Here is a 225,011-nt window from a genome sequence, read left to right on the forward strand (position 1 = left end):
TGGCTCGCGCAGGCCGCGCAGGCGCACGATCCGCAAGCGCTGTTCCTGCTCGCCAATGCCACGCGCGAAGGCAACGGCGTGCCGCGCGACGAGGCGCGTGCGCTGGCGCTGTACCGCGAGGCTGCCGCGCTGGAATACCCGCCGGCCCACCAGGCGCTCGCGATGGCCTACGAACGCGGCGAGCTGGGCCTGGCGCGCGACAGCGAACAGGCGCGCGAGGCGCTGGCCGAGGTCGCGCATTCGCTGAAGCACCCGCCCGTCGAGCGCTGAGCAGGCCGAAGGCCGCGAACGATCAAGCAACGCCCCGGGATCCGGCTTTGCCGGGCCCAGGGGTGGCGCCCCTCGGGGGCAGGAGAGAAGCGACTGGGGGGCACAATACTTTCATGAGTACCCCCCAAATCGTCGCCTGGATCGTTCTCGCCGTGCTGGTCTTCTGGGCCGTCGGCGCCTACAACCGCCTGGTGCGGCTGCGCAACGTGATCGGCAATGCCTTTGCGCAGATCGACGTGCAGCTCAAGCGTCGCTACGACCTGATCCCGAACCTGGTCGAGGTCGCCCGCAAGTACGTCGCGCACGAGCGCGAGACGCTGGAGGCGGTGGCCGCCGCGCGCAACCAGGCCAAGGCGGCCGCCGACCTGGCGCGGTCGCGCCCCGGCGCCGCCGGGCCGGTGACCAGCCTCGCGATGGCCGAAGGCGTGCTCGGCTCGGCGATGGGCCGCCTGATGGCGCTGGTCGAGGCCTACCCCGAACTGAAGGCCGACCAGAGCCTGCGCGAGCTGTCCGAGGAACTGACCAGCACCGAGAACAAGGTCGCGTTCTCGCGCCAGCTGTTCAACGACGCGGCCTGCGACTACAACGTCGCCGCGCAGCAGTTCCCGACGCGGCTGCTGGCCGCGCTGTTCGGCTTCCGCGAGGCCGCGATGCTGCAGGCCACGACCAGCGACGCCGAACGCGCCGCGGTGCGCGTGCAGCTGTAGTCCGCACGCCGGCGTGCGCTTTCGCGACCAGCAGCACGAGACCCGCCGGGCCACGCTGCGCCTGCTGGCGCTGTTCGGGCTGCTGCTGGTCGCGCTGGTGCTGGCGGTCAACGCGGCGCTGTGCGCGCTCTGGTGGGGCGGCAGCGCGCTGCTGCTGCGCGATTCCGGCTTCCTCTACCTGCCGCCGCTCTTCTTCGAGACGAACACCGCCATCGTGCTGGTGTTCGTGCTCGGCGGCTGCGGCGTCGAGACGCTGCGGCTGCGCAGCGGCGGCGGTGCGCATGTGGCCGAATGGGCCGGCGGGCGCGAGCTGACGGACCCGCGCGACGTCACCGAGCGCCGGCTGCTGAACATCGTCGACGAGATGGCGCTCGCCTCCGGCCTGCCGCGCCCGCGCATCTACCTGCTGGAGCGCGAGCAGGCGATCAATGCCTTCGCGACCGGCTGGTCGCCGCAGGAGGCGGTGGTCGCGGTGACGCGCGGCGCGCTGCAGCGGTTGACCCGCGACGAGCTGCAAGGGCTGGTCGCGCACGAGTTCGGCCACATCCACAACGGCGACCTGCGCCTGCACATGGTGCTGCTCGCGCTGGTGTGGGGGCTGTCGCTGGTGCACGGCTACGGCCACCGCCTGGTCGATGCCGGCGAGGACGGCCGCCGCAGCGTTCCCGGCGTGCTGGTCGGCCCGGTCTTCATCGCTGCCGGCGGCCTGGGCTGGATCGCCGGCCGGATGTTGCAGGCCGCCGTCTCGCGGCAGCGCGAGCTGCTGGCCGATGCCAGCGCGGTGCAGTTCACCCGCAGCCGCGACGGCCTGGGCGGCACGCTGCGCAAGATCTGGTACCAGGTCGACGCGCACGAGGCCGCGCTGCTGCGGCTGCCGTCGCGCCTGATGGCCGGCCAGCTGATGCAGGCGCCGCCCGGCTGGTTGTCGACGCACCCGCCGCTGGCCGAACGCGTGCGCCGCGTCTGCGGTCGCGTGCTGGCGCCGCTGGCCGCCCCGGTGCTGGCGGCCGGCGACGCCGACGAGCCGCGGCGGGCGTCCGCGCCGGTGCCGCCCGCCGCGCTGGCTCCCGCCGCTGCTTCCATCGCCTATGCTGTTGCCATGGCCGAGACCCACGACCCCAGCGGCACGCTGCCGCAACCCCGTCCGACGTCGGATGACGATGAGCGCGAGGCGATCGATCGCCTCGCGCGTGTGCACGGCCCCGGCGAGATGCGGGCCGTGCTGCTGGCGCTGATCGCGACACCCGGCAGCCAGCGCGAGCGCCGTGCCTGGCGCGACGAGACCCGCGGCCTCAGCACCGCCGACGCGTTGCGCGACGAGGTCAAGAAGCTGGGCGCCGCGGCCCGCCTGCCGTGGCTGGAGGTGCTGCTCGGGCGCCTCGCGCGCGCGCCGCTGCACGACCGGCAGGACGTCGTCGAGGCCGCGCGCCGCGTGATGGCGGCCGACGGCCAGGTCCGCCCGATCGACCGGTTGCACTGGCTGGCGTTGCGGCACCGCCTGGGCGAAGCGCGCCCGCCGAGCCCGAGCGCCGGCACCAGCAACGACCTGGCCGACCTGTCGGAATCGGCCCTGATGCAGGTGGCGCGGCTGACCGCCTTCCTGTCGCGCCTGGTGCCCGATGGCGAACTCGAGACCGGCACGGCCTGGTACCAGTCGGTGATGAAGCGCTGGGTGCGCGGCGCCATCGTGCCGGCGCCCGAACTGCCGGATGCCGACGAGGTGGCGCAGGCGCTGGCGGCGGTGCAGGGCCTGCCGTGGATGCTGCGGCCGGTGCTGGTGCGCGCCTGGCTGGAGGCGGCGCTGGCCGCGAGCCCGCTGAACCGGCTGTCGGACGGCGCGGCCGATGCGCTGCGGCTGGCCGGGCTGCTGCTGGATTCGCCGATGCCGCCCGAGCTGGCGCGGCACTACATCGAGCTGCCGGCCGCGATCAGTTCAGGCACATGACCGACGCGGTGGCGACGAGTTCGTCGAACAGCGCCATCGAGACCTCGCCCGATACCGCATACGGATCGAGTTCGGCCTTCTCGGAGTACTTCAGCAGCAGCGCCGGGTTCAGCATGTTCATCTGCACCTGGCCCATCGCCCAGCCCGCGAAGCGGCGCTCGCCGATCTCTTCGTAGCGCAGCAGCGCCACGTCGTGGTGGCGCGCATCGTTGGCGATGCGGTTGTACAGCAGGCTGACCGGCAGCCGGCCGCCTTCGAGCACCTGCAGGAAGATGCCGCCCGAGAAGCACAGCACGCCGGTCACGCCGACCTGCGGGTTGTGGGCGCGCGATTTCTTCATGATGGCCGCGAGCGTCTCGTTGTCCATCGACGCGGCGGCACGGCTGGCGTACATCAGGCGCACGAGCATGGTGAATCCTTTCAGGTCTTCTTGCTCAGCAGGGACAGGAATTCGCGGCGCAGGCTCGCATCCTTCAGGAACGCGCCGCGCATCACGCTGTTGGTCATCATCGACTGGTCGTCCTTGACGCCGCGCCAGTGCATGCAGAAGTGGTCGGCTTCCATCACCAGCGCGAGGCCGTCGGGCTTGACCCGGCTCTGCAATTCGTTGGCCAGCATCGTGACCGCCTCTTCCTGGATCTGCGGGCGGCTCATGATCCAGTCGCAGATGCGGGCGTACTTCGACAGCCCGATCAGGTTCGAATGCTCGTTCGGCAGGATGCCGATCCAGACCCGCCCCATGATCGGGCACAGGTGGTGCGAGCAGGCGCTGCGCACCGTGATCGGGCCGACGATCATCAGCTCGTTGAGCCGCTCGGCGTTCGGGAATTCGGTGACCGCGGGCATCGGCACGTAGCGGCCGCGGAACACCTCGGTCAGGAACATCTTCGCGACGCGCTGCGCGGTCTCGTGGGTGTTGTGGTCGCTGTCGGTGTCGATCACCAGCGCCTGCAGCACCTGCTGCATCTTCGCCGCGACCTCGTCGCGCAGCTCGTCGATCTCGCCGTCGCGGATGTGGGCCGCGATGTTGTCGTTGGCGTGGTAGCGGCAGTCGGCGCCGACCAGCCGGTAGCGGATGCGCTCGGACGCGGGCAGCGCGGCGAGTTCTGCGTCGCTGCGGGCGTCGCTGCGGGGGGGCGCTTTCGGCATGTCGGCCTTTCTGGGGTGCTGCGCGAGGTCGGGGCGGATCGGGTGCCGCCGGGTGGCGATTGTGCCGCGACGCCCGCCGTCTCGTTGGCGATCCGCCGCGGGCCCGCCCGGGTCTCCCCGAGACTGTCCCCCGTAGACTCTCGCCCGTGACCTCCCTGCCGCTGTCCCAGCTCCTCATCCATGTCGCCACCGCCGTGCAGGCCGTGCGCGACGGCCGCTCCCTCAACGACGCGCTCGCGCGCTGCCCCGCCGAGGCCCGGCCCGGCACGCAGGCGTTGGCGTTCGAGGTCATGCGCAAGCTCGGAGCAGCCGAGGTGCTGCGCCGCCGGCTGGTGCCGAAGCCGCCGCCGCCGTTCGTCGACGCGCTGCTGCTGAGCGTGCTGGCGCTGATGTGGCCCGGCGAGGACGCCGCGCCGGCCGACGACGGCGCCCGCTACGCGCCGCACACGCTGGTGAACCAGGCGGTCGACGCCGCCAAGCAGCGTGCGCGGGCCAGTGCGTCGTTCGTCAACGCGGTGCTGCGCCGCTACCTGCGCGAGCAGCCGGCCCAGGTGGCCGCGGCGCTCGCCGACCCGCTGGCCCGCCACAACCACCCGCGCTGGTGGATCGAGCGGCTGCAGGCCGACTGGCCGGCGCACTGGGAGGCGCTGCTGGCCGCCAACAACAGCCGCCCGCCGATGACGCTGCGCGTCAACGCGCGTCGCGGCACGCCCGAGGCCTATGTTCGCCGGCTCGCCGACGCCGGGCTCGAAGGCCGCGTCGCCGGCCCGCATGCGGTCGTGCTGGCGCAGCCGACCGCGGTGCAGCGGCTGCCCGGCTTCGCGGCCGGCGATGTCTCGGTGCAGGACGCCGCGGCCCAGCTCGCCGCGCCGCTGCTGGTCGGCGACGGGCTGCCGGCCGGCGCCCGGGTGCTGGACGCCTGCGCGGCCCCCGGCGGCAAGACCGCCCACCTGCTGGAGCTGGCCGAGCTCGACGTGACGGCGCTCGACAGCGACCCGAACCGGCTGGCGCGGGTGCGCGACACGCTGGACCGGGTCGGCCAGCGCGCCACGCTGGTGGCCGCCGATGCGCGCGACACCGCGGCCTGGTCGCAGGGCCGGCCGTTCGACGCGATCCTGCTCGACGCCCCCTGCAGTGCCTCGGGCATCGTGCGCCGCCACCCGGACGTGCGCTGGCTGCGCCGCCCGACCGACATCCCCACGCTGGCCGCGCTGCAGGGCGAGCTGCTGGATGCGCTGTGGCCGCTGCTGGTGCCCGGCGGCCGCCTGGTGTACTGCACCTGCTCGGTGTTCCAGGCCGAGGGCCGCCAGGTGATCGACGCTTTTTTGCAACGCGAACCCCGTGCCACCGTGGCTTCCGACCGGCCTTCGCCCGGCCACCTGCTGCCGCTCGCTGACAATCCAGCCGAAGGCCACGCGCTCCAACCGGGTGCATCGCCCGACGGCTTCTTCTACGCACTGCTGACCAAATCCTAGAACGCACCCGTGCTGCGCTCTCACCGGCTCTCTCCCAGGCAAGGCTGTGGTGCCCCCCGCGCGCGCGGCTGGGGGCGGCTGGTGCTGTGGCTGGCGATGGCGCTGCTGGTGACGTTGCACGCGCCGCTGCGGGCCGAGCCGATCGAGCTGGAGAGCTTCGACCTGGTGCGTGGCGACGATGGCCTGATGCTCGGCTTCTCGGCCCAGTTCGAGCTGCCCCGGCCGGTCGAAGACGCGCTGCTGAAGGGCGTGCCGGTGTACTTCGTCGCCGAGGCCGAGGTCTACCGCGACCGCTGGTACTGGCGCGACAAGCTGGTCTCGTCGGCGACCCGCACCTGGCGCCTGGCCTACCAGCCGCTGACGCGCAAATACCGCGTGACCTTCGGCGGGCTGCACCAGAGCTACGACAATCTGTTCGATGCGCTGGCCTCGTTGCGCCGCGTCGTGAGCTGGCGGCTGGCCGATGCCACCCAGATCGAGGACGATGGTCACCACTACATCGAGTTCAGCTACCGGCTGGACACCAGCCAGCTGCCGCGCCCGATGCAGATCGGCATCGGCGGCCAGGCCGACTGGACCTTGCGCGTCGAACGCTTCAAGCGGTTCTGATGCGTCCTGCGCTCCAAGGGTGATCGCTACGTTGTCGTGGGTTCGTCACTGACATGACCAAGGCTTCCCGCTGGGCATGGATCGTCTCGCTGGTCGCCGTCACCGGCGCGGGGCTGGTGCTGGTGTTCCTGCTGTCGATCGCCACCAACAGCCGCGGGCTGTACGAGAAGCACTACGTCTGGCTGTTCTGGGTCAACCTGCTCGTCGCCGCGCTGCTGCTGCTGGTGATCGGCATCGCCTCGGTGCGGCTGCTGCTGCGGGTGCGGCGCGGCAAGTTCGGCAGCCGGCTGCTGCTGCGGCTGGCCGCCATCTTCGCGATGGTGGGCGTGGTGCCCGGCTTGCTGATCTACACGGTGTCTTACCAGTTCGTCTCGCGCAGCATCGAGACCTGGTTCGACGTGAAGGTCGAGGGCGCGCTCGATGCCGGCCTGAACCTCGGCCGCGGCACGCTCGATGCGCAGGTCAACGACCTCGCGAGCAAGACCCGGCTCGCCGCCGAGCGGCTGGCCGACAGCACGCCGACCGTGCAGCCGCTGCAGCTGGAGCGGCTGCGCGAGCAGTTGTCGGCGCAGGAGGTGACCGTGCTCGGCCCGAGCGGCCAGGTGCTGCTGACGGTCGGGCCGAGCGCCGCCGGCAACCTGTCGCCCGACCGGCCGACGCAGGCCCAGCTGCGCCAGGCGCGCAGCACCCGCGTGCTCAGCCAGCTGGAAGGGCTGGACGAAGACACCGCGGCGAATTCGGGCACCGCGCGCATCAAGGCGCTGGCCTTCATGCCGAGCACCAACCTCTCGCTCGACGGCCAGGACCGCTTCCTGCTCGTCACCCAGCTGCTGCCGAGTTCGGTGGTGACGAACGCGCTGGCGGTGCAGGCGGCCTACCGCGAGTACCAGCAGCGCTCGCTGGCGCGCGACGGGCTGCGGCGCATGTACATCGGCACGCTGACGCTGACGCTGATCCTCGCGGTGTTCGGCGCGCTGCTGCTCGCGGTGACGCTGGGCAACCAGCTCGCGCGGCCGCTGCTGGTGCTGGCCGAAGGCGTGCGCCAGGTGGCGCGCGGCGACCTGACGCGCAAGCAGGTGGTGGCGTCGCGCGACGAGCTGAGCGGCCTGACGCGCTCGTTCGCCGACATGACCGAGCAGCTGTCCGATGCGCGCTCGCTGGTGCAGCGCAGCCTCGCGCAGCTGGAGGCGGCGCGCACCAACCTGCAGACCATCCTCGACAACCTGACCGCCGGCGTGATCGTGTTCGACCGCGACGGCCGCATCGACACCGTCAACCCAGGCGCGACGCGCATCCTGCGGCTGCCGTTGTCGGCCTACCGCGGGCGCACGCTGGCCGAGGTGCCGGGGCTCGAATCCTTCGGCCAGGCGGTGCTGCAGCGCTTCGACCTGCACCGCAGCAGCCCGGAGGCCGGCGAGCGCGACCACTGGCAGGACGCGTTCGACCTCCAGACGGCGCCCGACCGCGACAAGGTGACGCTGCTGGTGCGCGGCGCGGCGATGCCGCACGACGGCCGGCTGATGGTGTTCGACGACATCAGCGACGTGGTCTCGGCGCAGCGTGCCGAGGCCTGGAGCGAGGTCGCGCGTCGCCTGGCGCACGAGATCAAGAACCCGCTGACGCCGATCCAGCTGTCGGCCGAGCGGCTGCAGCACAAGCTCGAATCCAAGCTCGAGGGGCTCGACCAGGCGATGCTGGTGCGCTCGGTCGGCACCATCGTCAGCCAGGTGCAGGCGATGAAGACGCTGGTCAACGAGTTCCGCGACTACGCTCGGCTGCCGGCCGCACGGCCGCACGCCCTCGACCTGAACGCGCTGGTGGCCGAGGTGCTGACGCTGTATGCCACCGCGCAGGAATCGGGGCAGCTGCGCACCGCCTTCGCGGCCGACCTGCCGCCGATCATCGGCGACACCACGCAGCTGCGCCAGGTCATCCACAACCTGGTGCAGAACGCGATCGATGCGGTCGCCGAGCGGCCCGACGGCCTGGTTCGGGTGGCCACCGAACTCGCGCGCACCGAGCAGGGCGAAGTGCGCGCGGTGCGGCTGCAGGTGATCGACAATGGGCCGGGATTTGCGGACAAGGTGCTGAAGCGGGCGTTCGAACCGTACGTCACCACGAAGAGCAAGGGGACCGGCCTGGGCTTGGCCGTGGTCAAGAAAATCGCCGACGAACACGGGGCGCGCATCCGGCTGGCCAACCTCACCGACGCTTCCGAGCAGGGAGAAGTCGTGATCGGCGCGCAAGTTTCGCTATCATTTTCAAAATTCGCACCGGTCGGGTCCGCTGAAGCGGCCGCCGCCGACAGCCGGGTGCACTGAGGGTTCATGGCCACCATTCTTGTTGTAGATGACGAACTGGGCATACGCGCCCTGCTGTCGGAGATCCTGACCGACGAAGGCCACCAGGTCGAACTGGCCGAGAACGCGGCGCAGGCCCGTGCATGCCGCGAGCGGGTGCGCCCGGACCTGGTGCTGCTCGACATCTGGATGCCCGACGTCGACGGCATCACGCTGTTGAAGGAATGGGGTGCGACGACGCTGCTGACGATGCCGGTGATCATGATGTCGGGTCACGGCACGATCGACACCGCGGTCGAGGCGACCAAGGTGGGTGCGGTGGCCTTCCTCGAAAAACCGATCACGCTGCAGAAGCTGCTGCGCGCGGTGGAGCAGGCGCTGGTCAAGCCGAACAGCCGCGCGGCCCCGCCGCCGCCGCCTCCTCCGCCGCCGTTGCCCTTGCCGCGCATCGAGTACGGCATGCCGATCGAGTCGATCCCGGCGAGCCAGGCGGTGGTGCTGCCGCTGCCGCCGATCGGTCCGCAATCGGAGCAGAGCTTCGAGCTGGACCGGCCGCTGCGCGAGGCGCGCGACGCCTTCGAGAAGAGCTACTTCGAGTTCCACCTGGCCAAGGAGAACGGCAGCATGACGCGCGTCGCCGAGAAGACCGGGCTGGAGCGCACGCACCTGTACCGCAAGCTCAAGCAATTGGGCGTCGACCTGACGCGCAACAAGCGCAGCGGCGGGATCTGACGGAAGCGCCCGTCCCAAGCTGCTATACTCGTCGGCTCACGGCCAAGTAGCTCAGTTGGTAGAGCAGCGGATTGAAAATCCGCGTGTCGGTGGTTCGATTCCGCCCTTGGCCACCAGATTCCACAGGAAGCCCCGTTCAGTCCGCTGACCGGGGCTTTTCTGTTTCCGGGCCCTGGGCGCCGACGAACTCGTCACGGAACTTCATCACTGTTGCGGACGAAACGCCGTGTGCGAATGTTTCCCGCAACGCGGCCGCCCTTATGCTTTCGCCCCAAACAGCACACGGGCCGGGGCCCTGGAGGGATTCGATGGAAGGCAGTGCACAGGTGCGCCTGGTGTTCGCGGGCGAACTGGTGGGCGGGTTCGGGGTCGACGAGGTCAAGCGCAGCTTCGGCCAGGCCTACAAGGTCGATGGCGAACGGCTCGACGCCGTGTTCGCCGGCGGACGCACCGTGATCAAGCGGGCGGTCGCGCCAGCCGATGTCGAGCGCTACGTCGAGAAATTCCGCCAGATGGGCATGCAGGTGCTGGTCGAGCCGGCGGACGGAGAATCCCGGCCGGCCCCCGTCGCTGCACCGAAGGCCGCGCCCGCCGCGCCGGCCGTCGCTGCCCCGGTGGCCGCTTCGCCCGTCCCCGCGCCGCCGCCTGCGGCCGCCACCGCCCCGCCGCTGGCCCCGCCCGAGGCGCAGGTGACCTGCCCCAATTGCGGCGAACGCCAGTCGATGCGCGCGTTCTGCCGCAGCTGCTCCACCGACATCGCACGAGCGCTCGCCAACAAGCAGGAAGAACTCGACCGGGCCCGCGCCGAACGGCTGGCGGCCCGCAACGGCGGCCGCTACGCACCGCCGAAATCCGGCGTGGCCGTGGTGCATGAAGGCACCGACGAGCTGCCGCCGGTCATGAGCCTCAGCTTCGAAGGCCGCATGGGCCGCATCGCGTACTTCAACACCGGCATGCTGAGCCTGCTCGGCATCGCGCTGATCGGCGTCGGCGCGGCCGTGCTGCTGCCGATCTTCCGCTCGGCGACGCTCGTCGTGCCGCTGGTGCTGGCGTTCGCCGCCTTCGGCGTCTGGGCGATGCGCGTCAGCGCGATCCGCCTGCACGACCTGAACCGCAGCGGCTGGTGGGCGCTGGTGCTGCTGATTCCGTACCTCGGCTCGGTCGTCAGCCTCGCGATGATGTTCTGGCCCGGCACCGAGGGCGACAACGACTACGGGCCGCAGCCGCGGCAGGGCAATGGCGTCGCCGCCGCGGTGATGGGCGTGCTGCTGGTGGTGATGCTGGGCGGCTCGCTGGTGTCGTACCGCTCGTACTCCAAGCGCCTCGGCCACGCGGCGGGCGAGGCCCAGGGGCAGGAGCGGTTCGACCCGCGCGCCGCGCAGGCCGCCGAGGTGATCACCGGCCCGGCGGCACAGAAGGCGTTCACCGACGAGTACCTGCCGCAGCCGAACCACAAGGCCTTCGCGTCGTCCGACAGCGGTGCCTTCGGCTGGCGCTCCGGCCAGGGGTCGCCGCGCGAGGCGGCGCGCCAGGCCATGGCGGCCTGCGAGGCCAACCGCAAGCCCTACACCGACCCGTGCGAACTGGTGAACGTCAACGGGCAGTGGTTGACGCAGCACTGAACGGCGGCCTCGACCCGGGCGGCTCGCCGCCGCGGCGCGCGACCCGGCGTCACTCGGCGCCGGCGGCTGCCAGTTCGCGCAGCGCCCGCTCGAACACCTCGGGCGGCTGGCCGCCCTGGATCAGGTGGCGGTCGTTGATGATCACCGACGGCACGGCCTGGATGCCGTGTTCGCGGTAGAACGCCTCGCGCTCGCGCACCTCGTCGGCAAACTCGTTCGTCGCGAGCACCTCGCGGGCGCGCGCTTCGTCGAGCCCGACCTCGCCCGCTACCTTCACCAGCAGCTCGTGCGAGCTCGGGTCCTGCCCGTCGGTGAAGTAGGCCTTCAGCAGCGCATGCTTCAGCGCGAGCTGCCGGCCTTCGAGTTCGGCCCAATGCAGCAGCCGGTGCGCATCGAAGGTGTTGTAGATGCGCCCGCGCAGGTCCATGCGGAACGTGAAGCCGAGCGCGGCGCCGCGCGCGCGGATCGCCTCGCCGCTCTGCGCGCGCTGCTCGGCGGTCGCCCCGTATTTCTGCATCAGGTGCTCGCCGATGTCCTGGCCCTGCGGGCCCATGTCGGGGTTCAGCTCGAACGGCTGGAAGTGCAGGTCCACTTTCACGCTGTCGCCCAAGCGGGCGATGCCCTCTTCGAGCGATTTGAGCCCGATGGCACACCACGGGCAGGAAACGTCGGAAACGAAATCGATCTTCATGGTCCGATTGGACCAGCCCCGCGATCCCCTGGCGGGCCGACGGGGCATTCCGGCCACCGCCGCTCAGCCGAAGAGCTTCTGCAGGCGTTCGCTCACCTGCTGCGGCGTCAGGTCTTCCTTGTGGGTCGAGATGAACCACTGGTGGCCGAACGGGTCGATCAGGTGCCCGCTGCGATCGCCCCAGAACTGGTCGGCCACCGGCATCGTGATGCGCGCGCCGGATGCCACCGCCTGCTTGACGACCGCGTCGGTGTCGCTGACGTACAGCAGCGCCGAGCTCGACGAGCCGCCGAGCGTCAGCGGGCTCAGCGCCTGGTGCTCCGGCCGCTCTTCGGTCAGCATGAACTGCGCGCTGCCGACCTTCAGCTCGGCATGCATCAGCTTGTTGTCCGGCGCGTCCATCTGCATCACCACCTGCGCGCCGAACACCTTCTGGTACCAGGCGACCGCGTCCTTCGCGCCCTTGACCACCAGGTAGGGCGTGCTGCCGGTGGCCGGCGGCACCGGATTGACCGCGTCGGCCTGCTTCGCGTCGATCTGCGCACGCAGACGGTCTTCCTGGGCGCGCAGCTCGGGCGTGAACTCGGCGCCGAAGTCGTCGGCCTCGAAGACCTGGCGGATCTCGATCTCCGACTCGTCGCCCATCGGGTTCGGGCAGCGCTTGACCCACGCGATCGCCTCGTCCTTCGACTTGACCTTCCAGATCCAGAAGCCGGCGATCAGCCCCCGGGTGTCGTCGAACGGCCCGTCGACGACGCTGCGCTCGCTTCCCTTGAAGCGCACGCGCGCGCCCTTCGAGCTCGGCTGCAGCCCTTCGCCGGCCTGCATCACGCCGGCCTCGACGAGTTCTTCGTTGAAGCGGCCCATCGCTTCGAGCAGCTGGGTGTCGGGCATCACGCCGGCTTCGGAGTTCTTGTCGGCCTTGATCAGGATCATGAATCGCATGCTGGATCTCCTTGGATGAATGGGAAGCGACGGCTTCATTCCCGCGACGCACCGCGGCAGCGCAAATCGACATGCTGCGCCTTCTTTTTTGTAACCGCCGCAGCCCCCGGGTTATCTTTGCGGCTGCCAGCCACTTCCGGCCGCTGAGGCCGTGCGACGCCATGCCGATCGAACCCTCCACGCCGACGACGCCGGTGCGCGTCTGGGACCTGCCGACCCGGCTGTTCCACTGGCTGCTGGCGATCTGCGTCGTCGGCTCGGTCGTCAGCGCCAAGCTCGGCGGCAACGCGATGGAGTGGCACCTGCGCTTCGGCCTGATGGTGTTCACGCTGCTGGCCTTCCGGCTGCTGTGGGGCTTCGTCGGCGGGCGCTGGTCGCGCTTCGCGAGCTTCCTCCATGCGCCGTCCACGCTGCTGCGCCACCTGCGCGGCCAGGGCCGGCGCGACGAGTGGCTGGAGGTGGGCCACAGCCCGAGCGGCGCGCTGTCGGTGTTCGCGATGCTGGCGATCCTCGGGCTGCAGGTCGCCAGCGGGCTGGTGGCCGACGACGAGATCTCGACCACCGGGCCGCTGGTCAAGTTCGTCAGCGGGGCCACCAGCAGCCTCGCGACGTCATGGCACAAGCACTGGGGGCAGTGGCTGATCTACCTGCTGGTCGCGCTGCACATCGCGGCCATCCTGTTCTACCTGCTCAAGCGCGGCAACAACCTGACCGGCGCAATGCTGCGCGGCGACAAGGCCTTGTCGGATGACACGCCGGCATCGCGCGACAACGCGGCCACGCGCGGGCTCGCGCTGGTGCTGCTGCTCGCCTGCGCCGCGCTGGCCGGCTGGGTCTGGCGGCTCGGCGCCTGACACGCACCTGACAAGCCGGGCCGGGTTGCCTACACTCGACACCTGCATGGACACGCCCGTCATCGAACTGGTCGCCCCCGACACGCCGGAATTGCTCGACGCCACGCGCGCCATCATGCGCGAATACGCCGACAGCCTGGGCATCGACCTCTGCTTCCAGGACTTCGAGAACGAACTCGCCCGCCTGCCCGGCGACTACGCCCCGCCGACCGGCCACCTGCTGCTCGCGCTGGTCGACGGCGCCATCGCCGGCTGCGGCGCGATCCGCGGGCTGCCCGACGCCGACTATGCGAACGCCTGCGAGATGAAGCGCCTGTTCGTGCGGCCGGCGTTCCGCCGCTTCGGGCTCGGCCGCGTGCTCGCGCAGGCGCTGATCGACGAGGCGCGCCGTGCCGGCTATTCGTCGATGCTGCTCGACACGCTGGACGACATGGAAACCGCGCGCGGCCTGTACGCGTCGCTCGGTTTCGAGGAAATCCCGCCGTACTACTACAACCCGATTCCCGGCGCGCACTACCTGAAGGTGGCGCTCGACTGGCAGACCTCGACCTACTAGCGACGTACCCGCCACGCCTTCGCGACGACCCAGGAGACCACGATGAATGCCTTTCGCCAGTTGCTCGGCTCGTCCGGTGCGCACCCCCCGATCGGCACCTGGATCTCGTCGGGCAGCCCGATCGTCGCCGAGGCGATGGGCTGTGCCGGCTTCGACTGGGGCGTGCTCGACATGGAGCATTCGCCGCTCGACCTGATGGACCTGGTGCACCTGCTGCAGGCGGTCTCGTCGACCAAGATGCTGCCGGTGGTGCGCGTGCCGTGGAACGATGCGGTGGTGGTCAAGCGCGTGCTCGATGCCGGTGCGGCGACGCTGCTGTTTCCGTTCGTGCAGGACGCTGACGAGGCGCGCCGCGCGATCGCCGCGACGCGCTACCCGCCCGACGGCCTGCGCGGCATGGCCGGCATCAACCGCGGTTCGCGCTTCGGCACCATCGCCAACCACGCGACCACCGCCAACCAGCACATCGGCGCGATCATCCAGCTCGAGACGCCGGCCGCCATCGCGCGGCTCGAGGCGATCGCGGCGGTGCCGGGCGTCGACGCGATCTTCGTCGGCCCGGCCGACCTGTCGGCGACGATGGGCCATGTCGGCCAGCCGATGCACCCGGCGGTGCTCGACCTGATGTCGCAGGCGGTGCAGCGCTGCAAGGCGATCGGCAAGCCGGTCGGCACCGTCGGCGGCACGCCGGAGGTGGTCGCGCAGTACCGCGCCGCCGGCTTCGATTTCGTCGCGATCGCGTCCGACCTCGGGCTGATGATGCGCGGCGCGCAGGCCTCGCTGGCCGCACTGCGCACGCGCGACACCGAGCATGTGCATACGCTCGCGAGCGGCACGCGCGCCGAGGCGGCGTACTAGTGTCGACAGACCCTGAGCGATCCCCGGACGACCCCGCGGCCCGGGCCGCGCATCCCCAGAAAGAAGCGCCGGCCCCGGCCGGTTTCGTCGCGGTACCGGCGTAGCATTGTCGCCATCCCGGGCGCCATCGGGCGCCCTGTGTTCCACCCTTGCCGGGAAGGCCAATGACTGGATCGTCGAACAACAGCTTTGAATTGCACGCCGGCGCGCTGCGCCTGGCCGTCCGCCCCGACCTGGGCGGCACCATCGCCGGTCTTTGGCATCGCGACCAACCCATCCTCAGGTCCACCGAACCGGGCGACCTGGCGTCCCCGCGCCTGGGCGGCAGCTACCCGATGGTGCCGTACTCGAACCGCCTCGGCTACCGCCGCTTCCGCTGGAAGGGCAAGGACTACACCACCGCGCCGAACTTCGACGACAGCCCGCATTCGCTGCACGGCGTGGCCTGGCAGCGCGCCTGGGAGGTGCTGTCGACCAGCGCCACCGAACTGGTGCTGGTCTACACCCACGTGCCCGATGAACACTGGCCGTTCCCGTTCGACGTGAAGCAGTACTTCACGCTGACGCCGTCGCAATGCGGCGTGCAGCTGGTGCTGACCAACACGCACGATGCGCCGCAACCGGCCGGCGTCGGCTGGCACCCGTACTTCCACCGCCGCGAGCGCAGCCGGCTGCACATCGACCTGTCCGACCGCTGGGATTCCGATGCCACGCAGCTGCCGGTGCGCAAGCACCCGCAACCGGGCATCGACGGCGACGTGTCGCACCTCGGCTTCGACAACTGCTTCGAAGGCTGGACCGGCCCGGCGCGCATCCGCGACGAGAAGTTCTCGATGCAGGTGACCTCGTCGCTGCCCTACCTGGTCGTCTACACGCCGGCCGAGAAGCCGTACTACTGCGTCGAGCCGGTCAGCCACGTCAGCAACGCGATCCACATGGCCGACCCGGCGGCGCACGGGCTGCGCACGCTGCAGCCGGGCGAGAGCCTGGAGGCGTGGATGAAGATCGACGTGTCGCCGGTCTGAGGTGCGCGACGTGATCGCTGCTGACGCGTTCCCGCCGCTGCCGGTGCCCGCCTCGGTGCTCGGCGAATCGCCGTTGTGGCACCCGGTCGAGCAGGTGCTCTACTGGTGCGACATCGCCGGCTTCGCGCTGAACCGGTTCGACCCGGCGAGCGGGCAGCATTCGCACTGGACCTTCGCGACCGAGGTCGCCAGCTGCGCCGCGATGCGCGACGGCGGCATGCTGCTGGCGATGCGCGACGGGCTGTGGCGCTTCGACACCCGCAGCGGCGAGCGCATGCCGCTCGCGACCGCGCCGTACGACCCCGCGCTCGAGCGCTTCAACGACGGCAAGTGCGATCCGCAGGGCCGCTTCTGGGTCGGCACGATCTACGAGCCGCGCAAGCCGGCGCTGGCCGCGCTGTACTGCTTCGGCGGCGGCACGCTGCAGCGCATCGCCGACGACGTGACGGTGTCGAACGGCCTTGCGTGGAGCCCCGACGGCCGCACGATGTACTGGAGCGACACCACCTCGCACACCGTCTTCGCGATGGACTTCGACGGCGCGAGCGGGCGGCCCGGTCCGCGCCGCGTCTTCGCGCGCTTCCCGTTGAAGCAGCCGGAGCAGGACCTCGCCACTTACGGCGGCCGGCCCGACGGCGCGGCGGTCGACAGCGAAGGCGCGTACTGGTCGGCAATGTTCGAAGGCCAGCGGCTGCTGCGCCTGTCGCCCACCGGCCAGATATTGAACGAGCTGAAGCTGCCGGTGCGCTGCGCGACGATGCCGTGCTTCGGCGGTCCCGACCTGAAGACGCTGTACGTGACGACCTCGCGCGAGAAGCGCCCGGCCGACGAGCTGGCGCAGCAGCCGCTGGCCGGCCGCGTGCTGGCGTTCCGGGTCGAGGTGCCCGGGCTGCCGGCCACGCTGTTCGGCTGACGAGGCGAGCCGCGCTGAACGGCGGCACGCGCGGCGGCGCGTGCACGAAGTCAAGCTCGAGCGAGAACCCCGGCGTCTGTGTCGGGGTGTGTCAGGGAGTGCGGGTCTTTGCCCATATAATCCCGAGGCTTTGCTGCTGACGACTGTCTTTTCGCCATGACCGAACCCCTCGACCGTGGCGGAGCCTCAGAAGATGGCAACGACGACCAGCCTTTCAAGACCCTGACGCGACAAGAAGCCCAGGCCTTGCGAGGACGAATTCCCCAGGTATCGCCCTGGAGGGTGGTGGCGGTGCAGGCGCTGGCGGGTTTGCTTTGCACGGCCATCGCGGTCGTCGTGACGCAACTGATGGGACAAGGTTCTGGAGCTGCCTGGTCGGCGTTGTACGGCGCGGCAGCCGTTGTTCTTCCGGCGGCATTGCTCGCCAGGGGAATGACACGAGGAACACGAAACGCGGTGGCTGCGGCCGTCGGCTTCATGTTCTGGGAAATGTTGAAGATTGCAGTTGCCATCGCGATGCTGGTGATTGCAGCAAAAGTTGTGCCCAACCTCAGTTGGCCGGTGCTGCTGGTCACGATGGTGGTGTGCATGAAGGTGAACTGGCTGGCGCTGCTGTGGCGCCGCCGCTGATGGATACAGGGTTTCACGAATGACGACCGAAGGCCAAGAGCACGCCCCGAGCGCCGGTGAATACATCATTCACCACCTGCACCATCTGCAGAACAAGCACCAGGAAGGGGTCGTCGACTTCTCGGTGATCAACCTCGATTCGGTGTTCTTCACCGTCGTGCTCGGCGCACTGGGCTGCTGGCTGCTGTGGCTGGCCGCGCGCAAGGCCACGTCGGGCCGCCCGGGCCGCTTCCAGGCCGCCGTCGAGATCCTCGTCGAGATGGTCGACAGCCAGGCCAAGGGCATCGTCCACAACGCGCAGAGCCGCAAGATGGTCGCGCCGCTCGCGCTGACCGTGTTCGTGTGGATCTTCCTGCTGAATGCGATGGACATGCTGCCGGTCGACCTGCTGCCGTGGGTCAACGAGCACACCGTCGGCCTGCCGTACCTGCGCGTCGTGCCGACCGCCGACCTGTCGATCACGATGGGCCTGTCGCTCGGCGTGCTGCTGGTCTGCCTCTTTTACAACGTCAAGATCAAGGGCGCCGGCGGCTGGGTGCACGAGCTGTTCTCGGCCCCGTTCGGCGACAAGTGGTTCCTGTATCCGGTCAACTTCGCGATGCAGATCATCGAGTTCGTCGCGAAGACCGTCTCGCACGGCATGCGGCTGTTCGGCAACATGTACGCCGGCGAACTGATCTTCATGCTGATCGCGCTGATGGGCGGTGCCTTCGCGTTCACCGGCACCGGCATCGCGCTGTTCCTCGGCCACATCATCGCCGGCTCGGTGTGGACCATCTTCCACATCCTGATCATCACGCTGCAAGCCTTCGTCTTCATGATGCTGACCCTCGTCTACGTGGGCCAGGCGCACGATCACCACTGATCTTTCGCGGCGGGTCGTTCTTTCGTTTTTCGTTCGTTTTCACTACCAAACCTCAACAGGAGTCACCATGGAAGTCATTAGCTTTGTCGCCCTCGCCGCCGGCCTCATCATCGGTCTGGGTGCCGTCGGCGCCTGCATCGGCATCGGCATCATGGGCAGCAAGTACCTCGAGTCGGCCGCCCGCCAGCCCGAGCTGATGAACGAACTGCAGACCAAGATGTTCCTGCTGGCCGGCCTGATCGACGCGGCCTTCATCATCGGCACCGGTATCGCGCTGTGGTTCGCCACCGCCAACCCGTTCCTGGCCCAGATCGCCAACCTGCCGAAGTAAGCCGCGCCGGACCACCGGAGCCCCTCTCTCTTTAGTTCCAGAGGCAACAACGTGAGCATCAACGCTACGCTGATCGCGCAGTTGATCGTGTTCCTGATCCTGGTCGGGTTCACGATGAAATTCGTGTGGCCGCCCATCGTGAAGGCCCTCGACGAGCGTGCGCAGAAGATCGCCGACGGCCTGTCGGCCGCCGACAAGGCGAAAGCCGACCTGAGCGCCGCCAACCGCCGCGTCGAAGAGCAGCTGTCGGCCGCTCGCAACGAAACCGCGCAGCGCCTGGCCGATGCCGAGCGCCTGGCCCAGGCGATGGTCGAAGAGGCCAAGACCCGCGCCAGCGAAGAGGGCGCGAAGATCGTCGCCGCCGCCAAGGCCGAAGCCGCGCAGGAATCGGTGAAGGCCCGCGAGGCGCTGCGCGAGCAGGTCGCCGCACTGGCCGTCAAGGGCGCCGAGCAGATCCTCCGCAAGGAAGTCAACGCCGGCGTCCACGCCGACCTGTTGAACCGCCTGAAGACGGAACTCTGACCATGGCCGAGCTCGCTACCATCGCCCGCCCGTACGCGGAAGCCCTGTTCCAGGTTGCCGCCGCCGGCGACCTGAAGCAGGCCTCCGGGCAGCTCGACGCGATCGCGGCCGTCGCCGCGAACGCGCAGATGCGCCAGTACGCCGACAACCCGAAGGCGACCGTCGAGCAGGTGTTCGACGTGATCACCTCGGTCGTCAAGTCGCCGCTGTCCGACGCCACGCGCAACCTGCTGCGCGCGATCATCGAGAACGGCCGCCTGGCCGCGCTGCCCGAAGTGGCGGTGCAGTTCCATGCGCTGGTAAGCGTTCGCTCGGGCGTGTCGGAAGCCACCGTCTACAGCGCGTTCCCGATCGATGCGGCGCAGCTGACGGCCGTGCTCGGCGCGCTCGAGAAGCGCTTCGGCCGCAAGCTGACGGCCAGCGTGCAGGTCGAGCCCGAACTGATCGGCGGCATCCGCGTGGTGGTCGGCGACGAGGTGCTCGACACCTCGGTCAAGGCCCGTCTCGAACAAATGAAGGTGGCGCTCACGGCGTGACGACCCGCAAGGGTTGTCCGCCGCAGGCGACAGCATTCCAACCTGCAGGCCAGCGTGCCGCGGACCGGAGAAAGCAATGCAACTGAATCCCGCAGAAATTTCCGAACTGATCAAGTCCCGCATCGAGGGCCTGGCCGGTTCGACCGACATTCGCAACCAGGGCACCGTGGTGTCGGTGACCGACGGCATCTGCCGCATCCACGGCCTGTCGGACGTGATGCAGGGCGAAATGCTGGAGTTCCCCGGCAACACCTTCGGCCTGGCGCTGAACCTCGAGCGCGACTCCGTCGGCGCGGTGATTCTGGGCGAGTACGAGCACATCTCCGAAGGCGACACGGTCAAGTGCACCGGCCGCATCCTCGAAGTGCCGGTCGGCCCCGAGCTGATCGGCCGCGTCGTCAACGCGCTGGGCCAGCCGATCGACGGCAAGGGTCCGGTCAACGCCAAGCTGTCGGCGCCTATCGAGAAGATCGCCCCGGGCGTGATCGCCCGCAAGTCGGTCGACCAGCCGATGCAGACCGGCCTGAAGTCCATCGACTCGATGGTGCCGGTCGGCCGTGGCCAGCGCGAACTGATCATCGGCGACCGCCAGACCGGCAAGACCGCCGTCGCGATCGACGCGATCATCAACCAGAAGGGTCAGAACATGACCTGCATCTACGTTGCGATCGGCCAGAAGGCGTCGTCGATCAAGAACGTGGTGCGCTCGCTCGAAGCCCACGGCGCGATGGACTACACCATCGTCGTCGCCGCGTCGGCTGCCGAATCGGCCGCGATGCAGTACGTGTCCGCCTACTCCGGCTGCACGATGGGCGAGTACTTCCGCGACCGCGGGCAAGACGCGCTGATCGTCTATGACGACCTGTCGAAGCAGGCCGTGGCCTACCGCCAGGTCTCGCTGCTGCTGCGCCGCCCGCCGGGCCGCGAAGCCTACCCCGGCGACGTGTTCTACCTGCACAGCCGCCTGCTGGAGCGCGCCGCGCGCGTGAACGCCGACTACGTCGAAGCCTTCACGAAGGGTGAAGTCAAGGGCAAGACCGGCTCGCTGACCGCGCTGCCGATCATCGAGACGCAGGCCGGCGACGTGTCCGCGTTCGTGCCGACCAACGTGATCTCGATCACCGACGGCCAGATCTTCCTGGAAACCTCGCTGTTCAACGCCGGCATCCGCCCCGCGATCAACGCCGGCATCTCGGTGTCGCGCGTCGGCTCGTCGGCGCAGACCAAGATCATCAAGGGCCAGTCCGGCGGCATCCGTACCGACCTGGCGCAGTACCGCGAACTGGCGGCCTTCGCGCAGTTCGCCTCCGACCTCGATGACGCGACCCGCAAGCAGCTCGACCGCGGCGCCCGCGTGACCGAACTGCTGAAGCAGGCGCAGTACTCGCCGCTGTCGATCAGCCTGATGGGCGCGACGCTGTTCGCGGTCAACAAGGGTTTCATGGACGACGTCGAGGTCAAGAAGATCCTGGCCTTCGAAGCCGGCCTGCACCAGTTCCTGAAGACCAGCCACGCCGGGCTGCTGAAGGGCATCGAGGACTCGAAGGCGCTGAGCAAGGAAGCCGAGCCGGAGCTGTCTGCCGCGATTGCCGCGTTCAAGAAGAGCTTCGCCTGAAGAACCCCTGTCGCCCCCGGGTGACACGCAAAACCAAAGGAGTTCGCTGATGGCAGCAGGCAAGGAAATACGCGGCAAGATCAAATCGGTGGAGAACACCAAGAAGATCACCAAGGCCATGGAGATGGTTGCCGCCTCCAAGATGCGCAAGGCGCAGGACCGCATGCGCCATGCGCGTCCGTACGCCGAGAAGATCCGCAACCTGGCGGCCAACCTGTCGACGGCCACGCCCGAGTACAAGCACCCGTTCATGGTCGCCAACGAAGGTGCCAAGACGGTCGGCTTCATCGTCGTGACCACCGACAAGGGCCTGTGCGGCGGCCTGAACACCAACGTGCTGCGCGCCGTCACCGGCAAGCTGCGCGAGCTGGAAACGCAGGGCCTGGGTGCCGAGGCGGTGGCCATCGGCAACAAGGGCCTGGGCTTCCTGAACCGCGTCGGCGCAAAGGTGGTGTCGCAGGCCACGCAGCTGGGCGACAAGCCGCATCTCGACAAGCTGATCGGCCCGGTGAAGGTGCTGTTCGACGCGTATGCCGAGGGCAAGCTGAAGCAGGTGTTCCTGTGCTACACGCGTTTCATCAACACGATGAAGCAGGAACCGGTGGTGCTGCAGCTGCTGCCGCTCGCGGCCGACAGCCTGGTGGTCGACAAGGGCACGCACGGCTGGGACTACCTGTACGAGCCCGACGCGCCGACGGTGATCAACGAGCTGCTGGTCCGCTACACCGAAGCGCTGGTCTACCAGGCGGTGGCCGAGAACATGGCGTCCGAGCAGTCGGCGCGCATGGTGGCGATGAAGTCGGCGACCGACAACGCCGGCAGCGTCATCGGCGAGCTGAAGCTGGTCTACAACAAGACCCGCCAGGCGGCGATCACCAAAGAACTGTCCGAGATCGTTGCCGGTGCGGCGGCGGTCTGACCCAGAAGATTTGATTCAAAGGAAAGAACATGGCTTCGGTTTCTGCAGAAGGCAAGATCGTTCAGTGCATCGGCGCAGTGGTGGACGTGGAGTTCCCGCGCAACGCCATGCCCCGGATCTATGACGCGCTGAAGATGGAAGGCTCGAACCTGACGCTGGAAGTGCAGCAGCAGCTGGGCGACGGCGTGGTGCGCACGATTGCGCTGGGCTCGTCCGACGGCCTGCGCCGCGGCCTGACGGTGAAGAACACCGCCAAGCCGATCACCGTGCCGGTGGGCCGCGCAACGCTCGGCCGCATCATGGACGTGCTGGGTTCGCCGATCGACGAACGCGGCCCGGTCGGCCAGGAGCTGACCGCCTCCATCCACCGCAAGCCGCCGGCCTACGACGAGCTGAGCCCGTCGCAGGACCTGCTCGAAACCGGCATCAAGGTGATCGACCTGGTGTGCCCGTTCGCCAAGGGCGGCAAGGTCGGCCTGTTCGGCGGCGCCGGCGTCGGCAAGACCGTCAACATGATGGAGCTGATCAACAACATCGCAAAGGCTCACTCGGGCCTGTCGGTGTTCGCCGGTGTCGGCGAGCGCACCCGCGAGGGCAACGACTTCTATCACGAGATGGCCGATTCCGGCGTCGTGAACCTGGAGAACCTGCCCGAGTCGAAGGTCGCGATGGTCTACGGCCAGATGAACGAGCCGCCGGGCAACCGCCTGCGCGTCGCGCTGACCGGCCTGACGATCGCCGAGTCGTTCCGCGACGAAGGCAAGGACGTGCTGTTCTTCGTCGACAACATCTACCGCTACACGCTGGCCGGCACCGAAGTGTCGGCACTGCTGGGGCGCATGCCGTCGGCCGTGGGCTACCAGCCGACGCTGGCCGAGGAAATGGGCCGCCTGCAAGAGCGCATCACCTCCACCAAGGTCGGCTCGATCACGTCGATCCAGGCCGTGTACGTCCCCGCGGACGACCTGACCGACCCGTCGCCGGCGACCACTTTCGCCCACCTGGACTCCACCGTGGTGCTGTCGCGCGACATCGCGTCGCTGGGCATCTACCCGGCCGTGGACCCGCTCGACTCGACCAGCCGCCAGCTCGACCCGAACGTGGTCGGCGAAGAGCACTACGGCGTCGCCCGTGCGGTGCAAGGCACGCTGCAGCGCTACAAGGAACTGCGCGACATCATCGCGATCCTGGGCATGGACGAACTGGCCCCCGAAGACAAGCTGGCCGTGGCCCGCGCGCGCAAGATCCAGCGCTTCCTGAGCCAGCCGTTCCACGTGGCCGAGGTCTTCACCGGCTCGCCGGGCAAGTACGTGCCGCTGAAGGAAACGATCCGCGGCTTCAAGATGATCGTCAACGGCGAGTGCGACAGCCTGCCGGAACAGGCGTTCTACATGGTCGGCACGATCGACGAAGCGATCGCCAAGGCCAAGACCATTCAATGATCCCCCCCGAGGCGCTTCGCGCCTCCCCCCAGGGGGCGCCTCCAGTGGCCCGGCGAAGCCGGTTCCACGGAGGCAGCTGGGTCACGGGACCAAACTGAATCAAAGGAAATCGCATGGCGACTTTGCATGTCGACGTTGTCTCTGCCGAGGAAGCCATCTTCTCCGGCGAAGCGAAGTTCGTGGCGCTGCCGGGTGAGAACGGCGAGCTGGGCATCCTGCCCCGCCACACGCCGCTGATCACCCGCATCCGGCCGGGCGCGGTGCGCATCCAGCGCGCCGACACCGGCGAGGAAGAGTTCGTGTTCGTGGCCGGCGGCATCCTCGAAGTGCAGCCGGGCACGGTCACCGTGCTGGCCGACACGGCGATCCGCGGCAAGGACCTGGACGAGGCCAAGGCCGCCGAAGCGAAGAAGATCGCCGAAGAGGCTGTCAAGAACGCGAAGAGCGACCTCGACCTGGCCAAGGCGCAGAACGAGCTGGTGGCGCTGGCCGCGCAAATCGCTGCGCTGCGCAAGTACCGCAAAAAGTAAGCCGCTGCGGCTTCACGACCAACCCGCCCGGCGCGAGCCCGGCGGGTTTCGTTTTGGCGCCGTGCCCTAGGGCTTGCCGGACGCGGCAGGTGCAGTCATCGGCTGCACCGTGCCGCAATCGCTGCCCAGCCACCGGGCCGTCATCGTCATCTGCGACGTGCGCGCCTGCCCCTTCATCGTCATCGTCGTCGAGGTCTTCACCGCGTAGCTCTCGGGGCTGGTGAAGGTGACCTCGCCGTCGGTCTCCGACGGCATCGGCTCGGTGCAGCTCGAATGCCACTTCCAGACGCTGCCGCTGCGCGAGCCGACGTCGGTCTTGCAGCGCGTCTGCGCCTCCTGCCAGCGGCCCTGGTCCAGCGATTCCTTCGTGTGGCAGATCTTCAGGCCGCCGCTCGGGCCGCCGCGCGCCTTCATCGCCGCCTCCATGCGGGCCCGCGCTTCGGGCGGCATGTCCTTCAGGCGCTGCGCCATGTCGGGCATCGGCTGGCCGTTGACGAGCCGCTCGCTCTTCACCTCCCACAGTCCCGGCTTGATCGGTGGCGCGTTCTGGGCCTGCGCCTGCGCCTGCGCGGCCATGGCGACGCACGACAACAGCAGGCCCGGTGACGCAAGGCGGAAGCGGCGCATGGCGGTCTCCTGACGGATGGGTGGGCCGATGATGGCACGCGGCGGACCCGCCACCAAGCGGACCGATACTGCAGCGATGTCGCTGATCGATGAAGCCCTGCGTGCCGGCCACGCCCCCGTGCCGCGCAGTCCCACCGCATTGCAACGCGTGCTGGTCGCCGGTGGCGGCGGCCCGCTCGGCTCGGCCTTGCTCGAAAGCCTGCTGTCGGTGCGGGCCTTCGCGCCGGTCAGCGTGCTCGTCACGCAGCCGACGCGCGCCGCGTTGCATGGCCTGCACGCGCTGCTGTGGCCTGCCGGCGCCGCGCTGCCGCCGGGCGACGAGCGGGTCGGCGTGATCGTGTTCGACCGCGAGCGCCATGCCAACGGCCGCGAACTGGCGTTCTACCGGCCCGAACCGGCCGATCTGCCGGCCATCGCGGCGCAATGGCAGGCGCGCGGCGTGCGCCACCTGCTGGTGGTGATGCCGCACACGACGGCGAGCCTGCCCGATGCGCTGAAGCGCGGGCTGGCCAACCTCGACGAGCACGCTGTCGCGGCGCTCGGCTTCGAGCACCTGGTTTTCGTGCGCACCGCCCAGGCGGGCGCGCACGAACGCGTCAGCCACCCGGCGCAGCGCCTGGCGCACTGGATGCTGTCGCAGCTGCAGATGATGGTGCCGCAGCGAGACCGCCCGGTGCGTGCGCAGAAGGTCGCGCAGTTCGCCGCGCAGCTGGCGGCGCGGCTTGCGCACAGCCCGCCCGGCACGCGCGTGGTGCCGCCGGAGACGGTGTGGGAGGCCGCGCAGGTCGACGACATCGCCAGCCTCGCGCAGCGCTGGCTCAACGGGCCAGCGCCAGTGCCAGCGCCTGCTGGATCGGAGCCGCCGGCGCAGCCGTAGCGTCCTCCGGGGACACGCTCCCGGCGCCGCCACCGCGCGCCGGCGGCTTCGGCGTGCGCGGCAGCGGCCGCATCTGCGACAGCACCCAGCGCACGCGCGCTGCATTGACCTCGCCGCGCGCATCGAAGCGCGCCAATTCCAGGTCGGGGTTGTGCAGCAGGCTGGCCAGCCACGCCGCTTCGGCCGGTGTCAGCTGGTCGACGCGCTTGTGCAGCAGCTGCGCTGCGGCTGCATGCGCGCCGCAGCGCCCCTGGCCCCACGGGACCAGCGACAGGTAGAGGTGCATCACGCGCGCCTTGCCGAGCGTGCGGTCCAGTTCGACGGCGTACAGCAGCTCGCGCAGCTTGCGCGCATGGCCGCGCGCGCCGCCGGTGTAGACCAGCCGCGCGAGCTGCTGCGACAGCGTGCTCGCGCCGCGTTGCGGCTCGAACGACAGCGCGTGGCCGATCTCGTCGAGGTCGTAGCCGGTGTGCTCGTGGAAGCGCTGGTCCTCGGCGGCGATCACCGCGCGCGGCAGCCAGGTGCCGAAGCCGCCGGCCGGCACCGCGCCCTCCGCGGTGCATTGCGGCGCGGCGTTCAGCAGCGCCTCGGTGCCCAGCCCGGCGACGCGAAAACCGTCGAGCCGCGGCCGGAATTCCAGCGTGCGCTCCGGCAGGCGCAGCCGCAGGTCGAAGCGCATCAGCCCGTCGACCTGCGCGCGCGGCAGCTCGGGAATGGTCGATGCGAACAGCGCGAACGCATCGGCGATCGGCGTCACGTCGCCTTGCACGTTCAGCTCGAGCTGCTGTGGCGTCAGCGCCGCGCGCCAGCGGCCACGCACCGCATGCGCCGGCTCGCCGAGCGCGAAGTCGCCTTGCAGGTTCATGTCGGCATCGCGCGCCAGCGTGAACACCAGGCGCGTCAGCCGCACCGCATCGCCGGGCAGCCCGATGCCGCGCAGCGCGCAGGGGGCGCAGGTCATCCGCCAGCCATCGGGTCCGTCAGGCTCCACCGCGACACGCCCGAACGGCGTGCGCAGCGTGCGGCCTTCGAGTACGCGCAGCGTCACCGGGTGCGTCGCGAGCCGGATCACCGTCGGCACGCTGATCGCGCGCTGCCACGGGCCGAGGTGCAGCGTCTGCGCCCATTCGCCGTCGACCGGCCGCAGCAGGCGCAGCATCGCCCAGCCGCCGATCAGCAGCGCGGTCACGAGGCCGGCCAGCAGGCCGGCGATCCACAGCGCCGCTCTCGCGCGCCAACCTCTGTCGTGCCAAGGTCTCACAGTGCCCTCGCTGTCGTGATGGCCTGCCACGGCCCCGTGCTCTGCCCGAGCTGCGCGGCCCAGAACCAGCTCGATGCGTCGGTGAACGCCGCGCCATCGGCTCCGACGATCCGCTCGCAGACGCGGGTGCGCTGGCCGTTGCGCTCGGCGACGAAGCAGCGCCACAGCCGCTGCGCGTCGTCGCGCTCCAGCCGCGCTTGCTCGATGCGGTAGCCGAGCCCGCGGTAGCAATCGGCTGCCGGGTGCAGCATGCGGGTCGGCGTGCGCACCTCGCGCATCACGAGCACCTGCGCGCCATCGGTCAGCCGCGCGATGCGACCCGGGAACTGCGCGGCAAAGCGCTGTTCGACGGCACTCAGCGCGAGCGGGCGAAGCGGGCGGCCTTCCCATTCGATCGGCCATTCGAACGCTGCGTCGGCCGCCGTGGCGGCAGTGCCGTTGTGCGGCGCACCGAGCACCGGCAGCAGCGCGCAGGCGAGCAGCAGTGCCGCGAAGCCCAGCTTGTGTCGCAGCCCGTCGCGGTCATTGCGGCGCAGCATCACGCCCCTCCCGCATCAGCATCGTCACAGCGGCACACACCATCGCCAGCACCGCGAGCCCGATGCCCTGGTGCCAGGCGTCGGCCAGCGGTCCGCGCGACTCCAGCGCCACCAGCACGGTGTTGCGCAGCACGTTGCCACCCAGCACCAGCGCGCCCACCAGCGGCAGCCGCCGAATGAAGCTGCGCTCGCGCAGCCCGCCGAGAAGCGCCATCGCACAGGCGCAGAAATACGCCATCCACACCATCTGCACGCCGGAGCACGGCGCATCGACGATCACCAGCTGACCGTCCACCACCATCGCGGTGCCGCTGCGCTCGGCGGCCCGGCCGGCCAGCTGAAGCAGCCAGGTGCTGCATTGCGCGGTCACCAGCCGCAGCGGAAAGCCGGCATAGAACTGCAGCGACGACACGGCCGGCAACGACAACACCGCGAGCCCTGCGAGCGGCAGCGTGGCCTGCCCCGATGGCGCGATGGCGCGCCAGCCGCAGGCCAGCGCCAGCGCGGCGAGCAGTGCACCGGCCAGCGGCGGCGCGAAGGCCTGCGACGCGGTGGCGAGCAGCGTCAGCGCGCCGGCCGCGACCCACCAGCCCGGCCGCGCGCTGCCGCGCAGCCCCGGCGCCTGCCACACGACCCAGCCGAGCAGCACCGCCGCCGCGGCCAGCCCGAGCGGATCGTCCGAGCCATCGGCCAGCCGCCCAGCCGCCCAGCGCCAGTGCGGCCACAGCGCCACCGCCTGCAGCCCGAGCCAGGCGAGCGGCGGCATCGCTTCGAAGCGCCCCAGCCAGCGGCCGATGGCGCAGGTGGACAACACGGTTCCCATCGGTGAGCCTCATGCCTTTCATGCGACCACGGCGGTGCGGCGGCGCTGCAGCGCGACGCCGGCCACGCCGACCACCACCAGCAGCGCCAGCCAGGCCGCCGGCTCCGGCGTGCTGGGCACCTCGGCGCCGAGCGCGGTCTCGGCCACGCCCTGCGGCAGCGGCAGCGGCTGGTCGACGGTCGGCGCCAGCGCCGGGTTCGGGTTGCGCACCACTTCGTCGATCGCGATGAAGCTGGTGTAGGGCGTCAGCAGGCTGTACTTCAGGCCCAGTGCGGTGATGGCTTCCTTCTCGGCGTTGCCGCCGACCAGCGACTCCTGGTCGCCGAGCGCCGCGATGCGCTGGCGGGCCCACAGGTGGCGCAACGCGGACGAGGTCTGGTCTTCGTGGCCGGCCACCAGCAGTTCCTGGTGCCACGGGCCATCGGCCGCGCGGCCGTCGAGCACCAGCCGGCCGCCGGCCGGCACGCCCGGCTGCGAGCGCCACTTGCCCTGCAGCACCACCGGGCGGCCGCCCAGCACGTCGGGCAGCGCGGCCGGCTCGACGTCGTACACGTCCAGCCCGTCGAAGCGCGCCTTCAGCTGCGTCAGCACCGGCGAGTCGATCATGCGGCGCAGCCGCTCGGCCTGCGCGGCGGCCTCGGCCGGCCTGGTGACGACGAAGGCCTCGCCCTGGCCGGCCCGTGCCAGTCCTTCGATCAGCGCGCGGTTCACGCTGCTGCCGATGCCGAACGCGAACACGTTGAAGTCGTTCAGGTGCCGGCGCACCAGCTGGAAGACCTCGGACTCGACCGTCACGTAGCCGTCGGTCACGACGATCACGCTGCGCGACAGGTCGGCGGGCTTCGGCAGCTCGGCCACGCGGCGCAGCGCCGGCACGATCTCGGTGCCGCCGCCACCGCTGGTCTGCGTCAGCGCCTGCACCGCGCGTTCGATGTTGGCGCGGGTGGCCGGCACCGAGGTCGGCGACAGCATGCGGCTGCTGCCGGAGAACAGCATCACGTTGAAGGTGTCGCTCGGGCGCAGGCCGCCGATCAGGTTCTGCATCAGCACCTTCGCGGTGTCCAGCGGGTAGCCGTGCATCGAGCCGGAGATGTCGACCACGAAGATGTAGTCGCGCGGGCTGACCTGCTGCAGCGGCACGGCCTTCGGCGGTTCGACCATCGCGAGGAAGAAGTTCTCGCCGCCGGTCAGGTCGTCGCCGCGGTACAGCATCAGCCCGGACGCGATGCGGTCGCCGGCGAGGCGGTAGTTCAGGATGAAGTCGCGGTTGTTCGAGGCCTGGGTCGCATCCGCCAGCGTGACGACGGCGTGCGCGGTGTCGGCGCCCTGCACGCGGATCTCGTGCGACGACGAGCTGACATCCTTCACCGCGATCGGCGCGTCGACCCGCAGCTTCAGGGCGAACGCGGTGGTCGAGTCGACGCCGGCCCGCAGGTAGGGCGCGGCGGCCCACACCGGCCGGCCGGTGGCGTCGGCCGCGGACGGGCTGCCGTAGCGCGGCCCGACGACGGTCGGGAACACGAAGCCGTACTGCGCGTCGGTCGGCACCAGCAGCTCGGTGTAGCGCAGCTCCACCGCGACGTCGTCGCCCGGCAGGATGTTGGCGACGTTCATCTCGAACACGTTCGGCCGGTGCTGCTCCAGCAGCGCGCTGGTCCTGCCCTCGCGCTTCGCGTTGTCGTACTCGATGCGCGCCTGCTGCTTCTCGCGGATGCGGGCGGTCAGCAGCCGGTTGCCCAGCCGCACGTTCATCGCGTAGATCGCGGCCTGCGTCGAGCCGGGGAACACGTAGCGGGCCTCGATCGGCCGCTGGCCTTCGTTGCGGTAATGCTGCGTGACGGTCACGTCGGCGATCACGCCGCTGATGCGCACGTCGACCGCGGTCGACTTCAGCGGCAGCCGATCGGTGCCGGGGTCGCCGTTGTCGATGAAGAAGTACGGGCTCTCGCCCTTGCGGGCTTCGGCGTCGTCGGCGCGGGCCGGCGACCACGCGAGCGTGAGGACGGCCGCGAACAACGACAGCGCGATGCACAGCATCACGCGGCCGACGTTGGTGAGGGGGCGAAGCGGGTGGAACGGAACGCGGCGCAGCGGGGGCATGGTTTTCTCCTGGGCGCGCCGCTCGGTGGGCGCGTGGCCGCAAGAATCGACCGGGCCTGCGAAGCGAATTCGAAGGCGGATGCGCCGCTGTGTGAAGTGCGCGTGAAGGTCGCCGGGATGCCCGGTGACGTGTACGACGATGCCGGATCGGCGTCCGGGCTACGGGTTCAGCGGCAGCGACAGCGTGGCGAGGGCACCGCCCGCCGCGGCGTTCTTCAGCGTGATGCGCCCTTCGTGCAGCTCGGCGATCTCGCTGACGAACGACAGCCCGAGGCCGGTGCTCTTCTTGCGCGAATGCGGTCGCGCGAGCGAATAGAACTTCTCGAACACCTTCGATTCGGCGTAGTCGGGGATGCCCGGGCCGCTGTCCTGCACCCGCAGGTCGACGGTGCGGCGGTGCAGCTGCAGCGAGATCCGCACCGTGCCGCCCTCGGGCGAGAAATCGAGCGCGTTGTCGAGCAGGTTCGACAGCGCGCGCTGCAGCAGGAAGGCATCGCCGTCGACGCTCGCGTCGGGCCCGTCGTCGACCACGATGCGCAGCTTGCGGGCCGCCGCGGCCGCCTGCGCGCTCGCGGCGATCTCGTGGACCAGCGGCCGCAGCGCGACCGGCGCCCGCCGCTCCAGGCTGCGGCGCGATTCCAGCGCGGTCAGCTCCATCATCCGGTCGACCAGCTCCTGGATGCGGTGCGTCTCGCGCGCGATGTTGGCGACGAAGCGCGCCCGGTCGGCGTCGGGCATCGGCTCCTGCAGCAGCTCGGCCGCGCCGCGGATCGCCGACAGCGGGCTCTTGACCTCGTGCGTCAGCGTCTGCACGTAGTCGGCCACATAGTTGCGGCCGGCCAGCGCATCGCGCATCTCGTCGTAGGCTGCGCCGATCGCGCCGAGCGCGCGCCGGCCGAGCCGCGGCAGGCTGAAGCTGCGCTGCGAGCGCACATAGCGCACGTAGTCGGCGATCAGCCCGAACGGCCGCACCAGCCACACCGAGACGATCACCACCAGCAGCAGCACCGCGACCACCGAGGTCACGCCGACCAGCAGCGTCTTGCGCCGCGCCGCATCGACGAACTGCCCGAAGCTCTGCACCGGCTTGCCGACGCTGACCGCGCCGATGATCTCGTTGCGCGCGCGCACCGGCGCGGCCACGTACATCACCGCGGTGCGGTTGTCGTTGTCGATGTCGGGCGTGGTGCGCGCGCCGTACTCGCCCTGCAGCGCGCGCCAGACGTCGTGCCACTGCGCATAGTCCTCGCCGAGGTGGCGCTGCGTCGAGTCGTAGACCACCTTGCCGGCGCGGTCGGTGACGATCAGCCGCAGCTCGACCCGCGTCTTCTCGAAGCCGAAGATGTCGGCCTTGAAGCGCCGCGCATACAGCGACTCGAACACCGGCGCGAGCGTCTGCGCGCGCAGCGTGCCGTCGGTCGACGAGGCCTCGAGCGTCGCGGCGATCAGGTGCGCGGTCTCGACCAGCGACTCCTCGGCCGACTCGCGGTAGCGCGGGTCGATGTCGCCGAGCAGCCGGTACATCAGCACGCCGACGCCGAACGCGTAGGCGAGCAGGATGCCGACGAAGATCCGCGTGCGCTTCGAGATGTCAGCTCTCCGGCTTGCCGGCCGGCAGGTCTTCGGCCAGCGCGTAGCCGGTGCCGCGGTGCGTCTTGATCGGCTCCAGCGTCGGTGCGACCAGCTTCATCTTCGCGCGCAGCGTCTTCACGTGCGCGTCGACGGTGCGGTCCAGGCTTTCGGTGGCGTCGTCCCACACGCGCTCGAGCAGCGTGTCGCGCGAGAACACATGGCCCGGCCGCGACACCAGCGTCTTCAGCAGCCCGTATTCGTAGCGCGACAGCTCCAGCAGCTGGCCGTAGAAGCGGATCTGCCGGCGGCCGTCGTCGACCGCGATCGGCAGCGGCGATCCGGCCGCGGCCGCCGGCGCGGCGGCCGGCTTCGTCGCGCGGCGCAGCACCGTGCGCACGCGCGCCACCAGCTCGCGCGGCGAGAACGGCTTCGCGACATAGTCGTCCGCGCCGAGCTCCAGCCCGACCACGCGGTCGATCTCGTCGCTGCGCGCGGTCAGGAACACCACCGGCACGTCGGCCAGCGCGCGAATGCGCTTGAACACCTCGAAGCCGTTGGTGTCGGGCAGGCCGACGTCGAGGATCACCAATGCCGGCCGGTCTTCCGGCGCGCTCGCCTGCACCTGCGCCACCGCCTCTTCACCGGTCGCGACCCAGGCCGGCTCGAAGCCATCGGTGCGCAGCGCGTACTGCAGCGTGTCGGCGATGCCGGGCTCGTCTTCGACGATCAGGATGCGCGGTTTCATTCGGTCGGCAGGAAGCCTTCGATCGACAGGTAGCGCTCGCCGGTGTCGTAGTTGAAGCCGAGCACCGTCGCGCCGGCCGCCAGCTCGGGCAGCTTCTGCGCGATCGCGGCCAGCGTGGCCCCCGACGAGATGCCGACCAGCAGGCCTTCTTCGCGCGCGGCGCGCCGCGCCATCTCCTTCGCGGCATCGGGATCGACCTGGATCACGCCGTCGAGCAGGTCGACGTGCAGGTTCTTCGGGATGAAGCCGGCACCGATGCCCTGGATCGGGTGCGGACCGGGCTTGCCGCCGCTGATGACCGGCGACAGCGTCGGTTCGACCGCGAACACCTTCAGCTTCGGCCAGCGCGCCTTCAGCACCTTCGCGCAGCCGGTGATGTGGCCGCCGGTGCCGACGCCGGTGACCAGCGCATCGATGCCGCTCGGGAAATCGGCGGCGATCTCTTCGGCGGTGGTGCGCACGTGGATGTCGATGTTGGCCGGGTTGTCGAACTGCTGCGGCATCCAGGCGCCGGGCGTTTCGGCCACCAGCTCGTTGGCGCGCGCGATAGAGCCGTTCATGCCCTTCTCGCGCGGCGTCAGCACGAAGGTCGCGCCGTAGGCCAGCATCAGCCGGCGGCGCTCGACGCTCATGCTCTCGGGCATCACCAGCACCAGCTTGTAGCCCTTCACCGCGGCGACCATCGCAAGGCCGACGCCGGTGTTGCCCGAGGTCGGCTCGACGATCGTGCTGCCGGGCTTCAGCATGCCGCTCGCCTCGGCCGCCTCGACCATCGCGAGCGCGATGCGGTCCTTGATGGAGCCGCCGGGGTTCGAGCGCTCGCTCTTCACATAGACCTGGTGCGTGCCGCCGAACAGGCGGTTGATGCGGATGTGCGGCGTGTTGCCGATGGTCTGCAGAACGTTCGATGCGAGCATGGATGCCTCCGTCGTTGGACCGCAAATTATGGGCGCGATAATTCGATGATGTTTGCACCGCTTCAGAACGACACCTTCCTGCGCGCGTGCCTGCGCCAGCCCACCACCCACACGCCGGTCTGGCTGATGCGCCAGGCCGGCCGCTACCTGCCGGAATACCGCGCCACCCGCGCCAAGGCCGGCAGCTTCATGGGCCTGGCCACCAACACCGACTACGCCACCGAAGTGACGCTGCAGCCGCTCGAACGCTATGCGCTCGATGCAGCCATCTTGTTCAGCGATATCCTGACCGTGCCGGACGCGATGGGCCTGGGCCTGAGCTTCGCGCTCGGCGAAGGGCCGAAGTTCGCGTCGCCGGTGCGCGACGAGGCCGCGGTCGACCAGCTCGCGGTGCCCGACATGGACAAGCTGCGCTACGTGTTCGACGCGGTCACGTCGATCCGCCGCGCGCTGAACGGCCGGGTGCCGCTGATCGGTTTCTCGGGCAGCCCGTGGACGCTCGCCTGCTACATGGTCGAAGGCGCCGGCTCCGACGACTACCGGCTGGTGAAGACCATGCTGTACAGCCGCCCCGACCTGATGCACCGCATGCTGGCGATCAACGCCGATGCAGTGGCGCTCTACCTGAACACCCAGATCGAGGCCGGCGCCCAGGCGGTGATGATCTTCGACAGCTGGGGCGGCGTGCTGGCCGACGGCGCGTTCCAGGCCTTCAGCCTCGCCTACACGCAGCGCGTGCTGGACCAGCTGAAGAAGGCGCACGACGGGCAGCGCATCCCGCACATCGTGTTCACCAAGGGCGGCGGCCCGTGGCTCGAGCAGATCGCCGGCAGCGGCGCCGACGTGGTCGGGCTCGACTGGACCGTCCACCTCGGCCAGGCGCGCCAGCGCACCGGCGGCCGGGTCGCGCTGCAGGGCAACCTCGACCCGAACGTGCTGTTCGCGCCGCCGGCGCAGATCCGCGCCGAGGTCGAGCGCACGCTGCAGAGCTATGGTCCGGACCGCACCGGCCACATCTTCAACCTCGGCCACGGCATCAGCCAGCACACGCCGCCGGAGCATGTCTCGGTGCTGGTCGATGCGGTGCACGAGGCCTCGCGGCGCTGAATCGGTACGGCTTTGCACCGGTCCGCGGGCATCCGACGCGGTCGGGGCTGGTAACAGCGGCTGGGCTTCTGGGGGGAGTAATTTCCCGAGGTACGTTTGCACCGAGCTTGACTTATCCCCAAAACGCTGAATGTGACGAATGCCGCTGCGAAGCTCAGCGAGTGTCACTGCCAGATCCTGGTGCATGCGCTAAGTTGTTGATTTCATTGAGTCTGAAAATTGCCGCGAAAGTGAGCAACGCAAGCAGAGGCCAGACAGATCAAGAACTTAGCGCGGCTCTCTGCAGGTTTCCCACAAAGTTATCCACAGAACGCGGGGAAAGCTCCAAAACGCCTTTTGTATCAGCGACTTAGACGGATTTCCTGTGAGTCACTCTAGCTTTGGCCGATAACTCGCCCCTGATTCCTGCCGAGCTCGCCACCGCGCTGCCGGTCGCGGTCGAGACCCCGCAGCACAGCGGGTTGCAGGGCACGCTCGACTACCTGAGCGAGCGCCCGCTACCGCCAGGAACCTTGGTACGTGTTCCACTCGGGCGGCGTGAGGTGCCGGGCATCGTCTGGCCCGGCGAGGCCGGAAGCGAGCCATCGCTGGCGCTGAAACCGATCGCGCAGGTGCTGGACGCGCTGCCGCCGCTGAGCACCCGCTGGTGCGAGCTGGTCGGTTTTGCGGCGGCCTACTACCAGCGCAGCGTCGGCGAGATGGCGCTGGCGGTGCTGCCGCCCGAACTGCGCAAGCTCGACGACGCCCAGCTCGCGAACCGGATCGCCCGGCTGCGCAAGGCGACCGCGGCGGCGCCCCGGCCGAGCGCTGCGGCCGTGCCGGCGCCCGAGCTGAATGCCGACCAGGCCGCGGTGCTCGAGCAGCTGCAGGCGCTGCACACGCCGGGCTCGGCGCCGGTCGTGCTGCTGCACGGGCTGACCGGCAGCGGCAAGACCGAGGTCTACCTGCGTGCCGCCGAGCGGGCGCTTGCCGCCGGCCAGCAGGTGCTGGTGCTGGTGCCGGAGATCAACCTGACGCCGCAGCTCGAGGCCCGCTTCGCCGAGCGCTTCGGCAACGGGCCGTCGCCGCGGCGCATCGTCTCGCTGCACAGCGGGCTGACGCCGGCGCAGCGGCTCAAGCACTGGCTCGCGGCGCACCTCGGGCTGGCCGACCTGGTGCTGGGCACGCGGCTCGCGGTGTTCGCGCCGCTGCCGCGTCTCGGGCTGATCGTCGTCGACGAGGAACACGACCCGTCGTACAAGCAGCAGGAAGGCGCGCGCTATTCGGCGCGCGACCTGGCGGTGTACCGCGGCAAGCTCGAAGGCGCCTGCGTCGTGCTCGGCTCGGCCACGCCGTCGATCGAGAGCTGGCAGCGTGCCGAGCAGGGCCGCTACACCCGGCTGACGATGGGCCACCGCATCGGCGGCGGCGCGCTGCCGGCGGTGCGGCTGGTCGACATGAACCTGCTGCCCAAGGTCAAGGGCATCAGCACCGCGCTGTCGCCGCAGCTGGTGGCGGCGCTCGGCGCGCGCCTGGAGCGCGGCGAGCAGAGCATGCTGTTCCTGAACCGGCGCGGCTATGCGCCGGTGCTGCACTGCGGCGAATGCGGCTGGAAGAGCGGCTGCCCGAACTGCAGCGCGTTCCGGGTGTTCCACCGCGTCGACCGCACGCTGCGCTGCCACCACTGCAGCCTGACGCAGCCGGTGCCGCGCGCCTGCCCCGATTGCGGCAACCTCGACATCGCGCCGATGGGCCGCGGCACCGAGCGGCTGGAGGAGCAGCTCGCGCAGGCGCTGCCGGGCGCGCGCATCGCCCGCATCGATGCCGATTCGACGCGGTTGAAGGGCTCGCTCGAAGCGCAGCTGTCGGCGGTGCACGACGGCAACGTCGACGTGCTGGTCGGCACGCAGATGGTGGCCAAGGGGCACGACTTCCGGCGCATCACGCTGGTGGCGGCGGTCGACCCCGACAGTGCGCTGTTCAGCAGCGATTTCCGCGCGCCGGAGCGGGTGTTCTCGCTGCTGATGCAGGCGGCCGGGCGGGCCGGGCGCGATGCGGCGCAAGCGGGCGCGAGCGAGATGTGGGTGCAGACCTGGCACCCGCGGCATGCGCTGTACCAGGCGCTGCGCACGCACGACTATGCGGCCTTCGCGGCGCAGCAGTTGAAGGAGCGCGAGATGGCCGGACTGCCGCCGTTCACGCACCTGGCGCTGCTGCGGGCCGAGGCGCGCACCGCGCAGGCGGCGCGCGATTTCCTGCAGGCGGCGTCGGACCTGGCGAACCAGTTCGACGGCGCCGACCAGCTGCTGATCTACCCGCCGGTGCCGACCACGATCGCGCGCGTCGCCAATGTCGAGCGCATGCAGATGCTGATGGAGGGGCCGTCGCGCGGCGTGTTGCAGCGGGTGCTGACATCGTGGGTCGCGAGCTTGCCGTCATTGCGCAGCGAGCACAAGGGCGTGCTGCGTTGGGCGCTGGATGTGGATCCGCTGGCGATCTGACCCAACCCCTTCGCCCTGGGCAGGGCGAATCGCGAGTCAAGCCAGGACGTGGTCCATCACACCAGTAGCCCCGGCACCTGCGGCACCAGCGCCTGCCGCTGCGCGGTCGCGCTGCCCAGCAGCGCGAAGCCGAGCAGCTGCCCGTCGCCGCTGTGGAAGCGCGCATCGCAGCCGTCGTCGCTGAGCGTCACCGTCCACGCGCCCGACGCCTCCAGCGGCGGCGGGCACACCACCGTCGGGCAGGCCGGCGTCTTCACGATCACCGGCATCGCCGGGTAGGCCACCGGCGTCGGCTTGCCGGCCAGCGTCGCGGCCAGCGCGCGCGCCTGCTGCATGATCGGCATCACGTACGGCAGCGTGTGGCCGTCGACCTCGGCACAGTCGCCGAGCGCATGCACGTTGGCCGCGCTGGTCGCGAGCAGCCGGTTCGTCACCACGCCGCGGTTGGTCGTGATGCCGGCCGCGTGTGCGAGCGCCGTGCGCGGGCGCAAGCCCACCGCCGACAGCACCAGGTCCGCATCGAGCGTGCTGCCGTCGTTCAGCGTCAGCGTGAAGCCGCGGCCCGCGCGCTGCACCGTCGCCACCGACGTGTTGAACCGAAAGCCCACGCCCGCGGCCTCCAGCCTGTCGCGCAGCCGTGCGCTGGCCTGCTCGGGCAGCAGCCGCGGCAACGCGCGCGGTGCCAGGTCGATCACCGTCGGCGCGATGCCGCGCGCCAGCAGGTCGTTCGCGAATTCGCAGCCGATCAGCCCGGCACCGAGGATCGCGACGCGCTGCGCGCCGTCGAGCCGGTCGGCAAAGCGGGCATAGTCGTCGAGGTCGTTGACCGACAGCACGTCGTCGGCACCATCGCCGGCCAGCGGCACGCGGATCGGGTCGGCGCCGAGCGCCAGCACCAGGTCGCGGTACGGGAGCGTCTCGCCGCCGTCGAGCTCGACCCGCTGCGCGGTGGTGTCGATGCGCGCGACGACCGCGTTCGACCGCAGCGTCGCAGTCAACTCGGCCGCCATCTTCTCGGCCGGCTTCATCACCAGCGAGGCCGCGGTCTTCTTGCCGGCCAGCGCGTTCGACAGCATCGGCTTCGAATAGAAGCCGGCGTGGTCGCGGCTGACGATGACGAGCGGCGTCGTGGTGTCGAGCTTGCGCAGTTCGCGCGCGAGCGTGAAGCCGGCGAGGCCGGTGCCGAGGATGACGATGGGGTGTGACATGGGCGCGGGCCTTGAAAAGCGGTCGCCACTGTAGCAGCGGGGGCCGCGCCGTTACCTTTGGAGCCAACTTTGCCGCAGCAGGCCCGCATTGAAATGCCGCCACGCGGGCCCACGTGGGAGCTACCACCGACCAGGACGCCGCACCATGCTGACCCTCATCATCGTCGTGCTCCTCGTCGGCGCCTTCGTCGCCTGGCTGATCGGCGAGCCGTTCTGGATCGAGCTGCGCCGCCGCCGCGTGCGTGCCCGTCCGTTCCCGGCCGACTGGCGCCAGGTCCTGCGCCGCCATGTGCCGTATGTGCGCGGCATGCCGGCCGACCTGCAGCTGCAGCTGAAGAAGCACATGCAGGTGTTCCTCGCCGAGAAGGTGTTCATCGGCTGCGGCGGACTGCAGGTCACCGAGGAGATGAAGGTGACGATCGCCGCGCAGGCCTGCCTGCTGCTGCTGAACAAGCGGCGGCCCGGCTACTTCCCGAACCTGAGCCAGGTGCTGGTCTACCCCGGCGCCTTCGTCGTCGACAAGGTGCACACCGGCCCGGCCGGCGTGCTGCAGGAGCAGCGCCAGGTGCTGGCCGGCGAATCCTGGTCGCAAGGCCAGGTGATCCTGTCGTGGCACGACGCGCTGGAAGGCGCGGCCGCCGCCGACGACGGCCGCAATGTGGTGATCCACGAATTCGCGCACCAGCTCGACCAGGAGAACGGCGATGCGAACGGCGCGCCGTGGATCGGCAGCCGCCACCGCGCGCACTGGGCGCAGGTGTTCGGCAGCGAGTTCGCGCTGCTGCAGCGACAGGCCGAGCGCGGCGAGGCCACGCTGCTCAGCCACTACGGCGCGACCAACCCGGCCGAGTTCTTCGCGGTCGCGAGCGAGGTGTTCTTCGAGCAGGCGCCGCTGATGGCGCAGCAGCACCCGGCGCTGTTCGCCGAGCTGAGCCGCTTCTACCGCGTCAATCCGTTGAGCTGGTAGCGGGGCTCATGGCGGGGCTCAGCTGACACCGCCCGCGTGGCGCGCGGCGTCGATCTTGCCGAGCAGCCACTGCAGCCCGGCCAGGTGCTGCTGGTCGTGGCTCGCGAGGTAGTGCACCAGGCTGCGCAGCGTCAGCGCGCCATAACCTTCGAACACCGCGGTGCGCTCCCACTGGTGCGGCTCGATGCGGCGGACCAGCGCCAGCGTCTGTTCGCGTGCGAGCCGGAAGGCGGCGAGCGCTTGCGCCGCATCGGCATGCGCATAGTCGCGCTCGACGGCCAGCGCATCGGTGTCGATCGACGCGAGCAGCGGCCGCTCTTCGTCGAGCGTGCGTTGCAGGCGGACGTGGTAGCCGTCGATCTCGATGTCGCGCACGTGGCACAGCTGCGCGAGCGGCGACAAGGCCTCGCTCGGCACGCCCTTCCACGACGCGGGCACGAAGGTCTCGCAGCCCCGCGGCACCTCGGCGTAGAAGGCGGCGAGCTGGTCGGGAAAACTGGCGAGTGCGTTCAGCGTGGCAGCGTGCATCTCGCCAGTATGCCGATCAGCCGATCCAGTGCGTGACCAGGATCCCGAACCCGAGGCCGTTGATCAGCATCCCGATCGCCAGGCGGACGGTCTTCAACGCGCACCCCCTTCGAGCGCGGCGAGCTTGCGCGCCACCGCATCGCCGTAGGCCGGATCGGCCTTCGTGAAGTGCCCGATCTGGCGCTGCTGGATCTCCGCCGGCACGCCGCGCATCGCCCCGGCGATGTTGCTGGTCAGCCGGTCTTTCTCGTCGGCCGGCAGCAGGCGGAACAGGTTGCCGGCCTGCGTGAAGTCGTCCGACTGGCCGCGTTCGTCGTAGCGGCCGGCCGTGCCGTTCAAAGCCCAGCCGCCATCGCCATGGCCGAAGCCCGTCGGCGCGACACCGCCCGCCTGCACCGTCGCGTAGTTCTGCGCCGCGCTGCTGCCGTTGGTGTCGCCTGCGCTGCCGGCCATGCTGCCGTCGCGCTGCTGGTGGTTCACCGGGCAGCGCGGCCGGTTCACCGGCAGGTGCTGGTGGTTGGTGCCGACGCGGTACAGCTGCGCATCGTGGTACGCGAACAGGCGGCCCTGCAGCATCTTGTCGGGGCTGAAGCCCAGGCCCGGCACCACGTTGGCCGGCGACAGCGCGGCCTGCTCCACCTCGGCGTGGTAGTTGACCGGGTTGCGGTTGAGCTCCAGCACGCCGACCGGCAGCCGCGGGAAATCGGCGTGCGGCCACACCTTGGTCAGGTCGAACGGGTTCCAGCCGGTGCGTGCTTCCCACGCGACCGCCTCGGCCTCGGTCATCACCTGGATGGAGACGTTCCACTTCGGGAAATCGCCGCGCTCGATCGCCGCGAACAGGTCGCGCTGCGCATGGTCCGGATCGCTGCCGGCCAGCCGCACCGCGTCCTCGGGCAACAGGTTGCGGATGCCTTGCTGCGTCTTCAGGTGCCACTTGACCCACACCCGCTCGCCGTCGGCATTGATCAGGCTGAAGGTGTGGCTGCCGAAGCCGTCCATGTGCCGGTAGCCGTCGGGCGTGCCGCGGTCGCTGAACAGCATCGTCACCTGGTGCAGGCTCTCCGGTGCCTTGCTCCAGAAGTCCCACATCATCGTCGGCGACTTCAGGTTCGTCTGCGGGTGGCGCTTCTGCGTGTGGATGAAGTCGGGAAACTTGATCGCGTCCTTGATGAAGAACATCGGCGTGTTGTTGCCGACCAGGTCCCAGTTGCCGTCTTCGGTGTAGAAGCGCAGCGCGAAGCCGCGCGGGTCGCGCTCGGTGTCGGCGCTGCCCTTCTCGCCGCCGACGGTCGAGAAGCGCACGAAGGTCTCGGTCTGCTTGCCGATCGCGCTGAACAGGCGTGCCTTCGTGAAGCGGCCGATGTCGTGCGTGACGGTGAAGGTGCCGTAGGCGCCCGAGCCCTTGGCATGCACCACGCGCTCGGGGATGCGCTCGCGGTTGAAGTGCTGCAGCTTCTCGATCAGGTGGAAATCCTGCAGCAGCACCGGGCCGCGCGGGCCGGCGGTGATCGAGTTCTGGTTGTCGTCGACCGGAATGCCGGCGGCGGTGGTCAGTCGGGAAGTGTCTTGGCTCATGCGGGCTCCTGGGTTCGGTCCCGCCAGTGTCAGAAAGCGCGGGCTTTCTGTAAATTCAATTGCTCAAAGACCAGCCATAGCGAATGCCAATTGCCGGCGGTGGCACCTCAGGCGCCGGCCCGCGGCACCAGCCATGCCGCCAGCAGCGAGAAGCTCGCGAACGCCAGCACCGTGCTGGCCAGGATGATGCGGGCGATGCGCCCGTTGTCGGCGCGGTACCGCTCGGCCAGCAGCGAGACGTTGCTGGCGCTCGGCAGCGCCGCGGCCAAGGTCAGCACGACGAGGCCGAAGTCGCTGACGGCCAGCCCGGCCCGGCGCGCCGCGAGGCCCAGGCCGAACACCAGCAGCGGGTGCACGAACAGCTTGACCAGCGCGACCGGCAGGTAGTGCCGGACCGGCGTGCGGCCGTGCGCATGCTGGCCGGCGCGCCACAGCACCGCGCCGATCGTGAACAGCGCGACCGGCGTCGCTGCATCGCCGAGCATCTTGACGATCTGCGCCAGCGGCCCGGGCAGTTCGCGCCCGCTGGCCGCGAGCAGCGCGCCGAGGCCGATGGCCCACGGCAGCGGGTTGCCGAGCGCGCCGCGCAGCGAGCGCCGGATCGACACACCGAGGTCGCCGTGCGGCGTGCCGTCGTGCCGGCGCGATTGGGCGAGCGCCACGCACAGCGAGCTGGTCAGCAGCAGGTCGACCAGCACGGTGCCGATCACCGGCCCGGCGGCCCGTTCGCCGAGCAGCGCGGCGAGCAGCGGCACGCCCATGAAGCCGGTGTTCGGGAACGCGGCGACCAGCGCGCCGAACGCGGCGTTCTTGAGGTCGAGCCCGCCGTGGAGCGCCAGCCCGACGGCCAGCGCCACCACCAGCAGCGCACAGGCGATGTAGACGCCGATCAGCGCCGGGTCGATCAGCTGCGCGAACGGCATGCTGGCGCCGAAGCGGAACAGCATGCACGGCAGCGCGAAGAACAGCACGAAGGCATTGAGGCCGGGGATCGCGGCCTCGGGCAGCACGTGGCGGCGGGCGGCGAGGTAGCCGCACAGCACCAGCGCGAAAAAGGGAATCGTGACGGCAAGGATGGACTGCACAGGGCCGCAAGTATCGCCTTGCGCAGATCCCTCAGGGGGTGGCAGAGGCCGGTACAGCCGGCGGCAGCGCCGCGTTCTTGCGGCGCCGGATCTCGGCGATCAGCTCGTCGTACTGCTTGCCGGTCTCCGACCGGATCAGCGACGGCCCGATGCCCGGCGGCACCCAGCGGTTCGGCACGTACTCGCCGTGGAACGCGATCCGCGTGTGGCCGCCGTCCTCGGCGATCAACCGGGTCGTCGCCTCGTAGCTCTTGAAGTCGCCGCTGACCAGGTGCGAGCGGATTTCCTGCGGCGCGACCAGCTCGACCGAGCGAACGCTGTGGAACGCGAAATGCAGCAGGCCGTGGCGCGCTTCGCCGGATTGCTCGACCTGCAGCGCGTTGTTGTCGTGGCCGATCACCACGCTCGACTTCAGGTTCGAGACGAAGCCCGCCATGTGCTCGTAGTCGGTCAGCACCGCCCACACCTGCTCGCGCTCGGCGGCGACGCTCGCGCTGACGTCGAGCACCACCTTGTCGCCTTGCAGCAGCACCTGCACGTCGACCGGCTGGGCATGCGCCAACGGGCACAGCAGCCACATGGCGAAGGCGACGGCGACGGCGCGGCGGAAATCCATCGCGCGATGCTAAGCCCACCGGCCCGGGCCTGCAGGCGATACCGTTTTGCCTACACTGCCGCATGACCGCACGCATGACCGCACCCCACCCGCTGAAGCTGTTCATCGCCAACAAGAACTACTCGTCCTGGTCGCTGCGCCCCTGGGTGCTGATGCGCACGCTGTCGATCCCGTTCGACGAGCAGCTGGTGCCGTTCGGCGCCGGCTCGCAGGCGGAGGTCTTCGGCAGCTTCTCGCCTTCCGGCAAGGTGCCGTGCCTGGTCGACGGCGAGACGGTGGTGTGGGATTCGCTGGCGATCGTCGAGTACCTGGCCGAGTCGCATCCTGCCGCCTGGCCCGCCGACCGCGGCGCACGCGCATGGGCGCGCTGCGCGGCCGCCGAGATGCACTCCGGTTTCTTCATGGTGCGCAACCTGTGCTCGATGAACTGCGGCGTACGCGTGCGGATCGACCCGTGGCCGCCCGCGCTGCAGGCCGAATGGGACCGGCTGTCGGCTCTGTGGGACCAAGGGCTTGCGCGCTTCGGCGGGCCGTTCCTCGCGGGCCCGCACTTCACCGCGGTGGATGCGTTCTTCGCGCCGCTGGCGTTCCGGGCTCAGACCTATTCGCCGGCGCTGTCGGCGCGCTCGAACGAGTACCTCGCGCGGCTGCTGGCCTTGCCGGCGATGCAGGCCTGGTATGCTGAGGCGCTGGCCGAACCGTGGCGCCACGCGGGCCATGAAGACGAACTCCGCGCGGCCGGCCGCGTGCTGCAAGACCTGCGCGCGCCGCGCTGAGGCCGCGACAGGTCAGTGCGGCCGGCCGGCCGCGATCGCCGGAAACTCGCCTGCATAGCGTTCGATCCATTCCATCGCGGCCTCTTCGGCCGTGAGCTGCCGGCCCTCGATGCGGCCGACCGACTGGCGGTAGTCCTCGATGTGGCAGACCTGCTCGACCATCCGTGCGAGGAACGCGACCTCGGCATCGAGGAAGGTCACCCCCAGCTCGTAGCCGTCGATCTCGCTCGGCTCGCACCACGCGACGCGCGCATCGGCCTCGAAGGCCGGTTGCACATACGGGATGCGGATGCGCACATGCGCGCCCGGCGCCACCGCGCGGTCGACATGCACCGCGAGACCGCCGGCGCTGATGTCGTGCGCATGGGCAGCGGCCGGCCCGTGCAGGTTCTCGGCGCCGATCTGGACCGGCAGGTCGACAGGGTGGCGGATGAACTGTCTCATGGTCGGCGCCAGTATTCGCGATCTGCGTTCGCCGCGCCAATAACCCATTTGAAGGGGGGGACTCGCTTGCTTTATCCGACCTGCGCACCCGCCCGGCCGGCCTCGACGCTGAAACGCGCCGCGCTGCGGATCGTCGCGTGCGGGTCGTTCGCATCGCTGACGACGCGCAGCGTGGCCTCGAGGCGCTGCGGGTTCAGCCGGAAGCTCATGTAGCCGCGCTCCTCACTGCGCGCGTAGTGGATGTGCGGGTTCAGCGGCAGCGCCGGATCGAGCCGGGCCTGCGCCATGCCATGGCTGGTGATCGACGTGCCGCAGAACTCGGTGGCCAGCGGCGCCGCATCGCCGGGGCGGCGCTTCAGGTCGGCCACGTAGTTGCAGTGCACGTCGCCGCTCAGCACCACCGGGTTCGCGGTGCGCCGCTCGGCCAGCGTGTCCAGCAGCCGCTCGCGCGCGGCCGGGTAGCCGGACCAGCCGTCGGTCCAGAAGCGGCCTTCCTTGGTCCAGGTGAACGGCGCCATCAGCGTCTGCTGCGCGAGCAGGTTCCAACGCACGTCGTCGCGCGCGAGGCCGTCGCCCAGCCATTGCTCCTGTGCGTTGCCGAGCAGCGTGCGCTTCGGTGCCACCAGCTCGGGGCAGGCGGCGAGGTCGACCGTGCCGCCGCCGCCGCGGCCCGGCTTCTGGCAGGCCTGGTGGTCGCGGTACTGGCGGTCGTCCAGCACATGGAAGCGCGCCAGCGCGCCCCAGTCGTAGCGGTCGAACACCTGCGCGTTCGCGCGCACCGGCCGCGACGACGGCGGCAGCGGCATGTGTTCCCACCAGGCCTGGTAGGCGGCGGCACGGCGCGCGAGGAAATCCGGCGCGGCCGCGTCGGCCAGGTCATTCGCGTAGTCGTTTGCGACCTCGTGGTCGTCCCAGGTCACGATCCACGGCGCGGCGGCATGGATGCGCTGCAGGTCGGTATCGCCCTTGTACTGCGCATAGCGGGCCCGGTATTGCGCGAGCGTCGTCGCTTCGCCGCTGCCTTCGTGCAGGCGCACGCGGCCGGCCACCGGCGCGTACTCGTAGATGTAGTCGCCGAGGAAGACGACCAGGTCGGGCGCTTCGTCGGCCAGGTGGCGCCAGGCGGCGAAATGGCCGTGGTCCCAGCGCTGGCACGACGCGATCGCGAAGGCCAGCGATTCGTTCGCGCCGCGCGGCGGCGCGGTGCGGGTTCGGCCGGTCGCGCTGCGCGCGCCGAGCGCGCTGAAGCGGTAGAAGTAGCTGCGCGACGGCGCCAGCTCGCGCGGCTGTGCATGCACGCTGTGGCCCCAGGCGGCTTCGGCGGTCTCGGTGCCGCGCGCGACGACCTGCGTGAAGGCCTCGTCGCGCGCCAGCTCCCACTGCACCGGCACGCGCGGCGGCAGGTCAGCGCCGACCAGGCGCGTCCACAGCACCACGCTGTCGGCGCGCGGCGAACCGGAGGCGATGCCGAGCGCGAAGCGGTCGACGTCGGTGGCGCGCGCGGCGGGCACGAACCACGGGGCGCCGGTGCTGATCGCGGCCCATTGCAACAGGCGGCGGCGGTCGAAGGAGGTGAGGCTCATCGGGTCGGCAGGAAAGAGGGCGGTACGGGAGATCGCTGCGAAGGCAGGCCGCGCCGGTTCTATCACAGTCGCGCGCCGTCTCGGCGCGGGTCGCTCGCCTATGATCGACGCGACTCCCCCTTGCGAAGCCGTCCGCCCGTGTCCTCCTCCCCCGATTCCGTCTCCACGCTGAACAACGCCCAGATGGAGGCGGTGCAGCACCTGTCCGGTCCGTGCCTGGTGCTGGCCGGCGCCGGCTCGGGCAAGACGCGGGTCATCACGCACAAGATCGCGCGGCTGCTGCAGGCCGGCTATGCGCCGGGCCAGATCGCCGCGATCACCTTCACCAACAAGGCCGCGCAGGAAATGCGCGAGCGCGCCAAGTCGCTGATCGGCGCGCGCGCCGCGAAGCACCTGGTGGTCAGCACCTTCCACTCGCTGGGCGTGCGCATCCTGCGCGCCGAGGGCGCACGCCTCGGGCTGAAGGAGAAGTTCAGCATCCTCGACAGCGACGACGTGCTCGGCATCCTGAAGGACGCCGGCGGCACCACCGACGTCGCGATGGCGCGCCGCTGGCAGTGGACCATCAGCCTGTGGAAGAACGAGGGCCTGGCCAGCGACGACGTGAAGCCCGAGACCGACGACGACGCGGTCGCGCAGAAGGTGATGAAGCGCTACGAAGAGCGGCTCGCGGCCTACCAGGCGGTCGACTTCGACGACCTGATCGGCCTGCCGTACCGGCTGCTGAAGCGCGACGACGAGGCCCGCGCGACCTGGCAGAACACGCTGCGCTACGTGCTGGTCGACGAATACCAGGACACCAACGCGATCCAGTACGAGCTGCTGAAGAGCATCGTCGGCGAACGCGGCATGTTCACCGCGGTCGGCGACGACGACCAGAGCATCTACGGCTGGCGCGGCGCGACCATCGAGAACCTGCGCCGCCTGCCGCAGGAATACACCGCGCTGAAGGTGATCCCGCTGGAGCAGAACTACCGCTCCACCGGCCACATCCTGCGCGCGGCCAACAGCGTGATCGGCCACAACCCGAAGCTGTTCGAGAAGAAGCTGTGGAGCGCGTTCGGCGACGGCGAGCCGGTGCAGCTGGTCGAGTGCGACAACGAGGAGCACGAGGCCGAGCGCGCGGTCGCTCGCATCCAGGCGATCCGGGCCAACGGAGCGGCCGACGGCGTGCAGTTCAAGGATTTCGCGATCCTGTACCGCGCCAACCACCAGGCGCGGGTGTTCGAGAAGGCGCTGCGCAAGGCCGAGCTGCCGTACAAGGTGTCGGGCGGGCAGAGCTTCTTCGACCGCGCCGAGATCCGCGACCTGTGCGCCTGGCTGCGGCTGCTGGTCAACAACGACGACGACCCGGCGTTCCTGCGCGCGGTGACCACGCCGAAGCGCGGCATCGGCCACCAGACGCTGGGCAGCCTCGGCGAGTTCGCCGGCAAGTGGAAGACCAGCCTGTACGAGGCGCTGTTCGCCGAGAGCCTGGGCACCGCGATCAATGCGCGCGCGATCGGCTCGCTGCACGAGTTCGGCCGCTACGTCAGCGACTTCGAGTACCGCGCCCGCCACACCACCGGCTCGGAAGATGCCAAGGCCTTGCTGATGGGCTGGCTGAAGGACATCGACTACGAGAAGCACCTGTACGACGGCGACGACAGCGAGAAGGTCGCCGCCGCGCGCTGGTCGAACGTGATCGACTTCATCGACTGGATCGCGAAACGCTGCGGCGGCGAGATCGAGAACGACGGCGGCATGAGCATCGAGACCGAGCGCACCAGCGTGCTCGACGTCGCGCAGACCATCTCGGTGATCATGAGCCTGGCCGAGCGCGGCGAGGAGCAGGACGTGATCACGCTGTCGACGCTGCATGCGTCGAAGGGCCTCGAATGGCCGCACGTGGTGCTGGCCGGCGTCAACGAGGGGCTGCTGCCGTTCCGCAGCGACGACGAGGAGATGACGCCGCAGCGGCTCGAGGAAGAGCGCCGGCTGATGTACGTCGGCATCACGCGGGCGCGCACGACGCTGGCGGTCAGCACGCTGCGCCGCCGCAAGCGCGGGCGCGATTTCGTGCAGGGCATCCCGAGCCGCTTCATCGGCGAGATGAAGCTGCACGAGGCCGGGCCGAAGGAAGATCCGCGCGAGAAGCTGAAGGCGCTGCGCGCCGCGGCGCTGGCGCGCGCCGAGCAGGCCAAGGCCGCGGCGCCGGGGGCGGCATGAAGACGATCGCGTGGGCGCTCGCCGTGCTCGCCAGCGCCGTGCTGGCGATCGCCGCCGGCGACGGGCTGATCGCGTCGCATTGGCTGTTCGTGTTCAAGCCGCTGACCACGCTGCTGGTCATCGCGTTCGCGTGGCCGCGCGGGGCCGATGCCCCGGCGCGGCGGCGCTGGATCCGCGTCGGGCTCGGGCTGTCGCTGGCAGGCGATGTCGCGCTGCTGTGGCCGGTGCGGGGCTTCCTGCCGGGGCTGGTGGCGTTCCTGCTGGCGCACCTGGCCTACATCGTGGCCTTCACGCGCGGGCTGCGCTTCGCGGCCTGGCCGACGGCGTTCGCGGCGTATGCGGTGCTGGCTGGCGCGATCCTGGCACTGCTGTGGAACGGCGTGCCGTCGGTGCTGCGGCTGCCGGTGCTGGCCTATGTGGCCTGCCTGTCGGCGATGGCGGCGCAGGCGATGTGCGCATGGCATGCGGCGCATGCCGGCGGCGACGTGCAGGCGGTGCGGCTCGCGCGTCATGCCGCGATCGGCGGCGCGGTGTTCGTCGCGTCGGACGCGTTGCTCGCCACCGACCGATTCGGCGCGCCGCTGCCGTTGTCGGCGCTGCTCATCCTCGGCAGCTACTGGGCGGCGCAGTGGTTGATCGCGGTGTCGATGCGCGCGGAGAATTCGAACAAACCGTTGTCGGAGCAGACGTGATGGATGTGGACCCGGTTCAGACGGTGGAGTCGCTGCGGGAGGAGGCGTCGGCCACGACGCAACGCCATGCGCGCCTCAATGCGGCGGTGGCGATCAGCGTGGCGATCCTCGCGACCTTCATGGGCATCTGCAAGGTCAAGGACGACAACATCGTGCAGGCGATGCAGCAGGCGCAGGCGGACAAACTGGACCACTGGTCCTACTACCAGGCGCGCAATGTTCGACAAGAGGTGGCCGAGGCCACGCTGACGCAGTTGCGCCTCGCGCGTGCCGGCCGCAGCGGGGCCGAGGCAGCGGCCTACGACACCGAGATCGCGCGCTACGCGGCGCTGGCGGCCGACCAGGCGAAGAAGAAGCTCGAGGTCAAGGCACAGGCCGAACAGGACCAGAAGGCCTACGACGCGCTGAACTTCCGCGACGACCAGTTCGACCTGTCGGACGCCTTGCTCGCGATCGCGATCGCGCTGCTCGCGGTGACGGCGCTGACGCAGCTGTGGTGGCTGTACTGGCTGGCGTGGGTACCGATGGGCTTCGGCGTGCTGATGGGCGTCGCGGGCCTGGGCGGCCTGGGCATCCACCCCGATGCGCTGGTCAAGCTGCTGAGCTGAACCACCGGTCCCTGCGCCCGCTCACATCCCCTTGAACAGCCCGGTGAAGCTGCGCGACACCTCCAGCTTCTCGCCATGCCCCTTCACGCTGACCAGCTGGCGCCCGCGCAGGTCGCGCGTCACGCCGGAGATCGCCTGCGTGTTGACGAGCGTCGAGCGGTGGATCTGCCAGAACTGGTTCGGGTCCAGCTCGTCCAGCAGCTCCTTGATCGGCTTGCGGATCAGCGCCTCGATCGTCGCCGTCTGCACCCGGGTGTACTTCTCGTCGGAGATGAAGAACAGCACGTCGTCGACCGGGATCATCTGGATGCTCTGCCCGACCGTCGCCTGGATCCAGCGCAGCCGCTGCGGCGCACTGCCCGGGCTCAGCTGCAGCGCGAGCTTCTGCAGCAGCTGCTGCATCTCGGGCCCGGCCACCGGCGGCGCGTCGTTCGCCGCGGCGCGCTGCGCGAGCCGCTTGCGGATGCGCTCGACCGTCAGCGCGAGCCGCTCGCGCTCGGCCGGCTTCAGCACGTAGTCGACGACGCCCTGCTCGAAGGCCTCGACCGCGTACTGGTCGTAGGCGGTGATGAAGACGATCTCGCAGCCGTCCCACTCGTCGTCGCCGGCGGCCAGCTGGCCGATCTGGCGCGCCGCCTCGACGCCGGTCATGCCCGGCATGCGGATGTCGAGGAAGACCAGGTCGGGCCGGTGCTGCGTCGTCAGCTCGACCGCCTCGAGCCCGTTCTTCGCCTCGGCGACGATCTCCAGTTCGGGCCACACCTCGGCGAGTCGCGCGCGAAGCTGCTCGCGCATCAGCCGCTCGTCGTCGGCAATCACAGCTCGGATGTTCATCCCCGGATCGTAGCCTCAGCCGGGGCCTGCGGAGGCTTCGGCCGGCGCTCCAGCAGCCGCCACACCAGCCACAGCAACCCGGCGAGCAGCAGCACCGGCGACAGCATCAGCCCGGCGGCCAGCAGCGCCACCGCGACCGCGATGCCGATGGCCAGCGCCGCCATCAGCAGCGGCACGCCGACGCCCACCATCAGCGCACACGGCACGACGACCGCCAGCACCAGCCCGACCACCAGCAGGCAGGCGGTGGCCACCAGCCAGTGCCCCACCTGCAGGGCCGGCAGCGTCCACGACTCGCCGTCGACGGTGACGTGGATGCCGTCGGTGGGCAGGCTGTGCAGCAGCGCCGCCGCCAGCAGGCCGGCCATCACGAGCGCACTGAGGGCGAGGCACAGCAAGGCCTGGAGGACGCGTTTCATGCGGAGGCTCCTTCATCGGACTTGGAACGGTAGGGCACGGTGATCGTCACCCGCGTGCCGCCGCCGGGGTTCTCGGCGACAGTCAGGCTGGCCTTGTTGCCATACAGCAGCTGCAGGCGTTCGCGGATGTTCGCGAGGCCGATGCCGGTGCCGGCGGTCGCGGCCTTGCCGAAGCCGAGGCCGGTGTCGGCCACCGTCACCGCCAGCTTGCCGTGCACGATCTCGGCGCCGACGGTCAGCGAGCCGCCTTCGGCCTTCGGCTCCAGCCCGTGCTTGATCGCGTTCTCGACCAGGCTCTGCAGCATCATCGGCGGGAACTCGGCCGACAACAGGCCGTCGCTGACGCGCACCTCGGTCTGCAGCCGCTCTTCCATCCGCACCTTCAGGATCTCCAGGTAGGGGCGGATCACCGCGAGCTCGCGGCCGAGGTCGCGGGTGGCCTGCGCATTGGCCTCGCGCATCGTCGGCATGCTGGCGCGCAGCAGCGCGATCAGGTTCTTCTGCATCCGGCTGGCGCGCGGCGGGTCGGTCTCGATCAGGTGGTCGATGCTGGCCAACGTGTTGAACAGGAAGTGCGGCTCGACCTGCGCCTGCATCGCGGCCATGCGGGCCTCGATCACCTGGCGCTTCAGCGCCTCGGACTCGGCCATCTCGGTGGCCACCACCGCCTGCGCCTCGGCCTTGAAGCGGCCGGCCGCCATGATCTTGATGATCATCGAGATGAAGATCAGCAGGAAGGTGAAGCCGGGCAGGTGGTCGCCGGGGCGGAAGCCCTTGATGGTGGTGGTTTCCACCTCGTCGTCGGCGGCCATCTTCTCGAGCACGCGGTCGGCGGCCTCGCGCTGCGCATCGACCGCGGCCTCCTGCGCATCGGCGATCGCACGCTGGATGTCGGCCTTGGCCTGCTCGACCGCGGCGCGCACCTCTTCGGTGTCGGCGTTCTTCGGCAGCTTGACCTCGATGCCCGGCACCGAGATCGCGATCCCGCTCGCGGCCGAGGCGGCCGCCGACGCCGCCGCGGCCGGCGACCCCGGGCCGATGCGCACGCCGCGGTCGTCGATCGTCACGCCGCCGGCGCGCACGCCCCGGTCGTCGATCTCCAGCGGCCCGATGCGCACGCCCTTGTCGTCGATCGTGACCTCGAACGGCTTGCCGGCGATGGTGACGTTGGCATGCTTGCCGGTGTCCGCCGACGACGCGGTGCTGGCCGGAGCGGCCGGGGCCGCCGGCGCCTTGCGCTTCGGGCCTTTCACGATGACGCGGTCGTCGCTCCAGCGCAGGTTGAACGGCGGCAGGTCGGACAGGATGCCGGAGGCGATCAGCGCCAGCACCGACAGCACGATGAAGCGCTTCCAGCTGATGCTGTCCAGCCAGCGGGCGTAGGCGCTGAAGCCGCGGCGCGCGGCCGGCAGCATCGAGCCGGTGAAGCCGGGGGCGGCGGGCGGGGTGGAACGAGAATCCATGCGGCCACTGTAAGCGGCGGCGCCGGGCCGGCGCGAGCGCCAGGCGACGGTCCGGCCGATCCGTCGGACAGGCTGCAACCATCCGCGACGGAACGATCGCGGATTGCCAGCTACAGGAAGCCGAGCTTCTTCGTGCCGAAGTTCTTCAGGTTCGGCAGCACCGTCGCCAGCTGCGCGTCGCTGGCGCCGAACCAGCCGAGCATCGTCGCGGCGTACTGGTCGACCGAGGTGGTCGGGATCCAGCGGCCCTGCAGCTCCCAGCTGTCCTTGCCGACGTCGTCCGGCCCGCCCAGCGTCAGCGTCGGGAATGTGCCGTAGCTGGCGCCGCCCTTCACCGCGCCGCCGAGCACCAGGTGGTTGCTGCCCCACGCATGGTCGGTGCCGTTGCTGTTGTTCGGCGTGAAGGTGCGGCCGAAGTCGCTCTGCGTGAAGGCCGTCACCGCGTCGGCCATGCCGAGGTTCTTCATCGCGGCATAGAACGCGCCCAGCGCATCGCCGACTTCCTTCAGCAGGTCGGCATGCGCGCCGGTGGTCGGCGCGCCGCCGGTGACCTGGTTCGCATGCGTGTCGAAGCTGTCGATCGACGCGAAGAAGATCTGCCGGTTGCCCTGCACCGTGCCGTTGGCGGCGATCAGCTTGGCCACCTGGTACAGCTGCTTCGCGAGGCCGGTCTTCAGCGTGCCGGCGGAGATCAGCGGTGCGAATGCGCTGTCGATCGCCGCCAGCGCGCCGGTGCCGCCGGGCGTCACCGCCACCGTCGCGGCCAGGCGGTCCGACACGCTGAAGGCATTGCGCTGCGCCGCCGCATAGGCGTCGGCCAGCGCCGCGTCCTGCGCCTGCGCGTACAGCGAGTCGATGGCCTTCTTGCGCGCGGTGTTCGACGCGTTGTTGGTCAGGTCCTTCGGCTGCAGGTTGTAGGCGCCGAAGGTCGCGCCCGGGCCGGGCAGCACCAGCGGCGTCTGCGCCGACGACAGCCCGAAGCGCGTCGAGCCGGCGACCGAGATCACCGGGTTCGCGGTGCCCAGCGTCTCGGACGCGCGGCCGCCCCAGCCGGTGCGGGTCAGCGAGTCGGAGCTGCCGGTCTCCCACAGGATCTGCTGGTCGGAGTGCGAGAACAGGTTGTCGGGCAGCAGGTCGGAGCTGCTCGCCGCGGCGCGGTACTGGTCCTTCGTCAGCGGCGAGTTCAGCGTGCCCAGGTTCAGCACCGGCGCGAGCTTGCCGTCGCTCCATGCGGTGGACAGCGCCGCGAGCGACGGGTGCAGCCCGTAGTTGATGCCGGCCAGGTTCACCAGGCTGGCCTTCGGGATCGCGAGGCCTTGCCGCACGTTGGCGTACTGGTCATAGCGGCTGTCGGTCGGCACGATGGTGTTGAAGCCGTCGTTGCCGCCGTACATGAAGAGGCAGACCAGCGCCTTGTAGTCGGCCGCGTAGGCCGGCTTCGCGCCGAGCAGCAGGTTGGACAGCGTGCCGGTGCCGAGCGCGCCGGCCAGCGTGGCGCCGGAGCCGAGCAGCCAGCGGCGGCGGTCGATCGAGAGGGGGGCGGAAGAGCGGGTCATCGTGCAGTCCTCAGCGTTGGACCTGGTAGTTCGGCGAACCGAACACGAGGTAGGCGGCCATCTTCACGCGGTTGAGCTTCTGGGCGTCGGTGCTGGCGCCCGACACCGACACCGCGGCGATCACGTCGGTGCGCGGCCCGGCCGGCAGCGTCTGGCCGATCGCGAGCATCGACAACCGGTCGACGAGCTTGGCCGCATCGGTGGCGTCGGCGGTGAAGGCCGACAGGTCGACCAGCGTGCCCACCGGGTTCGGCGCGCCGCTGCCGGCCGGCTTGGTGCCGCCCCAGTCGAGCAGGTAGGTCAGGAAGTTCAGGCGCTCCAGCGCCGAGTTGGCGTTGTGGATGCCGAAGGCCGGGCCGACCAGCGCGGTGCCCGGCACCGGGTAGTCGGGCGGGTAGTAGTTGAAGACCGACGGCGGGCGGAACACGTGCTGGCGCAGGCTGTCGCCCCACCACCAGCTCAGCGAGTCGCCGTCGGTGTTGCCGTTCAGCGCGCGCAGCGTGCCGGTGAACATCAGCGTCGGCTCGCGCAGCTTGCCGCTGTTGCGCGTCGCGGTCTCGGCGCGGGCCTCGCTGTCGAGCAGCACCGCGGCAACGGTGGCGGCCAGGTCGCCGTTCCTGCCGCTGCCCCAGCTCTTGTCGAAGTAGGTGTAGCGCCCGCTGCTGAACGCCGCCGACACGCGCGCCACGTACTGCGGCGTCGGGTTGCTGGTGACGAGCTGCTGGATCAGCTGCTTGCCGATGAAGGGCGCGGTGTTCGGGTGCGCCATCAGGCTGTCGAGCACGGTCTCGAGCGCGGCCGGGGCCTTGGTGCCGGCGGCGAGCTTCGCGCCGCCCAGCAGGTCGCGCGCGGCGGTGTCGTGGAACTTGTCGACCGCGACCATGTCGCCGCCGTAGTAGCGGCAGTTCATGCCGGTCGGGTAGCAGCCGTACGACGTGCTGCCGCCGGCCGGGTAGGTCCAGCCGGTCAGCGCGAACGCATAGGCGCGCACCGTGTCGTTGCTGTAGGTCGGCACGCACTTGCCGGTCTTCAGCGAACCGTCGGTGTTCAGCTCGCAGGTGCCGATCGAGAACAGCTGCAGCAGCTCGCGCGCGTAGTTCTCGTTCGGCGCGGCCTTGTCGTTGTTCGCGTTGTTCAGGAAGTCGCCCATCACCGGCGACAGCGTCACCTTCTTCAGCACATCGCGGTAGTTGCCGAACGCGTTGTCGAGCAGGTTGTTGTAGTAGACGCGGAAGCCGTAGTTGCCGTTGACCTCGAGGCTGTTGACCACGACCACCTGCTGCAGTGCGAACGCGACGCGCTGGCGCAGCTGGTCGGGCTGCTTCACCGCGTTGCGGTAGAAGTCCCACAGCAGCGGCTCGGTCGAGAACCAGTCGCGCCAGCAGTCGGCCTCGTTGACGTGGGCCGGCAGCTCGCAGAAGTCGGTGCTGCTGGTGTTCTGGTGGATCTCGCCAGTCTTGCCGCTGGTGTAGCGCGAGCTGTTGAGCGCCATCTGCGCGGCGATCCAGCTGGCGGCGCCCTTCGACTTGATGTCGGTGACCAGCGTCTCGCTCGGGCCGAAACTGGCCTGGTCGGCGAGGCGGACGGCATCGCGCTGCGTGGCGGAGGCCGGCGCGGTGGGGGCCGGTGCCGGCGCGGGTGCTGGTGCGGGTGCAGGCGACGGGGCTGGCGCCGGTGAGGGCGACGGGGCCGGTGAAGGCGCGGGGGCCGGCGAGGGTGATGGCGCCGGAGCAGGCGCAGGGGAGGGCGCAGGAGAGGGCGCAGGCGCAGGGGCCGGCGCGGGGGAAGGGGACGGCGCCGGGGCGGGCGTCGGTGCGTCCGACACCGGCGGCGGGGCGCTGCTGTCCTCGCCACCCTTGCCGCCGCAGGCGGCCAGCAGCGCGACGCTGAGGAAGGTGGCCGCCAGGTGTCGGCTTCGGTGGCCGTGGATCAAGGCATGGCTCAGGGCGTTTACAAACGGCATGACGCGTCTCGCTTGCTTGCAAATGTGGCGCTTCGTGTCAGCCGGTCGCGCCCGTTCGGGGCGTGTTCCGTCAGGACACGGCGGTCATCCCCGGCGTGCGGGGCGCATGCCATCACGGCAGCAGGATCGGTGCCCGCGGCTCAGGCGTCGTGCACGCCGGCTTCGTCGGCGCGCAGCGCACCTTGCCCGGCCAGCTCCGCCACCAGCTGCCGGCAGCCGGCCGATGCATCGGCCCAGCCGAGCTGCCGCCCGATGCCGGCGAACAGCCGCGTGCCCTCGGCCCACGCCAGCAGGCCCGCCCAGTCCTGCGAGCGCTGCTCCATCAGGTGGTACTTCAGCAGCACCTTCGCGCCGTGCCGCGCATGGCGCAGCGGGTCGGCGCGGAAGCCGGCCAGCCGCGATCGGGCGCGCGACAACGCACCGGCCACGTCGTCGAACGGCGCGCCGTGGCCCGGCAGCACCACTCGCACCGGCAGGCGCTCGATCAGGTCGAGCACCGCGGCGACCTCGTCGAACGCATCGACGCCGTCGAGCTCCGGGAACACCACGCCGAAGCCGTTCTCCCACAGCGCATCGGCCGAGACCAGCACGCCGTCGCGCTCGTCGAACAGCATCAGCGATTGCGGGTCGTGACCCGGTGCCGCGAGCGCCTGCCAGCGCCGGCCGCCGACCTGCAGCGCCTCGCCCGGCGCGAGCGACGATTGCGCGCGGAAGCGCTCGCACAGCTGGCCGGTCGCGCGGTACGACAGCGCGTCTTCGTCCCAGGCCTGCACGGTGCGCCAGCTCGCGCGCGGCACCGTGATCTCGGCCCCCAGCGCGCGCTGCAAGCTCGCATTGCCGCCGCAGTGGTCGGAATGCAGGTGCGTGTTGACGATGCGCGCGAGCGGCACGCCGGCCAGCGCCTGCGTCACCAGCGCCAGCGTCTGCGCGGCGTGCAGGCAATGCCCGCTGTCGATCAGCAGCGCACCCTCGTCGGGCCCGCCGTGCAGCAGCACGTTGTTCGACGACAGCCAGCCGCGCTCCAGCACGACGACGCCGGCCGGCAGCGCCACCGTCATTGGCGGATCGCCTCGATGCCGATCTGCAGCTTCACGGTGTCGCCGACGAAGGGCAGCCCGTAGGTGATGCCGAAGCCGCTGCGCGAGAACTCGGCCTCGAAGTCGCCGCCGCAGACCTCGCGCTTCAGCACCGGGTGCTCGTAGCAGTTGAAGCTCACCGCTCGCAGGCTCAGCGGCTGCGACGCGCCGTGCAGCGTCAGCTCGCCGCGCAGTTCCAACGGCTGGCCGTCGGCGAAGCGGAATTTGTCGGCGACGAAATAGGCCTGCGGATGGTTCTTCACGTCGAGGAAGCTGTGGCTGCGCAGGATGGTGTCGAGCGGCGCGACGCCGCTGTTGATGGTCGCGGTGCCGATCGTGATCGACGCCTCGCCGCGCTGCGCCGCGCGCTCCAGCGTGACGTGGCCGGCGATGTCGTCGAAGCGGCCGCGGCTGGTCGAGGTGCCGAAGTGCCGCACCTCCCACTGGATGTGGGTGTGCGCCGGGTCGATCAGGTAGACCGCCGTCGTGTCGGCTGCAATCGAGGCTGGGGCAGGGGTGGGTTCGGCGGTGGCTTGCGCGGCCGCCAAGTGGGTGCCCGCCAGCAACGCGGCGCCCAGCAGGACGAGCCGCGCCGATGCGGGTTTCACAGGAGTGAGGAGGAACGACATGCGTGCTCTCGGTGCCGACGGGCTGTCGATAATGCGTCATCCGGCCGATTGCTGCCGCCAAGGATGTCCATGCCCGCAGTTCCGGCGGAAACCTCCGAGCCCTCGTCGCACCCTGGTGTCGCCGACCTGGCGCGTCGCATGGCCGACGAGCAGACGGCCCTGCTCTACCAGCGCTCGCACACCGCCACGCTGACCGGCGTGCCGTTCGCGCTGCTGGTCTGCTGGGGGTTGATGCCGTATGGCACGCCGGTGCAGCTGTGGATCTGGTTCGCGATGCGCTGCAGCGTCTCCACCCTGCGGCTGGTGCTGCGCCAGCGCTTCTTCGCGCAGGCCGAGCCGGCGACCCATCCGTGGCGTGGGCGGCTGCTGGCGGTGCTGGCGCTGGACGGCTTCGTCTGGAGCCTGGCCGGCACCTGGCTGATCCCGCAGCAGCACCCCGACATCGTCGCGCTGATGATGGCCTCGCTGGTCGGCGTGTCGGCGGTCGCGGTGTTCGTGCTGCAGGCCGCGTCGTCGGCCTGCGTCGCCTTCCTGGTGCCGCTGCTGCTGCCGTCGGTGCTGCTGCAGGCGATGCAGGGCACGCGCGCCGGCATCTTCACCGCGATCGGAGTGCTGTTCTTCCTCGGCCTGATGCTGTGGGAGGCGCGTCGTGCCGAGCTGCGCATCCGCGAACTGCTGCGGCTTCGCTACACCACCGACCGCATTGCCGAAGAACGCGCCGAGGCGCTCGCGCTGGCGCAGCGGCAGAGCAGCGTGAAGAGCCAGTTCCTCGCGACGATGAGCCACGAGATGCGCACGCCGCTGCACGGCATCCTCGGGCTCGCGCGGCTGCTGCGGCGCCAGCCCGAGGCGCCGACGCCGGCGCAGTGGGACGTCATCGAGCGCGCCGGCGAGCACCTGCTGGCGCAGATCAACGACATCCTGGATTTCTCGCACCTGCAGGGCGGCACCATCGCGCTGGCGCAGCAGCGCTTCGACCTGGCGCAGCTGCTCGACGACCTCATCGCGCAATCGTCCCTCGCGGCGAGCGAACGCGGGCTGCTGCTGCAGACCCGGCTGACGCTGACGCGGCCGGCGCTGGTGATCGGCGATGCGGCGCGGCTGCGCCAGGTGCTGCAGCAGCTGCTGGGCAACGCGATCAAGTTCACCGAAGCCGGCTCGGTGACGCTGACCGTGAAGCACCATCCGGTGCGCGGGCGGGTGCGCATCGACGTGCGCGACACCGGCATCGGCATCGCGGCGGTCGACCGCGGCCGCATCTTCGATGCGTTCCAGCAGGGCGACAACTCGTTTCGCCGCCGCTACGGCGGCACCGGCCTGGGCCTGACGATCGCGCGCGAGCTGGCGCGTGCGATGGGGGGCGACCTGCTGTTCACCAGCGTGCCGGGCGAGGGCTCGAACTTCCGCCTGACGGTGACGCTGCCCAGTGCGCCGGCGGATGCGCCGGCCGAGGCGGTCGCGCCGAATGGAGCGCGGTTGCTCAGCGGCCACGTGCTGCTGGCGGAGGACAACCCGGTGAACGCGCTGGTGGCCGAAGCGGCGCTGCAAGCGCTGGGACTGTCGGTGCAGGTGGTCGGCGATGGCGAGCAGGCGGTGGCTGCGTTCAAGGCGCGCCGGCCCGACCTGGTGCTGATGGACTGCCAGATGCCGCTGATGGACGGCTTCGAGGCGGCCCGCCGGATGCGTGAGCATGAGCAGGAATCGGGCGACGGCCGGCGCACGCCGATCGTCGCGCTGACGGCCAACGCGATGGACGGCGACCGCGAGCGCAGCCTCGCCGCGGGCATGGACGACCACATCGCGAAGCCGTTCCGCGACGATGCGCTGTGGGCCACGCTGCGGCGGCTGTTGGCGACATGACCACCCCTCGCCCGGTGGGTACACCGGACGGTCCCCCAAGGGGACGTGGCCCGGCGCTCGGCCCACCTGTCGTTCAGTGGCCGCCGCCGAGATAGGCCGCCTTCACCGCCGGATCGTTCTTCAGCCGCTCGGCCGGGCCGTGCACCGAGATGCGGCCGTTCTCCAGCACGTAACCGTAGTCGGCGACGTTCAGCGCCGCGGCCGCGAACTGCTCGACCAGCAGCATCGTGACGCCTTCGGATTTCAGGCGCGCGATGATGCGGAACACCTCCTCCACCAGGATCGGCGCGAGCCCCATCGACGGCTCGTCGAGCAGCACGATCTCCGGGTTCAGCATCACCGCGCGGGCCATCGCGAGCATCTGCTGCTCGCCGCCCGACAGCGTGCCGGCGAGCTGCTCGCGCCGTTCCTTCAGGCGCGGGAACAGCTCCAGTGCCCGCTCCAGGTCGGCCCGCACGTCGCCGCGTGGGCGGCTGCCGGTCAGGCGCGGAAAGGCGCCGAGCGTCAGGTTGTCGGTCACCGTCATCGTCGCGAACACGCGCCGGCCTTCGGGCGAATGCGCCAGCCCGCGCTTGGCGATGTGGTACGACTCCAGGCCGTCGATGCGCTGGCCGTTCAGGCTGATCTCGCCGGCGCTCGGCTTGATCATGCCGGACACCGCGCGCATCGTCGTCGTCTTGCCGGCGCCGTTCGAGCCGATCAGCGTGACGACCTGGCCCTTCGGCACCTCGATCGAGATGCCGTGCAGCACCTGCACCTTGCCGTAGCCGGCTTCGAGCTTCTGGATGGTCAGCATGTCGTCGTCCTCACGCGGCCTGGCCGCCCAGGTAGGCTTCGATGACCTTCTCGTCGGCCTGCACCTGGGCCGGCAGGCCTTCGGCGATCTTCTGCCCGAAGTCGAGCACCGACACGGTGTCGCAGATGCTCATCACGACATCCATGTGGTGCTCGATCAGGATCACCGTGATGCCGTGCTCGCGGATCTTTCGGATGATCGCGATCAGCTCCTTGATGTCGGGCGCGGTCAGGCCGGCCGCCGGTTCGTCGAGCAGCAGCAGTTGCGGGTCGAGCGCCAGTGCGCGGGCGATCTCGAGCAGCCGCTGCTTGCCGTATGGCAGGTTGCGCGCCTCCTCGTGCACCAGTCCGGCGAGGCCGACGAACTCCAGCAGCGCGAGCGCGCGCTGCGCCGCGGCGCGTTCCTCGCGCCGGTAGCGCGGCGTGTGCAGCGCGACGTCGGCCAGGTGGCTGCGGAAGCTGTGGTGCAGCCCGACCTGCACGTTCTGCAGCGCGGTCATCTCGCCGAACAGCTGCACGTTCTGGAAGGTGCGGGCGATGCCCGACAGCGCGATGTCGGCCGAGGTGCGTCCGACCAGCGAGCGGCCGGCGAACGCGAGCGTGCCGCCGGTGGGCGTGTAGATGCCGGTCAGCACGTTCATCATCGTGCTCTTGCCCGAGCCGTTGGGCCCGATCAGCCCGTGGATGGTGCCGCGCCGTACGCTCAGGTCGACGTTGTTCAACGCCTTCAGCCCGCCGAACTGCATCAGCACGCCGTTGGCGACCAGCAGTTCCGGCGCGCTGTGCTGCGCGGCGGTCGACACGGCGTCTTTCGGTGCGGTGGCCGCATCGACGGCCGGCACTTCGACGCGGCTGTGCAGGTTCAGCGCATTGCGCACGAAGCCGACGATGCCGTCCTGCAGGTAGTACACGACGAACAGCGTGATGACGCCGAAGATCGACAGCCGCCAGTCGGTCATCGTGGTCAGCACGAAGGACACGCCGGCGAGCGCGAGGCTGCCGACGACCGGCACCGCGACCGAGCGCGGCGTGGCCTTGCCGCGCTTCAGTGCGATGGCGCAACCCGCTGCGACGCCGACTGCGATCAGCACCGCGACCCAGCGGAACAGCTCGATGTCGTCGAGCAGCTTGGGCAGCATCACGATGATGGCCGCGCCGAGCAGCGCGCCGCTGCGCGTCTTGCGCCCGCCCATGATGATGGCAAGCAGGAACAGCACCGTCAGCTCGAAGTTGTAGGTGTTCGGCGAGATGTACTGCTCGGAGTAGGCGTAGAGCGAGCCGGCCAGTCCGGCGAGGCCGGCGCTGATGACGAACGCATAGACCTTGTAGCGGTACACCGATACGCCCATGCAGTCGGACGCCACCGGGCTGCCGCGCAGCGCCTCGAACGCGCGGCCGAGGTGCGAGCGCAGGATGCGGTGCACGACGACGAGCGACGCGACCAGCATCGCGACCACGACCCAGTAGAAGCCGCGTTCGCCGAGCTGCCAGCCGAACAGCAGCGGCTTGTCGAGCTTGATGCCCATCGGGCCCTCGGTCAGGAAGCTCATCTCGTTGATGAGGATCTGCACGATGGTGCCGAACGCCAGCGTGACCATCGCGAGGTAGGGGCCGGTGACGCGCAGCGCGGGCAGCGCGAGCAGCGCACCGAAAAGCGCGGTGACGGCGATGGCGGCCGGCAGCGTGATCCACAGCGGCGCCGCCAGCTTCATCACCAGCACGCCGGCGGTGTAGGCGCCGATGCCGAACAGGCCGGCATGGCCGAGCGAGACCTGGCCGGTGTAGCCGACGACGATGTCCAGGCCGAACAGCACGATCGCGTAGATCATGATCGTCTCGACCAGGTGGATGTAGTACGGGTTCTCGATGCCGAGCGGGAAGGCGATGAGGGCTGCGACGCCGATGGTGGCCGCGATGAGTGTTTGGCGTTTCATGCTTTGCTGCTCTTGCGTGGCCCGACACCCGCCGCGAAGCACCACCCGCTCTTGTTGGGGAGAAAAGACTGAAGTGATCGTTGAGCCTGCGAGCGCACACTTGCTTCATCGGCCTGGATCGAGCAGCAGGACGACATCGTCAAACCTTCTTGATCGCGGACTTGCCGAACAAGCCGGCCGGCTTCACCGCGAGAACGATCAGCAACAGCACCAACCCTGGCACGTCCTTGTAGCCGGTCGACAGGTAGAACCCGGTGGTCGTCTCGGCGATCCCGAGGATGATCCCGCCGACGATGATGCCCATGCCGCTGGTCAGGCCGCCGATGATCGCCACCGCGAAGGCCTTCAGGCCCAGCACCGCGCCCATCGTCGCGCCGGTCAGCGTCAGCGGGGCGATCAGCACGCCGGCGAAGGCCGCCGTCAGCGACGACAGCGCGTACGAGAACGTGATCACCAGCCCGGTGTTGATGCCCATCAGCTTGGCGGCGTCGCGGTCGTTGAAGGTCGCCACCACCGCCTTGCCGTAGATCGTCTTGCGGTTGAAGAACTCGACCGCCAGCATCATCAACAGCGCACCCACCACCACCAGGATCTCCATCGGCAGAACGTTCGCGCCGAGGAACTTCAGCGGCGACTCCGGCAGCGGCGACGGGAACTTCAGGTCGTCGCGGCCCCACACGTTCTCGGCCACGTTCTTGAAGATGATGCCCAGCGCGATCGTCGACATGATCCAGCCGAACTCCGACTTGATCTTGATCGCCGGGCGCACGCCGATGCGCTCGACGACAGCCCCCTGCAGCGCACCGAACACGCACACCAGCGGGATCATCAGCCAGTAGTTCAGGCCCAGGCCGACCAGCGTCAGCCCGACCAGCGCGCCCAGCATCAGCGCGTCGCCCTGGCCGAAGTTCAGCGTGTCGGAGGTCGCGAAGGTCAGCTGGTAGCCGAACGCGATCACCGCGTAGATCATCCCGAGCGCAATGCCGCTGTAGATGAGTTGGGTCAGGATCTGCATGGTGCTTCCTGCAAGGACTCCACAAACGAACGCCGCCGCGGCACGGGCCGGGGCGGCGTCTTCTTCCGACCAGGCCTACTTCTTGGTGGCGGTCAGCGCGCCCTTGGCGTTCGGGTCCTTCACGCGGACTTCCGACGCCTTCTTGAAGTCGTCCGGGTAGGCGTAGACCACGCGCTGGCCCTTGACCTCGCCGAACACCGGGATGTTCGCGGTGATCGCCTCGTGGTCGCCCTTGCTGAACGGCTTGCTGTACGTCGTCACCACACCCTCGACCGGTGCCTTCAGGTCCTCGAGCGCGGCCTTCACCTTCGGGCCCTCGGTGCTGCCGGCCTGCTTGATCGCCGCGGCCAGCAGGTAGACCGAGTCGTAGCCCTGCGCGGCCGACACCGGCGAATCGATGCGCGCGTTCTTCGGGTTGAAGGTCTTCAGGTAGTTGATGATGAACGACTGCCGCTTCGGCGTCGTCGGCTCCTGGATGAAGGTCTGCGGCATGCGCGCACCCTCGCCGCCCGGGCCGGCGTTGTCGATGTAGTTGGCCATCGACAGCGTCCAGCTGCCGACCAGCGGCACCTTCCAGCCGAGCTTGGTCATGCCGTTGGCGATCTGCGCGAGCTCCGGGCCGATGCCGTAGGTCAGCACCGCTTCGGCGCCGGCCTCCTTGGCCTTCAGCAGCTGGGCCGTCATGTCGACGTCCTTGATGTTGAACTTCTCGACCGCGACCGGCTTGATGCCCTTCAGCGCCAGCGCCTTCTCCAGGTCCTCGCGGCCGAGCTGGCCGTAGTTGGTCGAATCGGCCAGGATCGCGACCTTCTTGAAGCCGCGCCGCGTGATGGCTTCCTCGACGATCATCGGCGCCTGGATGCTGTCGTGCGCCGCATTGCGGAAGATGTAGTTCTCGGGCTGGCTGTCGAACTGGTGCGTGATCAGCGAGCCGGTGGCGACGTTGTTCATCACCGGGATCTTCGCGTCCTGGTAGAAACGCTGCGACGCGAGCGCGACGCCGGTGTTGATGTAGCCGACGGTCGCGGCGACCCGCTCCTTGTTGATCAGCTCCTGCGCGATCTGCACGCCGCGTTCGTTCTTCGCCTCGTCGTCGCGCTCGACCAGCAGCAGCGGGCGGCCCAGCACGCCGCCGGCCTTGTTGATTTCGTCGGCGGCCAGCCGCACGCCGTCGCGCATGCTGACCCCCATCGACGACGACCCGCCGGTGAACGGTCCGGCCACGCCGATCTTGATCGGGTCGGCGGCGAAGGCGGCAGCGGCGGCCAGGCTCAGCGCGCTCGCGAGAAAGAGGTTGGAAAAACGGGTCCGGGGGCTGCGCATGGTGTCTCCTGCGTGCGGCGGGTGGTTGAACTTCAGTCCTGGCAAAGCCCTGTGTTCCCGTGGGACACGACGATCACGCGCAGCGTCGGCGTGTCGTGTTGCGGTGCTCCGTTGCGACCAGCGCCGATGCTCGCGCATTCGCCCCGATCTGCCCTCGTGGTATTCACGTACGTGGTGTTCGCGTCCCGCGCCAGTCCGTGCGTCCAGGCTGAAACTGCTTTGCGTGGCGTGCAGCAATCCGCACCGCGGCGGGGCATCGGCGCGCGGTGCAAGATCGCCGTCACTCGCTCCAGACGCCGTGCCGGCGGTGCCAGTCGGCCAGCGATTCGTCGGGCCAATGCTGCGAGTGCACATGGCCGCGGCCGCTCGGCACGTCGACCCATGGCGCGACGAACGCGAGCGCCGCCTCGACGACCTCGGCCGGCTTCGGCAGCGGCGTGTCGATCGCCGACGCATGCGGGTGCACGAGCTCGGGCCAGCGCGGATCCCACAGCCACAGCGCGCTGCCGCATTTGACGCAGAAGTGGCGCTGCGCCTTCGAGCGCGTCGCGCGCTTGCCGGGCTCGCGCATCACCGCGTGGTAGACCGCCAGGTGCTTGCGGCCGCGCACCTTCAGCGTCGTCGCGTCGCCGCCGAGGTTGATCGCGTAGCCGCCCCCGCCGGCCGTCTTGCGGCAGATGCTGCAGTGGCAGTGCATGTAGGGCTGCGGGCTGTGCGATTCGAGGCTGAAGCGCACGGCGGCGCAGTGACAGGATCCTTCCAGGTGCATCGGGGGACCTCCACGGGTGCCGTCATTCGTGACAAAGCTGGCTGATTGTCGGCAACCGTGCGCGGCACCCTCAACATGGGGGAAAGAAATTCAAGCTTGCGCTTCTACACTGCGCCGCGCAGCAGAGGGGCTGCGATCTAAAAAACCAATCCAATCCGGAGGGATTTCATGAAGAGTCCGGCGAAGCGATCCCGGTTCACCGCTCGAGCAAGGACCTGGACATCGTCTGCACGGACCCGAACAGCCCGCAGGCCATCGCCCACGCGATCTCGCGCGCCAGCGGCGGCATGTACGGCAACATCATCTTCGGCGGCGGCATCGGCGCGATCATCGACCACAACAACGGCAAGGGCTACAACTACCCGAGCTGGCTGCAACTGAAGTTCGGCAAGACGATGGTGTTCGACCGTAGCACCGAGAAGGACGGCCAGGCCGTCGTCGGCGTCGAGGCTGCGGCATCGGCCGTCGCGAGCAAGTGATCGCAGCGGCCTGATCGCCTAGACAGGCGACGGGTCGGCCGTCGCCCGCGGGCCGGCGACGGCCCCCATCGCACCGCCCCAGACGTGGTACAGCGCCTGCAGCACCGCGTACTTGGCCAGCTGCGTGTAGAGCTCAGCGTCCTTCTTGCTGATGCCGTTGGCCTCGAGCGTCTTCGGCATCGCGACGAGCATCGAGAACAGCGCGCCGAAGCCGCTGCCCAGCACGCCGTGCGACGTCCAGCCTGCGGCGCTGGCCAGCACCGACTTCATCGCGGCCGGCATCTCGGTGACGACGTTCTTGCCGTAGCTGCCGAAGCGCTTCGCGACGCTGGCCATCTGCTCGAGCGCCGGCTTGTTCAGGTGGTCCAGGCAGGCGCCCAGGTCTTCGCGGGCCAGGAAGTGCTGGAAGCCGGAGCGCCCGGCGCCGTTGTCGAGGCTGTTGCGGATGAGCTGCATGCCGCCGCCGCCGACGATCTCGCCGCCGACCACATCGATCACGTTGTCGCCGAGCGAGCGCTGTTCCGATGACCCGACGTGGTGGGTGATGACCGTCTGCGGGAGGCGGATTCCGCCGTTTCGGGCGGCGCCGAAACTCGATCCGGCCGCCACGCTGATGCTGGCCGCCAGGCTGGCCTTGGTGTGCGCATTCGCACCCTTCAGCGGGGCGGGCGTCTGGTCTTCCGGCGGCCGCAGGTAATAGGCGTCGGCAAAGGTCTTGGCGACTGCGGGGCCGGTGCCGACGTCCATCGCCGACATCATCACGCCCAGGAATGCGCCGGCGGCGTAGGCCGGCAGCGCGGCCGGCACGTCCTTCCAACTGCCGAGGAGTCCTGCCAGCGCCTTGTCGGCGAGCGCGAAATCGACGATCGCGGAGCCTGTGTTGAAGCCGCTGGCGCCGGCCATGCCGTGCACCAGCCCGGTGCCGCGATCGCGCCACTCGACCTGGTTCAGCAGGCCGATGAATTGCTCGCGGGTCGTGATGCCGTGGTCTTGCAGCACCTTCGACTGCTTCTCTGCCAGGTCTTTCAGCGGCTGGATGTCCGCGTCATCCCGGCGCATCGAACTGAGCACGAAGGCGACGCAGCCGGTGACGTCGTTCGGCAGCTTGGCATGGAAGGCGCTCTTGTTGAAGAAGTACGGGTTGACGTCGCGGAAGCTCGGCACCTGGGTGGCCTCGATCGAGGCCAGGTGGTCGGGCGCCTGTTCGATCGGCGGCGGCGCTTCGGTCGAGTGGATCGACGGGTTGAATCCGCCGGGCATCGACAACTCGATCGAATCGGCGGAGTTGCGACGCGAACCGGCGGCGCCGAGGCTCGATGAACTCTGCCGCGGCGCCCGCGTCGATGCCCGGCTGCTGTCGGAACGTGCGAGCGACGCCTCGCTGTTGCGCCGGCTCGGCAGTTGCCCCTCGGTCGGGGGGCGCCGGGACGCCGTCGAGTTCGCCGACGAGCTCGGCAGGGGCGGCAGCTCCCGCAGCGCGATCGACGAGCTGCGCGAGCGGGAGGCGGCAAGAGAAGGCGAGTTGGGAATGGCCACGGCGATGCTCCGGTGAACGGGGAACGCCCCCGCTGCGCACGACAGCGCCAAGGTAGGCGCTGTCGCGCGCGCCGGCCGCTGCCGATCCGAAGCAGCCGACGGCGATCCGAAGCTCAGGTTCCATGTCTGGCGTCAAGCGGACCGAGCGCCGGGCCGCCCCAAGCCGGCCCGCATCCCCTCGGGGGATCGACTGGCGTACCCGCAGGTCGAGGGGTCGTCATCACCCGGCATGCTGGTAGCGGTGCTCCTGCGTCTGCCCACCATAGCCGTAGGCGCTCGCACGCAAGTCGGCCACGTGCACGTACGAATGCTCGGCCACGCCGCCCAGCAGCTCGCGCATCGTGCCGTGCACCGCCTCCAGGTACAGCGCCTTCTCGCGCTTGGTGTTGGTCTCGTCGGTGATGCTGACCATCCAGTGGTAGCTGCGCGGCCCGCCGGCCGAAAGCGTTCGCCCGCCGATGAACCACTGCGACGGCGCGATGAAGTCGACGACGACCGCCGTCAGCGACGGGTCCTTGCCGAGCAGCCGGGCCGTCAGCTCGGTCGCGTTGCGGGCGACGTTCGCGGCGAGTGCATCGTCGGCGGCGCCGGAGATCTGGATGTGGAGGTAGGGCATGGAGGGCTCCTGGTGAGGGCGGTTGCGTCGGGTTGACAACTGGACTCTAGGCGCCGAGCATCCATCCGTGAATCAGTTTGATTCGATGGCATTGATGGACGATTCAGATGAATGACCTCGACCCGCTGTGGCTGCGCAGCTTCATCGCGATCGCGCAGGCCGGCTCGGTCACGCGAGCGGCCGATCGCGTCAACCGCACGCAGTCGGCCGTCAGCACCCACCTGCAGCAGCTGGAGGCGAGCGTCGGCGCGCGGCTGGTGCAGCGCAGCACGCGCGCGCTCGCGCTGACGGCCGAGGGCGAACGCTTCCTGCCGCATGCGCGCCGGCTGATCGAGCTGCAGGAAGAAGCCCGCGCCGCGGTGCAGCCGGCGCCGCAGGCGGCGGTGTGGCGCATCGGCCTCAGCGAATACTTCCTGCCGGCGCGCCTCGCCGACCTGCTGGCGCTGCTGCGCGACGCGCAACCACAGGCCCGTTTCGAGCTGCTGTGGGCGAGCTCCGCTGCACTGCAGCAACTGTGGGCCGCCGATGCGATGGACCTGGCCGTCGTCACCAGCGACAAGGCCCTGCCCGGCGCGCGGCTGCTGCGCCGCGAGCCGCTGTCGTGGGTGGCCGCCGCCGGCTGGCAAGCGCCGGCCAACGCGCCCGCACCGCTGGTGCTGCTCGGCCCCGACTGCCCGGTGCGCGCGATGGCGCTGGCGGCCTTGGCCCGCAGCGCGCGGCCGTACCACCTGCAGCTCAGCTGCACCGGCAGCCACGGCGCGGTGGCCGCGATGCGCGCCGGCTGGGGCATCGGCTGCCTGAACCAGTCGGCGATCCCGGCCGACCTGGACGTGCTGACCCGGCGCGACCCGCGCGGCTGGCCGTCGCCCGGCCGGCTGTCGTTCCACGTGCTGGCCCGGCCGGCGTTGCGCGACACCGAACGCCTGTTGCGGCAATGGGCAGCCGGCTGAATCGGGCCTGAAACTCCTACACTGCGCCGATGAACAGCATTGCATTCATCGGCGGCGGCAACATGGCCAGCGCCATCATCGGCGGCCTGCTCAAGAGCGGGCGCGCGCCCGGCGACATCCTGGTGCTCGAACCGAATGCCGAGCAGCGCTCGCGGCTGCAGCGCGACCTCGGCGTGATCACGCTCGAGGCGCCCGGCTCGGTGCTGCAGCGCGCCGGCATCGTCGTCTGGGCGATCAAGCCGCAGCACTTCAAGGAAGCGGCCGCTGCGTGCGCCGCGCACATCGCCGCGGCGCTGCAGTTCAGCGTGATGGCCGGCATCCGCAGCCATGACATTGCGCGCGCACTCGGCACCGAGCGCGTCGTGCGCTCGATGCCCAACACGCCGGCGCTGATCGGCCAGGGCATCGCCGGGCTGTTCGCGCGGCCGGCTGTCGGCGACGACGAACGCGTGCAGGTCGAGCGCCTGCTCGCGCCCACCGGCCGCACGCTGTGGGTCGAGCGCGAGGAAGACCTCGATGCCGTCACCGCGCTGTCCGGCTCCGGCCCGGCCTACGTGTTCTATTTCGTCGAGGCGATGATGAAGGCGGCACAGGACATGGGCCTGAGCGCCGACCAGGGCCGCGTGCTGGCGCTGGCCACCTTCGCCGGCGCGTCGGCGCTGGCATTGCAATCCGGCGAAGCGCCGTCGCTGTTGCGCGAGCGCGTCACGTCGAAGGGCGGCACCACCTACGCCGGCCTGACGTCGCTCGAGCGCAGCGACGTGCACGGCGCGATCGTCTCGGCGGTGAAGGCGGCGCAGCGTCGCGCGCGTGAACTGGGTGACGAATTCGGCTGATCCGCCTTGGCGGACCGCGCAAGGTATGTGATGCCTGGAACACATCATGCAAAGGAGGCATGAGCTTCGGTGAGAAATTCGGGCGCCGCGGGCCTACAGTCGCGCTCCATGCCGGCGGCGTGGGCCACGAGTTTGCGCAGCGCCAGGGCATGACGACTTCCCCCACGGAGACCCGCATGAGCAACCTGTCCTATGTCACCCCGCACGCCGATAGTCCCTGGCAGACCTACCTGTCGCAGGTCGACCGCGTGCTCCCCTACCTCGGATCGCTGGCCAAATGGGGCGAGACGCTGAAGCGCCCGAAGCGCGCGCTGATCGTCGACGTGCCGATCGAGCTCGACAACGGCACGGTGCGGCACTTCGAGGGCTACCGCGTGCAGCACAACCTGTCGCGCGGCCCGGGCAAGGGCGGCGTGCGCTACCACCCCGACGTGACGCTCGAAGAGGTGATGGCGCTGAGCGCCTGGATGACGATCAAGTGCGCCGGCGTCGGCCTGCCGTACGGCGGTGCCAAGGGCGGCATCCGGGTCGACCCGAAGGCGCTGTCGATGAAGGAGCTGGAGCGCATGACGCGCCGCTACACCAGCGAGATCGGCATCATCATCGGCCCGCAGCGCGACATCCCCGCTCCTGACGTGAACACCAACGGCCAGATCATGGCGTGGATGATGGACACGTACTCGATGAACACCGGCTCCACCGCGACCGGCGTCGTCACAGGCAAGCCGATCCACCTGGGCGGCTCGCTCGGCCGCGTGAAGGCCACCGGCCGCGGCGTGTTCGTGACCGGCCGCGAGGCGGCGCGCCGCATCAACCTGAACCTGGACGGCGCCCGCATTGCCGTGCAGGGCATGGGCAACGTCGGCAGCTCGGCGGCCGAGCTGTTCGTGCAGGCCGGCGCCAAGCTGGTCGCGGTGCAGGACCACACCGGCACGCTTGCGAACCCGAACGGCTTCGACATGGCCGACACGATGGAAGTGCTGAAGCGCGACGGCGGCATCGCCAACTACAAGAACGCCGAGCGCATCGACAACGAAGCCTTCTGGGACGTCGACTGCGACATCCTGATCCCGGCGGCCCTCGAAGGCCAGATCACCGCGGCGCGGGCGAACCGCCTGAAGGCGAAGCTGGTGCTCGAAGGCGCGAACGGCCCGACGCTGCCGGATGCCGACGACGTGATGCACGACCGCGGCATCCTCGTGGTGCCCGACGTGATCTGCAACGCCGGCGGCGTGACCGTCAGCTACTTCGAATGGGTGCAGGACTTCAGCAGCTTCTTCTGGAGCGAGGACGAGATCAATGTGCGGCTCGACAAGATCATGGTCGATGCGCTGCGCCACATCTACGAGACCTCGGAGAGGCACAAGATCACGCTGCGCACGGCGACCTTCGCGGTGGCCTGCGAGCGGATCCTCATCGCGCGAGAAGAACGCGGCTTGTATCCCTGATCCGGGCTACGTCCACTGGCCGAGCAACACCCCGGCGAACACGGCGAAGCCCAGCCAGTGGTTCAGCCGGAAGGCACGGAAGCAGCCGTCGCGGGTGCGCGTGCGGATCAGCGTCCAGTGCCAGCCGGCGATGCCGGCGGCCACCGCCAGGCCCGCGAAGAACGGCCAGCGCAGCCCTTGCTGCGCACCGAGCACGCCCCAGCTCGCGATGAACAGGCCGTAGCAGGCCATCACGCCGGCCACGTCGAAGCGGCCGAGCGTGATCGCCGAGGTCTTGATGCCGATCTTCAAATCGTCGTCGCGGTCGACCATCGCGTACTCGGTGTCGTAGGCGATCACCCAGCACAGGTTGCCCAGCAGCAGCCCCCAGGCGAGCGCCGGCACTTCGCCGCGCACGGCTGCGAACGCCATCGGGATGCCAAAGCTGAACGCGACGCCGAGCACCGCCTGCGGCATCGAGAAGAAGCGCTTGGTGAACGGGTAGACGATGCTGACGGCCAGCGCCGCGACGCTCCACGCGATGGTCGCGGCATTGGTCGTCAGCACCAGCCCGAAGGCGGCCAGCGCGAGCACCGCGCCGAGCAGCAGCGCCTCTTTCACGCTGACCGCGCCGCTGGTGACCGGGCGCTGCTCGGTGCGCTTCACGTGCCTGTCGAAATCTCGGTCGGCGACGTCGTTGACGGCGCAGCCGGCGCTGCGCATCAGGAAGGTGCCGAGCGTGAAGACGATCAGCAGGTGCCAGCCGGGGAAGCCGCCGGCCGCCATCCACAGTGCCGACAGCGTCGGCCACAGCAGCAGGTAGCTGCCGGCCGGGCGGTCCCAGCGGATCAGGTTCAGGTACAGCGACAGGCGCGACGGCGTCGGCGCGGTGGGTGCGGTCATGGCGACCAGTCTATGCGCTGCCACAGCGCGCGCAGGCGTTCAGCCTTGGCCGCATTCAGCTGCGCGGCCCACTGCACGCGGCCCCACAGATGGGCGCGGAAGTCGGGCCGGCCATCGACGTTCTGCGACGCCGGACCGTGCAGCGCGCACTGGTGCAGCATCGCGCGCAGCCGGTCGAATTCGCGGCGCGGCAGATTGGGGTGGGCATTGACGACCACGCCGCAGACGCGCTGCGCCGCGGCCTGCGTCGCCAAGCGCGTCTTGCGGTGGTTCAGCGCGTAGCCTTCTTCGAGCGCGATGCGGCCGACCCAGGCGGCGATGCGGTCGAACGAGCCGCGCAACGAGGCCGGGCCGGACAGTACCAGGTCATCGGCGTAGCGCGAATACGTCGCGCCGAGCGCATGGGCCAGGCCGTCGAGCCGCAGGTCGAGCTGGAACGCGCACAGGTTCGCGAGCATCGGCGAACTCGGCGCGCCTTGCGGCAGGTGGGCACGGCGCAGCGCCTGCGCGTCCTGCCAGTCGACCCAGCCGTCGTCGCGCAGCCGCTCGATCACCGGCTCGGGCGTGCTGACGGTGCACAGCGCCGCCAGCTGCCGCGCCACGCCGCGTGGGTAGCCGAGCGTGTGGAACACCGCGGCGACCTGCGACGCCACGATGCGGCCGAAGAAGTTCTGCAGGTCGAAGTGCATCACCACCGGTCGCCCGGTGTGCAGCCGCGCGTGCGTCAGCACCGAGCGGCCGGCGACGAAGCCGTGGCAGGCCTCGTGCACCGGCACGCGGTCCAGCAGGCCGTGCAGCACGCGTGCCTGCACGGCCTTGAGCCGGCGGCGCGGCGATTCGATCAGCCGGCCGCCGCCGCTGCGCTTGGGCTGCAACGTGAAACCGTAGTGCTGCGATGGCAGCGGCAGCCGATGCCGGCGCTCGTGCGTGAACCAGTCGAGGTCGTCGAGCGTGATCGCCAGCCACGCGGCGATGGCCGCGCTGTGCGGCAACGGCGGCAGGCCGAGCTCGTCGAGCCCCAGCGGGGGCGGGTGCATGCGCGAGGCGCGCAGGATCCAGCGCCGCAGGAACGGCACACCGGAGGCGCGCCGGCCGTCGGAGAACGCGCGCGTCTGCTCGACACGTGCGGCCAGGTCGTCGACCTCCTGGCGTTGCCAGGTGGCGTCGCAGACGCGCGGCAGTTCAGCGATCAACCGGCGCAGCCAGTCCGGCGACGCTCCCAGCGCATGCTCGGCCCGCGCCTGCATGCGAATGCCAAGGTCGACTCGATGCCGTGGGGGTACCCCACAGCCGGGCCCGTACTGCAACCCGTTTCTGCTCGGCGTGTGTGGCCGCGCGCGGATTCTAGGGGCCTAGAGACCGACCCCGTGCGCCATCAACGACGCCGAGACGACGATCAGCACCAGCAGCGCCATCTGCGCCGTCAGCAGCCGCGAGATCAACCTGTGCTCGCGCTCGGTGACTTCCGGCGCGCGGCCGGCCTTCAGCGCCGGGGCCCAGCGGATGAAGCGCACCGTCGGGTAGATCGACAGCAGGCCGACCAGCACGAACAGCGTCAGCTTCAGGTGGAAGAACGGGCTGTGCGCATAGAACGACCAGCCCTTCTCGAAGTGCGCCGCCCGCACGAAGCCGACCACCAGCAGCAGGCCCGCGAAGATGCCGTACCAGCGGTCGGCCAGCGCGATGCGCTTCGCCTCGGCGAACGTCGGCGTGCGGCTGAAGCTGAGCCATTCGAGGAACAGCGTCGCGGCGATGCCGAACGCAGCGATGAAATGCAGGGCGGCGACAAGCGAACTGGCGAGCATGCGGTTCCTCCGGAGGGTTTGTTCTAGCCGTCGAGTTTCTTCTGGAACACCAGCCCGGCGTGCTCGCGCAGCGCGTGGAACTTGATCTTCGGCCAGTTGGCCTCGATCGCGCGCAGCTCGGGCGCGTATTCCACCAGCACCGTCGGTGCATCGACCGCATCGTAGGCCACGCGGTGGTCGTTCGCGTCGATGAAGCGCTTCAGCTCGCGCTCGCCGCCGTCGGCCTCGTCGCAGGTGACCCAGCGCGCGACCTGGAAGCGGCTCGGCTGGATGCGCGCCTTCACGCCGTACTCGTGCTCCAGCCGGTGCGCGACGACTTCGAACTGCAGCTGGCCGACCGCGCCCAGCAGCAGCACCGAGCCGGCGACCGGTCGGAACACCTGGATCGCGCCTTCTTCGCCGAGCTGCTGCAGGCCGGCCTTCAGCTGCTTGGTGCGCAGCGGATCGGCCACCTCGACGCTGCGGAACATTTCGGGCGCGAAGAACGGCAGCCCGGTGTACAGCAGCGATTCGCCTTCGGTCAGCGTGTCGCCGAGCTGCAGCACGCCGTGGTTCGGGATGCCGATGATGTCGCCGGCGAAGGCCTCGTCGAGCAGCTCGCGGCGCTGCGACAGGAAGCTCACCACGGTGTTCGGCCGCAGCTCCTTGCCAGAGCGGCCGACCTTCAGCCGCATGCCGCGCTCGAAGTGGCCGCTGGCCACGCGCACGAACGCGATGCGGTCGCGGTGCGCCGGGTCCATGTTGGCCTGGATCTTGAAGACGACGCCGGTGAACTTCTTCTCGTCCGGCTCGACCAGGCGCTGCGTGGCCTGGCGCGGGCCGGGCGCGGGCGCCAGGTCGACCAGCGCGTCGAGCACCTCGCGCACGCCGAAGTTGTTGACGGCCGAGCCGAAGAACATCGGCGTCTGGTGGCCAGCGAGGAAGGCGGCCTTGTCGAAGGCCGGCGCCGCTTCGCGCACCAGCTCGATCTCGCCGTGCGCCTGCTCGTACTGCATGCCGAAGCGCGTGGCGTAGGCCGGGTTGTCGAGGCCGGCGAGGATCTCGTCGTCGTTGTGGTTGCGGTCTTCGCCGGGGCTGAACACCCGCATCTGCTCCTCGCGCAGGTCCATCACGCCGTGGAACTGCTTGCCCATGCCGACCGGCCAGGTGAACGGCACGACGCCCATGCCGAGTTCGCGCTCGATCTCGTCCATCAGCACCAGCGGGTCCTGCACCTCGCGGTCCATCTTGTTGACGAAGGTGAGGATCGGCGTGTTGCGCGCGCGGCAGACCTGCAGCAGCCGGCGCGTCTGCGGCTCGACGCCGTTGGCCGCGTCGATCACCATCAGCGCGGCATCGACCGCGGTCAGCACGCGGTAGGTGTCTTCGGAGAAGTCCTGGTGGCCCGGGGTGTCGAGCAGGTTGATGACGCAATCGCGGTATTCCATCTGCATCACCGAGCTGGCGACCGAGATGCCGCGCTGCTTCTCGATCTCCATCCAGTCCGAGGTGGCATGCCGCGAGGCCTTGCGCGCCTTCACGCTGCCGGCGATCTGGATCGCGCCGGAGAACAGCAGCAGCTTCTCCGTCAGCGTGGTCTTGCCGGCGTCAGGGTGGGAAATGATGGCGAAGGTGCGGCGGCGGCGCACCTGCGGGGTCAGCTCGGAGGACATGGGCTCGGGGACTCGCGGGAGGGGCGCAGCCTGCTGGCGGCGCGAGAGGCGCATTGTCTCTCATCGACTGGACAAGGTGAGAGTCCGGCGGCAATCAAGTGCTCTGGAGGAATCATTTGTCCATATAACGTGCTCTTCAGGGCACTTTAACTTGCTCGCCACGAGGATCGCGTGCTACCTTGCGGCCCCATGAGCACCCGCAACACGCTTCTTGCCGCACCTCCCCATGCTGTCGAGCAATCGCTCAGGCGCCTGGGAACCGACCTGCGTACCGCCCGCCTGCGCCGCAACTGGACCATCGAGCAGATGGCCGGGAAGATCGGCACTGGCAAACGGGCGGTGGCCGACGCCGAGCATGGCAAGCCATCGGCTTCGATCGCGACCTACGCCGCCATTCTGTGGGCGCTGGACCTGCTGCGCCAGCTCGACGACGTTGCCACGCCCGAGCGTGACGCCGAAGGGCAGACGCTGGCACTGTCGTCGGAGCGCGGGCGTGCCCGGACCAAGACGGGACTGAGCAATGACTTCTGAGTCGTCCGGCGAGTGCTTCGTCTACATCACATTGCCCGGTGCGACCGAGCCGGTGACCTGCGGCCGCTTCGAGCTGAGCGTCAATCGGCACGGCGTCCCCGAGGGGCGCTTCGTTTACGGGCGTAGCTACCTGGCGCGGCAGGACGCGGTGCCCATCGACCCGGTCGACCTCCGGTTGACCGACCGCACCAGCACGACGAACGCGCTGAACGGCGTCTTCGGCGCGCTGCGCGATGCAAGTCCGGATCACTGGGGACGCCGGGTCATCCAGCGCCACCTCGGGCAGGCTCAACCGGGCGAGTTGACCTACCTGTTGCACGCACCCGACGACCGTGCCGGCGCGTTGGGCTTCGGCCTCAACGCGACGCCGCCGGCACCGAAGCGCAGCTTCAACCAGACGCTGGCCCTGGCCGCCTTGCAGGCCACGGCCGATGCGGTCGTCGCCGATGACGAGCGTCCAGTCGATTCGATGACCGAGCAGGTTGTCAACCTGCTGCTGGTCGGAACGTCGATGGGTGGCGCGCGCCCGAAAGCGGTGGTGGAGGACGAGGCTGGGCTGTGGGTCGCGAAGTTCAACCTGGCGACCGATGCCTGGAACAGTGCTCGCGTCGAGCATGCGATGCTGATGCTGGCACGGCGCTGCGGCCTGACGACGGCCGACAGCCGCGTCGTCGAGGTTGGCGGGCGCGATGTGCTGCTGGTCCGCCGTTTCGACCGCGAAAAGGTGCCGGATGGCTACCTGCGCGCGCGCATGGTCAGCGCGTTGACGATGCTGCGCGCCGAGGACACCTTCCAGTCGCGCGACCGCTGGTCGTACGTGCAACTGGCTGAAGAGTTGCGGCGGGCCTGCAGCGAGCCGCGGGCGAATGCGGCCGAGCTGTTCCGGCGCATGTGCTTCAACGCGCTCATTTCCAACACCGACGACCACCCCCGCAACCACGCGTTGATCGCCAGGGGGCGCGACTGGCAGCTGTCGCCTGCTTACGATCTGACGCCGGCCGTGCCGGTCCGCATCGAGCGGCGCGATCTGGCGATGGCCTGCGGCGATGCGGGCCGATTCGCGAATGCCGGCAATCTGATGTCGCAGCACATGCGCTTCCTGCTGCAGCGAGACGAGGCGCAGCACCTGATCGACGAGATGGAGGCGCAGGTGCGCAGCACCTGGTTTGCAACGGCCCGCGAAGCCGGCGTCTCGCCGGCCGATTGCAACCGCATTGCCGGCGCGTTCGCGTATGAAAGCTTCCGTCAAACGCCGTCGCCGGCGCTCTGACGCCTGGCCCTCGCACCTGCGCCTCCCCTGCCAAACTGCTCGACTCGTTTGTCGACGCTGGCCGCGTCCGGGGCCAGGAACACCGCCGCCTGCCTGTCAGGGGCTGAAGTACCGGCCCGGTGTCGTACCGAACTGGCGGCGGAACATCGCGATGAACGCACTCAGGTTGTCGTAGCCCAGGTCGAGCGCGACGTTCGTCACCGGCGTGCCGGCGGCCAGCAGCTCGAGCGCCCGCATCAGCCGCGCACGCTGTCGCCATGCACTGAAATGGAAGCCGGTCTCGGCGACGAAGCGGCGTGTCAGCGTGCGCTGCGCGATGCCGGCCCACGCGGCCCAGTCGTCGAGCGAGCGCGCATCGGCCGGGTCATCGCCGATCGCCCGGGCGATGCGCAACAGGCGTGCGTCGCTGGGCAGCGGCAGGCCGAAGGATTCGTGCGGCAGCTCGTGCAGCTCGTCGCGGATCACCTCGGCAAGGCGCATCCTCGGCGCATCGAGCGGGCTGCCGTCCCAGCCTGCCGCTCGGTGCACCGCTTCGCGCAGCAGCCCCGAGGTGCGCATCGTGCACGGCATGGTGGGCAGGTCCGCGCAGAAGGATTCGGCCAGGTACACGCTCCACCCGGCGAACGCGCCATGCGAGCGCAGCGAGTGCTTGTGGTGCGGCGGCACCCACACCGCGTGGATGGCGGGGACGACCCACTGGCCGCCTTCGGTGCCGACCGTCAGCAGCCCGCGCTTCGCACCGAACAACTGGCCCCGCGCATGCGCATGCGGCGCGGTGACGCGCGGGTCGGCGCCTTCGACCTCGACGGCGAGCAGCGCGGGGCCGTCGGCCGAATCGAGCAGCGACGACACGAGCAGGGGCGAGGTCATGGCGGCGATGCGGTAGTGATTGACCGGACTACCGTAGCGCAGCCAGAAGAGGCTGTCCAGAATCGTGGCTTACACCCACTGACCCCGGAGAGAACCGATGCGAGCCGACGACGTATTGCCAGACCATGCCGACCAGGGCGACTTCAACGGCATGACGGTCCGCAAGGGCACGATTGCCGCCTTCCTCGCGAACGCGACGGTGTGGAGCGACCCTGCGTCGAGCGCCGCGCAGCGCGATGCGGCCGCGGCGCACATCGCCGAGGCCCTGCCGGCGCTGCGCGCCGTCGGGTTGTTCGATGTGCTGGAAGTGCGCGACCCGGCGCTGCGGGACTGGCTGGCCGCAACCCGTTGACGGGCCGCCCCGGAGCGAGGCCTATGGCGCGACCGTCACGAACACCGGGTTCGAATAGAACCACAGGCTGCCGTAGTTGCGGTCGTTGATCGCGTTGACGCGGGCCGCGTTGTCGGCACCGGTGGTCTGCGGGTCGGCCAGCGGTTCGCCGTTGGCGGTCAGCCCGGCCACGTCCGGGGCCAGGTTGGTGCCGCGCAGGCGGAAGTACTGGCTCTTCTTCGCCTCGACCTGCAGGCTGACCGAGAAGTAGCCGTCGGCCTCGAGCTTCCAGTCGGCCGCGGTGAAGCGGCGCAGCACCTGGGTCGAGGCGTTCGTCGCCACCGCATAGGCGGGCGTGCCCGGCAGCGCCTTGCCGGTCACGTCGCCGACGATCAGGTCGACGTGGTCGACGACCGGCTTCATGTTGCCCGGCGTGCCGCTGTCCACCGGCTTCTGGTAGTTGTTCAGCGCGGGGCTCTTGAACCTGATCGTGACCGTCACGCGCTCGCCGGCGGGCACCTTGATCTCCTGGCCCATGAAGCCCTTGCCGGTCGACCCGCCGATGCGGAAATCCAGCGCGTCGATCAGGTCGCCGAACACGCCGAACATGCGGCCGTCGCGCAGGCTCTTCGTCAGCCCGCCGATGCCGGCCTGGCCGTCGGCCACCCAGACGTGGTTCTTCGAATACTCGCCCGGGTAGTAGCCGCTGCTGTTGCTGGCCGCGTCGATCTCGAAGTGCGAATCGGAGTCGGCGATGTTCCAGATGCGCCGGCCTTCGCCGAGCAGCGCATCCCAGGTACCGCCCAGCCGGGCCACGAGGGCGTCGACGCCGCCGTAGGTGCGGTTCGGCGCGTTCTCGGGCACGTAGGCCGAGGTGTAGCCGCCGCGGTTCGGCTCCATCTGGTTGCCGACCATGCCTTCGATCATGAACACGATGTCCGGTGCCAGGTCGTTCATCTGGCGCAGGTCGCTGACCGTGTACTTGCCGGGGTTGCGCGACGGGTGGTTGAGGGTCGCGAAGCTGGTCGTCGGGTAGTTCGTCTTCAGCCACGAGATGGCCTGCAGCGCGTCCGCGGCCGTGCTGTTGAAGCGCTGCGGGTACTTCGCCTTCCAGACGGCCACGTCGGCGGGATCGAACTGGGATTCCGCCAGCGTCGTGAACGCGTACTGGAATTCCTTCGCGCCGCCGGTCGACGCCTGCAGCGTCGGGGCGCCTTCGAACAACGCGATGCCCAGGTGGTCATGGGTGGGCATGTCCCATTCGAAGCCCGAGAAGATCAGCTTGTCGGCGTAGGTGCCGCCGGCTTGCAGCGCCTTGACGCGCGGGATCTCGTGCGACGCCATGCCGTACGCGAACGGAACCGGCGTGGCGAGCAGCGTGCCGTCGTTGTCGTACTTGGACGAACGCAGGTGGTTGGTCAGCGCCATCCAGTCCAGCTTGTAGGTGGCGAAGGCCTTGTTCAGCACGAAGTCCAGCGTCTGCGTCGTGCGCGAATCGTCGGATTGCACGGTGTGCACGTGCAGGTCGCCGGCCGTCCACTTGCCGGCCGGCTCGTTGATGGCGCTGTTGCCGCTGTCGCCATCTCCGCCGCAGGCGTAGATCAGGGAGAGGCTTCCCAACAACAACGACAGAAGCTTGATCCGATGGGACATGGACACGATGGGTTCCTTCGCGAAAAGGGATGGATCCTAGGAAGCCCTCGTGACACCTCGGTGACCCGCTGTTGCGCGCGCGCGATCATCGAACTGTCACGGCAACTGCACATGGCATCCCTAGAGTGGGCCGCCTCCCGATGCCGATGAGAGCCGTTGATGAAGAAGTCCCCCTCGATCCAGCGCCGCCGCCTGCTCAAGATGAGCCTTGCGTCCGCGTCCACCGTCGCCGCAGGCGGCCTGCTGGCCGCTTGCGGCGGCGGCGACGATGACGCTGCGCCCGCGTCGACGCAGATTTCCAGCTTTGCGCTGGCGGTGCTGCCCGACACCCAGTTCTATTCGCGCTACGCCACGTCCACCGAGAGCAGCCAGTACGAGCGCCACTACGGCAGCGAGCCGTACTACGCGCAGACCCGGTGGATCGCCGACAACGCGCAACGCCTGAACATCCCCTTCGTCATCCACCTGGGCGACGTGGTGGACCAGGTCGGCAAGCCCGAGCAATGGAAGGTGGCCGACACCGCGATGCAGGTGCTGGAAGTGGCCAAGGTGCCGTACTCGATCCTGGCGGGCAACCACGACGTGCTGAACGACGTCGACTACGACGCGAGCCCGGCGACCGGCACCGACACCCAGCGCGTGCTGGCCAACGAACCGTACCTGCAATGGTTCGGCGCGAAGCGCGCCAGGCGCCAGTCGACCTTCGGCGAGCGCGACGGCACCGGCTTCCACGAGTACCACGTCTTCAAGGCGCAGGAGCAGCAGTTCCTGGTGCTGTCGCTGTCGTGGCGCATCTCGGACGCCGGCATCGCCTGGGCGCGCGGCGTGATCGCGAGCCACCCGACGCTGCCGGTCATCCTGGTCAACCACCAGTTGCTGAACATCGCGCCGGACGCGGTGAGCCCGCTGGAGACCGGCTACGGCCTGATGCTGTGGGAGAAGCTGATCCGCGACAACGACCAGATCTTCATGACGCTCAACGGCCACCACCATGGCGGCGCCCACCTGACCAAGACCAACGACTTCGGCCACGCGGTCGAGGAGATGGTGGTGGACTACCAGATGGCCTACCAGGGCGGCAACGGCCTGATGCGCCTGTACGAGTTCGACCTGACGAACCGGCAGATCAACGTGCTGTCGTTCTCGCCGTGGGTGCCGATGAAGCCGGCGGATACGCTGAATGCCTTCGACCAGGCCGTGCTGGCCGAGCCCAACCACAGCTTCTCCATCGGCATGGATTTCGCGAAGCGCTTCGCCCGCTTCAACCCGGGCTTCGGCACCGGCCCGGCCACGGTGGCGTCGTCGCTCGCGGCGCAGGCGAGGGCCCTGGTCCTGAAGGGCTACGACGAGCCCGCGGCGCCGACCCCGCTGGTGGCCAAGGACACCGACGACTACCCCAAGGTGGCCTCCACCGTCGCGCACTGGCGCTTCTTCGGCGGCGCCGACGGCACGGCGGTGGCGCCGGGAGCGCAGATCGCCGACGTCACCGGCGCCAACCCGCTCAGGCGCGATGCGCTGAACAGCAGCGTGATCGTCGGCGCCGAGGCGGCGGACATCGTGTGGAGCAGCGACCACCATCGCCTGTCGGCGGCGCCGGGCTCGGTGGCCTTCCTGAACACCGACAAGAACACGCCGCGCATGAGCTACTTCCTGACCGACACGACGGCGGCCCTCAATGCGCTCACCTTCACCGCCACCGGCTACACCATCGAAGCCTTCATCAAGATCGACAAAGCCTGGGACAAGTCGAAGCACGCCTGGATGAACATCATGACGCGCGACGGCAAGCGTGGCGACCTGTCCGGCTTCGACGGCGGCGATCCGGAATCCCCGCCGATGCTGTTCGCGATCTCCAGCCTGCGCGAGGTGCAGTGGGAGGTGGTGCCGGACATCGCCGGTGCGCGTGGGGGCGCTGCCAGCTGGTCCGGCGAGATCATCGCCGACACCTGGGTGCACATCGCGATCGTCAACGACCCGGCGACGCACGACACCGTGATGTACGTCGAAGGGGCGCCGGTGCTGCGCAACACCAGCAACGTGCCCGGCCTCGCGACGCTGTCCGCCGGCTCGCCGTGGGTGGTCGGCGCCGGCTCGTGGGACGGCGATCGGGCCGACGGCTTCTTCGGCAAGATCGGTGAAGTGCGCGTGGTGGCCGAGGCGTTGAAGTCAGGCCAGTGGCTGACGGCAAGGCGGGCCTGACGGCGAGGCCCGCCGCCGCCAGCGCATCACAGCCCGCCGAACCAGTTGTAGCCGTGCAGGTCTTCCCAGTAGCCGCTGCTGAACTCGTTGGTGACCGCGATCCCGACCAGGTGCTTCGGGTTCTTGAAGCCGAGCTTGATCGGGATGCGCAGCCGCAGCGGGAAGCCGAACTCGTCGGGCAGCCGGTCCGCGCCGGCAAAGCCGTGCGCGAGCAGCGTCTGCGGATGCATCGCGCTTTCCATGTCGATGCTGGTGTAGTAGCCGTCGACGCAGCGGAAGGCCACATAGCGCGCCGACAGGTCGGCCCCGATGCGCCGCAGGAAGTGCGACAACGGCACGCCGGTCCACTGCCCGACGGCGCTCCAGCCTTCGATGCAGATCAGGCGCGTGATCTCGGTGACGACCGGCAGCGCCCGCAGCTGCGGCAGCGTCCACGCATCGGCGTGCTGCACCCGGCCGCCCACCTCCAGCCGCCAGCTCGCCTCGTCCACCTCGGGCACCGAGGCTTCGGAATAGAACGCGTTGAAGCGGAACGGCTTCGTCAATTGCGCGGCGCTGTATTCGGGCGCGCGCAGGCCGGGCCGCAGCAGCGCGGCCTGGGCGCCGTCGTTGAAGCGCGAGATGCGCCGCAACACCTGCTGCAGGCCGTCGGTGTCGGTCACGTTGCAGCCGGCCAGCAGCGCCGAGGCGCCGCCGGCCGCCGACAGGCGCAGCCAGGCGCGCCGGTCCAGCCGCAGCCCGCGGGCCTGCAGTTCGCGCGACAGCCGCCGCAGCGCGGCGGCTTCGTCGACCGGGGGGCGGTTCATCGCGTCTCCTCTCGCGCCTTGCGGCGCAGGCCCAGCATCGGCAGCAGCAGCTGCGGCGATGCCAGCGCCAGTGCCACATGCCCGACGACGAAACAGGCCAGCGTGGCCATGCCGGCGAAATGGAGGCGGCGCGTCATCTCGTAGCCGCCCAGCAGCGCCGACAGCGCCTGGAACTGCACCGGCTTCCACAGGCTCAGGCCCGAAGCCACTTCCAGCGCCAGCACCACCAGCACGCCGAGGTAGGCCAGCTTCTGGACCGCATTGCGGCCGCCGTCGCCATGGTCGAACGGGTGGCGCACGAAGCGCGCCACGTCGGCCTGGAATCCGGCCCAGCTCACCGACAGGTAGAGCCGGCGCAGCCGGCCGCTGGCCACCAACGTCGTCACGGCCACCAGCCCGTTCGCGACGAACAGCCACATCGCTGCGAAATGCCATTGCAGTGCGCCGGGCAACGAGCCGCCGAGCGTCGCCCAGTCGGGAAACGCCGGCACCCAGAACGGATCGGCAGCGTAGATCTGCCAGCCGCTGGCCAGCAGCGTGAAGAAGCTGGCCGCATGGATCCAGTGGGTCGCACGGACCCAGCGGGGCGGCCGGTCGTTGCCCGGCGTGCTCATCGTGGATCCCGCGCTCAGATCGGCGGAATGAAGCCGTCGCGGCCGACCAGCACGATGCGGGCGGTCACCGGGCCGCCGTCGGTCGGCTGGCCGATCACCATCACCTTGGCGCCGGACACGACCAGTGCCGGCTGGCCCGGCACGAACTGGCCGAACACGGTGGCGTTGTCGAGCAGCACCGCCTGCTTCTTGTCGCCGAAGCGCATCTCCAGCTCGCTGGTGCTGCCCTTCTTGACCAGCTTCGCGACGGTGGCGTTGGTCATCGTGCCCTTGTTGCCGAGGTCCCACGGGAAGTGGCCTTCGTTGAGGCCGCGGGCGCCTTCGGGGAACACCATCACGCCGAGGGCGCGCACCTTGCCGCCGTCAGCGGGGGCCGCGGCGATGCCGAGGTAGCTGTTCTCGCTGACCGCGGCGATGCTGGTCTTCGAGACGTCCATCACCTGGTAGCCGTCGGGCAGCTGCACGGTGGTCACGGTGCCGTTGCGGGCCTTGACGTCGACCTGGTGGTCGCGCACCGCGACGACCTCGCCGCGCAGGTGCACGGTGGGGTCGGCGGCCGAGGCGGTGCCGGCGAGCAGCAGGCCGCCGACGAGGGCGAATGCCGACGCGACGCGCGGCAGCAGGGGGGAAGCAGATCGGAAGGAAAACATGGGAGGGAACTCCTGTGGTCGAGTTCCCGACTGTCCCCGGATCGGCGCCGCGGCGGCATCGGTCGAATGTCCGATGCCGGTCCGGCGTCGTGCGTCAGCTGCCCGCGGCTGACGCGCCGCTCGCCCCCTTCACCCCGCACTGCCAGTCGCCCCCGAGCGCCTTCACCAGGAACACCGAGCCGAGCTGCCGCTGCCCCAGCAGCTGCGCCGCCTGGCGCTCGCTGGCCAGCAGCGACTGCTGCGCGGTGATCACGTCGAAGTAGGTCGACGCGCCGCCTTCGTAGCGGCTGGTCGCCATCTCGAGCACCCGCCGGGCGGAAGCCACCGCGGTCTGCGCCTGCGTGCTCGCACGGTCCAGCGCGGCCAGGCCGGTGATGCCGTCCTCGACCTCCTGCATCGCGGTCAGCACGGTGCGGCGGTAATTGGCCACCGTCAGGTCGTAGCCGGCCTTCGCGAAATCGACGTTCGCGCGCACCCGGCCGCCGTCGAAGATCGACTGCGTCGCCGACACGCCGATCGACCACAGCAGGCTGGGTGCGTTGAACAGAGAACTCAGGTCGCGGCTTTCGTAGCCGACCGACGGCCCGAGCAGCACGCTCGGGTAGAAGGCAGCACTCGCGACGCCGATCTGCGCATTGGCCGCGGCCATCGCGCGCTCGGCCGCCGCCACGTCGGGCCGGCGCTGCAGCACTTCGGACGGCACGCCCAGCGGGATCGCCGGCGGCTCGTAGCGGCGCACCTCGGGCGCCAGCGAGAACAGCGGCGCCGGCGTGCCGGTCAGCGTCGCGATCGCATGCTCGAACTGCGCGCGCTGGCGGCGCAGCACGTCGACCTGCGTCAGCGTGGTGTCGAGCAGCGCCTGCTGCTGCGCGACGTCGAGCCCCGAGGCCGCGCCGAGGTCGCGGCGCGCCGTCACCAGCTCGAGCGAGCGCCGCTGCAGCGCGATCGAGCGCGTCAGCACGTCGAGCTCGGTGTCGAGCGCGCGCAGGCTGAAGTAGTCGACCGCCAGCTCGGCCGTCAGCAGCAGCCGCGTGTTCTCGACATCGGCCGCCGACTGCTCGGCCGACGCGCGTGCGCCTTCGACCGAACGCTGCACGCGGCCGGCCAGGTCGACCTCGTAGCTGGCCGCGAGCGACAGCGTGAAGTCGTTCTGGATCGTCGTGAAGTTGGTCGAGTTGTAGTTGGTCAGCGGCCGGTTGGCCGAGATGCGCTGGCGCGCGTCGCGGGTGTTGAGCGTCAGCTGCGGCAGCTGCGACGACGAACTCGACGCCACCACCGCCCGCGCCTGCGCCAGCCGCGCCGCGGCGGCCGCGAGCGTCGGGCTGCCGCTGAGCGCCTGCTGCGCCAGCGCGTCGAGCTGCGCGTCGCCGAAGCGCTGCCACCACGGGCCCTTCAGCGCGGCGTCGTCCGGCGTCGCCTCGCGCCACGGCGCATCGAGCTGCCAGCTGACCGGCAGGTCGAGCTTCGGCGGCCGGTAGTCGGGACCGGCGGCGCACGCGGAGAGCGCGAGCGCGACCGCGCACAGCGACCCGCGCAGCGTCACAGCGCCCCCTTCGGCGCCGATGCTGCCGCGGCCACCGTCACCTGGTCGCCGTCGGCCAGCGAATCGGACGGGTTCAGCACCAGCCGCTGGTCGGCGGCCAGGCCGTCGAGCACCTCGACCGACTCGCCGTAGTTGCGCCCCAGCGTCACCGCCTTCAGCGTGACGCGGCCGTTGCCGTCGACCACCGCGACGCGCGCGCCCTCGGCGCGGAACAGCAGCGCATTGGTCGGCACCAGCATCGCCTGGCTGGCCGACAGCGGCAGCGCCACCTGCACGTAGGCGCCGGGCAGCAGCGTGCCGTTCGGGTTGGGCAGCGCGATCTCGACCTGCATCGTGCGGGTACCGGTGTCGATCGACGCCGCGGTGCGCGCGACCGTGCCCTTGAAGCTCTGGCCGCGCAGCTCGCCCTGCGTGACGACCACCGGCTGCCCCGGCTTCACCAGCTGCGCCGACGACTGCGGCACGTTCACGTAGACGCGCAGCGGATCGGTCTGCGACAGCGTGAACAGCGGCTTGCCGCTCATGTCGATCAGGTCGCCCACATCGACGTAGCGCCGCGTGATCACGCCGGCGAACGGCGCCACGACGCGCTTGAAGCCTTCGAGCTGTCGTAGCCGCTGCACGTTCGCGTCGGCCGCGGCCAGGTTGGCGCGCGCCTGCGCGGCGCTGCCGCGGCGCTCGTCCAGGTCCTGCTGCGAGACGACGTCTTTCTTGCGCAGGCTTTCCCAGCGCTCGACGGTGCTGGTCGCCAGCTGCAGCCCGGAGGCAGCCTGCTCGCGCGCCGCCACCGCCTGCGACAGCTGCTGGTCGAGCTCGGGCGATTCGATCTCGGCCAGCACCTCGCCCTTCTCGACGCGCGCCCCGATGTCCTTGGTCCAGCGTCGCAGGTAGCCGGCCGCGCGTGCCGCAATGGGCGACTGCACGAAGCCCTGCAGCGTGCCCGGCAGCGCGAGCGTCTGGCCGGCCTCGGCAGTCTTCGGCAGCGTGGTCTTCACGTACTGCTTCGCGCGCTCGGTGGTGCCGGCCTCGAGGGCCTTGGCGTTGCCCATGCGGCTGATCACCGTGCGGCCGGCGCCGAGCGCCAGCAGCACCAGCACGACGACGGTCAGCCAGCGGATGCGGCGGGCCACCTGCTTGCGCTGCAGCGGGTCGGCCAGGTGGATGGCATCGGGCGAATCGTTCGCATCGGCGGCGTGGATGCCCAGGGCGGCGTGGCGCTGCTCGGTCATGGCTCAGGTCTCCTGGAGGTTGGCAGCGGGCGGCAGCGCGGCATCGGGGGCAGGGGCGTGCGCCGTGCGGCGCTGCGCCAGCCGGCGGTGCACGCCGGCGTAGACCACCGGCACGAAGAAGAGGGTCGACACGGTGGCGAACAGCAGCCCGCCGATCACTGCGCGGCCGAGCGGCGCGTTCTGCTCGGCGCCTTCGCCGAGACCGAGCGCCATCGGGATCATGCCGATGATCATCGCGAGCGCCGTCATCAGCACCGGCCGGATCCGCGTCGCGCCGGCTTCGAGCGCGGCCGACAGCGCCGGCACGCCTTCCTGCAGCCGCTGCCGCGCGAACGACACCAGCAGGATGCTGTTCGCGGTGGCCACGCCCATCGTCATGATCGCGCCGGTGAGCGCCGGCACGCTCAGCGTGGTGCCGGTGATGAACAGCATCCACGCGATGCCGGCCAGCGCCGCGGGCAACGCGGCAATGATGATCAGCGCATCGATCCAGCTCTGGAAGTTGACGACGATCAGCAGGTAGACCAGCACGATCGCCATCGCGAGGCCGACGCCCAGCCCGATGAACGAGGCCTGCATCGTCTGCACCTGGCCGCGCAGCACCACCTGGCTGCCGCGCGGCAGCTTCGGCTGCAGCTCGTCGACCAGCTGCTGCACCCGGCCGGCGACGGTCGCGAGGTCGGTGCCCTGCACGCTGACGTAGACGTCGATCGCCGGCAGGATGTTGTAGCGCGACGCGACCGCCAGCTGCCGCCCCGGTGCGGCCTCGACCAGGTTGCCCAGCAGCTGGGTGCTGCCGGCCGCGCCCGCGGCCGTGCCCGCCGTGGCCCCGCCCACCGCGCCGACCGGCATGTTCAGCAGCGCATCCAGCGAATCGATCTTGTACTGCGGCGTCTGCACCGCGATGCTGTAGACCACGCCGTTCTGCGGGTTCAGCCAGAAGGCCGGCGCCGTCTGCGAACTGCCCGACAGCGAGATCAGCACGTTCTGCCCGACGTTCGACGCGGTCAGCCCGAGCTGCTGCAGCCGCGAGCGGTCCATGGTCAGGTTGAGCGCCGGCAGGTCGTTGCGCTGGTGCACGTGCGCATCGACCGCGCCGGGAATCTGCCGGATCCTGCGCGTCAGCTCGGCGGCCAATGCCGCGTTGGCGGCCAGGTTCTGGCCGGTGAACTGCACGTCGATCGCCGCCGGCAGCCCGAAGTTCAGGATCTGCGTGACGATGTCGGCCGGCTGGAAGAAGAACTCGGTGCCGGGGAAGCGCTTCGGCAGCTCGGCACGCAGCAGGCTGACGAATTCGTCGGTCGGCCGGTGGCCTTCCTTCAGCGACAGCTGCAGCTCGCCGTCGAGCGTGCCGATGGTGCCGGCGTTGCTGTACGACAGGTTGATGCCGCTGTTGGGCACGCCGAGGTTGTCGAGGATGGTCTCCAGCTGGTCGGCCGGGATCATCTCGCGGATGGCGGCTTCGACCTCGTCGGCCAGCCTTGCGGTCTCTTCGATGCGGGTGCCGGTCGGCGCGCGCAGGTGCAGCCGGATCTGGCCGGAGTCGACGCCCGGGAAGAAGTCGCGGCCGAGGAACGGGATCAGCCCGCACGACAGCAGGCAGAAGCCGGAGAACAGCAGCGCAAAGCGCTTGCGCTGCGCCAGCAGCCCGGACAGCGCCAGCGTGTAGACGCGGCGCACGCGCTCGAACTGGCGGTCGAAGGCGCGGTACAGGCGCTGCAGCGCATGGGGCGGCGTGTCCGCGGATGGCGCATGCGACTTCGCCATCAGCAGCATCACCAGCGTCGGCACCAGCGTGCGCGACAGCAGGTACGACGCGATCATCGCGAACACCACCGCCTCGGCCATCGGCACGAACAGGAAGCGCGCGACGCCCGACAGGAAGAACATCGGCACGAACACGATGCAGATGCACAGCGTGGACACGAAGGCCGGCACGCCGATCTCGCCGGCGCCGACCTCGATCGCCTCCAGCAGCGGCGTGCCCAGGTGCAGGTGGCGCTCGATGTTCTCGATCGTCACGATCGCCTGGTCGACCAGGATGCCCACCGACAGCGCGAGCCCGCCCAGCGTCATCAGGTTCAGCGTCTCGCCGAGCATCTGCAGCACCAGGATCGATGCGAGGATCGACAGCGGGATCGTTGCCGCGATGATCAGCGTGCTGCGCCAGTTGCCGAGGAACAGCAGCACCATCGCGGCCGTCAGCAGCGCGGCGATCACCGCTTCGGCGACCACGCCCTTGACGGCCGCCTTCACGAACACCGACTGGTCGAACAACGGCGTCACCTTCACGTCGGCCGGCAGCGTCTGCGCGGCGCGCGGCAGCAGCGCGCGCAGGTTGTCGACGATGTCGAGCGTCGACGCGCCGCCGTTCTTCAGCACCGACAGCAGCACGCCGCGCGCGCCGTCCTGGCGAACGATGTTGGTCTGCGGCGAGAAGCCGTCGCGCACCGACGCGACGTCGCGCAGGTAGGTGGTGGCGCCGGTGTTGCCGCTGAGGGTGGTGCGCACCGGCAGGTCGCCCAGTCCGGCGATCGCGTCGGGCGAGCCGTTCATCTTGACGGTGTACTCGGTGGCGCCGAACTTCGCGGTGCCCGACGGCAGGATCAGGTTCTGCAGGTTCACCGCATTGACCACGTCGGCCGGCGACAGCCCGCGCGCCTGCAGCGCCGCGGTGTCGAGGTCGACCGAGATCAGCCGGTTCTTGCCGCCGTACGGAAAGGGCACGGCCACGCCGGGGATCGTGATCAGCTGCGGGCGCAGCTGGTTGACGGCGGCGTCGAACACCGCCTGCTCGGGCAGCGTCGGGCTCGACAGCGCGAGCTGGATCACCGGGATGCTGGAGGCCGAGTACTTGATGACCAGCGGCGGCGTGATGCCCGGCGGCAGCTGGCGCACCTGGGTCTGCATCGACGCGACCACCTGCGCGATCGCGGTCTGGATGTTGGCGGTCGGCTGGAAGAAGACCTTGATGACCGCGATGCCGGCGAGCGATTGCGACTCGATGTGCTCGATGTCGCTGACGGTGGTGGTGAGCCCGCGCTCGCTCTGGGCCGAGATGCGCTGGCCCATCTCCTGCGCCGACAGCCCACCGTAGTTCCAGATGATGCTGATCACCGGAATGTTGATTTCCGGGAAGATGTCGGTCGCCATGTTGCGCAGCGCGAACGGCGTGGCCAGCACGATCAGCAAGGCCATCACGATGAACGTGTAGGGGCGACGCAGCGCCAGCTGGACCATCGACATCGATCAGGACTCCTGCGTGCGCCCCATCGCGCAGCCGACGATGATATTCAGATCGCGTTGCCGGCGTGTTGCTGATTCGGCCGATCGATCCTCGTTGCCGATGCGCCGACACCCAACACCCCTGCGCGCGGCGTGGCGGTCAGCGCGGCGTAAGCTGCCTGGCGCGGCGGCTCAAGGAGTGGCGAGAGTGGCAAGGACGCGCACCGGGCGAGGGATCATGGCACTGGCATGGGGCGCGTGGGCGCTGTCCGTGCAGGCTGCCGAGGCGCCGCTTCCGGCACCGGGCAACGTCGCCGGCGTGCCGAGTTGCGTGAGCGCCGACTGGATCCAGTTCGGGCGCGATGACCAGAGCGCGCTGCTCGACGACACCGACCGCCGCACGGTGCTCGCCGAGATGCACCGGCTCTACCCGGTGATCGAGCACGACGGGCTACCGGTGTCGCGCATCGTGCTGTGGCGGCGTGGCAGCGGCCAGTTGCTCTTCATCGCCGCGATGGACAACCCGCGCCAGGCCGGCGAGTCCTGCTTCATTGCGACGGTGTCGGCGGCGCGCTTCAGCATGACGGTGCCGTTGCTGCGCAAGTACCTGCCGCAGGAAGCCGCGCCGCCCTGATCAGCCGCCGGCGCGCTTCGCGGTGTGGCCGGCCTTCTTCAGCCGCTCGACCACGGTGTCGATGTGGTCGCCCTGCAGTTCGATCACGCCGTCTTTCACGGTGCCGCCGACGCCGCAGGCCGCCTTCAGCTCGCGCGCCATCTGGTTCAACGCGTCGTCGTCGAGCAGCAGGCCCTTGACCAGCGTGACGCCCTTGCCCTTGCGGCCCTTGGTCTCGCGCGACACCCGCACGATGCCGTCGCCCTGCGGCAGCGCCTTCTGCGCCTTGCAGATGCATCGCGCGATCGGCTGGCGGCAGTCGGGGCAGGTGCGGCCGGTGTCGGTCGAATAGACCAGCGACGACAGGCCGGCGAGGCCGGACACGCTTTTCTTCGTCATGGGGATCCTTTCGGGCGGCCATGCTAACGCCCGGGGTGCGACGTATCCTGGCGCGACCCCCCGACCAGGAGACGCCCATGAGCCGCCCACCCCTCAGCCGCTATCCGGTGCCCGACATCGCCGGCCTGCCCGACGACATTCGCTCGCGCATCCTCGAGGTGCAGCAGAAGGCCGGCTTCGTGCCGAACGTGTTCCTCGGCTTCGCGCACCGGCCCGACGAGGCGAGGGCCTTCTTCGCGTACCACGACGCGCTGCTGCTGAAGGAAGGCGGGCACCTGACGAAGGGCGAGCGCGAGATGATCATCGTCGCGACCTCGGGGGCGAACAACTGCCTGTACTGCGTGGTCGCGCACGGCGCGATCCTGCGGGTCTACGAGAAGCAGCCACAGGTCGCCGACCAGGTCGCTGTCAATTACCTGAAGGCCGACATCACGCCGCGGCAGAAGGCGATGCTCGGCTTCGCGATGAAGGTCTGCAACGACGCGGCGAACATCGTCGACGCGGACTTCGAGGCGCTGCACGCGCACGGCTTCGACGACGAGGACATCTGGGACATCGGCGCGATCACCGCGTTGTTCGGCTTGAGCAACCGGATGGCGAACCTGATGAGCCTGCGGCCGAATGATGAGTTCTACCTGATGGGAAGGGTGCCGCGGGAGAAGAAGGCGTAAGCAGCGCCGGCGTAGCAGGTGGTCATCACACAACGCGCGGCACGCGCGATGTCCTACCACGAATATCTTCATCGCCAGAGTTGAATCCACATATTCGGCTCATACCGCCATCTGGTTTATAGATATCCTCAAGAAAGAGGAGTCCACATGGCATGTCGACTCGGCCTATCCTCTTGAATAGACTCGCTCATCTGCGAGCCAACTGAAATATCGTTGGCTACTGATGACGAAAATCGAGCGTCGGTTCTCGATATTTTTCAAACGAGGAAATCATGGAAGAATTGTCATTGGCTGAAATTGATGAAGTGAGTGGTGCGCTCGGTCTCCGAGATGTTGTGGTAATCATCAAAGCTGCATACCAGACGGTTAAAGGAGGCCTGAACGGAGCCCAAAATGTCATGCAATTCACTGGCCAAGACATGTTTCTTGACGCCTTGAACGGCGGAAACCTGGGCGCCTAATTCTCTACAGTCCGGCCGCTGCCCGTAGGTGGCCGGACAAACAATCACGGGGGACACAAGTGTCGACTTTTCCGAAAGCACTCCTGGGCTGGACAAGAGAGAATCCGTGGTTATTTTCACTGTTGGCAGCCATCGCCGCCATTCTGCCCCCGTTCGTCCTGCTGGCATTACTGAGAAATAGCATACCCTCAGCAGAAACAGAGCCCTACAACCCGATCATTGATGGCATTGCGGCTTTGATCATCGCGCCACTCTTCGAATCAGCCATATTGGTTCCAATGATGGTGATAGCAGAGAGAATAATCCAAGGCAGAGTTGGTCCTTCCCTTCTATGTGCTTCGGTATGGGCGGCATTGCATGGAATGATAGTTCCGCTCCAGGCAGTTGTGGCGTTCTGGGCATTTCTGATATTCAGTCTCACGCTTCTTCACTGGCGCGAAAGATTGCCGCACTCATACTACTGGGTCCTGGTTTTGACTCATTTCTTTGCCAACCTGCCTTCAACGATTGTTCTTGCATTCGATATTGCCCAATCCTGAGGGCATGGACTGACAATTGGAAAAGAGGTATTGATGTACTTAATTGAAGCTATCTTAGCTTGGGCCACCATGGGCGTCGTGGCCCTGCCGGTTGTTTTTTGTGCGCGAAGACATTTCCGCTGGCTCGCAAACGAAGAACTGATGTAGCGACGCATCGAAGGGTCATCGTCATCTTGATGGCGATTGCAATTGAACACGGGGCGAAGCTAGGTTGATCTCGTGATGATTTGAATCTGCGTGTCCACATGAAGAATCATCGCAAGCGGTCAGCCCTTTTTCCAACAGCACAGCCATCACCGCACCTCGAGCCTTCCCCATGACGCTCCCGCTGTTCAGAGAGCAAGCCTTGCAGCACGCCGCCGCCCGCGGCTTCGGCGACATCCTGCTCACCCGACCACCCTCGTTCGCGCTGCTGACTGGCCTCTTCACGTCGCTCGCGATCGCCATCGTCCTGTTCTTCTCGTTCTTCAGCTACACCCGCAAGGCCCAGGTGTCCGGCGTGATCCTGCCGAGCGCCGGCGTGATCCGCGTCGTGTCGTCGCAATCGGGCCTGGTTGCCGAGCGCCGCGTGGTGGACGGGCAATCCGTGAAGGCGGGCGACGTGCTCTTCGTGCTGCGCAGCGAGCACGCCACCGCGACGCAAGGCAACGCCGAGCAAACGGTGTCCGACCTGTTGCGATCCCGTCGCGACAGCTTCGAGGCCGACGCCCTTCAGCAGTCGCGCCAGTCCACGCAACGCAGGCAAGCGACGGAACACCGTGCACGCGACCTCGCCGACGAGATCAAGCGAGTCGATGGACAGCGGACACTTCAGGCCCGCCGCGTCGCGCTCGCCGATGAATCGGTCCGCCGCTATACCGATCTGCAGGCCGCCCACTTCATCTCCGCCGCGCAGTTGCAAGACCGCTTGGCCGAACTGCTCGACCAGCGGCAACGCCTCGGCGATCTCGAGCGTGCCGCGGCCTCGGCCGCGCGCGAGCTCGCAAGCAGCCAGGCCGAGCTTCGCGACCTCGTCGTTCAGGGCGAGCGCGACCAGCAGGCGGCGCGCCGCAACATGGCGGCCGTCGAACAGGAGCTCATTGAGAACGAAGCGCGACGCCAGATCTGGGTGCGTGCGCCGCACGATGGCATCGTCGCCGCCATCGCAGCAGAGCCGGGACACACCGTGGCACCGAACCAGGCCTTGGCCATCGTGTTGCCGGACGACGGTCTGCTCGAAGCCGAGCTCTACGCACCTTCGCGCGCCGCCGGATTCATCCAGGCCGGCATGACCGTCATGCTGCGCTACCAGGCCTTCTCCTACCAGAAGTTCGGGCAGCACGGGGGTCGCGTGCGAGAGGTGTCCCGCATCGCGATGCGCCCTGAGGATTTACCGTTTCCCGGCGTCGTCGCGTCCGCGGGCTCGACGTCGGAGCCGCTCTATCGCATCCGCGTCAGCCTCGACCGGCAAGACATCCAGGCCTATGGAATCGCACAGCCGCTCAAATCGGGCATGGTGCTGGAGGCGAGCGTGCTGCTCGAACAGCGCCGGCTCCATGAGTGGATCCTCGAGCCGCTGTACAGCATCACGGGCCGAGCCTGAAGTACCTGACGTATGGAGTTCCGCCGGCCAGACTTCGCCTTCTGGCGCACGCAGCGCCTGCCCGTGATCCTGCAGACCGAGGCGGCCGAATGCGGTCTCGCCTGCCTCGCGATGGTGGCCTGCTTCCACGGTCATCGGATCGATCTGCCGCACATGCGCAGGCGCTTCCCGGTATCGCTGAAAGGCGCCACGCTGAAGAGCCTCATCACGATCGCGCGCGGCCTGCAATTGCACACACGCCCGCTGAAGCTGGCGTTGGAGCGCATCGGGGACTTGAAGCTGCCCTGCGTCCTGCACTGGGACATGAACCACTTCGTGGTGCTGAAGGCCGCGACGGCAGGTCATGCGACCCTGCACGACCCGGCGGTCGGCGAGCGGCGCCTGTCGCTGGAGCAACTGGGCAGGCACTTCACCGGCGTCGCACTGGAAGCCTCGCCCGATGCGCAGTTCACGAAGAAGGAAGAGCGCCAGCAGATCAGCCTGCGCTCGTTGATGGGCCGGGTGAGCGGCCTGCGGGCCGGGCTGCTGCAGTTGCTGCTGCTCGGCTCGGCGCTGCAGGTCTGCGCGCTCACCGCGCCGTTCTACCTGCAATGGGTCATCGACGAGGCCGTGGTGTCGGCTGACCGCGACCTGGTGACCGTTCTCGGCATCGGCTTCCTGTTGCTGGCGCTGGTGCAGGGCTCGCTGTCGGGCGTGCGCTCCTGGGTCACCACCGTGCTCGCGACGAACCTCAACTTCCAATGGCTCGGCCATGCATTCGGGCACCTGATGAAGCTGCCACTGGCTTGGTTCGAGAAGCGGCACCTGGGCGACATCGTCTCGCGCTTCGGTTCGATCCAGGCGATCCAGCGCAGCTTGACCACCCAGTTCGTCGAAGGTGTCATCGACGGCGTGCTGGTGCTGGGCACGCTGGTCGTGATGTGCCTCTACAGCCTGCGCCTCACGCTGGTGGCCGGCGCGGCCGTGCTGCTCTATGCGTTGCTGCGCTGGGCGCTCTTGCGCTCGATGCGCGAAGCCACCGCAGAGCAGATCATCCATGCCGCCCGGCAGCAAAGCCACTTCATCGAATCGACGCGCGGCGTGCAGAGCCTGCGCCTGTTCAATCGTGTCGAGGTGCGCCGAATCGGCTACATGAACGCGCTGGCCGACCAGTTCAATGCCGACCTGCGGATCGCGCGGCTGAGCGTCTCGTACCAGACGGCCAACACGCTGCTGTTCGGCGCCGAGCGCGTGATCGTCGTCTGGCTGGCGGCGCTGGCGGTGCTGGACACGCGCTTCTCGGTCGGAATGCTGTTCGCCTTCATCAGCTACAAGGATCAATTCACGCAGCGCATGGCCGCGTTGATCGACAAGCTCTTCGAGCTGCGCATGCTGCGCCTTCACGGCGAGCGCGTGGCCGACATCGTGCTGACGCCGCCCGAGGATGAATCGCAGGATGTCGAGGTCGACCCCAGGCACGTGCAACCGGAGATCGAGTTGAAGGGCCTGTCGTTCCGCCATGCCGACGGCGAGCCGTGGGTACTCGAAGACGTGTCGCTGAAGATCCCCGCCGGGCAGTGCCTCGCGATCACCGGGCCCTCGGGCTGCGGCAAGACGACGCTCGTCAAGCTGATGCTGGGCCTGCTCGAGCCGACGGCCGGCGACGTGCTGGTCGGCGGCGTCAAGCTGAAGCAGTTGGGGCTGCGCAACTTGCGCGAGATGGTGGCCACCGTGATGCAGGACGACCAGCTCTTCGCCGGATCGATTGCCGACAACATCAGCCTCTTCGACCCGTCACCGGCCCCCGAGCGGGTCGAGGCCTGCGCCCGGCTTGCATCGATCCACGACGAGGTCAGCGCGATGCCGATGCGCTTTCACACGCTCGTCGGCGACAGCGGCTGTGGCCTGTCGGGCGGACAGGAGCAGCGCCTGCTGCTGGCGCGGGCGCTCTACAAGAACCCGAAGATCCTGGTGCTGGACGAGGCGACCAGCCACCTCGATGTGTGGAACGAGCGGCAGGTCAATGCATCGATCAGGCAGCTCGCGCTGACGCGCATCATCGTGGCCCACCGCCCGGAAACCATCGCGATGGCCGAGCGCGTGGTCGTGTTGCAGCGTGGACGCATCGCGCAAGACCTCGACCCGCCGGCGCTGCTGCGCGGCGTGCTCTGAGGGCTACGGCAGCAGCAAGCCTTCAGCGACCCATTGCTGGATCGTGCCGACCACGCGTGCCGCATCGCCCGCCATCGCGCACAGCACGATGAAATCCTCGCCCCGCATCGCTGCCGCCAGCAGCTGCGCCTCCAGCGCGTTGGCCGCCGTCCGCCAGCGCGTCTCCAGCATCGGCCGCCAGACGATCAGCGGATGCTCGCCCGCCTCGGGCTCCTCCAGCTCAGGCTCATCCTCGCCCTGCAGCGCGCGCCAGGCCGGCTCCACCTGCCAGTCGAGGGTCAGCACCTGCACGCTCGGGTGAAAGCGCAACACGCGCTGCGGCCAGCCATCGGCCGGCAACGCGGCCAGTTCCTGCGGCGTCATCGGCACCGCATCGGCCGCGTCGAAGGCCTCGCGCAGCGCCCACTCCATGCGCGCCAGGTCGACGAAGGCCGGGTGCGGCACCAGCGCCGGATGCGCGGCCATGAACTCCGCCAGCCGGTGCCCGAACCAGCGGATCGACGGATGCCGCGACGGGTGGGCCTGCAGGTAGGCTTCGGCCAGCGCGTCGAAGGCCTCGTCGCCCATCGCGCGCGGCAGCACGCCGTGGTTGTCGCGCAGCGCCGCGATCAACCGGGCGCGGTAGGCGTTCTGGTAGATGCGCAGCAGCGGCTCGCGCTGCGTGGGCTCGCGCAGCAGGCCAGGGCCGGCCGGTGCACCGAGCATCGCGGCGTGCAAGGCGCGCTGCTGGTCCGCCAGCGGCGTTGCGTCGGCATCGGCCCTCATGCGGCAACCGCTTCGTTCAGTGCTGCCGCTTCCACGGCCCGCGCCTGGTCCAGCTCGGCCACCAGCTCCGCCAGCGGCGGGATGTGGTCGTCGCGCTCGATCATCGCCGGCACGCGGCCCAGGCGCCGCACCGTGTAGCCATAGAGATCCCACACCGCTGCGCAGACCGGGTGGTCGTGCGTGTCGATCAGGTAATCGCCATGGTCCTCGTGCCCGGCCAGGTGAATCTGACGCACCCGCTCGCGCGGCATCGCGTCGATGAAGCGGCGTGCGTCGAAGCCATGGTTCACGCTGCTGACGTGCACGTTGTTGACGTCCAGCAGCAGCTCGCAATCGGCCCGCTGCAGCAGCTCGGCGATGAACTCCCATTCGCTCATCTCGTCGGCCGCGAAGCTCACATAGCTCGACACGTTCTCCAGCACCAGCCGCCGGCCGAGCAGGTCCTGCACCTGGCGCACGCGCGGCACCAGGTGGCGCAGCGCCGCCTCGGTGTACGGCATCGGCATCAGGTCGTGCAGGTTGTGGTGGTCGACGCCGGTCCAGCACAGGTGGTCGGACACCCACGCCGGCTCGATGCGCTGCGCCAGCGCCTTCAGGTCGCGCAGGTAGCCGGCGTTCAGCGGGTCGGCGCTGCCGATCGACAGCGACACGCCGTGCATCGCCATCGGGTGGTCGCGGCGGATGCGGTCGAGGTGGTGCAGCGGCTTGCCGCCGGGCACCATGTAGTTCTCGGAGATCACTTCCAGCCAGTCGACGCGCCGTCGCAACGACGCATCGCCGTCGCAGAAATCGCGGTAGTGCTCGGTGCGCAGACCGAGCCCGAAGCCGTGCAGCGAAGCGTTCATGGAGGTGGCCACCGAATGAAAAGAGGCCGGCACGGGAGCAGGGCCCGCCGTGCCGGAAGCGTTTTTACTTCAGCACGGTGCCGCCGGCGCTGGTGCACTCCGCGGCGGTCTTCTTGCCGACCCAGCCCTGGCCCTTGCAGCCGTTCTGGCCCTTGCATTCGCTCTTCGCGGTCTTGCAGTCGGACGTGCCCTTGCAGCTGTTGACGCCGGCGCACTTGACGCTGCCTTCGTCGGCGGCTTGGACGCTGGTGGCAACGGTGCCCAGCGAGAACAGGGCGGCAGCGGTGGTGGCCAGGGCGAGGCCGGACTTCAGGTTCAGCATGATCGATTCCTTCAGGTTGGTATGGGGGTGCAGCCGAGGGTGAATCCCACGCGCTGGCGGGACTCTGTCGGCGGCGGGCCGGAGTCCTTACACAACCTTGTTCGCAAGCCGTTCGTTTCTGTCCGTCTTGACGGACGGCATATGAACTTCGGATGGAGCCGGGCACGTCGATCCGGCGACTCAGGGGGCCTTCGGCAAATCCATTGCAACAGGAGTCCGCTGCATGCCAAACGACATCACTCCCATCAAAAACCGATCCGCCCTGAGCACCTTCGTTCAGGGCGTGTCGCGGGCGCCGATCTGCCTGCACTCCCGCCCCCATGTTCCGTGTGAGCAGCCTCCGGTCATTGAAAACGCTCGCGAAAGAGCCAAACGCCAATCTCGTCACTGTTCACAACAATTTCATGAGGTCGTCCGGCAAGCAGTTGACCGACGACGAAGCATCGCAACTGAAGGATGCCTCTCCGGTCAGCCAGGTCATGCATGACCGCGTGGTGGACCGCCTCATCGACCGCTACGAGCGGCTGGACGATCAGGGCCCGCAGGACTGGGTGAAGGTCTGACCGACCTGCCGCGCCGATGTCCCCGGATTGGCATCCTGGCTACTTCAGCACCTCGGCCATCGCCACCGCCGTCGCCTCGACGTTGCCCGAGTTCAACCCGGCCACGCACATGCGCCCCGAGCGCACCAGGTACACCGCGTGCTCCTCGCGCAGGCGGTCGCACTGCTCGGCGCTGAGCCCGGTGTAGCTGAACATCCCGCGCTGGCTCAGGAAGTAGCCGAAGTCGCGGCCCGGCAGCTTCGCGCTCAGCACCGCATGCAGCTTCTCGCGCATCGCCTTGATGCGCGCGCGCATCGCGTCGAGCTCGGCGGCCCACTGCGCGTACAGCGCCGGCGTCTGCAGCACCCGCGCGACGATCTGGCCGCCGTGCGTCGGCGGGCTGCTGTAGTTCTTGCGGATCGTCGCCTTCATCTGGCCGAGCACCAGCGCGGCCTCGGCCGCGTTCGGGCACACCACGCTCAGGCCGCCGCAGCGCTCGCCATACAGCGAGAAGCTCTTCGAGAACGAACTCGCGACGAAGAAGCTCAAGCCCGCATCGGCCAGCGCGCGGATCGCGAACGCGTCCTGCGCAATGCCGTCGCCGAAGCCCTGGTACGCGATGTCCACGTACGGAATCAGCTGGCGCCGCGCCAGCACCGGGATCAGCTCGGCCCATTGCGCCGCGCTCAGGTCGACACCGGTCGGGTTGTGGCAGCAGGCGTGCAGCAGCACGATGCTCTTCTCCGGCAGCACCGACAACGCGGCCAGCATCTCGGGGAAGCGCACGCCGCCGGTGGCCGCGTCGTAGTACGGGTAGGTGCTGACGGCGAATCCGGCACCTTCGAACATCGCGCGGTGGTTGTCCCAGGTCGGGTCGCTGACCCACACGTTGGAATTCGGGAAGTAGCGCTTCAGGAAATCGCCACCCACCTTCAGCCCGCCGGAGCCGCCGAGCGTCTGGATGGTCGCGACCCGGCCGCTGGTCACCGCCTCGTGCGTGGCGCCGAACAGCAGGTGCTGCACCGCCTGCCGGTAGTTGGCCGCGCCTTCCATCGGCTGGTAGGGGCGCGCGCCAATCGTCTGCAGCATCGCCGATTCGGCCTCGCGCACCGCGCGCATCACCGGCAGCCGGCCGTCGTCGTCGAAGTAGATGCCGATGCTCAGGTTGATCTTGTGCGGCCGGGGGTCGCGGCCGAAGGCCTCGTTGAGGGTCAGGATGGGATCGCCCGCGTAGGCGTCGACGTGCTCGAACATGATGCTGCCTTGGGTGGAGAAGTCGGTGTCGGATGCAAATTATCGGCGACGGCCTTCAGCCCCCGGCCGACGCGGCCGATATCCCTCGGGCGAGGCGCCGCCGATGTCCGGCCGGCGTCCGCGCCGTCCCGGCGCAGGACCAGACAAGCGAGTTCCCCCGAGTGACTGTCAGATCGATCCGCAACAAGGCGCACTGGGCCGCCTACCTCACCGTGGTGACGTTGGCGGCCGGCATCTTCGCGGTCGCCTGGTCGGCCCGCCAGGACCGGCTGTGGGGCGACATGCGGGACGCCGCGCACGAGGCGGCGCGCGAGGTCGGGTTGTCGACGCGCTCGGCGCGCAACAGCGTCTTCATGCTGCAGGGCGTCGCGAACGGCCTGTTCCAGCAGCAGGGGCTCGCGCTGTCGAAGGAGCACCAGGCGGCGCTCGCCGAACGGCTGGACCTGCCGGGCACCACCGTGCTGCTGCCGACGACGCGCGCTGCGCACCACACCGCGCGCGCGTCCGTCAACAACCATTCCGATTCGCCGGCCTTCAGCATGGCCGGCCCGAAGGCGCTGCCGGACAGCGACGCGGGCCGCGAGAAGGGCCGCGAGATCGAGATCGCGCTGTCGCTCGGCCCGGCGCTGATCCAGGCCCGCAGCACGCAATCGGCGGCCGCCGCGGTCTACTACCTGTCGGGCCAGGGGTTCCACCTGATCTACCCGCCGGCCTCCGACGACCTGCAATTGTTCACGCCCGACATGCTGGCCCGCGACGCCTACCGCGACGGCCTGGTCGAGCGCAACCCCGGCCGTGCGCCGGTCTGGTCGGCCTCGTACGACGACCCGAAGGGCAACGGGCTGATCAGCACGCTGGCGATCCCGATCGACGACGCCGAAGGCCGGTACCGGGCGATCGCGGCGATGGATTTCCAGCTCGACAGCCTGTCGCAGTACGTGCGCCGGCCCGCGCTCGGCATCGCGACCGCCTTCATCCTCGACGACCGCGACCGCGTGATCGCGCACCCGACGATGGTCGGCGGCGCTTCCGACAAGGCGCCGACGCTGCAGCAGGTCGCGCAGCGCGCCGGGGCGACTGGCGACTGGAGCGCGCTGCGCACCGCGCCGGCCAACAACCGGCAGGAACTGGCGGCCGACTGGGCGCTGGTCTACGACATCGAATCCACGCCGTGGCGCTACGCGATGGTGGTCGACCGCGCGCAGCTGCGCTGGGCCGCGCTGCGCACGATGCCGCTGGAGGCCGGCGCGCTCGCCGCGCTGCTGCTGTTGCTGGGCTATGCCGAGAAGCGCCGCCGCGAGGCGCTGGTGTCGCTGCGCCGCAAGGCCGCCGAAGACGTGCTGCAGGCCGCGCCGGCACCGGTCGCGGTGCTGCGCCAGGCCGACCTGTCGATCGTGATGGCCAACGCCGCGTTGCTGCGCCTGTTCGGCGACGACGGCACCACCGACGCCGCGAGCGCCCGCCAGAGCGCGCACGAGCAGCTGCACGACCTGATCAAGAGCCTGTCGTCGCAGGAGCAGATCGAGGCCGGCCGCGTCAGCGAGATGTGCCTGCAGCGCGGCGACAGCACGCCGTTCTGGGTGCTGGTGCGCTGCGTGCCGCTGGTGCATGAAGACGAGCCCGGCTGGCTGTGCAGCCTGACCGAGGTGACGGCGCTGAAGCAGGCGCAGGACCAGCTGGAGACGCTGGCCACCACCGACCCGCTGACCGGCGCGCTGAACCGCCGCGCGATCGCGGCGCGCGGCGGCGTCGAGCTGAAGCGCGTCGGCCGCACCGCGGCGAGCTTCTCGGTGCTGCTGCTCGACATCGATCATTTCAAGCGCGTCAACGACGAGCACGGCCACCCGGCCGGCGACCGCGTGCTGCAGGCGGTGTCGCACGCCTGCCAGGGCGCGTTGCGCGAGCTCGACGTGTTCGGCCGCTGGGGCGGCGAGGAGTTCGTCGCGCTGCTGCCGGAGACCGGCCACGACGGCGCGGTGGCGGCCGCCGAGCGGCTGCGCGTCGCGATCGAGGCCTTGAGCGTCGACGACGACGCGGGCCGGCCGATCCGCCCGACGGTCAGCGTCGGCGTCGCGGTGATCCTGCCGGCGGGCGATTCGCTCGAGGCGCTGCTGTCGCGCGCCGACACCGCGCTCTACGTCGCGAAGGCGGCCGGCCGCAACCGCGTGTGCGTCGCGCCCGCGGGCAACGCGCCGGCCGAGCTGGTTCAGGCAGAGAGCGCCGCTTCGATGTCGGCCGACAACGATTCGGGCGTGTCGGTCGGCGCATAGCGCTTGATCACCTGGCCGTCCTTGCCGACCAGGAACTTCGTGAAGTTCCACTTGATCGCCTTGGTGCCGAGGATGCCCGGCGCTTCGGCGGTCAGCCATTTGTAGAGCGGGTGGGCGTCGCTGCCGTTCACATCGGTCTTGGCCATCATCGGGAAGCTGACGCCGTAGTTCAGCTGGCAGAACGACGAGATCTCGTCGTTGCTGCCCGGGTCCTGGTGGCCGAACTGGTTGCTCGGGAAGCCGACCACGACCAGACCCTTGTCGGCGTACTTCTTCCACAGCGCCTCCAGCCCGGCGAACTGCGGCGTGAAGCCGCAGGCGCTCGCGGTGTTGACGATCAGCAGCACCTTGCCGCGTTGCGCGGCGAGCGGCGCCGGCTTGCCGTCGATGGTGGTGGCTTCGAAGTCGTAGGCGCTTGTCATGTTCTTCCCTTTCAGTTGGAGAAAGCGGCGATGCCCGTCTGGGCCCGGCCGAGGATCAGCGCATGCACATCGTGCGTGCCTTCGTAGGTGTTGACCACCTCCAGGTTCACCAGGTGCCGGGCGACGCCGAACTCGTCGCTGATGCCGTTGCCACCCATCATGTCGCGCGCCAGCCGGGCGATGTCCAGGCTCTTGCCGCAGGAGTTGCGCTTCATGATCGACGTGATCTCGACCGCGGCCGTGCCCTCGTCCTTCATGCGGCCCAGCCGCAGGCAGCCCTGCAGGCCGAGCGTGATCTCGGTCTGCATGTCGGCCAGCTTCTTCTGCACCAGCTGGTTGGCCGCGAGCGGCCGGCCGAACTGCTTGCGGTCGAGCACGTACTGGCGCGCGCGGTGCCAGCAGTCCTCGGCGGCGCCGAGGGCGCCCCACGCGATGCCGTAGCGCGCGCTGTTCAGGCAGGTGAACGGGCCCTTCAGGCCGCGCACCTCGGGGAAGGCGTTCTCCTCGGGGCAGAACACGTTGTCCATCACGATCTCGCCGGTGATGCTGGCGCGCAGGCCGACCTTGCCGTGCACCGCGGGCGCGCTGAGCCCCTTCCAGCCCTTCTCGAGCACGAAGCCGCGGATCGCGCCGCCGTCGTCCTTGGCCCACACGACGAACACGTCGGCGATCGGGCTGTTGGTGATCCACATCTTCGCGCCGCTCAGGCTGTAGCCGCCATCGACCTTGCGCGCCCGCGTGACCATGCTGCCAGGGTCGGAGCCGTGGTCGGGCTCGGTCAGCCCGAAGCAGCCGATCGATTCGCCGCGCGCCAGCTTCGGCAGGTACTTCTGCTTCGTCGCCTCGTTGCCGAACTCGTGGATCGGCACCATCACCAGCGACGACTGCACGCTCATCATCGAGCGGTAGCCGGAATCGACGCGCTCGACCTCGCGCGCGACCAGCCCGTAGCAGACGTAGTTCAGGCCGGCGCCGCCGTAGGCCTCGGGGATCGTCGGGCCGAGCAGGCCCAGCTCGCCCATCTCGCGGAAGATCGCCGCATCGGTCCTCTCATGGCGGAAGGCCTCGAGCACGCGCGGCGCGAGCCGGCCCTGCGCGTAGTCGTGCGCGGCCTCGCGCACCTGGCGTTCGTCGCTGGTGAGTTGCTGGTCGAGCAGCAACGGGTCGTCCCACTGGAAGGCGGCTTTGGCGGTGGACATGGGGGGATCTCCGGGGGTGTTGTCGGGGGGCAGTTCTCTGCGGCAATGCGGCAGGGTAGCGCGTTCTCAGGCGCCGCCGTCGGGCTGCCCTTCGTCGGCCAGCAGCGACAGCCCGAGCAGCGCGCGCCGCTTCAGCCACGGGCTCGGGCGGTAGCGCGGGTCGCCGCTGAAGGCGTGCATGCGTTCGAGGATCGCGAGCACCGTGCGCGCGCCGAGCCGATCGCCCCAGGCCAGCGGCGGCAGCGGGTAGTTGAGGCCGAGCTTGACGGCGAGGTCGATGTCGGCCGGCGTCGCGATGCGCTGCTGCGCGATGTCGCAGGCGATGTTGACGATGGTCGCGACGACCCGCTGCGCGACGAGGCCGGCGCTGTCGCGGATCACCGTGACCGGCACGCCGTCGGCCGCGAACAGCCCGTGCGCGGCGTCGCGCCATGCGGCGGCGGTGGCCGGCGTGGTCATCACGACGCGGCGGCGCGACAGGTCGAACAGCGTCTCGACCGCGACGCTGCGCCGCGCATCCAGCCCGAAGCGCTGCACGCAGGTGGTCGCGTCGTCGCCGACCGGCGCGACGACGCACAGGCTGCTGGCGCGCGGCGCGGCGCCGTCGTCGAGCGGCACGCCCAGCGTGTCCACCAGCGCGCGCAGCGTGGCTGGCGCATCGGGGGCGAGCCACACCGCCGCCGGCCGCGCATCGGGCGCCGGCGCTTCGGCGATCGCCTGCTTCTGCCCGCCGTCGTAGCGGTAGAACCCGCGCCCGGCCTTGCGCCCGACCAGCCCGGCCGCGAGCATCTGGCGCGTCAGCGGTTGCGGCCGGTAGCGCGGCTCGTCGTAGTACTGGCGGTAGATCGATTCCATCACCGGGTGCGACACGTCGAGCGCGGTGATGTCCATCAGCTCGAACGGTCCGACGACGAAGCCGGCCACGTCGCGCAGCACGCGGTCGACGTCGTGGAACTCGGCGACGCCCTCGGCCAGGATGCGCAGGCCTTCGGTGCCGAAGCCGCGGCCGGCGTGGTTGACGATGAAGCCCGGCGTGTCCTTCGCGCGCACCGCGGTGTGGCCCAGGCGCCGGCCGAGCGCCAGCAGGTTCAGCGTGACGGCCGGGTCGGTCAGCAGCCCGTCGACCGCCTCGACCACCTTCATCACCGGTACCGGGTTGAAGAAGTGGAAGCCGGCCACGCGCGCCGGCCGGCGCAGCGATGCGGCGATCGCGGTGACCGACAGCGACGAGGTGTTGCTCGCGAGCACGCAGTCGTCGCGCACCAGCGCCTCGAGCTGCGCGAACAGCGCCTGCTTGGCGCCGAGGTCTTCGACGATGGCCTCGATGACGACATCGCAGTCGCGCAGCGCATCCAGCGTGGCGACCGGCGCGAAGCGCGCGCTGGCCGCGGCCGCCTGCGCGGCGCTCAGCTTGCCGCGCTCGTGCAGCGTGCGCAGCGTGGCGGCCAGCTTGTCGCAGCCCGCCGCCGCGCCGCCTTCGCGCGCATCGAAGACCCGCACCGCCAGCCCGGCCTGGGCCGCGATCTGCACGATGCCCATGCCCATCACGCCGGCGCCGACGACGCCGACGGTCAGCGGGTCGGTCCCGAAACGGGGTTGTTCATCGCGGGGATCGGTGGGCATGGCGGAACCACTTCGGCAGGCAGGAGACAGCCGTCGATTGTTCATGGTGCCGTCTTCGACTGTCAAACGCCTCGCGGCTGACACCTTGGCGACAGCGGGATTCACCGTGTTTACAAGCCCCGGCCGCGCTCCTAGCATCGCTGTCCCATGCCGCACGCCCACCTTGCCCACTGGCCCCCCGGCCTGCCGCACCACCTGACGCTGCCGCAGACCAACGTCTTCGACAACCTGCAGGTCTCGGCGCGGCGCTACCCGGACAAGGCGGCGGTCATCTTCTACGACAGCGTGATGACCTATGCGCAGCTGCTTGCCGGCAGCGAGCGCCTCGCCGGCTGGCTGCAGCAGGCGGCCGGCGTGCAGGCCGGCGACCGCGTGCTGCTCTACCTGCAGAACAGCCCGCAGTGGGCGATGGCGTTCTACGGCATCCTGCGTGCCAACGCGGTGGTGGTGCCGGTCAACCCGATGAACCGCAGCGAGGAGCTGCGCCACTACGTGCGCGACAGCGGCGCCCGCGTCGCGATCGTGCCGCAGGACCTGCTGCCGCAGATGCAGCCCCTGCTGGACGACGTGGACGAGGTCGGCGACGCGGGGCTGCGGCACCTGCTCGTCGTCACCTATGCCGATGCGCTGACCACGCCCACCGACCTGCCGGTGCCCGGGGCCGTCTCGGCCGCGCCGCTTGCGCTGCACGGCCCGGGCCTCACCGCGTGGCGCGATGCCGTCGCGCCGTCGCACGACCTGCGCCCGGGCCCGCTGACCGCCGGCCCGCAGGACCTGTGCGTGATGCCCTACACCTCCGGCACCACCGGCCAGCCGAAGGGCTGCATGCACACCCACCGCAGCGTGATGAGCACGCTGGTCGGCGGCGTGCAGTGGTTCGGCCGCACGCAGGACGCGGTCTACCTGTCGGTGCTGCCGTTCTTCCACGTCACCGGCATGGCCGGCAGCCTGAACGGCCCGCTGTTCCTCGGCGCGACGATGGTGGTGCTGGCGCGCTGGGACCGCGACGCCGCCGCGCGGTGCATCCAGCGCCACCGCGTCACGGTGCTGCAGGCGATCTCGACGATGGTCGTCGACTTCCTGTCGAACCCGCGCATCGCCGACTTCGACCTGTCCAGCCTGCAGGGCATCCGCGGCGGCGGCGCGGCGATGCCGGCCGCGGTGGCCGCGCGGCTGCGCGAGCTGACCGGGCTCGACTACGTCGAGGGCTACGGCATGACCGAGGCGATGGCCGCGACCCACATCAACCCGCCGCACCGGCCGAAGCCGCAGTGCCTGGGCATCCCGGTGTTCGACGTCGACGCGCGGGTGGTCGATCCCGCGACGCTCGCCGAACTGCCGGCCGGCGAGACCGGCGAGGTGGTGGTGCACGGCCCGCAGGTGATGCGGGGCTACTGGAACGACGAGGCCGCGACCCGCGCCGCCTTCGTCGAGATCGACGGCCGCGCCTTCCTGCGCACCGGCGACCTGGCGCAGGTCGATGCCGACGGCTACTTCTTCATGGTCGACCGGCTGAAGCGGATGATCAACGCGTCCGGCTTCAAGGTCTGGCCGGCCGAGGTCGAATCGCTGATGTACCGCCACCCGGGCGTGCTCGAGGCCTGCGTGATCGCCGCGCACGACGAGCGCCGCGGCGAGACGGTGAAGGCGCTGGTCGTGCGGCGCGCCGGCCATGAGGCGTTGACCGCGCAGGCGCTGATCGCCTGGAGCCACGAGCACATGGCTGCGTACAAGAGCCCGCGCATCGTCGAGTTCGTCGACGCGCTGCCGAAGTCCGGCAGCGGCAAGGTGATGTGGCGCGAGCTGCAGGAGCGCGAACTCGCCGCGGCCTCATCAACGACACCCCGAGGAGACACCCGATGACCCACCTTCCCCTGCTGCGCCGGCGTTCGCTGATCGTCGCCGCCGGCGGCGCGGCCCTCGCGGCACCGCTGCGCGTGCTGCGTGCCGAAAGCTTCCCGAGCAAGCCCATCACGCTGATCGTGCCGTGGCCGGCCGGCGGCTCCACCGACCGCCACCTGCGCACGCTGGCCGACATCGCCGGCAAGCTGCTGGGCCAGAACATCATCGTGCAGAACCAGCCCGGCGCCGGCGGCACGCTCGGGCCGGGGATGATGGCCGGCACCGCCCGGCCCGACGGCTACACCATCGCGCAGTACCCGATGGGCATGCTGCGGCTGCCGCACATGCAGAAGGTGGCCTGGCACCCGATCAACGACTTCACCTTCATCATGGGCGTCTCGGGCTACACCTTCGGCTTCACGGTGCGGGCCGATTCGCGGTTCAAGACCTTCAACGACTACATCGAGGCGGCGCGCCGCGAGCCCGGCAAGGTCGACTACGGCTCGACCGGCATCGGCACCTCGCCGCACCTGCTGATGGAAGAGCTGGCCGACAACGCGAAGGTCACGCTGAACCACGTTCCGTTCAAGGGCAATGCCGACCTGCAGCAGGCGCTGCTCGGCGGACACGTGATGGCGCAGAGCGACGCGACCGGCTGGGACAAGTTCGTCGACAACGGCCAGATGCGGCTGCTGGTGACCTTCGGCGACAAGCGCACGAAGCGCTGGCCGAACGTGCCGACCGCGAAGGACCTGGGCTACGGCGTGGTGTCCAGCTCGCCGTACGGGCTGGTCGGCCCGAAGGGCATGGACCCGGCGGTCGTGAAGACGCTGCACGATGCATTCAGGAAGGCGATGGACGACCCGCGGCACATCGAGCTGCTGGACCAGCTGAACCAGGAGGCCTGGTACCGCAGCGGTGACGACTACGCGAAGTGGGCGCGCGAGACCTTCGTGAAGGACAAGGCGCTGATCGAGCGCCTCGGCCTCGCGGCGAAAGCCTAGGCATGGCGACTGGGATGGGCGTGCTCGCGCTGCTGTCGCCGCTGCCGGTGGCGCCGTATGCCGACGCGCTGCGGCGCGCCGCACCCGGCCTCGACGTGTGGACCCGCGAGGACGACGCGCCGCCGGAGCGCGTCGAAGCGATCCTCGCGTGGCGGCTGCAACCCGGCCAGCTCGCGCGCTACCCGAAGCTGCGGCTGGTGTGCAGCATCGGCGCCGGCGTCGACAAGCTGATGCCGTCCGACCTGCCGGCCTCGGTGCCGCTGACGCGCGTCGTCGACGCGAACCAGGGCTGCGAGATCGCGCAGTACGTGCTGGCCTGCGTGCTGGGTTTCACGCGCGACCTCGGGCGCTATGCGCAGCAGCAGGCGGCGGCGCAGTGGCTGCGGCATCCGGTGCGCGCAGCGGCGCAGTGCCGTGTCGGTATCCTGGGCCTCGGTGCGGTCGGCCAGGCGGTGGCACGGGCCTTCCTGCCGCTCGGCTACCCGGTGGCAGGATGGAATCGGCGCGGCGAGCCGGTGCCGGGCGTCGAGGTGTTCAGCGGCGACGCCGGCCTGGCTGCGTTGCTCGCGCGCAGCGACGTGCTGGTCTGCACGCTGCCGCTGACGCCAGCCACGCGCGGGCTGCTGAACCGGACCAGGTTGTCGCAGTTGCCGCGCGGCGCCTTCGTCGTCAGCGTCGGGCGAGGCGAGCAGGTGGTCGAGGCCGACCTGCATGCGCTGCTCGACGACGGCCAGCTGGCCGGTGCCGCGCTCGATGTGTTCGAACGCGAGCCGCCCGAGGCGTCGAACTGGGTCTGGCATCACCCGAAGGTGATCGCGACGCCGCACATCGCGGCGCAGGCCTCGTTCGACACCGTCGCGGCGCAATGCCTCGACGCGCTGCGCTGCGCGCGCGACGGCTTGCCGCTGCCGCATGCAGTCGATCGCGCGGCGGGTTACTGAGCCCGCCCACACTCACCGACCGCACCCCATGGACGACGACTTCCGCACGCTGGCCTCGCTGATCCGCACCCATGCGCAGGCGCGGCCGCAACAGCCCGCGCTGGTGCAGGGCGATGAGCGGCTGTCGTACGCCGCGCTCGATGCGCTGATGGACCGCATCGCCGCCGCGTTGCAGCGCGACGGCGTGCAGCCGGGCGACACGGTCGCGGTGTGTGCCGGCACGTCGACCCGATATGCCGCGCTGTTCCTCGCCGCGCTGCGGGCCGGCGCGGTCGTCGCGCCGCTCGCGCCGTCGTCCACCGCGGCGAGCCTGGCGGCGATGCTGGCCGATGCGCAGCCGCGCGCGCTGTTCGTCGATGCAGCGGCCGGTGCGCTGATCGCGCCGTCGGACGTGCCGCGCATCGCGCTCGACGACGATGCGGCCTTCGAGCGCTGGCTCGCGCCGGTCGGCAGCTCGTTCGCCGAGCCGCCGCTGCCGCCCGACGCGCCGTTCAACATCATCTATTCGTCCGGCACCACCGGCGTGCCGAAGGGCATCGTGCAGTCGCACGGCATGCGCTGGTCGCATGTGCAGCGCGGCCGGCAGTACGGCTACACGCCGCAAGGCGTCACGCTGCTCGCGACGCCGCTGTACTCGAACACCACGCTGGTGGTGTTCTTCCCGACGCTGGCTTCCGGCGGCTGCGTCGTGCTGATGCCGAAGTTCGATGCGGCCGGCTACCTGGCGCTGGCCGAGCGGCACCGCGCGACGCACACGATGCTGGTGCCGGTGCAGTACCAGCGGCTGATGGCGCTGCCCGGCTTCGAGCGGCACGACCTGCGCGCCTTCGTCCACAAGTTCTGCACCAGCGCGCCGTTCAATGCCGCGCTGAAGGCCGACGTGCTGGCGCGCTGGCCGGGCGGGCTGGTCGAGTTCTACGGCATGACCGAGGGCGGCGGGACCTGCATCCTCGCGGCGCACGAGCATCCGGACAAGCTGCACACGGTGGGCCGGCCGGCCGACGGCCACGACATCCGGCTGATCGACGACGACGGCCGCGAACTGCCGCCCGGCGCCACCGGCGAGGTGGTCGGTCATTCGCCGGGGATGATGCTGGGCTACCACCGGCAGCCGCAGAAGACGCGCGAGGCCGAATGGTTCGATGCCGCGGGCCGGCGCTTCATCCGCACCGGCGATGTCGGGCGCTTCGATGCGGACGGTTTCCTGGTGCTGCTCGACCGCAAGAAAGATCTGGTGATCAGCGGCGGCTTCAACATCTACCCGAGCGACCTGGAGGCGGTGCTGCGCGAGCACCCGGCGGTGGCCGATGCGGCGGTGGTCGGCGTGCCGTCCACCGAATGGGGCGAGACGCCGGTGGCCTTCGTCGTGCTGCGGGCCGATGCCGTTCCCGGCACGGATGCCGAGGGGCTGAGGCAGTGGCTGAACGCGCGCGTCGGCAAGACGCAGCGGCTGGCCGGCGTCACGCTGATCGACGAGTTGCCGCGCAGCGCGATCGGCAAGGTGCTGAAGCGCGAACTGCGCGAGCGCCACGCCGGCCGATGAGGCACTGGCGGCGGCCAAGCACAACGCGCAAGAAGTTTCTTGCAGGCGTGTGAAGGGCCGACGAGCCTCTCGGGTATCAGTCCTGTAACGGCAATGATCCAGGGTTTCTCCTAGCATGCGCCCCGCCGCGGTTTCCACTGCGGCCCGGCAGCAGACGAAGGCCGGTCCTTCCTGCACTACCTAGGAACCCCCATGAAGAAGATCATCCTCAGCGCTTTCATCGCAATCGCCGCCAGCGCCGGCGCGCACGCCGAAGGCATCTACGTCGGCGTGGCCGCCGGCGGTACCAACATCGACCTGGACTGCGAAGGTGCGCCCAGCTGCGACAAGAGCGACACCGGCTTCAAGCTGTTCGGCGGCTACAAGCTGACCGAGAACATCGCCGTCGAGGCGCACTACGCCGACTACGGCAAGGCCAAGCTGAGCGGCGGCGGCGTCTCCGCCGACGTGAAGATGTCGGGCTTCGGCCTGGGCGTCGCGTACCTCGGCGACTTCACGACCGACTGGAACGGCGTGGTCCGTGCCGGCGTTGCACGCAACAAGATCAAGGTCGACGGTTCGGCCCCCGGTTTCACGTCCTCCGACTCGGAGAACAAGACCAAGGCCTACGTCGGCGCCGGCGTCGGCTACAAGCTGACCAAGGAAGTCGCACTGACCGCCGCCATCGACTACACCGAAGGCGAGTTCCAGGGCGACAAGGCCAAGACCACGCTGTACACGATCGGCGTCAACTACAACTTCTGATCGGCTGACACCGCATGGCCGACCCCGCGCAGGCGGGGTCGGCTATTTTTTTGTCCGCTGCGCTTCGCCCCACAGGGCCTGGCACTGTTGTGCCAGCGGACCCGAGGCGGCCGACGCGGGCGCCACCGGCGTCTTCTTCAGGCGCTTCTGCTCGGCGGCATAGGCGCTGCTCTTGCGCAGCGCGGCCAGCTTGCCCAGCATCTTCTGGTCTTCCGGCACGTGGTACAGCCGCAGGTAGGCGACGTCGCGCTGGCCTTTCATCTCCGGGTACATCGCCTCGCAGCGCTGGTAGCTGGCGTCGTAGCGGGCGAGCTTCTTCGCATCGAGCGTCAGCGCCTGGGCGGAGCCGGCGAAGAGCATGAGGACGGCGAGGGCGGGCAGGAGGATGCGCATGGGGTGGGACTGCGAATGCGGAAGCCTGCAAGCATAGGCCACGGGCTGCGCCGGCGCGCATCCAGTTGCAACGGCGGCACGCTACGCCGCTTCCCGCCGATTGGATGCAAGCCCCTGCGGGCGGCAGGTCGACGCGGCATCGCTGCGTCCACCGCCCGCGTCCTGGCGTAACGCAAGGCAGCCGGCACTTCGCCGGCTGCCTTGCCCACACACCAGGAGAAGCCATGACACCCACCCCTCTGCGCGCCGCGCCGCTCGCGCTGGCCGCGACCCTCGCGCTCTGCGCCGCCGCGCACGCCTCCAGCCACCGCGAGGCGCCGTTCATCACCACGCAACCCAAGGTCGACGCCACTGATTTCTACATGTTCCGCAGCTACGAGGCCGACCGCACCGACTACGTGACGCTGATCGCGAACTACCTGCCGCTGCAGGACGCCTACGGCGGACCGAACTACTTCTCGATGGACCCGAATGCGCTGTACGAGATCCACATCGACAACAACGGCGACGCGAAGGAAGACCTGAGCTTCCAGTTCCGCTTCAAGAGCACGCTGAACAACGTGAAGCTGCCGATCGGTGACCAGAACGTCGCGATTCCGCTGATCCAGGCCGGGCCGGTCACCGACCCGCGCTCGGCCTCGCTGAACCTGACCGAGACCTACACCGTCGACGTGGTGCGCGGCGACCGCCGCAGCGGCAAGCGCAGCGCGATCACCAACGCGGCCGGCGGCAGTGCCACCTTCGACAAGCCGGTCGACAACATCGGCGTGAAGACCCTGCCCGACTACGCCGCCTATGCGGGCAAGCACATCTACAGCGTGAACATCCCGGGCTGCGCGATGCCGGGCAAGGTGTTCGCGGGCCAGCGCAAGGATCCGTTCGCGGTCAACCTGGGCACCATCTTCGACCTGGTCAACGCGCCGGTGGGCGTGATCACCGACCCGGCGCTGATCAATGCGGCGCCGAACACCCTCGACGACAAGAACGTCACGACGCTCGCGCTCGAAGTGCACAAGAGCTGCCTGACCGCCGGCACCGACCCGGTGATCGGCGGCTGGACCAGTGCCAGCCTGCGCCAGGTGCGCCTGCTCGACCCGACGCCGAAGGCCGGCCACCAGACCACCGAGAAAGCCGGCGGCGCCTGGACCCAGGTCTCGCGCCTGGGCATGCCGCTGGTCAACGAGGTGGTGATCGGCCTGCCCGACAAGGACCGCTTCAACGGCTCGAAGCCGAAGGACGATGCGCAGTTCGCCGCCTACGTCACGAACCCCACGCTGCCCGCGCTGCTGGAGATCGCGCTGAAGCTGCCCGGCACCGCACCGAAGAACCTGCCGCGCACCGACCTCGTGACGGCCTTCCTGACCGGCATCAAGGGCGTGAACCAGCCGGCGAACGTGACGCCCTCGGAAATGCTGCGGCTGAACACCGCGATCGCACCGGTGGCCTTCGCCGACCAGAACCGGCTCGGCATCGTCGGCAACATCCTCACCGGCGGCACCGACAACGCCGGCTTCCCGAACGGCCGCCGGCCGAAGGACGACGTGGTCGACGTCTCGCTGGTCGCGGTGATGGGCGGGCTGTGCATCGCCAATGGCGACACCGACAAGCTCGGCTTCGGCGCGAGCTGCAAGCCGGCCAACGTGCAGCTGGGGGCCACCTCGCTGAAGCTGCACGACGCGGTCGACCAGGCCGTGCTGCCGCTGCTGCCGGGCTTCCCGTACCTGTCCACGCCCATCGGCGGCACGCATTGAGGAGCGCAGCATGAACAAGCAGCTTCTTCGGGCGTTCGGCCTGGCCTTGGTGGGCGCTGCCCTGGTGACAGGGTGCGGTGGCGGAGGGTCCGGCGACGGTGCGCCGGCCCCGGACGAGACCGCGGTGCCGGCCAGCGCGGCGGCCACGCCGGCGGCCTACACCGCGTACGCCGCGGCGCGGGTGAACGTGGCGTCCGACAGCAGCGAGCCGCTGAGCCTGGACGCCATCGCGAGCGTGCCGACCAGCGAGACCGACGAACCGGCCACGTTGTAGCGGACCCGTCGCCCGGACGTTCACCCGGGCTACATGACAACCCCTCGACCGGTGGGTACACCGGTCGATCCCCCGAGGGGATGCGGGCCGGCTTGGGGCGGCCCGGCGCTCGGCCCGCTTGACGCCAGACATAGAACCTACCGCTGAGGTGACCATGCTTCACTCGATCTTCCGGTGGTGGCCGGTCGCGCTGCTGCATGCCGCGCTGTGCCACGCCGTCCCGTTCACCCCGGCCGGCGAAGACACTGTCGTCGAACGCCTGCCGGCCCGCATCGGCACTGGTGCCGAGCGCCAGCAGCAACGCGCGCTGCGCGAGCAGCTGCGCCAGCACCCGGCCGAACTGCCGCTGGCAACGCGGCTGGCGCGCGATGCGATCGAACGCGCCCGCCGCGACGGCGACCCGCGCGAACTCGGCCAGGCCGAGGCGGCGCTGGCGCCGTGGTGGCGCCAGCCCGCGCCACCGCCGCCGGTGCGCCTGCTGCGCGCGATCGTGCGGCAGAGCCAGCACGACTTCGAGCCGGCGCTGCAAGACCTCGACGCGCTGCTGCAGCCCGGCCCGCAGCCGGTGCCGCTGGCCCTGCAAGCCCAGGCCGAGCTGACGCGGGCCTCGGTGCTGCAGGTGCAAGGCCACTGGCGCGCGGCCGACGCCGGCTGCGAGCGCCTGCTGGGCGCGCACTACGCGGCCCTCGGCAGCGCGGTGCGGCGGCCGGCGCAGGTCTGCCGCGCCGAGTTGATGAGCCTGCAAGGCCAGGCCGCAGCGGCCGCGCAGGCGCTGGCCGTGCTGGCCCGGGAGCCCGGCGCCGATGCCGGCTGGCTGGCGCTCGTGCAGGCCGAACTGGCCGAGCGCCGCGGCGATGCGTCGGCCGAGGCGTTCTACCGGCACGCGGTGGCCGCGTCATCGCCGCCCGACGTCTACACGCTGGCGGCCTGGGCCGACTGGCTGCTGGCGCAGCACCGCGAACGCGATGCGGCGGCCCTGCTGGCCGGCCGCGAGGATGCGGACGCGTTGCTGCTGCGCCTGGCGATCGCGTGGAAGCGCAGCGCCGATCCGCGCGCGCCGCAAGCCATTGCCACGCTGGCCGCGCGCTTCGACGCGGCCCGCCTGCGCGGCGACCGCAGCCACGGGCGCGAGCTGGCGCGCTACCAGCTCGACCTGCTGGGCGACGCGCCGGCCGCGCTGGGGAGCGCGCAGGCGAACTGGGTCGTCCAGAAGGAACCGGCCGATGCGCTGCTGATGGTGCGCGCCGCGCTGGCGGCGAGGCGGCCGCAGGCCGCGCAGCCGGTGTGGCAACTGGTTCGCGACACCGGCTGGCAGGACATGCGGCTGCTGGCGCTGGCCGGGAGTGGCGAATGAACGCGCGCCTGCTGCTGATCGCCTGCCTCGGGCTGCTGCCGCTGGTCGCGCAGGCCCACAAGCCGAGCGATGCCTACGTCCACCTGCAGGTGGACGGCGTCGTCGTCGCGCAGCGCTTCGACATCGCGCTGCGCGACCTGGAGCGCGAGCTCGCACTCGATGCCGACGACGACGGCCAACTCACCTGGCGCGAGGTGCGGACGCGCTGGGCCGACATCGACCGGCTGTCGCTGCAAGGCCTGTCGGTGCAGGCCGATGGCGCATCGTGCGCGCCCGGACCGCTCGGCGCGCAGCAGCTCGACGAGCACAGCGACGGCCGCTATGCGGTGCTGACGCGGCGCTGGACCTGCCCCGCGCCGGTCGGGACCTTGACGCCCGTCTACCGGCTGTTCGCGCAGACCGACCCGACGCACCGCGGCATCGTCCGCGTGCAACAGCCCGGTCGCGACGAGACCGCCGTGCTGGTGCCCGGCGCTGCGCCACGCAGTTTCGGCACCGCTGTCGGGCCAGCGTTCTCCGGCTTCGTCCGCGAGGGCGTGCACCACATCCTGATCGGCAGCGACCACATCCTGTTCCTGCTCGCGCTGCTGCTGCCGGCGGTGCTGGCCTCACCAAGGCTGCGACCGGTGCTGGCCGAGGTGCTGCGCGTCGTCACCGCGTTCACCGTGGCGCACTCGATCACGCTGGCATTGGCCGCGTTCGACCTGGTGAACCCGCCATCGCGCTGGGTCGAATCGATCATCGCGGCCAGCGTCGTGTTCGCGGCGCTGAACAACCTGGTGCCGATGGTGCGCGAGGGCCGCTGGAAACTGACCTTCGCGTTCGGGCTGGTGCATGGCTTCGGGTTCGCCGGCGCGCTGAAGGATGCCGGGCTTGCGCAAGGTGCTCTCGCGCTGCCGCTGCTCGGCTTCAACCTCGGGGTCGAAGCGGGGCAGCTCGCGATCGTCGCCGTGTTCGTCGCAAGCGTCTGGGCGCTGCGCATGACGCGCTTCTACCGGCAGGTGCTGCTGCGCGGCGGCTCGGCGGTGATCGTGGCCGTCGCGGCGCTGTGGCTGGCCGAACGCGCGTTCGACGTCCAGCTGGGGGTCGCGGGTGCCCGGGCAGCGATGGCCCGCGCCGCAGGCGAGGCCGACCGGCATGTCCACCCGGCGGAGCCGCGCAGCGCGCGGTGACGATGGCGTGGCCAGTTCCGCTGCGCGGCGTTGCCGGATAGCATGGGCTGTGCGGGACCCTCTCGCCGGGAGACGAGATGACAGCAGCCCTTCTATCGCCAGTGCGCGCGGCGACCGTCGCCACCGCCGTGCTGGTCGGTGCCCTGGCGGTGCGGCAGGCCCATGCCGCGGACGCGATCACCACCGACCGCCCCGACTTCGTCGAATCCAGCGACGTCGTCGGCCGCGGCCGCGTGCAGATCGAGACCGGTGTCGGCTTCGAGCGCAACGAGGCCGACGGCCTGAAGACCCGCACGCGCAGCACGCCGACGCTGCTGCGGCTGGGGTTTCGCGACGACATGGAATTCCGCATCGAGACCGACGGCCTGCTGCGCACCCGCGTGCAGGACCTGTCGACGGGGGCCGCGCAGACCGAGCGCGGCAGCGCCGACACCTCGATCGGCATCAAGTGGCGCACGCAGGAAGGCGACGACGCTCGCGGCACGCCGGGCATGGCCTGGCTCGCGCACGTCGACCTCGACACCGGCTCCGCCGCGTTCCGCGGCCAGGGCCTGCGGCCGTCGCTGCGCTTCGTCGCCGAATGGGACCTGCCGCACGACCTGTCGATCGGCGTGATGCCGGGCGTTGTCGCCGACAAGGCCGACGACGGCTCGCGCTTCGCCGCCGGGATGTTCGCGGTGACGCTCGGCCAGGGCTGGTCGCCGGCCTGGCACGGCTTCGTCGAGATCGCCGCGCAGCAGCTGGCGAGCCGGGCGCACGGCGGCAACGTCGTCAGCTTCGACTTCGGCGCGACGTACCTGGTGAACGATGCGTTGCAGCTCGACCTCAGCGCGTCGCGCGGGCTGACCCGCGACACGCCCGATTTCCAATGGGGCGTCGGCGTTTCGTTCCGGTTTTGAGGCCGCCCGGACGCTCGAATCGTTGCCGCTCGACGACGACGCGCGCGGCTATTGCGAAGGTGCGCCCGGCATCGAAGACGGCGCCAGGAAGACGCAGGCCGACAGCGAGGCCACCGCGGTGACCGCGTGGCTGGCCCGGCGCACTGAAGTCGTACGGCTGCCAGGTCGTCACGGTGTCGAACGGCGAGCAGGCGCTCGACGCGGTGCAGGCGAAGGCCGCGCTGCAGGACAGCGGCCGCGCGACGGCCTTCGACTTGGTGTCGATGGACTTCCACATGCCGGTGATGGACGGTTGCCAGAGCGCTGGTTGCGCCGCGAGTGGCCTGATCTCCAGCAGCACAAACAGACCTGTGGCGGAACGAGTCCGGCCGGGGCGCCACCAACAGGCTTGCCCTGGCGCATCGACAAAGCTGTTTCTGTCGTCGGCAGGTTGAGGAGTTGTTGTCATGCGTACCGGAGCGCCTACCGGCCTTTCCTCGCCCAGCGCGCCGAGCGTGCCAAGCACCCGTGGGTCCCCGGCCTTGCGACCGGACCTCAAACCACAGCTCGAGAATGCGGCGAAGACCGTTGCCTGGGTGCTGGGTTCGCCCCACGACAACAACGATGCGCCGCAGCCGAGAAAGAACATTGATGGCTGGGTGCAGCATCGCTTGCGGCAGCACTTTCGTCGCATCGAGCGACGGCTCGGCCGCCTCGACGTCGATGCTTGCACCCAGGACCTTCAAGATCTGACCCGGATGCTCGCCGATCGCTTGCGTGCCGATCACCGGCGCCATCGGAGCACCTCACCGGACGCGGTCCGGTTGCTGAAAAAGACATTCGGGTCGGCGATTCGTGGGCTGTGGGCTGCGGCAGAGAACGGCGACCTGCCGCGCTACCGAGAGGCCCTGCAACAGTTCCGTTCGACGGTTTGTGCGCACCGCCTGCACAGGACGGCGCCGGGCCGTGCGAGTTCCACCGATCGGTGTCTCGCCGTCCTGGCACAGCAGATCACCCTGCTCGACAAGGCACACGTCCCGCACAAGAACCGGCGCCGTTCGCTGGCTCGGACGACGGACAAGGCCTCGCTCGCACCATCGCTGCCGGCATTGCCCGATGAGCTGGCGGTGCGTCGACGTGTTGGCGAGCGCGCGATGAAGGCTCGCACTGCGTTGCGTTGGTTGTGCCCTGACCTGCTCAAGTCCGTCGATGCGATGAAGAACTCATGGACCGACGGACAACGGTGCGAGCTTCTTCCGCTGCTGACAAATTGCCGGAAGGCGGCCGACAAAGACGACCACAAGGCGTACCGGAAGGCACTCGAACCACTGTCGGATGCCATCGAAGGGTTCGACTCGACAACAGCCACGCTCAAAGGGTGACCTGAGATCAAAGGTCCGCGCCGGTCCGACCCTGCGTTTGCCAAGCCATCGCGCACGATGGCAGGATGTGCGATCACATCGTCCCTTCGAATGGAGTCGCAGGCATGGCAGGTCGACCGCAGGCTGTTCCTTTCACGACCGGGTGGCTGATCGCGCTGCTGCTCGCCATCTGCGCCGCGGCAGCTTCCGCCCAGCCCGTCGACGACCCCGACGCGATCCTCGAAACGGCCCGCCAGCGCGTCGATTCGATCGAGAAACGCCTGCAGGGCGACAGCACCGATGCCGAGCTGGTCGCGATGCGCGACGCGCTGCTCGAGGTGCAGCAGGGCGCCGAGCAGATCGCGCAGACGCAGGCCCCCGACCTCGCCCGCGCTCAGGCACGGCTGACCGAACTCGGCGCCGCGCCCGACGGCGCGCGCGAGGACAGCGACGTGGCGGCGCAGCGCGCCAGCCTGCAGAAGACCACCGAGGCGCTGAACGCACGCATCAAGCTCGCGCGGCTGCTGTCGGTCGAGAGCCTGCAGCTCGCCGACCAGGCCGCGAAGCAGCGCCGCTCGCGCTTCCAGGCGCACCTGTTCGAGCGCACCGATGCGCTGCTCAGCCCCTCGTTCTGGCACGACCTGCGCGATCTCTTCAGCACCGACGAGGCGCCGCATTCCCCGTGGCAGGGCCAGCTCGCGGCGGCGTTCGCGCGCATGTCGGCCGCCGCCTGGCTCGCGTGGTTCGGCGTCGCGCTGATCGGCATCGCACTGCGCATCGCGCTCGGCCGCGTCGTCGCGCGGCTCGCGGCCACGCACTCGCCGGCCGCGCGCGTGCGGCGCACGCTGTACGCGCTCGCGCAGACGCTGCTGTGGATGCTGGTGCCCGGCGCGCTCGCATGGGGCCTGGTGCTCGGCCTGAACTGGCAGCGCCCGACGCCCGAACCGCTGCATGGCCTGCTGGCGAGCTTCTTCGGCGTGGTGCTGTTCTCGTCCTACCTGGCCGGGCTCGGGCGCGCGCTGCTCGCAGCCGACCAGCCCGCGTGGCGGTTGGTGCCGATGCCCGATGCGCTGGCGCGCGCGCTGCGCTGGCAGCCGGCGGTGATCGGCTCGGTCACGCTGGCCGGCTGGCTGCTGCAGCGGCTGGCCGCGCTGGCGCAGGCCGACCTGGCGGCCGAGGTCGCGATCAACTGCGTCTATGCGCTGGTGCTGGCGCTGGTCGTCGGCCGCAGCCTGCGGCAGGGCGAGCGGCTGCGCCGCGCGGCGCTGGCCGCGGCAGCCGCCGCGCCACCCGGCGATGCAGCGGCCGAGGCGCCCGACGAGACCCCGCCGCGCCCGCTGTGGGTGTCGCTGATGCTGGCCGGCGTGTGGCTCGCGCTGGTGGCGAGCGTCGTCTGCATCGTGATCGGCTATGTGGCGCTCGGCGGCTTCGTCGCGCGCCAGGTCATCTGGGTGTTCGCGGTCTCGCTGACGGCCTACCTGCTGACGCTGCTGGTGGCCGATGTGTTCGACACCTGGGTGCGCTCGCCGCCGGTCGACGGCGCGGACGGCAGCGAGCCCGACGGCGCGATGCCGGCGCAGTCGGACGCCGCGGTGTCGCCGTCGCACCTGCGCAACCAGGCCGCGGTGATCGCCGCCGGCGGGCTGCAGCTGGCGGTGCTGCTGGTGGCGCTGGTGCTGATCCTCGCGCCGTTCGGCGAAGGCCCGGGCGACCTGTGGCAGCGCCTCGGCCAGCTCGACGTCGGCGTCGCGGTCGGCGAACTGCAGGTGCGGCCGGTCGCGGTGCTGCGCGCGCTGCTGGTGTTCGGCCTCAGCATGCTGGCGGTGCGCGCGCTGAAGCGCTGGCTGGCGAACAGCTTCCTGCCGACCACCCGGCTCGATGCCGGCATGCGCAGCTCGGCGACCACGCTGTTCGGCTTCGTCGGCACGGTGCTGGCGATCGCGTTCGGGCTGTCGGCCATCGGGCTCGCGCTCGACAAGATCGCGTGGATCGCGAGTGCGCTGTCGGTGGGCATCGGCTTCGGCCTGCAGGCGGTGGTGTCGAACTTCGTGTCGGGGCTGATCCTGCTGGCCGAGCGGCCGGTGAAGGTGGGCGACTGGGTCACGCTGGGCGGCATCGAAGGCGACATCCGCCGCATCAACGTGCGCGCCACCGAGATCCAGATGGGCGACCGCTCGACGGTGATCGTGCCGAACTCCGAGTTCATCACGAAGACGGTGCGCAACGTGACGCTGGCGAGCCCGCTCGGGCTGGTGCAGATCAAGCTGCCGATGCCGCTGGACACCGACACCGAACGGGTGCGCGACCTGCTGTTGCAGGCCTTCGAGCAGCACGACGACGTGCTGGAGTCGCCGCAGCCGAAGGTCTACCTCGACGGCTTCGACAACGGCAACCTGGTGTTCAACGCGACCGGCTACGTGGTGTCGCCGCGGCAGTCGTATGCGGTGAAGAGCGCGCTGTTGTTCCGCGTGCTGAAGGAACTGCGCGACGCCGACCTGCCGATGTGGCGGCCGCCGTCGCTGGTGCTGCGCGATCCCCGCACCGACGCGCCGGCCTGAGGCCGCTCGCACGGCGTCAGCTGCGCATCTGCCGCAGCCACGCCCCGGGCGACAGCCCGGTCGCGCCCTTGAAGCGCCGCGTGAAGTGGCTCTGGTCCGCGAAGCCCACCTCGGCCGCCACCTGGGCCAGCGCGGTGCCGTGCAGCAGCAACGCGCGCGCCTTCGCGAGCCGGACGGCATTCAGGTACAGGTGCGGCGGCACGCCGAAATGCTGCGCGAACGCCCGGCTCAGGTAGACGCGGGACACCCCGGCGTCGCGCGCGAGCTCGCCGATCGACAGGTCCCGGTCGGCGTTCTCGCGGATGTGGTCGCGCACCCGCAGCAGCCGCTTCAGCCCGGCGCCCACCGGCGGCATCGCCGCCCGGGCCGACTCGCCATGCCGCAGCAGCAGGTGCACGAACGCGCCGGTCAGCAGCGCTTCGGCCCGCATCGACTCCTGCGGCTGGTCCGAGGCCGCGATCGCCCGGTGAAGGGCCGCGGCCAGGGCCGGGTCGCGCACGACCGCGTCGCGGAAGTGGCGGCTGCCCTGCGTCCCCGCTTCAGGCTCCAGCAGGCCCGGCAGCACCTCGGTGTCGACGTACAGCATGCAGTAGCCGTAGCCGCCGGCGCTGCCGCGCAGCCCGTCGTGCGCCTGGTCGGGGTTCAGGAAGATGACGTCGCCCGGCGTGCTGGTCTGCGTCGTGCCGCGGCAATTGAAGGTCTGCACGCCGCTGCAGGTCAGGCCGATGCCGTACTCCGCATGGCTGTGCCGCTCGAACGCATGGTCGGTGAAATGCGCCCGCATCAGCGTCACCCCCGGCATGCCGGCGGGGCGGTAGCGCACCCAGTCCGACGTGGCCTGCGGCGTCGCGTTGTCGTCTACAGCGGTACAAGACGCCGGCCGGCGCGCTGGCGACAGTGGGGGATTCCTCGGCTTCACTCGACACCTCCATGCACATCCGGCCTGCAAGCCTCGACGACATCCCCACAATCCAGGCGCTCTATGCCGAAGCCATCGCGTTCCAGCGCGGCGGCGGACATCCGTCGTGGCGGGCACTCGACCTGGGCGTCGTCGAGCAGGACATCGCCGCGCGCAGCCAGCACGCCGTCGTGCTCGACGGCCAGGTGGCGGGCATCTTCAGCTTCTGCCCGCCGTCCGCGATGGACCGCGAGATCTGGGACGGCATGGCGCCGGAATCGGCACGCTACATCCACCGGATCATCGTCGGGCGGGCCTGGAAGGGCCGGCAGCTGTTCGCCCCCATGCTGGCCTGGTGCGAGGCGGAGGCCCTGCGCCTGGGCCTGGGCAGGCTGCGCCTGGACACCTGGGCCGAGAGCGCCGCGCTGATCCGCCACTACGCGCACTTCGGCTTCCGCTGGGTGGGCGAGCGCACCACCTCGGCGAACGATGCGCTGCCGCCGCCGTACCGCGGCCTCCGCCTGGCGATCATGGAGAAGCCGGTCGGCGCCGGGCGCCTCGGTCGGCCGACCGAGGTGGCGATGCCCTGAGGGTCAGCCCTGCCACGGCGCCTGCGCCGCGGCGTCCACGCCGTACTTCGCCACCGCCTGCGCCAGCACCGGGCGCTCCAGCGTGCCGTCGCGCACCAGCGCCTGCAGCGCGGCCAGCACCACCTGGTGGCGGTCGACCTCGAAGAAGCGGCGCAGCTGCTGGCGGGTGTCGCTGCGGCCGAAGCCGTCGGTGCCGAGCGTCACGTAGCGCGCGTCGACGTATTCGGCGATCAGCTGCGGCCAGGCGCGCACGTAGTCGGTCGCGGCGATCACCGGGTCTCGTCCCTTCAGCAGTGTCGCGACGTGCGAGGTGGCCGGCTCGCCGCCCAGCCGCTCGGCGCGGTCGCACGCGCGTGCGTCGCGCGCCAGCTCGCTGAAGCTCGTCACGCTGAACACCTCGCTCGCCACCTTCCAGTCGGTGGCCAGCAGCTCGGCCGCGGCGATGACCTCGCGCAGGATCGCGCCGCTGCCGAGCAGCCGCACGCTGCCTGCCTGCTTCTTCACCGGCTGCGCCTGCAGCCGGTACATGCCGCGCAGCAGGTCGGCCTGCGCCGCGTCGGGCAGCGACGGCTGCGCGTAGTTCTCGTTCATCAGCGTGACGTAGTGGAACTCGTCGCACTGCTGCTCCAGCATGCGCCGCGCCGCGTGGTCCACGATCACCGCGACCTCGCCGGCGAACGCCGGATCCCAGGCGCGGCAGTTCGGCACCATCGCGGCCATCACCAGGCTGCTGCCGTCCTGGTGCTGCAGGCCCTCGCCGCCGAGCGTCGTGCGGCCCGCGGTCGCGCCGAACAGGAAGCCGCGCACGCGCTGGTCGGCGGCCGCCCAGATCAGGTCGCCGACGCGCTGGAAGCCGAACATCGAGTAGTAGATGTACATCGGCAGCATCGGCAGCCCGTGCACGCTGTACGAGGTGCCGGCGGCGATCCACGACGCCAGCGCGCCGGCTTCGGTGATGCCCTCCTCGAGCAGCTGCCCGTCGCGCGCCTCGCGGTACGACAGCATCGAGCCGGCATCCTCCGGTTCGTACAGCTGCCCGTGCGGCGAGTAGATGCCGATCTGCCGGAACAGGCTCGCCATGCCGAAGGTGCGCGCCTCGTCTGCGACGATCGGCACGATGCGCGGGCCGAGCGCCTCGTCCTTCAGCAGCCCGGCGACCATGCGCACCGCGGCCATCGTGGTCGACATCTCCTTGCCGTCGGCCTGCAGCGCGAAGCCGCCCCAGCCGGACAGCGCCGGCACCGGCAGCACCGGCGCCTGCGGCTTGCGCGCCGGCAGCGCCCCGCCGAGCGCGCGGCGGCGCTCGTGCAGGTACTGCATCTCGGGGCTGTCGTCGGCCGGCTTGTAGAAGCGCAGCGCGGCGACGTCGTCGTCCGACAGCGGCAGCGCGAAGCGGTCGCGGAAGGCCTTCAGCGCGCTGACGTCGAGCTTCTTCGCCTGGTGCGAGGTCATGCGCGATTCGCCGACCCCGCCCATGCCGAAGCCCTTCTTGGTCTTCGCGAGGATCACCGTCGGCCGGCCTTTGTGCGCCCGCGCCGCCGCGAAGGCCGCATGCAGCTTGCGGAAGTCGTGGCCGCCGCGCTTCAACGCGTCGATCTCGTCGACGCCCATGTGCGCCACCAGCGCCTGCACCTGCGGGTCCTGGCGGAAGAAGTGCTCGACGTTGTAGGCCCCGTCGTTCGCGCCCAGCGTCTGGTACTGGCCGTCGACGGTGGCGGCCAGCCGCTGCAGCAGCACGTGCTGGGTGTCGCGGGCGAACAGCGCATCCCAGTCGGAGCCCCACAGCACCTTCACGACGTTCCAGCCGGCGCCGGTGAACAGCGATTCGAGCTCCTGGATGATCTGGCCGTTGCCGCGCACCGGGCCGTCCAGGCGCTGCAGGTTGCAGTTGACGATGAAGGTCAGGTTGTCGAGCTGCTCGCGCGCAGCGAGCGTGAGCCCGGCGATCGATTCGGGCTCGTCCATCTCGCCGTCGCCGAACACGCCCCAGACGTGGCGCGGCGCGGTGTCGGCCAGCCCGCGGTGCGCCAGGTAGCGCATGAAGCGCGCCTGGTACACCGCGCTGATCGGGCCGAGCCCCATCGAACCGGTCGGGAACTGCCAGAACTCGGGCATCAGCCATGGGTGCGGGTACGAGCACAGCCCGCGGCCGCCGACCTCCTGGCGGTAGTTCGCGAGCTGCTCCTCGCTGAGCCGCCCTTCGAGGAAGGCGCGCGAGTACACGCCCGGCGCCGAATGCGGCTGGAAGTACACCAGGTCGGCATCGCGGCCGCCCGGCGTGCGGCTGTCGTCGCCGCGGAAGAAGTGGTTGAAGCCCATCTCGAAGAGCTCGGCCGCCGACGCATAGCTCGCGATGTGGCCGCCCAGCTCGCCATAGGCCTGGTTCGCGCGCACCACCATCGCGAGCGCGTTCCAGCGGGTGATCGCGGTCAGCCGCTCCTCGATCGCCAGGTCGCCCGGGTAATGGCCCTGGCGCTCCAGCGGGATGGTGTTGCGGTACGCCGAATACGGCTGCACGTGCGGCACGATGCCCAGCTGCTGCGCCTGCTCCTCCAGCTGCTCCAGCAGGTAGAGGCCGCGCTCGCTGCCGCTTTCGGCGACGGTCGCGCGCAGCGCGTCGAGCCACTCCCGGGTTTCCAGCGGGTCGGTGTCGCTCGCGGCCTGGGCGAGCAGGTGGCGGGGGGTCTGGCCGTTCATGGGGCGGGTCCTGCAGCGGGGGAGCCGAGACTATAGGAGCAACCCACCGACACATCTTCCCGCAGGACATTGCATAGACTCGCCCACCCGGCCCGCCGTTTGCCCCTGGTGGGTCTGCCGCATGGAAGGACCTGGATGCCGAGTTTCCGCCCCGACCCGATGCCCACCGCGCCCGGCTTCGAGCCGGCGCCCGCATGGCGCGGCCGCCTGAAGCGCATCGCGTTGTGGTCGGCGCTGGGCGCCGCCGTGTTCGCCGTCGCGCTTGGCATCTACGTCGCGGTGCTGCTGCGCATCACGCCCAGCGTCGACGACCTGAAGCAGGTGCAGGCGCAGCAGCCGAGCGTGCTGCTGTCGGCGGACGGCCAGCAGATCGCGAGCTTCCGGCGCGCACAGCAGGAACGGCTGACGCTGGACCAGGTCTCGCCCTTCGTCGTGCAGGCGCTGATCGCCACCGAGGACCGGCGCTTCTACGACCATGGCGGCATCGACTTCATCCGCTCGGTCGGCGCGGTGCTGCACAGCGCCACCGGCGACATGCAGGGCGGCTCGACGATCACGCAACAGCTGGCGCGCAACCTGTTTCGCGACGAAGTCGGGCGCGCCCGCAACCTGCACCGCAAGGGCAAGGAATGGGTCACGGCGCTGCGCATCGAGCATGTCTACGACAAGAAGCAGATCCTCGAGGCCTACCTGAACACGGTGCCGTTCCTGTACAACGCGGTCGGCATCGAGATGGCGGCGCGCACCTACTTCGACACCTCGGCGGCCGAACTCGACGTGCTGCAGAGCGCCACGCTGGTCGGCATGCTGAAGGGCACGCAGTACTACAACCCGGTGCAGCACTCCGAGCGCGCGCTCGCGCGGCGCAACGTCGTGCTGTCGCAGATGGCGAAGGCGCAGGCGATCACCGAGGACCAGCTGCGCACGCTCAGCGCGCAGCCGCTGCAGCTGCACTGGAGCCGGCAGCCCGATTTCCCGGCCACCGCGCCGCACTTCGCGGCCTATGCGCGCAAGTGGCTGCTCGACTGGGCCGACGAGCATGAGCAAGACCTGTACGCCGATGGCCTGGTGATCGAGACCACGCTCGACAGCCGGTTGCAGGCCGAGGCGGAGCGCGCGGTGCAGGTGCAGGCCGACCTGCTGCAGCAGGTGGCGGACGCCGAATGGAGCCGCCCGGTGCTGCCGCCGGTGTCGACCGCGCCCGAGGCCTACGCGAAGCTGCTCGGCAAGGCCGAGCCGTTCGGCTTCCTGTGGACCGGGCGGCGCGACCTCGTCACCGCGTTCGTGCGCGAGTCGCCCGAGTTCAGGAAGGCGGTCGACGGCGGTGCGAGCCCGGACGCTGCGCTGGAGAAACTGCGCGGCGACGCGCCGTTCATGGCGCGGCTGAAGGCGCAGAAGACGCGGCTGGAAGCCGGCTTCGTCGCGATGGACCCGCGCAACGGCGAGGTCCGCGCCTGGGTCGGCAGCCGCGATTTCGCGCAGGAGCAGTACGACCACGTCGCGCAGGCCGAACGCCAGCCCGGCTCGACCTTCAAGCCCTTCGTCTACGGCGCGGCGCTCGAAGCCGGGTTGTCGCCGGAGCGCACCTTCGTCGACGGGCCGGTCGAGGTGACGATGGGCGGCACCGTCTGGCGGCCGACCGACATGTCGGGCGCCACCGGGCAGCCGATGACGATCCGCGACGGCCTGGCGCTGTCGAAGAACACCATCACCGCGCAGGTGATGCAGGAAGTGGGCATCCCGCGCGTGGTGGCGCTCGCGAAATCGTTGGGCGTCGACCAGAGCCCGCTGGAGCCGGTGCCGTCGCTCGCGCTCGGCACCAGCCCGGTCACGCTGCTGGAGATGGTGAACGCCTATGCGTCGATCGCGCAGGTGGGCAGCGTGCACAAGCCGGTGTTCGTCAAGCGCATCAAGGACCGCACGGGGCGGGTGATCGCCGAATTCGGCGAGTCCCCGCGCCGCGGCATGTCGCCCGAGGCCGCGACCGACCTGATCGACATGATGCGCGGCGTGGTCGCGCGCGGCACCGGCACGCAGGTCCGCACCCGCTTCGGCGTCGCCGGCGACCTGGCCGGCAAGACCGGCACCACGCAGAAGAACACCGACGGCTGGTTCATCCTGATGCACCCGGAGCTGGTCGCCGGTGCGTGGGTCGGCTTCAACGACGCGCGGGTCACGCTGCGCAGCAGCTGGTGGGGCCAGGGCGGGCACAACGCGGTGCGGCTGGTCGGCGATTTCTTCCGCGATGCGCAGAAGAAGGGGCTGGTCGACCCGAAGGCGAGCTTCCCGCCGCCGCGCGTGCCGGTGCCGGCGGTCGAGCCGGCCGCGTCGGCGCCCGAGGGCGCCAACGAGGGCGAGGGCGGCAGCCTCGAACCGGCGAACGGCGACGACCAGCCGCCCAAGACCGCGGAGGAGCTCGGGCAGATCCTCAACGGCATGGGCCTGGACCCGAAGACCGGCGTGCCGAAGGCGCCGGGCGACCGGCCTGCGCCGCGGCCGCAACCGAGCGCTGCGCCGACGCCGTTGCCGACGTCTCCACCGAATGAAGAACCGGCGCCGTCACCCACGGCACCGGCGGCTTCCGACAGCAGCCCATGAGGCTTTTTCCATCGACCTGACCCGGGAGAACACAACGATGACTTTTGCGACGACCTGGCTGCGTGCCGCGCAGCCTGCCGTGCTGGCGGTGCTGATCGCCGTGGCCGGCGCCCTCCAGGCGCAACCGGCGGCGCCGTCCGACGCGGCGGCCTCCGCAGCGCCGTCGGCCGCGGCCGCCGTGTTGCGCGGCCTGCTCGATGCCGACCTGGCCGAGAACTTCCGCCGCGAGCCGATGTGGGCGACGGTGTTGGGCATTCCCGGCTACAACGCGTTGCTCCCGGACCTGTCGGACGCCGAGAAGCTGCGCCAGCAGGCCTACGCGCGCGACACCCTCGCGCGCGTGCAGGCGATCGACCCGGCCGGCCTGCACGGGCAGGACCGGGTGTCGCGCGAGTTGCTGCTGGTCAAGATGCGCAGCGCCGTCGAATCGCAGCAGTTCGTGCATTCGAACGAGCTGGTGCTGACGACGCTGTGGGGCATCCAGTCGATGATGCCGTTGGCCGCGCAGATGACGCCGATGCGTGGCGCGGACGACTACCGCGACTTCACCGCGCGCGTGAAGGCGGTGCCGCGCATGGCGGAGCAGGTGCAGCAGCGCCTCGCGCTCGGCCTGCAGTCGGGCTGGGTGCAGCCGCGGGGCGTGGTGGACCGCGTGATCGCCGGCATCGACGCGCACCTGGTGGCCGATGCCGACGACAGCGTGCTGCTGAAACCGTTCAAGGCCTTCGTGCCCGCGGTGCCTGAAGACCAGCGCGACGAACTGCTGCAGGCCGCGCGTGCCGCGGTGCGCGACGACTACCAGCCGGCGCTGCGCCGGCTGCGCGAGTTCCTCGCGACCACCTACCGGCCGAAGGCGCCGGTCGACGTGGGCCTGTCGGCACTGCCGGGCGGCGACGCGTACTACGATTTCCTGATCCGCACCGGCATCGTGCAGGACCTGGACGCCGGCAAGATCCATGCGCTCGGCCTGCGCGAGGTGGCGCGGCTGCGGCGCGAGATCGCGCAGGTGGCGCGGCAGACCGGTTTCAAGGGCAGCACGCAGGCCTTCATCCATTACGTGAGCCACGACAAGCGCTTCTTCTTCACGTCGGAAGAAGCGGTGCTGGCGAGCTTTCGCGCGATGTCGGCGCGCATCGATCCGCAGTTGCCGAAGCTGTTCCACACGGTGCCCCGCATGGCGTACCAGGTGCGCGGCATGACGGCCGCGGAGTCGGCGAGCAGCACGGCGGCCAACTACACGCCGGGCTCGCTGGAGCTCGGCACGCCCGGCTACTTCACGGTGAACGCGCGCGGCTTCGCCGGCGAGCCGACCTGGGAGGTCGAGACGCTGTTCATGCACGAAGCGGTGCCGGGGCACCACCTGCAGACCGCCCGCGCGGCCGAGATCGAAGGGCTGCACGACTGGCGCCGCCGCGGTGGCTGGAACGTGGCCTATGGCGAAGGCTGGGCGCTGTACGCCGAATCGCTGGGCTTCGAGCTCGGCATGTACCGCGACCCGTACCAGCACTACGGCCACCTGCAGGGGCAGCTGTTCCGTGCGGCACGGCTGGTGGTCGACACCGGCATCCACGCCTACCGCTGGCCGCGCGCGAAGGCGGTCGACTACATGATCCGGCAGGCCGGGCTCGAGCCGGCCAACGCCGCCAGCGAGGTCGACCGCTATTTCTCGAACCCGAGCCAGGCGCTGGGCTACCTGCTGGGCAAGCGCAAGCTGCTGGAGCTGCGCGAGCGGTCGCAGAAGGCCTTGGGCAGCCGCTTCGACCTGCGCGATTTCCACGCGGTGGTGATCGACAGCGGAACGATGCCGCTGTCGGTGCTGGAGCAGCGCGTGGATGCGTGGATTGCGCGCGGCGGCGGGCGGCCGGATGCCGAGGGGTGACTCGGCGGGTCGACCACGGTTGCTCTTCGCTTCTAGACTAGACTTGGTCAACCCTTGAAGGCGCCGGCATGAACCCCATCAACATCTACGAAGCAAAGACCAGGCTGTCCCAGCTGGTCGATCAAGCCGCCGCCGGTGAAGACGTGGTGGTCAGCCGCAACGGCAAGCCGCTGGTGCGAATCACCCGTCTCGCGGCGCCCGAGCGCAAGATCCGGTTCGGAGTGCTCAAGGGCAAGGTCAAGATCCCGGCGGATTTCGACGCACCGCTGCCGGACGACGTGATCGCAGGTTTCGAGGGGCGTTGATGCGCTTGTTGCTGGACACGCACGTATTCCTGTGGGCTGTGACCGGGTCGTCGAAGTTGAAGGCGGGTTCCCGTCGACTGATGGAGTCGGCTGACGAGGTCTATGTGTCGGCGGCGTCGATCTGGGAAATTGCCATCAAGTCGCGCCTTGGAAAGCTCGATGCCGATGCCGACGAACTCGCGGCCGCCATTGCGGCGAGCGGTTTCGTCGAACTGCCGGTGCGCTCGGTGCATGCTGCCGCGACGCATCGGTTGCCGATGCATCACGACGATCCTTTCGACCGCTTGCTCGTCGCTCAGGCGATGAGCGAGCCTCTGCGACTGCTCAGTGCGGACGCCATCCTCGGCCGATACACGGACCTCGTGATTCCGATCTGAACCTTGCCTGCTGCCATGACGACTTCCGAAGACGCCCTGATCCAGATCGCCCGCCGCTACTCGCACATCGGCATGCAGGTGGCGAAGGCCTACCACCAGCGGCAGGCCGAGCTGGAACTCGACAAGGTGCTGATGCCCGAACGGCTGTCGACGCCTGGCGGCACCCTCACCTCGCTTGCGACGCTCGAAGAATTGCGCGAGCTGACCGCGACCCACCGGCAGGCGTACCAGAAGCTGATGGTGGCGTTCGCCGGCGAGATGGCCCGGGCGCTCGAGGAACTGCCCGAGGCGGTGCGCGACGCCGAGCGCGACCGCATCGTGCCGATGCTCGAATGGCAGTTCAACGCGCAGCGCGAGTTCTATGAAAACCGCGACCGCTGGATCGCCGCGGCGGAGCAGGTCTGCGAGCTGATCGAAGACCGGCGCGCCAGGCTGACCTTCACCGACGACGGCGTGCTGTTCGAGGCCGACGACGACCTCGACCGTTTCCAGGCGCTGATGACGTCGCTCGACGAGATGCAGCAGCGCGAGACCCAACAGCTGGCGCAGCGCATCGAGCGGATGAAGCGCTCGGCGGCGGCACTCGGGATGAGCTTCAGCGAGTAGGAAGAAGTCGCGCTCACGCGCGATGTTCTTTGCAGGGCCATGGCGTCCGGGCGGGCGCCTGACGGCTTACGATGGGCCTCAACTTGTCGAGACCCTCATGAATCAACTCCTGCTCCAACCCGCCGCCACAATCACGGCCGCGCTGATCACCAACCCGGCACCCGGCGTGTCACGCACGAAGATCGAGGACGTCGGCTCGCTGTTCACGCTGGTCTACAACGAACTGGCCAAGGCGGCTGCCGCCGACGCCGAACGGGCGAAGACGGCGGCGGCCTGAGGCCGGGCAGAACCTCAGCGGTTCTGTTGCGGCGGACGACCGAGGTGGCGGAACGTGATCCGCCCCTTGCTCAGGTCGTACGGCGACATTTCCAGCGACACGTTGTCGCCGGCCAGGATGCGGATGTGGTGCTTGCGCATGCGTCCCGAGGTGTAGGCCACCAGCTTGTGGCCATTTTCCAGCGTCACGCGAAAACGCGAGTCCGGCAGGATTTCGTTGACGACGCCGCTCATTTCGATCAGTTCTTCCTTGGCCATGAGGACACTCCTTAGGGGTTGGATGGGGATGGCACGGCCACGCTGCGGCCCGCGACCCAGGCAAGGCCCTGGTCGGTGGCGTAGCGCAATGCGGCGCGTGCGGTCTGGAAGAGCGGCGAGAAGCGCATGACCCGGTCATGGGTGGCGCTGCCGTGGCCGCTGCGGATGGAGACGGCGGCCTCGTGGCGGCCGTCGCTGCGGGAATGGCTGAATGGCGAGACGAGGTATCTGCCGATTTCGATCGAGGTCTTGATGCAGTTCTTTCTAGGGCGCGACCTGCTTGCAAGGGCCATCGGAAACGGCTGCTGCAGCGTCGGTCGGGAGTTGGGGCGTCGATGCCGTCAGAGGATGCAGCCCGCGGGACAGGCCGCCCGACACGCGCCAGGAGGAAGCACGCAGTCTACCACCGCGGGCTTTTTCCGGCCATGGCGCCGCGGCGGTATCCCCGTGAACGACTCGGCGTCCAGGGCCCGCAGCGTGTGTCGTGCCGATCAGCCACCGGGCCGGACACGGCGCGGTGGCCCCGTTCAGCCCTTCTTCGGCCGCGCCAGCGAATCCCGCAGGATCAGCTCGGGGGCGAACTCGCGCGACACCGGCAGCTCGGTGCCGAAGCACATGTTCGACAGCAGCCGGCAGGCGTTCAGCCCCATGTTGCCGACGACGATGCGGATCGTCGTCAGGCGCGGCGACAGCCACGCGGCGATGTCGGTGTCGTCGTAGCCCATCACCGACACGTCGCCCGGCACCGTGAGGCCGGCCGACTGCAGGCGCGACATCGCGCCCATCGCCATCTGGTCGTTGCAGCAGAACAGCGCGGTGAAGCGGGCCTTGTCGGCCAGCAGCTGGTCGGCGCCGACCCAGCCGCTTTCGGCCGCGAAATCGCCGGTCATCGTCGGCACCGACTGGCGCTCGATGCCAGCCGCGGCCAGCGTGTCGAAGAAGCCCTGCAGCCGCAGCCGGTTGTCCGGCGCGCCCGCCGGCCCGGCGATCACCGCGATGCGGCGGTGCCCATGCTCCAGCAGCGTGCGCGCCGCGAGCACCCCGCCGGCCTTGTGGTCGACGGTGAAGCACTGGCTGCGCATGCCCTTCACGTCGCGGTTGACCACCGCCAGGTTCGGGAAGCGCCGCTTCAGCCCGACGATGTCGGCATCGCGCAGCGCATAGGTCGTCAGCAGCATCCCCTCGCACTGCCGGTCCATCAGGAACTCGATGCCGTTCAGCGCCTGCTCGCGCACGTCTTCGCCGCCGTGGCCGTTGGCGATGACCATGTGGCGGTCCTGCGCCCGCAGCTCCATGTCGATCGCATGCAGCATCGGGCCGTAGAACGGGCCCTTGAAATCGGGCACGTAGACGCCGATCGCGTTGGTGCTCTTCATCGACAGCGCGCGCGCGATCCGCGAGGGCCGGAAATCCAGCTGCTCGATCGCCGCCTGCACGCGCGACGCCGAGTCGGCCGAGAACGGCCCCTTGCCCGAAATCACGCGCGATGCCGTGGCGACACCGACACCTGCCAGACGCGCCACATCCTTGATCGTGCCCACTGATTGCACCTGCCCCAGACTACCGAATTGGCTCGGATCATAGTCTGGAGCTTGGGCGTGGGCTGTTTCTGTTTCGAAATCGACGATGGTGTCGATCGCGAATCAGTAGTCGTCGCGGCCGTGCGTGGCGGTCGTGAAGCCGAGGAACTGCATCGATCCGCCGTCCGGGCGGCGCGCCTTCGCGAGCGCCTGGAAGTTCGGGATCGCGACGCCGCGGTTCATGTAGCCGTTGACCGCGATGTCCATGTAGCCGGCCTCCAGGTGCTGGCCCTTGCAGTTGCGCACGCCGCTGCCGCTCTGCAGCGATTTCGCCATGTACTCCAGCCCCTTGGCCAGCCGCGGCGTGGTCTCGCCCGAGGCCTTCCACAGCCACACCGAGGTGTCGCCGGCCTGGATCACCGCGATCTCGGCAGCCTGCGCCAGGCCTTCGAGGTTGTACTGCGGGTGCGTGCAGTCGCGGTCCTTCAGCTCGTTGACCTCGCCGCTCGAGAAGACCGACAGCGGGATCATCTCGGTGACGCGCTGCAGGCCGGCCGCGTAGCGCGTCGGGTTGTCCTGGTAGGCGCCGGCGGCCATCATCGCGAGACCGGCCGACACCGCCCAGTTGTTGACGCGGGTGCGCGCCTTCGCGGCCTCGGTGTACTGGCGGTCGATGAAGCCGTTGAAGGTCGTGATGTCGGCCTGCGCCCAGCCGGCTTCGCCGTTGTTGTAGTGGCGGATGATCTCGGCCGCGCTGACCCACACCGGCAGCATCCACGCCGCCTCGAGCTGCACCTGGGCGGCGTTCGTGCCCGAGGCCACCGAGAAGCTGCGGAAGGTCCTGCCCCAGTCGTTCAGGATCGCCACCGCCTTGTCGCGGTGCCGCGCGTCGCCGGTCTTGACCCAGCGCAGCGCGTTCAGGTAGGCCGCCTGCGCATCGTTCTTGAAGCGCGCCTCCTGGTCGCCGATCGCGCTGCCCACCACCTGCACGTTGGACAAGGCCTTGTGCGAGTAGGTGTAGGCGCTGCGCGAGTCGTTCATCACGACCTGGTAGCCGGTCTTCAGCACGCTCGGGTTGGCCGAGTTCTGGGCGGCCTTGAAGCTGTCGAGCCGCGCCTGCGTCAGGAAGATGCCGGGGTGGCGGAAGGTGGCCGGCGTGATCGCCTGCGCGCCTTCGCGTGCCACCGCGGCATCGTCGGTCGGCGCGTCGGCGACCTGGGCGTTGTCGTCGACGGCCGCGGCCTGCGCGCCATCGTCTTCGCCGGTGTTGCCGCCGCCGCAGGCTGCCAGCAGGGCCAGCGTGACCGGGGCCAGGGCCCAGCACAGGCGCCGGGTCGTTGCGTTGAAGTTCTTCATCGGGATCTCCTCGCTCACTTGATGCTGTAGCTGTCGCCGTAGACCTTCCAGTTCAGCGGCGTGTTCAGGTCGAAGTTGCCGGCTTTCAGCCAGACGCGCTGCGCGGTGTCGACGCGCGTCGTGTCGCTGTGGGCCTCTTCCTTGTTCATCTCGACCACGCGGGCATCCATGAAGGCGTTCAGGTAGGTCGCCTCGTCGCCGCCCTGGGCGGGGGTCTTGGCCTTGGCCATGGCCGCCTTGCGCACGCTCATCGCGCCTTCGTAGCCGTGCATCACGGCCGCGTCGTAGTAGGCGAACTGCCCGAGTGCGCGCAGGCCGTCGCTCTTGGCCTTGTTGACCGCAGGATTGAAGTAGACGTTGTCGCGCTCGTAGTCCTGCGACTGCTGGAAGATCACGTCGGCGGCGGCCGTCTTCCAGTCGCCGGTGTAGGTCGGATCGAGCCCGGCGTGCGACTCGGTGTTGTTCACCTTCTTCAGCGCCGGCAGGTACTTGGCCAGCACGTTGCCCGGCTTGCGGTTGGTGTATTCCTGCACCACTTCCAGCATGTCGCCGGTGCCCGAGCAGAAGCCGATGATGCCGGCGGTGTAGCCGCGGCCGTCATGGATGTCCTGGATGTAGGCGTACTGCGCCTTCCAGTTCAGCGACGAGTTCTCGGCGCTGGAGACGATCTGCATCGCGATGTCCTTCTTGCGGGCATCGAACAGGTCGGACGACGACGGGGCCGGCGCAGGGGCTGGAGCCGGAGCCGGTGCGGGCGCGGGTGCCGGAGCGGGCGCTGGGGACGGTGCAGGAGAAGGTGCAGGAGAAGGTGCGGGGGCCGGCGCAGGGGCCGGCGCGGGCGCCGGAGCCGGTGCAGGCGCGCCGACCGCGGTCAGCTTCCATTGCTGGTTCGCGCCGGTGCCGCAATCCCATTGCTGGATCGCGCCGCCGGCCGACATGCTGTGGTCCTTCACGTCGACGCACTTGCCGCTGTGGCGGGCCTTCAGCGAGAAGCCGGCACCCGACACGGCGACCGCGAAGCGCTGGTTGTCGCTGGCGGCGGTGGCCCATTGCTGGATCAGCGCGCCGTTGGCGGTGGACACGTCGGTCACATCGAGCGACTTGCCGCTGTTGACGTTGACCAGGCGGAACGTGCCGCCGGTCTCGCCGCGCAGCTCGAAGCGCTGCGAGGCCACGTCGACGCAGGCGCTCTGTTGCGCCTTCGCGCCGTCGGCGGTGCCGGCACCGGCGATGTCCAGGCACAGGCCCGACTCGACCGACTTGACTTCGTAGACGCCGACCGCGACCGCGGCGGTGACATTGCCGCTGCGCGGCAGGAACCGGAACGACTGGCCGCCGCTGGTGCCTGTGCTGCACGACAGCTGCTGCAGCACGGCGCCGTCGGCGTTCGAGGAACCGGTCACGTCGACGCATTTGCCGCTGCCGGCATTGACCAGGCGGAAGCGGTCGCCGCCCAGGTGCTCGATGCGGAAGCGCTGCGCGTTGGTGCCGTTGTCGACCCACTGCTGCACGGCCGCGCCGTCGGCGGTGGAGGCCGACGCGACGTCCATGGCCTTGCCGCTGCCGCCGTTCACCAGCTTGTAGATACCGCCGCCGACCGCGCTGAGTTCGAACGACTGCGCGGCGTTCTTGTTGCAGCCGGCCTGCTGCAGCCGGCCGCCGTCTTCGGTGCTGGCGCCGGCCACGTCGACGCACTTGCCGCTCTGTGCATTGACGATGGTGTAGATGCCGTTGGCGAGCGTGATGGTGCCGGCTGTGCTGGCGCGTGCGGCCTGCGCGGCTTCATGGCGGTCGGCGGCGCCGTCCGCGCTGTCGGGCGCGGAGCTGCCGTCGTTGCCGCCGCAGGCCGCGAGGAAGGCGCTGCCGATCGCGACGGCGAGCGGCAGGCGGGCGAATTGATAACGCTTGGAATGCCTGGTGTTCATGGTGTGCTCCTGGATGGGTGGAGGATTTACTTCCAGTCGGAGGTCTGCAGGAGCGGATCGATCGTCAGCCCGAAGGTGGCGCCCACCTTCTGCCCTACGGTCCCCGGCGTGGCCAGTGGCGCACTGCCGCAGGAACCACCACCCGTCTTGATGATGGCCCACAGCATCGCGCCGTCGCGTGCATTGCGGTTGGACGCGGTGCCGTTCGCGACCGCGCTGGCGTAGCGCTGCACCGAGTACGGCTGGTTCAGGTTCGCGCCGTACTGGTCCTGCAGGTTGCGCGAGCCGGTGCACTGGGCATCGGCATCGTTGACCACCAGCATGCCGCCGGCCCAGCCTTCGGGCGACGGCTCCAGGCCGATCGACACGATGGTCTTGCTCGGGAACAGCGAGCGGTACTGGTTGTACGCGGTGATGCCGTCGTAATGCTCGAAGCGGGCGTCGTAGCTCATCACGTTGACCAGGTCGAGCATGTTCGCGACCGCCGGGTACTTCAGCACCACGCCGCGCTCGCGCCCGGCATTGCCGCCCCAGTACGACATCTTGCCGGCGCAGGCCGGGTCGGCCGTCGTGCCCGAGGTGCAGTCCGCACCGCTCGACCAGCCGGCCAGCGTCAGCACGCGGCCGCCACCGGCCAGGTCGACCGCCTTGCGCAATGCCTTGATCGCGTTGGCATAGCGGTCCACGTCGCCATCGGCTTCGTAGTCGACGTCGAGGCCGTCGAAGCCCATCTCGGTCTGGATCTTCGCGAGGGCGTTGATGATCGAGCCGCTGCCGGCCACCCCTTGCGCCGCGAGCGGGCCCCAGTTGTTGTAGGTGGCGCCGCCGACCGCGAGGATCACCTTCTGGTTGCGCTGGTGCAGCACGTCGATCGCGGCCTTGATGTCCTTCGGCGACGCACTGAACGTGATGCCGGTGCCCGAGAAGCTGTTGGTGTTGATGCCGGCCCACGAGAAGTTCGGGTCGGCGAACGACACCATCACGTGCGTGTAGGTGGCGGGCACCTTCGCGAACTTGCTGGCCTTGTAGACGTCGTTGGCGGTCTTGCCGGTGGCGTCGAACCAGTTGTCGCTCCAGGTCGGGTAGTAGCCGACGTAGACGCGTTTGGTCTGCACCGCCTTCAGCGCTTCAGGCAGCGTCAGCGTGCCGTTCGGGGCCGGGGCCGGGGCGGGTGCAGGGGCCGGCGACGGCGCGGGGGCCGGGGCGGGCGACGGAGCCGGAGCCGGAGCCGGGGCAGGCGTCGGGCCGCACGACGCGCTGGTCGGCGTCCACAGCGTCGGCGTTGCGGCCGGGTTCCAGTTCGCGCCGGCGAACGCGGTGTGCGTCACCAGGGCCTTGTATTGCTTGCCCTGGTAGCTGACGACCTGGCCGACGTTGTAGGTGATGCCTTCGGTCCAGGCGGCGCAGCTCGACGGTGCCGGGGCGGGCGCGGGGGCCGGGGCCGGCGTCGGTGCGGGCGCCGGAGCCGGCGTGGGGGCAGGGGCGGGCGCTGGAGTCGGCGCTGGCGCTGGCGCAGGGGCCGGAGCCGGTGCCGACGACACCGGGATCAGCGCCCATTTCTGGTTCGCGTTGACGCTGCAATCCCATTGCTGGATGCCGGCGCCGGGCGCGCTGTTCCAGTCCTTCACGTCGACGCACCTGGCGCTGTGGGCGGCCTGCAGGCGCACCGTACCGGTGGCGGTGTCGGTCAGCATCGCGAAGCGCTGGTTGGCGCCGCTACTGTTGGCCCATTGCTGGATCAGCGCGCCGTTGGCGGTCGACACGTCGGTCACGTCGAGCGAGCGGCCGCTGTTCATGTTGACGATGCGGTACGTGCCGCTGGTGTCGGGCACGAACGAGAACACCTGCGACGCGGCGCCGCTGCAGTTCTGCTGCACGACCTTCGCGCCGTCGGCCGTGCTCGCGCCGGCGATGTCCAGGCAAAGGTTCGAGAACGACGACTTCACGGTGTACTGCTTCGCGGTCGGCGCCGGGGCCGGTGCGGGTGCAGGCGCCGGTGCCGGTGGGGTGCCGTCCTTGGCGGTCGCGAAGATCTGGTAGTACTCGTAGTCGCGCGTGTTCGCGCGGCTGAAGTCGTCCTTGCTGCCCGACCCGACGCGGTCGCGCTGCGCCGCCCAGTACGACAGCAGGCCGATGCCCTTCTGCTTCGCGAAGTTGGCGACGACCGTCGCATCCGCCGGCGTGAAGATCTCCGACGCTTCGTCGTTCTGGCCGATCATCGGCGTGATGCCGATCATCGCCCACAGCTGCGCATCGGTCTTCGACGGGTACACGCCCTTCAGCTGGTTGAAGGTCGACTGCGCGGCCGAGACGGCGAGGTCGCCCATCTTCTTGCCGCCGCTGTAGTAGGTGCCGTAGTCCATCGCCATGATGTTGACCATCGACACCGTGACGCCGGCGCTCGCCGCGCCCTTGATCAGCTCCAGCGCCTTCGGCGGCAGGCCGCCCGGCTCGGAGCTGGTGCGGAACGGATCCACCGGCAGCGTGAACGAGGTGTACAGGTCCGGGTAGATCGCCTGCAGCTGCTTGATGGCCGCGTTGCGCACGCCGTTCAGGCGCGTGTCGCCGAGCTGGCCGCCTTCGATGTCCCAGTCGATCGAGCGGGTGCCGTGCGTGTCGATCAGCTGGCGGATCAGCGTGACGAGGTTGGCCGTCGAGCAGACCGATTCGAGGTAGGTGCCGCTCGCGCCGCCGAACGACAGGATCACCCGTCCGCCGCCGTTGATGTAGGCCTTGACGTCGGCCTTCACCGACGCGTTGTTCATCGTGGCATCCATGCCGCCGCTGAGCGAGCAGGCGCCGTTGTTCGAGATCGCGAACGCGATCGTCATGCCGTCCATGCCGGCGCGCGACTTCGCCTCGGTCAGGTTCTTGAACTTGTAGTCGGTGCTGTTGAAGCTCCAACCGAAGAAGTAAGGCGCGACGATCGTGCCCGCATGGGCCATCGACGTCGCGGCCACACCGGCGGCGAGCGCGAGCGCGCTCAGCTTGAATCTGTTCATGTCCCAACCCTCTCGCGGCCTCGGCGCTGCGGCGCCCGGCCCTGCCTTGTTGATTCGATCTCGCGTCGACGAACTGCGCGGGGCCTACGCGAGGGCCTTGCTGCGGTGGCGTTCCATCAAAGTGGAAACGCTTCCACAAGACCAATTGAAGCACCCTTGGTCATCAGACAAACCAGGGTAAACCCTTGCGAAATGCCGCGGCAAGGTGACGAGTTGTGTGCAAAGTTGCAGCTTTCCAGGCATGCATCCGGTGACTGTCGAGGCATCCATTCGCGATGGCGATGGATGAATCGAACGCCTGGTATTAATTTGGTCTCATGACGAAACCGGCGGCTGCGGATCGGGAAACCCGATGGGTTCAGAACACCGTGCCGTCGCTGTCGATCGCGAGCGGCGGGCTGCCGTCGCGCAAGTCGCGAGCCATGGCGCGGCCTGCAGCCCAGGTGCCGCCTTCGAGGATGCAGGCGAGCGGCATCTCGGCGGCGGTCTTGCCGAGTCGTTGGCGCACCAGCGGCGCGAGCTCGTCGATCAGCGCGACGGTGAGCGCGCGCCATTCGACGATGGCTTCGTCGCCGGTTGTATGACGACGGCTTGAAAAACCGGCGTCGCGCGGCACGATGACGCCACTGTCGAGCAGCAACCCGCCGTTGCGGTACTCCGGCAGGCCGGTGAGCCCGTCGAGCCGGGCCACCGGCACGCCGGCCCATGCGAAGGGCTCGAGCAGCGAGTAGCACAGCCACTGGCTGAGCTTGTGGAACGGCACCCAGCCGGCGCTCGGGCCGCTGCCGCCGGCCAGCGGATGGCGCCAGCAATCGCCGAGCGGCAGGCCGTCGAGTTCGTTGCCGGCCAGCCAGATGCCGCTCAGCGTGTCGAGCAGCGCCTGCAGCAGCTGCGGTGCGCCGAGCGGCGCCTGGTGCGACTTCAGCGCCAGCCGGTCGAACAGCGCACCGGGCCGGCCGACGGCGCCGAAGCTCGCGTGCTGCACCTGCATCGCTTCGCCGAGCCGGCGCAGCAGCAGCGTGCGGCCCTCCAGGCCGACCAGCGGGTTGTCGTCGCGCACCTGGAACATCGCGGCCAGCGTGGCCGCGTCGAGCCGCAGCAGCGCGGCGGCATCGACGCGCAGCGGCTGCGACGGATCGCTCGAGAACAGCCCTTGCATGAAGCCGCGGAAGCTCGCGACACCGAGGCCTTCGGAGCGGCCGAACGCCTGCCCGCTTTCGGCTTCCAGGTAGCGCCACGACGCACCGGCGCCGGCGTCGAGCAGCACGCTGACGACGGTGAGATCGATGTGCGCATGGGCCTGTGCAGCTGCATCGAGGCCGGCGAGCCGCGCATCCAGCTCGGCTTTGCGGTCGATGCCGCCGGCTTCGAAGTGGCGCCAGCGGCTGTGGTACGGGATGCGCAGGTCGGGGTAGTGCTGCCGCGTGACCTGCTCGACCCGCTGCGCCGCATCGGCCAGCTTCGCGCGATCGAGCGTGAAGTGGTCGGAGCGCCCCTCGCCGACCGCGCGCAGGATGTTGGCGCAGCGCTCGCGGATGGTGTCCGCCTGGCGCAGCGTGGCGACCGCGACGCTAGACAAGGCCGCGCCCCTTGGTGGCCGCGAGTTTCACGTCGTCGGGCACGCTGCCGTCGGTGAAGTAGCCGGCCGCGATCTTCGCTTCGATCTCGACCTTCGCATCGGCCGGCACCAGCTCGTCGGGGATCTTGATGCGCTCGCCGACGGTGATGCCGCTGCCGGTGATCGCGTCGTACTTGTCGTTGCTCATGCTGACGAGGCGGTGGATGCGCTGGATGCCGAGCCAGTGCAGCACGTCGGGCATCAGCTCCTGGAAGCGCATGTCCTGCACGCCGGCGACGCATTCGGTGCGCAGGAAGTACTTGTCGGCGCTGTCGCCGCCGACCTGCCGCTTGCGCGCGTTGTAGACCAGGAACTTGGTGACCTCGCCGAGCGCGCGGCCTTCCTTGCGGCTGTAGGCGATCAGCCCGACGCCGCCGTGCTGCGCGCCGCGGATGCACTCCTCGATCGCATGCGTCAGGTAGGGCCGGCAGGTGCAGATGTCGGAGCCGAACACGTCGGAGCCGTTGCACTCGTCGTGCACCCGCGCGGTCAGCGTGACGGCCGGGTCGGCGAGGTCGCGCGGGTTGCCGAAGAGGTAGAGCGTCTGCCCGCCGATCGGCGGCAGGAAGACCTCGATGTCGCTGCGCGTGACGAGCTCGGGGTACATGCCGCCGGTCTCCTCGAACAGGTGGCGGCGCAGGTCGCCTTCGCTGACGTTGAAGCGCTTCGCGACGCCCGGCAGCCACCACACCGGCTCGATCGCCACCTTGGTGACGACGGCAGAACCGTCGTCGAGCAGCACGCGGCCGTCGACTTGCAGCCGCTGGAAGGCGAGCGCCTGCCGCACCTCGGGCAGGTGGATGTGGGCCTGCGTCACCGCGATGGTCGGGCGGATGTCGTAGCCCTCGGCGATGTAGTCGCCGAACACGTCGGCGACCGACGCGCCCCACGGGTCGATCGAGACGATCTTCGAAGCGTCCCCCCAGGCCGGGTACGGGCCGATCAGGTCGGTAGGCGCGGTGTTCGTGAGGTCGGCGCGATGGCCCTTCTTCAGGTTGCCTGCCGCGAGGGCCAGCGCCCGGTACACGCCGTACGAGCCGCTGTGCGTGCCGATCACGTTGCGCTGGCTGCGGTTGGTGGTGGTGCCGACGATCGGGCCGCGCTCCAGCGCGGTGGCGGCGCCCCAGTGCAGGGCCGGCGCGCCGGACGGGCCCTGCTGGCCGGGGTGGGAGGTCAGGCGGATGTGCCTGGAAGTCTCGCGCCCGGGAGCCGGATCGCTGGCGGTCTGGGAACGGGGCTCGGTGCTCATCGCGGTCGCTCCTGCTGGCCGGGGGAAGGCCTGGCCCACAGGATACGACGGCGGTGCCGCTTCAGGGCAACCGCGGCCGGTGCGCCGCATCCGGCGCCGCGATCCACGCCTGCAACTCCGCCACCCGCGCATGCTTCGGCGCCAGCCCGACGAAGGTCGTGTACGCCTTCAGCGCCTTCGCCTCGTCGCCGGCCTGCAGCTGCGCATCGCCCAGGTTCAGGTAGGCCAGCGCGCGGCTGCCGTCCATCTCGATGGCGCGTTCGAACCAGCGTGCCGCCTCGGCCGGCTTGCCGCGCTTGAAGTAGACGAAGCCGAGGTTGTTGGCCGCCAGCGCGAACACCGGCTGCAGCTTCAGCGCCTCGGTGAACGCCGCCTCGGCTTCGTCGTAGCGGCGCTCGCGGTACAGCGCGAGCCCGCGGTCGTTCGCGCGCTGCGCCGCGACGCGTGGCGCGACCGGCGCGGCGGCCGGCGTCGACAGCTTCACGTCGCCACCCTCCAGGTTCTTGATGACGACCTGCACCTCCTTCGCCGCACCCTTGCCGGCGCCGGGCTGCAGCGCCGCCGTCTTCGCGTCGTCGAGCTGCTTGTTCAGCTTGCTGGCGTCGGCATCGAGCTGCGGCGAATCGCCGCTCAGCGCCTCGCGGTCGGCCGGCAGCTCGAACACGAACTCGCCGCCTTCCGAGCCCGGCAGGCTGCCGAAGGCCGGCGTCTGGCGCGCGATGGCCGCCACCGACGGCGCGACGTAGGCCGCCAGCTCGGTGCCGGTGACCACGCCGTCGCCGTTCAGGTCGGCCTTGCCGTTCAGCGCCTGCAGCAGCGTCCAGGTGAACACCGAATGGCCCGCCGGGCCGTCGTCGGCCACCTGCTGGTCGGCGCCGCCGGCGGTCAGCATCTGCCGGCCCAGCCGCCGTGCGTTGTCGGCCAGGAAGTTCGCGCTGCTGCCCGCGCCGCCGCCGCGTGTGAGCCCCAGGCCCGAGTAACAGGCGTCGACCATGAACAGCACGTGCTTCGCGCTGATCGCCTCGGCCACCTCCTGCAGCTGCGGCATCGAGATCGCGTCCGACGCGAAGTCGGCCAGCGCCGCATCCACCGGGATCAGGTAGCCGACGTCGCGTCCGCTCGTCAGCTTGCGCGTGCCGCCGTGGCCGGCATAGAACACCACCACGCGGTCGTCGCGCCGCACCTTCTTCGCATCGGCCAGCTTGTCGTTCAGCACGCGCAGGATGTTCGCGCGCGTCGCCTCCCCGTCGTAGAGCGCGGTCACGTTCTCGGCCTTGAAGCCGAAGCGCGTCACCAGCGTCTCCCGCACCGCGCGCGCATCGCGCACCGCATGGTGCAGCTGCGGCCATTTCGCGTACTGGTCGATGCCGATCACCAGCGCGTGGCTGTCGCGGTACAGCGCGTCGGCGCTCGCGGCCAGCGCGGCATCGGGCACCGCCTTGCGCGGCGCGTTGACGATGAACCGGCCGTCGCGCCAGGTCGCGAAGCGGTAGCCGTCGGCCACCAGCTGGTCGAGCACCAGCGGCAGCGCCTGCACCGTGCGGCCCTGGATGTCGTGGAACAGGACCACGCCACGGCCGGCCTTGTCGACCTCGCTCAGCACCCGCTCGGCGATGCTCTTGGGCACCGGGTCCGCCCAGTCCATCGAGTCGACGTTCCACATCATCGAGCGCAGCTTCAGTCCTTCGACGGTGCTCAACGCGCCCTCGGTGCGAGCGCCGTACGGAAAGCGGAACAGCGACGACGGCTGGCGCCCGGTGGCGTCGAGCAACGCCTCGGTGTCGGTGGTCTCGGCACGCACCGCGTCGTCGCTCAGCTTGGCCATCACGCTGTGCGTGAAGCTGTGGTCGGCGAGCTGGTGGCCGGCCGCCAGCACCCGCTTCGCGACCGCGCCGTTCGGGCCGAGCTTCGCGTGGCCCTGCGCATCGACGGTGCCGAGGTTGCGCCCGAGGTTGAAGAAGATTGCCGGTGCGTCGTAGCGCTTCAGGATGTCGAGGATGTCGTCGGTGTACTTCGGGTGCGGGCCGTCGTCGAAGGTCAGCACCACGGTCTTCGGCGGCAGCGAGGCGCCGAAGATCTCGCGCGAATCGGGCTCGTCGTTCGCACCGGACTTCGCCGACGGCAGGGTGTACGGCACGATGGTCGCGAAGTCCTTCAGGATCTGTTCGCGGTTGTAGAGCTTCGAGACCTTGGCCACGTAGTCGGACCACTTCTCGCGCTGCAGCTCGATGCCGCGCTTCGCGAAGCGGCCGAACACCTCCTTCAGCTCGCGGTCGTAGGCCTGCTCCACCTCGGCCAGCACCGCCAGGTCCTCGTTGGCGCGGCGCGCGAGCTTGAGCCCCGCGATCGACTGCGACTGCGCGTACTGCGCTGCGAGCCGGGTCAGGAATTCCTTGAAGGCGAGGCGGTCGGCATCGAACCACGACGGCTCGCCCTCGATGCGGTCGAGCAGCCCTTCGAGCGCCGGCAGCGTCGCGGGGTTGGCGGTGTCGGCCGCAGCCGCCGCGAGCGCGTCGACGCGCTCCTGCAGGTCGTGGAACAGCAGCTGGCCGACGGCACCCACTGCGCGCCGCTCGGCCGGCTTCAGCGCGCGTTCGCCGCTCATCAGCACGACCATCTGGCGGTGCGCGGCGAGCACGCCGTCGGCGCGTTGCTGCAACTGGGCGGCGAGGGCGCCGGCCGACGGCGGTGCGGAGGCGCTCGTCGCGGCGGCGCTTGCAGCGACTGGCGCTGCCGATGCCGCCGGCGCGCTGCCGGCCGCCGGGCTGGCCGGCGTGGCGCCGCGGTCGCAAGCGGCCAGCGCAAGCAGCAGCGCAGCGAATGTCAACGGCGTCACAAGGTGTCGGGAAGAAATCTGCATCGATTGCCGCAAGGCGCCTGCTGCAGGCGGTCTCGCCGTCGGGGAAGGAGGCCTGTATTTCATCATCGAACCGGCGCAGCAGCGGCGACGCCTAAAATTGCGCCCGCGCCACCCCGGCGCCCCTCCTGTCTTCCTCTCGACTGCGGCATCGCGACCGCCTGCGCCATGAACCTCTCCGCCCTGTCCGCCCTGTCCCCGCTCGACGGCCGCTATGCCGCCAAGGTCGCAGCCCTGCGCCCGCTGCTCAGCGAGTTCGGCCTGATGCACCGCCGCGTGCAGGTGGAGGTCGAGTGGTTCATCGCACTGTCGGACGCCGGCCTGGCCGAGTTCAAGCCCTTGAGCGAAGCCGCGCGCGGCCTGCTGCGGGGCCTGGTGGCACGCTTCAGCGAAGCCGATGCGCAGGCCATCAAGGACATCGAGCGCACCACCAACCATGACGTGAAGGCGGTCGAGTACTGGCTGAAGGGCCGCTTCGAATCGAACCCCGAACTGAAGGGCGCCGGCGAGTTCGTGCACTTCGCCTGCACCAGCGAAGACATCAACAACACCAGCCACGGCCTGATGCTGAAGGCGGCGCGCGCCGAGGTGCTGCTGCCCACGCTGGACCGCATCGTCGACAGCCTCGCGGCGCTGTCGGTCGAGCTGGCCGAGGTGCCGATGCTCAGCCGCACGCATGGCCAGACCGCCAGCCCGACCACCGTCGGCAAGGAAGTCGCCAACGTGGTCGCGCGGCTGCGCAACGCGCGCGAGCGCATCGCCGGCGTGCAGTTGCTGGCCAAGATGAACGGCGCGGTCGGCAACTACAACGCCCACCTGGCGGCCTACCCCGAGATCGACTGGGAAGCCTTCTCGCGCCGCGTGATCGAGGGCGCTCTTGGCCTGAACTTCAATGCGTACACGATCCAGATCGAGCCGCACGACTACATGGCCGAGCTGTTCGACGCGGTTACGCGCACCAACACCATCCTGATCGACTGGTCGCGCGACGTCTGGGGCTACATCAGCCTCGGCTACTTCAAGCAGCGCACCAAGGAAGGCGAGATCGGCTCCAGCACGATGCCGCACAAGGTCAACCCGATCGATTTCGAGAACGCCGAAGGCAACTTCGGCCTGGCGAACGCGCTGCTGACGCACCTGAGCCAGAAGCTGCCGATCAGCCGCTGGCAGCGCGACCTGACCGACAGCACGGTGCTGCGCAACATGGGCGTCGCGCTCGGCTACGCGGTGCTCGGCTACGACAGCCTGCTGCGCGGCCTGGGCAAGCTCGAGGTGAATCGCGACGCGCTCGCGGCCGACCTCGACAGCGCCTGGGAGGTGCTGGCCGAACCGATCCAGACGGTGATGCGCCGCTACAAGCTGGCCAACCCCTACGAGCGGCTGAAGGAGCTGACGCGCGGCAAGACGATCACGCGCGAGGCGATCCAGCAGTTCATCGGCACGCTGGAGATTCCCGAGGCGGAAAAGGCCCGGCTGCTGGCGATGACACCGGGCAGCTACACCGGCATCGGCGCCGAGCTGGCGAAGCGGATCGGGGCGCCGAAGCGCTGAGGGCGGCGGGCGGCGGGCGGCGGTTCGATCTGGAACTTCCCGGTGGCATGGCGCCACTCAGGGACATTGCGGATCGAAGGAGTACTGCGCGTGAACGACGGCATAGGCAGCAAGACGCCATCGGGACAGCGCCCCGTCCTGCCCAGGCTCCAGACGGTGCGGACAGAGTGGACAGAGCGACAACGGGCGGAGCCCAAGACCCCAAAGTTGCATGAGCTCCCTGTGACGGGCCCGGTGGCGGCCTTCTTTCGCCACTGGCAACTGCCGGCATCCCGAGACGAGGTGTCGCAGGTCATGCGCTGCTGCATTCGCAACAAGGACGGCGATGGAGCCGCAAGGTTGGTCAAGGCGCTCTTCGAGCGCGATGGCGACGCTGGCCTGACCTTGCGCCTTGGCTACCCTGCCTCAGGCGACGAGCAAGGCCCCCTGGCCGACGATGACCTGAAATTCCTGGTCCGCTGGATCAACGAATGGATGCCCAAGACGCCGGGCGGGCCGGTCGCGCTCGATCTCAGCGGCAACGACCTCACCGCGAAGGGCCTGACGCGACTCTGCGCCTGCCTGCGCGTGAACCCGCGGGTGCGGGCGCTTGACCTCTCGCGCAATCGCTTCCTGACGCCAGCCTTGTCGCGCCAGGACACGGCCAGCAAAGCCCTCCGCAGAAAGCTCACCTCCCCGCGCTGCCCGAGGGCGCCATTGCGAACCGGTGACGCGATCGGCGAACTGCTGACGTCAGGCCACCTCCGGCGCCTGTGGCTGAACGGCATTCCATTTGCGAGGGAGGACCGCGAGCTCATCATCCGCGCGGTGGTGGACAAACGCACGCTGTGTGCATTGGGCATGTCGGGTTGCGCGCTCTCGGAAGCCGACATCAAGATCCTGGTCCAGCAGAATGGAAGCAAGGGCTGGCGCCACCTGGCCCTGGGAGCGAAGTTGACCCAAGGCGCGCTGCAGTCCATCACCGCACTCCTGCGCACGAGCAAGACCCTCGTGACGCTGGATCTGGAAACGACCGAACCGTATTCGCTCCTCACGGTCACCGAGCTGTTCCGTGCGCTTGATGGCAACCACAGCCTGAAGCACCTGTCCGTGGCCGGGCACAGCCTGAGAGGCAACGGCGCTGCCGTGACGGAGGTGCTGCGGAAGAACACCTGCCTTCGCAGGCTGGACATGTCGGGCAGCGACATTTCGATGGAGCTTCTGGAAGCGTTGGTACGGGCCCTGTCGCGACAGGAAGGCTTCAAACCCAACGACACCCTGACGACATTGATCCTGCCGGAGTTCGCCCCCGGAGCCGTTGATCACGACAAGACAGAACTGATCAAAGCAAAGATCTCCTTTGCGATCAGCCGCAATCGCGCAAGCCTGTTCGAGCGATTGCAGGCCAACGCCTTGACGGTCTTCGCAGCCGGCCGTTCATCCGCATGCACCTTGCCACCGGAACTGCGCAGCAGGATCGTCGGGTACCTCCAGGATGACGAGCGCGCGTTGCGATCGCTGGCCAACCAGGTTCGCAAGCCGGATCTCGCACCAGAAGCTCGTGCGACACCCAAGACCTGGCAGGAGGCCCGCAGCCCACGCAGCTAACCCGCCGCCTGACCCTTCGGCCGGGGCCGCTTCAATCCTTCAGCAGCCCCTCGGCCCGCAGCGCCTGCTGCACCGCCGGCCGCGCCGACACGCGAGCCATCCACGCCCGCAGGTTCGGGAAGTCCGACAGCGGGATGCCGAGGAAGTTGCTCCAGTTCACGATCGTGAAGCCGTAGGCGTCGGCGATGCTGTAGTCGCCGGCCAGGAACTCGCGCGTCGCGAGGTGCTTGTCCATGTCGGCGAAGCGCGCGGCCAGCTTCAGCTTCGCGTCTCGCTTCGTGCTGTCGGCCGTCTCCTTGTGCCACAGCCACGGGCTGAAGGTCTTGTGCAGCTCGGTGCTGACGTAGGTCAGCCACTGCGTCACGGCCAGGCGCCGCCGGCTGCCGGGCGCGCCGATCAGCGCCTGCGCCGGGTCCAGGTCGGCGATGTACTGCTGCAGCGCGGCGCCTTCGGTGTGGCGCGAGCCGTCGTCGAATTCCAGCAGCGGCACGTAGCCGCGCGGCGCGATGTCGAAGTAGTTGCCGCCGCCGTCGGCCAGCGTGTGGGTCGCGAGGTCGACCTGGTGGGCGTCGAACGCGACGCCGATTTCGCGCAGCGCGATGTGAACGGCCAGCGAGCAGGCACCGGGGGCGTAATAGAGCTTCATTGCAGAGATCCTGTTGAGGTTTCGGTGGCGTGACTCTAGGATTGCGCTGGTGCATCTGAAATAGGCAAGGTGGCAATCAATGGCTGCATCCATGCAATCTGCCGGCGGGCCGATCGGCACCGGCGAACTGGCGGTGCTGCTGGCGCTGGTGCGGGGCGGCAACCTGGCCGCGGCCGGGCTGCTGGCCGGCGTCGACGGCTCGACGGTGTTCCGCACCGTGCAGCGCAGCGAGAAGGCGCTGGGGCAGCGCCTGTTCGAGCGCTCGCGCGACGGCTACCGCGCCACCGAGCTGGGCCTGCAGCTGGCGCAGCATGCCGAGCGCATCGAAGCCGAGCTGGAAGCCGCGCGTGCGGTGGCACGGGTCGAGGCGGGGGCGGTCAGCGGGCTGGTGCGCATCAGCACCACCGACACCATCCAGAGCGGGCTGCTGCTGCCGGCGCTGGCCGGCCTGGTCGCGGCCAATCCGCTGCTGCGGCTCGAGATCACCGCACGCAACGAGCTCGTCAACCTGTCGCAGCGCGAGGCCGACATCGCGTTGCGCGCGACCGTGAAGCCGCCGCCGCACCTGGTCGGCCGCGAGCTCGGGCCGATCCGCTCGGCGGTGTACGGATTGAAGGGCCGCGGCAGGGCGAAGGTCGACCTGGCATCGGCACGCTGGATCGTCGTCGACGATGCGCTGCCCGAGCACCCGTCGGTGCGCTGGCGCAAGAAGCACCTGCCGAAGGCGGAGCCGGCGCTGCGCGTCAACAGCGTGCAGGCGGTGATCGATGCCGCCGCCGCCGGGCTGGGCGTCGGCATCGCACCGCTGTTCAGCGCCGGGCAGCGGCGCGAGCTGGTGCAGCTCAGCGATCCGCTGGCCGAATGCGAAACGCAGCTGTGGCTGCTGACGCATCCGGAGTCGCGGCACCTGCGGCGCATCGCGGTGGTCGCGGCACACCTCGCGAGCCACCTAAAATCCCCGCCATGAAATTCACCGACCAGCTGCGCCGCGCCGAACGCCGCAACGATTCCCTGCTCTGCGTCGGGCTCGATCCCGATCCGGCGAAGTTCCCCGGGGCCTGGAAGGGCGACGCCGGCCGCATCTACGACTTCTGCAGCGCGATCGTCGATGCCACCAAGGACCTGGTGATCGCCTTCAAGCCGCAGATCGCTTATTTCGCCAGCCAGCGCGCCGAGGACCAGCTGGAGCGGCTGATGGCCCACATCAAGCGCGTCGCGCCCGAGGTGCCGGTGATCCTCGACGCGAAGCGCGGCGACATCGGCGCGACCGCCGAGCAGTACGCCCGCGAAGCCTTCGAGCGCTACCAGGCCGACGCGGTCACGCTGTCGCCGTTCATGGGCTTCGATTCGCTCGAGCCGTGGCTGCGCTACGGCGACCGCGGCCTGATCCTGCTGTGCCGCACCTCCAACCCCGGCGGCTCCGATCTGCAGGCGCAATCGCTGGCCGGCGGCGACAAGGTCTACGAACGTGTTGCCCGCCTCGCGCAGGGCGACTGGAACCGCAGCGGCCAGCTCGGCCTGGTGGTCGGCGCGACCTTCCCCGGCGAGATCGCCCGCGTGCGCGAACTCGCCCCCACGCTGCCGCTGCTGATCCCGGGCGTCGGCGCGCAGGGCGGCGATGCCGCCGCCACGGTGCGCGCCGGCTGGCGTGCCGATGCGACCATCGTCGTCAACTCGTCGCGCGCGGTGCTGTACGCGTCGAATGGCGACGATTTCGCGAGCGCCGCCCGCCGCGTCGCCCAGGCCACGCGCGTCGAGCTGAACGCGCACAAGCCCACCGCCTGAAGCACGGCGCCGTCGTGCAGTCCTGCACGACACGCCGGCGGAATCGGGAAAACCAGCCCGCATCGGCCGCGGCGCGGTGCCACACTCTGCGGCACCGCGCGGGTTGTTTGTCGATGCGCGGTCCCTCGCCGTGCCGCTCTCCTCGCCCCTGCCCCTTCTGCCGAGCGAACCCCTGGACCGGATGGTGGCCCGGCTGTTCTTCGGCGCCGGCATCGCGATCTCGCTGATCGGCGCGCTGATCTACCTGTCGCCCTCGCTGCCGGCCCGCCCCGCGATGCGCGCGCTGCTGGTCGGCGACTGCCTCGCGCTCGCGCTCAGTTTCGCGATCGGCCTGCGGGCGATGCGCCGCGTCGCGCTGCCGCGCCTCGTGCAAGGCATGGGCTGGATCGCCGCGAGCGCGGTGCTGGTCACGACCATCGGCCTCGGCCAGGGCGTGCACGCGCTGAACCTCGGCTACCTCGGGCTGCTGATCTGCGTCGTGACCGTGTTGTCCAGCCCGGCCTCGGGCATCGTGCTCGCGCTGGCGATGGCCGCCGCGGTGGCCGGCCTGGCGTTCGCCCACCACGCAGGCTGGCTGCCCGGGCCGTCCGCGATGGCCGGCATCCCGCTGCCGCTGCGCGTGCTCACGCACTGGCTGATCTTCGGTTCCGCCACCGCCAGCGGGATGCTGATCGCCGGCGTCGTGCGGCGTGCGCTCGGCGAGGCGCGCGACCGCGAGGAGCGCTTTCGCAGCCTGTTGCTGATGGCCGCCGACTGGTACTGGGAGCTCGATGCCGACCTGCGTTTCACCCACATCAGCGACAAGCTGAACCAGTACTCCGGCATCGACGCCAAGGAACGGCTGGGCCGCCGGCCGTGGGAGATGCCGCAGATCGGGCTCGACGCCGACACGCTGGCCCGGCACCGCGCCGACCTGGAGGCCCACCTGCCGTTCAGCAACCTGATGGCGAGCCGCCCGGGCGAGACCGGCGAGCTGCGCCACAGCATGGTCAGCGGCCGGCCGCGCTTCGATGCCGACGGCCGCTTCCTCGGCTACTGGGGGCTGGGCCGCGACATCACGGCCGAGGTCGAGGCGCGCCGCGCCATCGCCGAGAGCGAGGGCCGCTACCGCGAGCTGTTCCGCCTGTCGCCGACCGCGCTGGTGCTGCACCGCAACGGCGTCGTGGTCGACAGCAACGACGCTGCCGCGCGCCTGTTCGGCTTCGCGTCGGCCGACGCGATGAAGGGCTTCGACCTGACCCGGCTCTACCCGGAAGGCGACGCGCGCGACCAGGTGCGCCGGCGCGTCGCGTCGCTCGAGATGCTGCCGGTCGGCGAGGGCCTGGGCGTCGCGGATTTCGACCTGATGTCGCTGGACGGCCGGCCGCTGAGCGCGCAGGCCTCGGGCATGCGGGTGAACGCGCCGGGCGGGCCGGCCACGCTGTCGATGTTCCACGACATCACCGCGCGCGTGCAGGCCGAGACCGCGCTGCGGCGCTCGCAGGCCCTGCTGTCGCACCTGGTGGCGACCAGCCCCGACTGCATCACGCTGACCGAGGTGGCCAGCGGCCGCTACGTGATGGTCAACGACAGCTTCACCCGCATCACCGGCTGGCGCAGCGACGAGGTGGTTGGCCGCACCGCGCTGGAGATCGGCATCTGGCACCGGCAGTCGCACCGCGAAGCGCTGGTCGCCGGGCTGGCCCGCGGCGACCTGGTGAAGGACCTGCCGGCCACCTTCGTGCGGCGCGACGGCACGGTCGTGTCCTTGCTGCTGTCGGCCGCGCGCTTCCGGATGGACGACCAGGACTATCTGGTGCTGAACGGCCGCGACGTCACCGAGACCGAGCGCGTGCGGCTCGAACACGAGGCGATCCTGCAGAACGCGTCGATCGGCATCGCGCTGACGCGCGAGCGCCGCTTCATGCAGGCCAACCCCTGCTTCGAGGCGATGTTCCGCTGGCCGGCCGGTGCGCTGATCGGCCAGCCGGGGCAGGTGGTGTGGAGCGACGCGGCGGCCTATGCCGAGATGGGCGCGCTGGTCGGGCCGCGGCTGGCGCAGGGCGAGCCGGTGGAGGTCGAGCGCATGATGCGGCGCGGCGACGGCAGCAGCTTCCTGTGCCGCCTGCTCGCGCAGGCGGTGGACCCGACGCACCCGAGCCAGGGCGGCACCATCTGGATCGCCGAGGACGTGACCGAGCGGCGCGCGTTCGAGCAGGCGCTGGCCCATGCGCGCGACGTGGCCGAGGCGGCCAACCAGGCCAAGAGCGCGTTCCTCGCGAACACCAGCCACGAGATCCGCACGCCGCTGAACGGCCTGCTGGGCCTGGCGCGGCTGGCGATGCGCCCGGGGCTCGACGCGCCGCGCCGCGACCAGTACCTGGCGCAGATCCAGGACAGCGCGCAGAACCTCGCGAGCATCATCTCCGACATCCTCGACCTGTCGAAGATCGAGGCCGGCAAGCTCAGTGTCGAGGCGGTCGCCTTCGACCTGCGCGGGCTGCTGGTCGCGGTGCACCGGGCGTACCAGTCGCTGGCGCAGGCGCGCGGGCTGTCGCTGCGGCTCGCGATGACGCCGGAGGTGCCGGGCACGGTGCTCGGCGACCCGGTGCGGGTGCGGCAGATCCTCAGCAACTACCTGACCAACGGCATCAAGTTCACCGAGCGCGGCCACGTCACGCTGGAAGCGGCGCTCGATGCGGACGGCCGGGTACGGCTCTCGGTGCTCGACACCGGCCCGGGCATCGACGACGCGACGCAGCGGCGGCTGTTCCAGCCGTTCACGCAGGCCGACTCGTCGACCACGCGGCGCTTCGGCGGCACCGGCCTCGGCTTGTCGATCTGCAAGGAGCTGGCGACGCTGATGGGCGGGCAGGTCGGCGTCGACAGCGAGGTCGGGCGCGGCAGCCGCTTCTGGGCCGCGCTGCCGCTGCCGGCCACGCCGGCGCGCGAGGTCGGCACCGATGCGGAATCGCTCGACGTCGCGTCGCTGGCCGGCGCGCACGTGCTGATGGTCGAGGACAACCCGGTCAACATGATGATCGGCGTCGCGATGCTGGAGCAGTGGGGCATCGACGTGGTGCAGGCGGTCGACGGACTGGAGGCGCTGGTGGCGGTGCGGCGCTCGGTCGACGAAGGACGGCTGTTCGACGCGGTGCTGATGGACGTGCAGATGCCGCGGCTGAGCGGCCACGAGGCAGCACGCCGGCTGCGCGAGCAGCATCCGGCCGACGAGCTGCCGATCATCGCGCTGACGGCGGCGGCGCTGGTGTCGGAGCGCGACCAGGCGCTGGCCGCGGGGATGAACGAGTTCCTGACGAAGCCGATCGATGCGCACCGGCTGCGACAGGCGCTGCTGCGGGCCGTGGCCCAGACGGAGCAGCGCCCGTAGCCCGGATGCCGATCCGGGGAGCGGCGTCCCGGATGGGCATCCGGGCTATGAGAGTGGCAAGGCCCGTTGACGTCGGCCGGTCAACGCATACAGCGCGTTCGCCAGCGCCGGTGCGGCCGGCGGCGTGCCGGGCTCGCCCATGCCGCCGGGCGCGCGGGTGCTCGGCACCAGGTGCGTCTCAATGCGCGGGCAGTCGGCCAGCGTCAGCAGCTTGTAGTCCGGAAAGTTGCGCTGCCTGACCGCGCCGCCGTCGATGTCGATGCGGCCGTACAGCGCGGCCGACAGGCCGAAGACCACCGCGCTCTCCATCTGCTGCGCGACGATGCCCGGGTTGACCACCGTGCCGATGTCGGCCGCGCAGACCACGCGGTGGATGCGCGGCCGGCCGTCGGCGAGCGACACCTCCATCACCTGCGCGACGATGCTGCCGAAGCTCTCGTGCAGCGCGACGCCGCGGGCCTGGCCCACCGGCAGCGGCCGGCCCCAGCCGGCCTTCGCGGCCGCGAGCTTCAGCACCGCGGCATGCCGGGGCATGTCGCCCAGCAGCCCGAGCCGGAACGTCACCGGGTCCTGGCCGGCCGCCTCGGCCAGCTCGTCGATGAAGCATTCGCTGAAGAACGCATGGTGCGAATGCCCGACCGAGCGCCAGTAGCCGACCGGCACGCCGCTGTGCGTCGCGACCTGCGCGATGCGCTGGTGCGAGATGCCGTACGGCAGGTCGTACAGGCCTTCGGCCGCGCTCTTGTCGGGCGTGTCGACCGGCCCGGCCAGCGACGGCAGCACGCGTTCGATCCAGCGCGGCGTGATCGCGTCCCCGGCCGCGGTGATCGTCAGCCCCGAGACCATGCCCTTGCCATCCAGGCTCGCCTGCATCAGCGCGACGCCGGCCGGCCGGTAGAAATCGTGCGCGATGTCTTCTTCGCGCGGCCACACCAGCTGCACCGGATGCCCGCCGCATTCGATCGCGATGCGCACCGCCTGCGCGACGAAGTCGACATCGAGCCGCCGCCCGAAGCCGCCGCCCAGGTAGCTGACGTGCAGCGTCACCGCCTCCAGCGGCACGCCGGCCACGCGGGCGGCGATCGCGCGCGCCATGTCGGGCACCTGCGTCGGCACCCACAGCTCGACGCCGCCGTCGTGCACGCGCGCGGTGCAGTTGATCGGCTCCATCGGCGCATGCGCCAGGTAGGGCGCGCGGTACAGCGACTCGATCTGCCGCGCGGCGCCGGCGCGCGCCTGCTTCACGTCGCCGCGGGTGTGGAACGCGAAGCCGCCATCGGTGTGCGCGGCTTCGCGCGCGGCCTGCTCCAGCGCCTCGTCGATGCGCTTCGTGTCGGCTGCGCCGGCCGGTGGCGCAGCCCAGTCGATCTCCAGCGCCTGCGCGCCGCGCTGCGCATGCCAGGTGCTGCGGCCGACCACGGCCACCGCCGCGGTCGAGCCGGCATACGGCCCGAGCCGCACCACGCGCTGCACGCCGGGCAGCTGCATCGCCGCGTCGACCTTCACCCGCTGCGGGCTGCCGCCGAGCATCGGGCAATGGCGCACCACTGCATACAGCTGGCCCGGCTCGCGGGTGTCGAGGCCGAAGCGCGCGCTGCCGTTCACCTTGGCGGCCAGGTCGGTGCGCGGCGCGGCCGTGCCGATCAGCGTCCAGTCCTTCGGGTCCTTGGTGCGCACATCGCCGACCGGCGTGGCCGCGGCCAGCTTCGCAAGCTCGCCGAAGTGCGCATGCGGGCCCGACACGTGGCTGACGATGCCGCCATGCACCTGCAGTTCCGCGCGCGGCAGCTTCCATTGCAGCGATGCGGCGCCCAGCAGCTGCGCCCGCGCGGTGGCCGCGGCCAGCCGCAGCACGTCCCACGCGTCGGCGATGCTCGACGAGCCGCCGGTCACGCTGACGCCCAGTTCGCGCGCGAACTTGCTGACCATCCACTGGCCGGCCTTGACGGTGGTGGTCTCGCGACCGGGCTCGGTGTCGTCGGGATGGAAGGGCAGTGCGCCGACGAACATCGCGACGTTGCCGTACAGCGACTGCGGCGCCGCCTGCACCAGCTTCACGCGCGACAGCGGCGTGTCCATCTCGTCGGCCACCAGCATCGCGAGCGCGGTGTGCACGCCCTGGCCCATCTCGCTGCGGTTCATCGCGAGCTGCACGAGGCCGTCGGGCTCGATGCGGATCCAGCCGTTCAGCGTCACGCTGCCGTCGGCGGCCGGCAGCGGGTCGGAGCTGCCGGTGCGGCTGCGCGGCGGCAGCGCACTCCAGCCGACCAGCAGCGCGCCGCCGCCGGCCAGCGCGCTCAGCAGCAGGCTGCGGCGTCCGATCTGGGCACTCATGCGCGGGCCTCGTTCGAGCGGTCGGACCGGTGGGGTTCGCCGCGCAGCGCCGCCGCGGCGCCCTTGATCGCCTCGCGGATGCGCGGGTAGGTGCCGCAACGGCACAGGTTGGTGATCGCCGCGTCGATGTCGGCGTCGGTGGGCGACGGGTTCCTTGCGAGCAGGTCGGCCGCGGCCATCAGCATGCCGCTCTGGCAGTAGCCGCATTGCGGCACCTGGTGCGCGATCCACGCCTGCTGCAGCGCGTGCGGCTGGCCGGGGACGCCGAGCGCCTCGATGGTGCGCACCGGCTTGCCCTGCACGGCCGACAGCGGCGTCACGCACGAGCGCACCGCCTGCCCGTCGACATGCACCGTGCAGGCGCCGCAGGCCGCGACGCCGCAGCCGAACTTGGTGCCGGTCAGCATCAGCACGTCGCGCAGCACCCACAGCAGGGGCATGTCGGGTTCCACCGCGTCAGGCGGCAGGGGCAGCGTCTGGCCGTTGACGGTCAGGTCCATGGATCGGGTCACTCCGGTGTCGGTCCCCATTCTGGGCCGGGCGCGGGGGCAGCGCTGTGGCGTCAACGAAACGGGGTGTGACCGGGCGCACGCGCGTCCGGGTTTATCCTGACGCCCTTTTCGTCATTTCCACGCCTGCCGGAGTTCCGCTGCATGAACCGTCGTCTGTCCTGCCTGGCCGCTGCCGCGGTCGCCGCCACCACGCTGTCTCCAGCCGCCTGGGCGCAATCGGCCGCCTCGACGCCGTCGGCCTCGTCGGTCACGCTGTACGGGCTGGTCGACATGTCGGCCGGCCGCTTCCAGGATGCCGGCGCCCAGCGCACGCTGCGCGCCGAGAGCGGCAAGCTGACCACCAGCTTCCTCGGCTTCAAGGGCACCGAAGACCTCGGCGGCACGCTGAAGCTGAAGTTCGCGCTCGAGCACTACCTGCGGGCCGACACCGGCTCGGTCGGCCGCAGCAACACCGATGCCTTCTGGGCACGCAACGCCTATGTCGGCTTCCAGGGCGATTTCGGCACCAGCACGCTCGGGCGCAACACGACGCCGCTGTTCGTCTCGACGCTGTCGTTCAACGCGCTCGGCGATTCGTTCGGCTTCTCGCCGAGCATCCGGCAGGTCTTCGCGCCGAGCACCGGCCTCGCCTTCCAGGGCGACTCGGGCTGGAACAACTCGCTGCTCTACAACACCTCGAACGCCGAGGGCTACAACGTCAGCCTGATCGGCAACCTGGGCGAAGCTGCGCCCGGCGCGACCGGCCGCAACCTCGGCGGCAACTGGGTGCTGCTGACGCCGACCTGGGGCGCGACGATCGCGTACCAGCAGGTCAAGAACGGGCTGGTCGCGGCGCCGGTCGGCTTCGACCGCCAGGACACGCTGCAGCTCGGCGGCTCGTACGACTTCGGCCTCGCGAAGCTGTATGCGCAGGCGACGCGCGTGAAGACGCGGGCGACGGTCGAGACCCGCTCGAACATCTACGGGCTCGGGCTCGCGGTGCCGGTGGGCGCGCTCGGCAAGGTGGTCGCGCAGTACGGCCAGGCAAATGCCGACCTGAACCCCGGCGAGGTCAAGAACCGCACCGTCACGCTCGGCTACGACCATGCGCTGTCGAAGCTGACCGATGCGTATGCGGTGGTGATGAGCGACCGGCTGACGAATGTGGAGAACGGCACCAGCGTCGCGGCGGGCCTGCGCGTGCGGTTCTGACCACCCTCGCTTGAACGCTGCATTCAAAGCGCTTGCGCGTGCGGGCGCTGCGGCGGCGGCACACTGTCGGGTCGATCGGAGAACCCTGTCATGCCTGCCACCGCCCTTGCCCACCTGCCCGCCAACGGCGCGCCCGAGCTGCTGTTCCTGCTGTTCCATGGCGTTGGCGCCAATGCGTCGCACATGGAGCCGCTGGCGCAACGCCTGGTCGCCGAGTACCCGCAGGCCGCCGTCGTCTGCCTCGATGCGCCTCACCCGTTCGACGGCGTGCCGGGCGGCGGCAGCGGCTGGCAGTGGTTCTCGATCCAGGGCATCACCGAAGACAACCGCCCGCAGCGCGTCGCCGAAGCGCTGCCGCGCTTCATCGCGACGGTGCGCAGCGTGCAGCAGCAGCTGAACATGTCGTGGCCGTGCACCGCGCTGTGCGGCTTCTCGCAGGGCGCGATCATGGCGCTCGAGGCGGTGCAGGCCGAGCCGGCGCTGGCCGGGCGGGTGCTGGCCTTCAGCGGCCGCCACGCGACCGCGCCCGGGCATGCGCCCGAGGACACCACCGTGCACCTGTTCCACGGCATGGCCGACCGCGTGCTGCCGTGCGGCCCGGCGATCGATTCGGCCGAGCGGCTGGTCGCGCTCGGCGGCGACGTCACCGCCGACGTGCTGCCCGGCATCGGCCATGAGCTGCACCCGGAGCTGCTCGACAAGGCCGTCGAACAGCTGCGCACCTTCCTGCCGAAGAAGGTGTGGCGCCAGGCGATGAGCGAGGCGCCGATCCTGCCGCGCAGCGCGTCGAGCGACGAGCTGGGCTGATCCGGGGGAGCCCCCACCGGTGGCATGGGGTTTGCTGACTTGCATACAAGTCGGTACCCATCGGGACTGCATGCGCCAAGCCGGGGCATGGGAAGCGTGAGGTGCCGGCCTGTTCCGCCGCATCACCAACCCATCCCGAAGGATTCCCCATGCGCACCCGAACCCTGTCGAAGGCCGTCGCCTGTGCGGCACTGGCCACCTGTGCCGTCGCCACCCCCGCTGCCGAGTGGAGCGACGCCTTCATCGGCTTCACCTATGGCACCAAGTTCAAGGAACCCGGCAGCGACGCGGACGTGAAGAAGAAGGTGGCGACGCTGCAATACGTCGGCGGCTACAAGTACGGCGTCAACTTCTTCGCGGTCGACATGTTGGCCTCCGACGAGAACAACGCCGCCAACAACAGCGACCGCGGGGCGCACGAGGTCTACGTCACCTACAGCAACACCGTGAGCTTCGGCAAGGTGAGCGGCAAGCCGATGAAGTTCGGCCCGATCCGCGACGTCGGCTTCCAGTTCGGCTTCGACTTCAACTCGAAGAACGATGCCTTCGGTGCCGGGCTCACGAAGTACATCGCCGGCCCGAAGGTGGAGTTCGACGTGCCGGGCCTGCTGACGCTCGGGCTGCTGTACTACAAGGAGAACAACAACAACTCGATCGCCGGCACGCATGTGAACTTCGATGCGGCACCGCGCCTCGCGACGGTGTGGAGCTTCGACTTCAACGCCGGGTTGCCGGCGGTGTTCAAGGGCTGGGGCACCTGGACCGGCGAAAAGGGCAAGGACGGTTTCGGCGGCGACACCGCGGCCGAGACCTGGACCGAGATGGGCCTGCTGTGGGACGTGGGCTCGGCCGCCGGCACGCCGAAGACCTTCTATGCAGGATTTGGCTACCAGTACATCAAGAACAAGTTCGGCAACCCGTCATCGCTGGCGGGCACCAAGGTGTCGGCGCCTTCGTTGAAGGCCGAGTACCACTTCTAGCCGCAGGCCGGCCTCAGTCGAGCACCACCTCGGTCTTGACTGCGCCCGCGCGGTCCGCGCGCGCGCTGAGTGCGAGCCGCGTGCCCTTCGGCGCGCGCACCACCCACTCGGCCACCGCCCGGTCGGCCGTCACCTCGCGCGTCGGCAGGAAGGCCTGCAGCGTGCTCTTCGGCCCGTGGCCTTCGAGCTGCGGGCCTTCGATCCGCTCCTTGCCGCTGACCAGCGACACGGCGGCATCGCCCGGCGGCAGGTGGATCTCGAACATCGTGCCGCGCACCGTCTTGCGCGCCAGCGCCCGCTTGCTGACGTAGGCCGGCAGCCAGCCGCTGTTGCACACCGCCATGCGCACGCGCCAGGTGTCGGGGCCGAGCGCGCGTACCTCGGTGCGCAGCAACTCGAGCCGCGGCAGGCTGAGCGCGATCTGGTTCATCCACGCCGGGAAGCGCGCGGCCTCGCGCTCGCGCAGCTCGGGCGGCGGGTTGCGCCAGAAATTCATCTTGTCCCAGCCGCCGATCTCGACCGCGCCGAGCTGCGGATGGTGGAAGGGCTTCCATTCGACATGGGCCTGGCCGCCGCATTGCTCGTCGCTCCACTTCAGCAGCTTCAGGTCGTCTTCGACCGGGTGGTCGCGGAACCAGTCGATCCACTTGTAGCCGGTGATGCCGGCCTCCTTGTTCGGCGACCACAGCTCCACCACCCAGAACAGCGCGCCGAGGTGCTCGTACACCCAGTCCTGCGTGCCGGTGATGACCTCCTTCGGGTGGTACTTGAAGTCGTGCCAGATGCTGATGGCCGGGTAGCCGGTCAGCTTCTCGCCGAGCGCGCTGAAGCGCTTGTACGACCACAGGTCCTCCGGGATCATGTCGTCGTCGCTCTGCGTGCCCATCGGACGCAGGATCACGCCGCTGTGCGTGTGGTAGCTGATCGCCGCGCCGATGTTCGGATGCGTCATGATGAAGTCGACCATCGCCCGCACCTCGGGCTCGCTGGTCGGGTAGGGGCCGGCACCCACCTGCTCGAACTCCTGCCGCCAGGCCGACGGGAAGTTGCGGTTCAGGTCCAGCCCTTCCTGGTCGCGGTTGACGTTGACCGTCAGCCCGTCGTAGTTCTTCAGCAGGCCCTCGGGCATCAGCCGGTAGTACTCGCCGCCGAACTCGCCCGGCTCGCGCGGCACCATCAGCCGCTCGTCCTGCGGGCACTTCTTGTAGGTGCCGTGCGGGTCGGGGATGCGCATCGTCAGCATGCGGCCGTCGCCGTCGACGTCTTCCAGCGTCAGGCCCTCGACCGGCTCCTCGTCGTACGGGTAGCTGCGCGTCGACGAACGGATGTGGCGCGGCCGGTCGGCCAGCGCCAGCTCGGCGCCGTCGGGGTTGATGCGCGGGCACAGGTAGATCGCGCGGGTGTCGAGCAACTGTGTCACCTGGCGGCCGGTCTCGTCCTCGCCGCCGTACTGCGTCACCAGGTGGTGCAGGTAGTACAGGCAGGTGGTGCTGGCGGTGAGCTCGGCGGCGTGGATGTTGCCGTCGGCCCAGAACGCCGGCTTGTCGGTGTCGGGACCGGTCGCGGTGCTGGTGACGGTCGCGAGCCAGATGTCGCGGCCCTCGTGGCTCTTGCCGATCGAGCGCACCTGCACCAGCCCGGGGTGGGCGTCGGCGTAGTCGAACAGCAGCCGGGTCAGGGCGTCGTATTTGTAGAAGAGGTCGAAGCGTGGCGTGGGGGTGGCGGGCAACGTCATGGCGTACGTCAAGGCGGTGGGGGCGAAGCGTCGAGTGTCGCGCATGGCGGGCGCCGACGTCGGCCGTTAGACTGTGGCCCCCTCCGAAGACCCCCCATGCGAATCGCCACCCTCCGCCAGCAGCTTCGCGAGCACGGCGCCAAGCCCGTTCACGAGGAACGCGTGCTGCGCCAGTGGTCGCGCGCGCTGCCGCAGGACGCCGGCAAGCGCCGCCCGGAGGATTTCCTGCCGCTCGCGCTGCGCGAGGCCCTGCCGGCGCTGATGCAACAGCTCGACGGCCTGGCACGGCTGCGCTCCGAGCACCCGGCCGACGACGGCTCGGCCCGCCTGCTGGTCGAGCTGCCCGACGGGCAGGCCGTCGAGAGCGTGCTGCTGCCGCGCGACGGCCTGTGCGTGTCGACCCAGGTCGGCTGCGCGGTCGGCTGCGTGTTCTGCATGACCGGCCGCGACGGGCTGCTGCGCCAGGTCGGCAGTGCCGAGATCGTCGCGCAGGTCGCGCTGGCCCGGGCGCGCCGGCCGGTCAGGAAGGTCGTCTTCATGGGCATGGGCGAGCCGGCCCACAACCTCGACAACGTGGTGGAAGCGATCGAGCTGCTCGGCACGGCCGGCGGCATCGGCCACAAGAGCCTGGTGTTCTCGACGGTCGGCGACCCGCGGGTGTTCGAGCGCCTGCCGGAAGGCCCGGTGAAGCCGGCGCTGGCGCTGTCGCTGCACACGACCAAGGCGGCGTTGCGCGAGCAGCTGCTGCCGCGCGCGCCGCGCATCGCGCCCGACGATCTGGTCGAGCTCGGCGAACGCTATGCCCGCGCGACCGGCTACCCGATCCAGTACCAGTGGACGCTGCTGGCCGGCATCAACGACGGCGACGACGAGATCGACGGCATCGTGCGGCTGCTGCGCGGCAAGTACGCGATCATGAACATGATCCCGTACAACACGAACGAGGGCCTGGATTTCCGCCGGCCGAGCGCGGAGCGGGCCGAGGCGATCGCCCGCACGCTGCACGGCCGCGGGGTGCTGACGACGCTGCGGCAATCGGCCGGGCAGGAGGTGGACGGGGGGTGCGGGCAGCTGCGGGCGCGTGCCATCTCGGTGCTCCAGCCCTCCTCGGTACGCTCGATCCCGATCATCGTCGCCAGCTGACGCACGGCGCAGGTCGGAATCGTCACGGCGATGGGAGATGATCCGCCTCCCGAACAACAAAACAGTCTGGGAGTACCCGTGATCCACCGCCATTCCCTGCGCGGCACCGCCGTGGCGCTGTCCCTGCTCGCGGCTGCCTTTGGCACGATCGCATCGCCGGCCTCGGCCCAGACCGATCCTCGAGGCGGCCTGCCGGCACTGCCTCACGAAATCCAGCGCGATCGATGGCCGCAGCCGGACTACTTCGCCGAGGCCTTGAAGCTCACGTCGGTGAGGCCGGGCGATGCTGCGAAGTCGGTGCGGCTGAAGACAGCGGACGGGCAGGCGCCGCGTGTTCTGGTGCTGCCGGTACAGACCCAGGCCTTTGGATTTGCCCCGGCCTTTCGCGCCATCGTCGCCGCGAGCCTGGACCATGAACTGGCCGCTCGCGGCGTCCCTGCGAACCGCCAGACCGACGTGCTCGACGTCAACGGCCCCTGGGTCCGCAGGCTCGACGACGCCACCGTCGCCGAGTTCGCCGCCGCCCACCCGACCTCGTCGATGCTGGGGCTGTACATCGGCCACGACGGGGCCGACCAGGCCTTCATCACCCTCACCGTGAAGGAGGCGGGCCAGACGCGGCTTGCACACCGCAGCCTGCCCATGAAGCAGCCCCTTGCAATCGCGATGACGGAGGCGCTGCCCTCAATGCTGGATGAACTGAAATTCGCGGCCGCGCCCAAGACCGCTCCGCCTGCCGGCGGCGACTGCGGCCCCGAGGCCTGGCAACTCGAGAGTCCGGTGGGTGCAGGTGCGGCCGCCCTGGCCTGCCGTTCCATCGTTGTCGGCACGCTGATGCCCTCTCTCGCCTTCCCCGGGGAGGGTGGTGTCGTGACGCCGGAGTCGCCGTCGCGCCTGGCGTGGCTGGCCACGGCGATGGTCGAATCCCAGGCCCTGGCGAAGATCTCCCCGGCACAAGCCGCGATTTCGCTGATGGCCTGGGGGGAACTGATGCCCGCCGGCATTTTCCGCGACACCTTCGCCAGCATGACGATGCCGGACCCGGTGGTGGCCCCGCTCGCCAAGCTGGTGACGGCGCGGTCGAGAGGCAACGCCATGCCGGTGCGCTCGGCCCGCAATGCGGTGGAGGACCTCGTGGGCGCGGCCGCCGAGGGCCTGCCGCCGTTTGCACGCGCCGTGTTCGTGCAACGCGGTGCCTACGGCATCCAGTTCCATCGCGTCGACCTGTGCGAGATTGAGGGTGCGTTGCCGGGCAGCATGCCCAGCGCACGTTGCCCGCGCGAAGCCGGGGCAGTGGCCGGCCGCGCCTCAGGGGTGCAACTCGCCCTCTACCAACAATGGCGCCTGGCGGCTGCGTACAGCGACATCCACCTCTACGGACGCACCTACGGACAGCGCGACAAGCGCGATGCCCTGGTTGCCGCGCTACCTGCCGACCTGGCTCGACACCCGCTGATCCGGCAGATGCGCTACCAGACCGAAAAGCTGGAGGCGATGGAAGGCAGCTTCGCCTCGATCCTCGGGAGGATGCAGACCGCCTACGGCGACTTCGTGCAGAGCACCGCCGAGCTGCAGCGATACGACGGCGCGCTGGCCATGTCCTCGCTGTCGGCCCACCACCAGTCCGGCAATACCAACATCGACAACGACCCGGTGATCGCCCGGCTGACCGACGACGAGGCGCGCCTGCTGATGGTGCTGCGCTTCGATCGCGAGACCGTCGAGGAGAAGCAGGAAACCCGCACGAACGGCGAGCCGGCGTTGTTCCTCGCCAGCGGCCCGGTGCGCGATGCACGCCGGCAACAGGAAATGCGCATGGTTTCGGCGCGAGCTGCCTCGATGCCCGCCTCGACGACGATTCCGACCCCAGTCGCTCCGCAACGTGCCGCCCGGCCGCTGTTCGAGTGGCAGGACGCCAGCCTCGCCACCAGCCCCCTCGACGACATGAGCGAGGAAGCCTTGCGCACCGTGATCCTGCGCCAGCCGGCGGTGTTGCAGACGCGCACCGCCCTTGCCATGCGCATGCTGCAAGCCGGTCAGCCCCTTGCGCACGCACGCAAGCTCATCGACGACGTGCAGGCCAATTCGCGCGACGATGACCGCGTTGCGCAATCGCACGCCTGGGCCGATCCGGCGCATGCCTTCTTCTTCGCGTCCGACATGGAGAGTGCCAAGGTCTACTACCAGAAGGTGCTCGGCTTCGCGACCGGCAGCGGCTCCGAGGCGGTGGCGCGGGCGCGGCTGGCCATGATCGACCGCGATGTGCCAGGAGCACTCGAAGCGACCCAGTATCGCAAGCGACGCTACGACAGCGACTTCGTGCGACGCGACCTGTCCGGTCTGCTGTTCATGACAGGCCGCGCCCAGGAGGCCTGGGCTGCCGTCCTGCCACGGCTGACGCTGGCAAGGACCTTCGAACTCTGGAACGCGGTGGTGGTCGGCACGCGCTACGAAAAGCGCGACCTCGCGGCCGCCAAGGCCTGGATCGCCAGCCAGAAGCTCGAGGGAGCGCAGTTCCACGACCAGGACGCGGCGCTGCGCTTCCTGCACACCCACGCGGTGGTCGACCGGCTGCCGGGCGACGCCGACATCGCTGTGCTCAAGGGCCAGGATGCCACCACGGTCTTCGACAGCCAGGCCTGGGTCCTTTCCGCCAAGTTGCAGCAGATGCTGCTGCGTGGCGAAGCTTCGAAGGAAGAACTCGACACCTGGCGCAGCGCGGCAACGCGCGCCACCGAATGGGACAAGCGCTTCCTGCAGCCCGGCTTCACATGGCTGGCCTGGCAGAACTTCTCGGGCCGAGATCCGGAACTCGACATCGTGCGTGCAACCAACTTGCAGAGCATCGACTTCCATGCCCTGCTCTCCAAGTCGATGCTGCTGGCGCGTGAAGGACAGACCGCCTCGTCGCTGGACTTCCTGCGGGCCGCGCGCTACCGGCTTTCGGAGCTGGCGAGCGGCGTGGTGGATACCGCCGTGCCCCAGCCCTATCAGTACGCGCAGGCGGCCTGGCTGATGTTCAGGCAGACGCGGCAGGAGGCCTACCGCACCGAGGCCTTGCGCTTCGCGCGAGCACACCAGCAGATGTTCCCGCTCTGGGCCTGGAGCTACGCGCTGGAAGGCTTGTTGGAGCGCGATCCGAAGCGCCAGGCCATCGCCTTGTGCCGAGCGCGGTTCCTGGACCAGAACTCGTATTTCCTGAGCCAGGCGAAGCCGCTGCCGGGATCCGCCAGGACGGCGTGCCCGAAAGCGCCGTGGTGAACGGCTAAGGCCCGAGCAGCACCTCGTGGTGCGCGCAGCCGGCCGGGATCATCGGCCAGCAGTTCTCCTCGGGTGCGACGACCGCGTCGAGGAAGAACGGCCCGTCGCTCGCGAGGCATTCGGCCAGCGCGTCGTCGAGCTCGCCGCGCTGCACGACGCGGCGCGCACGCCAGCCGAAAGCCCGGGCCAGCGCGACGAAATCCGGCTGTGTATCGAGCGCGCTGTGGCTGGTGCGCCCGCCATGCACCAGCTGCTGCCACTGCCGCACCATGCCCATGTGGCCGTTGTTCAGCAGCACCACCTTGACCGGCGTCGCGTGCTGCGCGGCCGTCGCCATTTCCTGGATGTTCATCAGGATCGACGCATCGCCGCTGACGCATACCACCAGCCGGTCCGGGTGCGCGACCTGCGCGCCGATCGCCGCCGGCAGCCCATAGCCCATCGTGCCGGCGCCGCCCGACGTGAGCCAGCGCCGCGGCGCGTCGAAGCGAAGGTGCTGCGCGGCCCACATCTGGTGCTGGCCGACGTCGGTCGAGACGATCGCGTCGCGGCCGTCGAGCGCCGCCTGCAGCCGCACCAGCAGCGCCTGCGGCGCGATCTGCTGCGGTGTGTCGTCGAAGGCCAGCGAGCGCCGGGCCCGCCAGCCGCCGATGCGCGCCCACCAAGCATCGAGCCGCTGCGGGGCTGGCGGCTGCGGTCCGAGTCTGTCGAGCAGCGCGTCGAGCAGCTCGCCGCAATCGCCGACCAGCGGCACCTGGGTCTTCACGACCTTGTTGATCGAGGTCGCGTCGATGTCGAGGTGCACGAAGCGGGCGCCAGGGCAGAAGCCGTCGAGCCGGCCGGTGACGCGGTCGTCGAAGCGCGCGCCGACGCACACCACCAGGTCGGCCTCGTGCATCGCGAGGTTGGCCTCCAGCGTACCGTGCATGCCCAGCATGCCGACGAACAGCGGGCTCGACGCCGGGAAGGCGCCCAGGCCCATCAGCGTCAGCGTGCACGGCGCGTGGCAGCGGCGCACCAGCTCGGCGAACGCGGCGCAGGCGGCGGGGCCGGCGTTGATCAGCCCGCCGCCGCCATAGAACACCGGTCGGCGCGCCTCGCGCAATGCGTCGACCGCGCGGCGCAGCGACGCGTTCGGCCTGGCCGGTCGCGGCAGCGTGAAGGTGCCCGTCGCGCCAACGGTGACCGGCACCTGCGGCGCGAGCTGCACGTCCTTCGGCACGTCCAGCAGCACCGGCCCGGGCCGGCCGCCGGCGGCCACCGCCAGTGCCTTGCGCAGCAGCGGCCCCAGCTGCGCCGCGCTGCGCGCCTGCGCGTTCCACTTCGTCACCGGCCGCGAGATGCCGAGCGCGTCGCACTCCTGGAACGCGTCGGTGCCGATGGCCGTCGTCGCGACCTGGCCGCTGATGCACAGCACCGGCACCGAATCGCACAGCGCATCGAGCAGGCCGGTCGTCGTGTTGCTCATGCCCGGCCCCGAGGTCACGAACAGCACGCCGACACGGCCGGTGCTGCGCGCGTACCCCTGCGCCGCATGCACCGCCGCCTGCTCGTGCCGCACGAGGATGTGGCGCAGCCGCGGCTCGCGGTGCAGCGCGTCGTACAGCGGCAGCACCGCGCCGCCGGGGTAGCCGAACACCGTGTCGATGCCGTGCGCGAGCAGCGTCGCGATCAGCAGGTCGGCGCCGTCGGGCGTTCTCGCGGAGGGTGCGGCGGGCTGCAGGCATTCGGCGGCGAGAGGTGCGTTCATGCCCGCAAGTTTCTCGTGCGAGGCGCAGCAAAGGCTGCTGAAACTTCGGCAGGTTACGATGCCGGCGGCAAATCCTCCTGCGCCTTCACAAGGTCACAGCATGCAGCTCGACAAGTTCGACATCGCCATCCTCGAAGCGTTGCAGCGCGATGCCCGCATCAGCATGGGCGAGCTCGGTGCGCAGGTCGGGCTGACCAGCTCGCCATGCTGGAGCCGCATCAAGCGGCTGGAGCAGGCCGGCGTGATCGAGGGCTATTCGGTGCGGGTGAACCCGGCCGAGGTCGGCCTGCCGGACACGGTGATCGTGCAGGTCACGCTGGACAGCCATTCCGACGAGGCGCTGTTCGAATTCGGCCGTGCGCTGGAGGCGATCCCCGAGGTGCTGGAGGCCTTCCTGGTGTCGGGCGACTACGACTACTACGTGCGCATCGCCGTCAGCGACACCCGCGACTACGAACGGCTGCTGCGCGAACGGCTCTACAAGATCCCCGGGATCCGCCACAGCAAGTCGAGCTTCGTGCTGCGGCAGTTGAAGCAGAGCCTGCTGCCGTTGCGAAGATGACAGCCCCTCGATCGATGGGTACATCGATCGATCCCCGAGGGGATGCGGGCCGGCTTGGGGCGGCCCGCGCTCAGCTTCTGCGCTTCTGCCAGGCGATCAGCTCTCCGACGAAGCCCCTGCGGAACGCGATCACGCACACCACGAAGATCACGCCGATGATCACCGTGACCCAGGAGCCGACGCGGTCGGCCAGGTAATCCTGCAGCCCGATGATCGTGAACGCGCCCAGCACCGGCCCGGCGAAGCTGCCCATGCCGCCGAGCAGCGTCATCAGGATCACCTCGCCCGACAGCGACCAGTGCACGTCCGACAGCGTCGCGAAGCCGAGCACGAAGGTCTTCATCGCGCCGGCCAGCCCGGCAATGCCGGTCGACAGCACGAAGGCCAGCAGCTTGTAGCGGTCGACGTCGTAGCCGAGCGAGATCGCACGCGGCTCGTTCTCGCGGATCGCCTTCAGCACCTGGCCGTATGGCGAATGCACGATGCGCAGGATCAGCCCGAACACCGCGACGAACACCGCGAGCACGAAGAAGTACATCGCCAGGTCGTTGGCCATCGGGATCACGCCGAACAGCTTGCCGCGCGGCACGCCCTGCAGCCCGTCCTCGCCGCCGGTGAATGGCGCCTGCAGGCAGACGAAATAGATCATCTGCGCCATCGCGAGCGTGATCATCGCGAAGTAGATGCCCTGGCGGCGGATCGCGATCAGCCCGACCACCAGCCCGAGCGCCGCAGCCACCCCCGTGCCGGCGACGATGCCGAGCTCGGGTGTCCAGCCGGCACTGCGCACCAGCCAGCCGGTGACGTAGGCCGCCGAGCCCATGAAGGCCGCATGCCCGAACGACAGCAGCCCGGTGAAGCCGAGCAGCAGGTTGAAGGCGCACGCGAAGATCGCGAAGCACAGCGCCTTCATCATGAACACCGGGTAGATGCCGATGAAGGGCGCGATCGCCAGCAGCGCCAGCAGCACGCCCCAGGCGATGACGGATTTGCGCTGGAAGGCGTCGTTCTTGGTCGGGGTGGACACCACGCTCACTTCTCCTTGCCGAACAGGCCGGCCGGGCGGATCACCAGCACGATCGCCATGATCACGAACACCACGATGTTCGAGGCCTCGGGGTAGAACACCTTGGTCAGGCCCTCGACCAGCCCGAGCATCAGCCCGGTCAGGATCGAGCCGAGGATCGACCCCATGCCGCCGATCACGACCACCGCGAACACCACGATGATCAGGTTGCTGCCCATCAGCGGCGTGACCTGGATCACCGGCGCCGCCAGCACGCCGGCCAGCGCCGCGAGTGCCGCGCCGCCGGCATAGGTGAACATCACCATGCGCGGCACGTTGATGCCGAAGGCCTGCACCAGCGCCGGGTTCTCGGTGCCGGCGCGCAGCGTGGCGCCGAGCCGCGTCTTCTCGATCAGGAACCAGGTGCCCAGGCAGACCGTCAGCGACGCGACGACGACCCAGGCGCGGTAGTTGGGCAGCACCATGAAGCCGAGGTTGGTGGCGCCCTGCAGCGCATCGGGCACGTTGACCTGCTGGCCGGAGACGCCGAACTGGTCGCGGAACAGGCCCTCGGCGATCAGCGCGAGGCCGAAGGTCAGCAGCAGGCCGTACAGCGGGTCGAGCTTGTACAGGTGCTTCAGCAGCGTGCGCTCGATGACGACGCCGAGCGCGCCGACGATCACCGGCGCGAGCACCAGCGCGCCCCAGTAGCCCAGGCCCCACTTCTCCACCGAGAACCAGGCCACGTAGGCGCCGACCATGTAGAGCGCGCCATGGGCGAAGTTGACGATGCCGAGCAGGCCGAAGATCACCGCCAGGCCCAGGCTCAGCATCGCGTAGAACGAGCCGTTGACGAGGCCGAGCAGCAGCTGGCCGGCGAAGGCCTGCAGGGGGATGCCGAAGATTTCGGTCATGGGATGGGTCTCAAAATTCCGTTCGGGCTGAGCCTGTCGAAGCCTTGGTGCCATGGCACCACCCTTCGACACGGGCCTTCGACAAGCTCAGTCCCTGCTCAGGGCGAACGGGGGTGGGTGGGCGAACGGGGAAGATCGTTCACTTCCACGAAGCGCACTTGCTCTCCGCCTTGGTCGTGAACGCAGCGTCGCCCTTGATCGTCTCGACCACGTTGTAGTAGTCCCACGGCTCGGTCGACTTGTCCGGCGTCTTGACCTGCATCAGGTACATGTCGTGCACCATGCGGCCGTCTTCGCGCACCGTGCCGTTCTTCGCGAACATGTCGTTGACCTTGCCCTTGTGCAGCTGCGCCAGCACCTTGTCGGCGTCGTCGGTGCCGGTCGCCTTGACGGCCGCCAGGTAGTTGGCCGCCACCGAGTAGTCGGCAGCCTGCAGCGACGACGGCATGCGCTTGACCTTCTCGAAGAACTTGCGGCTCCAGGCCCGCGTCTCGGCATCCTTGTTCCAGTACCAGCTGTCGGTCAGGTACATGCCCTGCGTCGTCTTCAGGCCCAGCGAGTGGATGTCGTTGATGAACACCAGCAGCCCGGCCAGCTTCATCGTCTTCGTGACGCCGAACTCGTTGGCCGCCTTGATCGCGTTGATGGTGTCGCCGCCGGCGTTCGCGAGGCCCAGGATCTGCGCCTTGCTCGACTGCGCCTGCAGCAGGAACGACGAGAAATCGCTGGCCGACAGCGGGTGCTTGACCTGGCCGACCACCGAGCCGCCCGCGGCCTTCACGACGTTGGTGGTGTCGTTCTGCAGCGCCTGGCCGAACGCATAGTCGGCCGTCAGGAAGTACCAGCTCTTGCCGCCGGCGCGCACCACCGCGCCGCCGGTGCCCTTGGCCAGCGCCATCGTGTCGTAGGCCCAGTGGATGGTGTACGGGCTGCACTGCTCGTTGGTCAGCGCCGAGCTGCCGGCACCGACCGCGATGAACGGCTTCTTCTTCTCGAGCGCCACCTTGGCCATCGCCAGGCTGGTGCCGGAGTTGGTGCCGCCGATCAGCATGTCGACGCCCTGCGTGTCGAACCATTCGCGCGCCTTCGCGGCGGCCACGTCGGCCTTGTTCTGGTGGTCGGCGACGACCAGCTCGACCTTCTTGCCGTTGACCATGCCGCCGGCATCGGCGATCGCCATCTTGATCGCCTCGACGCCGGCCGGGCCGTCGATGTCGGAGTACAGGCCGGACATGTCGGTGATGAAGCCGATGCGGATCACGTCGCCGGAGACCTGCGCGTGCACGGGCAGGGCAGTGCCCAGAGCAGCGGCGGTGGCGACGAGCGAGCAGGCGGCGGCGATTTGTCTCAGGTTCATCGGAGGTCTCCTTGTGGTGGATCTTTGAAATCAGACGCCCAGGTACTCGTGGAGCTGGGCCAGGCGGTCAGGCAACTGGGCCTGGGTGAACTCTTGAATGATCTGGCCGTGCTCCATCACGAGGAAGCGGTCGGCCAGCGGCGCGGCGAAGCGGAAGTTCTGCTCCACCATCACGACCGTGTAGCCCTGGCGGCGCAGCAGCACCACCATCTCGGCGAGCTTCTGCACGATGACCGGGGCCAGGCCCTCGGAGATCTCGTCGAGCAGCAGCAGCTTCGCGCCGGTGCGCAGGATGCGCGCGACGGCCAGCATCTGCTGCTCGCCGCCCGACAGCCGCGTGCCCTGGCTGCCGGCGCGCTCCTTCAGGTTCGGGAACATCGCGTAGATCGCGTCGACGGCCATGCCGCCGTCGGCGAGCTTCGGCGGCAGCAGCAGGTTCTCCTCGGCCGACAGGCTCGAGAAGATGCCGCGCTCTTCCGGGCAGTAGCCGATGCCGAGCCGCGCGATGCGGTGCGTCGGCAGCGCGATGGCCTCCTGCCCGCGGATGCGGATCGAGCCCTGGCGGCTGCCGGTCAGGCCCATGATCGCGCGCAGCGTGCTGGTGCGCCCGGCGCCGTTGCGCCCGAGCAGCGTGACGACCTCGCCCTCGTCGACGTGGAAGTCGACGCCGTGCAGCACGTGCGATTCGCCGTACCAGGCCTGAAGGCCCCGGACTTCAAGGAAACGTGTCGTCATGGCGTGCGATCCAGGATCAAGCAACACGCCGAGGAACCGGCTTTGCCGGGCCTCTGGCGGGGCGCCCCTTGGGGGCAGGAGCAAAGCGACTGGGGGGCCGATTTCATCAATGCGCCCCTTGCAGTTCGACGTTGGCGGTGCCCATGTAGGCCTCGACCACCGCGGGGTTCTTCGAGACCTCGGCGTACGGGCCTTCGGCCAGCGTCGCGCCGCGCTGCAGCACGGTGATGGTGTCGGCGATGCTGGCCACCACGCTCATGTTGTGCTCGACCATCAGGATGGTGCGGTTGGCCGACACCTTCTTGATCAGCTGGCGGATGCGGTCCACGTCTTCCAGCCCCATGCCCTGCGTCGGCTCGTCGAGCAGCATCAGCTCGGGCTCCATCGCGAGCGTGGTCGCGATCTCGAGCGCGCGCTTGCGGCCGTAGCTCAGCTCGACGGTCGGCGTGTCGGCGTAGCCGGCCAGGTCGACCTCGGCCAGCAGCGCGCGGGCGCGGTCGTTCAGCCCGTGCAGCGTGCGTTCCGATTTCCAGAAGTGGAACGAGGTGCCGAGCCGGCGCTGCAGCGCGACGCGCACGTTCTCGAGCACGCTCAGGTGCGGGAACACCGCCGAGATCTGGAACGAGCGGATCACGCCGCGGCGCGCGATCTGCGCCGGCTTCTCGCGCGTGATGTCGTCGCCGTTGAAGAGGATCTGGCCGCGCGTGGGCGTCAGGAACTTGGTCAGCAGGTTGAAGCAGGTCGTCTTGCCGGCGCCGTTCGGGCCGATCAGCGCATGGATGTGGCCGCGCCGGACCTTCAGGTCGACCTGGTTGACCGCGACGAAGCCCTTGAACTCCTTCGTCAGCGCGCGCGTCTCGAGGATGGTGTCGGTGGGGCTGGCGGTGTTGGCAGTGCTCGTCATCATGGAACTCCTGTTCGGTGCCGCTCAGGCCGCCGGCATGGCGGTGCTGCCGCCGAGCCGCTGCGTCAGCTCGCGCGCGACGCGCATCACGGTCTCGCTCTGCTGCGCGGCGACCTGCGGGTCGAGCATCGCCTTCTGCAGGCACACGCCGACGCCGGCCACCGCCTGGCCGGACGCATCGAACACCGGCGCGCCGAAGCAGTACACGCCCTCGCGCACGCTTTCGTCGTCGATGCTGTAGCCGCGCCGGCGGATCTCGGCCAGCTCGCCGACCAGCTCGCTGCGCTGGATCGGCGCACGGTTCATGAAGGCCGGCAGCCGGGCCTGCGGAAAGTGGCTGCGCAGCCGGGCTTCGTCCAGCCAGGCCAGCATCGCCTTGCCGGTGGCCGCGCGGTGCGCCGGCAGCCGCATGCCGACGGTGAACGCCAGCCCGAGCGGCCGCACGCCGTTGCGCGCGGCGACGTAGACCACGTCGGCGCCGTCCAGCACCGACAGGATCACCGTCTCGGGCGGCGCCGCGCCGGCCTCGGCCCACAGCGCGGTGAACTCCTGGGCCGGGCTGGTGTGGGCGACGAACGCATGCGCCAGGCCCATCACGCGCGGGCCGATGAAGAAGCAGCCGTCGTCCTCGCGGCGCAGGTAGCCGAGCGCGCTGAGCGTGTTGCACAGCCCGTGCACGCTGCTCTTCGGCAGGCCGAGGCTGGCCGACAGCCGCGCCAGGCTCATCGCCTCGCGCTGCTGCGCCAGCAGGTCCAGCAACGCGGCCGCCCGCGTGACGGCCGGCACCAGGGCCGGCTTGGTCGCGGAAGAGCGGGGGCGGTGGGCTTCTTGCAGCATGCGTTGAACAGCGACGCGGCGCGGTGGAGGGAGAGGCGGAGCTGTTCAGCAGGTTGAACCTGGATCGGCCCATCGAACAGCCGGCGCAGTCTAAGAGGGGTCTTTGCAGGCCGGAATGCCGGCGCGGCCGGTTCGCGGGAAAGTCCGCACAGGGTTTGCGCGGGGCATCTCGCTTCATTTTTTTGAATGGTTGCGACAAGCGTGGTGAACTTCGTCACCTCGCCCCGCTCTTAAAGTGCCTCCCCACGGGCCGATTCGAGCGGCCCAAGTGCTTCAAACTGTTTCAAGGTCTTTCATGCGCGCTCCGCCTTCACGCTACGACGCCGTTGCCATCAGCTTCCACTGGCTGCTGGGCCTGGCCATCGTCGGCACGTTCTGCGTCGGGCTGTACATGAGCGACCTGCCGTTCTCGCCGCAGCGCCTGAAGCTCTTCAACTGGCACAAGTGGGCCGGCGTGACGATCCTCGCGCTGTCGGCGCTGCGCCTGTTGTGGCGCCTGACGCACCGCCCGCCGGCCGACCTGCCGTCACCGGCCTGGCAGCAGCGCGCGTCGCACTGGACGCACGGCCTGCTGTACGCGCTGTTCTTCGCGGTGCCGCTGGTCGGCTGGGCTTACAGCTCGGCGGCCGGCTTCCCGATCGTCGTGTTCGGGCTGCTGCCGCTGCCGGACTTCGTGCCGGCCGACAAGGCGCTGGCCGAGACCGCCAAGCAGGCCCATGCGCTGCTCGCCTACGGCTTGGCCGTCCTCGTGACGCTGCATGTCGCGGCCGCACTGAAGCACCAGTTCATCGACCGCGACGGGCTGCTGGCCCGCATGTGGCCGTCCTCGCGCTGACCCTCGCACCGACCTCGGTGTCTGTTTTTTTTTCCGGGAGACCTTCGAATGAAAACCTACCTCACCGTTGCCAGCTTCGCGCTCGCTGCCGCGTTCGCCTTCCCTGCCTGCGCCCAGGCGCAGCAGAAGGTGGTGCCGGCGCAAAGCGAGATCGCCTTCACCAGCAAGCAGATGGGCGTGCCGGTCGACGGCAAGTTCCGCAAGTTCGACGCGCAGGTCGCGTTCGACCCGAAGAAGCCCGAGGCCGCGAAGATCGGCTTCACGATCGACCTGGCCAGCGTCTCGCTCGGCACCGCCGAGACCGAGGCCGAAGTCGCGAAGCCGGACTGGTTCAACACCAAGTCGTTCCCGCAGGCCACCTTCCAGTCGACCAGCGTGAAGGCCACCGGCCCGGGCAAGTTCGACGTGGCCGGCAAGCTGGCGATCAAGGGGGCGAGCCACGACGTGGTCGTGCCGGTGGTGCTGGCGCAGGCCGGCGCCAACACGACCGCGACCGGCAGCTTCGTGATCAAGCGCCTCGATTTCAAGATCGGCGACGGCGACTGGAAAGACACCTCGATGGTGGCCAACGACGTCACCGTCAAGTTCAAGCTCGCGCTGACCGGTGTCGGCGCACTCTGATCCTCCGGACCTCCGGATTCCCTTGCTGTACCCCACCCACCTCACCAGGACCGTTCCCATGATGATGAAGACCCTCGTTGCCGCCGCCGCCCTCGCTGCTGCCGGCCTCGCCCAGGCCGAAGCCGCCACCTACGCGATCGACCCGACCCACACCTTCGTGACCTTCGAGGCGAAGCACTTCAACACCAGCACGCTGCGCGGCCGCTTCGACAAGAAGGAAGGCACCGTCGCCTTCGACAAGGCCGCCAAGACCGGCCGCGCCGAAGTGAGCTTCGACATGACCTCGGTCAGCACCGGCGTGCCGGCGCTCGACACGCACCTGAAGAGCAAGGACTTCTTCAACGTCGCCGAAGCCCCGACCGCGAAGTTCGTCGGCGACAAGTTCAGCTTCGACGGCGCCGGCAAGGTGACCACCGTCGCCGGCACGCTGACGATGAACGGCAAGACCCAGCCGGTCACGCTGACCGCCGCGAACTTCAACTGCTACGAGAACCCGATGCTGAAGCGCGAAGTGTGCGGCGGCGACTTCGAGACGACGATCCAGCGCAGCCAGTGGAACGTCAGCTACGGCCTGCAGTACGGCCTGCCGGACAACATCCGCCTGCTGATCCAGATCGAAGCCGTCAAGCAATAAGACTGACGGGCGAACGGCGCGGCCCGCTCAGGCCGCGCCGCCGGCGAGCCGGAACACCGACACCGCGCCGGCCAGCCGCTGCGCCTGCGTGCTGAGGCTGCCCGCGGCGGCGGCCGATTCCTCGACCAGCGCGGCATTCTGCTGCGTCACGCCGTCGAGCTGCTGCACCGCGTCGTTGACCTGGCCGACGCCCTCCGTCTGCTGGCGCGAGGCCCCGCTGATCTGGCTGATCAGCGACGACACCTGCGCGAACTGGCTGACGACGCGCTGCATCGTCGAGCCGGCCTCGCCGGCCAGCCGGTGCCCTTCCTCGATCCGCTGCGTGCTCTCGGCGACCAGGCCGCGGATCTGCCGCGCCGCTTCGGCGCAGCGCTGCGACAGCGAGCGCACCTCGCCCGCCACCACCGAGAAGCCACGGCCGTGCTCGCCCGAGCGGGCCGCCTCGACCGCCGCGTTCAGCGCCAGGATGTTGGTCTGCAGCGCGATGCCGTCGATCACGCCGACGATCGTGCCGATGCGCGTGGCGGCTTCGCCGATCTCGTTCATCGTCGCGACGACGCGGGTGACCACCGCGCCGCCGTGGTCGGCCACCTGCGAGGCCTCGGCAGCCGCGCTGTCGGCCAGCCGCGCATGCTCGGCGTTGCCGCGCACGCTGTTGTCGATCTGGTGCAGCGCCGCCGCGGTCTGCTGCAGGCTGGCGGCCTGCTGCTCGGTGCGGTCCGACAGATCCATGTTGCCCTGCGCGATCTGCGCACTCGCGGTGGCGATGCCGTCGGCGCCGTCGCGCACCTCGCCGACCACGCGCCGCAAGCCGGCCTGCATGTCGACCAGCGCCCGCAGCACCTGGGCCGCTTCGTCGCGCCCGCTGACCTGGATGTCGCTGCACAGGTCGCCGGTGGCGATGCGCGCCGCCACGCCGCTCGCCTGCTGCAGCGGCCGAGCCACGTCGCGCTGCAGCCGCCACCAGACCAGCGCGAACAGCAGCACGCTGGCGAGCACCGCGCCGGCCAGCACCGCGAGCGCGTTGCGGTCGTTCAGCGCGACGATGTCGTCGAAGCCGGAAATCTTCTCGTCGGCGAAGGCGTTCGACCGCTCGACGGTGCGGTCGACGCCGCGCCGGTGCGCTTCGTAGTGCGCCTGTACCGCCGGCAGCGCCGCGCGCGCCGCCTCGGCGCGCCCGTCGTGCAGCGGTTGCAGCACCTGGGCCCGGGCGGCCTCGAAGAAGCGCCGTGCCGCCTCGTGCTGCTCGCCGAGCAACTCGCGCTCGAGGCCGTACGGCGGGTGGGTGCGCCAATACTCCGCGCGCGCCCGGTAGGCCTCGGCCAGCGCATCGAACCCCTGGATCGCCGCGGCCGGCGCCAGCGTGCCTTCGAGCGCCTGCGACAGCACCAGCCGCGCTTCGATCAGGTACAGCGGCGGCGGCAGCACGTCGGCGGTCACGTCCTTCGCGACGAACACCTGGCGCGCCTGCGCCTGCATCCGCTGGCTGCTCCAGCGGGCGCTGCCATGCAGCACCATCAACGCGACCACGAACACGGCCAGGAACAGCAGCAGCACGGACTTGATCGACTTCATCGCGACACCTCGGCAACACCTTGCGCAGCCGCCCGATGCGGATGCCATGTCGGCATTTCGACGTGCGTCCGGTCGCCTTGACCGGGCCATTTGTTCAGTTCGTGCGCCGCGACGCCCTCGTCAGGCCCCCCCGGCCAGCAGCGCCGCATTGCCGCCCGCGGCGGCGGTGTTGATCGTCAGCGTCTGCTCGGCGCAGAAGCGGTACAGGTAGTGCGGGCCGCCGGCCTTCGGGCCGGTGCCGCTCAGCCCCTCGCCGCCGAAGGGCTGCACGCCGACCACCGCACCGATCATGTTGCGGTTGACATAGACGTTGCCGATGCGCGCCGCCTGCGCCAGGCGCAGCGCGCGGCTGTCGATTCGCGTCTGGATGCCCAGCGTCAGCCCGTAGCCGAGCGCGTTGACCTGCGCCATCACGTCGGCCACGTCGCCGCGCCAGCGCACCACGTGCAGCACCGGGCCGAAGATCTCCTGGCGCAGATCGGCGATGTGCGGCAGCTCGAACGCGACCGGCGCGACCAGCCGCGGGAAGGTCGAGGTGACCGCGGCCTCGCCGATCAGCGTCGCGCTGCCGCGCAACCGCTCGACATGGCCGCGGATGCCGGCGAAGGCCTCGTCGTCGATCACCGGGCCGACGTCGGTCGCGAGCAGCGCCGGGTCGTCGACCCGCAGCTCGGCCAGCGCGCCGCGCACCATCTCGATCACGCCGTCGGCCACGCCTTCGTGCACGCACAGCAGCCGCAGCGCCGAGCAGCGCTGGCCGGCCGAGCGGAACGCGCTCTGAACGACGGCATCGACCACCTGCTCCGGCAGCGCGGTGCTGTCGACCACCATCGCATTGATGCCGCCGGTCTCGGCGATCAGCGGCACGATGGGGCCGTCCTTCGCGGCGAGCGCGCGGTTGATCAGCCTGGCCACCGCGGTCGAGCCGGTGAAGCACACGCCGGCGGTGCGCGCATCGGCGACCAGCGCGGCGCCCACCGTCTCGCCGGGGCCGTGCAGCATCGCGAGCGCGTCGCGTGGCACGCCGGCCTCGTGCAGCAGCGCGACCATGCGCTGCGCGACGGCCGGCGTCTGCTCGGCCGGCTTGGCCGCCACCGCGTTGCCGGTCACCAGCGCGGCCACCACCTGGCCGGCGAAGATCGCGAGCGGGAAATTCCACGGGCTGATGCAGGCGAACACGCCGCGGCCATGCAGCTGCAGCGCGTTGCTCTCGCCGGTCGGGCCGGGCAGCGGCTGCGGGGCGAGGCGGGCCTCGGCCTGGTCGGCGTAGTAGCGGCAGAAGTCGACCGCCTCGCGCACCTCGGCCACGCAGTCGCCCAGCGTCTTGTGCGCCTCTTTCACCAGCAGGCCGCAGAACTCGGGCAGGCGGGCTTCGAGCGCATCGCCGGCGCGACGCAGCACCGCGGCGCGCTCGGCCAGCGGCGTCTCGTTCCAGCGCGCGAAGCCGGACTGCAGGCGCGCCATCGCGTCGCCGACGTCGGCCACCGTCGATTCGCGCACCGGCTCGACAACCGTTGCCGCGAGTGCCGCATCCAGCGGCCTGCGTTCTTCGAGGCAGGCCAGGTCGATGCCGCGCGAGTTGACGCGCGCCCCGGGGCCGTACAGCGCCCGCGGCAGCGGCTGGCCCGGCGCCGCGGCCGGCGTCAGCGGCGACGCGAGCAGCAGCTCGACCGGCACGTCATTGTCCGACAGCTGGTGCACGAACGACGAATTGGCGCCGTTCTCCAGCAGCCGGCGCACCAGGTAGGCCAGCAGGTCGCGGTGCTCGCCGACCGGCGCATAGACGCGCACCGGGATGCGCGCGTCGCGCATCACCTCGCGGTACACCCCCTCGCCCATGCCGTGCAGCCGCTGCATCTCGAACGGCGCACCGGCGGCCCGCGCCATCTGCACGATCGCCGCGATGGTGCCGGCGTTGTGCGTCGCGAACTGCGGGTAGATCGCGTCGGCATGGCCGATCAGCGCCCGCGCGCAGGCCAGGTACGAGATGTCGGTGTGGTGCTTGTGCGTGAAGACCGGGTAGCCGGCCAGCCCCTGTTCCTGGGCGCGCTTGATCTCGCCGTCCCAGTAGGCGCCCTTGACCAGCCGCACCATGAACTTCAGCCCGTGGCGGCGGGCGATGGCGGCGACCTCGTCGACCACCTGCGGCGCGCGCGTCTGGTAGGCCTGCACCGCGAGCCCGAAGCCGCGCCATTGCGGAAACGCCTGCGCGATGCGTTGTGCCAGCGCGTCCAGCACGTCGAGCGACAGCTCGAGCCGGTCGCTTTCCTCGGCGTCGATCGTCAGGTTGAGGTTGGCGCGCGCGGCCGGCTCGATCAGCTGCCAGACGCGCGGCAGCAGTTCGGCACCGACGCGCTCGCGCTGCGTGTCTTCGTAACGCGAGAACAGCGCGCTGAGCTTGATCGAGATGCCGTCGGCCGATTCGGGGGCTGCGGCGACGCGGCCGCCGGCGATCGCCTCGATCGCGTTCGCATACGACGCCAGGTAGCGCCGCGCATCGGCCTCGGTGCGCGCGCCTTCGCCGAGCATGTCGTAGCTGAAGCGCAGCCCGGCCTGTTGCTTGCGGGCCGCAGCCGCCTCGCCCATCGCCTCGGCGATGTGGCGGCCGAGCACGAATTGCCGGCCGAGCAGCTGGATCGCGCGCACCGTCGCGGCCACCACCGTCTGCGCGCCCAGGCGCTTGAACAGCCCGGCGTCGGCATCGGCCTCCGGCAGGAATTTCTTCGACAGCGAGATCGCGCTGGCCGACAGGCTGGCCAGCATCTGGTGCGGCCCGCCCGACGACGCATCGAACTCGGCCTTGCCGAGCTGGTCGGCCGTCAGCGCGATCGCGGTCTCGGCATCGGGCACGCGCAGCAGGGCCTCGGCCAGCCGCATCAGCGCGAGGCCCTCGGCGCTGGAGATCGGGTACTCCCGCAGCAGCGATTCCATCGCCCAGAACGGCGCCGGCTTGTCGCGCACTGCCTGCACCCAGGGCCGCGCCGCGGCCTGCACGGCCGCCCAGTCGAGCGCCCCGGCCAGGGGTGGCGTCAGGCTTGCTAACAGCTCCAGTTCAGGGCGGTACGGGTAGGGCAGGCGGGCGCGAGCCGGCGGCAAAAAAATCATCAAAGGTCACCATTGGTGTTAGTTCTACTAGCGTATCTGCTGATCACATGAATTAATCACCGACAAAAAGCCAGTCTCCGAATTCATTCACCATGAAAACCAATCACAGCCTCCCTGCCACGCTCGACAAGATCGACGCCCGCATCCTGGGCGCGCTGCAGCAGGACGGGCGCATCTCGAACCTGAAGCTGGCCGAGACGGTGCACTTGTCGCCGACGGCGGTGCTGGAGCGGGTGAAGCGGCTGACGCGCGACGGCTTCATCCTCGGCTACGAAGCCCGATTGAACCCCGACAAGCTCGGCGCGGGAATGATGGTCTTCATCGAGGTGGTGCTCGACCGCACGACGCCGGACGTGATGAAGGCCTTCAAGGCGGCGGTGCAGGTGCGCCCGGAGATCCTCGAATGCCACCTGGTGGCGGGCGGCTTCGACTACCTGATCAAGACCCGCGTGGCCGACATGGGCTCGTACCGCGAGCTGATCGGCTCGGTGATCTGGAGCCTGCCGGGGGTGCGCGAGACGCACACCTACGCGGTGATGGAGGAAGTCAAGAACACCACCGCGTTGCCGATATAGGGCCCCCCAGTCGTCGCTGCGCTCCTGCGTTTCGCTTCTCAACGGGTACCGAAGATCGCGCTTCCTACGCGCACCATCGTCGCGCCTTCGGCGATTGCGGCATCCAGGTCGGCCGACATTCCCATCGACAAGGTGTCGAGCGCCAGCCCGCCGGCGTTCAACCGCTCCATCAACTGGCGCAACGCGCGGTGCGGAATCCGCTGTGCCTCCGGTTCGGCGGCCGGCTCCGGGATCGCCATCAGCCCGCGCAGGCGCACCCGCGGCAGGCCGGCCACCTCGCGTGCCACGGCGGCCACCTCGTCCGGCGCGAGGCCGCTCTTGCTCGCCTCGCCGCTGATGTTGACCTGCAGGCACAGCTGCAGCGGCGCCAGCTGCGCCGGCCGCTGCTCGCTGAGACGCTGCGCGATCTTCAGCCTGTCGACCGTGTGCACCCAGTCGAACTGCTCGGCGACGATGCGCGTCTTGTTGCTCTGCAACGGGCCGATCAGGTGCCATTCGATCTGGCTGCGCAGCTCGGCCAGCGCGGCGATCTTGTCGACGCCCTCCTGCACGTAGTTCTCGCCGAAGCGGCGTTCGCCGGCGGCGAAGGCCTCGCGCACGGCCGGCGGCCCGAAGGTTTTGGTAACACTCAGCAGCGTGACGCTTCGCACGGGGCGTTGCGAGAGCGCACATGCCCGAGAGATGCGCTGGTGCACTTGTTGTATGTTCGAAGCAATCGTCGCCATAATTCCCCGAGCCTATCCCAAGCCACCAGGGACACCCGGGAACAGGCGGCGCCGCGAGCCCCGCCGACGAGGTGGCCGCTCACAACTCCTTACAAGCACCCCATGGACATCACCCAACTGCTCGCGTTCTCGGTCAAGAACAAGGCCTCCGACCTTCACTTGTCGGCAGGGCTGCCGCCGATGATCCGCGTGCATGGCGATGTGCGTCGCATCAATGTCGATCCGCTCGAGCACAAGCAGGTGCACGAGATGGTCTACGACATCATGAACGACTCGCAGCGCAAGAACTACGAAGAGACGCTCGAGTGCGACTTCTCGTTCGAGATCCAGGGCCTGGCCCGTTTCCGGGTCAACGCCTTCAACCAGAACCGCGGCGCCGGCGCCGTGTTCCGGACCATTCCGTCGAAGATCCTGACGCTCGAGCAGCTGAACACGCCGAAGGTGTTCGCCGAGCTCGCGCTGAAGCCGCGCGGCCTGGTGCTGGTCACCGGCCCGACGGGCTCGGGCAAGTCGACCACGCTGGCCGCGATGGTCAACCACCTGAACGAAAACGAATACGGCCACGTGCTGACGGTCGAAGACCCGATCGAGTTCGTGCACGAATCGAAGAAGTGCCTGGTCAACCAGCGCGAGGTCGGCCCGCACACGCTGAGCTTCGCGAACGCGCTGCGTTCGGCGCTGCGCGAAGACCCGGACTGCATCCTGGTCGGCGAAATGCGCGACCTCGAAACCATCCGCCTGGCGCTGACCGCCGCTGAAACCGGCCACCTGGTGTTCGGCACGCTGCACACCAGCTCGGCCGCCAAGACCATCGACCGCGTGGTCGACGTGTTCCCCGCGGCCGAAAAGGAAATGGTGCGCTCGATGCTGTCCGAATCGCTGATCGGCGTGATCTCGCAGACGCTGTGCAAGCTGAAGGACGGCAGCGGCCGCGCCGCGGCGCACGAGATCATGCTGGGCACCGCGGCCATCCGCAACCTGATCCGCGAGAACAAGATCGCGCAGATGTATTCGTCGATCCAGACCGGCAACACGGTGGGCATGCAGACGCTCGACCAGAACCTGTCCGACCTGGTCCGCCGCAACATCATCTCGCCGGCCGAGGCGCGCTCGAAGGCGAAGTTCCCCGAGAACTTCCCCGGCTGATCGGCCGTCCCGAAGCCGTTGCCGTCCGTCTCCTTCCAGGTGCCGCGTGAAACGACTCTTTGATCGCCTGAAGCGGGGCGGCGACGATGCGGCCGCGGCCGCCAAGGAAGACGCGAACGTCAGCGAATCCGGCTTCTTCTCGACGCAGTTCATCGACCGCGCCGACGAGACGCCGACGCTGGCCACCTGGACGGCGCGCGCGGCCGCGGTCGGTGCGACGCCGATCGACAACCGGCAGGCCGAGCCCTTGTTCGCGAAGCTGTGGGGCGCCGACCGCTACGTCGCGGCGCTCAGCGCGGACGAGCTGCTGCGCATGAGCCAGTACCTGCAGTTCGTGCAGGTGCCGGCCAACCAGGAAGTGATCGGCCAGGACGAGCAGGGCGACTACATGCTGATCGTGCTCGACGGCACGCTGGCGGTCGACCGCATCCAGCCGTGGGGCGGACGGGCCCGGCTGGCCGAGGCCCGGGCCGGCGACATGCTGGGCGAGATGTCGCTGCTCGACGCGGGCGCCCGCTTCTCCGCCTGCACCACGTTGACGCCGTGTACCCTCGCGGTGGTGGATGCGCAGCGATTGGATGAGATGATCATGTTCGAGCCGCGACTCGGCCTGGCCTTGCTGGCCTCGCTGTCGCGGCGTTTGTCATTGCGTTTGCGGCAGGTCAGCGCCCGGCTGAGTGCCTTGTTGTCCAGCACCTGACGGGCCAGAGGAAGCATCATGGAAAGAGACCAGGCATCGAAATTCGTCAACGACCTGCTGCGCCTGATGGTGTCGCGCAACGGGTCCGACTTGTTCCTCACCGCGGACTTCCCGCCGGCCATCAAGGTCGACGGCAAGGTCACCAAGGTGTCGCCGCAGCCGCTGACCGGCCAGCACACGCTGGCGCTGACGCGCTCGGTGATGAACGACAAGCAGGCCGCCGAATTCGAGCGCACCAAGGAGTGCAATTTCGCGATCTCGCCGCAAGGCATCGGCCGCTTCCGGGTGAATGCCTTCGTGCAGCAGGGCCACGTCGGGCTGGTGCTGCGGACGATCCCGCAGACGCTGCCGACCATCGACAGCCTGAACCTGCCGCAGGTGCTGAAAGACGTGACGATGACCAAGCGCGGCCTGGTGATCTTCGTCGGTGCCACCGGCTCGGGCAAGAGCACCTCGCTGGCGGCGATGGTCGACTTCCGCAACGAGAACTCGTACGGCCACATCATCACGATCGAGGACCCGGTCGAGTTCGTGCACCCGCACAAGAACTGCATCGTCACGCAGCGCGAGGTCGGCCTCGACACCGAAGGCTGGGGCCAGGCGCTGAAGAACACGCTGCGCCAGGCGCCCGACGTGATCCTGATGGGCGAAATCCGCGACCGCGAAACCATGGAACACGCGGTGGCCTTCGCCGAGACCGGCCACCTGTGCATGGCCACGCTGCACGCCAACAGCGCCAACCAGGCGCTGGACCGGATCATCAACTTCTTCCCCGAAGAGCGCCGCGCGCAACTGCTGATGGACTTGTCGCTGAACCTGAAGTCGCTGGTGTCGCAGCGGCTGCTGCCGCGCCAGGAAGGCCGCGGGCGGATCGCCGCGGTCGAGATCATGCTGAACACGCCGCTGATCTCCGAGCTGATCTTCAAGGGCGAGGTCTCCGAGATCAAGGAGATCATGAAGAAGTCGCGCGAGCTGGGCATGCAGACCTTCGACCAGAGCCTGTTCGACCTCTACGAGAACCACCTGGTGACGTATGAAGACGCGCTGCGCAATGCCGATTCGGTGAACGACCTGCGGCTGCAGATCAAGCTGAACAGCAACCGGGCGCGCAGCAGCGATCTCTCGGCGGGGACGGAACACCTGACGATCGTTTGAGGACGTACCCGCGATGAGCAGCAAGAGCTACGAGCCGATCGCCGCGCAGACCGTGGCCTTCCTGGGCCTGGGCGTGATGGGCCACCCGATGGCCGGGCACCTGGCGCGCGCCGGTCACAAGGTCACCGTCTACAACCGCACTGCAGCGAAGGCGGCGGCCTGGGTGAAGGAATATGGCGGCGCGAGCGCGGCCACGCCGAAGGCCGCGGTGGCCGGGGCCGACCTGGTGTTCGCCTGCGTCGGCAACGATGACGACCTGCGCGCGGTGACCACCGGGCCCGACGGCGCGTTCGCCGGCATGAAGCCGGGCGCGATCTTCGTCGACCACACCACCGCGTCGGCCGAGGTGGCACGCGAGCTCGATGCCGCGGCGCGCGCGCTCGGCCTGCGCTTCATCGATGCGCCGGTGTCCGGCGGCAACCTGGGCGCGATCAACGGCGCGCTGACGGTGATGTGCGGTGGCGACGCCTCCGCGTTCGCGAAGGCCCAGCCGGTCGCGATGGCCTTCGCGAAGGCCGTCACGCTGCTCGGCGAGAGCGGCGCCGGCCAGCTCGCGAAGATGGTGAACCAGATCTGCATCGCCGGGCTCGTGCAGGGCTTGGCCGAGGCGATCGCCTTCGGCCAGAAGGCCGGGCTCGACATGAAGGCCGTGCTCGGCGTGATCGGCAAGGGGGCCGCGCAGAGCTGGCAGATGGACAACCGCGGGCCGACGATGATCGACGGCAAGTTCGATTTCGGCTTCGCGGTCGACTGGATGCGCAAGGACCTGGGCCTGGTGCTCGACGAGGCCAAGCGCAACGGCGCGCGGCTGCCGGTCACCGCGCTGGTCGACCAGTTCTATGCCGACGTGCAGGCCGGCGGCGGCCAGCGCTGGGACACGTCGAGCCTGATCACCCGGCTGAAGTAGGCGGCCGGGCCAGCCCGCTCAGGGCTTGTTGGACGATGAGGCGGGCTTCGGCGGCTCGGCCGGGCGCAGCCGCGCGAGTTCGTCTTCGCTGACGATCTCGAACACCCGCACCACCTTCTGCACGCCGCTGATGCTGCGTGCCAGGTCGGTCGCGCGGTCGGCTTCGCGTTGCGTGACGATGCCCATCAGGTAGACGGTGCCGCGCTCGGTCACCACCTTGAAGGCGTTGGCCATCACGTCGCGCGCATCGATCAGCGTCGCCTTGACCTTGCTGGTCAGCAGCGCGTCGCTCGCGCCACTGCGGCTGAAGGTGTTGTTGCCGGCCAGCGTGACCTCGTTGACGACGGTGCGCACGTTCTCGAGCTGCGTCACCGCCTGCTCGGCGGCGGCTTTCTCGGTGTCGGTTTGCACCTCGCCGGTCAGCAGCACCATGCGGTTGTAGCTGGTGACGCTGACGCGCGACTTCTGTTGATCGGTGACCTCGGCGACGCGCTTGCCGCCCTTCAGTTCGATGGACTGGTCTTCGAGTTGCGCGCCGGAGGTGCGGCGGTCGGTGGCGACCAGCGTGCCGCCGACCATCGCGCCGCCGATGAAGAGCGCGGCGCAGCCGGACAGGCTCGACGCGGCCACGACGGCGGCCACGACGATCGAGAGGGACGAAAGATGGTTCGAGAGACGCTTCATGTGTTTTCCTGTTCGCCCAGCAATTGCAGATCGACCGCGTCGCACAGGCAGTGCAGCGCGAGGATGTGGACTTCCTGGATGCGTGCGGTGCGTTCGTGCGGCACGCAGATGTGGACGTCGGTTTCGGTGAGTTCGGCCACCATCTTGCCGCCGCCGCGGCCGGTGAGGGCCACCACGGTCATCTCCTTCGCGTGGGCCGCTTCGACGGCCGCCAGCACGTTGGCGGAGTTGCCGCTGGTGGTGATCGCGATCAGCACGTCGCCGGGGGCGCCGAGCGCCTGCACCTGCTTCGAGAAGATCGCGTTGAAATCGTAGTCGTTGCCGATCGCAGTGAGGATCGACGTGTCGGTGGTCAGCGCGATCGCCGCGAGCCCCGGGCGTTCGCGCTCGAAGCGGCCGACGAACTCGGCGGCGAAGTGCTGGGCGTCGCTGGCGGACCCGCCGTTGCCGCATGCGAGCACCTTGCCGCCGGCCGTGATGCTGCCGACGACGGCACTGACGGCATCGGCGATCGGACGGGAGAGGATTTCAGCGGCCGCGTACTTCAGGTCGGCGCTGTCGAAGAACTGTTGCTGGATTCGTTGTTCGAGCATGGGCATGGATGATATGACACGGGTGCACCAGCTTGGTTCCGAGGGGTGTGACCGCCCGCTCAATCCGCGTCGAAGGCGGCACGCAGCCAGTCGAGTTGCTCGCCGTCGATCGCCACGACGTCGAAGCGGCACGGGGGCAGCGTCGGGTACGCGCGCAGGAAATGATGCGCCGCGAAGATGACACGACGCTGCTTGGCGGCGCCGACGCTCGCGGCCGCGCCGCCGTGGCCGAGCCGGGCGCGGGCGCGCACCTCCACGAACACCAGCGTGCCGTCGCGATCGCGCAGGATCAGGTCGACTTCACCGCCCCGCGCGCGCGGGCCGGCCGCGACCCGATAATTGCGCCGCACCAGCACGAGGCCGTGGCGCAGCAGGTGCGCGAGCGCACGCGCCTCGCCGTCGTCTCCCACCTCCTTCGTCGTCTGGACCATCGTGACCCTGGATTCATCGTTGTTGCTGAAGGCTGCCGAGGCCGCGGCCGGCGGGCAGCAGTATCCCGCCGGCGCGCTGTATGTCGTCGCGACGCCGATCGGCAACCTGGCCGACATCACGTTGCGCGCGGTTCACGTGCTGTCGCTGGTCGACGCAGTGGCCTGCGAGGACACCCGGCACAGCGCGCAGCTGATGCGCCACCTGGGGCTCGACAAGCCGCTGCTGGCGGTGCACGAGCACAACGAGCGCGAAGCGGCGCAGGCGGTGCTGGCGCGGTTGGGGCGGGGTGAGCGGGTCGCGTATGTGAGCGATGCGGGGACGCCGGCGGTGAGCGATCCGGGGGCGGTGCTGGTCGCGGCCGCGCAGGCGGCGGGGTGCCGGTGCGTGCCGGTGCCCGGTGTCAGCAGTGCGTTGGCGGCGTTGAGCGTGGCGGGGGACACGGTGGCGGGGGGCTTCGAGTTCATCGGGTTCCTTCCAGCGAAGGGCGGTGAGCGGCAGCGGGCGCTGTCTGCTGTGGCCGCACGTGCCACGGCACAGGTGTTGTTCGAAGCACCGCATCGCATCGAGGCGTTGGCCACCGCGCTGGCCGATGCGTGCGGAGCGCGGCCGCTGACCGTGTGTCGCGAACTGACGAAACAGTTCGAGAGCGTCGCGACGATGCCGGCAGACCAGTTGCCGACGTGGTTGGCCGTGGACGCGAATCGTGTACGGGGCGAGTTCGCGCTCGTGCTGCACGGGCAGGCGTTGAGCCGCAGCGACGACGAGTCGCGCGCCACCACGACGCTGCAGACCTTGATCGCGGAGTTGCCCCTCAAGCAGGCCGTGTCTCTGGCAGCCAGCCTGACGGGGCAACCCCGCAATGTGCTCTATGAGCATGCGTTGCGGCTCAAGCGCGACAGTGAGGATGCCAAGGGGCCATAGACGCTCCCCCTGGAGGGTCCCGCTCGTCCGCGGATTCTTCAATCTCGCCAGATGTCACTATTGCTTGTGATGCCTGTCCTGCCGTTGCAGTGACTTGACGATGTCGCTGATGTCGGAGGACGCGTTTGAGCCTTCCGCCTCGGTTTCCTGAGCGCCCAGCTGGCGTTCAGAATGTTGGCCGAGGATCGAATCCGCTAAGACCTTGTCTCTCTTTTGCTGAAGCATTTTCAGAGCGCCCCTTTCAGCTTCGAACAGGCAATTGAGAGCATCAACCTTCGCCCGTTGGATGTCGAGTTTCTGATCCAGCCTTTCCAATTGCACACCCGAAGCGCTCTTCTGCATCTGCGCCAAGCCCGGGTAGCGAGGTAACCTTGGACTGGGCGCCTCTGATGGCAGGCGTGACATGTCAGGAAGGCGGCGCGAGATCGATGTCGGGGCTGTCTCCCTTGCACCATGGTGCGGTGTCGGAGTGAGCTGGGGTGACTGCGGAATACTCGATGAGGACTTGGTCTTCTTGTGCTTGCTGGGCAGGATCAAAGGTTGAACCCCAAGATTCGCCAAGATCTGCTTCTGGTATCCGATCTGATCCTGCGTCAGGTGTCTGGGGCTTAGTCCGCCCTTTTTCTTGTCCCACTTCCGTTGCTGCCTTTCACTCAAAGCCACAGAGGGAAAGACCCGCTCTTCGGGGTCGATTGCGGAAGACGCAAGGGTTTCTTGGGAGTTCTTGCGCTCCAGCCGGTGTCGCTCACTCACGCTCTGTCTGCGCTCCTCGTGCTTCGACTTTTCCGGCGAGATGCGCGGAGTCTTGTTGCCCGGAGACACTGTTTTGTCGGGGTTGCGCAAGGAGAATCTCCTCTCGTTCTGTGGGTGGGTGTCGGCCGTCAAGCGCCGACGTGGCTGAGACCTTCCCTGAGTAACAGCACAAGATGAACGGTTCCGCCTGTGCCCGGACAATTGATTCCCTGCCGCCCCGTCGGCCGCCCAAAGACCGTCTCGACAACACCTCCATCGTCCGCTCCTAAAATGCCCCACCACCCCACAGGAGCCGCCGCCATGATCTCGCGCGAACCCACCCTCGAACGACTGGCCGTCGCCCGCTCGCTGCTGCTCGAACCCTTCGGCCTGACCGATGCCACGCTGTCCCAGGCCCTGCAGGCCATCGCGACGCACCGCATCGATGACGCCGACCTCTACTTCCAGTACACCCGCAGCGAAGGCTGGAGCCTCGAGGAAGGCATCGTGAAGAGCGGCAGCTTCGGCATCGACCAGGGCGTCGGCGTGCGCGCGGTGGCCGGCGAGAAGACCGCCTTCGCGTACTCCGACGACATCTCCGAGGCCGCGCTGCTCGATGCAGCCGCCACGGTGCGCACCATCGCCGCCGCCGGTCAGAGCCGCAGCGTGAAGATCGCCGGCACGCCGAAGATCGCCGGCAGCCGCGTGCTCTATGCGCCGATGGACCCGATCGCCACGCTCGACAGCACGCAGAAGGTCGCGCTGCTGGAGCGCGTCGAGAAGCTCGCCCGCGCCAAGGACCCGCGCATCAAGCAGGTGATGGCCGGCATCGCCGCCGAGTACGACGTGGTGCTGGTCGCCCGCGCCGACGGCACGCTGGCCGCCGACGTGCGCCCGCTGGTGCGCTTGTCGGTCACCGTGATCGCCGAGCAGACCATCGCCGGCGAGGTGCGCCGCGAGGTCGGCTCCGGCGGCGGTGGCGGCCGCTTCGGGCTCGGCTACTTCCAGGACAACGTCATCGAGAGCTACGTCAACGATGCCGTCAAGGCGGCGCTGACCAACCTCGAATCGCGCCCGGCCAAGGCCGGCGAGATGAGCGTCGTGCTCGGCCCGGGCTGGCCCGGCGTGCTGCTGCACGAGGCCATCGGCCACGGGCTCGAAGGCGACTTCAACCGCAAGGGCTCCAGCGCGTTCAGCGGCCGCATCGGCCAGCGGGTCGCGGCCAAGGGCGTGACCGTGCTCGACGACGGCACGCTGCCGGACCGCCGCGGCTCGCTGAACGTCGACGACGAAGGCAACGCGACGCAGCGCAACGTGCTGATCGAGGACGGCATCCTGAAGGGCTACATCCAGGACTCGATGAACGCTCGCCTGATGGGCGTCGCGCCCACCGGCAACGGCCGCCGCGAGAGCTATGCCGCGGTGCCGATGCCGCGCATGACCAACACCTACATGCTGGGCGGCGACAAGACCAAGGAAGAGATCATCGCCGGGCTGAAGCGCGGGCTGTACGCCACCAACTTCGGCGGCGGCCAGGTCGACATCACCAGCGGCAAGTTCGTGTTCTCGGCGTCGGAAGCCTTCTGGGTCGAGAACGGCAAGATCCTGTACCCGGTGAAGGGCGCCACCATCATCGGCAACGGCCCCGACGCGCTGACCCGCGTCAGCATGATCGGCAACGACATGAAGCTCGACACCGGCGTCGGGGTGTGCGGCAAGGAAGGGCAGAGCGTGCCGGTGGGGGTGGGGCAGCCCACCTTGCGCATCGACAAGATGACGGTGGGTGGGACGGCCTGAGCCATGCCTCGTGCGCTACATGTTCGAGGGGCTGTTCATGCCGAACACTTCGCCGGTGGGCTTTTGTGAACCGTCGACTTTCTGACGTGCCACCTCAGCCCTCCATTTCCTGACGGCGGTCTTTTCCTGTGCGGCATACAGTTTGAGCTGGCGGTACTTCGCAGAGTGCTCATCGAGCTTACGCGCTGCATTGCTCGACTGTGCTTCACTCACACCGGCTGTTCTGCCAAGCGGCCGTGCTGCGATCTGTTTCTTGTCGTCGACGTGAGGCTTCTGCCTGCCATGCTCGGGTTCCGACGTGGACGCCAGATCCCCGAGTTGCGCGAGCACGTCGTCCAGAGAAAATGACGCCTGCGTGAAGGTCGTTTCTTCGAACGCCCGTTTCTCGGCCCTTTCCACTGTCCCGTATTCGATCGATTCCGCGTCGGCATCCTGCACCTGACGGCTTGCTCGGCGTGCGAGTTCCGCTTGAAGCGCGGCGATTGTTTCCTGGCTTTTTGGGGCGCGGCCCTCGTTGACTTTCTGAAGAGTGGCCGCCTGGGCCTCCATTTCAGCCGCCTGCCTTTCGAGGCCCTGACTCTTGCTTCTTGCTGCCGCCGCCTTTTCCAGGCACTCCTGGATCGCTGCGTCCAGATTCTGATGACTTCCCTCGATGCGCTGCAGCTTCTCCAGTGCGTCTGCAATCTGCCGATCAGTCGCATCCGCCACCGAGTGCCGAAGATCGGCAATGGCAGCGCTGACGACTTCCTTGCGAACCACGCCGAGCCGTGGCGTTGCAAGCTGGGTTGACTCCCTTGGGCTTCGAACGGAAGTTTGCCAGCCCTTCTGCCTGGAAGGCCCTCTCGGAGTCCCTCCCCATTCGCCGAACGTTGGCAGCGTGGCTCTCTTCTGCTCAGGAGGCAACGGCGGTACCGGCACGATGTGGGAGTCGTCCCTTTCCACAGGATTTGCGAACTTCACGGACGACAGATCAATGGTCTGTCGTTGGTCCTTGATCTTTTGGATGTCGCGATGACTCTTCTCTTTTGCGGGTCGGGCGTTGCTGCGAGGGCTGGTGGCGAAATGAGACTTCTTGGTCGAGTCCACTTTCTTCTCCTGATCGATGAGTCGTTGCAAGCTGTTTTGTTGATGCGTCACTGCGACCGCCAGACTCATCCCGACTGCCGATGATTCTTGATATCGCATCGCCTGAGTAACATCGCCTCCAACGACGTTCCGTTTCACCACGTTTTCGAACGCAGGGGTTTTGGGAAGCGCGTCCAACTCCTTCGCAAGGCTCTCCGCCCGAGCTGCCGAGGCCTCGATGCGAGCCTCCAGCGCCTGCACGAATTCCTTTGCGGCCTGGAGTTCTTCCGTCAACACACGTGCGGCCTCAAGCTCCTCTTCGATCTTGCTTCGATAGGCCCGCAGCTGTTCCGCTCGTCCCCACGATTCGATCCTTGCGCCGTGCTTCGATGCGAGGCTCTGCTGCAACGCCGCGCCTTGCTGCTGCAACTCCTTCAGCTGCAGCAGCAAGCCTTCGGCAGAGGCATCTTCATTGCGCGTCATCGCACCTTCGATCGCGAGCAACAGCGCTTCCTCGTCACGGCGCTGCCGCGTCAACAGCTCGTCGGATTGAGGTTCGGTCGTCGGTCGCCGTGGCGATTGCAGACCCAGCGAGACCAATGTGCTCTCCGCCCTCTGCTGCGTCATCCGAGGCGTGGCCTTCGTATCAGGCACCGTGCTTCTCGCATCGGGGGTGCGGGCACTCTTCAGTGACGCATGAGGCCTGCTGGTCTTGCTTGAGGGCTGGCTCTTCATGGTCAGGTTCCTTTCCGGGGTGTCGCTGCAGCCAGGCGTCGATCCGCCTGCCCGCATTGGTAACGACACCGCCCGCGCGGTTCCCCTGCTGCCCCGCTTACACCACCCGCACGCTCAACACCGGCAACCCCGCGATCTCCCCCTGCATCACATCCCCCGGCACCACTGGCCCGACGTTCTCCGGCGTGCCGCTGAAGATGATGTCGCCCGGCTTCAGCTCGAAGGCCTGCGACAGCTTGCTGATCTGCTCGGCCACGCTCCAGATCATCTGCTTCAGGTCGGCGTTCTGCTTCAGCTGGCCGTTCACCTTCAGCGTGATCGAACCCTGCGTGAAGTGCCCGACCTGCGCGACACGGTGGATCGGTCCGATCGGCGCCGAGCGGTCGAAGCTCTTGCCGATCTCCCACGGCTTCTTCTCGTCGCCCATCGCGCGCTGCAGGTCGCGGCGCGTCATGTCGAGGCCGATCGCATAGCCGTAGACCAGCTCCAGCGCCTGCTCCGGCGCCACGTTGCGGCCGCCGCGGTGCAGCGCCGCGACCAGTTCGATCTCGTAGTGGTAGTTCTTCGTCAGCGGCGGGTACGGGTGCTCGCCGGTGCTGCCGGGTGCGACGAACTGCACCGCATCGCTCGGTTTCTGGAAGAAGAAAGGCGGCTCGCGGTTCGGGTCGGAGCCCATCTCGCGCGCATGCGCCGCGTAGTTGCGGCCGATGCAGTAGATGCGCCGCACCGGGAACAGCTCGGCGCTGCCGGCCACTGGCAGCGTCGGCTGCGGCACGTCGAACGCGGTCTTCGCGGTGCCGGCGCGGGTTTCGGTGGCGCAGCCGGCCACGGCGCCCAGCCCCATCGCCGCGCCGGTGGAAATCAGGTGTCGTCGATCCATGCGTGTCTCCTTGTGGGTGGTGAACCTGGGATTGACCCGCGCCGGCGCAGTGCTGTCAATTTGCCGCCGATGGCAAACACCTGTGCGCAAAAGGAGCTTGACGGCCTGTCATCGGCCCGTGCTACATTCGCGGCCATGCGTTTCGTTCCGTCCTACTTCTTTGCCTACTTTTGGTTCTCGCACCGCTCGGCGGAGGAGAGGTCAGCGCGTAGGCAGTAACAGACAAGCGCAAAGAACTCACCAAACCGCCGGGCTCCCCCGGCGGTTTTTTTTTGCCCCCGCCGTCCCGAACCCTTCCCATCGCTCACGCAGGAGATCACCCACATGAACGCCCAGTCCGCCAGCGCCACGGAGGGTTGGTATGCGCCCGTCGACAAGACAGGCCAGACCGACGATGAAAGGATCCAGGACGTGACTCCGCTGCCCCCGCCCGAACACCTGGTTCGCTTCTTCCCGATCCGCGGCACGGCCGCCGAAACGTTGATCGCCGACACCCGCCAGCGCATCAAGAACATCGTCGCCGGCCGCGACGACCGCCTGCTGGTCGTGATGGGCCCGTGCTCGATCCACGACCCGGTCGCCGCCGTCGACTACGCCCGCAAGCTGCGCGTGCAGCGCGAAAAGTACGCCGGTACGCTCGAGATCGTGATGCGCGTGTACTTCGAGAAGCCGCGCACCACCGTCGGCTGGAAGGGCCTGATCAACGACCCCTACCTGGACGAGAGCTACCGCATCGATGAAGGCCTGCGCATCGCGCGCCAGCTGCTGACCGAGATCAACAAGCTGGGCATGCCGGCCGGCAGCGAGTTCCTCGACGTGATCTCGCCGCAGTACATCGGTGACCTGATCTCCTGGGGCGCGATCGGTGCGCGCACCACCGAAAGCCAGGTGCACCGCGAACTGGCGTCGGGCCTGTCGGCGCCGATCGGCTTCAAGAACGGCACCGACGGCAACATCCGCATCGCGACCGACGCGATCCAGGCCGCGGCCCGCGCGCACCATTTCCTGTCGGTGCACAAGAACGGCCAGGTCGCGATCGTCGAGACGCGCGGCAACCCCGACTGCCACGTGATCCTGCGCGGCGGCAAGACGCCGAACTACGACGCGGTGCACGTCGAGGCGGCCTGCAAGGACCTCGAAGCCGCGAAGCTGAACCCGTCGCTGATGGTCGACTGCTCGCATGCCAACAGCAGCAAGCAGCACGAGCGCCAGATCGACGTCGCCCGCGACATCGCCGGCCAGCTCGCCGGCGGCAGCCGCCGCATCTTCGGCGTGATGGTCGAGAGCCACCTGACGGCGGGCGCGCAGAAGTTCAGCGCCGGCAAGGACGACCCGGCGCGCCTCGCCTATGGCCAGAGCATCACCGACGCCTGCATCGGCTGGGACGATTCGCTGACGGTGCTCGACGTGCTGCACCAAGCGGTCAAAGCTCGCCGCGGCTGAGTTGTAAAGGCAGTCACGCAGATGTAGCGTGGGTAAGCCGAGGCAAGAAGGCTGGCCTCGGCAGGCCGGATCGGGTGCAATCCCGGTTCGATCCACTCCGGGGCACGCCATGACCACGCCGCACCGCATTCGCAGCAGCCTGCTGGCCGTCACCCTGGGCGGCGCGGCGCTGCTGGCTTCCGCGCCGGCGCCGGCGGCCGAGCCGTCGGCCAAGGAGAAGACCGCGATGGAGGCGGTGTTCGCCCGCGTCGACGTGAACGGCGACGGCAAGCTGTCGCGCGAGGAGGCCGAGCGCCTGCCGGCCATCGCCGCGATGTTCGACAAGCTCGATGTGGACCACGACGGCCAGTTGACGCTGGCCGAGTTCGCGGTCGGCTACAACGCCGCGCCCTGACAGCGAGGGCTGTTCAGTCCACGTCGCGCGCCAGCCGCTCGCTGCGCCAGTACACGTCGTCGCCGCCCAGCCCGTCGAGGTTGGCGCGGTTCAGCACGCGCGCCAGCACGAACAGCAGGTCGCTCAGCCGGTTCAGGTACTGCCGCGGCTCGGCCCGCACCGTCTCGTGCGCGGCCAGCGCCACCACCGCGCGCTCGGCCCGCCGCGCGACGGTGCGCCCCACGTGCGCGATCGCCGCACTGCGCGTGCCGGCCGGCAGGATGAACTCCTTCAGCCGCGGCAGCGCGGCATTGTGGTGCGCCAGCGCCTCGTCGAGCCGCAGCACCGCGTCGGCCTTCAGCAGCTCGTAGCCGGGAATCGACAACTCGCCGCCGAGGTTGAAGAGCTCGTGCTGGATCACGACCAGCAGCTCGCGCACGTCGTCGGGCAGCGGCTCGGCGAGCAGCACGCCGAGCGTCGAGTTCAGCTCGTCGACATCGCCCATCGCCTGCACCCGCAGGTGGTCCTTCGGCACGCGCGTGCCGTCGCCAAGGCCGGTGGTTCCGTCGTCGCCGGTGCGGGTGGCGATCTGGGTGAGCCGGTTGGCCATGTCAGGGCTGGACCTGGATCTGCGCCTGCGCGGCCTTGGCCCGCATCACGTAGCTCTGGTACGCCGGCAGCGCGATCGCGGCCAGCATGCCGATCACGAAGAAGGCCGGGAACACCCAGGCCAGGATCTTGACCGAGCGCGTGTTCGGCGGCGGCGGCGCGCCGTACTCGTTGGTGCCTGGCGTGCCGGCCTTGAACAGCCAGATCAGCGCGACGAGCGGAATCAGCGCCAGCAGCACCGCCCAGCCGCTCCAGCCCATGTCGTGCGTGCGCTGGATCATCATCATCACGGCCCAGACCACGTAGACGATGCCGACCACGACGTAGATGGCCATCGCGATGAACGGCGAGTTCGTGAACGCCATGATCAGGCCGGTCACGAAGAACACCGGCAGCATCAGCAGGTAGCTCGCGCCGAGGTACGCGAGGTAGCGCAGGCGGCCGATGCGGCCGCGCACCGACCACAGGTTGATCGGCTGGACTTCGCCGGACTCGCGGTCGATGTCGGCAACGGCCGCGCGCGGCGGCTGGTACGGATTGGCAGAGGGATTGGCAGTGGCCATGCGAAGTTCTCCTCGGGATGATGTGGTGTTGTAGGTCCAGCCGGGGGCCGGCGCGGCCATCGTAGCGGAGCGGCCATGCCGCGCCTAGCACCCCGGCGGGGGTGCGGCGCCGACCGACCGGCGCTACAGCAGCCGCGAGCGCTTCACCGCGTGGTAGCGGTTCACCAGCGCCACCGGCAGGTCGCGCGGCTCCACGTCGACCGACAGCGCGTCCTGCCCGGTCACGCGCCGGAAGGCATCGCGCCGCGCCTGCTCGAACCAGTGCGCGCCGGCCACCTCGACCGCCTGCTCGGCCATGCCCAGCGGCTGCCCGGCGATCTCGCGCAGCACGCGCTCGCGCAGGCTGGCCACCAGCACCAGGTGGCGCGTGCGCATCAGCTTCAGCGCCGGCGCCAGCTCGGCCGCGTCTTCATCGCGGAAGTTGGTCAGCATGATGACGAGCGCGCGCTTGCGCTGCAGCTTCATCACGTCGCGCGCCGCCTCGAGGTAGTCGGAATGGTCGGTGCCGGGCTCGATGTCGTACAGCCGCGCCATCATCGCGTTCAGCGTCACCACGCCCTTGCGCGGCGCGAAGCGGCGCTGCTGCCCCGGCGCATGGCCGAAGGTCAGCGCGCCGACCTCGTCGCCTTCCTTCAGCGCGACGTGGGTCAGCAGCATCAGCGCGTTCAGCGCCTGGTCGAAGTGGCCGCCGTCGGCGCTCTGCGCGCCTTCGTCGGCCCGCATGCGCCGCCCGCAATCGAGCAGGAACAGCACGCACTGGTCGCGCTCGTCCTGGAACTGCCGCACGATCGGCCGGTTGTGGCGCAGCGTCGCCTTCCAGTCGATGTGGCGCACCGGGTCGCCGCTCTGGTAGTCGGCGAGCTGCTTGAAGTCGGTGCCCTCGCCGCGCTGCGCATAGGTCTTGATGCCGATCTGCGACAGCCGCCGGTCGCCGGCCAGCCACGCATAGCGCGCGACCGCCGCGAAGTTCGGGTACACGTGCAGCGCCTGCGGCTCGCCCAGCACCTGCAGCCATTCGAAGCTGCCGCCGCGCGAACGCAGCCGCAGCTGCGTGCAGCCGAAGCGCACCGGGCCGCGCCGGCGCGGCGTCACGCGGTAGCGCAGCTCGATGCGCCGGCGCGCCGGCAGCCTGAACGCGCGGGGCAGGCCGTCGAAATCCAGCGTGCCGTCGGGTTCGTCGAACACCGTGCCGCGCCAGCCGAGCGTCGCCGGGTTGACGACGTTCAGCACCAGCTCGCGCGGCACGCCGAGCGCCAGCGCCTGCGGCAGCCGCCGCTCCAGCCGCAGCGGCGCGCGGGCCCAGCTGCGCCGCGTGTGCCACAGGTCGACCAGCGCCCACAGCAGCCCCCCGGCCGCGCAGGCACCGGCCGCGGCCGAGACCCAGCCCGCCGGCACGCCGGCCAGCAGCGCCACCGCGCTCGCGAGCGCGGCGGCGCCCACCACCGCGACGGCGGCCCGGCTGGGGATCAGGCGCAGGTGCATCAGCGGCGGCTCACAGAAGCGACTCAAAGACGCGGTGCCGCCACGCTGTCGACCATCGCGGCCAGCAGCTCGCCGAGCGCACGGCCTTCGAGCTGCGCATCGGGCGCCAGCATCACGCGGTGGCGCAGCGCCGGCAGCGCATGCTGCTTCACGTCGTCGGGCGTCACGAAATCGCGCGCCTGCATCATCGCGGTCGCGCGTGCCGCGCGCACCAGCGCGATCGCGCCGCGCGGCCCGGCGCCGGCCGACAGGCCCGGCCACACGCGCGTCGCTCGCGCCAGCCGCACCGCGTAGTCGAGCACCTTGTCGTCGACGCGGATGAACGACACCAGGCGCTGCAGCGCCAGCACCGAGCGCTCGTCCAGCCGCGGCGCGATCGCATCGAGCGGGAACTGGTCGCCGGCCAGCTGCTCGGTGGTGCGGCGCACGATCGCGGCCTCCTCGTCCTGCGACGGGTAGCCGACGTCGATCTTGAACAGGAAGCGGTCGAGCTGCGCCTCGGGCAGCGGGTAGGTGCCTTCGGTGTCGACCGGGTTCTGCGTCGCGAGCACCATGAAAGGCTTGTCCAGCGGCAGCGTCTGCCCCTCGATCGTCACCTGGTACTCCTGCATCACCTCCAGCAGCGAGCTCTGTGTCTTGGCCGGCGCGCGGTTGATCTCGTCGGCCAGCAGCAGGTTGGTGAACACCGGCCCACGGTGCACGCGCAGCGCGCCGACCGGTGCGCCGGCCTCGCCGCGCGCCTCCAGCACCGCATGGCCGGTGATGTCCGACGGCATCAGGTCGGGCGTGAACTGCACGCGGGCGTAGCCGAGCGACAGCGACTTGGCCAGCGTGCGCGCGAGCAGCGTCTTGCCGAGGCCGGGCACGCCCTCGATCAGCACGTGGCCGCTGGCCATCAGCGCGACCAGGCACTGGTCGACCGCCTGCTGCTGGCCGACGACGGCCTTGCCGACCTCGGCGCGCAGTTCGTTCAGCAGTTCGGCGGCGCGGGTCAGGTCGGTGGGTTTGATCTGCATGGACAGTCCTCAGGAAACGGTGTGCGAGGTAGGCGGGGTGCGCCCGGCCGGGGCCTGCCCCAGCCGGCGGCGTGCGGTTTCCAACAGCTCGAGCACGGGCGGCAGGTCGATGCGGCGGCGCGGGATGCTGCGGTCGAGCGCGAGTCCGAGCGCCGCGGCGTCCAGCCCGGTCAGCTTCGCGATCGCCGACGCGCGTGTGCCGCGTTCGAGCTCGTCGTAGCGCATCACGTGCCGCCGCGCGGTCTCGTCGAGCGCGCGCACCTGCGCCGTGTGCAGCGCGAGCGGGCCGTGGCGCCACAGGAAGCGCGCGGTGCCGGTGACCTGCTCGACCATCGAGCGCCGGCCCGGCGGCGTCGGCACCGTCAGCGGGCCAAAGCGCGGCGCGGCCCGCCACCAGGCCAGCAGCAGTGCGAGGCCCGACAACAGCAGCGCCGCGGCGCCGGCCTGCCAGAGCCAGCCGGCCAGCGACGCCCGCGATTCCTCTTCGACGATCCACAGCCGCTGCCCGCGGTGCAGCTGCAGCGCGGCCGCGGCGATCAGCCCGTTGTCGCCGCGTGTCAGCGCGCGGTTGCCGCGCAGGTCCCAGCCGGCCAGCACGGTGACGCTGCCGCGGCCGTGCGGCACGCGCAGCAGCTCGATGCCGGTGTCGGCGTCGAGCTGCCAGGTCGCCGGCACCGTGGCCCGCACGCGCGGCCACGGCGGGTGAGCGCAGCTCATGAAGCGGCGCGCGGGCGGATAGGCAGGCGCCACCGACTCCGGCTCCGCCACCGAGCGGCACGGCGGGCCCTCGCGCAGTTGCTTCAGCAGGCGGTCGACGTCCGGCTTGCCCCCGGCGGCGGGACGCGACGCCTGCGCCACCGGGGCAGGCGGCGGCTCGGCCGCTTCGTCCTCGTCCGTGTCTTCGTCGCCCTCTTCGTCGTCGTGCGCCTGCGCACCGGAGGCCGCGCGCTTCGGTGCCGGCGCCACCGGCTTGACGGTGTGCACCGGCAGCCAGCTGCTGAGCTCGGCCTCGTGGAGGTCGGTCGCCTGCAGCACCAGGTGACCGCCATCGGCCACCCACGCGCGCAAGCGCTCGCCGCGGCCGGGGACGATGCCGCGTTGCCACGCGGCGAAGTAGACGGTGCTGCCGGCCGGCAGCACCTGCGGCAGCTCGGTCGGCCGCTCGACGCTCGCGCCGAGCCGGCGCGCCAGGTCTTCGAGCGCGAGCAGGTCGTTCTTCGCGGCCTCGGGCGACGGCGGCTTCGGCACGTCGACCTCGACCCATTCGGTGCACGAGGCCAGCCACAGCAGGCCGCCGACCAGCAGCGCGGCGATGCCGGCGCGCAGCAGGTTGTCGCTGGTCAGCAGCTTCATGCGGCCTCCGTCCCGACCGCGGTGGCCGGCGCCTGCAGCCGCGCGTCGAATTCATCGCACAGCGCGAGCACGACCTCGGTCGACGGCAGCCGGGCGCCGTAGACCGCAAGCTGCCACGCGCCCACCAGCCGCGCCAGGTACTCGGCCGGCTCGGCGCGCAGCCGCGCGCGCGCCAGCGCGACGCACTCGCCCTCGGTGCTGCCCGCGCGGATCGGCAGCGCATGCGCATGCACCAGCCGCGACAACGCGCCGCGGTACAGCAGCGACAGCGCGGCCCGCTGCTCGCCGCGCTGCCACAGCGCGGCGGCGGCCGGGCCGATGCGATCGGGCAGGCTCTCGGGGCGGATGTCGAGATCGCGCACATGGCTGGGCAGCGGCGGCGCGCGCTGTGGCAGCGCACCGGCGCGCTCGCGGATCCAGTAGCGCAGCCCGACCACCAGCACCGCGACCAGCACCGCGCCGATCGCCCACACCACCAGCCGCCCGGCCGCGGTGGCCCAGCCGGCGAACTCGCGCAGCCACTTGAACCAAGGCGGGATCTCGCCCGGCTTCTCGGGCTTCTTCGCTTCCGATTCACGCGCCTTGAAGCGCCAGGTCTTCTGCTTCTGCGTGCCGCCGAAGCGCGGATCGGCGCGCAGCGCCGCGACCTCGGTTTCGATCTGGTCCCGCGACGGGCGGCCCGCGACGGCCTCGGGTGCCGACGCTGCCGATGCCGCTGAAGCCACCATGTCGGGCGCCTCTTGCGCCCGCGCACCGGCGCCCAGCAGCGCCACCGCCAGCCACCAGGCAGCGCTAGAACGCACGGCGGAACTCCTGCTCGATGTCCCAGGCCTCGAGCTGCACGCGGCGGTTCAGGTACATCGCGAACCCGGCGCCGACGTAGAACGGCTCCAGCATCAGCACCACCAGCGCATAGCCGCTGGCGGTCGCGAACGAGGCCGACAGGCTGCCGCCGGTGAACCAGTCCCAGGCCTGGCTGCGCAGCCCCTCGGGCAGCAGCAGCGCGATGAACGCCATCAGCCCGATGCCGAGGAAGGCCTCGGCATGCGCAAAGGCCAGGTGCATCAAGCTTGCCGCCCCACGCTGCGTGCGCAGCATCAGTGCGCGCCGCTGGCGCCGCGCCTTGCCGCGCTGGCCTTCGAGCTGGTAGATCGGCTGCGTGTACGAACGCCACGGCGACAGCCGCCGCCACGTCAGGCTGCCGAACCATTGCCCCCACCAGACCTCGCGCTGCGCGCGCCACAGGTCGGCGAAGCGGGTCGACTGGCCGAAGGCCGCGCGCGACAGCACGAACAGCACGCTGCGGTCCATCCACGGCTTGAACCAGAAGATCAGCACGCTCGGCAGCCAGCTCGCGATCTCGACGCTGGACAGCGCGAGCAGGAACACCACGGCGAACACCGGCGTGCAGGTCATCCACACCGAGCGCGCATGGGCCTGCACCAGCCGCACGCCCAGGTCGCCGGCCTCGTGCATCGGGCGCGGGCGCAGCTCGACGGCGATCGCATCAACCTGCATGCGAGTCCTCGTCCGCCATGAGCGCGCGGCGCGGCCGCCCCTGCCAGCCCAGGTAGGCGATCACCAGCGCCCAGCAGGCCGCGCCGACACCGTACTTGACCTGCGGCGCGACCCAGCGGGCCGACGACCAGAAGGCCTCGACCGCGGCGGCGATCAGCAGGAACGCGATCACGCCGTACATCACGACGATGGCATGCGACGACGCATGGCGCAGCGCCTCGAGCCGGGTGCGCCGGCCCGGTGCGAGCAGCGCATGGCCGAGGCGCAGCCCGGCCGCGCCGGACATCACGATGGCCGTCAGCTCGAAGGCCGAGTGGGTGACGATGAACGAATAGAAGCTGGTGCCGTGGCCGCGGGCCGTCAGGTAGCCGCCGACCGCGCCGCCCTGCAGCCCGTTGAAGACCAGGAAGAAGGCGCTGCCGATGCCGCCGAACAGCCCGGCCGCGAAGCACTGGAAGCCGATGCCGATGTTGTGCTGGATGTAGTAGCCGAACATCTGCCAGTCGGTCTCGGCGCTGCGCGGCTTGCCGATCGGCTCGGCGCCGGGGCCGTACATCTGGTCGAAGTTGCGCACCTGGTCGGCGCTCATCAGGTGCAGCACGAAGCCCGGGTCGCGCCAGCAGGCCCAGCCGACCAGCAGCGTCGGCAGCACGAACAGCAGCGTGGCCACGAGCAGGTAGCCGCGGTGCGCGCGAACGCTCTGCGGGATGTCGACCAGCAGCAGCCGGCGCAGCCGCCCGATGCCGAAGCCGGGTTCGTGGCGGCGGTAGATCAGCTGGTGCGCGCGGTGCGTCAGCTGTTCGAGGCGCTGCGTCAGGCCGATCGGGTACGCACGGGCCTGCGCCAGCGCGAGGTGCTCGCAGGCGCGGCGGTACAGCACGCTGAGGCGGGCGCCGTCGACGGCCGCGGGCCGGGCCTTGCTGCGCTCCTGGCGCGCCTTCCTGCCGCCGGACGGGTCGGCCCTGTCGGATTTTTTCCGCGGCCGCGAGCCCTCCGCCCGCTCCAGCAGCGCCTGCAACTCGTCCCACAGCGGCGCATACGCGGCCTCGAACTGCAGCGGCGTCATCGGGCGGCATCCCCGCGGTGGCCGAGCAGCCAGTGCGCGACGCCGAGCAGGCGCTGCGTCGCATCGGCCGGCGTGGCCGCAGCCCCGTCGGCATCGGTCGCCGAGCGGGCGAGGGTGGCCAGCTCGTCGAAGCGGGCCGGCGTGAGCCGCGCGCCGCGCATCGCCCAGTTGACGATCGCGGCCTGCTCGCGCAGCGCGAGCGGCCGTGCCGGCGCACGCGGCGGTGCGTCGGGCAGCGCGCCGTGCAGCTCGACGCGGCCGGCATGCACCACCAGCGTGCCGGCGGCCATGTCGCCCAGGCGCTTGAAATCCGGCCGCCACAGCATCGCCAGCACGCCGAAGCCGTAGAGCAGCGGCATGAAGTCGGCCGCGCGCAGCAGGTTGCGGATGATCGATGCGGCCGGCGTCACCGGCAGGCCGGAGTCCATCACCACCCGCAGCCCCAGCATGCGCTTGCCCGGCGTGGCGCCGGCCAGCGCCAGCTCGAACGCCACCGGGTAGAACCATTCGAGCAGGAAATAGACCATCAGCTGCAGCCCGGCGCCCAGGCCGCCGCCGAGCGCGAGCAGCGCCGACAGCACCAGGAACAGCACGATGCGGATGCCGAAATCGGCGGCGAACGCCAGCACGCGCGGCACCAGCCCGGCCGGTCTCAGCGACAGCGCGATGCCTTCCGGTGTCTCGGCGGTGGTCAGCGTATCCAGGGACACGGAAGCGTTCGGTGGTGAGGTCGCAGATTCTAGGGTCAGCGCGCGCGCTGCGGCGCGGGCCCGGCGCGCGGTGCAGAATCGGCAGTCCGTTGCCGGAGGCTCCCGCCATGAATGCACCCATTCCCGCCCACCTGCTGCCGCAACTCGATCCGCGGCCGGTTCCTGCCGAGATGGTCGAGGCGCTGAAGGCCCGCTTCGGCGAGCGCTGCTCCACCGCACTTGCGGTGCGCGAGCAGCACGGCCGCGACGAATCGCCGTTCGACGTGCCGCCGCCCGAGGTGGTGGTGTACTGCGAGAGCACCGACGACGTCGCCGAGGTCGTGAAGCTGGCCGACCGGCATGCCGTGCCGGTGATCCCGTACGGTGCCGGCTCGTCGCTCGAAGGCCACCTGCTCGCGGTGCAGGGCGGCGTCAGCATCGACCTGACGCGCATGAACCGCATCCTCTCGGTGCGCCCCGAGGACCTGACCGTCACCGTGCAGGCCGGCGTCACCCGCATGCAGCTGAACACCGAAGTCCGCCATGCCGGCCTGTTCTTCCCGATCGACCCCGGCGCCGACGCCACGCTCGGCGGCATGAGCGCCACCCGCGCGAGCGGCACCAACGCCGTGCGCTACGGCACGATGCGCGACAACGTGCTGGCACTCACCGTCGTCACGCCGCAGGGCGAGGTGATCCACACCGGCACGCGGGCGCGCAAGTCGTCGGCCGGCTACGACCTGACGCGGCTGATGGTCGGCAGCGAAGGCACGCTCGGCGTGATGACCGAGATCACGCTGAAGCTGTACCCGCTGCCCGAGGCGATCTCGGCCGCGACCTGCAGCTTCCCCGGCATCGATGCCGCGGTGCGCACCACCATCCAGCTGATCCAGATGGGCGTGCCGATCGCCCGCTGCGAGCTGCTCGATGCCAACGCGGTGCGCGCGGTGAACCGGCACGACAAGCTGACGCTGCCCGAATCGCCGCTGCTGCTGATGGAATTCCACGGCAGCGAGGCGAGCGTGGCCGAGCAGGCCGCGACGGTGCAGGAGATCGCCAGCGAATTCGGCGGCGAAGGCTTCCAGTGGGCGACCACGCCGGAAGAGCGCACGAAGCTGTGGACCGCGCGCCACCGCGCGTACTTTGCCGGGCTGCAGATGAAGCCCGGCAGCCGCACCGTGACCACCGACACCTGCGTGCCGATCTCGCGGCTGGCCGAGTGCATCAACGACAGCGTCGCCGAGGTCGAGGCCTCGGGGCTGATGTACTACATCGTCGGCCACGTCGGCGACGGCAACTTCCACCTCGCGTACCTGATCGACCCCGACAAGCCGGAAGAGCGCGAGACCGCCGAGCGGCTGAACCTGCAGCTGGTGCAGCGCGCGCTGCGGCTCGACGGCACCTGCACCGGCGAGCACGGCATCGGGCTGCACAAGATGGGCTTCCTGGTCAGCGAGGCCGGTGCCGGCGCGGTCGACATGATGCGCAGCGTCAAGCGCGCGCTCGACCCGAAGAACATCATGAACCCCGGCAAGATTTTTTCGCTGTGAGGCCGCGGCCATCGGCGTGTTCCTGATCCGACGCGGCGCCGCGTTCGTCGCCACGCTGCTGGCGGCCTCGGCGTTGATCTTCGCGGTGCTCGCACTGCTGCCGGGCAGCGCGGTCGACGTGCGGCTGGAGACCGGCGCGACGCCGGAGGCCGCAGCGGCGCTCGCGCAGCAGCTCGGGCTCGACCAGCCGCCCCTGGTGCGCTACGGCCGCTGGCTGCGCGGCCTCGCGAGCGGCGACCTGGGTCGCAGCGTCGCCTACGACGCGCCGATCGCCGAGCTGCTGGCCGAGCGGCTGCTCGTCACCGTGCCGCTCGCGCTGATCGCGATGGCCCTCACGGTGGTGTTCGCACTCGCGCTCGGCGTGTTCGCCGCGTCGCGGCACCGCCGGCTGGGCGATGCCGGCGTGATGGCCCTCAGCCAGCTCGGCATGGCGGTGCCCAACTTCTGGCTCGCGATCCTGCTGATCGGGGTGTTCGCGGTGGGGCTGCAGTGGTTCCCGGCTGGCGGCTTCGACGGCTGGCAGGACGACCCGGCCGCCGCGCTGCGCTCGCTGCTGCTGCCGGCCATTGCGCTGGCCGCGGTGCAGGTGGCGATCCTCGCGCGCGTGACGCGCAGCGCGGTGCTCGAGGTGATGCGCGAGGACTTCGTGCGCAGCGCCCGCGCGCAAGGCCTGGGCCGGCGCGCGGTGCTGTGGCGCCATGTGCTGCGCAACGCGCTGGTGCCGGTGCTGACGGTGATGGGGCTGCAGTTCGCCAACCTGCTGACCGGCGCGATCGTCGTCGAGAAGGTGTTCGCGCTGCCGGGCCTCGGGCTGCTGGTGTTCCAGGCGATCGCGAACCGCGACCTCGCGGTGGTGCAGAACGTCGTGATGCTGTTCGCCGGCGCGGTGATCGCGATCAACTTCGCGGTCGACCTGCTGCTGGTCGCCGTCGACCCGCGGCTGAAGGCGGTGCACCGGTGAGCGAGGCGATGGGCTCGGCGATGACGACGGCGATGCGCCGCCACCCGAGCTTCGTCGCCGGCTGCGGGCTGGTCGGGCTGTGGCTCGCCGCGGTGCTGCTGTCGCTCGCGTGGACACCGTACCCGCCGACCGAGATCGACGTGCCGAACCGGCTGCTGCTGCCGTCGGCCGCGCACTGGCTGGGCACCGACAGCCTGGGGCGCGACATCGCGTCGCTGCTGATCGTCGGCGCGCGCACCTCGCTGCTGGTGGGCGTCGCGGCGGTCGGGCTGGGCGCGCTGCTCGGCACCGCGATCGGCGTGCTCGGCGCGGCACGCCGCGGCTGGCTCGACGCGCTGCTGATGCGCGTCGCCGATTTCGGCTTCGCGTTCCCGGCGCTGCTGAGCGCGCTGATGCTGGCCGCGCTGGCCGGGCCGGGGGCCGCCACCGCGGTGGCGGCGATCGCGGTCTTCAACACCGCGGTGTTCGCGCGCATCAGCCGCTCGGCGGCCGGTGCGGTCTGGTCGCGCGATTTCGTGCTGGCCGCGCGCGCCTGCGGCCGCGGCCGCTGGCAGGTCACCGTCGACCATGTGCTGCCGAACATCGCGGCGCCGCTGATCGTGCAGGCGACGATCCAGTTCGCGGTCGCGATCCTTGCCGAGGCGGCGCTGAGCTACCTCGGCCTCGGCGTGCGGCCGCCGCAGCCGAGCTGGGGCCGCATGCTGAACGAGGCGCAGGAGATGATGTTCCAGGCGCCGCAGCTCGCGCTGTACCCGGGCGTCGCGATCGCGCTCGCGGTGCTCGGGCTCAACCTGGTGGGCGACGGGCTGCGCGACCTGCTCGACCCGCGGCTGGTGCGGGAGCGCTGATGGCCGGACCGCTGCTCCAGGTGCGCGGCCTGCGCGTCAGCCTGCCGTCGGCGCGCGGGCCGGTGGACGCGGTGCGCGGCATCGACCTCGACCTGGCACGCGGCCGCACGCTCGGGCTGATCGGCGAGAGCGGCTGCGGCAAGTCGATGACCGCGCTGGCGCTGATGGGCCTGCTGCCCGATGCGGCGCGTGCGAGCGGCAGCATCCGCTTCGACGGGCAGGAGCTGGTCGGCCTGGACGACGCGGCGATGTGCCGCCTGCGCGGCCGGCGCATCGCGATGGTGTTCCAGGAGCCGATGACGGCGCTCGATCCGCTGCAGCCGCTGTGGCGCACGGTGTCGCAGCCGCTGCGGATCCACCGCGGGCTCGATGCGCGCAGCGCCCGCGCCGAAGCGCTGCGCCTGCTCGACCGCGTGCAGCTGCCGCAAGCCGCGCAGCGTCTCGATGCGCGCCCGCACCAGCTGTCGGGCGGGCAACGGCAGCGCGTGATGATCGCGGCGGCGCTGGCCTGCGGGCCGGAGCTGCTGATCGCCGACGAGCCGACGACCGCGCTCGACGCGACGCTGCAGCGCGAGATCCTCGCGTTGATCGGCACGCTGGTGACCGACAGCGGCATGGCGCTGCTGCTGATCTCGCACGACCTCGACCTGATGGCGCGCAGCGTCGAGCGGGTGATGGTGATGTACGGCGGCACGGTGGTCGAGGAGGGCCCCGGCGCGCAGGTGCTGGCCGCGCCGGCGCATCCGTACACCCGCGGGCTGGTCGGCGCACGGCCGCGGCTCGGTGCCACGCGCGGCGCGCGGCTGGCGACCATCCCGGGCCGCGTGCCGGCGCTCGGCGACTGGCCGGCGGGCTGCCCGTTCGCCGACCGCTGCGGATGGGTGGTCGATGCCTGCCGGGCCGGCATGCCGGCGCCGGTCGGCGTCGGCGCGGATCGAGCGGCGCGGTGCATCCGGCTGACATCTGCTCACACGCCGGACAGCCGGTAACCACGCTTGCATCTCGTGCACAGCCCGCAACCCGACAATCCCGCATGTCCCAAATCCTGATCCTCGCGGGGGCCGCGATCTACGGCGTGCTCGGCGTGCTGCACCTGGCGTACACCTTCTTCGGCACGAACTTCGATCCGCGCGATGCCACTGTCGCCCGCGCGATGCGCTCGAGCTCGCCGCGCCTGACGCGCGACACGACGATGTGGAAGGCCTGGATCGGCTTCAACGCCAGCCACAGCCTCGGCGCGATGCTGTTCTCGCTGGTCTACCTGATGCTCGCTGCGCGGCACATGGACGTGCTGCGTCAGTCGCCGACCTTCGTGTGGCTGGCCGGCATCGCGAGCGCTGCTTACGTCGTGCTCGCGCTGCGCTACTGGTTCAGGATCCCGCTGGCCGCGACGGCGATCGCGACGAGCTGCTTCGTCGCCGGCGCCCTCACGATGTCATTGGGGTACTAGCCGCAGCCCGCTGCCGGACGCCAGCGAAGACTGCAGCGCCGTCTCCAGCGCCGGTGCCAGCGGCTCGGTGGTGTAGGCGCTCCAGACGCCGCGCAGCACCTGCGGCTGCAGCACCCTCTGCAGCAGGCCCTGGCTCCAGGCCACCACGTCATCCTCGTCCATCCCCCCGGCCTGCAAGCTCGACGGGTCGACGCGCAGCAACAACAGCACCGCATCGTGCGTGCATGCGTCGACCTGATGGCCGCTGCGGCCCACCACCCACGCTTGCGCGACGATGCCGCCTTCTGCGAGAGCCGCGGCCAGGATGCTGCGCGACGTGGCGTCCAGTGGCGCCTCGTCGACCCGGCCCGACCTGAACTCCTGCAGCAGGGCCTGCACCGTGGCGCGGCGCCGTGTCATCGCCCGGTCCAGCAGCACGGCATTCCGCTCCCGTTCCCGGGGCTCGATGCCGGAGTCCGGCATCGCGGCGAGTGCCGCGCGGCACGGCGCGATCCACGCCTTGTCGGCGCGCAGGCAGGCCTCGAGATCGGCACGGCCCCCGGCGTCGCCGAGCGACAGCCGTGCGACGCCCCGCACATGCAGCGCCAGCGCCGAGCCCGGTGTGGTGTCCAGGACTGCCTGCGCCGTCGCCCGCGCTTCGGCCGCAGTGCCCACCCGCCATGCGAGCCAGGCGCGCTCTTCGCTGACCTCGTCTGCGTCTTGCAGCGCCTGCAACCGACGCCCTTGCGCATGCAGCCGCAGGTGCTCGTCGCGCCACTCGCGCCGATGGGTCGCGACGAATGCGTCATCGTGCTGCCGCACGATGGCAGCCCATCCCAGCAACCAGCTCTCGCCTGCCGGCGGACCGCCCCAGGTCGCGGCGGTGGCCAAGGCGGCTGCCGGCGTGACGTGCAAGGCCGCGATCCGCCGCCCCGATGGCGGATGCGTGTCGCTCGCGTCGGCCTCATCGCGGGTCTCGCGCTGCGGCAACGTGGCCAGCGCCAGGTCGAGCGCCTGCTGCTCCCTCATGATGCGCGCCAGGATGTCGGCGGGCGGTTCGGCCAACCGTGCCCGCAAGGCGTCGACCCCTTCCGCCATGAAACGTCGATGGACCAGGCCGCGGGCTTCCACCGCGGCCAGCGCTGCGGCCATGACCTCGCTTGTGACGACGCCGGCGGCGAATGCATCGGCCTCGTACTCGCAGGCCCGCGCGTAGGCAAAGCTCCTGTGTGCCATCCACGGGCCGAACCAGGCTGCGAAGCGCGCGGCCGCCCGGTCCAGGATCGAATCGTCCAGGCGGGCCTGCCCGGCGAACCACAGCCACCCGTTGCGCGCCCGGTACAGCCAATGGCCCAGGCGGCCGTGGCGGTGGGAGAAGTGGCCGAGTTCATGGGCGATGACGGCCTGTGCCGCCGGTGGCGGCAGGCACGCGAGCAGCGGGATGCCCAGCACCAGCACCTGCTTCGTGCGCGCCGAGCCCGAGGGCGAGCATCCACGGCAGCATCAGTGCCAGTTCGAAGCCGACCACGCCGGCCAGGGCGAGCATCGTCAGTACCGCCCGCTGCGACCGGTCGACCCGCTCGATGCCCGCGACTTCCAACGCGCCCGACGATTCCATGCCTCAGCCCCCCAACGTGAAGCGCGCGGCAACCCGCCGCGCCGCCTCGTTCCCGCGAAAGAACGCCTCTTCGAACACCGAGTAGCCCGACAGGTCGGCATGCGCGAACTGCACGCGGCCGCGGCCCGAGGCCAGTGCCGCCAGCGCGGCGCTGCCGCGAACCCCCGGCAGCGGGATGCTCATCGCATGCCCGTAGCGCATCAGGTCGATGCGCGCCAGCTTGTCGGGCAGGTCGGGGTGCGCGTCGACCAGTGTCTGCACCACTGCCTGCGACCAGGCCTGCCACGGCTGGTCGAGCAGCCGTCTGCGCTGCGCGAGCAGCTGCGCCTCGTTGTCGCCGCCCAGCGCCCAGTAGGCCGTCAGCACCGTCGGGCCGGGGTAGGGCCGCGTCGCCTGGTGCATCGCGTCGACGTAGCCGAGCGTGGGACTGCCGTACAGCACGTTGTCCCATGACGGCGGGGCGCCGGGCCGGTCGTCCAGCGCGTCCGACAGCTGCAGGTTCGCGACCAGCCATGGCGCGTACCGCATCGCGGCCACCGCCGGCTGCAGGGCCGCCGGCGGCGTGCGCAACACGCGGGTCGAGATGAACAGCGGCGTCGCGAGCACCGCCTGCGCCGCGATCCAGCGCTCGGCGCGCTGCGTCTTCGCGTTCCACAGGTCCAGCGTCACCTCGTGCCGGCCTTCGTCGAGCGCCAGCGCGACACGGCCGTCGTGCAGGCGACCGGTCAGCGGCGCCGCCAGCCGCTGCGACAGCCAGGCGTTGCCCTCGGGCCAGGTCAGCACGCCGTCGTCGCGTGGCGCGTCGTCGCCCGGCGCATGGAAGCCGTGCCGGCTCGCGAAATAGTGCAGCCCGGCCCAGGCCGACACCTGCGCGGCGCCGGCGCCGTAGTCGTCGCGGCAGCAGTAGTCGAGGTACCAGCGCAACGGCGGCGCGGTGATGCCCTGGTCGTCCAGCCACCGCGCGAACGTGATGCCATCGAGCGCCTGCAGCGCCGGCGTCCAGGCGGCGCGCGCGGTCGGCAGCGCGAAGCTGCCGGCCGGTCCGGCCGTCGACACCAGTCGGGCGAAGCGGCGGTATTGCGCGAGCGTCGCGTCGCGCTGCGACGCAGGCAAGGCCGCCAGCGGCGGCAGCAGGCCGTCGTGCCAGTGGCCGTCGATGAAGAGCCGCTCCTGCGGGCTGTGGCACAGGTGGCGCTCGTCCCACACCGTGCGGCCGCCCTCGGTGCGGCGCAAGCCCAGCGAATCGAGCAGGCCCACCAGCTCGACCGCGTCGTCGCCCGGCACCGGCAGGTAGTGCGCACCGAGCGGGCAGGCCATGCCGCCCATGCGGTGCGCGCGGCTGTTGCCGCCGGCGGCATCTTCCAGGTCGAACACCTGCACGTCGTCGATGCCGGCCTGGGCCAGCTTGCGCGCGCACGACAGCCCGGCGATGCCGGCGCCGACGATGATCACCGCCGCGCGCTTGTGCACCGTCGGCTCGCCGAGCGTGCGGCCGCCGTCGCGCAGCCGGTGGCCGCGCTCGTGCTGCGCGCCGATCCATTCGCCGCCGTAGGCCGCCGGGCGCGCCGGCCCGCAGCCGCCGAGGCCGACGATCGGCAGCGCCGAAGCTCCGGCCAGCACGCTGCGCCGTTTCATTGGTGCACCTTGCCCCATTCGTCTTCGAAGGTCTGCACCAGCACCTGGTTCGACAACCGGTTCACCTCGGTCGGCACGCGCGCCATGTCGATCGGGAAATCGAACAGCGCCGGCAGCCCGCCGAGGCTGATGAAGCGCAGCCCGTCGGGCAGCTGCGTCGGCATCCGGTACGGCCGGCGGCTCGCAAGGATGAAGCCCCATTCGCCGAAGCTCGGCACGTGCGCGTGGTACGGCGTCACCTGCAGCCCGGCGGCTTCCAGCGTGGTCGCCACCGTCCAGAAGCTCTTGCGCGCGATCAGCGGCGAGGTGGTCTGCACCACCGCATAGCCGCTCGCGTTCAGGTGCTGCTCGACCAGCCGGTAGAAGCCGCTGGTGTAGAGCTTGCCGATCGAGAAATTGGTCGGGTCGGGGAAGTCGATGACGATCACGTCGAACGACCCCGGGTTCTGTTCGAGCCACGCAAATGCATCGGCGTTGACGATGCGCAGCTTCGGCGACTGCAGCGAATCGGCGTTCAGCGCGCGAAGCAGCGGCGACTGCGCGAACAGCGTCGTCATGTGCGGGTCGAGCTCGACCAGCGTGACCTGCTCGACGCCGGGGTATTTCAGGATCTCGCGCACCGCCATGCCGTCGCCGCCGCCCAGCACCAGCACCTGGCGCGGCGCGCCGTGGCCGGCCATCGCCGGGTGCACCAGCGCCTCGTGGTAGCGGTACTCGTCGCGCGAATGGAACTGCAGGTTGCCGTTCAGGAACAGCCGCACGCCGACGCTGCTGGCGGTGACGACGATGCGCTGGTAGGCGCTGCTCGCGCTGTAGACGATGCGGTCGGCGTAGAAACGGTCCTCGGCCCAGCTGCTGACGCGCTCGGCGCCGGCAAAGGCCGCGAGCAGCGCCGCGACGACGCCGCCGCAGGCGAGGGCATGCAGGCCCCAGCGCCGCAGCTCGCCCTTGAACAGCCACAGCGCCCACACCGCGACCGCGGCGTTCAGCAGCCCGAAGAACGCGCCGGTGCGGATCAGCCCGAGCTGCGGCACGAACAGCAGCGGGAACGCGATCGCGACGACCAGCGCGCCGAGGTAGTCGAAGGTCAGCACCTGCGACACCAGGTCCTTCAGCGCGTACCGTTCGCGGAAGTGCCGCTTCAGGATGCGCATCACCAGTGGGATCTCCAATCCCACCAGCGTGCCCACCAGCAGCACCAGCGCGTACAGCGCGAAGCGGAACGACGGCGCGGCCAGCGTCTGCAGCGCGAACAGCGCGAGCGGCATCAGCCCGCCGACCAGCCCGACCAGCAGCTCGATGCGCAGGAAGTGCGCGATGATCTGCCGCTCGAAGAAGCGCGACAGGTACGAGCCGATGCCCATCGCGAACAGGTAGCTGCCGATGATGGTCGAGAACTGCAGGATCGAATCGCCCAGCAGGTAGCTCGCCAGCGTGCCGGCCGCGAGCTCGTAGACCAGCCCGCAGGCGGCGACGACGAAGACGGACGCGAGCAGCGCCACCTCGGCCGGGCGGATGCCTGACACGATGCCTGTTGGACGCTCCGGGCCGAGCGCCGGGCCGCCATGGGCTACGGAGGAGCCCCTTCGTGGCCCGGCCGGCCCGGATCCCCCCGGGGGATCGGACGATGTACTCATCGGACGAGGGGTTGTCGGTCTCTAGCCGTGGATCGCGGCCGACACGATCATCCCGATTGCGATGCACATCGCGCCGACCACGATGGCCAGCGCGACGTTCTTCTTCTCGACGATCTCGGCCCACAGGTCATAGGGCGTGATCTTGTCGACGATCACGAAGCTGATCCAGAACACCAGCACGCCGATCAGTGCAAACAGGATGGAGCCGACGAAGATGCCGGGCTTCATCCATTCGATTCCCATCATGAGAGCCTCCTGTGTGTCGATGTGAAAGGGTCCCGCATGCCGGGACTCACTTGTGGCCGCCGCCGCTCGAGAAGCCGCCGAACGAGCCGCCGCCGGTGCGGAAACCGCTGCCGCTGCGGTTGCTGTTCAGGCAGCTGACGTATTCCTGCGAATTCTCGCCGTAGGTCGTGCGCAGCCCGTCGCAGTTCGACGAACTGCTGCTGCCGCCGCAGCGGAACAGCATCAGCAGCACGGCGATCACGAACATCGCGAGGAAGATCTTCGCCAGCAGCCCACCCGAACCGGACGACGGCAGCGCATCGCGCTGCAGCGCCGCGCGCCGGTCGTCGCCGAGCCGGAAGGCCTTCAGGATGTCGGCGGCGCTCATCGCGTCGCCGGCCGACCAGACGATCTCGTCGCCGGTCTGCTCGCGGTTCAGCCGCTTGCTGCCGGACTGGTAGTCGGTGTTGAGCGTGCGCTGCTCGCGCGCGAGCTGCCAGTAGAACTCGCCGAGCACGTAGGTGACCTGCCCGGTGTAGGTGTAGAGCTTGCGGTAGGTCGCGCCCTGGTAGACCGCGCTGTCGCCGCGCAGCTGCGGCACGCCGGTGATCGGCGCGGTCCAGCTCCAGCCGTCTTCCGCGTCGACCAGGAACGCGAAGCCCTCGCTGCGGTGGTACAGCAGGTACTCGCGCCAGAAGGTCTGCTCGCCATCGGAGTCCTCCGAGCCGTCCGCAAGCTCGCAGCGCTCGACGTAGCCGACCACCTGCCACGGCAGCGGCGCCTTGCCGAGCGCCAGCGTGCCGACGCTGCCGAGCGGGATCTGCGGCTCGCTGCCGTTCTGCTGCGCGTAATGCGCCAGGTCGCCGCCGACGCCCTGCGACACGTCGACCACCGAATGGCACTGGTGGCAGACGATGGATTGCGTCGTCGCGAGCTTCACCTCGAGCGAGGTGCCGCAGTTCGGGCATTCGATGCTGCGGGCCTTCAGCGTCTTTTCCGCCGGCTCGGCCAGGCCGGTCATCGCGAGTTCGCTGATCGCGACCGAGCGGCCGACCGACCACTTCGGCGCCGCCGGGTCGGCGTAGGCCAGCGTGCCGACCTCGTCGCGCGTGCTGCGCAGGTCGCTGACGACGAAGCCGCGTTCGGTGTTGGGCTTGACCGGCAACTCGCCCTGCGCCGCGATCAGCTTCGCGGCCGAGACCGACGCCACCGACCACGGCTGGCCGTTGACGATCTGCTGCTGGCCCGGCCGCAGGCTGGTCGGATCGGGCGCCGGGGCCTGCAGCGGCTGGTCGAAGGCCAGCACGTAGCGGCCGTTGTCTTCCGACAGCCAGCCGCTGCGGCCGTTGTCGAACAGCGCATGCCACTCGTTCCAGGTGCCCTCGGCATAGCGGTACTGCAGCCGGCCGACCAGCGTGAAGGCGGCGCCCTGCATGCGCCCGCTGGCACCGAGCTGCAGCGGCGAATGGTCGTCGAACAGCTCGGCGCTCTCGCCGATCTTGCGCAGCGCATCGCCGTCGCGCACGATGGTGCTGCGGCAGAAGCTGCAGACCGCGAAGGCCGACGCGGCCGAGCGGAACTCGACCTCGGCCCCGCAATTCGGGCAGGCCGCGCGGTAGACGCGCTGGGGGCTGGGTTCGGTCGCCAAGAAGTGGTCAGCCGGCGCCGAGCCGCCTCAACGCGGCTGACGGCCCCCACGACGGGGGGCAGGGGCGCAGCGACGTGGGGGCCGTCATCTTCTAGACCAGCTTCTTCAGCAGCTCGGCCTTCTTCGCGTCGAACTCGTCCTGCGTCAGGATGCCCTTGGCCTTCAGGTCGCCCAGTTTCTCGAGCGTGGCCATCACCTCGTCGGGGCGGATCGCCGCGGCCGCGGCGGCCGCGACCGGCGCCGCGGCCGGCTGCTGCAGACCCTGGCCGAGCTGCTGCGCCAGCACCTGGCCGAGCGCGACCCCGGCGCCCAGGCCCATCGCATCGCCGGCGATGCCGCCGCCACCGCCGCCGCCTTCGGCGAACTTCGGCAGCGACTGCGCGGTCTGGTACTGCATGAACTTGCCCATGTCGTTGCCGACCATGCCCATGCCGATCTTCTGGTCGAGGATCTTCTGCAGCTCCTCGGGCAGCGAGATGTTCTGCAGCGTGACGCTTTCGAGCAGCAGCCCGAGCTTGTTGAACGACGGCTGCGTCGCTTCCTGCAGCGCCTTCGCGAACTCGACCTGGTTGGCCGCGAGGTCGAGGAACGCGATGCCGCTGGACGCGACCGCGTCGGAGATGTGCTGCAGCATCAGCGCGCGCAGCTGGCCGTCGAGCTCGGCGGTGGTGTAGCTGGCGCGGGTGCCGGAGACCTCGGTGTGGAACAGCTTCGGGTCGGCGATGCGGTAGCTGTAGTTGCCGAAGCCGCGCAGGCGCACCGCGCCGAAGTCCTTGTCGCGGATCGTGACCGGCTGGGTCGTGCCCCAGCGCTGGTCGATCTGCTGGCGGGTGCTGAAGAAGTAGACGTCGCTCTTGAACGGGCTCTGGAACAGCTTGTCCCAGTTCTTCAGGTAGGTCAGCACCGGCAGCGTCTGCGTCGTCAGCTTGTAGGTGCCGGGGCCGAACACGTCGGCGACCTTGCCCTCGTTGACGAACACCGCCATCTGCGATTCGCGCACGGTCAGCGAGCCGCCATACTGGATCTCGTTGTCGGCCATCGGGTAGCGCCAGGCCAGCATGCCATCGCCGGACTCGGTCCACTCGAGGATGTCGATGAACTGTTTCTTGATGAAATCCATCAGGCCCATGGCGCGAAGCTCCTGGAAAACGACACGCTCCGGAAGCGGAGTGCGGCGAATAATACGCCGACGGGACATCCCGTCACTCCCCCTTTCCGGTGAGCCGCCGCGCATGTCCGTCCTCTCGAACGACTCTTCCCGCGACGACATTCCCCAGGACGCCGTCGCCGAACCCGCGCGCTTCCTCGGCGACATCCACCGGCTGCGCGGCGTTGCGATCCTGCTGATCGTCGCGACGCACTGCGTCTATTTTTTCCAATGGAGCGCCCACCCGCAGCTGCAGGGCGCACTCGCCGACCTGCTCGACAACTCGACGGTGCTGTTCGTGTTCATTTCCGGCTACCTGTTCATGCACGGCAGCGGCCGGTTCTCGTACCCGCGCTACCTGCTCGGCAAGCTGCGCCATGTGATCCTGCCGTTCCTGGTGGCGTCGATCCCGGCGGTTGCGCTCGAACTGCGCCACGGCAGCCTGGCCTTCGCCGCGCCGGGGCTGCACGAGCTCTCGGTGCCGGCGAAGATCCTGTACCTCTTGCTCTACCCCGGCGCGCACGTCAACTACGCGCTGTGGTTCATCCCGGTCGTCACGGTCTACTACCTGGTGTCGCCGCTGATGCTGTGGGTGGCGCGCCAGCCGCTGCGCTATGCGCTGCTGTGCCTGCTGGTGCCGGTGTCGATCCTGATGCACCGGCCGAGCTATGCGCACGACCACGACCTGGCGCTCGCGCTGTACTTCCTGCCGGTCTACCTGCTGGGCATGTGGTGCAGGCAGTACCGCCAGGCGACGCTGGCGGTGATCGAGCGGCACTTCACCTGGTTCGCGGCAGCATTCGGCGCGGTGTTCGTCGGGCACCTGATGCTGTCGGGGCACCACGGCAAGTACACCTTCACGCAGCCGTTCGAGTTCCACGGCCAGGGGGCGATCGACTGGAGCTTCGTGCAGAAGCTGCTGCTGTTGCCGCTGCTGTGCGGCCTGGCCTGGCGCTGGCGCCACCTGCGGCTGACGGTGCTCGACTACCTGGCCGACGTCAGCTTCACCATCTACTTCCTGCACCTGTACGTGATCTTCTTCGCCAGCTGGCTGTGGCACTGGCGCACGCCGGAGGTCAGCGTCGCCGGGCTGGCCGCGCTGTTCGCGGCCGCGGTGCTGCTGCCGTGCGCGGTGGCGACGAGTTCGCGGCGCCTGGTGCCGCAGTGGAGCCGTTCGCTGGTCGGCAGTTGAACCGCGTCAGCGTTGCACCGGGGCCGACGCCGCGGCGGCGCTCCACTGCATCGAGCGGCCGATGTACTCGACCCGGGCCTGCTGCTGCAATGCCGCGAGTCCGCGCTCGATTGCCTTGCGGCGCCGCTCGCCGCGGATCACCGCCGCGATCTGCTTGACCGCCGCTGCGCGCGACACCGCGGCCGACTGCGCCTGCAGCACCGTCAGCACGCGCACGCCGCCTTCTTGCGGCAGCACCAGCGACTGGCCGACGCGCAGCGGCGCCAGGCCGTCCAGCAGCGCCTGCGGGGTCTCTTCGGGCTGCAACGCGAACTGGCGCGCATTCAGCGGCACGCCTTCGACGCGCAGCGCGTCCATCGTCTTGTCGGGCGTGGTGGCGGCCTGCAGCCGGGCCTTCAGCGCATCGATGCGCGCGGCCGGCAACGGCAACACCGCCTCCTGCAACCACACCAGCCGGCGCTGCGCGAACCAGGCGGGGTGGGCCTCGTAGAACTGGTCGATCTCGTCGCTGGACGGCTCGACCGCGGTGCCGGCAAGTCGTTCTTCATAAGCATGGGCCAGCACCTCGCGTTGAGCGGCCTCGATCATCTGCACGGTGCGCGGGTCGCGGTCCAGCCCGGCCTGGCGCGCGGCCTGCGCCGCGAGCGATGCCTGCACCAGCCCGGCCACCGCGTCGCGGTTCGCGGCCTGCGACTGCGCATCGCTGTCGCCGATCGCCGCGCGCGGCAGCACCAGTTCGAGCTGGTGCTCGCTGACCGGCTCGCCATTGACCTTGAAGGCGGCCTGTTCGGTGGAGGCGCCGGCCTGCGGGCTGCAGGCGCCGACAAGCATCGTGCCTGCGACGACGAAGGCAGGGACCAGGAGGCGGCGCGCGGGGACTGCGAAGGCGGGCATGGGGGGTACGGCAAGAGGTACGACAAGGGACAGCAGCCGGCACCGTACCGCCGCGTGCGTCCGGGGGACATGCCCTGAGTCGGGGGTGGGACGGTGGTGGGGCCGTCATCCGGGCGATATCGGTGCGAAATGTCACGGCGGGACCGGTCCCGGTGCCACCGCGCGGCAGCGCGACAATGCCGTTTTTCCGCCACACGAGGTGCCCGATGAACGCTCCCCGCCCCACCTCATCCCCGTCCGTCCGGCCGGTGACGTCGCGATTGACGCTGGCCGTGGTCGGCGCCGGGCCGGTCGGGCTGGCGCTGGCGCTGCTGGCCGCGCAGTCGCTGCCGCAGGCCCAGGTCAGCGTGTTCGATGCCCGCCCGCTCGACAAGGACGTGTCCGGCGACCCGCGCACGCTCGCGCTGTCGCTCGGCAGCGTGCAATTGCTGCAGCGGCTCGAGGCCTGGCAGGCCGATGCGGCGCAGCCGATCGTCGAGGTGCATGTCTCGCAGCAGCCGCCGTCGCTCGGCGCGGCGCTGGCGGCCTGGGTCGGCGAGCCGACGGTGCGCATCAGCGCGCTCGAAGAGGCGGTGCCGATGCTGGGCGCGGTGCTGGCCTATGGCGGCATCGTCGCGCCGCTGCAGCGCGCCTGGCTCGCCGCCTGCGAGCGCGAGCCGCAGCGGCTGCTGAGCCGCTTCGGCCAGCCGGTGCAGGGGCTGAAGCCGCTGGCCGACGGCGTCGAGGTCGATGCCGGCATCGCCGAGCGCTTCGACCTGGTGGTGGTGGCCGAGGGCGGCGTGTTCAGCCAGCTCCCGCGCGAACGGCTGGGCAGCGGGCGCGAGCCGCTGCACCACGACTACCGGCAGACGGCGTGGGTCGGCACCGTGACGCTCGCGAACGCGCGGCCGGGCGTCGCCTACGAGCGCTTCACGCGCCACGGGCCGGCGGCGCTGCTGCCGCTGAAGAACGGCCAGGCCTCGCTGGTGTGGTGCGTGCCGGGCCACGACGACCCGGTCGAGCCGCTCAGCGACGCGCAGCGGCTCGCGGTGCTGAACACGATGTTCGATGCCGAGGTCGGTGCGATCACCGCGGTATCGCCGCTGAAGCGCTTCGCGCTCGGGCTGAGCGCCGAGCGCACGCTGACCGACGGCCGCATCGTGCGCATCGGCAACGCGGCGCAGACGCTGCACCCGGTGGCGGGGCAGGGCCTGAACCTGGGCTTGCGCGATGCGTTCGAGCTGGTGCAGGCCTTGTCGCGCAACACGGACGTCGCGCAGGTGCTGCGGCGGCTCGAATGGCAGCGCGGGCCCGACCGCTGGGCAATGATCGCCGCGACCGATTTCCTGGCGCGCAGCTTCACGTGGAAGCTGCCGGGGGCGGGGGCGGCGCGCGGGCTGGGGATGGCGGCGTTGCAGGCGTTGAAGCCGGTGAAGTCGGCCTTGGCGCGGCAGATGATGTTCGGGTCGCGATGACCACCTGCCCGTTCGCCCTGAGCAGGGCCTGAGCCTGTCGAAGCCGCGCACGGAGATCAAGGTTCCAGCTTCAAAAACAGATCCCGGTCCGGCGCGAAGTTCGCATACAGCGGCAGCAGCGCCCCGCCCATCGCCCGCGCATCCGAACCGATCGTGCCCGGCAGCACCTCCGGCCGCGCGACGCCTTCCCAGCTGTAGCCGTCCAGCGCCACCGTCAGCTCGCGCAGCAGCGCGGCCAGCAGCCCGCGGCCGAACGAGCCGTCGATGATCACGCCTTCCAGGTCGAGCAGGCAGGCCGCCGTGTGCACCGCCAGCGCGATGCCGGGGCAGGCGTCGCGCAGCCAGGCCTCGGTGATCGGCAGCCACGGCGCGCTCAGCGCGCGCTCGTCCAGCCAGGCGTCCTCGGCCAGTCCGGCGGCACGCCAGCGCGCCTCCAGGTCGAACAGCGAGGCCAGGCTCAGCAGTTGCCGCGGCAGGCCGCTGCCGTCGTTCGCGCCCAGTGCCAGCGAGCCGACTGCGCCGGCATTGCCGCTGACGCCGCCGCGCAGGTGGCTGTCCAGCACCAGCCCGCCGCCGATGAAGGTGTCGACGAAGACGTACAGGTAGCTGCGCATGCTGCGCCCGCGGCCAGCCACCAGCTCGGCCACGCAGGCGGCCGCGGTGTCCTTCACGAACACCACCGGCAGCTCGGTCAGCGCGGCCACGCGGGCGCGGATGTCGATCAGCGCCCAGGCCCGGGCCGCGTCGGCCGACAGCCCGAGCAGCGACTCCCAGCCGCCGAGCGACAGCGGCGCCGCGACCCCCACGCCGTGCAGCACGCGCGCCCGTTCGGGGCCGAGCCGGCCGCGCAGCTCGGCGAGGCCGTCGGCGATCTCGTCGAACAGCGTGCGCGGGTCGGGAAAGGCATGGGCCCGCACCAGCCGCTCGCGCACCTGGCCGGTGAAGTCGACCAGCAGCATGTCCATGCCGCGCCGGCCGATCTTGATGCCGATCGAGAACGCGCCGTCGGGGTTCAGTGCCATCGGCACCGACGGCTGGCCGACCTTGCCGCGCACCGGCGCCTGCTTGACGACCAGCCCGTCGCCTTCGAGCCGGCCGATGATCAGCTGCACCGTCTGCGGCGTCAGGTGCGTCAGCCGTGCGATCTCGGCCTTCGGCAGCGCGCCGTGCAGCCGGATCGCCTGCAGCACCACGCGCTCGTTGAACTGCCGCATGCCGACATGGTTGGAGCCGCGCGGCCGCAGCCGGCTGGACTGGAGCTCGGTCATGGCCGAAGAGCGTCGGCGATGACGCCCTTCTTGAAGAGGATGTTGGCGAACGGTTGCATCTCGCCAGTCTGCACGATCGCGAAGGCGCCGCGCACCCGCGCGTAGAACGCGAAGCGCTCGACGGCCTCGCATTGCGCGTCCAGCGGGTCGAGGATCTCGCGCTGCAGCGCCGAGCGGTAGCCGTCGGCGCTGCCGCTCACCTGCATGTAGGCGACCGGCCGCGGCACCGCCGCGTCGAGCGGGAACACCGACAGCACGGCCGCGCAGGCGCGCGCCATGCCGATGCCGGGCAGGCGCAGCACCGGCTTGCCGCCGGCCAGCGATTCGGCGGTGAAGTTGGCGTCGGCCAGCACCACCTCGTCGCCGTGACCCATCTCGCACAGCAGCTTCAGAAGGGCCGGCGTCAGCACCGGGTCGATGTTCTTCAGCATGGGATCGGCACCGGGTTCAGGCCAGGCAATCGGCCGGCAGTTCGTCGACCCGCTTCGCGCCGGTCATCACCGCCACCGTGTCGCTCATGCTGATCTTCTTCGGATCGACCACCGCCGCGCGCTTGCCGAGCCGCGCGATGTGGATGCGGTCGGCGATCTCGAACACGTGCGGCATGTTGTGGCTGATCAGGATCACCGGCAGGCCCTTGTCGCGCACGCGGCGGATCAGCTCCAGCACCATGTTGCCTTCCTTGACGCCGAGCGCCGCGGTCGGCTCGTCCATGATGACCACGTGCTGCGCGAACGCCGCCGCACGGCCCACCGCGACGCACTGGCGCTGCCCGCCCGACAGCGTCTCGACCGCCTGCGTCATCGATCGGATGCCGACCTTCAGCTCGTTCATCCGCGTGATGCTTTCCTCCAGCATCTTCTTCTTGTCGAGCATGCGCAGCACGCTGCCGAGGAAGCCGGGGCGGCGCAGCTCGCGGCCGAGGAACAGGTTCTCGGCGATGCTCATCGCCGGCGCCACCGCCAGGTCTTGATACACCGTCTCGATGCCGGCGCGGCGCGCGTCGATCGGGCTCTTGAAGTGGATGGTCTTGCCGTCGAGCTTGATCTCGCCTTCGTCGGGGATGGTCGCGCCCGACAAGGCCTTGATCAGCGACGACTTGCCGGCGCCGTTGTCGCCGATCACCGCGAGGATCTCGCCGGCACGCAGCTCGAAATCGGCACCGTCCAGCGCGACGACCTGGCCGTAGCGTTTCACGAGGCCGCGCGCCTCCATCACGATCGGCGCGTTTGCAGTGGTGCTCATCAGCGCGCTCCCTTGCGAGACAGTTGGTCGGTGGCCACCGCGAGGATCACCAGCACGCCGGTCACCAGCACCTGGTAGATCGACGACACGCCCATCAGCGTGAGGCCGTTGCGGAACACGCCGACGATCAGCGCGCCGACCAGCGAGCCGAGGATCACGCCGCGCCCGCCGAACAGGCTGGTGCCGCCGAGCACCACCGCGGTGATCGCGTCCAGGTTCTCGGTCTGCCCGGCGTTCGGGTCGCCGACGCCGGTGCGGGCCACCGACAGCAGCGACGCGATGCCGTAGAACACCCCCGCCAGCACGTACACCGCGAGCAGCACGCGCTGCGTCGGGATGCCGGTCAGCCGGGTCGCCTCGGGGCTGTTGCCCACCGCGTAGACGTGGCGGCCGGAGGCGGTCTCGCGCAGCGCGAACCAGGCCAGGCCGTACAGCGCGAGCATCAGCACCACGCCGTACGCGACGTTGGTGGTGCCGCCGAGCGCGAAGGTGTTGCCGAGCATCGTCATCGCGTCGGGCACGTCGGTCACCGTCTGCGAGTTCGAATACAGCTGAGTGATCGCGAACGCGATGTTCAGCGTGCCCAGCGTGACGATGAACGGCGGCAGCTTGATGCGCGTGACCAGCAGCCCGTTGACGAGCCCGAACAGCGTCGTGACGCCGATGCCGCACAGCACCGCCAGCAGCGGCGGCACGCCGAGTTCGGTGGCGAACTTCGTCATCACGATGCCGCCCAGCGCCATCACCATGCCGCAGGACAGGTCGATGCCGGCGGTCAGGATGATCAGCGTCTGGCCGATCGCGATCACCCCCACCACCATCACCTGCTGCAGCACCAGCGACAGGTTGCCGCCGGTCAGGAAGCGGTCGTTCTGCGTCGCGAAGAAACCGCAGGCGAGCAGCAGCGCGATGAAGGGGCCGAGCGTCGCGAGCGGGGGCAGCCGCCCCTTCATCACTTCTTGCCCCAGCACAGCTCGGTGCCGGTCTTCACGTCCTTGCTGTCGACGCCGGCCACCGGCTTCGCGGCGATCAGCGTGACGCCGGTGTCGGTGTAGCCGCTCGGCTTCTTGCCGGTCTTCGCGTATGCGATGCCGGCCTCGACGCCCATCGCCGCCATCTTCAGCGGGTACTGCTGCGAGGTCGCCGCGATGACGCCGGCGCCGACGTCCTTGATGCCCTGGCAGCCGCCGTCGACCGACACGATCGTCACGCCCTTCTCCTTGCCGGCCGACTTCAGCGCCTTGTACGCACCGGCGGCCGCGGGCTCGTTGATCGTGTAGACGAGGGTCACCTCGGGGCTCTTCTGCAGGCAGTTCTCCATCGCGGTCTGGGCCTTGGCCTGGTCGCCGAAGCTGTCGGCCATGCAGACCACCTCGGCGGCCTTGCCGAGCTCGTTGCTCTTCGCGTCGGGCGCGGCCAGGCCGAAGCCCTTGAGGAAGCCGTTGTGGCGCTGCGCGCCGACCGGGTGGCCGGGGAACAGGTCGAGCGTGACGATCTTCACCGGCTTGCCCGCCATCGCGACCTTGGCGTACTGGCCGATCAGCACGCCGGCCTGGTAGTTGTCGGTCGCGAACAGCGCGTCGGTGCCGTCGGTCGGGTCGGTCGGGCTGTCGAGCGCGATCACCAGCACGCCCTTGTCGCGCGCCTTCTTGATGGCCGGCACGATGGCCTTCGAATCGCTCGGCGTGATCAGGATCGTCTTGGCCCCGGCGGCGATCATGTTCTCCATCGCGGTCA

General features: G+C 69.9%; 205 protein-coding genes, 1 tRNA gene and 1 pseudogene (2 of these 207 cut by a window edge). 99 read left to right on the top strand and 108 right to left on the bottom strand.

What is annotated here, in order from left to right:
- From FHT26_RS17900 to FHT26_RS17910, 3 genes are all read left to right on the top strand, one after another.
- Positions 1-270 carry the 3' end of a sel1 repeat family protein gene (locus tag FHT26_RS17900; RefSeq protein WP_168561479.1) on the top strand. 519 nt of this gene lie to the left of the window's left edge, so the window shows 270 of its 789 coding nt (coding positions 520-789); the start codon falls outside the window, past its left edge; it ends in the stop codon at positions 268-270.
- 113 nt (positions 271-383) lie between these two features.
- The gene (locus tag FHT26_RS17905) at positions 384-977 is read left to right on the top strand and encodes a LemA family protein (RefSeq protein ID WP_168561480.1); all 594 of its coding nucleotides are present in this window, start codon (positions 384-386) and stop codon (positions 975-977) included.
- Positions 978-990: 13 nt separating this feature from the next.
- Positions 991-2,922, top strand: a complete 1,932-nt coding sequence (locus FHT26_RS17910) for a M48 family metalloprotease (RefSeq protein WP_168561481.1) — start codon at positions 991-993, stop codon at positions 2,920-2,922.
- Here the strand turns inward: FHT26_RS17910 and FHT26_RS17915 are convergent.
- Both FHT26_RS17915 and folE read right to left on the bottom strand, forming a co-directional pair.
- Complete coding sequence (locus FHT26_RS17915; RefSeq protein WP_056803834.1) at positions 2,906-3,331, bottom strand: BLUF domain-containing protein; 426 nt, start codon at positions 3,329-3,331, stop codon at positions 2,906-2,908. The genes FHT26_RS17910 and FHT26_RS17915 overlap by 17 nt on opposite strands.
- Positions 3,332-3,342: 11 nt before the next feature.
- A complete protein-coding gene (gene folE / locus FHT26_RS17920) occupies positions 3,343-4,071 on the bottom strand; it encodes a GTP cyclohydrolase I (RefSeq protein ID WP_168561482.1) in 729 nt (242 codons plus the stop codon).
- 155 nt (positions 4,072-4,226) lie between these two features.
- On the opposite strand from folE, the gene rsmB reads away from it, so the two are divergent.
- From rsmB to FHT26_RS17950, 6 genes are all read left to right on the top strand, one after another.
- Positions 4,227-5,546, top strand: a complete 1,320-nt coding sequence (gene rsmB, locus FHT26_RS17925) for a 16S rRNA (cytosine(967)-C(5))-methyltransferase RsmB (RefSeq protein WP_168561735.1) — start codon at positions 4,227-4,229, stop codon at positions 5,544-5,546.
- A gap of 9 nt (positions 5,547-5,555) precedes the next feature.
- A complete protein-coding gene (locus FHT26_RS17930) occupies positions 5,556-6,155 on the top strand; it encodes a DUF4390 domain-containing protein (RefSeq protein WP_349238169.1) in 600 nt (199 codons plus the stop codon).
- Positions 6,156-6,208: 53 nt separating this feature from the next.
- A complete protein-coding gene (locus tag FHT26_RS17935) occupies positions 6,209-8,476 on the top strand; it encodes a sensor histidine kinase (RefSeq protein ID WP_168561483.1) in 2,268 nt (755 codons plus the stop codon).
- A 6-nt stretch (positions 8,477-8,482) separates the two neighbouring features.
- Positions 8,483-9,187: a response regulator gene (locus tag FHT26_RS17940; protein WP_168561484.1), complete on the top strand. Its 705-nt coding sequence runs from the start codon at positions 8,483-8,485 to the stop codon at positions 9,185-9,187.
- 40 nt (positions 9,188-9,227) lie between these two features.
- Positions 9,228-9,303: transfer RNA gene (locus tag FHT26_RS17945), tRNA-Phe, on the top strand.
- A 192-nt stretch (positions 9,304-9,495) separates the two neighbouring features.
- The gene (locus FHT26_RS17950; RefSeq protein WP_168561485.1) at positions 9,496-10,809 is read left to right on the top strand and encodes a DUF805 domain-containing protein; all 1,314 of its coding nucleotides are present in this window, start codon (positions 9,496-9,498) and stop codon (positions 10,807-10,809) included.
- 49 nt (positions 10,810-10,858) lie between these two features.
- Here FHT26_RS17950 and FHT26_RS17955 read toward each other — a convergent pair whose 3' ends face one another.
- The 3 genes and pseudogenes from FHT26_RS17955 to FHT26_RS30050 form a co-directional block, all read right to left on the bottom strand.
- The gene (locus FHT26_RS17955) at positions 10,859-11,500 is read right to left on the bottom strand and encodes a DsbA family oxidoreductase (RefSeq protein WP_349238170.1); all 642 of its coding nucleotides are present in this window, start codon (positions 11,498-11,500) and stop codon (positions 10,859-10,861) included.
- Between the two features lie 63 nt (positions 11,501-11,563).
- Positions 11,564-12,004, bottom strand: a complete 441-nt coding sequence (locus FHT26_RS30045; RefSeq protein WP_349238182.1) for a VOC family protein — start codon at positions 12,002-12,004, stop codon at positions 11,564-11,566.
- 21 nt (positions 12,005-12,025) lie between these two features.
- Positions 12,026-12,445 (bottom strand): annotated as a pseudogene (locus FHT26_RS30050) (YciI family protein); the annotation flags it as partial.
- 161 nt (positions 12,446-12,606) lie between these two features.
- Between FHT26_RS30050 and FHT26_RS17965 the strand changes: the two are divergent.
- From FHT26_RS17965 to FHT26_RS18030, 14 genes are all read left to right on the top strand, one after another.
- On the top strand, positions 12,607-13,299 hold the full coding sequence (locus FHT26_RS17965; RefSeq protein WP_168561487.1) for a cytochrome b/b6 domain-containing protein: 693 nt from the start codon (positions 12,607-12,609) through the stop codon (positions 13,297-13,299).
- A 46-nt stretch (positions 13,300-13,345) separates the two neighbouring features.
- Positions 13,346-13,855 (top strand): GNAT family N-acetyltransferase, encoded by a 510-nt coding sequence (locus tag FHT26_RS17970; RefSeq protein ID WP_168561488.1) that lies wholly within the window; start codon positions 13,346-13,348, stop codon positions 13,853-13,855.
- A gap of 42 nt (positions 13,856-13,897) precedes the next feature.
- A complete protein-coding gene (locus tag FHT26_RS17975) occupies positions 13,898-14,713 on the top strand; it encodes an HpcH/HpaI aldolase family protein (RefSeq protein WP_168561489.1) in 816 nt (271 codons plus the stop codon).
- A 164-nt stretch (positions 14,714-14,877) separates the two neighbouring features.
- A complete protein-coding gene (locus FHT26_RS17980; RefSeq protein ID WP_168561490.1) occupies positions 14,878-15,738 on the top strand; it encodes an aldose 1-epimerase in 861 nt (286 codons plus the stop codon).
- A gap of 10 nt (positions 15,739-15,748) precedes the next feature.
- Positions 15,749-16,651: an SMP-30/gluconolactonase/LRE family protein gene (locus tag FHT26_RS17985; protein WP_168561491.1), complete on the top strand. Its 903-nt coding sequence runs from the start codon at positions 15,749-15,751 to the stop codon at positions 16,649-16,651.
- Between the two features lie 156 nt (positions 16,652-16,807).
- Positions 16,808-17,281: an ATP synthase subunit I gene (locus FHT26_RS17990; protein WP_168561492.1), complete on the top strand. Its 474-nt coding sequence runs from the start codon at positions 16,808-16,810 to the stop codon at positions 17,279-17,281.
- 19 nt (positions 17,282-17,300) lie between these two features.
- Positions 17,301-18,146 carry a F0F1 ATP synthase subunit A gene (gene atpB, locus FHT26_RS17995; protein WP_168561493.1) on the top strand — a complete coding sequence of 282 codons (846 nt, stop codon included), beginning with the start codon at positions 17,301-17,303 and terminating at the stop codon, positions 18,144-18,146.
- Between the two features lie 67 nt (positions 18,147-18,213).
- Entirely contained in the window at positions 18,214-18,477 is a 264-nt protein-coding gene (atpE, locus tag FHT26_RS18000; protein ID WP_047487532.1) for a F0F1 ATP synthase subunit C, read from the top strand.
- Positions 18,478-18,528: 51 nt separating this feature from the next.
- Positions 18,529-18,999 carry a F0F1 ATP synthase subunit B gene (locus tag FHT26_RS18005; RefSeq protein ID WP_056803871.1) on the top strand — a complete coding sequence of 157 codons (471 nt, stop codon included), beginning with the start codon at positions 18,529-18,531 and terminating at the stop codon, positions 18,997-18,999.
- Positions 19,000-19,001: 2 nt separating this feature from the next.
- Positions 19,002-19,535 carry a F0F1 ATP synthase subunit delta gene (locus FHT26_RS18010; protein WP_168561494.1) on the top strand — a complete coding sequence of 178 codons (534 nt, stop codon included), beginning with the start codon at positions 19,002-19,004 and terminating at the stop codon, positions 19,533-19,535.
- A 76-nt stretch (positions 19,536-19,611) separates the two neighbouring features.
- Positions 19,612-21,150, top strand: a complete 1,539-nt coding sequence (atpA, locus tag FHT26_RS18015) for a F0F1 ATP synthase subunit alpha (protein ID WP_168561495.1) — start codon at positions 19,612-19,614, stop codon at positions 21,148-21,150.
- A gap of 49 nt (positions 21,151-21,199) precedes the next feature.
- A complete protein-coding gene (gene atpG / locus FHT26_RS18020) occupies positions 21,200-22,069 on the top strand; it encodes a F0F1 ATP synthase subunit gamma (protein ID WP_168561496.1) in 870 nt (289 codons plus the stop codon).
- A gap of 29 nt (positions 22,070-22,098) precedes the next feature.
- Positions 22,099-23,511, top strand: coding sequence for a F0F1 ATP synthase subunit beta (gene atpD / locus FHT26_RS18025; protein WP_168561497.1), 1,413 nt, complete (start codon positions 22,099-22,101; stop codon positions 23,509-23,511).
- A gap of 113 nt (positions 23,512-23,624) precedes the next feature.
- Positions 23,625-24,041: a F0F1 ATP synthase subunit epsilon gene (locus tag FHT26_RS18030; protein WP_168561498.1), complete on the top strand. Its 417-nt coding sequence runs from the start codon at positions 23,625-23,627 to the stop codon at positions 24,039-24,041.
- A gap of 66 nt (positions 24,042-24,107) precedes the next feature.
- Here the strand turns inward: FHT26_RS18030 and FHT26_RS18035 are convergent, their stop codons facing one another.
- Positions 24,108-24,668 (bottom strand): DUF3617 domain-containing protein, encoded by a 561-nt coding sequence (locus tag FHT26_RS18035; protein WP_168561499.1) that lies wholly within the window; start codon positions 24,666-24,668, stop codon positions 24,108-24,110.
- 76 nt (positions 24,669-24,744) lie between these two features.
- On the opposite strand from FHT26_RS18035, the gene FHT26_RS18040 reads away from it, so the two are divergent.
- Complete coding sequence (locus tag FHT26_RS18040) at positions 24,745-25,545, top strand: Rossmann-fold NAD(P)-binding domain-containing protein (RefSeq protein ID WP_168561500.1); 801 nt, start codon at positions 24,745-24,747, stop codon at positions 25,543-25,545.
- Here the strand turns inward: FHT26_RS18040 and FHT26_RS30510 are convergent.
- The 7 genes from FHT26_RS30510 to cysK all read right to left on the bottom strand — a co-directional run bounded on the left by FHT26_RS30510 (position 25,487) and on the right by cysK (position 33,502).
- A complete protein-coding gene (locus FHT26_RS30510; protein WP_168561501.1) occupies positions 25,487-26,806 on the bottom strand; it encodes a transglycosylase domain-containing protein in 1,320 nt (439 codons plus the stop codon). The two genes, FHT26_RS18040 and FHT26_RS30510, sit on opposite strands and share 59 nt — an antisense overlap.
- Positions 26,803-27,345: a hypothetical protein gene (locus FHT26_RS18050; protein ID WP_168561502.1), complete on the bottom strand. Its 543-nt coding sequence runs from the start codon at positions 27,343-27,345 to the stop codon at positions 26,803-26,805. The genes FHT26_RS30510 and FHT26_RS18050 overlap by 4 nt, the downstream gene beginning before the upstream one ends.
- On the bottom strand, positions 27,329-28,168 hold the full coding sequence (gene xrtQ, locus FHT26_RS18055) for an exosortase Q (RefSeq protein ID WP_168561503.1): 840 nt from the start codon (positions 28,166-28,168) through the stop codon (positions 27,329-27,331). Before xrtQ ends, FHT26_RS18050 begins: the two co-directional genes overlap by 17 nt.
- An 18-nt stretch (positions 28,169-28,186) precedes the next feature.
- The gene (locus FHT26_RS18060; RefSeq protein WP_246867978.1) at positions 28,187-30,268 is read right to left on the bottom strand and encodes a VIT and vWA domain-containing protein; all 2,082 of its coding nucleotides are present in this window, start codon (positions 30,266-30,268) and stop codon (positions 28,187-28,189) included.
- 159 nt (positions 30,269-30,427) lie between these two features.
- Positions 30,428-31,858, bottom strand: coding sequence for a two-component system sensor histidine kinase CreC (gene creC / locus FHT26_RS18065; RefSeq protein ID WP_168561739.1), 1,431 nt, complete (start codon positions 31,856-31,858; stop codon positions 30,428-30,430).
- Between the two features lies 1 nt (position 31,859).
- The gene (gene creB, locus FHT26_RS18070) at positions 31,860-32,585 is read right to left on the bottom strand and encodes a two-component system response regulator CreB (protein WP_168561504.1); all 726 of its coding nucleotides are present in this window, start codon (positions 32,583-32,585) and stop codon (positions 31,860-31,862) included.
- Positions 32,582-33,502, bottom strand: coding sequence for a cysteine synthase A (cysK, locus tag FHT26_RS18075; protein ID WP_168561505.1), 921 nt, complete (start codon positions 33,500-33,502; stop codon positions 32,582-32,584). Before cysK ends, creB begins: the two co-directional genes overlap by 4 nt.
- 48 nt (positions 33,503-33,550) lie before the next feature.
- Here cysK and hemE point away from each other — a divergent pair, with 48 nt between their 5' ends.
- Positions 33,551-34,609, top strand: coding sequence for a uroporphyrinogen decarboxylase (hemE, locus tag FHT26_RS18080; RefSeq protein WP_168561506.1), 1,059 nt, complete (start codon positions 33,551-33,553; stop codon positions 34,607-34,609).
- Positions 34,610-34,989: 380 nt separating this feature from the next.
- Positions 34,990-37,089 (top strand): primosomal protein N', encoded by a 2,100-nt coding sequence (locus tag FHT26_RS18085; protein WP_246867980.1) that lies wholly within the window; start codon positions 34,990-34,992, stop codon positions 37,087-37,089.
- Positions 37,090-37,145: 56 nt separating this feature from the next.
- Here the strand turns inward: FHT26_RS18085 and FHT26_RS18090 are convergent, their stop codons facing one another.
- Positions 37,146-38,297 (bottom strand): NAD(P)/FAD-dependent oxidoreductase, encoded by a 1,152-nt coding sequence (locus tag FHT26_RS18090; protein ID WP_168561507.1) that lies wholly within the window; start codon positions 38,295-38,297, stop codon positions 37,146-37,148.
- Between the two features lie 145 nt (positions 38,298-38,442).
- On the opposite strand from FHT26_RS18090, the gene FHT26_RS18095 reads away from it, so the two are divergent.
- Positions 38,443-39,264, top strand: coding sequence for a M90 family metallopeptidase (locus FHT26_RS18095; RefSeq protein ID WP_168561508.1), 822 nt, complete (start codon positions 38,443-38,445; stop codon positions 39,262-39,264).
- Between the two features lie 18 nt (positions 39,265-39,282).
- On the opposite strand, the gene FHT26_RS18100 is transcribed toward FHT26_RS18095, so the two are convergent.
- From FHT26_RS18100 to FHT26_RS18115, 4 genes are all read right to left on the bottom strand, one after another.
- Entirely contained in the window at positions 39,283-39,792 is a 510-nt protein-coding gene (locus FHT26_RS18100) for a DinB family protein (RefSeq protein WP_168561509.1), read from the bottom strand.
- A gap of 93 nt (positions 39,793-39,885) precedes the next feature.
- Entirely contained in the window at positions 39,886-41,370 is a 1,485-nt protein-coding gene (locus tag FHT26_RS18105; protein ID WP_168561510.1) for a catalase, read from the bottom strand.
- Between the two features lie 107 nt (positions 41,371-41,477).
- Positions 41,478-42,455: an AEC family transporter gene (locus FHT26_RS18110; RefSeq protein WP_168561511.1), complete on the bottom strand. Its 978-nt coding sequence runs from the start codon at positions 42,453-42,455 to the stop codon at positions 41,478-41,480.
- Between the two features lie 31 nt (positions 42,456-42,486).
- The gene (locus FHT26_RS18115; RefSeq protein ID WP_168561512.1) at positions 42,487-43,071 is read right to left on the bottom strand and encodes an SRPBCC family protein; all 585 of its coding nucleotides are present in this window, start codon (positions 43,069-43,071) and stop codon (positions 42,487-42,489) included.
- A 74-nt stretch (positions 43,072-43,145) separates the two neighbouring features.
- Between FHT26_RS18115 and FHT26_RS18120 the strand changes: the two genes are divergently transcribed.
- Entirely contained in the window at positions 43,146-43,847 is a 702-nt protein-coding gene (locus FHT26_RS18120) for a glutathione S-transferase N-terminal domain-containing protein (RefSeq protein WP_168561513.1), read from the top strand.
- Positions 43,848-43,859: 12 nt separating this feature from the next.
- Here the strand turns inward: FHT26_RS18120 and FHT26_RS18125 are convergent, their stop codons facing one another.
- Together FHT26_RS18125 and FHT26_RS18130 are read right to left on the bottom strand one after the other, a co-directional pair.
- Positions 43,860-44,291 carry a PilZ domain-containing protein gene (locus FHT26_RS18125; RefSeq protein WP_168561514.1) on the bottom strand — a complete coding sequence of 144 codons (432 nt, stop codon included), beginning with the start codon at positions 44,289-44,291 and terminating at the stop codon, positions 43,860-43,862.
- Positions 44,292-44,362: 71 nt separating this feature from the next.
- Positions 44,363-45,874 carry an alkaline phosphatase D family protein gene (locus FHT26_RS18130; RefSeq protein WP_168561515.1) on the bottom strand — a complete coding sequence of 504 codons (1,512 nt, stop codon included), beginning with the start codon at positions 45,872-45,874 and terminating at the stop codon, positions 44,363-44,365.
- A 138-nt stretch (positions 45,875-46,012) separates the two neighbouring features.
- On the opposite strand from FHT26_RS18130, the gene FHT26_RS18135 reads away from it, so the two are divergent.
- Genes FHT26_RS18135 through FHT26_RS18145 form a run of 3 tightly spaced genes read left to right on the top strand, consistent with a single transcriptional unit; the run spans position 46,013 to position 49,382 of the window.
- Positions 46,013-48,082 (top strand): ATP-dependent helicase, encoded by a 2,070-nt coding sequence (locus tag FHT26_RS18135; RefSeq protein ID WP_349238171.1) that lies wholly within the window; start codon positions 46,013-46,015, stop codon positions 48,080-48,082.
- The gene (locus FHT26_RS18140; protein ID WP_168561516.1) at positions 48,079-48,774 is read left to right on the top strand and encodes a lysoplasmalogenase; all 696 of its coding nucleotides are present in this window, start codon (positions 48,079-48,081) and stop codon (positions 48,772-48,774) included. The genes FHT26_RS18135 and FHT26_RS18140 overlap by 4 nt, the downstream gene beginning before the upstream one ends.
- Complete coding sequence (locus FHT26_RS18145) at positions 48,774-49,382, top strand: DUF4337 domain-containing protein (protein WP_168561517.1); 609 nt, start codon at positions 48,774-48,776, stop codon at positions 49,380-49,382. Before FHT26_RS18140 ends, FHT26_RS18145 begins: the two co-directional genes overlap by 1 nt.
- A 21-nt stretch (positions 49,383-49,403) precedes the next feature.
- On the opposite strand, the gene FHT26_RS18150 is transcribed toward FHT26_RS18145, so the two are convergent.
- The 7 genes from FHT26_RS18150 to FHT26_RS18180 form a co-directional block, all read right to left on the bottom strand.
- A complete protein-coding gene (locus FHT26_RS18150) occupies positions 49,404-50,216 on the bottom strand; it encodes a LytR/AlgR family response regulator transcription factor (protein WP_168561518.1) in 813 nt (270 codons plus the stop codon).
- Positions 50,213-50,635, bottom strand: coding sequence for a hypothetical protein (locus FHT26_RS18155; protein ID WP_168561519.1), 423 nt, complete (start codon positions 50,633-50,635; stop codon positions 50,213-50,215). Before FHT26_RS18155 ends, FHT26_RS18150 begins: the two co-directional genes overlap by 4 nt.
- Positions 50,632-52,098: a sensor histidine kinase gene (locus FHT26_RS18160; RefSeq protein ID WP_168561520.1), complete on the bottom strand. Its 1,467-nt coding sequence runs from the start codon at positions 52,096-52,098 to the stop codon at positions 50,632-50,634. Before FHT26_RS18160 ends, FHT26_RS18155 begins: the two co-directional genes overlap by 4 nt.
- Before the next feature lie 110 nt (positions 52,099-52,208).
- Positions 52,209-53,654 carry a DUF1501 domain-containing protein gene (locus FHT26_RS18165; protein ID WP_168561521.1) on the bottom strand — a complete coding sequence of 482 codons (1,446 nt, stop codon included), beginning with the start codon at positions 53,652-53,654 and terminating at the stop codon, positions 52,209-52,211.
- A gap of 10 nt (positions 53,655-53,664) precedes the next feature.
- Entirely contained in the window at positions 53,665-55,617 is a 1,953-nt protein-coding gene (locus FHT26_RS18170; protein ID WP_168561522.1) for a DUF1800 domain-containing protein, read from the bottom strand.
- A gap of 140 nt (positions 55,618-55,757) precedes the next feature.
- The gene (locus FHT26_RS18175) at positions 55,758-56,675 is read right to left on the bottom strand and encodes an MBL fold metallo-hydrolase (protein ID WP_168561523.1); all 918 of its coding nucleotides are present in this window, start codon (positions 56,673-56,675) and stop codon (positions 55,758-55,760) included.
- Entirely contained in the window at positions 56,672-57,322 is a 651-nt protein-coding gene (locus FHT26_RS18180; protein WP_168561524.1) for a YceI family protein, read from the bottom strand. The genes FHT26_RS18175 and FHT26_RS18180 overlap by 4 nt, the downstream gene beginning before the upstream one ends.
- A gap of 69 nt (positions 57,323-57,391) precedes the next feature.
- On the opposite strand from FHT26_RS18180, the gene FHT26_RS18185 reads away from it, so the two are divergent.
- Positions 57,392-59,182, top strand: coding sequence for an ATP-binding protein (locus tag FHT26_RS18185; protein ID WP_168561525.1), 1,791 nt, complete (start codon positions 57,392-57,394; stop codon positions 59,180-59,182).
- 73 nt (positions 59,183-59,255) lie between these two features.
- Here the strand turns inward: FHT26_RS18185 and FHT26_RS18190 are convergent, their stop codons facing one another.
- The 5 genes from FHT26_RS18190 to FHT26_RS18210 all read right to left on the bottom strand — a co-directional run bounded on the left by FHT26_RS18190 (position 59,256) and on the right by FHT26_RS18210 (position 65,018).
- Positions 59,256-59,978 (bottom strand): ABC transporter ATP-binding protein, encoded by a 723-nt coding sequence (locus FHT26_RS18190; RefSeq protein ID WP_168561526.1) that lies wholly within the window; start codon positions 59,976-59,978, stop codon positions 59,256-59,258.
- 10 nt (positions 59,979-59,988) lie between these two features.
- Positions 59,989-61,911: a branched-chain amino acid ABC transporter ATP-binding protein/permease gene (locus FHT26_RS18195; protein WP_168561527.1), complete on the bottom strand. Its 1,923-nt coding sequence runs from the start codon at positions 61,909-61,911 to the stop codon at positions 59,989-59,991.
- A gap of 139 nt (positions 61,912-62,050) precedes the next feature.
- Positions 62,051-62,926: a branched-chain amino acid ABC transporter permease gene (locus tag FHT26_RS18200; protein WP_056803989.1), complete on the bottom strand. Its 876-nt coding sequence runs from the start codon at positions 62,924-62,926 to the stop codon at positions 62,051-62,053.
- A 75-nt stretch (positions 62,927-63,001) separates the two neighbouring features.
- Entirely contained in the window at positions 63,002-64,249 is a 1,248-nt protein-coding gene (locus FHT26_RS18205; protein WP_168561528.1) for an ABC transporter substrate-binding protein, read from the bottom strand.
- Between the two features lie 280 nt (positions 64,250-64,529).
- On the bottom strand, positions 64,530-65,018 hold the full coding sequence (locus FHT26_RS18210) for a GFA family protein (protein WP_168561529.1): 489 nt from the start codon (positions 65,016-65,018) through the stop codon (positions 64,530-64,532).
- A gap of 287 nt (positions 65,019-65,305) precedes the next feature.
- On the opposite strand from FHT26_RS18210, the gene FHT26_RS18215 reads away from it, so the two are divergent.
- Positions 65,306-65,497 carry a hypothetical protein gene (locus FHT26_RS18215; RefSeq protein ID WP_168561530.1) on the top strand — a complete coding sequence of 64 codons (192 nt, stop codon included), beginning with the start codon at positions 65,306-65,308 and terminating at the stop codon, positions 65,495-65,497.
- Positions 65,498-65,515: 18 nt separating this feature from the next.
- On the opposite strand, the gene FHT26_RS18220 is transcribed toward FHT26_RS18215, so the two are convergent.
- On the bottom strand, positions 65,516-66,757 hold the full coding sequence (locus FHT26_RS18220; protein ID WP_168561531.1) for a hypothetical protein: 1,242 nt from the start codon (positions 66,755-66,757) through the stop codon (positions 65,516-65,518).
- On the opposite strand from FHT26_RS18220, the gene FHT26_RS18225 reads away from it, so the two are divergent.
- Positions 66,741-67,049: a hypothetical protein gene (locus FHT26_RS18225; protein WP_168561532.1), complete on the top strand. Its 309-nt coding sequence runs from the start codon at positions 66,741-66,743 to the stop codon at positions 67,047-67,049. The genes FHT26_RS18220 and FHT26_RS18225 overlap by 17 nt on opposite strands.
- 204 nt (positions 67,050-67,253) lie before the next feature.
- Here FHT26_RS18225 and FHT26_RS18230 read toward each other — a convergent pair whose 3' ends face one another.
- Positions 67,254-67,649 (bottom strand): tautomerase family protein, encoded by a 396-nt coding sequence (locus tag FHT26_RS18230; RefSeq protein WP_168561533.1) that lies wholly within the window; start codon positions 67,647-67,649, stop codon positions 67,254-67,256.
- A 107-nt stretch (positions 67,650-67,756) separates the two neighbouring features.
- Between FHT26_RS18230 and FHT26_RS18235 the strand changes: the two genes are divergently transcribed.
- The 3 genes from FHT26_RS18235 to FHT26_RS18245 all read left to right on the top strand — a co-directional run bounded on the left by FHT26_RS18235 (position 67,757) and on the right by FHT26_RS18245 (position 70,883).
- The gene (locus FHT26_RS18235) at positions 67,757-68,599 is read left to right on the top strand and encodes a LysR family transcriptional regulator (RefSeq protein ID WP_168561534.1); all 843 of its coding nucleotides are present in this window, start codon (positions 67,757-67,759) and stop codon (positions 68,597-68,599) included.
- A gap of 29 nt (positions 68,600-68,628) precedes the next feature.
- Complete coding sequence (proC, locus tag FHT26_RS18240) at positions 68,629-69,435, top strand: pyrroline-5-carboxylate reductase (RefSeq protein WP_168561535.1); 807 nt, start codon at positions 68,629-68,631, stop codon at positions 69,433-69,435.
- A gap of 176 nt (positions 69,436-69,611) precedes the next feature.
- Positions 69,612-70,883 (top strand): Glu/Leu/Phe/Val family dehydrogenase, encoded by a 1,272-nt coding sequence (locus tag FHT26_RS18245; protein WP_246867981.1) that lies wholly within the window; start codon positions 69,612-69,614, stop codon positions 70,881-70,883.
- Between the two features lie 6 nt (positions 70,884-70,889).
- Here FHT26_RS18245 and ubiA read toward each other — a convergent pair whose 3' ends face one another.
- The 4 genes from ubiA to FHT26_RS18265 form a co-directional block, all read right to left on the bottom strand.
- On the bottom strand, positions 70,890-71,765 hold the full coding sequence (gene ubiA, locus FHT26_RS18250) for a 4-hydroxybenzoate octaprenyltransferase (protein ID WP_168561537.1): 876 nt from the start codon (positions 71,763-71,765) through the stop codon (positions 70,890-70,892).
- Positions 71,762-73,012: a reverse transcriptase family protein gene (locus FHT26_RS18255; protein WP_168561538.1), complete on the bottom strand. Its 1,251-nt coding sequence runs from the start codon at positions 73,010-73,012 to the stop codon at positions 71,762-71,764. Before FHT26_RS18255 ends, ubiA begins: the two co-directional genes overlap by 4 nt.
- 105 nt (positions 73,013-73,117) lie before the next feature.
- Positions 73,118-73,570 carry a DUF2214 family protein gene (locus FHT26_RS18260; RefSeq protein WP_168561539.1) on the bottom strand — a complete coding sequence of 151 codons (453 nt, stop codon included), beginning with the start codon at positions 73,568-73,570 and terminating at the stop codon, positions 73,118-73,120.
- A 23-nt stretch (positions 73,571-73,593) separates the two neighbouring features.
- On the bottom strand, positions 73,594-75,222 hold the full coding sequence (locus FHT26_RS18265; protein ID WP_168561540.1) for a peptide chain release factor 3: 1,629 nt from the start codon (positions 75,220-75,222) through the stop codon (positions 73,594-73,596).
- A gap of 189 nt (positions 75,223-75,411) precedes the next feature.
- Between FHT26_RS18265 and FHT26_RS18270 the strand changes: the two genes are divergently transcribed.
- Together FHT26_RS18270 and FHT26_RS18275 are read left to right on the top strand one after the other, a co-directional pair.
- Entirely contained in the window at positions 75,412-75,753 is a 342-nt protein-coding gene (locus FHT26_RS18270) for a helix-turn-helix domain-containing protein (RefSeq protein WP_168561541.1), read from the top strand.
- Positions 75,743-77,023 (top strand): type II toxin-antitoxin system HipA family toxin, encoded by a 1,281-nt coding sequence (locus FHT26_RS18275; protein ID WP_168561542.1) that lies wholly within the window; start codon positions 75,743-75,745, stop codon positions 77,021-77,023. The genes FHT26_RS18270 and FHT26_RS18275 overlap by 11 nt, the downstream gene beginning before the upstream one ends.
- 96 nt (positions 77,024-77,119) lie before the next feature.
- Here the strand turns inward: FHT26_RS18275 and FHT26_RS18280 are convergent, their stop codons facing one another.
- On the bottom strand, positions 77,120-77,893 hold the full coding sequence (locus FHT26_RS18280) for an AraC family transcriptional regulator (RefSeq protein WP_168561543.1): 774 nt from the start codon (positions 77,891-77,893) through the stop codon (positions 77,120-77,122).
- Between the two features lie 97 nt (positions 77,894-77,990).
- Here FHT26_RS18280 and FHT26_RS18285 point away from each other — a divergent pair, with 97 nt between their 5' ends.
- Entirely contained in the window at positions 77,991-78,245 is a 255-nt protein-coding gene (locus FHT26_RS18285) for a hypothetical protein (RefSeq protein WP_168561544.1), read from the top strand.
- A 21-nt stretch (positions 78,246-78,266) separates the two neighbouring features.
- Here FHT26_RS18285 and FHT26_RS18290 read toward each other — a convergent pair whose 3' ends face one another.
- Entirely contained in the window at positions 78,267-79,877 is a 1,611-nt protein-coding gene (locus tag FHT26_RS18290; RefSeq protein WP_168561742.1) for an S-layer protein, read from the bottom strand.
- 159 nt (positions 79,878-80,036) lie between these two features.
- Between FHT26_RS18290 and FHT26_RS18295 the strand changes: the two genes are divergently transcribed.
- Positions 80,037-82,076, top strand: coding sequence for a LamG-like jellyroll fold domain-containing protein (locus tag FHT26_RS18295; protein ID WP_168561545.1), 2,040 nt, complete (start codon positions 80,037-80,039; stop codon positions 82,074-82,076).
- Positions 82,077-82,102: 26 nt separating this feature from the next.
- Here the strand turns inward: FHT26_RS18295 and FHT26_RS18300 are convergent, their stop codons facing one another.
- The 6 genes from FHT26_RS18300 to FHT26_RS18325 all read right to left on the bottom strand — a co-directional run bounded on the left by FHT26_RS18300 (position 82,103) and on the right by FHT26_RS18325 (position 90,164).
- Positions 82,103-82,882 (bottom strand): molybdopterin-dependent oxidoreductase, encoded by a 780-nt coding sequence (locus FHT26_RS18300; RefSeq protein WP_168561546.1) that lies wholly within the window; start codon positions 82,880-82,882, stop codon positions 82,103-82,105.
- Entirely contained in the window at positions 82,879-83,496 is a 618-nt protein-coding gene (locus FHT26_RS18305) for a cytochrome b/b6 domain-containing protein (protein WP_168561547.1), read from the bottom strand. The genes FHT26_RS18300 and FHT26_RS18305 overlap by 4 nt, the downstream gene beginning before the upstream one ends.
- A 14-nt stretch (positions 83,497-83,510) precedes the next feature.
- On the bottom strand, positions 83,511-84,146 hold the full coding sequence (locus tag FHT26_RS18310; protein ID WP_168561548.1) for a hypothetical protein: 636 nt from the start codon (positions 84,144-84,146) through the stop codon (positions 83,511-83,513).
- Positions 84,147-84,240: 94 nt separating this feature from the next.
- Positions 84,241-85,689: an efflux transporter outer membrane subunit gene (locus FHT26_RS18315; protein ID WP_168561549.1), complete on the bottom strand. Its 1,449-nt coding sequence runs from the start codon at positions 85,687-85,689 to the stop codon at positions 84,241-84,243.
- Positions 85,686-86,918: an efflux RND transporter periplasmic adaptor subunit gene (locus FHT26_RS18320; protein ID WP_168561550.1), complete on the bottom strand. Its 1,233-nt coding sequence runs from the start codon at positions 86,916-86,918 to the stop codon at positions 85,686-85,688. The genes FHT26_RS18315 and FHT26_RS18320 overlap by 4 nt, the downstream gene beginning before the upstream one ends.
- 3 nt (positions 86,919-86,921) lie before the next feature.
- Positions 86,922-90,164, bottom strand: coding sequence for an efflux RND transporter permease subunit (locus FHT26_RS18325; RefSeq protein ID WP_168561551.1), 3,243 nt, complete (start codon positions 90,162-90,164; stop codon positions 86,922-86,924).
- 217 nt (positions 90,165-90,381) lie between these two features.
- Between FHT26_RS18325 and FHT26_RS18330 the strand changes: the two genes are divergently transcribed.
- Positions 90,382-90,777, top strand: a complete 396-nt coding sequence (locus FHT26_RS18330) for a hypothetical protein (protein WP_168561552.1) — start codon at positions 90,382-90,384, stop codon at positions 90,775-90,777.
- Here the strand turns inward: FHT26_RS18330 and FHT26_RS18335 are convergent, their stop codons facing one another.
- Positions 90,778-91,155, bottom strand: coding sequence for a translation initiation factor Sui1 (locus FHT26_RS18335; protein WP_210427471.1), 378 nt, complete (start codon positions 91,153-91,155; stop codon positions 90,778-90,780).
- 77 nt (positions 91,156-91,232) lie between these two features.
- On the opposite strand from FHT26_RS18335, the gene FHT26_RS18340 reads away from it, so the two are divergent.
- From FHT26_RS18340 to FHT26_RS18360, 5 genes are all read left to right on the top strand, one after another.
- Positions 91,233-91,826 (top strand): peroxidase-related enzyme, encoded by a 594-nt coding sequence (locus FHT26_RS18340; protein WP_168561553.1) that lies wholly within the window; start codon positions 91,233-91,235, stop codon positions 91,824-91,826.
- 272 nt (positions 91,827-92,098) lie between these two features.
- Entirely contained in the window at positions 92,099-92,287 is a 189-nt protein-coding gene (locus tag FHT26_RS18345; protein ID WP_168561554.1) for a hypothetical protein, read from the top strand.
- A gap of 59 nt (positions 92,288-92,346) precedes the next feature.
- On the top strand, positions 92,347-92,826 hold the full coding sequence (locus FHT26_RS18350; RefSeq protein WP_168561555.1) for a hypothetical protein: 480 nt from the start codon (positions 92,347-92,349) through the stop codon (positions 92,824-92,826).
- A gap of 316 nt (positions 92,827-93,142) precedes the next feature.
- On the top strand, positions 93,143-94,408 hold the full coding sequence (locus FHT26_RS18355) for an HlyD family secretion protein (protein WP_168561556.1): 1,266 nt from the start codon (positions 93,143-93,145) through the stop codon (positions 94,406-94,408).
- A 12-nt stretch (positions 94,409-94,420) separates the two neighbouring features.
- A complete protein-coding gene (locus tag FHT26_RS18360) occupies positions 94,421-96,559 on the top strand; it encodes a peptidase domain-containing ABC transporter (RefSeq protein WP_168561557.1) in 2,139 nt (712 codons plus the stop codon).
- A gap of 3 nt (positions 96,560-96,562) precedes the next feature.
- Here FHT26_RS18360 and FHT26_RS18365 read toward each other — a convergent pair whose 3' ends face one another.
- The 3 genes from FHT26_RS18365 to bufA2 all read right to left on the bottom strand — a co-directional run bounded on the left by FHT26_RS18365 (position 96,563) and on the right by bufA2 (position 98,491).
- A complete protein-coding gene (locus FHT26_RS18365) occupies positions 96,563-97,324 on the bottom strand; it encodes an HvfC/BufC N-terminal domain-containing protein (RefSeq protein WP_168561558.1) in 762 nt (253 codons plus the stop codon).
- On the bottom strand, positions 97,321-98,169 hold the full coding sequence (gene bufB / locus FHT26_RS18370) for an MNIO family bufferin maturase (protein WP_168561559.1): 849 nt from the start codon (positions 98,167-98,169) through the stop codon (positions 97,321-97,323). Before bufB ends, FHT26_RS18365 begins: the two co-directional genes overlap by 4 nt.
- A gap of 64 nt (positions 98,170-98,233) precedes the next feature.
- Entirely contained in the window at positions 98,234-98,491 is a 258-nt protein-coding gene (gene bufA2, locus FHT26_RS18375) for a BufA2 family periplasmic bufferin-type metallophore (RefSeq protein ID WP_047501706.1), read from the bottom strand.
- A 320-nt stretch (positions 98,492-98,811) separates the two neighbouring features.
- On the opposite strand from bufA2, the gene FHT26_RS18380 reads away from it, so the two are divergent.
- Entirely contained in the window at positions 98,812-99,054 is a 243-nt protein-coding gene (locus FHT26_RS18380) for a hypothetical protein (protein WP_168561560.1), read from the top strand.
- Between the two features lie 39 nt (positions 99,055-99,093).
- Here the strand turns inward: FHT26_RS18380 and FHT26_RS18385 are convergent, their stop codons facing one another.
- Positions 99,094-100,287 (bottom strand): amino acid aminotransferase, encoded by a 1,194-nt coding sequence (locus FHT26_RS18385; protein WP_168561561.1) that lies wholly within the window; start codon positions 100,285-100,287, stop codon positions 99,094-99,096.
- Positions 100,288-100,448: 161 nt separating this feature from the next.
- On the opposite strand from FHT26_RS18385, the gene FHT26_RS30515 reads away from it, so the two are divergent.
- Entirely contained in the window at positions 100,449-102,557 is a 2,109-nt protein-coding gene (locus tag FHT26_RS30515) for a diguanylate cyclase (protein ID WP_168561562.1), read from the top strand.
- On the opposite strand, the gene FHT26_RS18395 is transcribed toward FHT26_RS30515, so the two are convergent.
- The 3 genes from FHT26_RS18395 to FHT26_RS18405 all read right to left on the bottom strand — a co-directional run bounded on the left by FHT26_RS18395 (position 102,494) and on the right by FHT26_RS18405 (position 105,801).
- Positions 102,494-102,979 carry a glutathione peroxidase gene (locus FHT26_RS18395; protein WP_168561563.1) on the bottom strand — a complete coding sequence of 162 codons (486 nt, stop codon included), beginning with the start codon at positions 102,977-102,979 and terminating at the stop codon, positions 102,494-102,496. The two genes, FHT26_RS30515 and FHT26_RS18395, sit on opposite strands and share 64 nt — an antisense overlap.
- A gap of 11 nt (positions 102,980-102,990) precedes the next feature.
- Positions 102,991-104,178: an acyl-CoA dehydrogenase gene (locus FHT26_RS18400; protein ID WP_168561564.1), complete on the bottom strand. Its 1,188-nt coding sequence runs from the start codon at positions 104,176-104,178 to the stop codon at positions 102,991-102,993.
- Between the two features lie 66 nt (positions 104,179-104,244).
- The gene (locus FHT26_RS18405; protein ID WP_168561565.1) at positions 104,245-105,801 is read right to left on the bottom strand and encodes a 3-hydroxyacyl-CoA dehydrogenase; all 1,557 of its coding nucleotides are present in this window, start codon (positions 105,799-105,801) and stop codon (positions 104,245-104,247) included.
- A 147-nt stretch (positions 105,802-105,948) separates the two neighbouring features.
- On the opposite strand from FHT26_RS18405, the gene FHT26_RS18410 reads away from it, so the two are divergent.
- The 5 genes from FHT26_RS18410 to FHT26_RS18430 all read left to right on the top strand — a co-directional run bounded on the left by FHT26_RS18410 (position 105,949) and on the right by FHT26_RS18430 (position 111,875).
- The gene (locus tag FHT26_RS18410) at positions 105,949-107,664 is read left to right on the top strand and encodes a long-chain fatty acid--CoA ligase (protein ID WP_168561566.1); all 1,716 of its coding nucleotides are present in this window, start codon (positions 105,949-105,951) and stop codon (positions 107,662-107,664) included.
- Positions 107,661-108,647 carry a tripartite tricarboxylate transporter substrate binding protein gene (locus FHT26_RS18415; RefSeq protein WP_168561567.1) on the top strand — a complete coding sequence of 329 codons (987 nt, stop codon included), beginning with the start codon at positions 107,661-107,663 and terminating at the stop codon, positions 108,645-108,647. Before FHT26_RS18410 ends, FHT26_RS18415 begins: the two co-directional genes overlap by 4 nt.
- 2 nt (positions 108,648-108,649) lie before the next feature.
- Positions 108,650-109,588 (top strand): 2-hydroxyacid dehydrogenase, encoded by a 939-nt coding sequence (locus FHT26_RS18420; RefSeq protein ID WP_246867982.1) that lies wholly within the window; start codon positions 108,650-108,652, stop codon positions 109,586-109,588.
- Positions 109,589-109,616: 28 nt separating this feature from the next.
- Entirely contained in the window at positions 109,617-111,131 is a 1,515-nt protein-coding gene (locus tag FHT26_RS18425) for a class I adenylate-forming enzyme family protein (protein WP_168561568.1), read from the top strand.
- A gap of 192 nt (positions 111,132-111,323) precedes the next feature.
- Positions 111,324-111,875 (top strand): porin family protein, encoded by a 552-nt coding sequence (locus FHT26_RS18430; RefSeq protein ID WP_168561569.1) that lies wholly within the window; start codon positions 111,324-111,326, stop codon positions 111,873-111,875.
- A 42-nt stretch (positions 111,876-111,917) separates the two neighbouring features.
- On the opposite strand, the gene FHT26_RS18435 is transcribed toward FHT26_RS18430, so the two are convergent.
- Positions 111,918-112,268, bottom strand: a complete 351-nt coding sequence (locus FHT26_RS18435; protein WP_168561570.1) for a hypothetical protein — start codon at positions 112,266-112,268, stop codon at positions 111,918-111,920.
- Between the two features lie 224 nt (positions 112,269-112,492).
- Here FHT26_RS18435 and FHT26_RS18440 point away from each other — a divergent pair, with 224 nt between their 5' ends.
- The 8 genes from FHT26_RS18440 to FHT26_RS18475 all read left to right on the top strand — a co-directional run bounded on the left by FHT26_RS18440 (position 112,493) and on the right by FHT26_RS18475 (position 121,616).
- Complete coding sequence (locus FHT26_RS18440; RefSeq protein WP_168561571.1) at positions 112,493-114,019, top strand: DUF4331 domain-containing protein; 1,527 nt, start codon at positions 112,493-112,495, stop codon at positions 114,017-114,019.
- A gap of 10 nt (positions 114,020-114,029) precedes the next feature.
- Entirely contained in the window at positions 114,030-114,293 is a 264-nt protein-coding gene (locus tag FHT26_RS18445; protein ID WP_168561572.1) for a hypothetical protein, read from the top strand.
- 154 nt (positions 114,294-114,447) lie between these two features.
- Complete coding sequence (locus tag FHT26_RS18450) at positions 114,448-115,647, top strand: hypothetical protein (protein WP_168561573.1); 1,200 nt, start codon at positions 114,448-114,450, stop codon at positions 115,645-115,647.
- Positions 115,644-116,819: a HupE/UreJ family protein gene (locus FHT26_RS18455; protein ID WP_168561574.1), complete on the top strand. Its 1,176-nt coding sequence runs from the start codon at positions 115,644-115,646 to the stop codon at positions 116,817-116,819. Before FHT26_RS18450 ends, FHT26_RS18455 begins: the two co-directional genes overlap by 4 nt.
- A gap of 77 nt (positions 116,820-116,896) precedes the next feature.
- Complete coding sequence (locus tag FHT26_RS18460; protein WP_168561575.1) at positions 116,897-117,718, top strand: transporter; 822 nt, start codon at positions 116,897-116,899, stop codon at positions 117,716-117,718.
- Between the two features lie 173 nt (positions 117,719-117,891).
- Positions 117,892-118,152 (top strand): response regulator, encoded by a 261-nt coding sequence (locus tag FHT26_RS18465; RefSeq protein WP_168561576.1) that lies wholly within the window; start codon positions 117,892-117,894, stop codon positions 118,150-118,152.
- A gap of 87 nt (positions 118,153-118,239) precedes the next feature.
- Positions 118,240-119,079: a hypothetical protein gene (locus FHT26_RS18470; protein ID WP_168561577.1), complete on the top strand. Its 840-nt coding sequence runs from the start codon at positions 118,240-118,242 to the stop codon at positions 119,077-119,079.
- A gap of 104 nt (positions 119,080-119,183) precedes the next feature.
- Complete coding sequence (locus FHT26_RS18475) at positions 119,184-121,616, top strand: DUF3772 domain-containing protein (RefSeq protein ID WP_168561578.1); 2,433 nt, start codon at positions 119,184-119,186, stop codon at positions 121,614-121,616.
- A 16-nt stretch (positions 121,617-121,632) separates the two neighbouring features.
- Here the strand turns inward: FHT26_RS18475 and FHT26_RS18480 are convergent, their stop codons facing one another.
- The gene (locus FHT26_RS18480) at positions 121,633-122,535 is read right to left on the bottom strand and encodes a helix-turn-helix domain-containing protein (RefSeq protein ID WP_349238172.1); all 903 of its coding nucleotides are present in this window, start codon (positions 122,533-122,535) and stop codon (positions 121,633-121,635) included.
- 11 nt (positions 122,536-122,546) lie between these two features.
- Between FHT26_RS18480 and FHT26_RS18485 the strand changes: the two genes are divergently transcribed.
- On the top strand, positions 122,547-123,104 hold the full coding sequence (locus tag FHT26_RS18485) for a GNAT family N-acetyltransferase (RefSeq protein ID WP_168561579.1): 558 nt from the start codon (positions 122,547-122,549) through the stop codon (positions 123,102-123,104).
- A 3-nt stretch (positions 123,105-123,107) separates the two neighbouring features.
- Here the strand turns inward: FHT26_RS18485 and mdeB are convergent, their stop codons facing one another.
- Positions 123,108-125,801, bottom strand: coding sequence for an alpha-ketoglutarate dehydrogenase (mdeB, locus tag FHT26_RS18490; protein WP_168561580.1), 2,694 nt, complete (start codon positions 125,799-125,801; stop codon positions 123,108-123,110).
- 135 nt (positions 125,802-125,936) lie between these two features.
- On the opposite strand from mdeB, the gene FHT26_RS18495 reads away from it, so the two are divergent.
- The 6 genes from FHT26_RS18495 to FHT26_RS18520 all read left to right on the top strand — a co-directional run bounded on the left by FHT26_RS18495 (position 125,937) and on the right by FHT26_RS18520 (position 131,843).
- Positions 125,937-128,399, top strand: a complete 2,463-nt coding sequence (locus FHT26_RS18495; RefSeq protein ID WP_168561581.1) for a penicillin-binding protein 1A — start codon at positions 125,937-125,939, stop codon at positions 128,397-128,399.
- 37 nt (positions 128,400-128,436) lie between these two features.
- Positions 128,437-130,278, top strand: a complete 1,842-nt coding sequence (locus FHT26_RS18500) for a DUF885 domain-containing protein (RefSeq protein WP_168561582.1) — start codon at positions 128,437-128,439, stop codon at positions 130,276-130,278.
- 68 nt (positions 130,279-130,346) lie between these two features.
- Entirely contained in the window at positions 130,347-130,583 is a 237-nt protein-coding gene (locus tag FHT26_RS18505; RefSeq protein WP_168561583.1) for a type II toxin-antitoxin system Phd/YefM family antitoxin, read from the top strand.
- Complete coding sequence (locus FHT26_RS18510) at positions 130,583-130,960, top strand: type II toxin-antitoxin system VapC family toxin (protein ID WP_168561584.1); 378 nt, start codon at positions 130,583-130,585, stop codon at positions 130,958-130,960. Before FHT26_RS18505 ends, FHT26_RS18510 begins: the two co-directional genes overlap by 1 nt.
- Positions 130,961-130,975: 15 nt before the next feature.
- Positions 130,976-131,566, top strand: a complete 591-nt coding sequence (locus FHT26_RS18515) for a hypothetical protein (protein ID WP_168561585.1) — start codon at positions 130,976-130,978, stop codon at positions 131,564-131,566.
- Between the two features lie 97 nt (positions 131,567-131,663).
- Positions 131,664-131,843 carry a hypothetical protein gene (locus FHT26_RS18520; protein WP_168561586.1) on the top strand — a complete coding sequence of 60 codons (180 nt, stop codon included), beginning with the start codon at positions 131,664-131,666 and terminating at the stop codon, positions 131,841-131,843.
- A gap of 14 nt (positions 131,844-131,857) precedes the next feature.
- Here FHT26_RS18520 and infA read toward each other — a convergent pair whose 3' ends face one another.
- The 9 genes from infA to FHT26_RS18565 all read right to left on the bottom strand — a co-directional run bounded on the left by infA (position 131,858) and on the right by FHT26_RS18565 (position 145,606).
- Positions 131,858-132,100 carry a translation initiation factor IF-1 gene (gene infA / locus FHT26_RS18525; protein ID WP_047501667.1) on the bottom strand — a complete coding sequence of 81 codons (243 nt, stop codon included), beginning with the start codon at positions 132,098-132,100 and terminating at the stop codon, positions 131,858-131,860.
- Positions 132,101-132,111: 11 nt separating this feature from the next.
- A complete protein-coding gene (locus tag FHT26_RS18530; protein WP_056804172.1) occupies positions 132,112-132,393 on the bottom strand; it encodes a hypothetical protein in 282 nt (93 codons plus the stop codon).
- Positions 132,394-132,627: 234 nt separating this feature from the next.
- Positions 132,628-133,641 carry a substrate-binding domain-containing protein gene (locus FHT26_RS18535; RefSeq protein ID WP_168561587.1) on the bottom strand — a complete coding sequence of 338 codons (1,014 nt, stop codon included), beginning with the start codon at positions 133,639-133,641 and terminating at the stop codon, positions 132,628-132,630.
- 102 nt (positions 133,642-133,743) lie between these two features.
- Positions 133,744-134,976, bottom strand: coding sequence for an alginate lyase family protein (locus FHT26_RS18540; RefSeq protein ID WP_168561588.1), 1,233 nt, complete (start codon positions 134,974-134,976; stop codon positions 133,744-133,746).
- Positions 134,977-134,990: 14 nt separating this feature from the next.
- Entirely contained in the window at positions 134,991-136,901 is a 1,911-nt protein-coding gene (locus FHT26_RS30395) for a chitosanase (RefSeq protein ID WP_210427472.1), read from the bottom strand.
- Positions 136,902-136,927: 26 nt separating this feature from the next.
- Positions 136,928-139,903: an RICIN domain-containing protein gene (locus tag FHT26_RS18550; RefSeq protein WP_168561589.1), complete on the bottom strand. Its 2,976-nt coding sequence runs from the start codon at positions 139,901-139,903 to the stop codon at positions 136,928-136,930.
- Between the two features lie 358 nt (positions 139,904-140,261).
- Positions 140,262-141,482: a URC4/urg3 family protein gene (locus FHT26_RS18555; RefSeq protein WP_168561590.1), complete on the bottom strand. Its 1,221-nt coding sequence runs from the start codon at positions 141,480-141,482 to the stop codon at positions 140,262-140,264.
- On the bottom strand, positions 141,475-142,770 hold the full coding sequence (locus FHT26_RS18560) for a GTP cyclohydrolase II (protein ID WP_168561591.1): 1,296 nt from the start codon (positions 142,768-142,770) through the stop codon (positions 141,475-141,477). Before FHT26_RS18560 ends, FHT26_RS18555 begins: the two co-directional genes overlap by 8 nt.
- 61 nt (positions 142,771-142,831) lie before the next feature.
- Positions 142,832-145,606: a polysaccharide deacetylase family protein gene (locus tag FHT26_RS18565; protein WP_349238173.1), complete on the bottom strand. Its 2,775-nt coding sequence runs from the start codon at positions 145,604-145,606 to the stop codon at positions 142,832-142,834.
- Positions 145,607-145,795: 189 nt separating this feature from the next.
- Between FHT26_RS18565 and purB the strand changes: the two genes are divergently transcribed.
- Positions 145,796-147,178 (top strand): adenylosuccinate lyase, encoded by a 1,383-nt coding sequence (gene purB, locus FHT26_RS18570; RefSeq protein ID WP_168561593.1) that lies wholly within the window; start codon positions 145,796-145,798, stop codon positions 147,176-147,178.
- Positions 147,179-147,400: 222 nt separating this feature from the next.
- Positions 147,401-148,765 carry a leucine-rich repeat domain-containing protein gene (locus FHT26_RS18575; protein WP_168561594.1) on the top strand — a complete coding sequence of 455 codons (1,365 nt, stop codon included), beginning with the start codon at positions 147,401-147,403 and terminating at the stop codon, positions 148,763-148,765.
- A 31-nt stretch (positions 148,766-148,796) separates the two neighbouring features.
- Here FHT26_RS18575 and FHT26_RS18580 read toward each other — a convergent pair whose 3' ends face one another.
- Complete coding sequence (locus tag FHT26_RS18580) at positions 148,797-149,411, bottom strand: glutathione binding-like protein (RefSeq protein ID WP_168561595.1); 615 nt, start codon at positions 149,409-149,411, stop codon at positions 148,797-148,799.
- A gap of 91 nt (positions 149,412-149,502) precedes the next feature.
- Here FHT26_RS18580 and FHT26_RS18585 point away from each other — a divergent pair, with 91 nt between their 5' ends.
- The 3 genes from FHT26_RS18585 to FHT26_RS18595 all read left to right on the top strand — a co-directional run bounded on the left by FHT26_RS18585 (position 149,503) and on the right by FHT26_RS18595 (position 154,566).
- Positions 149,503-150,378, top strand: coding sequence for a LysR family transcriptional regulator (locus FHT26_RS18585; protein ID WP_246867983.1), 876 nt, complete (start codon positions 149,503-149,505; stop codon positions 150,376-150,378).
- Positions 150,375-151,196, top strand: a complete 822-nt coding sequence (gene pyrF, locus FHT26_RS18590; protein WP_168561597.1) for an orotidine-5'-phosphate decarboxylase — start codon at positions 150,375-150,377, stop codon at positions 151,194-151,196. Before FHT26_RS18585 ends, pyrF begins: the two co-directional genes overlap by 4 nt.
- 184 nt (positions 151,197-151,380) lie before the next feature.
- Complete coding sequence (locus tag FHT26_RS18595) at positions 151,381-154,566, top strand: PAS domain S-box protein (protein ID WP_168561598.1); 3,186 nt, start codon at positions 151,381-151,383, stop codon at positions 154,564-154,566.
- A 45-nt stretch (positions 154,567-154,611) separates the two neighbouring features.
- Here FHT26_RS18595 and FHT26_RS18600 read toward each other — a convergent pair whose 3' ends face one another.
- Together FHT26_RS18600 and FHT26_RS18605 are read right to left on the bottom strand one after the other, a co-directional pair.
- A complete protein-coding gene (locus FHT26_RS18600; protein WP_210427473.1) occupies positions 154,612-156,900 on the bottom strand; it encodes a xanthine dehydrogenase family protein molybdopterin-binding subunit in 2,289 nt (762 codons plus the stop codon).
- Complete coding sequence (locus tag FHT26_RS18605) at positions 156,897-157,400, bottom strand: (2Fe-2S)-binding protein (protein ID WP_168561599.1); 504 nt, start codon at positions 157,398-157,400, stop codon at positions 156,897-156,899. The genes FHT26_RS18600 and FHT26_RS18605 overlap by 4 nt, the downstream gene beginning before the upstream one ends.
- A 153-nt stretch (positions 157,401-157,553) precedes the next feature.
- Here FHT26_RS18605 and FHT26_RS18610 point away from each other — a divergent pair, with 153 nt between their 5' ends.
- The 3 genes from FHT26_RS18610 (at position 157,554) to FHT26_RS18620 (ending at position 160,390) form a co-directional block, all read left to right on the top strand.
- Positions 157,554-158,603 (top strand): porin, encoded by a 1,050-nt coding sequence (locus FHT26_RS18610; RefSeq protein WP_168561600.1) that lies wholly within the window; start codon positions 157,554-157,556, stop codon positions 158,601-158,603.
- A 90-nt stretch (positions 158,604-158,693) separates the two neighbouring features.
- A complete protein-coding gene (gene ypfH / locus FHT26_RS18615) occupies positions 158,694-159,410 on the top strand; it encodes an esterase (protein ID WP_168561601.1) in 717 nt (238 codons plus the stop codon).
- Between the two features lie 149 nt (positions 159,411-159,559).
- Positions 159,560-160,390 carry an outer envelope protein gene (locus FHT26_RS18620; protein WP_168561602.1) on the top strand — a complete coding sequence of 277 codons (831 nt, stop codon included), beginning with the start codon at positions 159,560-159,562 and terminating at the stop codon, positions 160,388-160,390.
- A 13-nt stretch (positions 160,391-160,403) separates the two neighbouring features.
- Here the strand turns inward: FHT26_RS18620 and FHT26_RS18625 are convergent, their stop codons facing one another.
- Positions 160,404-162,125 (bottom strand): M14 family metallopeptidase, encoded by a 1,722-nt coding sequence (locus FHT26_RS18625; protein ID WP_246867984.1) that lies wholly within the window; start codon positions 162,123-162,125, stop codon positions 160,404-160,406.
- Between the two features lie 96 nt (positions 162,126-162,221).
- Between FHT26_RS18625 and FHT26_RS18630 the strand changes: the two genes are divergently transcribed.
- Both FHT26_RS18630 and FHT26_RS18635 read left to right on the top strand, forming a co-directional pair.
- Positions 162,222-163,268 carry an RNA methyltransferase gene (locus FHT26_RS18630; protein WP_168561603.1) on the top strand — a complete coding sequence of 349 codons (1,047 nt, stop codon included), beginning with the start codon at positions 162,222-162,224 and terminating at the stop codon, positions 163,266-163,268.
- A 78-nt stretch (positions 163,269-163,346) separates the two neighbouring features.
- Positions 163,347-166,529: a hypothetical protein gene (locus FHT26_RS18635; RefSeq protein WP_168561604.1), complete on the top strand. Its 3,183-nt coding sequence runs from the start codon at positions 163,347-163,349 to the stop codon at positions 166,527-166,529.
- 4 nt (positions 166,530-166,533) lie between these two features.
- Here the strand turns inward: FHT26_RS18635 and ilvB are convergent, their stop codons facing one another.
- Positions 166,534-168,279: a biosynthetic-type acetolactate synthase large subunit gene (ilvB, locus tag FHT26_RS18640; RefSeq protein WP_168561605.1), complete on the bottom strand. Its 1,746-nt coding sequence runs from the start codon at positions 168,277-168,279 to the stop codon at positions 166,534-166,536.
- Between the two features lie 100 nt (positions 168,280-168,379).
- Here ilvB and FHT26_RS18645 point away from each other — a divergent pair, with 100 nt between their 5' ends.
- Complete coding sequence (locus FHT26_RS18645; protein WP_056804238.1) at positions 168,380-168,841, top strand: Lrp/AsnC family transcriptional regulator; 462 nt, start codon at positions 168,380-168,382, stop codon at positions 168,839-168,841.
- A 70-nt stretch (positions 168,842-168,911) separates the two neighbouring features.
- Here FHT26_RS18645 and FHT26_RS18650 read toward each other — a convergent pair whose 3' ends face one another.
- The 6 genes from FHT26_RS18650 to FHT26_RS18675 form a co-directional block, all read right to left on the bottom strand.
- Positions 168,912-169,823: a branched-chain amino acid ABC transporter permease gene (locus FHT26_RS18650; protein ID WP_349238183.1), complete on the bottom strand. Its 912-nt coding sequence runs from the start codon at positions 169,821-169,823 to the stop codon at positions 168,912-168,914.
- Positions 169,824-169,873: 50 nt separating this feature from the next.
- Complete coding sequence (locus FHT26_RS18655; RefSeq protein ID WP_168561606.1) at positions 169,874-170,761, bottom strand: branched-chain amino acid ABC transporter permease; 888 nt, start codon at positions 170,759-170,761, stop codon at positions 169,874-169,876.
- A 139-nt stretch (positions 170,762-170,900) separates the two neighbouring features.
- Entirely contained in the window at positions 170,901-172,118 is a 1,218-nt protein-coding gene (locus tag FHT26_RS18660) for an ABC transporter substrate-binding protein (protein WP_168561607.1), read from the bottom strand.
- Positions 172,119-172,148: 30 nt separating this feature from the next.
- Complete coding sequence (locus FHT26_RS18665; protein WP_168561608.1) at positions 172,149-172,853, bottom strand: ABC transporter ATP-binding protein; 705 nt, start codon at positions 172,851-172,853, stop codon at positions 172,149-172,151.
- Between the two features lie 106 nt (positions 172,854-172,959).
- Positions 172,960-173,757 (bottom strand): ABC transporter ATP-binding protein, encoded by a 798-nt coding sequence (locus tag FHT26_RS18670; protein ID WP_168561609.1) that lies wholly within the window; start codon positions 173,755-173,757, stop codon positions 172,960-172,962.
- A gap of 24 nt (positions 173,758-173,781) precedes the next feature.
- Entirely contained in the window at positions 173,782-174,594 is an 813-nt protein-coding gene (locus FHT26_RS18675; protein ID WP_168561610.1) for an IclR family transcriptional regulator, read from the bottom strand.
- A 295-nt stretch (positions 174,595-174,889) separates the two neighbouring features.
- Between FHT26_RS18675 and FHT26_RS18680 the strand changes: the two genes are divergently transcribed.
- The 3 genes from FHT26_RS18680 (at position 174,890) to FHT26_RS18690 (ending at position 176,684) form a co-directional block, all read left to right on the top strand.
- Positions 174,890-175,429 (top strand): cytochrome b, encoded by a 540-nt coding sequence (locus tag FHT26_RS18680; protein WP_168561611.1) that lies wholly within the window; start codon positions 174,890-174,892, stop codon positions 175,427-175,429.
- A 48-nt stretch (positions 175,430-175,477) separates the two neighbouring features.
- Positions 175,478-176,050, top strand: coding sequence for a YceI family protein (locus tag FHT26_RS18685; RefSeq protein WP_168561612.1), 573 nt, complete (start codon positions 175,478-175,480; stop codon positions 176,048-176,050).
- A gap of 61 nt (positions 176,051-176,111) precedes the next feature.
- On the top strand, positions 176,112-176,684 hold the full coding sequence (locus FHT26_RS18690) for a YceI family protein (protein WP_168561750.1): 573 nt from the start codon (positions 176,112-176,114) through the stop codon (positions 176,682-176,684).
- A 27-nt stretch (positions 176,685-176,711) separates the two neighbouring features.
- Here FHT26_RS18690 and FHT26_RS18695 read toward each other — a convergent pair whose 3' ends face one another.
- Positions 176,712-178,259, bottom strand: coding sequence for a methyl-accepting chemotaxis protein (locus FHT26_RS18695; RefSeq protein WP_168561613.1), 1,548 nt, complete (start codon positions 178,257-178,259; stop codon positions 176,712-176,714).
- Positions 178,260-178,379: 120 nt separating this feature from the next.
- Positions 178,380-181,364: an L-glutamate gamma-semialdehyde dehydrogenase gene (locus FHT26_RS18700; protein WP_168561614.1), complete on the bottom strand. Its 2,985-nt coding sequence runs from the start codon at positions 181,362-181,364 to the stop codon at positions 178,380-178,382.
- 92 nt (positions 181,365-181,456) lie between these two features.
- Here FHT26_RS18700 and FHT26_RS18705 point away from each other — a divergent pair, with 92 nt between their 5' ends.
- Complete coding sequence (locus FHT26_RS18705; RefSeq protein ID WP_056804268.1) at positions 181,457-181,939, top strand: Lrp/AsnC ligand binding domain-containing protein; 483 nt, start codon at positions 181,457-181,459, stop codon at positions 181,937-181,939.
- A 38-nt stretch (positions 181,940-181,977) separates the two neighbouring features.
- On the opposite strand, the gene FHT26_RS18710 is transcribed toward FHT26_RS18705, so the two are convergent.
- Positions 181,978-182,664, bottom strand: a complete 687-nt coding sequence (locus tag FHT26_RS18710; protein ID WP_168561615.1) for a YggS family pyridoxal phosphate-dependent enzyme — start codon at positions 182,662-182,664, stop codon at positions 181,978-181,980.
- Positions 182,665-182,766: 102 nt separating this feature from the next.
- On the opposite strand from FHT26_RS18710, the gene FHT26_RS18715 reads away from it, so the two are divergent.
- Genes FHT26_RS18715 through FHT26_RS18730 form a run of 4 tightly spaced genes read left to right on the top strand, consistent with a single transcriptional unit; the run spans position 182,767 to position 186,572 of the window.
- Positions 182,767-183,810, top strand: coding sequence for a type IV pilus twitching motility protein PilT (locus FHT26_RS18715; protein WP_056804275.1), 1,044 nt, complete (start codon positions 182,767-182,769; stop codon positions 183,808-183,810).
- 46 nt (positions 183,811-183,856) lie between these two features.
- Positions 183,857-184,510 (top strand): cyclic nucleotide-binding domain-containing protein, encoded by a 654-nt coding sequence (locus FHT26_RS18720; protein ID WP_168561616.1) that lies wholly within the window; start codon positions 183,857-183,859, stop codon positions 184,508-184,510.
- Between the two features lie 18 nt (positions 184,511-184,528).
- Complete coding sequence (locus FHT26_RS18725) at positions 184,529-185,665, top strand: PilT/PilU family type 4a pilus ATPase (RefSeq protein WP_056804278.1); 1,137 nt, start codon at positions 184,529-184,531, stop codon at positions 185,663-185,665.
- Between the two features lie 13 nt (positions 185,666-185,678).
- Positions 185,679-186,572 carry an NAD(P)-dependent oxidoreductase gene (locus FHT26_RS18730; protein WP_168561617.1) on the top strand — a complete coding sequence of 298 codons (894 nt, stop codon included), beginning with the start codon at positions 185,679-185,681 and terminating at the stop codon, positions 186,570-186,572.
- 18 nt (positions 186,573-186,590) lie between these two features.
- Here FHT26_RS18730 and FHT26_RS18735 read toward each other — a convergent pair whose 3' ends face one another.
- From FHT26_RS18735 to FHT26_RS18745, 3 genes are read right to left on the bottom strand one after another with little or no spacing between them, the layout of a single operon-like run.
- Positions 186,591-187,256, bottom strand: a complete 666-nt coding sequence (locus tag FHT26_RS18735) for a BON domain-containing protein (RefSeq protein WP_168561618.1) — start codon at positions 187,254-187,256, stop codon at positions 186,591-186,593.
- A complete protein-coding gene (locus FHT26_RS18740) occupies positions 187,253-187,849 on the bottom strand; it encodes a phosphoheptose isomerase (protein ID WP_056804286.1) in 597 nt (198 codons plus the stop codon). Before FHT26_RS18740 ends, FHT26_RS18735 begins: the two co-directional genes overlap by 4 nt.
- A 59-nt stretch (positions 187,850-187,908) precedes the next feature.
- On the bottom strand, positions 187,909-188,280 hold the full coding sequence (locus FHT26_RS18745; RefSeq protein ID WP_168561619.1) for a YraN family protein: 372 nt from the start codon (positions 188,278-188,280) through the stop codon (positions 187,909-187,911).
- 1 nt (position 188,281) lies between these two features.
- Between FHT26_RS18745 and rsmI the strand changes: the two genes are divergently transcribed.
- A complete protein-coding gene (gene rsmI, locus FHT26_RS18750; RefSeq protein ID WP_168561620.1) occupies positions 188,282-189,202 on the top strand; it encodes a 16S rRNA (cytidine(1402)-2'-O)-methyltransferase in 921 nt (306 codons plus the stop codon).
- A gap of 57 nt (positions 189,203-189,259) precedes the next feature.
- Here rsmI and FHT26_RS18755 read toward each other — a convergent pair whose 3' ends face one another.
- Positions 189,260-190,045, bottom strand: a complete 786-nt coding sequence (locus tag FHT26_RS18755; RefSeq protein WP_168561621.1) for a hypothetical protein — start codon at positions 190,043-190,045, stop codon at positions 189,260-189,262.
- A gap of 210 nt (positions 190,046-190,255) precedes the next feature.
- On the opposite strand from FHT26_RS18755, the gene tldD reads away from it, so the two are divergent.
- On the top strand, positions 190,256-191,731 hold the full coding sequence (gene tldD / locus FHT26_RS18760; protein ID WP_168561622.1) for a metalloprotease TldD: 1,476 nt from the start codon (positions 190,256-190,258) through the stop codon (positions 191,729-191,731).
- A gap of 15 nt (positions 191,732-191,746) precedes the next feature.
- Here the strand turns inward: tldD and FHT26_RS18765 are convergent, their stop codons facing one another.
- A complete protein-coding gene (locus tag FHT26_RS18765) occupies positions 191,747-193,531 on the bottom strand; it encodes a hypothetical protein (RefSeq protein ID WP_168561623.1) in 1,785 nt (594 codons plus the stop codon).
- Positions 193,532-193,628: 97 nt separating this feature from the next.
- Positions 193,629-194,411 carry a fumarylacetoacetate hydrolase family protein gene (locus FHT26_RS18770; RefSeq protein ID WP_168561624.1) on the bottom strand — a complete coding sequence of 261 codons (783 nt, stop codon included), beginning with the start codon at positions 194,409-194,411 and terminating at the stop codon, positions 193,629-193,631.
- 324 nt (positions 194,412-194,735) lie between these two features.
- Here FHT26_RS18770 and FHT26_RS18775 point away from each other — a divergent pair, with 324 nt between their 5' ends.
- Both FHT26_RS18775 and FHT26_RS18780 read left to right on the top strand, forming a co-directional pair.
- Positions 194,736-195,854 (top strand): 3-deoxy-7-phosphoheptulonate synthase, encoded by a 1,119-nt coding sequence (locus FHT26_RS18775; protein ID WP_168561625.1) that lies wholly within the window; start codon positions 194,736-194,738, stop codon positions 195,852-195,854.
- Positions 195,855-195,963: 109 nt separating this feature from the next.
- Positions 195,964-196,248 carry an EF-hand domain-containing protein gene (locus tag FHT26_RS18780; protein WP_168561626.1) on the top strand — a complete coding sequence of 95 codons (285 nt, stop codon included), beginning with the start codon at positions 195,964-195,966 and terminating at the stop codon, positions 196,246-196,248.
- A 13-nt stretch (positions 196,249-196,261) separates the two neighbouring features.
- On the opposite strand, the gene FHT26_RS18785 is transcribed toward FHT26_RS18780, so the two are convergent.
- From FHT26_RS18785 to FHT26_RS18825, 9 genes are all read right to left on the bottom strand, one after another.
- The gene (locus tag FHT26_RS18785) at positions 196,262-196,837 is read right to left on the bottom strand and encodes a cob(I)yrinic acid a,c-diamide adenosyltransferase (protein WP_168561627.1); all 576 of its coding nucleotides are present in this window, start codon (positions 196,835-196,837) and stop codon (positions 196,262-196,264) included.
- Between the two features lies 1 nt (position 196,838).
- Positions 196,839-197,399, bottom strand: coding sequence for a DUF805 domain-containing protein (locus tag FHT26_RS18790; protein ID WP_168561628.1), 561 nt, complete (start codon positions 197,397-197,399; stop codon positions 196,839-196,841).
- Between the two features lie 123 nt (positions 197,400-197,522).
- Positions 197,523-198,881, bottom strand: a complete 1,359-nt coding sequence (locus FHT26_RS18795; RefSeq protein ID WP_168561629.1) for a DUF58 domain-containing protein — start codon at positions 198,879-198,881, stop codon at positions 197,523-197,525.
- Positions 198,882-198,904: 23 nt separating this feature from the next.
- The gene (locus FHT26_RS18800; RefSeq protein WP_168561630.1) at positions 198,905-199,897 is read right to left on the bottom strand and encodes an AAA family ATPase; all 993 of its coding nucleotides are present in this window, start codon (positions 199,895-199,897) and stop codon (positions 198,905-198,907) included.
- Between the two features lie 9 nt (positions 199,898-199,906).
- Positions 199,907-201,250, bottom strand: a complete 1,344-nt coding sequence (locus tag FHT26_RS18805) for a DUF4350 domain-containing protein (protein ID WP_168561631.1) — start codon at positions 201,248-201,250, stop codon at positions 199,907-199,909.
- On the bottom strand, positions 201,247-202,053 hold the full coding sequence (locus FHT26_RS18810; protein WP_349238174.1) for a DUF4129 domain-containing protein: 807 nt from the start codon (positions 202,051-202,053) through the stop codon (positions 201,247-201,249). Before FHT26_RS18810 ends, FHT26_RS18805 begins: the two co-directional genes overlap by 4 nt.
- Positions 202,043-202,768: a hypothetical protein gene (locus FHT26_RS18815; protein ID WP_168561632.1), complete on the bottom strand. Its 726-nt coding sequence runs from the start codon at positions 202,766-202,768 to the stop codon at positions 202,043-202,045. Before FHT26_RS18815 ends, FHT26_RS18810 begins: the two co-directional genes overlap by 11 nt.
- Entirely contained in the window at positions 202,758-203,834 is a 1,077-nt protein-coding gene (locus FHT26_RS18820; protein WP_168561633.1) for a stage II sporulation protein M, read from the bottom strand. Before FHT26_RS18820 ends, FHT26_RS18815 begins: the two co-directional genes overlap by 11 nt.
- Complete coding sequence (locus FHT26_RS18825; protein ID WP_168561634.1) at positions 203,831-204,544, bottom strand: RDD family protein; 714 nt, start codon at positions 204,542-204,544, stop codon at positions 203,831-203,833. The genes FHT26_RS18820 and FHT26_RS18825 overlap by 4 nt, the downstream gene beginning before the upstream one ends.
- Positions 204,545-204,651: 107 nt before the next feature.
- Between FHT26_RS18825 and FHT26_RS18830 the strand changes: the two genes are divergently transcribed.
- Genes FHT26_RS18830 through FHT26_RS18850 form a run of 5 tightly spaced genes read left to right on the top strand, consistent with a single transcriptional unit; the run spans position 204,652 to position 209,332 of the window.
- Positions 204,652-206,073 carry an FAD-binding oxidoreductase gene (locus FHT26_RS18830; RefSeq protein WP_168561635.1) on the top strand — a complete coding sequence of 474 codons (1,422 nt, stop codon included), beginning with the start codon at positions 204,652-204,654 and terminating at the stop codon, positions 206,071-206,073.
- Between the two features lie 10 nt (positions 206,074-206,083).
- Positions 206,084-207,034, top strand: coding sequence for an ABC transporter permease subunit (locus FHT26_RS18835; protein WP_168561752.1), 951 nt, complete (start codon positions 206,084-206,086; stop codon positions 207,032-207,034).
- Between the two features lie 8 nt (positions 207,035-207,042).
- Complete coding sequence (locus FHT26_RS18840) at positions 207,043-207,882, top strand: ABC transporter permease (RefSeq protein ID WP_168561753.1); 840 nt, start codon at positions 207,043-207,045, stop codon at positions 207,880-207,882.
- The gene (locus FHT26_RS18845; RefSeq protein ID WP_168561636.1) at positions 207,882-208,871 is read left to right on the top strand and encodes an ABC transporter ATP-binding protein; all 990 of its coding nucleotides are present in this window, start codon (positions 207,882-207,884) and stop codon (positions 208,869-208,871) included. Before FHT26_RS18840 ends, FHT26_RS18845 begins: the two co-directional genes overlap by 1 nt.
- 44 nt (positions 208,872-208,915) lie before the next feature.
- Complete coding sequence (locus FHT26_RS18850; protein ID WP_168561637.1) at positions 208,916-209,332, top strand: LIC_13387 family protein; 417 nt, start codon at positions 208,916-208,918, stop codon at positions 209,330-209,332.
- Here the strand turns inward: FHT26_RS18850 and FHT26_RS18855 are convergent.
- From FHT26_RS18855 to FHT26_RS18885, 7 genes are all read right to left on the bottom strand, one after another.
- Positions 209,318-210,763, bottom strand: coding sequence for a M48 family metalloprotease (locus tag FHT26_RS18855; protein WP_168561638.1), 1,446 nt, complete (start codon positions 210,761-210,763; stop codon positions 209,318-209,320). The genes FHT26_RS18850 and FHT26_RS18855 overlap by 15 nt on opposite strands.
- A complete protein-coding gene (locus tag FHT26_RS18860; RefSeq protein ID WP_168561639.1) occupies positions 210,699-210,929 on the bottom strand; it encodes a hypothetical protein in 231 nt (76 codons plus the stop codon). The genes FHT26_RS18855 and FHT26_RS18860 overlap by 65 nt, the downstream gene beginning before the upstream one ends.
- Before the next feature lie 3 nt (positions 210,930-210,932).
- Entirely contained in the window at positions 210,933-212,564 is a 1,632-nt protein-coding gene (locus FHT26_RS18865; protein ID WP_168561640.1) for an FAD-dependent oxidoreductase, read from the bottom strand.
- The gene (locus FHT26_RS18870; RefSeq protein WP_168561641.1) at positions 212,561-214,201 is read right to left on the bottom strand and encodes a polyamine aminopropyltransferase; all 1,641 of its coding nucleotides are present in this window, start codon (positions 214,199-214,201) and stop codon (positions 212,561-212,563) included. Before FHT26_RS18870 ends, FHT26_RS18865 begins: the two co-directional genes overlap by 4 nt.
- A gap of 21 nt (positions 214,202-214,222) precedes the next feature.
- A complete protein-coding gene (locus tag FHT26_RS18875) occupies positions 214,223-214,444 on the bottom strand; it encodes a DUF350 domain-containing protein (RefSeq protein WP_056804825.1) in 222 nt (73 codons plus the stop codon).
- Between the two features lie 49 nt (positions 214,445-214,493).
- Entirely contained in the window at positions 214,494-216,074 is a 1,581-nt protein-coding gene (locus FHT26_RS18880; protein ID WP_168561642.1) for a DUF4178 domain-containing protein, read from the bottom strand.
- Between the two features lie 91 nt (positions 216,075-216,165).
- A complete protein-coding gene (locus FHT26_RS18885; protein WP_168561643.1) occupies positions 216,166-217,203 on the bottom strand; it encodes an SPFH domain-containing protein in 1,038 nt (345 codons plus the stop codon).
- Positions 217,204-217,306: 103 nt separating this feature from the next.
- Here FHT26_RS18885 and FHT26_RS18890 point away from each other — a divergent pair, with 103 nt between their 5' ends.
- The gene (locus FHT26_RS18890; RefSeq protein WP_168561644.1) at positions 217,307-218,413 is read left to right on the top strand and encodes an acyltransferase family protein; all 1,107 of its coding nucleotides are present in this window, start codon (positions 217,307-217,309) and stop codon (positions 218,411-218,413) included.
- 6 nt (positions 218,414-218,419) lie between these two features.
- Here FHT26_RS18890 and FHT26_RS18895 read toward each other — a convergent pair whose 3' ends face one another.
- Entirely contained in the window at positions 218,420-219,307 is an 888-nt protein-coding gene (locus FHT26_RS18895; RefSeq protein WP_282597189.1) for an EpsD family peptidyl-prolyl cis-trans isomerase, read from the bottom strand.
- Positions 219,308-219,555: 248 nt separating this feature from the next.
- On the opposite strand from FHT26_RS18895, the gene FHT26_RS18900 reads away from it, so the two are divergent.
- Positions 219,556-220,761, top strand: coding sequence for an FAD-dependent monooxygenase (locus FHT26_RS18900; RefSeq protein ID WP_349238176.1), 1,206 nt, complete (start codon positions 219,556-219,558; stop codon positions 220,759-220,761).
- 56 nt (positions 220,762-220,817) lie between these two features.
- Here FHT26_RS18900 and FHT26_RS18905 read toward each other — a convergent pair whose 3' ends face one another.
- The 5 genes in view from FHT26_RS18905 to FHT26_RS18925 are tightly spaced (at most 16 nt apart) and all read right to left on the bottom strand, a layout consistent with a single transcriptional unit that may run on beyond the window.
- Positions 220,818-222,029: an ROK family transcriptional regulator gene (locus tag FHT26_RS18905; protein WP_168561647.1), complete on the bottom strand. Its 1,212-nt coding sequence runs from the start codon at positions 222,027-222,029 to the stop codon at positions 220,818-220,820.
- On the bottom strand, positions 222,026-222,460 hold the full coding sequence (locus tag FHT26_RS18910; RefSeq protein ID WP_168561648.1) for an RbsD/FucU family protein: 435 nt from the start codon (positions 222,458-222,460) through the stop codon (positions 222,026-222,028). The genes FHT26_RS18905 and FHT26_RS18910 overlap by 4 nt, the downstream gene beginning before the upstream one ends.
- A 16-nt stretch (positions 222,461-222,476) precedes the next feature.
- Positions 222,477-223,274 carry an ATP-binding cassette domain-containing protein gene (locus FHT26_RS18915; RefSeq protein WP_168561649.1) on the bottom strand — a complete coding sequence of 266 codons (798 nt, stop codon included), beginning with the start codon at positions 223,272-223,274 and terminating at the stop codon, positions 222,477-222,479.
- Positions 223,274-224,227: an ABC transporter permease gene (locus FHT26_RS18920; RefSeq protein ID WP_056804380.1), complete on the bottom strand. Its 954-nt coding sequence runs from the start codon at positions 224,225-224,227 to the stop codon at positions 223,274-223,276. The genes FHT26_RS18915 and FHT26_RS18920 overlap by 1 nt, the downstream gene beginning before the upstream one ends.
- Positions 224,227-225,011 carry the 3' portion of a sugar ABC transporter substrate-binding protein gene (locus FHT26_RS18925; protein WP_168561650.1) on the bottom strand. 232 nt of this gene lie beyond the right edge of the window, so 785 of the gene's 1,017 nt are visible here — the last part of the coding sequence; the start codon falls outside the window, past its right edge; its stop codon occupies positions 224,227-224,229. The genes FHT26_RS18920 and FHT26_RS18925 overlap by 1 nt, the downstream gene beginning before the upstream one ends.

This window comes from Rhizobacter sp. SG703 (assembly GCF_012275445.1).
Taxonomy (GTDB): Bacteria; Pseudomonadota; Gammaproteobacteria; order Burkholderiales; family Burkholderiaceae_C; genus Rhizobacter.

Bases quoted from the DNA above. Each gene is read 5' to 3' on its own strand.
- FHT26_RS17905 (WP_168561480.1), top strand. From the start codon at position 384: ATGAGTACCCCCCAAATCGTCGCCTGGATCGTTCTCGCCGTGCTGGTC.
- FHT26_RS17915 (WP_056803834.1), bottom strand. From the start codon at position 3,331: ATGCTCGTGCGCCTGATGTACGCCAGCCGTGCCGCCGCGTCGATGGAC.
- folE (WP_168561482.1), bottom strand. From the start codon at position 4,071: ATGCCGAAAGCGCCCCCCCGCAGCGACGCCCGCAGCGACGCAGAACTC.
- FHT26_RS17935 (WP_168561483.1), top strand. From the start codon at position 6,209: ATGACCAAGGCTTCCCGCTGGGCATGGATCGTCTCGCTGGTCGCCGTC.
- FHT26_RS17940 (WP_168561484.1), top strand. From the start codon at position 8,483: ATGGCCACCATTCTTGTTGTAGATGACGAACTGGGCATACGCGCCCTG.
- FHT26_RS17950 (WP_168561485.1), top strand. From the start codon at position 9,496: ATGGAAGGCAGTGCACAGGTGCGCCTGGTGTTCGCGGGCGAACTGGTG.
- FHT26_RS17955 (WP_349238170.1), bottom strand. From the start codon at position 11,500: ATGAAGATCGATTTCGTTTCCGACGTTTCCTGCCCGTGGTGTGCCATC.
- FHT26_RS17965 (WP_168561487.1), top strand. From the start codon at position 12,607: ATGCCGATCGAACCCTCCACGCCGACGACGCCGGTGCGCGTCTGGGAC.
- FHT26_RS17970 (WP_168561488.1), top strand. From the start codon at position 13,346: ATGGACACGCCCGTCATCGAACTGGTCGCCCCCGACACGCCGGAATTG.
- FHT26_RS17975 (WP_168561489.1), top strand. From the start codon at position 13,898: ATGAATGCCTTTCGCCAGTTGCTCGGCTCGTCCGGTGCGCACCCCCCG.
- FHT26_RS17980 (WP_168561490.1), top strand. From the start codon at position 14,878: ATGACTGGATCGTCGAACAACAGCTTTGAATTGCACGCCGGCGCGCTG.
- FHT26_RS17990 (WP_168561492.1), top strand. From the start codon at position 16,808: ATGACCGAACCCCTCGACCGTGGCGGAGCCTCAGAAGATGGCAACGAC.
- atpB (WP_168561493.1), top strand. From the start codon at position 17,301: ATGACGACCGAAGGCCAAGAGCACGCCCCGAGCGCCGGTGAATACATC.
- atpE (WP_047487532.1), top strand. From the start codon at position 18,214: ATGGAAGTCATTAGCTTTGTCGCCCTCGCCGCCGGCCTCATCATCGGT.
- FHT26_RS18010 (WP_168561494.1), top strand. From the start codon at position 19,002: ATGGCCGAGCTCGCTACCATCGCCCGCCCGTACGCGGAAGCCCTGTTC.
- atpA (WP_168561495.1), top strand. From the start codon at position 19,612: ATGCAACTGAATCCCGCAGAAATTTCCGAACTGATCAAGTCCCGCATC.
- atpG (WP_168561496.1), top strand. From the start codon at position 21,200: ATGGCAGCAGGCAAGGAAATACGCGGCAAGATCAAATCGGTGGAGAAC.
- atpD (WP_168561497.1), top strand. From the start codon at position 22,099: ATGGCTTCGGTTTCTGCAGAAGGCAAGATCGTTCAGTGCATCGGCGCA.
- FHT26_RS18030 (WP_168561498.1), top strand. From the start codon at position 23,625: ATGGCGACTTTGCATGTCGACGTTGTCTCTGCCGAGGAAGCCATCTTC.
- FHT26_RS18035 (WP_168561499.1), bottom strand. From the start codon at position 24,668: ATGCGCCGCTTCCGCCTTGCGTCACCGGGCCTGCTGTTGTCGTGCGTC.
- FHT26_RS18040 (WP_168561500.1), top strand. From the start codon at position 24,745: ATGTCGCTGATCGATGAAGCCCTGCGTGCCGGCCACGCCCCCGTGCCG.
- FHT26_RS18050 (WP_168561502.1), bottom strand. From the start codon at position 27,345: ATGCTGCGCCGCAATGACCGCGACGGGCTGCGACACAAGCTGGGCTTC.
- xrtQ (WP_168561503.1), bottom strand. From the start codon at position 28,168: ATGGGAACCGTGTTGTCCACCTGCGCCATCGGCCGCTGGCTGGGGCGC.
- FHT26_RS18060 (WP_246867978.1), bottom strand. From the start codon at position 30,268: ATGCCCCCGCTGCGCCGCGTTCCGTTCCACCCGCTTCGCCCCCTCACC.
- creB (WP_168561504.1), bottom strand. From the start codon at position 32,585: ATGAAACCGCGCATCCTGATCGTCGAAGACGAGCCCGGCATCGCCGAC.
- cysK (WP_168561505.1), bottom strand. From the start codon at position 33,502: ATGCTCGCATCGAACGTTCTGCAGACCATCGGCAACACGCCGCACATC.
- hemE (WP_168561506.1), top strand. From the start codon at position 33,551: ATGTTTGCACCGCTTCAGAACGACACCTTCCTGCGCGCGTGCCTGCGC.
- FHT26_RS18090 (WP_168561507.1), bottom strand. From the start codon at position 38,297: ATGTCACACCCCATCGTCATCCTCGGCACCGGCCTCGCCGGCTTCACG.
- FHT26_RS18095 (WP_168561508.1), top strand. From the start codon at position 38,443: ATGCTGACCCTCATCATCGTCGTGCTCCTCGTCGGCGCCTTCGTCGCC.
- FHT26_RS18100 (WP_168561509.1), bottom strand. From the start codon at position 39,792: ATGCACGCTGCCACGCTGAACGCACTCGCCAGTTTTCCCGACCAGCTC.
- FHT26_RS18105 (WP_168561510.1), bottom strand. From the start codon at position 41,370: ATGAGCCAAGACACTTCCCGACTGACCACCGCCGCCGGCATTCCGGTC.
- FHT26_RS18115 (WP_168561512.1), bottom strand. From the start codon at position 43,071: ATGGATTTCCGCCGCGCCGTCGCCGTCGCCTTCGCCATGTGGCTGCTG.
- FHT26_RS18120 (WP_168561513.1), top strand. From the start codon at position 43,146: ATGACCGCACCCCACCCGCTGAAGCTGTTCATCGCCAACAAGAACTAC.
- FHT26_RS18125 (WP_168561514.1), bottom strand. From the start codon at position 44,291: ATGAGACAGTTCATCCGCCACCCTGTCGACCTGCCGGTCCAGATCGGC.
- FHT26_RS18130 (WP_168561515.1), bottom strand. From the start codon at position 45,874: ATGAGCCTCACCTCCTTCGACCGCCGCCGCCTGTTGCAATGGGCCGCG.
- FHT26_RS18140 (WP_168561516.1), top strand. From the start codon at position 48,079: ATGAAGACGATCGCGTGGGCGCTCGCCGTGCTCGCCAGCGCCGTGCTG.
- FHT26_RS18145 (WP_168561517.1), top strand. From the start codon at position 48,774: ATGGATGTGGACCCGGTTCAGACGGTGGAGTCGCTGCGGGAGGAGGCG.
- FHT26_RS18150 (WP_168561518.1), bottom strand. From the start codon at position 50,216: ATGAACATCCGAGCTGTGATTGCCGACGACGAGCGGCTGATGCGCGAG.
- FHT26_RS18155 (WP_168561519.1), bottom strand. From the start codon at position 50,635: ATGAAACGCGTCCTCCAGGCCTTGCTGTGCCTCGCCCTCAGTGCGCTC.
- FHT26_RS18160 (WP_168561520.1), bottom strand. From the start codon at position 52,098: ATGGATTCTCGTTCCACCCCGCCCGCCGCCCCCGGCTTCACCGGCTCG.
- FHT26_RS18165 (WP_168561521.1), bottom strand. From the start codon at position 53,654: ATGACCCGCTCTTCCGCCCCCCTCTCGATCGACCGCCGCCGCTGGCTG.
- FHT26_RS18170 (WP_168561522.1), bottom strand. From the start codon at position 55,617: ATGCCGTTTGTAAACGCCCTGAGCCATGCCTTGATCCACGGCCACCGA.
- FHT26_RS18175 (WP_168561523.1), bottom strand. From the start codon at position 56,675: ATGACGGTGGCGCTGCCGGCCGGCGTCGTCGTGCTGGAGCGCGGCTGG.
- FHT26_RS18180 (WP_168561524.1), bottom strand. From the start codon at position 57,322: ATGTCGTTCCTCCTCACTCCTGTGAAACCCGCATCGGCGCGGCTCGTC.
- FHT26_RS18185 (WP_168561525.1), top strand. From the start codon at position 57,392: ATGCCCGCAGTTCCGGCGGAAACCTCCGAGCCCTCGTCGCACCCTGGT.
- FHT26_RS18190 (WP_168561526.1), bottom strand. From the start codon at position 59,978: ATGCTGACCATCCAGAAGCTCGAAGCCGGCTACGGCAAGGTGCAGGTG.
- FHT26_RS18195 (WP_168561527.1), bottom strand. From the start codon at position 61,911: ATGAAACGCCAAACACTCATCGCGGCCACCATCGGCGTCGCAGCCCTC.
- FHT26_RS18200 (WP_056803989.1), bottom strand. From the start codon at position 62,926: ATGCAGATCCTGACCCAACTCATCTACAGCGGCATTGCGCTCGGGATG.
- FHT26_RS18205 (WP_168561528.1), bottom strand. From the start codon at position 64,249: ATGCGCAGCCCCCGGACCCGTTTTTCCAACCTCTTTCTCGCGAGCGCG.
- FHT26_RS18210 (WP_168561529.1), bottom strand. From the start codon at position 65,018: ATGCACCTGGAAGGATCCTGTCACTGCGCCGCCGTGCGCTTCAGCCTC.
- FHT26_RS18215 (WP_168561530.1), top strand. From the start codon at position 65,306: ATGTACGGCAACATCATCTTCGGCGGCGGCATCGGCGCGATCATCGAC.
- FHT26_RS18220 (WP_168561531.1), bottom strand. From the start codon at position 66,757: ATGCCCGGCGGATTCAACCCGTCGATCCACTCGACCGAAGCGCCGCCG.
- FHT26_RS18230 (WP_168561533.1), bottom strand. From the start codon at position 67,649: ATGCCCTACCTCCACATCCAGATCTCCGGCGCCGCCGACGATGCACTC.
- FHT26_RS18235 (WP_168561534.1), top strand. From the start codon at position 67,757: ATGAATGACCTCGACCCGCTGTGGCTGCGCAGCTTCATCGCGATCGCG.
- proC (WP_168561535.1), top strand. From the start codon at position 68,629: ATGAACAGCATTGCATTCATCGGCGGCGGCAACATGGCCAGCGCCATC.
- FHT26_RS18245 (WP_246867981.1), top strand. From the start codon at position 69,612: ATGAGCAACCTGTCCTATGTCACCCCGCACGCCGATAGTCCCTGGCAG.
- ubiA (WP_168561537.1), bottom strand. From the start codon at position 71,765: ATGACCGCACCCACCGCGCCGACGCCGTCGCGCCTGTCGCTGTACCTG.
- FHT26_RS18255 (WP_168561538.1), bottom strand. From the start codon at position 73,012: ATGCAGGCGCGGGCCGAGCATGCGCTGGGAGCGTCGCCGGACTGGCTG.
- FHT26_RS18260 (WP_168561539.1), bottom strand. From the start codon at position 73,570: ATGCTCGCCAGTTCGCTTGTCGCCGCCCTGCATTTCATCGCTGCGTTC.
- FHT26_RS18265 (WP_168561540.1), bottom strand. From the start codon at position 75,222: ATGTCCTCCGAGCTGACCCCGCAGGTGCGCCGCCGCCGCACCTTCGCC.
- FHT26_RS18270 (WP_168561541.1), top strand. From the start codon at position 75,412: ATGAGCACCCGCAACACGCTTCTTGCCGCACCTCCCCATGCTGTCGAG.
- FHT26_RS18275 (WP_168561542.1), top strand. From the start codon at position 75,743: ATGACTTCTGAGTCGTCCGGCGAGTGCTTCGTCTACATCACATTGCCC.
- FHT26_RS18280 (WP_168561543.1), bottom strand. From the start codon at position 77,893: ATGACCTCGCCCCTGCTCGTGTCGTCGCTGCTCGATTCGGCCGACGGC.
- FHT26_RS18285 (WP_168561544.1), top strand. From the start codon at position 77,991: ATGCGAGCCGACGACGTATTGCCAGACCATGCCGACCAGGGCGACTTC.
- FHT26_RS18290 (WP_168561742.1), bottom strand. From the start codon at position 79,877: ATGTCCCATCGGATCAAGCTTCTGTCGTTGTTGTTGGGAAGCCTCTCC.
- FHT26_RS18295 (WP_168561545.1), top strand. From the start codon at position 80,037: ATGAAGAAGTCCCCCTCGATCCAGCGCCGCCGCCTGCTCAAGATGAGC.
- FHT26_RS18300 (WP_168561546.1), bottom strand. From the start codon at position 82,882: ATGAACCGCCCCCCGGTCGACGAAGCCGCCGCGCTGCGGCGGCTGTCG.
- FHT26_RS18305 (WP_168561547.1), bottom strand. From the start codon at position 83,496: ATGAGCACGCCGGGCAACGACCGGCCGCCCCGCTGGGTCCGTGCGACC.
- FHT26_RS18310 (WP_168561548.1), bottom strand. From the start codon at position 84,146: ATGTTTTCCTTCCGATCTGCTTCCCCCCTGCTGCCGCGCGTCGCGTCG.
- FHT26_RS18320 (WP_168561550.1), bottom strand. From the start codon at position 86,918: ATGACCGAGCAGCGCCACGCCGCCCTGGGCATCCACGCCGCCGATGCG.
- FHT26_RS18325 (WP_168561551.1), bottom strand. From the start codon at position 90,164: ATGTCGATGGTCCAGCTGGCGCTGCGTCGCCCCTACACGTTCATCGTG.
- FHT26_RS18330 (WP_168561552.1), top strand. From the start codon at position 90,382: ATGGCACTGGCATGGGGCGCGTGGGCGCTGTCCGTGCAGGCTGCCGAG.
- FHT26_RS18335 (WP_210427471.1), bottom strand. From the start codon at position 91,155: ATGACGAAGAAAAGCGTGTCCGGCCTCGCCGGCCTGTCGTCGCTGGTC.
- FHT26_RS18340 (WP_168561553.1), top strand. From the start codon at position 91,233: ATGAGCCGCCCACCCCTCAGCCGCTATCCGGTGCCCGACATCGCCGGC.
- FHT26_RS18345 (WP_168561554.1), top strand. From the start codon at position 92,099: ATGGAAGAATTGTCATTGGCTGAAATTGATGAAGTGAGTGGTGCGCTC.
- FHT26_RS18355 (WP_168561556.1), top strand. From the start codon at position 93,143: ATGACGCTCCCGCTGTTCAGAGAGCAAGCCTTGCAGCACGCCGCCGCC.
- FHT26_RS18360 (WP_168561557.1), top strand. From the start codon at position 94,421: ATGGAGTTCCGCCGGCCAGACTTCGCCTTCTGGCGCACGCAGCGCCTG.
- FHT26_RS18365 (WP_168561558.1), bottom strand. From the start codon at position 97,324: ATGAGGGCCGATGCCGACGCAACGCCGCTGGCGGACCAGCAGCGCGCC.
- bufB (WP_168561559.1), bottom strand. From the start codon at position 98,169: ATGAACGCTTCGCTGCACGGCTTCGGGCTCGGTCTGCGCACCGAGCAC.
- bufA2 (WP_047501706.1), bottom strand. From the start codon at position 98,491: ATGCTGAACCTGAAGTCCGGCCTCGCCCTGGCCACCACCGCTGCCGCC.
- FHT26_RS18380 (WP_168561560.1), top strand. From the start codon at position 98,812: ATGTTCCGTGTGAGCAGCCTCCGGTCATTGAAAACGCTCGCGAAAGAG.
- FHT26_RS18385 (WP_168561561.1), bottom strand. From the start codon at position 100,287: ATGTTCGAGCACGTCGACGCCTACGCGGGCGATCCCATCCTGACCCTC.
- FHT26_RS18395 (WP_168561563.1), bottom strand. From the start codon at position 102,979: ATGACAAGCGCCTACGACTTCGAAGCCACCACCATCGACGGCAAGCCG.
- FHT26_RS18400 (WP_168561564.1), bottom strand. From the start codon at position 104,178: ATGTCCACCGCCAAAGCCGCCTTCCAGTGGGACGACCCGTTGCTGCTC.
- FHT26_RS18405 (WP_168561565.1), bottom strand. From the start codon at position 105,801: ATGCCCACCGATCCCCGCGATGAACAACCCCGTTTCGGGACCGACCCG.
- FHT26_RS18410 (WP_168561566.1), top strand. From the start codon at position 105,949: ATGCCGCACGCCCACCTTGCCCACTGGCCCCCCGGCCTGCCGCACCAC.
- FHT26_RS18415 (WP_168561567.1), top strand. From the start codon at position 107,661: ATGACCCACCTTCCCCTGCTGCGCCGGCGTTCGCTGATCGTCGCCGCC.
- FHT26_RS18420 (WP_246867982.1), top strand. From the start codon at position 108,650: ATGGCGACTGGGATGGGCGTGCTCGCGCTGCTGTCGCCGCTGCCGGTG.
- FHT26_RS18425 (WP_168561568.1), top strand. From the start codon at position 109,617: ATGGACGACGACTTCCGCACGCTGGCCTCGCTGATCCGCACCCATGCG.
- FHT26_RS18430 (WP_168561569.1), top strand. From the start codon at position 111,324: ATGAAGAAGATCATCCTCAGCGCTTTCATCGCAATCGCCGCCAGCGCC.
- FHT26_RS18435 (WP_168561570.1), bottom strand. From the start codon at position 112,268: ATGCGCATCCTCCTGCCCGCCCTCGCCGTCCTCATGCTCTTCGCCGGC.
- FHT26_RS18440 (WP_168561571.1), top strand. From the start codon at position 112,493: ATGACACCCACCCCTCTGCGCGCCGCGCCGCTCGCGCTGGCCGCGACC.
- FHT26_RS18445 (WP_168561572.1), top strand. From the start codon at position 114,030: ATGAACAAGCAGCTTCTTCGGGCGTTCGGCCTGGCCTTGGTGGGCGCT.
- FHT26_RS18450 (WP_168561573.1), top strand. From the start codon at position 114,448: ATGCTTCACTCGATCTTCCGGTGGTGGCCGGTCGCGCTGCTGCATGCC.
- FHT26_RS18455 (WP_168561574.1), top strand. From the start codon at position 115,644: ATGAACGCGCGCCTGCTGCTGATCGCCTGCCTCGGGCTGCTGCCGCTG.
- FHT26_RS18460 (WP_168561575.1), top strand. From the start codon at position 116,897: ATGACAGCAGCCCTTCTATCGCCAGTGCGCGCGGCGACCGTCGCCACC.
- FHT26_RS18475 (WP_168561578.1), top strand. From the start codon at position 119,184: ATGGCAGGTCGACCGCAGGCTGTTCCTTTCACGACCGGGTGGCTGATC.
- FHT26_RS18485 (WP_168561579.1), top strand. From the start codon at position 122,547: ATGCACATCCGGCCTGCAAGCCTCGACGACATCCCCACAATCCAGGCG.
- mdeB (WP_168561580.1), bottom strand. From the start codon at position 125,801: ATGAACGGCCAGACCCCCCGCCACCTGCTCGCCCAGGCCGCGAGCGAC.
- FHT26_RS18495 (WP_168561581.1), top strand. From the start codon at position 125,937: ATGCCGAGTTTCCGCCCCGACCCGATGCCCACCGCGCCCGGCTTCGAG.
- FHT26_RS18500 (WP_168561582.1), top strand. From the start codon at position 128,437: ATGACTTTTGCGACGACCTGGCTGCGTGCCGCGCAGCCTGCCGTGCTG.
- FHT26_RS18505 (WP_168561583.1), top strand. From the start codon at position 130,347: ATGAACCCCATCAACATCTACGAAGCAAAGACCAGGCTGTCCCAGCTG.
- FHT26_RS18510 (WP_168561584.1), top strand. From the start codon at position 130,583: ATGCGCTTGTTGCTGGACACGCACGTATTCCTGTGGGCTGTGACCGGG.
- FHT26_RS18515 (WP_168561585.1), top strand. From the start codon at position 130,976: ATGACGACTTCCGAAGACGCCCTGATCCAGATCGCCCGCCGCTACTCG.
- FHT26_RS18520 (WP_168561586.1), top strand. From the start codon at position 131,664: ATGAATCAACTCCTGCTCCAACCCGCCGCCACAATCACGGCCGCGCTG.
- infA (WP_047501667.1), bottom strand. From the start codon at position 132,100: ATGGCCAAGGAAGAACTGATCGAAATGAGCGGCGTCGTCAACGAAATC.
- FHT26_RS18530 (WP_056804172.1), bottom strand. From the start codon at position 132,393: ATGGCCCTTGCAAGCAGGTCGCGCCCTAGAAAGAACTGCATCAAGACC.
- FHT26_RS18540 (WP_168561588.1), bottom strand. From the start codon at position 134,976: ATGAAGAACTTCAACGCAACGACCCGGCGCCTGTGCTGGGCCCTGGCC.
- FHT26_RS30395 (WP_210427472.1), bottom strand. From the start codon at position 136,901: ATGAACACCAGGCATTCCAAGCGTTATCAATTCGCCCGCCTGCCGCTC.
- FHT26_RS18550 (WP_168561589.1), bottom strand. From the start codon at position 139,903: ATGAACAGATTCAAGCTGAGCGCGCTCGCGCTCGCCGCCGGTGTGGCC.
- FHT26_RS18560 (WP_168561591.1), bottom strand. From the start codon at position 142,770: ATGAGCACCGAGCCCCGTTCCCAGACCGCCAGCGATCCGGCTCCCGGG.
- purB (WP_168561593.1), top strand. From the start codon at position 145,796: ATGAACCTCTCCGCCCTGTCCGCCCTGTCCCCGCTCGACGGCCGCTAT.
- FHT26_RS18580 (WP_168561595.1), bottom strand. From the start codon at position 149,411: ATGAAGCTCTATTACGCCCCCGGTGCCTGCTCGCTGGCCGTTCACATC.
- FHT26_RS18585 (WP_246867983.1), top strand. From the start codon at position 149,503: ATGCAATCTGCCGGCGGGCCGATCGGCACCGGCGAACTGGCGGTGCTG.
- pyrF (WP_168561597.1), top strand. From the start codon at position 150,375: ATGAAATTCACCGACCAGCTGCGCCGCGCCGAACGCCGCAACGATTCC.
- FHT26_RS18600 (WP_210427473.1), bottom strand. From the start codon at position 156,900: ATGAGTGCCCAGATCGGACGCCGCAGCCTGCTGCTGAGCGCGCTGGCC.
- FHT26_RS18605 (WP_168561599.1), bottom strand. From the start codon at position 157,400: ATGGACCTGACCGTCAACGGCCAGACGCTGCCCCTGCCGCCTGACGCG.
- FHT26_RS18610 (WP_168561600.1), top strand. From the start codon at position 157,554: ATGAACCGTCGTCTGTCCTGCCTGGCCGCTGCCGCGGTCGCCGCCACC.
- ypfH (WP_168561601.1), top strand. From the start codon at position 158,694: ATGCCTGCCACCGCCCTTGCCCACCTGCCCGCCAACGGCGCGCCCGAG.
- FHT26_RS18620 (WP_168561602.1), top strand. From the start codon at position 159,560: ATGCGCACCCGAACCCTGTCGAAGGCCGTCGCCTGTGCGGCACTGGCC.
- FHT26_RS18625 (WP_246867984.1), bottom strand. From the start codon at position 162,125: ATGACGTTGCCCGCCACCCCCACGCCACGCTTCGACCTCTTCTACAAA.
- FHT26_RS18630 (WP_168561603.1), top strand. From the start codon at position 162,222: ATGCGAATCGCCACCCTCCGCCAGCAGCTTCGCGAGCACGGCGCCAAG.
- ilvB (WP_168561605.1), bottom strand. From the start codon at position 168,279: ATGAACGCACCTCTCGCCGCCGAATGCCTGCAGCCCGCCGCACCCTCC.
- FHT26_RS18645 (WP_056804238.1), top strand. From the start codon at position 168,380: ATGCAGCTCGACAAGTTCGACATCGCCATCCTCGAAGCGTTGCAGCGC.
- FHT26_RS18655 (WP_168561606.1), bottom strand. From the start codon at position 170,761: ATGACCGAAATCTTCGGCATCCCCCTGCAGGCCTTCGCCGGCCAGCTG.
- FHT26_RS18660 (WP_168561607.1), bottom strand. From the start codon at position 172,118: ATGAACCTGAGACAAATCGCCGCCGCCTGCTCGCTCGTCGCCACCGCC.
- FHT26_RS18665 (WP_168561608.1), bottom strand. From the start codon at position 172,853: ATGACGACACGTTTCCTTGAAGTCCGGGGCCTTCAGGCCTGGTACGGC.
- FHT26_RS18670 (WP_168561609.1), bottom strand. From the start codon at position 173,757: ATGACGAGCACTGCCAACACCGCCAGCCCCACCGACACCATCCTCGAG.
- FHT26_RS18675 (WP_168561610.1), bottom strand. From the start codon at position 174,594: ATGCTGCAAGAAGCCCACCGCCCCCGCTCTTCCGCGACCAAGCCGGCC.
- FHT26_RS18680 (WP_168561611.1), top strand. From the start codon at position 174,890: ATGCGCGCTCCGCCTTCACGCTACGACGCCGTTGCCATCAGCTTCCAC.
- FHT26_RS18685 (WP_168561612.1), top strand. From the start codon at position 175,478: ATGAAAACCTACCTCACCGTTGCCAGCTTCGCGCTCGCTGCCGCGTTC.
- FHT26_RS18690 (WP_168561750.1), top strand. From the start codon at position 176,112: ATGATGAAGACCCTCGTTGCCGCCGCCGCCCTCGCTGCTGCCGGCCTC.
- FHT26_RS18695 (WP_168561613.1), bottom strand. From the start codon at position 178,259: ATGAAGTCGATCAAGTCCGTGCTGCTGCTGTTCCTGGCCGTGTTCGTG.
- FHT26_RS18700 (WP_168561614.1), bottom strand. From the start codon at position 181,364: ATGATTTTTTTGCCGCCGGCTCGCGCCCGCCTGCCCTACCCGTACCGC.
- FHT26_RS18705 (WP_056804268.1), top strand. From the start codon at position 181,457: ATGAAAACCAATCACAGCCTCCCTGCCACGCTCGACAAGATCGACGCC.
- FHT26_RS18710 (WP_168561615.1), bottom strand. From the start codon at position 182,664: ATGGCGACGATTGCTTCGAACATACAACAAGTGCACCAGCGCATCTCT.
- FHT26_RS18715 (WP_056804275.1), top strand. From the start codon at position 182,767: ATGGACATCACCCAACTGCTCGCGTTCTCGGTCAAGAACAAGGCCTCC.
- FHT26_RS18725 (WP_056804278.1), top strand. From the start codon at position 184,529: ATGGAAAGAGACCAGGCATCGAAATTCGTCAACGACCTGCTGCGCCTG.
- FHT26_RS18730 (WP_168561617.1), top strand. From the start codon at position 185,679: ATGAGCAGCAAGAGCTACGAGCCGATCGCCGCGCAGACCGTGGCCTTC.
- FHT26_RS18735 (WP_168561618.1), bottom strand. From the start codon at position 187,256: ATGAAGCGTCTCTCGAACCATCTTTCGTCCCTCTCGATCGTCGTGGCC.
- FHT26_RS18740 (WP_056804286.1), bottom strand. From the start codon at position 187,849: ATGCTCGAACAACGAATCCAGCAACAGTTCTTCGACAGCGCCGACCTG.
- FHT26_RS18745 (WP_168561619.1), bottom strand. From the start codon at position 188,280: ATGGTCCAGACGACGAAGGAGGTGGGAGACGACGGCGAGGCGCGTGCG.
- tldD (WP_168561622.1), top strand. From the start codon at position 190,256: ATGATCTCGCGCGAACCCACCCTCGAACGACTGGCCGTCGCCCGCTCG.
- FHT26_RS18765 (WP_168561623.1), bottom strand. From the start codon at position 193,531: ATGAAGAGCCAGCCCTCAAGCAAGACCAGCAGGCCTCATGCGTCACTG.
- FHT26_RS18770 (WP_168561624.1), bottom strand. From the start codon at position 194,411: ATGGATCGACGACACCTGATTTCCACCGGCGCGGCGATGGGGCTGGGC.
- FHT26_RS18775 (WP_168561625.1), top strand. From the start codon at position 194,736: ATGAACGCCCAGTCCGCCAGCGCCACGGAGGGTTGGTATGCGCCCGTC.
- FHT26_RS18780 (WP_168561626.1), top strand. From the start codon at position 195,964: ATGACCACGCCGCACCGCATTCGCAGCAGCCTGCTGGCCGTCACCCTG.
- FHT26_RS18785 (WP_168561627.1), bottom strand. From the start codon at position 196,837: ATGGCCAACCGGCTCACCCAGATCGCCACCCGCACCGGCGACGACGGA.
- FHT26_RS18790 (WP_168561628.1), bottom strand. From the start codon at position 197,399: ATGGCCACTGCCAATCCCTCTGCCAATCCGTACCAGCCGCCGCGCGCG.
- FHT26_RS18795 (WP_168561629.1), bottom strand. From the start codon at position 198,881: ATGCACCTGCGCCTGATCCCCAGCCGGGCCGCCGTCGCGGTGGTGGGC.
- FHT26_RS18800 (WP_168561630.1), bottom strand. From the start codon at position 199,897: ATGCAGATCAAACCCACCGACCTGACCCGCGCCGCCGAACTGCTGAAC.
- FHT26_RS18805 (WP_168561631.1), bottom strand. From the start codon at position 201,250: ATGAAGCTGCTGACCAGCGACAACCTGCTGCGCGCCGGCATCGCCGCG.
- FHT26_RS18815 (WP_168561632.1), bottom strand. From the start codon at position 202,768: ATGCAGGTTGATGCGATCGCCGTCGAGCTGCGCCCGCGCCCGATGCAC.
- FHT26_RS18820 (WP_168561633.1), bottom strand. From the start codon at position 203,834: ATGACGCCGCTGCAGTTCGAGGCCGCGTATGCGCCGCTGTGGGACGAG.
- FHT26_RS18830 (WP_168561635.1), top strand. From the start codon at position 204,652: ATGAATGCACCCATTCCCGCCCACCTGCTGCCGCAACTCGATCCGCGG.
- FHT26_RS18840 (WP_168561753.1), top strand. From the start codon at position 207,043: ATGGGCTCGGCGATGACGACGGCGATGCGCCGCCACCCGAGCTTCGTC.
- FHT26_RS18845 (WP_168561636.1), top strand. From the start codon at position 207,882: ATGGCCGGACCGCTGCTCCAGGTGCGCGGCCTGCGCGTCAGCCTGCCG.
- FHT26_RS18850 (WP_168561637.1), top strand. From the start codon at position 208,916: ATGTCCCAAATCCTGATCCTCGCGGGGGCCGCGATCTACGGCGTGCTC.
- FHT26_RS18860 (WP_168561639.1), bottom strand. From the start codon at position 210,929: ATGGAATCGTCGGGCGCGTTGGAAGTCGCGGGCATCGAGCGGGTCGAC.
- FHT26_RS18865 (WP_168561640.1), bottom strand. From the start codon at position 212,564: ATGAAACGGCGCAGCGTGCTGGCCGGAGCTTCGGCGCTGCCGATCGTC.
- FHT26_RS18870 (WP_168561641.1), bottom strand. From the start codon at position 214,201: ATGAGTACATCGTCCGATCCCCCGGGGGGATCCGGGCCGGCCGGGCCA.
- FHT26_RS18875 (WP_056804825.1), bottom strand. From the start codon at position 214,444: ATGGGAATCGAATGGATGAAGCCCGGCATCTTCGTCGGCTCCATCCTG.
- FHT26_RS18885 (WP_168561643.1), bottom strand. From the start codon at position 217,203: ATGGGCCTGATGGATTTCATCAAGAAACAGTTCATCGACATCCTCGAG.
- FHT26_RS18890 (WP_168561644.1), top strand. From the start codon at position 217,307: ATGTCCGTCCTCTCGAACGACTCTTCCCGCGACGACATTCCCCAGGAC.
- FHT26_RS18895 (WP_282597189.1), bottom strand. From the start codon at position 219,307: ATGCCCGCCTTCGCAGTCCCCGCGCGCCGCCTCCTGGTCCCTGCCTTC.
- FHT26_RS18905 (WP_168561647.1), bottom strand. From the start codon at position 222,029: ATGACCGAGCTCCAGTCCAGCCGGCTGCGGCCGCGCGGCTCCAACCAT.
- FHT26_RS18910 (WP_168561648.1), bottom strand. From the start codon at position 222,460: ATGCTGAAGAACATCGACCCGGTGCTGACGCCGGCCCTTCTGAAGCTG.
- FHT26_RS18915 (WP_168561649.1), bottom strand. From the start codon at position 223,274: ATGAGCACCACTGCAAACGCGCCGATCGTGATGGAGGCGCGCGGCCTC.
- FHT26_RS18920 (WP_056804380.1), bottom strand. From the start codon at position 224,227: ATGAAGGGGCGGCTGCCCCCGCTCGCGACGCTCGGCCCCTTCATCGCG.